Annotated in this window: 236 protein-coding genes and 1 pseudogene (2 of these 237 cut by a window edge); 104 read left to right on the top strand and 133 right to left on the bottom strand. The window is 71.3% G+C overall.

The features are described 5' to 3' along the window. The 4 genes in view from LX88_RS24260 to LX88_RS24245 are tightly spaced (at most 52 nt apart) and all read left to right on the top strand, a layout consistent with a single transcriptional unit that may run on beyond the window. Positions 1–358, top strand: partial view of a carbohydrate ABC transporter permease gene (locus LX88_RS24260; protein WP_258950106.1) — the 3' portion only. The gene continues 470 nt to the left of window position 1, outside the view; only the last 358 of its 828 coding nucleotides appear in the window; the start codon falls outside the window, past its left edge; it ends in the stop codon at positions 356–358. Positions 359–378: 20 nt separating this feature from the next. Further along, complete coding sequence (locus tag LX88_RS24255) at positions 379–1,959, top strand: glucoamylase family protein (RefSeq protein WP_258950105.1); 1,581 nt, start codon at positions 379–381, stop codon at positions 1,957–1,959. 17 nt (positions 1,960–1,976) lie between these two features. Continuing rightward, positions 1,977–3,803, top strand: a complete 1,827-nt coding sequence (locus tag LX88_RS24250; protein WP_258950104.1) for a glycoside hydrolase family 3 protein — start codon at positions 1,977–1,979, stop codon at positions 3,801–3,803. A 52-nt stretch (positions 3,804–3,855) separates the two neighbouring features. Then, a complete protein-coding gene (locus LX88_RS24245; protein WP_258950103.1) occupies positions 3,856–4,719 on the top strand; it encodes a glycosyltransferase family 9 protein in 864 nt (287 codons plus the stop codon). On the opposite strand, the gene LX88_RS24240 is transcribed toward LX88_RS24245, so the two are convergent. Beyond that, a complete protein-coding gene (locus tag LX88_RS24240; protein ID WP_258950102.1) occupies positions 4,691–6,028 on the bottom strand; it encodes an aldehyde dehydrogenase family protein in 1,338 nt (445 codons plus the stop codon). The two genes, LX88_RS24245 and LX88_RS24240, sit on opposite strands and share 29 nt — an antisense overlap. A gap of 44 nt (positions 6,029–6,072) precedes the next feature. Here LX88_RS24240 and LX88_RS24235 point away from each other — a divergent pair, with 44 nt between their 5' ends. The 9 genes from LX88_RS24235 (at position 6,073) to LX88_RS24195 (ending at position 13,114) form a co-directional block, all read left to right on the top strand. Next, the gene (locus tag LX88_RS24235; RefSeq protein WP_258950101.1) at positions 6,073–6,468 is read left to right on the top strand and encodes a ChaB family protein; all 396 of its coding nucleotides are present in this window, start codon (positions 6,073–6,075) and stop codon (positions 6,466–6,468) included. A gap of 99 nt (positions 6,469–6,567) precedes the next feature. Beyond that, positions 6,568–7,083 carry a D-glycero-alpha-D-manno-heptose-1,7-bisphosphate 7-phosphatase gene (locus tag LX88_RS24230; RefSeq protein WP_258950100.1) on the top strand — a complete coding sequence of 172 codons (516 nt, stop codon included), beginning with the start codon at positions 6,568–6,570 and terminating at the stop codon, positions 7,081–7,083. After that, positions 7,080–8,078, top strand: a complete 999-nt coding sequence (locus LX88_RS24225; protein WP_258950099.1) for a glycosyltransferase family 9 protein — start codon at positions 7,080–7,082, stop codon at positions 8,076–8,078. The genes LX88_RS24230 and LX88_RS24225 overlap by 4 nt, the downstream gene beginning before the upstream one ends. Next, positions 8,075–8,935 (top strand): glycosyltransferase, encoded by an 861-nt coding sequence (locus LX88_RS24220; protein ID WP_258950098.1) that lies wholly within the window; start codon positions 8,075–8,077, stop codon positions 8,933–8,935. The genes LX88_RS24225 and LX88_RS24220 overlap by 4 nt, the downstream gene beginning before the upstream one ends. Positions 8,936–8,981: 46 nt before the next feature. Then, positions 8,982–9,557: a D-sedoheptulose-7-phosphate isomerase gene (locus LX88_RS24215; RefSeq protein WP_258950097.1), complete on the top strand. Its 576-nt coding sequence runs from the start codon at positions 8,982–8,984 to the stop codon at positions 9,555–9,557. Then, on the top strand, positions 9,554–10,834 hold the full coding sequence (rfaE2, locus tag LX88_RS24210; protein WP_258950096.1) for a D-glycero-beta-D-manno-heptose 1-phosphate adenylyltransferase: 1,281 nt from the start codon (positions 9,554–9,556) through the stop codon (positions 10,832–10,834). The genes LX88_RS24215 and rfaE2 overlap by 4 nt, the downstream gene beginning before the upstream one ends. Next, complete coding sequence (locus LX88_RS24205) at positions 10,834–11,514, top strand: SDR family oxidoreductase (protein ID WP_258950095.1); 681 nt, start codon at positions 10,834–10,836, stop codon at positions 11,512–11,514. The genes rfaE2 and LX88_RS24205 overlap by 1 nt, the downstream gene beginning before the upstream one ends. Before the next feature lie 118 nt (positions 11,515–11,632). After that, positions 11,633–12,343 carry an ANTAR domain-containing protein gene (locus LX88_RS24200; protein WP_258950094.1) on the top strand — a complete coding sequence of 237 codons (711 nt, stop codon included), beginning with the start codon at positions 11,633–11,635 and terminating at the stop codon, positions 12,341–12,343. 45 nt (positions 12,344–12,388) lie between these two features. Beyond that, complete coding sequence (locus LX88_RS24195) at positions 12,389–13,114, top strand: GAF domain-containing protein (protein ID WP_258950093.1); 726 nt, start codon at positions 12,389–12,391, stop codon at positions 13,112–13,114. Here the strand turns inward: LX88_RS24195 and LX88_RS24190 are convergent. Next, on the bottom strand, positions 13,111–13,359 hold the full coding sequence (locus LX88_RS24190) for a hypothetical protein (RefSeq protein WP_258950092.1): 249 nt from the start codon (positions 13,357–13,359) through the stop codon (positions 13,111–13,113). The genes LX88_RS24195 and LX88_RS24190 overlap by 4 nt on opposite strands. A 143-nt stretch (positions 13,360–13,502) precedes the next feature. Here LX88_RS24190 and LX88_RS24185 point away from each other — a divergent pair, with 143 nt between their 5' ends. The 6 genes from LX88_RS24185 to LX88_RS24160 all read left to right on the top strand — a co-directional run bounded on the left by LX88_RS24185 (position 13,503) and on the right by LX88_RS24160 (position 20,641). Beyond that, entirely contained in the window at positions 13,503–14,408 is a 906-nt protein-coding gene (locus LX88_RS24185) for an NAD-dependent epimerase/dehydratase family protein (RefSeq protein WP_258950091.1), read from the top strand. Next, a complete protein-coding gene (locus LX88_RS24180; protein WP_258950090.1) occupies positions 14,408–16,003 on the top strand; it encodes a carbamoyltransferase family protein in 1,596 nt (531 codons plus the stop codon). Before LX88_RS24185 ends, LX88_RS24180 begins: the two co-directional genes overlap by 1 nt. Further along, on the top strand, positions 16,000–16,977 hold the full coding sequence (locus LX88_RS24175) for a glycosyltransferase family 2 protein (RefSeq protein ID WP_307790901.1): 978 nt from the start codon (positions 16,000–16,002) through the stop codon (positions 16,975–16,977). The genes LX88_RS24180 and LX88_RS24175 overlap by 4 nt, the downstream gene beginning before the upstream one ends. After that, positions 16,935–18,128, top strand: coding sequence for a UDP-glucose dehydrogenase family protein (locus tag LX88_RS24170; RefSeq protein ID WP_258950089.1), 1,194 nt, complete (start codon positions 16,935–16,937; stop codon positions 18,126–18,128). Before LX88_RS24175 ends, LX88_RS24170 begins: the two co-directional genes overlap by 43 nt. Before the next feature lie 182 nt (positions 18,129–18,310). After that, on the top strand, positions 18,311–19,504 hold the full coding sequence (locus LX88_RS24165; protein ID WP_258950088.1) for a glycosyltransferase: 1,194 nt from the start codon (positions 18,311–18,313) through the stop codon (positions 19,502–19,504). Positions 19,505–19,549: 45 nt separating this feature from the next. Then, positions 19,550–20,641: an Rv2629 family ribosome hibernation factor gene (locus LX88_RS24160; protein ID WP_258950087.1), complete on the top strand. Its 1,092-nt coding sequence runs from the start codon at positions 19,550–19,552 to the stop codon at positions 20,639–20,641. 6 nt (positions 20,642–20,647) lie between these two features. On the opposite strand, the gene LX88_RS24155 is transcribed toward LX88_RS24160, so the two are convergent. The 5 genes from LX88_RS24155 to LX88_RS24135 form a co-directional block, all read right to left on the bottom strand. Next, positions 20,648–20,821, bottom strand: coding sequence for a hypothetical protein (locus LX88_RS24155; protein WP_258950086.1), 174 nt, complete (start codon positions 20,819–20,821; stop codon positions 20,648–20,650). Between the two features lie 65 nt (positions 20,822–20,886). Continuing rightward, positions 20,887–21,876, bottom strand: coding sequence for an inorganic phosphate transporter (locus LX88_RS24150; protein ID WP_258950085.1), 990 nt, complete (start codon positions 21,874–21,876; stop codon positions 20,887–20,889). Continuing rightward, positions 21,876–22,496, bottom strand: coding sequence for a DUF47 domain-containing protein (locus LX88_RS24145; protein WP_258950084.1), 621 nt, complete (start codon positions 22,494–22,496; stop codon positions 21,876–21,878). Before LX88_RS24145 ends, LX88_RS24150 begins: the two co-directional genes overlap by 1 nt. A gap of 4 nt (positions 22,497–22,500) precedes the next feature. Continuing rightward, on the bottom strand, positions 22,501–22,785 hold the full coding sequence (locus LX88_RS24140) for a hypothetical protein (protein WP_258950083.1): 285 nt from the start codon (positions 22,783–22,785) through the stop codon (positions 22,501–22,503). Positions 22,786–22,826: 41 nt separating this feature from the next. Beyond that, the gene (locus LX88_RS24135; protein ID WP_258950082.1) at positions 22,827–24,143 is read right to left on the bottom strand and encodes an MFS transporter; all 1,317 of its coding nucleotides are present in this window, start codon (positions 24,141–24,143) and stop codon (positions 22,827–22,829) included. Between the two features lie 353 nt (positions 24,144–24,496). On the opposite strand from LX88_RS24135, the gene LX88_RS24130 reads away from it, so the two are divergent. Then, a complete protein-coding gene (locus LX88_RS24130; protein WP_258950081.1) occupies positions 24,497–25,285 on the top strand; it encodes an SDR family NAD(P)-dependent oxidoreductase in 789 nt (262 codons plus the stop codon). 58 nt (positions 25,286–25,343) lie between these two features. Here LX88_RS24130 and LX88_RS24125 read toward each other — a convergent pair whose 3' ends face one another. The 3 genes from LX88_RS24125 to LX88_RS24115 form a co-directional block, all read right to left on the bottom strand. Continuing rightward, complete coding sequence (locus LX88_RS24125) at positions 25,344–26,561, bottom strand: PP2C family protein-serine/threonine phosphatase (RefSeq protein WP_258950080.1); 1,218 nt, start codon at positions 26,559–26,561, stop codon at positions 25,344–25,346. Then, entirely contained in the window at positions 26,558–29,269 is a 2,712-nt protein-coding gene (locus tag LX88_RS24120; protein ID WP_258950079.1) for a SpoIIE family protein phosphatase, read from the bottom strand. Before LX88_RS24120 ends, LX88_RS24125 begins: the two co-directional genes overlap by 4 nt. Before the next feature lie 150 nt (positions 29,270–29,419). Next, positions 29,420–30,136, bottom strand: coding sequence for an ANTAR domain-containing response regulator (locus LX88_RS24115; protein ID WP_258950078.1), 717 nt, complete (start codon positions 30,134–30,136; stop codon positions 29,420–29,422). A gap of 321 nt (positions 30,137–30,457) precedes the next feature. Here LX88_RS24115 and LX88_RS24110 point away from each other — a divergent pair, with 321 nt between their 5' ends. Then, complete coding sequence (locus LX88_RS24110; protein ID WP_258950077.1) at positions 30,458–31,567, top strand: DNA alkylation repair protein; 1,110 nt, start codon at positions 30,458–30,460, stop codon at positions 31,565–31,567. 95 nt (positions 31,568–31,662) lie between these two features. Continuing rightward, positions 31,663–31,953 carry a DUF4342 domain-containing protein gene (locus tag LX88_RS24105; RefSeq protein WP_258950076.1) on the top strand — a complete coding sequence of 97 codons (291 nt, stop codon included), beginning with the start codon at positions 31,663–31,665 and terminating at the stop codon, positions 31,951–31,953. A 34-nt stretch (positions 31,954–31,987) separates the two neighbouring features. Here the strand turns inward: LX88_RS24105 and LX88_RS24100 are convergent, their stop codons facing one another. Next, positions 31,988–32,260, bottom strand: a complete 273-nt coding sequence (locus tag LX88_RS24100) for a hypothetical protein (RefSeq protein WP_258950173.1) — start codon at positions 32,258–32,260, stop codon at positions 31,988–31,990. On the opposite strand from LX88_RS24100, the gene LX88_RS24095 reads away from it, so the two are divergent. The 7 genes from LX88_RS24095 to LX88_RS24065 all read left to right on the top strand — a co-directional run bounded on the left by LX88_RS24095 (position 32,228) and on the right by LX88_RS24065 (position 35,622). Next, a complete protein-coding gene (locus LX88_RS24095) occupies positions 32,228–32,506 on the top strand; it encodes a hypothetical protein (protein WP_258950075.1) in 279 nt (92 codons plus the stop codon). The genes LX88_RS24100 and LX88_RS24095 overlap by 33 nt on opposite strands. Then, entirely contained in the window at positions 32,503–32,646 is a 144-nt protein-coding gene (locus LX88_RS24090) for a hypothetical protein (RefSeq protein WP_258950074.1), read from the top strand. The genes LX88_RS24095 and LX88_RS24090 overlap by 4 nt, the downstream gene beginning before the upstream one ends. A 394-nt stretch (positions 32,647–33,040) precedes the next feature. Then, entirely contained in the window at positions 33,041–33,508 is a 468-nt protein-coding gene (locus LX88_RS24085; RefSeq protein WP_258950073.1) for a DUF6292 family protein, read from the top strand. A 204-nt stretch (positions 33,509–33,712) separates the two neighbouring features. Next, complete coding sequence (locus LX88_RS24080) at positions 33,713–34,246, top strand: DUF5994 family protein (RefSeq protein WP_258950072.1); 534 nt, start codon at positions 33,713–33,715, stop codon at positions 34,244–34,246. Then, the gene (locus LX88_RS24075; protein ID WP_258950071.1) at positions 34,243–34,398 is read left to right on the top strand and encodes a DUF6307 family protein; all 156 of its coding nucleotides are present in this window, start codon (positions 34,243–34,245) and stop codon (positions 34,396–34,398) included. Before LX88_RS24080 ends, LX88_RS24075 begins: the two co-directional genes overlap by 4 nt. After that, on the top strand, positions 34,395–35,264 hold the full coding sequence (locus LX88_RS24070; RefSeq protein WP_258950070.1) for a transglutaminase-like domain-containing protein: 870 nt from the start codon (positions 34,395–34,397) through the stop codon (positions 35,262–35,264). The genes LX88_RS24075 and LX88_RS24070 overlap by 4 nt, the downstream gene beginning before the upstream one ends. Before the next feature lie 190 nt (positions 35,265–35,454). Further along, positions 35,455–35,622 (top strand): RGCVC family protein, encoded by a 168-nt coding sequence (locus LX88_RS24065; RefSeq protein WP_258950069.1) that lies wholly within the window; start codon positions 35,455–35,457, stop codon positions 35,620–35,622. A gap of 27 nt (positions 35,623–35,649) precedes the next feature. Here the strand turns inward: LX88_RS24065 and LX88_RS24060 are convergent, their stop codons facing one another. Both LX88_RS24060 and LX88_RS24055 read right to left on the bottom strand, forming a co-directional pair. Continuing rightward, complete coding sequence (locus tag LX88_RS24060; RefSeq protein WP_443674878.1) at positions 35,650–36,150, bottom strand: mycothiol transferase; 501 nt, start codon at positions 36,148–36,150, stop codon at positions 35,650–35,652. A 41-nt stretch (positions 36,151–36,191) separates the two neighbouring features. Next, the gene (locus LX88_RS24055; RefSeq protein ID WP_258950067.1) at positions 36,192–36,779 is read right to left on the bottom strand and encodes a TetR/AcrR family transcriptional regulator; all 588 of its coding nucleotides are present in this window, start codon (positions 36,777–36,779) and stop codon (positions 36,192–36,194) included. A gap of 71 nt (positions 36,780–36,850) precedes the next feature. Between LX88_RS24055 and LX88_RS24050 the strand changes: the two genes are divergently transcribed. Then, entirely contained in the window at positions 36,851–37,672 is an 822-nt protein-coding gene (locus LX88_RS24050; protein ID WP_258950066.1) for a class I SAM-dependent methyltransferase, read from the top strand. Here the strand turns inward: LX88_RS24050 and LX88_RS24045 are convergent. The 3 genes from LX88_RS24045 to LX88_RS24035 form a co-directional block, all read right to left on the bottom strand. Then, positions 37,665–38,312: a CoA transferase subunit B gene (locus LX88_RS24045; protein WP_258950065.1), complete on the bottom strand. Its 648-nt coding sequence runs from the start codon at positions 38,310–38,312 to the stop codon at positions 37,665–37,667. The two genes, LX88_RS24050 and LX88_RS24045, sit on opposite strands and share 8 nt — an antisense overlap. 1 nt (position 38,313) lies before the next feature. After that, the gene (locus tag LX88_RS24040; protein ID WP_258950064.1) at positions 38,314–39,090 is read right to left on the bottom strand and encodes a CoA transferase subunit A; all 777 of its coding nucleotides are present in this window, start codon (positions 39,088–39,090) and stop codon (positions 38,314–38,316) included. A gap of 545 nt (positions 39,091–39,635) precedes the next feature. Further along, positions 39,636–40,850 carry an acetyl-CoA C-acetyltransferase gene (locus LX88_RS24035; protein ID WP_258950063.1) on the bottom strand — a complete coding sequence of 405 codons (1,215 nt, stop codon included), beginning with the start codon at positions 40,848–40,850 and terminating at the stop codon, positions 39,636–39,638. 79 nt (positions 40,851–40,929) lie between these two features. Between LX88_RS24035 and LX88_RS24030 the strand changes: the two genes are divergently transcribed. Continuing rightward, positions 40,930–41,820, top strand: a complete 891-nt coding sequence (locus LX88_RS24030) for a LysR substrate-binding domain-containing protein (RefSeq protein ID WP_258950062.1) — start codon at positions 40,930–40,932, stop codon at positions 41,818–41,820. 8 nt (positions 41,821–41,828) lie between these two features. Here LX88_RS24030 and LX88_RS24025 read toward each other — a convergent pair whose 3' ends face one another. After that, entirely contained in the window at positions 41,829–42,323 is a 495-nt protein-coding gene (locus LX88_RS24025) for a MarR family winged helix-turn-helix transcriptional regulator (protein WP_258950061.1), read from the bottom strand. A gap of 334 nt (positions 42,324–42,657) precedes the next feature. Between LX88_RS24025 and LX88_RS24020 the strand changes: the two genes are divergently transcribed. After that, on the top strand, positions 42,658–43,635 hold the full coding sequence (locus tag LX88_RS24020; protein WP_258950060.1) for an NADPH:quinone reductase: 978 nt from the start codon (positions 42,658–42,660) through the stop codon (positions 43,633–43,635). A 16-nt stretch (positions 43,636–43,651) separates the two neighbouring features. Here LX88_RS24020 and LX88_RS24015 read toward each other — a convergent pair whose 3' ends face one another. Genes LX88_RS24015 through LX88_RS23995 form a run of 5 tightly spaced genes read right to left on the bottom strand, consistent with a single transcriptional unit; the run spans position 43,652 to position 48,106 of the window. Then, positions 43,652–44,842 (bottom strand): cytochrome P450, encoded by a 1,191-nt coding sequence (locus LX88_RS24015; RefSeq protein WP_258950168.1) that lies wholly within the window; start codon positions 44,840–44,842, stop codon positions 43,652–43,654. A gap of 8 nt (positions 44,843–44,850) precedes the next feature. Next, positions 44,851–46,035, bottom strand: a complete 1,185-nt coding sequence (locus tag LX88_RS24010; protein WP_258950059.1) for an NAD(P)/FAD-dependent oxidoreductase — start codon at positions 46,033–46,035, stop codon at positions 44,851–44,853. After that, the gene (locus LX88_RS24005; RefSeq protein ID WP_258950058.1) at positions 46,032–46,226 is read right to left on the bottom strand and encodes a ferredoxin; all 195 of its coding nucleotides are present in this window, start codon (positions 46,224–46,226) and stop codon (positions 46,032–46,034) included. Before LX88_RS24005 ends, LX88_RS24010 begins: the two co-directional genes overlap by 4 nt. Then, entirely contained in the window at positions 46,223–46,894 is a 672-nt protein-coding gene (locus LX88_RS24000) for a TetR/AcrR family transcriptional regulator (RefSeq protein ID WP_258950057.1), read from the bottom strand. The genes LX88_RS24005 and LX88_RS24000 overlap by 4 nt, the downstream gene beginning before the upstream one ends. A 3-nt stretch (positions 46,895–46,897) precedes the next feature. Then, on the bottom strand, positions 46,898–48,106 hold the full coding sequence (locus LX88_RS23995; RefSeq protein WP_307790899.1) for a cytochrome P450: 1,209 nt from the start codon (positions 48,104–48,106) through the stop codon (positions 46,898–46,900). A 137-nt stretch (positions 48,107–48,243) separates the two neighbouring features. Here LX88_RS23995 and LX88_RS23990 point away from each other — a divergent pair, with 137 nt between their 5' ends. The 5 genes from LX88_RS23990 (at position 48,244) to LX88_RS23970 (ending at position 51,288) form a co-directional block, all read left to right on the top strand. Beyond that, the gene (locus LX88_RS23990) at positions 48,244–48,684 is read left to right on the top strand and encodes a hypothetical protein (protein WP_258950056.1); all 441 of its coding nucleotides are present in this window, start codon (positions 48,244–48,246) and stop codon (positions 48,682–48,684) included. Between the two features lie 67 nt (positions 48,685–48,751). After that, positions 48,752–49,459 (top strand): YqjF family protein, encoded by a 708-nt coding sequence (locus LX88_RS23985; protein ID WP_258950055.1) that lies wholly within the window; start codon positions 48,752–48,754, stop codon positions 49,457–49,459. A gap of 91 nt (positions 49,460–49,550) precedes the next feature. Continuing rightward, positions 49,551–50,192 carry a GTP cyclohydrolase II gene (locus LX88_RS23980; protein WP_258950054.1) on the top strand — a complete coding sequence of 214 codons (642 nt, stop codon included), beginning with the start codon at positions 49,551–49,553 and terminating at the stop codon, positions 50,190–50,192. Between the two features lie 21 nt (positions 50,193–50,213). Continuing rightward, the gene (locus LX88_RS23975) at positions 50,214–50,807 is read left to right on the top strand and encodes a nitroreductase family protein (protein WP_258950053.1); all 594 of its coding nucleotides are present in this window, start codon (positions 50,214–50,216) and stop codon (positions 50,805–50,807) included. Between the two features lie 4 nt (positions 50,808–50,811). Continuing rightward, positions 50,812–51,288: a MarR family winged helix-turn-helix transcriptional regulator gene (locus tag LX88_RS23970; protein WP_258950052.1), complete on the top strand. Its 477-nt coding sequence runs from the start codon at positions 50,812–50,814 to the stop codon at positions 51,286–51,288. Here the strand turns inward: LX88_RS23970 and LX88_RS23965 are convergent, their stop codons facing one another. Further along, positions 51,289–51,999 (bottom strand): AfsR/SARP family transcriptional regulator, encoded by a 711-nt coding sequence (locus LX88_RS23965; RefSeq protein ID WP_258950051.1) that lies wholly within the window; start codon positions 51,997–51,999, stop codon positions 51,289–51,291. Between the two features lie 197 nt (positions 52,000–52,196). Here LX88_RS23965 and LX88_RS23960 point away from each other — a divergent pair, with 197 nt between their 5' ends. The 6 genes from LX88_RS23960 (at position 52,197) to LX88_RS23935 (ending at position 56,492) form a co-directional block, all read left to right on the top strand. Further along, positions 52,197–53,060, top strand: coding sequence for a manganese catalase (locus LX88_RS23960; RefSeq protein ID WP_258950050.1), 864 nt, complete (start codon positions 52,197–52,199; stop codon positions 53,058–53,060). Positions 53,061–53,073: 13 nt separating this feature from the next. Then, on the top strand, positions 53,074–54,294 hold the full coding sequence (locus tag LX88_RS23955; RefSeq protein WP_258950049.1) for an Nramp family divalent metal transporter: 1,221 nt from the start codon (positions 53,074–53,076) through the stop codon (positions 54,292–54,294). Beyond that, a complete protein-coding gene (locus tag LX88_RS23950) occupies positions 54,291–54,728 on the top strand; it encodes a DUF2243 domain-containing protein (protein ID WP_258950048.1) in 438 nt (145 codons plus the stop codon). Before LX88_RS23955 ends, LX88_RS23950 begins: the two co-directional genes overlap by 4 nt. Before the next feature lie 99 nt (positions 54,729–54,827). Then, positions 54,828–55,481 carry a hypothetical protein gene (locus tag LX88_RS23945; RefSeq protein ID WP_258950047.1) on the top strand — a complete coding sequence of 218 codons (654 nt, stop codon included), beginning with the start codon at positions 54,828–54,830 and terminating at the stop codon, positions 55,479–55,481. Then, complete coding sequence (locus LX88_RS23940; RefSeq protein ID WP_258950046.1) at positions 55,468–55,884, top strand: phage holin family protein; 417 nt, start codon at positions 55,468–55,470, stop codon at positions 55,882–55,884. The genes LX88_RS23945 and LX88_RS23940 overlap by 14 nt, the downstream gene beginning before the upstream one ends. 14 nt (positions 55,885–55,898) lie before the next feature. Beyond that, a complete protein-coding gene (locus LX88_RS23935; protein WP_258950045.1) occupies positions 55,899–56,492 on the top strand; it encodes a hypothetical protein in 594 nt (197 codons plus the stop codon). Positions 56,493–56,638: 146 nt separating this feature from the next. Here the strand turns inward: LX88_RS23935 and LX88_RS23930 are convergent, their stop codons facing one another. Further along, positions 56,639–56,881 (bottom strand): acyl carrier protein, encoded by a 243-nt coding sequence (locus tag LX88_RS23930; RefSeq protein ID WP_258950044.1) that lies wholly within the window; start codon positions 56,879–56,881, stop codon positions 56,639–56,641. A 102-nt stretch (positions 56,882–56,983) separates the two neighbouring features. On the opposite strand from LX88_RS23930, the gene LX88_RS23925 reads away from it, so the two are divergent. The 5 genes from LX88_RS23925 to LX88_RS23905 are packed head-to-tail and all read left to right on the top strand — an operon-like array spanning position 56,984 to position 59,815. Continuing rightward, positions 56,984–57,394: a hypothetical protein gene (locus LX88_RS23925; protein WP_258950043.1), complete on the top strand. Its 411-nt coding sequence runs from the start codon at positions 56,984–56,986 to the stop codon at positions 57,392–57,394. Continuing rightward, positions 57,391–58,560, top strand: a complete 1,170-nt coding sequence (locus LX88_RS23920; RefSeq protein ID WP_258950042.1) for a zinc-dependent alcohol dehydrogenase — start codon at positions 57,391–57,393, stop codon at positions 58,558–58,560. Before LX88_RS23925 ends, LX88_RS23920 begins: the two co-directional genes overlap by 4 nt. Positions 58,561–58,606: 46 nt before the next feature. Beyond that, positions 58,607–58,801: a hypothetical protein gene (locus LX88_RS23915; protein ID WP_258950041.1), complete on the top strand. Its 195-nt coding sequence runs from the start codon at positions 58,607–58,609 to the stop codon at positions 58,799–58,801. A 28-nt stretch (positions 58,802–58,829) separates the two neighbouring features. Further along, a complete protein-coding gene (locus tag LX88_RS23910; protein WP_258950040.1) occupies positions 58,830–59,621 on the top strand; it encodes an MBL fold metallo-hydrolase in 792 nt (263 codons plus the stop codon). 26 nt (positions 59,622–59,647) lie between these two features. After that, positions 59,648–59,815 carry a hypothetical protein gene (locus LX88_RS23905; protein ID WP_258950039.1) on the top strand — a complete coding sequence of 56 codons (168 nt, stop codon included), beginning with the start codon at positions 59,648–59,650 and terminating at the stop codon, positions 59,813–59,815. A gap of 24 nt (positions 59,816–59,839) precedes the next feature. On the opposite strand, the gene LX88_RS23900 is transcribed toward LX88_RS23905, so the two are convergent. The 4 genes from LX88_RS23900 to LX88_RS23885 form a co-directional block, all read right to left on the bottom strand. Then, complete coding sequence (locus LX88_RS23900) at positions 59,840–60,406, bottom strand: DUF2231 domain-containing protein (RefSeq protein WP_258950038.1); 567 nt, start codon at positions 60,404–60,406, stop codon at positions 59,840–59,842. A gap of 61 nt (positions 60,407–60,467) precedes the next feature. After that, entirely contained in the window at positions 60,468–61,562 is a 1,095-nt protein-coding gene (locus LX88_RS23895; RefSeq protein ID WP_258950037.1) for an amidohydrolase family protein, read from the bottom strand. 59 nt (positions 61,563–61,621) lie between these two features. Further along, the gene (locus LX88_RS23890; protein WP_258950036.1) at positions 61,622–62,743 is read right to left on the bottom strand and encodes a glycosyltransferase; all 1,122 of its coding nucleotides are present in this window, start codon (positions 62,741–62,743) and stop codon (positions 61,622–61,624) included. 5 nt (positions 62,744–62,748) lie between these two features. Next, positions 62,749–63,519, bottom strand: coding sequence for a GAF and ANTAR domain-containing protein (locus tag LX88_RS23885; protein WP_258950035.1), 771 nt, complete (start codon positions 63,517–63,519; stop codon positions 62,749–62,751). Between the two features lie 314 nt (positions 63,520–63,833). On the opposite strand from LX88_RS23885, the gene LX88_RS23880 reads away from it, so the two are divergent. Both LX88_RS23880 and LX88_RS23875 read left to right on the top strand, forming a co-directional pair. Continuing rightward, positions 63,834–64,556, top strand: a complete 723-nt coding sequence (locus tag LX88_RS23880) for a GAF and ANTAR domain-containing protein (protein ID WP_258950034.1) — start codon at positions 63,834–63,836, stop codon at positions 64,554–64,556. A gap of 5 nt (positions 64,557–64,561) precedes the next feature. Next, positions 64,562–66,031: a PP2C family protein-serine/threonine phosphatase gene (locus LX88_RS23875; protein ID WP_258950033.1), complete on the top strand. Its 1,470-nt coding sequence runs from the start codon at positions 64,562–64,564 to the stop codon at positions 66,029–66,031. Between the two features lie 81 nt (positions 66,032–66,112). Here the strand turns inward: LX88_RS23875 and LX88_RS23870 are convergent, their stop codons facing one another. Both LX88_RS23870 and LX88_RS43840 read right to left on the bottom strand, forming a co-directional pair. After that, positions 66,113–66,442, bottom strand: coding sequence for a DUF8129 domain-containing protein (locus LX88_RS23870; protein WP_258950032.1), 330 nt, complete (start codon positions 66,440–66,442; stop codon positions 66,113–66,115). A gap of 75 nt (positions 66,443–66,517) precedes the next feature. After that, entirely contained in the window at positions 66,518–67,849 is a 1,332-nt protein-coding gene (locus tag LX88_RS43840; RefSeq protein WP_308203456.1) for a cytochrome P450, read from the bottom strand. Between the two features lie 212 nt (positions 67,850–68,061). Between LX88_RS43840 and LX88_RS23860 the strand changes: the two genes are divergently transcribed. After that, complete coding sequence (locus LX88_RS23860; RefSeq protein WP_258950031.1) at positions 68,062–68,859, top strand: coiled-coil domain-containing protein; 798 nt, start codon at positions 68,062–68,064, stop codon at positions 68,857–68,859. Between the two features lie 82 nt (positions 68,860–68,941). Here the strand turns inward: LX88_RS23860 and LX88_RS23855 are convergent, their stop codons facing one another. Next, positions 68,942–69,334 carry a hypothetical protein gene (locus LX88_RS23855; RefSeq protein ID WP_372511402.1) on the bottom strand — a complete coding sequence of 131 codons (393 nt, stop codon included), beginning with the start codon at positions 69,332–69,334 and terminating at the stop codon, positions 68,942–68,944. Positions 69,335–69,425: 91 nt separating this feature from the next. On the opposite strand from LX88_RS23855, the gene LX88_RS23850 reads away from it, so the two are divergent. After that, complete coding sequence (locus tag LX88_RS23850) at positions 69,426–70,895, top strand: aminotransferase class I/II-fold pyridoxal phosphate-dependent enzyme (RefSeq protein ID WP_258950030.1); 1,470 nt, start codon at positions 69,426–69,428, stop codon at positions 70,893–70,895. A gap of 8 nt (positions 70,896–70,903) precedes the next feature. Here the strand turns inward: LX88_RS23850 and LX88_RS23845 are convergent, their stop codons facing one another. Then, positions 70,904–71,680 carry an alpha/beta hydrolase gene (locus tag LX88_RS23845; RefSeq protein WP_258950029.1) on the bottom strand — a complete coding sequence of 259 codons (777 nt, stop codon included), beginning with the start codon at positions 71,678–71,680 and terminating at the stop codon, positions 70,904–70,906. A 124-nt stretch (positions 71,681–71,804) separates the two neighbouring features. Between LX88_RS23845 and LX88_RS23840 the strand changes: the two genes are divergently transcribed. From LX88_RS23840 to LX88_RS23820, 5 genes are all read left to right on the top strand, one after another. Further along, positions 71,805–72,776, top strand: coding sequence for a Ppx/GppA phosphatase family protein (locus tag LX88_RS23840; protein ID WP_258950028.1), 972 nt, complete (start codon positions 71,805–71,807; stop codon positions 72,774–72,776). A gap of 72 nt (positions 72,777–72,848) precedes the next feature. Beyond that, on the top strand, positions 72,849–73,256 hold the full coding sequence (locus LX88_RS23835) for a four-helix bundle copper-binding protein (RefSeq protein ID WP_258950027.1): 408 nt from the start codon (positions 72,849–72,851) through the stop codon (positions 73,254–73,256). A gap of 10 nt (positions 73,257–73,266) precedes the next feature. Continuing rightward, positions 73,267–73,644 (top strand): sensory rhodopsin transducer, encoded by a 378-nt coding sequence (locus tag LX88_RS23830; RefSeq protein ID WP_258950026.1) that lies wholly within the window; start codon positions 73,267–73,269, stop codon positions 73,642–73,644. An 85-nt stretch (positions 73,645–73,729) separates the two neighbouring features. Continuing rightward, positions 73,730–74,941: a zinc-dependent alcohol dehydrogenase gene (locus LX88_RS23825; RefSeq protein ID WP_258950025.1), complete on the top strand. Its 1,212-nt coding sequence runs from the start codon at positions 73,730–73,732 to the stop codon at positions 74,939–74,941. 18 nt (positions 74,942–74,959) lie between these two features. Next, positions 74,960–75,661, top strand: coding sequence for a DsbA family oxidoreductase (locus LX88_RS23820; RefSeq protein ID WP_258950024.1), 702 nt, complete (start codon positions 74,960–74,962; stop codon positions 75,659–75,661). A 43-nt stretch (positions 75,662–75,704) separates the two neighbouring features. Here LX88_RS23820 and LX88_RS23815 read toward each other — a convergent pair whose 3' ends face one another. The 4 genes from LX88_RS23815 to LX88_RS23800 all read right to left on the bottom strand — a co-directional run bounded on the left by LX88_RS23815 (position 75,705) and on the right by LX88_RS23800 (position 80,409). Further along, on the bottom strand, positions 75,705–76,562 hold the full coding sequence (locus tag LX88_RS23815; RefSeq protein ID WP_258950023.1) for a DUF6585 family protein: 858 nt from the start codon (positions 76,560–76,562) through the stop codon (positions 75,705–75,707). A gap of 130 nt (positions 76,563–76,692) precedes the next feature. Then, a complete protein-coding gene (locus tag LX88_RS23810) occupies positions 76,693–77,184 on the bottom strand; it encodes a GNAT family N-acetyltransferase (RefSeq protein ID WP_258950022.1) in 492 nt (163 codons plus the stop codon). A gap of 180 nt (positions 77,185–77,364) precedes the next feature. Continuing rightward, a complete protein-coding gene (locus tag LX88_RS23805) occupies positions 77,365–79,068 on the bottom strand; it encodes an RICIN domain-containing protein (protein WP_258950021.1) in 1,704 nt (567 codons plus the stop codon). Positions 79,069–79,416: 348 nt separating this feature from the next. Further along, entirely contained in the window at positions 79,417–80,409 is a 993-nt protein-coding gene (locus tag LX88_RS23800) for a BtrH N-terminal domain-containing protein (protein ID WP_258950020.1), read from the bottom strand. Positions 80,410–80,572: 163 nt separating this feature from the next. Here LX88_RS23800 and LX88_RS23795 point away from each other — a divergent pair, with 163 nt between their 5' ends. Then, positions 80,573–81,052, top strand: coding sequence for an FHA domain-containing protein (locus LX88_RS23795; protein ID WP_258950019.1), 480 nt, complete (start codon positions 80,573–80,575; stop codon positions 81,050–81,052). Here the strand turns inward: LX88_RS23795 and LX88_RS23790 are convergent, their stop codons facing one another. From LX88_RS23790 to LX88_RS23760, 7 genes are all read right to left on the bottom strand, one after another. Then, positions 81,053–82,507, bottom strand: coding sequence for a sensor histidine kinase (locus tag LX88_RS23790; RefSeq protein WP_258950018.1), 1,455 nt, complete (start codon positions 82,505–82,507; stop codon positions 81,053–81,055). Next, positions 82,501–83,211: a response regulator transcription factor gene (locus LX88_RS23785; RefSeq protein ID WP_258950017.1), complete on the bottom strand. Its 711-nt coding sequence runs from the start codon at positions 83,209–83,211 to the stop codon at positions 82,501–82,503. The genes LX88_RS23790 and LX88_RS23785 overlap by 7 nt, the downstream gene beginning before the upstream one ends. Continuing rightward, positions 83,190–84,311, bottom strand: a complete 1,122-nt coding sequence (locus tag LX88_RS23780; RefSeq protein WP_258950016.1) for a streptophobe family protein — start codon at positions 84,309–84,311, stop codon at positions 83,190–83,192. The genes LX88_RS23785 and LX88_RS23780 overlap by 22 nt, the downstream gene beginning before the upstream one ends. A gap of 2 nt (positions 84,312–84,313) precedes the next feature. Then, a complete protein-coding gene (locus LX88_RS23775; RefSeq protein ID WP_258950015.1) occupies positions 84,314–85,102 on the bottom strand; it encodes an ABC transporter permease in 789 nt (262 codons plus the stop codon). After that, positions 85,099–86,007: an ABC transporter ATP-binding protein gene (locus tag LX88_RS23770; protein WP_258950164.1), complete on the bottom strand. Its 909-nt coding sequence runs from the start codon at positions 86,005–86,007 to the stop codon at positions 85,099–85,101. The genes LX88_RS23775 and LX88_RS23770 overlap by 4 nt, the downstream gene beginning before the upstream one ends. Before the next feature lie 166 nt (positions 86,008–86,173). After that, the gene (locus tag LX88_RS23765; protein ID WP_258950014.1) at positions 86,174–86,557 is read right to left on the bottom strand and encodes a hypothetical protein; all 384 of its coding nucleotides are present in this window, start codon (positions 86,555–86,557) and stop codon (positions 86,174–86,176) included. After that, the gene (locus LX88_RS23760) at positions 86,550–86,930 is read right to left on the bottom strand and encodes a hypothetical protein (RefSeq protein ID WP_258950013.1); all 381 of its coding nucleotides are present in this window, start codon (positions 86,928–86,930) and stop codon (positions 86,550–86,552) included. Before LX88_RS23760 ends, LX88_RS23765 begins: the two co-directional genes overlap by 8 nt. A gap of 156 nt (positions 86,931–87,086) precedes the next feature. Here LX88_RS23760 and LX88_RS23755 point away from each other — a divergent pair, with 156 nt between their 5' ends. Beyond that, positions 87,087–87,374, top strand: coding sequence for a DUF3040 domain-containing protein (locus LX88_RS23755; protein WP_258950012.1), 288 nt, complete (start codon positions 87,087–87,089; stop codon positions 87,372–87,374). A gap of 7 nt (positions 87,375–87,381) precedes the next feature. Here the strand turns inward: LX88_RS23755 and LX88_RS23750 are convergent, their stop codons facing one another. Next, positions 87,382–87,981, bottom strand: a complete 600-nt coding sequence (locus tag LX88_RS23750; protein ID WP_258950011.1) for a TetR/AcrR family transcriptional regulator — start codon at positions 87,979–87,981, stop codon at positions 87,382–87,384. Positions 87,982–88,072: 91 nt separating this feature from the next. Here LX88_RS23750 and LX88_RS23745 point away from each other — a divergent pair, with 91 nt between their 5' ends. Further along, positions 88,073–88,822, top strand: coding sequence for an SDR family NAD(P)-dependent oxidoreductase (locus LX88_RS23745; protein WP_258950010.1), 750 nt, complete (start codon positions 88,073–88,075; stop codon positions 88,820–88,822). A gap of 93 nt (positions 88,823–88,915) precedes the next feature. Here LX88_RS23745 and LX88_RS23740 read toward each other — a convergent pair whose 3' ends face one another. The 6 genes from LX88_RS23740 to LX88_RS23715 all read right to left on the bottom strand — a co-directional run bounded on the left by LX88_RS23740 (position 88,916) and on the right by LX88_RS23715 (position 93,091). After that, entirely contained in the window at positions 88,916–89,359 is a 444-nt protein-coding gene (locus LX88_RS23740) for a hypothetical protein (protein WP_258950009.1), read from the bottom strand. Continuing rightward, positions 89,356–90,243 carry a WXG100 family type VII secretion target gene (locus tag LX88_RS23735; protein ID WP_258950008.1) on the bottom strand — a complete coding sequence of 296 codons (888 nt, stop codon included), beginning with the start codon at positions 90,241–90,243 and terminating at the stop codon, positions 89,356–89,358. Before LX88_RS23735 ends, LX88_RS23740 begins: the two co-directional genes overlap by 4 nt. Beyond that, entirely contained in the window at positions 90,240–90,605 is a 366-nt protein-coding gene (locus tag LX88_RS23730) for a P-loop NTPase family protein (RefSeq protein WP_372511398.1), read from the bottom strand. The genes LX88_RS23735 and LX88_RS23730 overlap by 4 nt, the downstream gene beginning before the upstream one ends. A gap of 121 nt (positions 90,606–90,726) precedes the next feature. Continuing rightward, complete coding sequence (locus LX88_RS23725) at positions 90,727–91,092, bottom strand: DsrE family protein (protein WP_258950007.1); 366 nt, start codon at positions 91,090–91,092, stop codon at positions 90,727–90,729. Positions 91,093–91,161: 69 nt separating this feature from the next. Further along, entirely contained in the window at positions 91,162–92,718 is a 1,557-nt protein-coding gene (locus LX88_RS23720) for an HD domain-containing phosphohydrolase (RefSeq protein WP_258950006.1), read from the bottom strand. 43 nt (positions 92,719–92,761) lie between these two features. Next, complete coding sequence (locus LX88_RS23715; protein ID WP_258950005.1) at positions 92,762–93,091, bottom strand: DoxX family protein; 330 nt, start codon at positions 93,089–93,091, stop codon at positions 92,762–92,764. 60 nt (positions 93,092–93,151) lie between these two features. Between LX88_RS23715 and LX88_RS23710 the strand changes: the two genes are divergently transcribed. After that, positions 93,152–94,039, top strand: coding sequence for a LysR family transcriptional regulator (locus LX88_RS23710; protein ID WP_258950004.1), 888 nt, complete (start codon positions 93,152–93,154; stop codon positions 94,037–94,039). A gap of 216 nt (positions 94,040–94,255) precedes the next feature. Further along, positions 94,256–95,287 carry a beta-ketoacyl-ACP synthase III gene (locus tag LX88_RS23705; protein WP_258950003.1) on the top strand — a complete coding sequence of 344 codons (1,032 nt, stop codon included), beginning with the start codon at positions 94,256–94,258 and terminating at the stop codon, positions 95,285–95,287. 34 nt (positions 95,288–95,321) lie between these two features. On the opposite strand, the gene LX88_RS23700 is transcribed toward LX88_RS23705, so the two are convergent. After that, on the bottom strand, positions 95,322–95,684 hold the full coding sequence (locus LX88_RS23700) for a VOC family protein (RefSeq protein ID WP_258950002.1): 363 nt from the start codon (positions 95,682–95,684) through the stop codon (positions 95,322–95,324). Between the two features lie 40 nt (positions 95,685–95,724). Then, positions 95,725–96,630: a LysR family transcriptional regulator gene (locus LX88_RS23695; protein ID WP_258950001.1), complete on the bottom strand. Its 906-nt coding sequence runs from the start codon at positions 96,628–96,630 to the stop codon at positions 95,725–95,727. Between the two features lie 106 nt (positions 96,631–96,736). Here LX88_RS23695 and LX88_RS23690 point away from each other — a divergent pair, with 106 nt between their 5' ends. Genes LX88_RS23690 through LX88_RS23665 form a run of 6 tightly spaced genes read left to right on the top strand, consistent with a single transcriptional unit; the run spans position 96,737 to position 102,663 of the window. Further along, positions 96,737–97,714 carry a fumarylacetoacetate hydrolase family protein gene (locus LX88_RS23690; protein WP_258950000.1) on the top strand — a complete coding sequence of 326 codons (978 nt, stop codon included), beginning with the start codon at positions 96,737–96,739 and terminating at the stop codon, positions 97,712–97,714. Continuing rightward, positions 97,711–98,664, top strand: a complete 954-nt coding sequence (locus LX88_RS23685; protein WP_258949999.1) for a cyclase family protein — start codon at positions 97,711–97,713, stop codon at positions 98,662–98,664. Before LX88_RS23690 ends, LX88_RS23685 begins: the two co-directional genes overlap by 4 nt. A 13-nt stretch (positions 98,665–98,677) precedes the next feature. Continuing rightward, complete coding sequence (locus LX88_RS23680; RefSeq protein WP_258949998.1) at positions 98,678–99,802, top strand: FAD-dependent oxidoreductase; 1,125 nt, start codon at positions 98,678–98,680, stop codon at positions 99,800–99,802. Further along, positions 99,799–100,803 (top strand): amidohydrolase family protein, encoded by a 1,005-nt coding sequence (locus LX88_RS23675; RefSeq protein ID WP_258949997.1) that lies wholly within the window; start codon positions 99,799–99,801, stop codon positions 100,801–100,803. Before LX88_RS23680 ends, LX88_RS23675 begins: the two co-directional genes overlap by 4 nt. After that, positions 100,800–101,738 (top strand): VOC family protein, encoded by a 939-nt coding sequence (locus tag LX88_RS23670; protein WP_258949996.1) that lies wholly within the window; start codon positions 100,800–100,802, stop codon positions 101,736–101,738. Before LX88_RS23675 ends, LX88_RS23670 begins: the two co-directional genes overlap by 4 nt. A gap of 1 nt (position 101,739) precedes the next feature. After that, positions 101,740–102,663: a fumarylacetoacetate hydrolase family protein gene (locus LX88_RS23665; RefSeq protein ID WP_258949995.1), complete on the top strand. Its 924-nt coding sequence runs from the start codon at positions 101,740–101,742 to the stop codon at positions 102,661–102,663. 5 nt (positions 102,664–102,668) lie between these two features. Here LX88_RS23665 and LX88_RS23660 read toward each other — a convergent pair whose 3' ends face one another. Together LX88_RS23660 and LX88_RS23655 are read right to left on the bottom strand one after the other, a co-directional pair. Further along, a complete protein-coding gene (locus tag LX88_RS23660; RefSeq protein WP_258949994.1) occupies positions 102,669–103,670 on the bottom strand; it encodes a LacI family DNA-binding transcriptional regulator in 1,002 nt (333 codons plus the stop codon). 2 nt (positions 103,671–103,672) lie between these two features. Next, positions 103,673–106,306, bottom strand: coding sequence for a family 78 glycoside hydrolase catalytic domain (locus LX88_RS23655; RefSeq protein WP_258949993.1), 2,634 nt, complete (start codon positions 106,304–106,306; stop codon positions 103,673–103,675). Positions 106,307–106,472: 166 nt separating this feature from the next. On the opposite strand from LX88_RS23655, the gene LX88_RS23650 reads away from it, so the two are divergent. Genes LX88_RS23650 through LX88_RS23635 form a run of 4 tightly spaced genes read left to right on the top strand, consistent with a single transcriptional unit; the run spans position 106,473 to position 111,948 of the window. Further along, the gene (locus tag LX88_RS23650; RefSeq protein WP_258949992.1) at positions 106,473–107,366 is read left to right on the top strand and encodes a carbohydrate ABC transporter permease; all 894 of its coding nucleotides are present in this window, start codon (positions 106,473–106,475) and stop codon (positions 107,364–107,366) included. Continuing rightward, positions 107,363–108,181 carry a carbohydrate ABC transporter permease gene (locus tag LX88_RS23645; RefSeq protein ID WP_258949991.1) on the top strand — a complete coding sequence of 273 codons (819 nt, stop codon included), beginning with the start codon at positions 107,363–107,365 and terminating at the stop codon, positions 108,179–108,181. The genes LX88_RS23650 and LX88_RS23645 overlap by 4 nt, the downstream gene beginning before the upstream one ends. A gap of 48 nt (positions 108,182–108,229) precedes the next feature. Further along, positions 108,230–109,489 carry an ABC transporter substrate-binding protein gene (locus LX88_RS23640; protein WP_258949990.1) on the top strand — a complete coding sequence of 420 codons (1,260 nt, stop codon included), beginning with the start codon at positions 108,230–108,232 and terminating at the stop codon, positions 109,487–109,489. Positions 109,490–109,515: 26 nt separating this feature from the next. Further along, positions 109,516–111,948: a glycoside hydrolase family 3 protein gene (locus LX88_RS23635; RefSeq protein ID WP_258949989.1), complete on the top strand. Its 2,433-nt coding sequence runs from the start codon at positions 109,516–109,518 to the stop codon at positions 111,946–111,948. 54 nt (positions 111,949–112,002) lie between these two features. Here the strand turns inward: LX88_RS23635 and LX88_RS23630 are convergent, their stop codons facing one another. The 5 genes from LX88_RS23630 to LX88_RS23610 form a co-directional block, all read right to left on the bottom strand. After that, positions 112,003–113,190 carry a cytochrome P450 gene (locus LX88_RS23630; protein ID WP_258949988.1) on the bottom strand — a complete coding sequence of 396 codons (1,188 nt, stop codon included), beginning with the start codon at positions 113,188–113,190 and terminating at the stop codon, positions 112,003–112,005. Between the two features lie 17 nt (positions 113,191–113,207). Next, positions 113,208–114,152 carry a PDR/VanB family oxidoreductase gene (locus LX88_RS23625; RefSeq protein WP_258949987.1) on the bottom strand — a complete coding sequence of 315 codons (945 nt, stop codon included), beginning with the start codon at positions 114,150–114,152 and terminating at the stop codon, positions 113,208–113,210. Beyond that, positions 114,145–115,380, bottom strand: a complete 1,236-nt coding sequence (locus tag LX88_RS23620) for an MFS transporter (protein WP_258949986.1) — start codon at positions 115,378–115,380, stop codon at positions 114,145–114,147. The genes LX88_RS23625 and LX88_RS23620 overlap by 8 nt, the downstream gene beginning before the upstream one ends. Before the next feature lie 129 nt (positions 115,381–115,509). After that, positions 115,510–116,346, bottom strand: a complete 837-nt coding sequence (locus tag LX88_RS23615) for an alpha/beta fold hydrolase (protein ID WP_258949985.1) — start codon at positions 116,344–116,346, stop codon at positions 115,510–115,512. Between the two features lie 91 nt (positions 116,347–116,437). Further along, complete coding sequence (locus tag LX88_RS23610) at positions 116,438–117,382, bottom strand: acyltransferase domain-containing protein (protein ID WP_258949984.1); 945 nt, start codon at positions 117,380–117,382, stop codon at positions 116,438–116,440. 263 nt (positions 117,383–117,645) lie between these two features. Here LX88_RS23610 and LX88_RS23605 point away from each other — a divergent pair, with 263 nt between their 5' ends. Together LX88_RS23605 and xynA are read left to right on the top strand one after the other, a co-directional pair. Beyond that, positions 117,646–119,184: a non-reducing end alpha-L-arabinofuranosidase family hydrolase gene (locus LX88_RS23605; protein WP_258949983.1), complete on the top strand. Its 1,539-nt coding sequence runs from the start codon at positions 117,646–117,648 to the stop codon at positions 119,182–119,184. 32 nt (positions 119,185–119,216) lie between these two features. Further along, on the top strand, positions 119,217–119,915 hold the full coding sequence (gene xynA, locus LX88_RS23600; RefSeq protein WP_307790892.1) for an endo-1,4-beta-xylanase XynA: 699 nt from the start codon (positions 119,217–119,219) through the stop codon (positions 119,913–119,915). A gap of 112 nt (positions 119,916–120,027) precedes the next feature. Here the strand turns inward: xynA and LX88_RS23595 are convergent, their stop codons facing one another. Both LX88_RS23595 and LX88_RS23590 read right to left on the bottom strand, forming a co-directional pair. Next, positions 120,028–121,440: a hypothetical protein gene (locus LX88_RS23595; protein ID WP_258949982.1), complete on the bottom strand. Its 1,413-nt coding sequence runs from the start codon at positions 121,438–121,440 to the stop codon at positions 120,028–120,030. Positions 121,441–121,456: 16 nt separating this feature from the next. Next, positions 121,457–122,017 carry a hypothetical protein gene (locus LX88_RS23590; RefSeq protein ID WP_258949981.1) on the bottom strand — a complete coding sequence of 187 codons (561 nt, stop codon included), beginning with the start codon at positions 122,015–122,017 and terminating at the stop codon, positions 121,457–121,459. Between the two features lie 28 nt (positions 122,018–122,045). Between LX88_RS23590 and LX88_RS23585 the strand changes: the two genes are divergently transcribed. After that, positions 122,046–122,447, top strand: a complete 402-nt coding sequence (locus LX88_RS23585) for a winged helix-turn-helix transcriptional regulator (RefSeq protein ID WP_258949980.1) — start codon at positions 122,046–122,048, stop codon at positions 122,445–122,447. Between the two features lie 8 nt (positions 122,448–122,455). Here the strand turns inward: LX88_RS23585 and LX88_RS23580 are convergent, their stop codons facing one another. From LX88_RS23580 to LX88_RS23570, 3 genes are all read right to left on the bottom strand, one after another. Continuing rightward, a complete protein-coding gene (locus tag LX88_RS23580; protein WP_258949979.1) occupies positions 122,456–122,749 on the bottom strand; it encodes an STAS domain-containing protein in 294 nt (97 codons plus the stop codon). Beyond that, the gene (locus LX88_RS23575; RefSeq protein ID WP_258949978.1) at positions 122,679–126,899 is read right to left on the bottom strand and encodes a SpoIIE family protein phosphatase; all 4,221 of its coding nucleotides are present in this window, start codon (positions 126,897–126,899) and stop codon (positions 122,679–122,681) included. Before LX88_RS23575 ends, LX88_RS23580 begins: the two co-directional genes overlap by 71 nt. A gap of 131 nt (positions 126,900–127,030) precedes the next feature. Next, on the bottom strand, positions 127,031–127,840 hold the full coding sequence (locus LX88_RS23570; RefSeq protein WP_258949977.1) for a YhjD/YihY/BrkB family envelope integrity protein: 810 nt from the start codon (positions 127,838–127,840) through the stop codon (positions 127,031–127,033). A gap of 55 nt (positions 127,841–127,895) precedes the next feature. Between LX88_RS23570 and LX88_RS23565 the strand changes: the two genes are divergently transcribed. Further along, positions 127,896–128,618 carry a CDP-alcohol phosphatidyltransferase family protein gene (locus tag LX88_RS23565; RefSeq protein WP_258949976.1) on the top strand — a complete coding sequence of 241 codons (723 nt, stop codon included), beginning with the start codon at positions 127,896–127,898 and terminating at the stop codon, positions 128,616–128,618. On the opposite strand, the gene LX88_RS23560 is transcribed toward LX88_RS23565, so the two are convergent. The 8 genes from LX88_RS23560 to LX88_RS23525 all read right to left on the bottom strand — a co-directional run bounded on the left by LX88_RS23560 (position 128,580) and on the right by LX88_RS23525 (position 135,707). Continuing rightward, positions 128,580–130,052 (bottom strand): phytoene desaturase family protein, encoded by a 1,473-nt coding sequence (locus LX88_RS23560; RefSeq protein WP_258949975.1) that lies wholly within the window; start codon positions 130,050–130,052, stop codon positions 128,580–128,582. The genes LX88_RS23565 and LX88_RS23560 overlap by 39 nt on opposite strands. A gap of 1 nt (position 130,053) precedes the next feature. Continuing rightward, on the bottom strand, positions 130,054–131,172 hold the full coding sequence (locus LX88_RS23555; protein ID WP_258949974.1) for a glycosyltransferase family 2 protein: 1,119 nt from the start codon (positions 131,170–131,172) through the stop codon (positions 130,054–130,056). Then, positions 131,169–132,005: a carotenoid biosynthesis protein gene (locus LX88_RS23550; RefSeq protein WP_258949973.1), complete on the bottom strand. Its 837-nt coding sequence runs from the start codon at positions 132,003–132,005 to the stop codon at positions 131,169–131,171. The genes LX88_RS23555 and LX88_RS23550 overlap by 4 nt, the downstream gene beginning before the upstream one ends. Further along, complete coding sequence (locus LX88_RS23545) at positions 132,002–133,519, bottom strand: FAD-dependent oxidoreductase (protein ID WP_258949972.1); 1,518 nt, start codon at positions 133,517–133,519, stop codon at positions 132,002–132,004. Before LX88_RS23545 ends, LX88_RS23550 begins: the two co-directional genes overlap by 4 nt. Positions 133,520–133,521: 2 nt before the next feature. Next, positions 133,522–133,731 (bottom strand): DUF2795 domain-containing protein, encoded by a 210-nt coding sequence (locus LX88_RS23540; protein ID WP_258949971.1) that lies wholly within the window; start codon positions 133,729–133,731, stop codon positions 133,522–133,524. 80 nt (positions 133,732–133,811) lie between these two features. Beyond that, a complete protein-coding gene (locus LX88_RS23535; protein ID WP_258949970.1) occupies positions 133,812–134,495 on the bottom strand; it encodes an anti-sigma factor in 684 nt (227 codons plus the stop codon). Continuing rightward, complete coding sequence (locus LX88_RS23530) at positions 134,482–135,057, bottom strand: RNA polymerase sigma factor (protein WP_258950161.1); 576 nt, start codon at positions 135,055–135,057, stop codon at positions 134,482–134,484. Before LX88_RS23530 ends, LX88_RS23535 begins: the two co-directional genes overlap by 14 nt. A 107-nt stretch (positions 135,058–135,164) precedes the next feature. Continuing rightward, entirely contained in the window at positions 135,165–135,707 is a 543-nt protein-coding gene (locus LX88_RS23525) for a hypothetical protein (protein WP_258949969.1), read from the bottom strand. A 190-nt stretch (positions 135,708–135,897) separates the two neighbouring features. Here LX88_RS23525 and LX88_RS23520 point away from each other — a divergent pair, with 190 nt between their 5' ends. Further along, positions 135,898–136,710 carry a DUF4397 domain-containing protein gene (locus LX88_RS23520; RefSeq protein ID WP_258949968.1) on the top strand — a complete coding sequence of 271 codons (813 nt, stop codon included), beginning with the start codon at positions 135,898–135,900 and terminating at the stop codon, positions 136,708–136,710. Further along, on the top strand, positions 136,707–137,342 hold the full coding sequence (locus LX88_RS23515) for a class F sortase (RefSeq protein ID WP_258949967.1): 636 nt from the start codon (positions 136,707–136,709) through the stop codon (positions 137,340–137,342). The genes LX88_RS23520 and LX88_RS23515 overlap by 4 nt, the downstream gene beginning before the upstream one ends. Here LX88_RS23515 and LX88_RS23510 read toward each other — a convergent pair. After that, positions 137,334–139,031, bottom strand: a complete 1,698-nt coding sequence (locus tag LX88_RS23510; RefSeq protein WP_258949966.1) for a glycosyltransferase family 4 protein — start codon at positions 139,029–139,031, stop codon at positions 137,334–137,336. The two genes, LX88_RS23515 and LX88_RS23510, sit on opposite strands and share 9 nt — an antisense overlap. Before the next feature lie 128 nt (positions 139,032–139,159). On the opposite strand from LX88_RS23510, the gene LX88_RS23505 reads away from it, so the two are divergent. Beyond that, positions 139,160–140,458 carry a glycosyltransferase gene (locus LX88_RS23505; protein WP_258949965.1) on the top strand — a complete coding sequence of 433 codons (1,299 nt, stop codon included), beginning with the start codon at positions 139,160–139,162 and terminating at the stop codon, positions 140,456–140,458. A 25-nt stretch (positions 140,459–140,483) separates the two neighbouring features. Here LX88_RS23505 and LX88_RS23500 read toward each other — a convergent pair whose 3' ends face one another. Beyond that, positions 140,484–140,927, bottom strand: coding sequence for an SRPBCC family protein (locus LX88_RS23500; protein ID WP_258949964.1), 444 nt, complete (start codon positions 140,925–140,927; stop codon positions 140,484–140,486). A 90-nt stretch (positions 140,928–141,017) separates the two neighbouring features. Between LX88_RS23500 and LX88_RS23495 the strand changes: the two genes are divergently transcribed. Next, entirely contained in the window at positions 141,018–141,857 is an 840-nt protein-coding gene (locus LX88_RS23495; RefSeq protein ID WP_258949963.1) for an alpha/beta hydrolase, read from the top strand. On the opposite strand, the gene LX88_RS23490 is transcribed toward LX88_RS23495, so the two are convergent. From LX88_RS23490 to LX88_RS23475, 4 genes are all read right to left on the bottom strand, one after another. Next, positions 141,839–143,110: an APC family permease gene (locus LX88_RS23490; RefSeq protein WP_258949962.1), complete on the bottom strand. Its 1,272-nt coding sequence runs from the start codon at positions 143,108–143,110 to the stop codon at positions 141,839–141,841. The genes LX88_RS23495 and LX88_RS23490 overlap by 19 nt on opposite strands. Then, positions 143,107–143,487, bottom strand: coding sequence for a VOC family protein (locus LX88_RS23485; RefSeq protein WP_258949961.1), 381 nt, complete (start codon positions 143,485–143,487; stop codon positions 143,107–143,109). The genes LX88_RS23490 and LX88_RS23485 overlap by 4 nt, the downstream gene beginning before the upstream one ends. Continuing rightward, positions 143,484–144,251: an arsenate reductase/protein-tyrosine-phosphatase family protein gene (locus tag LX88_RS23480; protein WP_258949960.1), complete on the bottom strand. Its 768-nt coding sequence runs from the start codon at positions 144,249–144,251 to the stop codon at positions 143,484–143,486. The genes LX88_RS23485 and LX88_RS23480 overlap by 4 nt, the downstream gene beginning before the upstream one ends. A 63-nt stretch (positions 144,252–144,314) precedes the next feature. After that, a complete protein-coding gene (locus LX88_RS23475) occupies positions 144,315–144,977 on the bottom strand; it encodes a TetR/AcrR family transcriptional regulator (protein ID WP_258949959.1) in 663 nt (220 codons plus the stop codon). Positions 144,978–145,071: 94 nt separating this feature from the next. Here LX88_RS23475 and LX88_RS23470 point away from each other — a divergent pair, with 94 nt between their 5' ends. After that, positions 145,072–145,545: a YybH family protein gene (locus tag LX88_RS23470; protein ID WP_258949958.1), complete on the top strand. Its 474-nt coding sequence runs from the start codon at positions 145,072–145,074 to the stop codon at positions 145,543–145,545. 18 nt (positions 145,546–145,563) lie between these two features. Here the strand turns inward: LX88_RS23470 and LX88_RS23465 are convergent, their stop codons facing one another. From LX88_RS23465 to LX88_RS23450, 4 genes are read right to left on the bottom strand one after another with little or no spacing between them, the layout of a single operon-like run. Continuing rightward, on the bottom strand, positions 145,564–145,764 hold the full coding sequence (locus tag LX88_RS23465) for a hypothetical protein (RefSeq protein WP_258949957.1): 201 nt from the start codon (positions 145,762–145,764) through the stop codon (positions 145,564–145,566). Between the two features lie 47 nt (positions 145,765–145,811). Further along, the gene (locus LX88_RS23460; protein WP_258949956.1) at positions 145,812–146,123 is read right to left on the bottom strand and encodes a hypothetical protein; all 312 of its coding nucleotides are present in this window, start codon (positions 146,121–146,123) and stop codon (positions 145,812–145,814) included. Between the two features lies 1 nt (position 146,124). Then, positions 146,125–146,376, bottom strand: a complete 252-nt coding sequence (locus LX88_RS23455) for a hypothetical protein (protein ID WP_258949955.1) — start codon at positions 146,374–146,376, stop codon at positions 146,125–146,127. A 30-nt stretch (positions 146,377–146,406) separates the two neighbouring features. After that, positions 146,407–147,306 (bottom strand): SDR family oxidoreductase, encoded by a 900-nt coding sequence (locus LX88_RS23450; RefSeq protein WP_307790889.1) that lies wholly within the window; start codon positions 147,304–147,306, stop codon positions 146,407–146,409. 143 nt (positions 147,307–147,449) lie between these two features. Here LX88_RS23450 and LX88_RS23445 point away from each other — a divergent pair, with 143 nt between their 5' ends. The 5 genes from LX88_RS23445 (at position 147,450) to LX88_RS23425 (ending at position 151,394) form a co-directional block, all read left to right on the top strand. Continuing rightward, positions 147,450–148,997, top strand: a complete 1,548-nt coding sequence (locus LX88_RS23445) for a PucR family transcriptional regulator (RefSeq protein WP_258949954.1) — start codon at positions 147,450–147,452, stop codon at positions 148,995–148,997. Between the two features lie 84 nt (positions 148,998–149,081). Next, positions 149,082–150,329: an NAD(P)/FAD-dependent oxidoreductase gene (locus LX88_RS23440; RefSeq protein WP_258949953.1), complete on the top strand. Its 1,248-nt coding sequence runs from the start codon at positions 149,082–149,084 to the stop codon at positions 150,327–150,329. 7 nt (positions 150,330–150,336) lie between these two features. Then, positions 150,337–150,513, top strand: coding sequence for a hypothetical protein (locus tag LX88_RS23435; RefSeq protein WP_258949952.1), 177 nt, complete (start codon positions 150,337–150,339; stop codon positions 150,511–150,513). A gap of 113 nt (positions 150,514–150,626) precedes the next feature. Beyond that, complete coding sequence (locus LX88_RS23430; protein ID WP_258949951.1) at positions 150,627–151,079, top strand: GreA/GreB family elongation factor; 453 nt, start codon at positions 150,627–150,629, stop codon at positions 151,077–151,079. Positions 151,080–151,106: 27 nt separating this feature from the next. Continuing rightward, on the top strand, positions 151,107–151,394 hold the full coding sequence (locus tag LX88_RS23425; RefSeq protein ID WP_258949950.1) for a DUF3040 domain-containing protein: 288 nt from the start codon (positions 151,107–151,109) through the stop codon (positions 151,392–151,394). Positions 151,395–151,461: 67 nt separating this feature from the next. Here LX88_RS23425 and LX88_RS23420 read toward each other — a convergent pair whose 3' ends face one another. The 24 genes from LX88_RS23420 to LX88_RS23305 all read right to left on the bottom strand — a co-directional run bounded on the left by LX88_RS23420 (position 151,462) and on the right by LX88_RS23305 (position 183,612). Further along, positions 151,462–152,028: a GNAT family N-acetyltransferase gene (locus LX88_RS23420; protein ID WP_258949949.1), complete on the bottom strand. Its 567-nt coding sequence runs from the start codon at positions 152,026–152,028 to the stop codon at positions 151,462–151,464. Further along, positions 152,025–153,443 carry an ABC transporter ATP-binding protein gene (locus LX88_RS23415; protein ID WP_258949948.1) on the bottom strand — a complete coding sequence of 473 codons (1,419 nt, stop codon included), beginning with the start codon at positions 153,441–153,443 and terminating at the stop codon, positions 152,025–152,027. Before LX88_RS23415 ends, LX88_RS23420 begins: the two co-directional genes overlap by 4 nt. Beyond that, positions 153,440–154,213 (bottom strand): ABC transporter permease, encoded by a 774-nt coding sequence (locus LX88_RS23410; protein ID WP_258949947.1) that lies wholly within the window; start codon positions 154,211–154,213, stop codon positions 153,440–153,442. The genes LX88_RS23415 and LX88_RS23410 overlap by 4 nt, the downstream gene beginning before the upstream one ends. Then, positions 154,210–155,154 carry an ABC transporter permease gene (locus LX88_RS23405; RefSeq protein WP_258949946.1) on the bottom strand — a complete coding sequence of 315 codons (945 nt, stop codon included), beginning with the start codon at positions 155,152–155,154 and terminating at the stop codon, positions 154,210–154,212. The genes LX88_RS23410 and LX88_RS23405 overlap by 4 nt, the downstream gene beginning before the upstream one ends. Then, on the bottom strand, positions 155,151–156,680 hold the full coding sequence (locus tag LX88_RS23400; RefSeq protein WP_258949945.1) for an ABC transporter substrate-binding protein: 1,530 nt from the start codon (positions 156,678–156,680) through the stop codon (positions 155,151–155,153). Before LX88_RS23400 ends, LX88_RS23405 begins: the two co-directional genes overlap by 4 nt. An 11-nt stretch (positions 156,681–156,691) precedes the next feature. Beyond that, positions 156,692–157,477 (bottom strand): class I SAM-dependent methyltransferase, encoded by a 786-nt coding sequence (locus LX88_RS23395; RefSeq protein WP_258949944.1) that lies wholly within the window; start codon positions 157,475–157,477, stop codon positions 156,692–156,694. After that, positions 157,474–158,646 carry an MFS transporter gene (locus LX88_RS23390; protein ID WP_258949943.1) on the bottom strand — a complete coding sequence of 391 codons (1,173 nt, stop codon included), beginning with the start codon at positions 158,644–158,646 and terminating at the stop codon, positions 157,474–157,476. Before LX88_RS23390 ends, LX88_RS23395 begins: the two co-directional genes overlap by 4 nt. Further along, positions 158,643–159,671, bottom strand: a complete 1,029-nt coding sequence (locus LX88_RS23385; RefSeq protein WP_258949942.1) for a dipeptide epimerase — start codon at positions 159,669–159,671, stop codon at positions 158,643–158,645. Before LX88_RS23385 ends, LX88_RS23390 begins: the two co-directional genes overlap by 4 nt. Continuing rightward, positions 159,668–160,723: a PLP-dependent cysteine synthase family protein gene (locus LX88_RS23380; protein WP_258949941.1), complete on the bottom strand. Its 1,056-nt coding sequence runs from the start codon at positions 160,721–160,723 to the stop codon at positions 159,668–159,670. Before LX88_RS23380 ends, LX88_RS23385 begins: the two co-directional genes overlap by 4 nt. Then, positions 160,720–161,514: a Rossmann-like domain-containing protein gene (locus LX88_RS23375; protein WP_258949940.1), complete on the bottom strand. Its 795-nt coding sequence runs from the start codon at positions 161,512–161,514 to the stop codon at positions 160,720–160,722. The genes LX88_RS23380 and LX88_RS23375 overlap by 4 nt, the downstream gene beginning before the upstream one ends. Beyond that, positions 161,511–162,761 (bottom strand): ATP-grasp domain-containing protein, encoded by a 1,251-nt coding sequence (locus LX88_RS23370; protein WP_258949939.1) that lies wholly within the window; start codon positions 162,759–162,761, stop codon positions 161,511–161,513. The genes LX88_RS23375 and LX88_RS23370 overlap by 4 nt, the downstream gene beginning before the upstream one ends. 182 nt (positions 162,762–162,943) lie before the next feature. Next, positions 162,944–164,530 (bottom strand): glycoside hydrolase family 64 protein, encoded by a 1,587-nt coding sequence (locus LX88_RS23365; RefSeq protein WP_258949938.1) that lies wholly within the window; start codon positions 164,528–164,530, stop codon positions 162,944–162,946. Between the two features lie 189 nt (positions 164,531–164,719). Next, positions 164,720–165,865 carry a hypothetical protein gene (locus LX88_RS23360; RefSeq protein WP_258949937.1) on the bottom strand — a complete coding sequence of 382 codons (1,146 nt, stop codon included), beginning with the start codon at positions 165,863–165,865 and terminating at the stop codon, positions 164,720–164,722. Positions 165,866–165,910: 45 nt separating this feature from the next. After that, positions 165,911–166,747, bottom strand: coding sequence for a GDSL-type esterase/lipase family protein (locus LX88_RS23355; protein ID WP_258949936.1), 837 nt, complete (start codon positions 166,745–166,747; stop codon positions 165,911–165,913). Positions 166,748–166,790: 43 nt separating this feature from the next. Further along, positions 166,791–167,600, bottom strand: coding sequence for a rhamnogalacturonan acetylesterase (locus LX88_RS23350; protein ID WP_258949935.1), 810 nt, complete (start codon positions 167,598–167,600; stop codon positions 166,791–166,793). Positions 167,601–167,783: 183 nt separating this feature from the next. Next, positions 167,784–169,253, bottom strand: coding sequence for a family 43 glycosylhydrolase (locus LX88_RS23345; protein ID WP_258949934.1), 1,470 nt, complete (start codon positions 169,251–169,253; stop codon positions 167,784–167,786). An 11-nt stretch (positions 169,254–169,264) separates the two neighbouring features. After that, on the bottom strand, positions 169,265–170,236 hold the full coding sequence (locus tag LX88_RS23340; RefSeq protein WP_258949933.1) for an arabinan endo-1,5-alpha-L-arabinosidase: 972 nt from the start codon (positions 170,234–170,236) through the stop codon (positions 169,265–169,267). Between the two features lie 53 nt (positions 170,237–170,289). Next, positions 170,290–171,729 (bottom strand): family 43 glycosylhydrolase, encoded by a 1,440-nt coding sequence (locus LX88_RS23335; protein ID WP_258949932.1) that lies wholly within the window; start codon positions 171,727–171,729, stop codon positions 170,290–170,292. 11 nt (positions 171,730–171,740) lie between these two features. Beyond that, positions 171,741–173,108: a glycoside hydrolase family 43 protein gene (locus LX88_RS23330; protein ID WP_258949931.1), complete on the bottom strand. Its 1,368-nt coding sequence runs from the start codon at positions 173,106–173,108 to the stop codon at positions 171,741–171,743. A 229-nt stretch (positions 173,109–173,337) separates the two neighbouring features. Next, entirely contained in the window at positions 173,338–179,535 is a 6,198-nt protein-coding gene (locus LX88_RS23325; RefSeq protein WP_258949930.1) for a type I polyketide synthase, read from the bottom strand. A gap of 60 nt (positions 179,536–179,595) precedes the next feature. Then, positions 179,596–180,777, bottom strand: coding sequence for a geranylgeranyl reductase family protein (locus LX88_RS23320; protein ID WP_258949929.1), 1,182 nt, complete (start codon positions 180,775–180,777; stop codon positions 179,596–179,598). Positions 180,778–180,817: 40 nt separating this feature from the next. Then, on the bottom strand, positions 180,818–181,840 hold the full coding sequence (locus tag LX88_RS23315) for an ABC transporter permease (protein ID WP_258949928.1): 1,023 nt from the start codon (positions 181,838–181,840) through the stop codon (positions 180,818–180,820). Further along, positions 181,837–182,490, bottom strand: coding sequence for an ABC transporter ATP-binding protein (locus LX88_RS23310; RefSeq protein ID WP_258949927.1), 654 nt, complete (start codon positions 182,488–182,490; stop codon positions 181,837–181,839). Before LX88_RS23310 ends, LX88_RS23315 begins: the two co-directional genes overlap by 4 nt. 21 nt (positions 182,491–182,511) lie before the next feature. Continuing rightward, positions 182,512–183,612: a polyprenyl synthetase family protein gene (locus LX88_RS23305; RefSeq protein WP_258949926.1), complete on the bottom strand. Its 1,101-nt coding sequence runs from the start codon at positions 183,610–183,612 to the stop codon at positions 182,512–182,514. 357 nt (positions 183,613–183,969) lie between these two features. Here LX88_RS23305 and LX88_RS23300 point away from each other — a divergent pair, with 357 nt between their 5' ends. Then, positions 183,970–185,046: a terpene synthase family protein gene (locus tag LX88_RS23300; RefSeq protein WP_258949925.1), complete on the top strand. Its 1,077-nt coding sequence runs from the start codon at positions 183,970–183,972 to the stop codon at positions 185,044–185,046. A gap of 26 nt (positions 185,047–185,072) precedes the next feature. Then, a complete protein-coding gene (locus LX88_RS23295; RefSeq protein ID WP_258949924.1) occupies positions 185,073–185,357 on the top strand; it encodes a hypothetical protein in 285 nt (94 codons plus the stop codon). 13 nt (positions 185,358–185,370) lie between these two features. Here LX88_RS23295 and LX88_RS23290 read toward each other — a convergent pair whose 3' ends face one another. Next, positions 185,371–185,958: a dihydrofolate reductase family protein gene (locus LX88_RS23290; protein WP_258949923.1), complete on the bottom strand. Its 588-nt coding sequence runs from the start codon at positions 185,956–185,958 to the stop codon at positions 185,371–185,373. A gap of 171 nt (positions 185,959–186,129) precedes the next feature. Between LX88_RS23290 and LX88_RS23285 the strand changes: the two are divergent. Both LX88_RS23285 and LX88_RS23280 read left to right on the top strand, forming a co-directional pair. After that, positions 186,130–186,669 (top strand): annotated as a pseudogene (locus LX88_RS23285) (LLM class flavin-dependent oxidoreductase); the annotation flags it as partial. A 79-nt stretch (positions 186,670–186,748) separates the two neighbouring features. After that, complete coding sequence (locus LX88_RS23280; protein WP_258949922.1) at positions 186,749–187,294, top strand: LLM class oxidoreductase; 546 nt, start codon at positions 186,749–186,751, stop codon at positions 187,292–187,294. Here the strand turns inward: LX88_RS23280 and LX88_RS23275 are convergent. Genes LX88_RS23275 through LX88_RS23265 form a run of 3 tightly spaced genes read right to left on the bottom strand, consistent with a single transcriptional unit; the run spans position 187,251 to position 189,897 of the window. Beyond that, the gene (locus LX88_RS23275) at positions 187,251–188,462 is read right to left on the bottom strand and encodes an NAD(P)/FAD-dependent oxidoreductase (protein WP_258949921.1); all 1,212 of its coding nucleotides are present in this window, start codon (positions 188,460–188,462) and stop codon (positions 187,251–187,253) included. The two genes, LX88_RS23280 and LX88_RS23275, sit on opposite strands and share 44 nt — an antisense overlap. Further along, positions 188,462–188,656: a ferredoxin gene (locus LX88_RS23270; protein WP_090064320.1), complete on the bottom strand. Its 195-nt coding sequence runs from the start codon at positions 188,654–188,656 to the stop codon at positions 188,462–188,464. The genes LX88_RS23275 and LX88_RS23270 overlap by 1 nt, the downstream gene beginning before the upstream one ends. Further along, on the bottom strand, positions 188,653–189,897 hold the full coding sequence (locus tag LX88_RS23265) for a cytochrome P450 (protein WP_258949920.1): 1,245 nt from the start codon (positions 189,895–189,897) through the stop codon (positions 188,653–188,655). The genes LX88_RS23270 and LX88_RS23265 overlap by 4 nt, the downstream gene beginning before the upstream one ends. A 162-nt stretch (positions 189,898–190,059) precedes the next feature. Between LX88_RS23265 and LX88_RS23260 the strand changes: the two genes are divergently transcribed. Next, positions 190,060–190,656, top strand: coding sequence for a TetR/AcrR family transcriptional regulator (locus LX88_RS23260; RefSeq protein ID WP_258949919.1), 597 nt, complete (start codon positions 190,060–190,062; stop codon positions 190,654–190,656). 17 nt (positions 190,657–190,673) lie between these two features. Here LX88_RS23260 and LX88_RS23255 read toward each other — a convergent pair whose 3' ends face one another. Continuing rightward, on the bottom strand, positions 190,674–191,231 hold the full coding sequence (locus LX88_RS23255) for a TetR/AcrR family transcriptional regulator (protein WP_258949918.1): 558 nt from the start codon (positions 191,229–191,231) through the stop codon (positions 190,674–190,676). Between the two features lie 98 nt (positions 191,232–191,329). Here LX88_RS23255 and LX88_RS23250 point away from each other — a divergent pair, with 98 nt between their 5' ends. Further along, positions 191,330–192,211, top strand: a complete 882-nt coding sequence (locus tag LX88_RS23250; protein ID WP_258949917.1) for an NmrA family NAD(P)-binding protein — start codon at positions 191,330–191,332, stop codon at positions 192,209–192,211. Between the two features lie 18 nt (positions 192,212–192,229). Here LX88_RS23250 and LX88_RS23245 read toward each other — a convergent pair whose 3' ends face one another. Then, positions 192,230–193,642 carry an ATP-binding protein gene (locus LX88_RS23245; protein ID WP_258949916.1) on the bottom strand — a complete coding sequence of 471 codons (1,413 nt, stop codon included), beginning with the start codon at positions 193,640–193,642 and terminating at the stop codon, positions 192,230–192,232. Next, positions 193,642–195,309, bottom strand: a complete 1,668-nt coding sequence (locus tag LX88_RS23240) for an NAD(P)/FAD-dependent oxidoreductase (protein WP_258949915.1) — start codon at positions 195,307–195,309, stop codon at positions 193,642–193,644. Before LX88_RS23240 ends, LX88_RS23245 begins: the two co-directional genes overlap by 1 nt. 56 nt (positions 195,310–195,365) lie before the next feature. Here LX88_RS23240 and LX88_RS23235 point away from each other — a divergent pair, with 56 nt between their 5' ends. Continuing rightward, on the top strand, positions 195,366–195,629 hold the full coding sequence (locus LX88_RS23235; RefSeq protein ID WP_258949914.1) for a UBP-type zinc finger domain-containing protein: 264 nt from the start codon (positions 195,366–195,368) through the stop codon (positions 195,627–195,629). 70 nt (positions 195,630–195,699) lie between these two features. After that, on the top strand, positions 195,700–196,176 hold the full coding sequence (locus LX88_RS23230) for a YybH family protein (protein WP_258949913.1): 477 nt from the start codon (positions 195,700–195,702) through the stop codon (positions 196,174–196,176). Here the strand turns inward: LX88_RS23230 and LX88_RS23225 are convergent. The 6 genes from LX88_RS23225 to LX88_RS23200 all read right to left on the bottom strand — a co-directional run bounded on the left by LX88_RS23225 (position 196,133) and on the right by LX88_RS23200 (position 201,105). Beyond that, positions 196,133–198,091: an ABC transporter ATP-binding protein gene (locus tag LX88_RS23225; RefSeq protein ID WP_258950159.1), complete on the bottom strand. Its 1,959-nt coding sequence runs from the start codon at positions 198,089–198,091 to the stop codon at positions 196,133–196,135. The genes LX88_RS23230 and LX88_RS23225 overlap by 44 nt on opposite strands. Continuing rightward, the gene (locus LX88_RS23220; protein WP_258949912.1) at positions 198,091–198,669 is read right to left on the bottom strand and encodes a TetR/AcrR family transcriptional regulator; all 579 of its coding nucleotides are present in this window, start codon (positions 198,667–198,669) and stop codon (positions 198,091–198,093) included. Before LX88_RS23220 ends, LX88_RS23225 begins: the two co-directional genes overlap by 1 nt. Positions 198,670–198,963: 294 nt before the next feature. Next, entirely contained in the window at positions 198,964–199,212 is a 249-nt protein-coding gene (locus LX88_RS23215; protein WP_258949911.1) for a hypothetical protein, read from the bottom strand. Positions 199,213–199,224: 12 nt separating this feature from the next. Next, positions 199,225–199,662, bottom strand: coding sequence for an Hsp20/alpha crystallin family protein (locus LX88_RS23210; RefSeq protein ID WP_258949910.1), 438 nt, complete (start codon positions 199,660–199,662; stop codon positions 199,225–199,227). Continuing rightward, on the bottom strand, positions 199,646–199,861 hold the full coding sequence (locus tag LX88_RS23205) for a hypothetical protein (protein ID WP_258949909.1): 216 nt from the start codon (positions 199,859–199,861) through the stop codon (positions 199,646–199,648). The genes LX88_RS23210 and LX88_RS23205 overlap by 17 nt, the downstream gene beginning before the upstream one ends. Next, positions 199,858–201,105, bottom strand: a complete 1,248-nt coding sequence (locus tag LX88_RS23200; protein ID WP_258949908.1) for an extracellular catalytic domain type 1 short-chain-length polyhydroxyalkanoate depolymerase — start codon at positions 201,103–201,105, stop codon at positions 199,858–199,860. Before LX88_RS23200 ends, LX88_RS23205 begins: the two co-directional genes overlap by 4 nt. 287 nt (positions 201,106–201,392) lie before the next feature. Between LX88_RS23200 and LX88_RS23195 the strand changes: the two genes are divergently transcribed. Then, a complete protein-coding gene (locus LX88_RS23195) occupies positions 201,393–202,016 on the top strand; it encodes a hypothetical protein (protein ID WP_258949907.1) in 624 nt (207 codons plus the stop codon). Between the two features lie 28 nt (positions 202,017–202,044). Here the strand turns inward: LX88_RS23195 and LX88_RS23190 are convergent, their stop codons facing one another. The 8 genes from LX88_RS23190 to LX88_RS23155 form a co-directional block, all read right to left on the bottom strand. Further along, positions 202,045–202,677 (bottom strand): TetR/AcrR family transcriptional regulator, encoded by a 633-nt coding sequence (locus LX88_RS23190; RefSeq protein ID WP_258949906.1) that lies wholly within the window; start codon positions 202,675–202,677, stop codon positions 202,045–202,047. Positions 202,678–202,690: 13 nt separating this feature from the next. Continuing rightward, positions 202,691–203,131 carry a nuclear transport factor 2 family protein gene (locus LX88_RS23185; RefSeq protein ID WP_258949905.1) on the bottom strand — a complete coding sequence of 147 codons (441 nt, stop codon included), beginning with the start codon at positions 203,129–203,131 and terminating at the stop codon, positions 202,691–202,693. Then, entirely contained in the window at positions 203,128–203,382 is a 255-nt protein-coding gene (locus LX88_RS23180; RefSeq protein WP_258949904.1) for a hypothetical protein, read from the bottom strand. Before LX88_RS23180 ends, LX88_RS23185 begins: the two co-directional genes overlap by 4 nt. Before the next feature lie 288 nt (positions 203,383–203,670). After that, entirely contained in the window at positions 203,671–204,330 is a 660-nt protein-coding gene (gene lexA, locus LX88_RS23175) for a transcriptional repressor LexA (protein WP_258950158.1), read from the bottom strand. 218 nt (positions 204,331–204,548) lie between these two features. Continuing rightward, positions 204,549–204,908, bottom strand: coding sequence for a hypothetical protein (locus LX88_RS23170; protein ID WP_258949903.1), 360 nt, complete (start codon positions 204,906–204,908; stop codon positions 204,549–204,551). Continuing rightward, the gene (locus tag LX88_RS23165) at positions 204,905–205,267 is read right to left on the bottom strand and encodes a hypothetical protein (RefSeq protein WP_258949902.1); all 363 of its coding nucleotides are present in this window, start codon (positions 205,265–205,267) and stop codon (positions 204,905–204,907) included. The genes LX88_RS23170 and LX88_RS23165 overlap by 4 nt, the downstream gene beginning before the upstream one ends. A gap of 14 nt (positions 205,268–205,281) precedes the next feature. Next, complete coding sequence (locus LX88_RS23160) at positions 205,282–206,928, bottom strand: AbeC-like domain-containing protein (protein WP_258949901.1); 1,647 nt, start codon at positions 206,926–206,928, stop codon at positions 205,282–205,284. Positions 206,929–206,938: 10 nt separating this feature from the next. After that, complete coding sequence (locus LX88_RS23155) at positions 206,939–207,520, bottom strand: hypothetical protein (protein ID WP_258949900.1); 582 nt, start codon at positions 207,518–207,520, stop codon at positions 206,939–206,941. Positions 207,521–207,637: 117 nt separating this feature from the next. Here LX88_RS23155 and LX88_RS23150 point away from each other — a divergent pair, with 117 nt between their 5' ends. From LX88_RS23150 to LX88_RS23140, 3 genes are all read left to right on the top strand, one after another. Then, positions 207,638–208,234, top strand: a complete 597-nt coding sequence (locus LX88_RS23150; protein ID WP_258949899.1) for a hypothetical protein — start codon at positions 207,638–207,640, stop codon at positions 208,232–208,234. 260 nt (positions 208,235–208,494) lie between these two features. After that, on the top strand, positions 208,495–209,052 hold the full coding sequence (locus tag LX88_RS23145; RefSeq protein WP_258949898.1) for a hypothetical protein: 558 nt from the start codon (positions 208,495–208,497) through the stop codon (positions 209,050–209,052). Then, positions 209,018–209,167 (top strand): hypothetical protein, encoded by a 150-nt coding sequence (locus tag LX88_RS23140; RefSeq protein WP_258949897.1) that lies wholly within the window; start codon positions 209,018–209,020, stop codon positions 209,165–209,167. The genes LX88_RS23145 and LX88_RS23140 overlap by 35 nt, the downstream gene beginning before the upstream one ends. A gap of 38 nt (positions 209,168–209,205) precedes the next feature. Here the strand turns inward: LX88_RS23140 and LX88_RS23135 are convergent, their stop codons facing one another. From LX88_RS23135 to LX88_RS23125, 3 genes are all read right to left on the bottom strand, one after another. Then, positions 209,206–210,066: a DMT family protein gene (locus LX88_RS23135; protein WP_258949896.1), complete on the bottom strand. Its 861-nt coding sequence runs from the start codon at positions 210,064–210,066 to the stop codon at positions 209,206–209,208. Between the two features lie 96 nt (positions 210,067–210,162). Next, a complete protein-coding gene (locus tag LX88_RS23130) occupies positions 210,163–210,468 on the bottom strand; it encodes an NIPSNAP family protein (RefSeq protein ID WP_258949895.1) in 306 nt (101 codons plus the stop codon). Positions 210,469–210,490: 22 nt separating this feature from the next. Beyond that, positions 210,491–210,976, bottom strand: a complete 486-nt coding sequence (locus LX88_RS23125) for a nuclear transport factor 2 family protein (protein ID WP_258949894.1) — start codon at positions 210,974–210,976, stop codon at positions 210,491–210,493. A gap of 94 nt (positions 210,977–211,070) precedes the next feature. Here LX88_RS23125 and LX88_RS23120 point away from each other — a divergent pair, with 94 nt between their 5' ends. After that, complete coding sequence (locus LX88_RS23120; protein WP_258949893.1) at positions 211,071–211,817, top strand: DUF1963 domain-containing protein; 747 nt, start codon at positions 211,071–211,073, stop codon at positions 211,815–211,817. 5 nt (positions 211,818–211,822) lie between these two features. Here LX88_RS23120 and LX88_RS23115 read toward each other — a convergent pair whose 3' ends face one another. Further along, entirely contained in the window at positions 211,823–213,832 is a 2,010-nt protein-coding gene (locus tag LX88_RS23115; protein ID WP_258949892.1) for an ATP-dependent Clp protease ATP-binding subunit, read from the bottom strand. 134 nt (positions 213,833–213,966) lie between these two features. Here LX88_RS23115 and LX88_RS23110 point away from each other — a divergent pair, with 134 nt between their 5' ends. Beyond that, on the top strand, positions 213,967–215,517 hold the full coding sequence (locus LX88_RS23110; RefSeq protein WP_258949891.1) for a substrate-binding domain-containing protein: 1,551 nt from the start codon (positions 213,967–213,969) through the stop codon (positions 215,515–215,517). Positions 215,518–215,527: 10 nt separating this feature from the next. Here LX88_RS23110 and LX88_RS23105 read toward each other — a convergent pair whose 3' ends face one another. After that, positions 215,528–216,238, bottom strand: a complete 711-nt coding sequence (locus LX88_RS23105) for a class I SAM-dependent methyltransferase (protein ID WP_258949890.1) — start codon at positions 216,236–216,238, stop codon at positions 215,528–215,530. Positions 216,239–216,315: 77 nt separating this feature from the next. Between LX88_RS23105 and LX88_RS23100 the strand changes: the two genes are divergently transcribed. Further along, positions 216,316–220,413 (top strand): alpha-(1->3)-arabinofuranosyltransferase, encoded by a 4,098-nt coding sequence (locus LX88_RS23100; RefSeq protein ID WP_258949889.1) that lies wholly within the window; start codon positions 216,316–216,318, stop codon positions 220,411–220,413. Here the strand turns inward: LX88_RS23100 and LX88_RS23095 are convergent, their stop codons facing one another. Next, a complete protein-coding gene (locus LX88_RS23095) occupies positions 220,414–221,592 on the bottom strand; it encodes a lipopolysaccharide biosynthesis protein (protein WP_258949888.1) in 1,179 nt (392 codons plus the stop codon). Positions 221,593–221,691: 99 nt separating this feature from the next. Here LX88_RS23095 and LX88_RS23090 point away from each other — a divergent pair, with 99 nt between their 5' ends. The 3 genes in view from LX88_RS23090 to LX88_RS23080 are tightly spaced (at most 4 nt apart) and all read left to right on the top strand, a layout consistent with a single transcriptional unit that may run on beyond the window. After that, the gene (locus tag LX88_RS23090; RefSeq protein ID WP_258949887.1) at positions 221,692–223,296 is read left to right on the top strand and encodes an MmpA family trehalose lipid delivery protein; all 1,605 of its coding nucleotides are present in this window, start codon (positions 221,692–221,694) and stop codon (positions 223,294–223,296) included. Positions 223,297–223,299: 3 nt separating this feature from the next. Next, a complete protein-coding gene (locus tag LX88_RS23085) occupies positions 223,300–223,467 on the top strand; it encodes a hypothetical protein (RefSeq protein ID WP_170176092.1) in 168 nt (55 codons plus the stop codon). Positions 223,468–223,471: 4 nt separating this feature from the next. Beyond that, positions 223,472–223,501 carry the start of a hypothetical protein gene (locus LX88_RS23080; protein WP_258949886.1) on the top strand. 993 nt of this gene lie beyond the right edge of the window, so the window shows 30 of its 1,023 coding nt (coding positions 1–30); its start codon is at positions 223,472–223,474; the stop codon falls past the right edge of the window.

Genomic DNA, 223,501 nt, shown 5'->3' with positions numbered 1-223,501 from the left:
CCAGTACATCGTCGGTCTGCCGAAGGAGCTGCTCGACGCCGGACGGGTGGACGGCGCCGGCGAGGTCCGCATCTTCGCCGGGATCATCCTGCCGCTGTGCGGCCCGGCGCTCGCCACGCTCGGCATCCTCACGTTCCTGGGAAGCTGGAACAACTTCCTGTGGCCGCTGGTGGTGGCGCAGCAGGAGAGCGAGTACACGCTCCCGGTCGCGCTCGCCCTCTACTCGACCGGCCAGAACTCGATCCAGTACGGCCTGCTGCTCGCCGGGGCCACGATCGTCGTCGTCCCGGTCCTGCTCGTGTTCCTCGTCTTCCAGCGGCGCTTCATCGAAGGCATCGCGACCACCGGCATCAAGTGAGAAGTCCGAAGGGGACTCACATGACATCGCCAGCCAGGATCAGCCGCCGAACCCTGCTCGCCGCGAGCGCGGCCTCCCTCGCCGTTCCCGCCCCGGCCGTCGCCGCACCCGGGCACGCCGACCCCGTCCGGATCCGCGGATGGGCCCGCGACACCTGGCGCAGCCTCGTCGCCATGACCCCGGCGACCACGGGACTGCCCGCCGACAACATCCCCGAGTCGCTCGCCCCGGCCGACCGCTCCGGCTACACCTCGCCGACGAACATCGGCGGCTACCTGTGGTCGACGGTCGTGGCCCGCGAACTCGGCTTCATCACGCAGGGGGAGGCGTCCGCCCGGCTCGTCCGCACGCTGTCCACAGTGGAGCGGATGGAGCACCACACCGCGAGCGGCATGTACTTCAACTGGTACGACGAGGCGACCGGGAAGGCGTTGCGGGCCTGGCCCGGTACCGGCGCGACGGTCCACCCGTTCTGCTCCAGCGTGGACAACGGCTGGCTCGGCGCGGCACTGCTCGTCGTGGCGGAGTCCGACCGCGCCGCGGCGGGTCCGGCGCGGCGGATCTTCGCCCGGATGCGGTGGGACGCCTTCTACAACCCCGGCGACGACCCCGCGCACCCCGTGCGGCCGGGTGGCCTGGTCCACGGCGGGTTCTTCCCGTTCGACCACGACCGGCCGGGCGGGGTGTACCAGGGCACGCACATCGGCGGCGACCCCGTGTGGCTGACCACGCACCACTACGACACTACGGTGTCCGAGACGCGCATCACCAGCTACCTCGGCATCATCACCGGCCAGATCCCGCCGAAGCAGTACTTCGCGATGTGGCGGACCCTGCCGGCCTCGTGCGACTGGTCGTGGCACGAGACGCAGCCGGTGGGGGAGAACCGGACCTACTACGGCGTCGACGTCTTCGAGGGCGCCTACACCTACCGCGGCATGCGGATCGTGCCGGGCTGGGGCGGCTCGATGTTCGAGGAGCTCATGCCGGACGTGTTCGTGCCCGAGGCGAAGTGGGCGCCGCGGTCGTGGGGCCGCAACCACCCGCTGCACGTCCGCGCGCAACGCGAACACGGGCTGCTTGAGGCGAAGTACGGGTTCTGGGGCTTCAGCCCGTCCAGCAACCCGGCCGGCGGCTACCGCGAGTACGGCGTCGACGCGCTCGGCATGGGACCCGGCGGCGAGCCGGGGAACCCCGCCAGCGGCTACTTCTCCGACCAGGAGATGACGAACTACGACGCGGGCTTCGGCACGTGCCGCCCGGCCACCGCGCCGACACCGGTCTTCGGCGACGGCGTGGTCACCCCGCACGCGGCGTTCCTGGCGATGATGCACGAACGCGACGAGGCGTACACGAACCTGGTGAAGATCCAGGAGGACCTCCGCGCCTACGGGACGGGCGGGTTCTTCGACGCGGTCGCCGTGCGGTCGGGCACGATCGCGCGCCGCTACCTCTCGCTGGACCAGGCGATGGTCATGGGAGCGATCGGGAACGTGCTGTGCCGCGACGTGATCCGCAGGGCGTTCTCGACACCGGCGGTCGAACGCGCACTGCGCCCGGTGATCGGTGTCGAGGAGTTCGGCGCGAGCCGAGTCCGATGAGTGGTGGAGGTAGTGGCATGCGGCCGGTTCGGCTGATCTCCGAGGACGGTGCCGAGTACCGCGACCTCAACGGCAACGGCGTCATGGACCCCTTCGAGGATCCGCGGCTGCCCGTGGCCCACCGGGTCGAGGACCTGCTGGGCCGTCTCTCGCTGGAGGAGAAGGCGGGCCTGCTGTTCCACACCGTCATCGAGGCGGGTGCGGACGGCACGGTGAAGGAGGCCCCCGGCGACATCAGCAAGTCGCCGACGAGCGTGGTGGTGACGCGGAAACACCTGTCGCACTTCAACGTGCACGCGTTGCACGACGCACGGATGGCGGCGCGCTGGTACAACAACCTCCAGCTCATCGCCGAGAGCACGCCGCACGGCATCCCGGTGACCATCTCCACCGACCCGCGGCACGCGTTCCTCGAGAACGCCGGGGTGTCGTTCAGCGCCAAGGCGTTCTCCCAGTGGCCCGAGTCGCTGGGACTCGCCGCGCTGCGCGACCCGGCCCTGGTGGAACGGTTCGCCGACATCGCGCGCCAGGAGTACGTCGCGGCCGGCATCCGCTGCGCGCTGCACCCGGCGATCGACCTGGCCACCGAACCGCGCTGGGCCAGGCAGGCGGGCACGTTCGGCCAGGACAGCGCCCTGACGGCGGACCTGGCCGTGGCGTACGTGCGCGGCTTCCAGGGCCCGGCACTGGGACGGGAGTCGGTAGCCTGCACCAGCAAGCACTTCCCCGGCGGGGGCCCGCAGAAGGACGGCGAGGACGCGCACTTCCCGTACGGGCGCGAGCAGGTCTACCCCGGCGGCCGGTTCGCCGACCACCTCGCTCCCTTCCGCGCCGTCGTCGAGGCGGGCACCGCGGCCGTGATGCCGTACTACGGCATGCCGATCGGGCTGGAGGTGGACGGCGAGCCGATCGCGGAGGTCGGGTTCGGCTACAACCGCCAGGTGGTCACCGGGATGCTGCGCGAGGGCCTCGGTTTCGACGGCGTGGTGCTCACCGACTGGGAACTCGTCATGGACAACCACGTGGGCGACAAGGTTCTCCCCGCCCGTGCCTGGGGCGTCGAACACCTCGACGCGCACGGCCGGATGGAGCTGATCCTCGAGGCGGGTGCCGACCAGTTCGGCGGCGAGGAATGCGTCGACGTGCTGCTGGAACTGGTGGCGCAGGGACGCGTGAGCGAGGCCCGCATCGACGAGTCGGCCCGCAGGCTCCTCGCCGTGAAGTTCCGCCTGGGCCTCTTCGACGACCCGTTCGTGGACGAGGACCGCGCGGCGGAGACCGTGGGCCGGAAGGACTTCCGCGACGAGGGCCACGCAGCGCAGGCCCGGTCGGTCACCGTCCTGCAGGCGGGGGAGGACACGGCCCGGTTGCTACTGGCGCCCGGCCTCAAGCTCTACGTGGAGAACGTTTCACCCGAGGTCGCCGCACGTCTGGGAACCGTGGTCGCCACACCGGAAGAGGCGGACGTCGCGCTGGTGCGGCTGATGGCGCCGTTCGAGCCGCGGTCGGACCTGTTCCTGGAATCGTGGTTCCACCAGGGCTCGCTGGAGTTCCCGCCGGGCCTCGCCGCGCGCCTGGCCCGGATCTCCGCGGCCTGCCCGCTGGTCGTGGACGTGACGCTGGACCGCGCCGCGGTGCTGACACCGTTGCTCCCGGTCGTGTCGACGCTGGTGGTCAGCTACGGCACCACCGACGAGGCCCTGGCCGACGCGCTGTCGGGGGTCGTCAAACCGGAGGGCAGGCTGCCGTTCGACCTGCCGCGCTCCATGGAACAGGTGCGGCGGCATCCCGAGGACGTCGCGGGGTACGAGGACCCGCTCTTCCCGTTCGGGCACGGGTTGTAGGCGCGGGTGTATCCGGGCGCACGGCGGGTATGCGTCGCCGGGAGGTACATCGATGCGAATCCTGGTGTTGCGGGCACTCGGACTGGGCGACCTGCTCGCCGCGGTGCCCGCACTGCGCGGGCTGCGCCGCGCGTACCCCGATGCCGAGATCACGCTCGCGGCGCCCGCCTGGCTGGCCGACGCGGTAGTGAGGATCGACGCGGTCGACCGGCTGCTGCCGACCGACGGCCTCACGCACATCGAGTACGACAGCCCTGATCTCGCCGTCAACCTGCACGGCCGCGGACCGCAGAGCGTCGAGCGGCTGAGGGCCACGCGGCCCCGGCAGCTGATCACATACGACGAGTGGCCGGAGGACCGGCACGAGGTGCTGAGGTGGTGCGATCTGCTGGAACGGCACGGAATTCCGTGCGACGCCGACGATCTGCGGCTGCCTGCGGCCGGAGCGCGAACCGAGCGGATCGTGGTCCACCCAGGAGCGAGCCATGGCGCGCGCAGGTGGCCGGTGGAGCGGTTCGCGGCGGTGGTCGGGGAACTGGACGGCCACGACGTCGTGGTGACGGCCAGTCCGCCCGAGCTCGAAGCGGCTCGCCGGGTCGTGCCCGAACCCGTGTGCGGCAGCCTCGCCCAGCTGCTCGACCTCGTCGCCACGGCCGGACTCGTGATCTGCGGTGACACCGGGGTGGCGCACGTCGCGACGGCCTACGGCACGCCGTCCGTCCTGCTGTTCGGCCCGATGTCACCGAGCCTGTGGGGTCCGCGCTCTGGGCCGCACCACGTGCTGTGGCACGGCGGAACGGGCGACACGTTCGCCTCCGAGCCGGACCCCGGTCTGCTGCGGATCACCGTGGACGAGGTCCTGGCCGCGGTCAGGAACTTCCGGCTGGTCACGGCAGGCCGAGGTGCACGACCTTGACGGTGGTCATCTCGTCGAGCAGTTCGGGCCCGTAGCCGAACCCCGTGCCGGACGCGCCACGAGGCTGAGCCGCGCCACCGGGAGCGCCACCGAACACGGCGTTCACCTTCACCGTCCCGACCGGCAGCGCACGCCAGGCCTTCTGCGCGTGCTCCATCGACCGGGTCAGCACCGTCGCCGCCAGGCCGTACTCGCCGGAGCACGCCTCGCGCAGGCCTTCGTCGAACGACGGCACCACGCAGATCGGCGCCACCGGGCCGAACGTCTCCTCGCGCATGATCCGCATGCTCGGCGTGCAGCCGGTGAGCACGGTCGCCGGGTAGAACGCGCCGGGTCCGGCCGGGATCTCGCCGCCGGTCAGCGCTCGCGCGCCGGCTTCGAGCGCTTCGGCGACCTGGGCGTGCACGAACTCGCGATGCCTGTTGTCCACCAACGGTTGTGCGCCGGCCGTCCACTCCTTCGCCTTCGCGCACAGCGCTTCGATGAACGCCTCGGAGACGGCCTCGTGCACGTAGATCCGTTCCACCGACGTGCAGAGCTGGCCCGCGTTGGTGAACGCCCCGAGCGCCGCCTGCTCGGCCGCCCGCTCCGGATCGACGTCCGCGTCGACGAGCAACGGATCGTTGCCCCCGTTCTCCAGCAACAACTTCGCCCGCGACGCCTGCGCGATGTCACGGCCCGTCTTCGTGCTGCCGACGTGCGCGACGACGTCGACGTCTTCGCGCACGAGCTGCGCGCCCGTCGTTCCGTCACCGATCAACGTCCGCAGCACGTCCTCCGGGAAGTGGGGCCGCAGCACCGTGTCGAGCAGCATGCCGGTGTGCGGGCAGCGTTCACTCGGCTTGTGCAGCACGGCGTTCCCCGTGACCAGCGCCGCGCCGAGCAGTCCGCACGCGACGGCAACAGGGTCGTTCCACGGCGTGAGCGCCACGACGACACCGCGCGGTTCCGGAACCATGAAGTCCACGGCCGAACCGAGCAGCGACCGTCCGCGGTGGACCGGGCCGAGCTCGGCGTACTGCTCCAGCGTGGACGCGCCCGCGAGCACGCCCTCCCGTGCCGACGCGAACGGCCTGCCCGTCTCGGTCTGCACCACGGTCGCCAGGTCGCCGGCCCGCAACCGGAGGTCCGCGGCGGCCGCCCTCACCGCCGCACCGCGTTCGTCCGCGGGCGTGGCGGCCCAGGCGGTCTGCGCTTTCCTGGCGGCCGCCACCGCTGTCGTCGTCTCGGTTTCGGACGCGGCCGGGAGCCAGCCGACCAGCTGACCGTCGAGTGGGCTGTGGACGTCGATGGCGTGGGTGGCGGTCATGCGAGACGGGTACCCGGACGTCCCGGTCGAAACATGGAGGAAGCATGCCCGGACGAGAGGAACTCCCCAGCACCCTGGCGCGCTCGTCGCGGAAGGCGCAACGCACCTGGATCAAGGCCCACGACGCGGCCGTGGAGACCTACGGAGAGGGCGAACGTGCACACCGCACGGCGTTCTCCGCGCTGAAGCACTCGTTCGAGAAGGTCGGCGACCACTGGGAAGCGAAGGACGAGAAAGGACCGTCCGACCCCCAGGCGGCGAGGAGCACGCCGGCGCAGGGCGAGACCGCCGGTGGGGTGGACGCGAACGCGAGCAAGGAACACCTCTACGACGTCGCGAGGCGGCTGAAGATCGACGGCCGGTCCCGGATGAGCAAGAACGAGCTGGTCGACGCGATCGCCAAGGCGAACGAACGGGCGACGGCGGCCGCCCGTTCGTGAGGACCGTCATCACCGCGGGCAACACATCCTCACTCGGCGTGTCGGGAATCGCTTCTCTGAGTAGCGTTTCAAGCCGTTTTTCTCGGCTAAATCTCCTCTATGGATCGGACCATCGAGGCGGTGCTCTTCGACCGCGACGGCACGCTCGTCCGTGATGTGCCGTACAACGGCGACCCGGCTCGAGTGGAGCTGATGCCCGGCGCTCGCGAAGCGGTCAGGGACCTGCGCGCACGCGGTGTGCGCACCGGAGTGGTGAGCAACCAGTCCGGAATCGGCAGGGGACTGCTGACCGAGGACCAGGTGCGCGCGGTCAACGCCCGCGTCGAGGAGCTGCTCGGGCCGTTCGGCACGTGGCAGATCTGCCCGCACCACCCGGACGACGGCTGCGCGTGCCGCAAACCCGCCCCCGGCCTGGTGCTCAGGGCCTGCGAGGCGCTCGGCGTGAGGCCGGATCGCACGGTGGTCGTGGGAGACATCGAGGCCGACGTGGTGGCCGCGCGCAACGCGGGCGCGACGTCCGTGCTGGTCCCCACCGAGGTGACCCGGCCGGACGAGGTCGAACGCGCGCCGCGCACCGCCGCGGACCTGCGCGCCGCGATGGAGATGATCCTGTGAGGACGTTGGTGGCGCGGCTGGACAGTGACGGCGACGTCCTGCTCGCGGGTCCGGCGATCCGCGCGGCGGCCGCGTCCGGTGAGGTCGTCCTGCTGTGCGGGCCCGGCGGAGTGCGGGCGGCCGGACTGCTGCCCGGCGTGAACCGGATCGTCGAGTGGGAGTGCCCGTGGATCGTCTACCCGGCGCCCGAGGTCCGGCCGATCGACATCGAGGCCGTGGTCGCACTGGTGCACGGCATCCGGGCCGACGTGGCGCTGGTGCTGACGTCGTTCCACCAGAGCCCGTTGCCACTGGCCCTGCTGCTGCGGCTCGCCGGGGTGCCGAAGGTCGTGGCGCGCTCGACCGACTACCCCGGTTCGCTGCTGGACGTGCGGCTGACCGGCGATCCGGACGTGCCCGAGGCCGAACGGGCGTTGCAGGTCGCGCGCGCGGCCGGGTTCGAGCTGCCGCCGGGAGACGACGGCGGGCTTGCCGTGCTCGACCCGCCCAGAGCCGAACTGGTGCACGAGGAACTGAGCCACCCGTACGTGGTGGTGCACCCAGGTGCGACGGCGCCCGCCCGCACCTGGTCGCCCGACCGGTGGGCGAAGGCCGTGGTCGCGTTGAACGCGGCGGGGCATCGCGTGGTCGTGACCGGCGGACCGGCGGAAACCGGCCTGACCGGGCACGTCGCCGGCGCGTGCGGGACCGATCTGGGCGGGCGCACCACCTTCCGCGAGCTGAGCGGCGTGCTGGCCGGTGCCGAGGCGGTCGTCGTCGGCAACACCGGCCCCGCCCACCTCGCGGTCGCGGTCGGCACACCGGTCGTGTCGTTGTTCGCACCCGTCGTGCCCGCCGCCCGATGGGCACCGCACGGAAGGCATGTCCTGCTCGGCGACCAGCACGCGCCGTGCCGCGACAGCCGTGCCCGCAACTGTCCAGTACCCGGCCACCCCTGCCTCGACCTCGTGGAACCCGCCGAGGTCGTCGCGGCCGTCGCGGAGGTGACCCGATGAGGATCCTGCTCTGGCACGTGCACGGTTCCTGGACGAACTCCTTCGTCCAGGGCGACCACGACTACCTGATCGTCGGTCCTCCCGACGGCATCGGTCTCGCCGGGCGTCCCTGGCGTGCGACCGAGACACCTCTGTCCGAAGTGGACGCCGACATCGCGGTGGTGCAACGGCCGGAGGAAATGGACCGGGTACCGCGCGGAATCCCGGTGGTGTACCTGGAACACAACACGCCGAGCGCGCCGGGGCAGAAGCACCCGATGGCGGACTGGGACGGGATCCTGGTGCACGTCACGCACTTCAACGACCTGATGTGGGACTGCGGGTCCACCCGGACGGTCGTCGTCGAGCACGGCGTGGCCGACCCCGGCCCGCTCTACACCGGCGAGCTCGCCCGCGCGGCGGCGGTCGTCAACGACCCCGTCCGGCGCGGCCGGATCGTCGGCACCGACCTGCTGCCGCGGTTCGACCCGATCGACGTGTTCGGCATGAACACCGAGCCGATCGGTGGTCTGGGCGACCACGACCTCGGCTCGCTGCACCGGGAACTGGCTCGCCGGCGCGTGTACGTGCACCCGGTGCGCTGGACCTCGCTGGGGCTGTCGCTCATCGAGGCGATGCACATCGGCATGCCGGTCGTGGCGCTCGCGTGCACCGAGGTGGTGCGCGCCGTGCCCGAGGAGGCCGGCACGGTCTCCACGGACGTGGAGGAACTGGTGCGCGCGGCGAGGGAACTGATCGAGGATCCCGCGCTCGCGCACGAAAAGGGGAAGAGGGCGCGCGAGTTCGCGTTGGCCCGGTACGGACTCGATGCGTTCCTGCGGAGCTGGGACGACGTGGTGGAGGAGGTGGCCGGATGAGGCTCGCGATGGTCTCCGAGCATGCCAGCCAGTTGGCGGTGGCGCGATGAGCGTCGAGAAGCACCTGAACGGACTGGCAGGCACGCTGACCGCCCTGCGGGCCCAGGCGCCGCGGCTCACCCGCTGGGGTGCCGCGCTCGCCGGCAGGCTCACCGAGGGCGGCAGGCTGCTCGCCGCGGGCAACGGCGGGTCCGCCGCCGAGGCGCAGCACCTGACCGCCGAGCTCGTCGGCCGGTACCGGCACGACCGCGCGCCGTTCTCGGCGCTGGCGCTGTGCTCCGAGACGTCGAGCGTCACCGCGATCGCCAACGACTACGGCTACGACCAGGTTTTCGCCCGGCAGATCCTTGCCCACGCGCGTCCACGGGACATCGTCGTGCTGCTGTCGACCAGCGGCCGCAGCGCGAACCTGCTGGAGGCCGCCCGCGCGGCCAGGAAGGTGGGGGCGCAGGTCTGGGCGTTCACCGGCCCGGCGCCGAACCCGCTGGCCGAGCTGGCGGACGAGGTCCTGGACCTGCCCGGCGACCCGTGTCACGTGCAGGAGGCGCAGCTCGTCGCGGTCCACGCCCTCTGCGAGGCCTTCGAGGCCGCCTTGCCCGCGACCCTGCGGAGGGTCTCATGAAGCTGGTGGTCGTCGGCGACTCGCTGCTGGACGTCGACGTGGAGGGCACGGCTGAGCGGCTGTGCCCGGACGCGCCCGCTCCCGTCCTCGACGTGTCCGCCGAACGCGCCAGGCCGGGAGGTGCCGCGCTCGCGGCGACGATGGCGTCGCGCGACGGCGTGGACGTGACGCTGGTCAGCGCGCTGGCCGACGACGAGGACGGGCACCGGATCCGTTCACTGCTGGACGTACCCGGGGTGTTCGGGCCCTCGGCCGCGCGCACGTCGGTGAAGACGCGCCTGCGCTGCGGTGGGACCTCGTTGGCGCGCATGGACCGCGGTGGCGGCCCTGCGGAGCCCAAGGCCACCGACGACATGCTCGACGCGGTGCTGTCCGCGGACTTCGTGCTGGCGTCCGACTACGGCCGCGGGCTTCTCCGCGACGAACGCCTGCGGTCGGTGCTCACCCGCGTTCCCGTGGTGTGGGACCCGCACCCCCGTGGTCCCGCGCCGGTGCCCGGTGCCCGGCTGGTCACTCCGAACCTCGCCGAGGCCACGGCGTTCAGCGGCCACGCCGACCCGTTCGAGGCGGCGGAGGAGTTGTTGTCGCGGTGGCGTGCGCGTGCGGTGGTGGTGACGAAGGGCTCCGGTGGTGCGTTGCTCCACTGTGGAGGGACGCCCGTCGCGGTGCCCGCGCCGAAGGTGTCCGTGCTGGACCCTTGCGGTGCGGGGGACAGGTTCGCGGTGACGGCGGCGGCGCGGCTGGCCGCGGGTGCCACACCTGACGAGGCCGTGGCGGACGCCGTTGTCTCGGCCGCGCGGTTCCTGGCCGACGGCGGTGTCTCGGGAATGGCCGGTGCGGCCATGTCCACTGTGGACGCCGTACGTGCTCGTGGCGGTGTCGTGGTGGCCACGGGCGGGTGCTTCGACGTGCTGCACGCCGGTCATGTCCGCATGCTGCGGGCGGCACGGGAGCTCGGCGACTGCCTCGTGGTGTGTCTCAACTCCGACGCGTCGGTGAGCAGGCTGAAAGGGCCGGAGCGCCCGGTGAACCGGCAGGCCGACCGCGTGGAGGTGTTGCGCGCGCTGGGCTGCGTGGACGAGGTGGTGGTGTTCCCCGAGGACACACCGGAACGCGTGCTGCGCGACCTGCGTCCGGACGTGTGGGTGAAGGGCGGTGACTACACCGCCGAGCTGTTGCCGGAGACGGCTGTGGTGCGGCACTGGGGCGGCCGGACGGTCGTCGTCCCGTACCACCGCGGCCGTTCGACGACCGAGATCCTGTCGAGGAGGGCTTGATGCTGGGTGCTGTGCTGGTGACCGGAGGCGCGTCCGGACTGGGTGCGGCGGTGGTCGACGCCGTGCACGAGGCGGGCGGGCGGCCACTCGTGCTGGACAAGGCGGCGCCGTCGGCGCCGCACGTGGCCGACTTCGAGTCGGTCGACCTGTCGGACACCGACGCCGCCGAACGGGCCGTGCGGGACCTGGTCTCCCGCAACGGCGACCTGAGCGCCGTGGTGACCGCCGCGGGCGTGGACAGGTGCGGACGTCTCGACGAGGTGCCCACGGCGGAGTGGGAACACGTCGTGCGGGTGAACCTGTTCGGCACGGTCGCGGTCGTGCGCGCCGCGCTGCCGTACCTGGAGAACGGCCGGGTGGTGACCATCGCGTCCACCCTCGGGTTGCGCGCGGTCAGTGACGCCACGGCGTACTGCGCGTCGAAGTTCGGCGTCGTCGGCTTCACCCGCGCCCTGGCGGCCGAGACGGCCGGCCGGACCGGCGTGACGCTGGTCGTTCCCGGCGGGATGCGCACCCACTTCTTCGACGACCGCGACGAGCAGTACAAGCCGTCGGACACGGCGAAGCTGAACCCGCCGGACCGGGTGGCGGCCGCGATCATGTTCGCGCTGAGCCAGCCGGCGGGGTGTGAGGTGCGCGAACTCGTCGTGGCCCACGCGGAGGAACCGTCCTGGCCGTAGGCCGGATGCGGCCCCGCTCAGCCGGTCGTGGTGCGGAGGAGCCGTGATCCGGTCTAGGTTCGTACCCTGACGTCGGATCGGGTGGGGCTGACCGCGCGACCGCTGGGCAAGAGGACGGGTGTTGGACGGGCAGCGTCGGGAACGGCTCACGCGGGCGGTGGAGGAGTTCATCGCCGAGGCTTCCGGGCGCGCGGGTCTGGCACAGGCGTTGTGCGCCGCGTGCCTGCACGTCCTGCCCGGTGTGGACGGCGCGGCGCTGACGTTGCGCGGCAGTGCGCGCGCCGAGGAGATGGTCGGCGCGAGCGACGAGTGGGCGGCCCGGCTGGAGGAGATCCAGTACACGCTGGGCGAGGGACCGGGCGTGGCGGCGTTCCAGGAGGCCGCGCCGGTGCTGGTGGCGGACCTCGGCGCGGACGGCGTGCGCTGGCCGGGTTTCGACGCGGCGGCCTCGGCGGAGGGCCTGGCGGCGATGTTCGCGTTCCCGCTGCAGGTCGGCGGCATCAGGCTCGGCACGCTCGACCTGTACCGCCGCCGTCCCGGTGGCCTGACCGCGGCGGGGGTCGCCGACGCGGCGGTCCTGGCCGACCTGGCGACCTACGCGTTGCTGGAGCAGAACGACTCCGCGGACGAGGACGACCAGCTGCGGATGACCTTGTCGTACCAGGACGTGAACATGGCGACCGGGATGCTGGCCGCGAAGTTGAAGATCAGTCTGGAGGACGCGTTCGCCCGGTTGCGCGCGCACGCGTTCTCGTCTGGCCGGTCGGTGCTGGACGTGGCGCGTGACCTGCTGGAGCGCCGCATCCCGCTGGACCGGCTGGCGGACTGAGCTGTGTCGCGAGCAGCGGGCGGTGGCGGGTCGTATGCTGCGGGTGTGCCCCGTGCCCAGGAACAGATCGCCATCACGCTGAGCGAGCTCACGGCGAGTCTGGTCGGCTGTCACGACGCCGAGTCGGTCCTGCGCCTGGTCACCGCCGCGTGCGAGAGCCTGCTGTCGGCGTCGGCGATCGGGGTGATGCTGGTCGATCCGCGGGGTGGGCTGAGCGTCGTGTCGGCCTCCGACGAACAGGCCCGGTTCCTCGAACTGCTGCAGAGCCAGATCGACGAAGGTCCGTGCGTGGACTGCGTGCGTCACGACGCGATGATCGCCTCCCCGGACCTGCGGGACGAGCCTGGCCGCTGGCCGGCGTTCACCCAGGCCGCGCTCGATGCCGGGTTCCGCGCGGTGCACGCCGTGCCGATGCGTCTCTCCGGGGATGCGGTCGGTGGCCTGAACGTGTTCTACGCCGCTGTCACGCCGTGGGAGGAGTGGCAGCAGCGGCTCGGGCAGGTGCTGGCCGATCTGGCGGTGCTGGGCCTGTCGCAGGACGACGACCCGGCGCGCACGCATCGGCTGGCCGAGAAGACGCTGACCACGCTCAACGACCGCGTGATGCTCGCGCACGCCATCGGCATGGTCGCCGGCGCCCTCGACATCGGCACGGACGAGGCCCGCCGCCTCATCTTCGGCTACGCCGCCACGCAGGGGAGCCCGGTCCGCGACGTGGCCCGCCGCCTCACCGGCGGAAACCTCGAAGCTGCGGAGTTGGCGCGGGTCTAGTCGTCCCAATCGGGGTCCGTGCGCCGCTCGGCCGCGGCGTCCACGACCGCGTTGACCCGCTCGACCTCCGCCTCGCGTTCGGCGTCGCTGCGCCGGTCGCAGAACCGCTCCAGCACGTCGTCCTGGTCACCGCTCCAGACCTGCACGACGCCGATGGCTTCGTGCAGGGCCGCTCGTCTCGTGATCGCTTCGACGAGGCGTTGCGCCGCGGCGGCGTCGCCGGGACCGCGGCTGGAGGAGGTCATGCCCCCAGCCTCCTCCTCATCACGGGGAATGGCGACCCTGCGGCTCGCCGGCGACACGATCCGTTGCGGTGAAGCGGAGATCAGCAAGTCCCCTACTTTTCCGGGAGCGGTGTAGGGAGCGTTTCGCCGGGTAGCTCATTTCCATGGCAGAGCGCGCTGTGGTGACCGGAGGAGCGGGCTTTCTCGGCTCGCACCTATGCGACGCCCTGGTGGAGCGGGGCATGCGGGTGACCTGTGTGGACGACTTCAGCACGGGAGAGCCCGCGAACGTGCCGCCCGCCGTCGACCTCGTGCACGCCGACGTGCGGGAACCGCTCCGGTTACCGCCCAGCGAGCTGGTGCTGCACTTCGCGTGCCCCGCGTCGCCGCCGGCCTATCTGGCGTCACCCGTCGGCACGCTCGAGACGGGCGGATTCGGCACGCACCACGTGCTGGAGGAGGCCAGACGGCTCGGTGCGCGGGTCGTCGTCGCCTCCACCAGCGAGGTGTACGGCGATCCGCTGGAGCACCCGCAGCGGGAGACCTACTGGGGCAACGTCAACCCGATCGGGCCGCGCAGCGTGTACGACGAGGCCAAGCGGTTCGGCGAGGCGCTCGCGTTCGCGTTCCGGCGGGAGCACGGGCTCGACGTCGGCGTGGTCAGGATCTTCAACACCTACGGGCCGCGGATGAAGTCGAGTGACGGCCGCATGTTGCCCACGTTCTTCGCGCAGGCGCGCAAGAACGAACCGCTGACCGTGCACGGTGACGGCACGCAGACGCGGTCGCTCTGCTACGTGTCCGATCTCGTGCGCGGCGTGCTGGCCATGGCGGACAGCGGCGAGGCCGGTCCCGTCAACCTCGGCAACCCCGAGGAGGTCACGGTGCTGGAGGTTGCCAAGCAGGTCATCGAGGTGACCGGCAGCGACTCCGAGATCGTGCACGTCGGCGCGATGACCGACGACCCCCGGCGACGCAGGCCGGACGTCACCAGAGCGCGGGAGCTGCTCGGCTGGGAGCCCCAGATCCCGCTGGAACGAGGACTACGACTCATGGCGAGGGAGACGTGATGCGGGTTCTGGGCATCAACGCGATTTTTCACGACCCCGCGGCCGCCCTCGTGATCGACGGGCACACGGTCGCGGCCGCCGAGGAGGAACGGTTCTCCCGGCGCAAGCACGGCAAGCGGCCGGTGCCGTTCTCGGCTTGGGAGCTGCCGGAGATGGCGGCCAGGTGGTGCCTGGAGAAGGCCGGGCTCACGCCGGCCGACCTCGACGCCGTCGCGTACTCCTACGATCCGGCGCTCGCGGAGGACGGCACCGCGCCGTGGGAGGAACTGCGCACCAACTACGCCCGGCGGGCCCCCCAGTTCCTGGCCACCGCGTTGCCCGGCCTGGACCCGGAGATCGTGCGGTTCGTGCCGCACCACGCCGCGCACGCGGCCTCGACCGGGCTCGCGGCACCGTTCGGCGGCAACTGCGCCGTGCTGGTGGCGGACGGGCGCGGCGAGTGCGGCTCCTACCTGGCCGGGCGGTATGACGACCAGCAGCTGGTCAAGCTCGCCGAGCAACGGCTGCCGCACTCGCTCGGCCTGCTCTACGAAGACCTGACCGAGCACCTCGGTTTCCTGCGGTCCAGCGACGAGTACAAGGTCATGGCACTCGCCTCGCACGCCGAGCCGGTGCACCTGGACCTCATGCGCGAGCACATCAGGACCACCGATGACGGTGGGTTCCAGATCGTGCCGATCGAGTGGAACACCCTGGCCAAGCCGCCGGACGGCGAACTGCTGCAGGAACACGCCGAGCTCGCCGCCAGCGTGCAGCGCAGGCTGGAGGAGGTGCTGCTGGAGCTCACCACGTGGCTGCACGAGCAGACGGGTGAACGCAGGCTCGCCATGGCGGGCGGGGTGGCGCTGAACTGCGTCGCGAACACGCGCATCTTCGCCGAGGGACCGTTCGACGAGGTGTGGGTGCAGCCCGCGGCCGGCGACTCGGGCACCGCCCTCGGGGCCGCGCTGCACGTGGCGTCGGGTGAGCCGCTGGCGCCGATGCCCGGCGCGGACCTCGGCCGCAGCTGGAGCGACGACGAGATCGAGCAGGTGCTGAAGACGGCGAAGGTCGTCTACGAGAAGCCGGCGGACCTGGCCGCGGTGGTGGCGCGGGCGCTGGCGGACGACAAGATCATCGCCTGGTTCCAGGGGCGGTCGGAGTACGGGCCACGCGCGCTGGGCCGCCGGTCGCTGCTCGCGAACCCCTGTCACGCGGCGAACCTGGAGCGGATGAACGACGTGAAGGGCCGCGAGCAGTTCCGGCCGATCGCGCCGATGGTGCTGCAGAGCCGGGCGCACGAGTTGTTCGAGCGCGGACCGGTTCCCAGTCCCTACATGCTCTTCGTCCACGACGTCCGTCCTGAGTGGAGGGACCGCATCCCGGCCGTGGTGCACGTGGACGGCACCGCCCGCGCGCAGACCGTGGCGGACGACCCGTTGCTGGAACGGGTGCTGGAGGAGTTCGACCGCCGCACCGGTGTGCCGGTCGTGGTCAACACCAGCCTCAACACGGCCGGGCGGCCCATGGTCGACTCCCCGCGGGACGCGCTGGAGTGCTTCGGTTCCTCGCCCATCGACCTGCTCGCGATCGGCCCGTTCGTGGTGCGGCGATGACCGGCTACACCGTCGTCATCCCCACGGTCGGCCGCGAGAGCCTCGACGTCGTGATGGACGCGATCCGGCACGGCGAGGGACCGCCGCCGGACGAGATCATCGTGGTGTACGACCGGTTCGGCCGCGGACCGGCGGCCGCGCGCAACTCCGGGTGGCGGCGGGCCACCAGCGAGTGGGTGGTCTTCCTCGACGACGACGTGGTGCCGCCGCCGGACTGGAAACGCCGGCTCGTCCAGGACCTCACGGCGGTCGGCGACGACGTGGCGGCCAGCCAGGCGCGCATCGAGGTGCCGCTGCCGCCGGACCGCAGGCCCACCGACTGGGAACGCAACACCTCCGGGCTCGCCGGCGCGAAGTGGATCACCGCGGACATGGCCTACCGGCGGTCCGTGCTGCTGGAGACCGGCGGGTTCGACGAGCGTTTTCCCAGGGCCTACCGGGAGGACGCCGACCTCGCGTTGCGGGTGATCGACCTCGGGTACCGCGTCGTGTCCGGGGACCGGGTGACCACCCATCCCGTGCGCCGCACCGGTTTCTTCACCAGCGTCAAGCAGCAGCGCGGGAACGCCGACGACGCGTTGATGCGCAAGCTGCACGGTCCTCAGTGGCGGGAGAAGATCGGCGGTCATCGCGGCAGGTTGCGCGAACACGCGCTCACCACCGGTCTCGGGGTCGCATCCGTCCTCTGTGGACTTATTGGTAGGAGGCGTGCCGCGGCCGTCGCGGCACTCGGTTGGGCCGCCATGACCACGCGGTTCGCGGTGCAACGCATCGCGCCGGGGCCGCGTACGGCGCCGGAGGTCGTGCGGATGATCGTGACGAGTGCCGTCATCCCGCCGGCCGCCTGCGTGCATCGAGCCCGCGGCGAGCTCCAGGTGCGGATGGCCCAGAACGAGCAGGCCGGGGCACGAGACATGTCGGGAGGGCGAACGTGCATCGAATCGGTGTCGTTGGCGCAGGGTACGTCGGCCTGACCACGGCGGCCTGCCTGGCGCACCTCGGCCACGACGTCGTCTGCGCGGACGTGGACGAGGCCAAGGTCGAGCGGTTGCGGCGCAACGAGGTCGACCTGGTCGAACCGGGGCTCGCGGAGCTGCTGGAACAGCACGACATCGAGTTCACCACGGCGTTTCCGCGTGACGTGGACTTCTTGTTCGTGTGCGTTCCCACGCCGTCGGGTGAGCACGGTGAAGCCGATCTCACCGCTGTGCACGACGTCGTCGCACAGGTGCCGGAGAACACCGTGCTGGTGCTGAAGTCGACGGTTCCCGTCGGCACCGCGCGGGACATCGCGCACCAGCCGACGGTGTCGAACCCGGAGTTCCTGCGGGAGGGCCACGCGGTCGAGGACTTCCTGCGGCCGCAACGAGTCGTGGTCGGTTCGGCCGACCAGGACGCGGCGAGACGAGTCGCCGCGCTCTACGGCGACGTGCCGGTCGTGCTGACCGACAACACCACGGCCGAGCTGGTCAAGTACGCCTGCAACAGCTTCCTCGCGGTGAAGCTGTCCTTCGTCAACACCCTCGCCGAGCTGTGCGAGCACGTCGGCGCGGACATCGACGGCGTCACCGAGGGAATGCGCCTGGACGAACGCATCGGCGCCGCGTTCCTGCGGCCCGGTCCCGGCTGGGGAGGCTCCTGCCTGCCCAAGGACACCCGCGCGCTGCTCAGCACGGCAAGCGACCAGAACGTCGAGTTCGCGACCGTGCGCGCCGCCGTCGACACGAACGACCACCAGGTCCGCCGCATCGCGCAGATGATCGAGGGCGACCGGATCGGGTTGCTCGGCCTCACGTTCAAGGCGGGCACCAACGACCTGCGCGACTCGCCGGCGCTCGCGATAGCGCGCCTGCTGGAAGGGGAGGTCAGCGCCTACGACCCGGCGATCAGGCACGACGTCGACGGCATCACCGTCGTCGGCACACCGGAGGAGCTGGCGGACGGCCGCGACGTGCTGGTGGTGCTCACCGAGTGGCCGGAGTTCGCCGAGCTGGACTGGCCCGCGCTCGCGGACCGGATGACGACCCCGGTGCTCGTCGACACCCGAGGCGTCGTTCCCGCCGACAAGGTGCGGGAAGCGGGCTTCCGGTTGCTCAGCGTGGGCCACCCGGACGGGCGGCGTTGACGTCGGGCGCACGGGATGCGGTGACACCGAGTAGCGCTTCGGTGAGTGGTGTTTCGAAGCGTTTTCCGGGGATAAATCTCCTCTGTGGACCGGACTTCCGCCGCAGGGCACCTCGATCGTGATGACGCGATGCAGATGCCGATGTCGCGGTCGGCGACCGGCTGTACGACGGAGGTGAAGGCATGAGGATCGCGATGGTGTCCGAGCACGCCAGCCCACTGGCGGTGCTGGGCGGGGTCGACGCCGGTGGGCAGAACGTGCACGTGGCCGCGTTGTCGGAGGCGTTGGTGGCGCGGGGACACGAGGTCGTGGTCTACACACGACGTGACGACGGTGAGCTCCCCGATCGGGTGCGCACGAACGCCGGTTACGAGGTGGTGCACGTGCCCGCCGGGCCTGCGGAGCACGTGCCCAAGGACGAACTCCTGCCGTTCATGGGGGAGTTCGCCCGCTTTCTGGCCGCGGACTGGCGTGCCGCGCCGCCTGACGTCGTGCACGCGCACTTCTGGATGTCCGGCTTCGCCGCGGCGATGGCGGCGCGCGACGTCGAAGTGCCGGTGGTGCAGACCTTCCACGCTCTCGGCACCGTGAAACGCCGCCACCAGAGTGAAGCGGACACCAGCCCTCCACAGCGGATCGCGATCGAGCGGATGATCGGCAAGAAGGCCGATCTGATCGCCGCCACGTGCGACGACGAGGTGAACGAGCTGGTGCGGATGGGAATCCGCCGCACGCGCACCGCCGTCGTGCCGTGCGGCGTCGACCCGGAGCTGTTCTACCCGGCCGCGGCCTCTCCGCGCCCGCGGCGGATCGTGTCGGTCGGCAGGCTGGTGCCGCGCAAGGGTTTCGAGGACCTGATCACCGCGCTGCAGATGGTGCCGGACGCCGAGCTGGTGATCGCCGGAGGACCGCCCGCGCACAAGCTGCGGTCGGATCCGGAGGCGCAGCGGTTGCTCGCACACGCGGAAGCCCTCGGGGTGCGTGACCGCGTCAGGCTGGCAGGCCAGGTGGCGCGCCAGGACATGCCGGACTTCCTGCGCTCGGCCGAAGTCGTCGCCTGCGTGCCGTGGTACGAACCGTTCGGCATCGTGCCGCTGGAGGCGATGGCGTGCGGCCTGCCGGTGATCGCCTCGGCGGTCGGCGGGCTCCTCGACACCGTGGTGGACGGCGTCACCGGGAAGCTGGTGCCGCCACGAGACCCGAAACGGCTCGCGAAGGAACTGCGGGTGCTGCTCGCGGACGGCTCCCGGCGCCACGTCTACGGCACCGCCGGTGCCGACCGGGTCTCCGCCTGCTACACCTGGAACGAGGTCGCGCGCAGGACCGAACACCTGTACCTGCGCGTCGTCCGGCAGTCGCTGGCGATGGTGCGATGACCGCCGTGTAGACGTCTTTTCACCGGGAACACCGGTTGCATGGACATGTCGAAGTTGCGAGACGTAGCCACAGCGCCCGGTCCGTTCGCATCGGTCTACCTCGACGCGTCGCACGACACCGAGGACGCGGCCGAGATCGCTGATCTGCGCTGGCGGGGTCTGCGGAACCAGTTGGCGGACCAGGGCACACCGGAGAAGACACTGGCCGCGCTGGACAGGGCGGTGTCCGCGGCCGAGCCTCCGGCCGGCAAGGCCGGGCGCGTGCTGATCGCGTCGGGTGCATCCGTGTTGGTGGACCAGACGCTGCCGGTGCCGCCGCCCGCCGACGTCACCCGCTACTCGTCGCTGCCGGACCTGCTGCCGCTCGCGTCCTACCTGCCGCCGCCGGTGCCGCACGTCGTCGTGGTCGCCGACTCGTCCGGCGCCGACCTGCACTCGTTCGACGGACAGGTCGAACTGGTGCAGTCCGTTCGCGGCAGGCAGCACCCGCTGCACAAGACCGGTGGCGGCGGGTGGGCCCACAAGCGGATGCAGCAGCGCGTGGAGGACACCGTCAAGCACAACGCGAAGCAGGTCGCCGAAGAGGTCGAACGTCTGGTCGGCGAGGTACGGGCCGAACTCGTCGTCCTCGGCGGCGAGGTGCAGGCGCGCACCGCGGTGCGCCACGAGCTCGGGCTCGACGACGACCTGGTCGTGGAGGTCGAAGGAACAGGACTGGCCGATGGCACGGACGACGACGAGTTCGGCAGGACCGTGCGTGCGCTGGTCGCACAACGTCAGCAGCAGCGCGACGCCGAGGTCGTCGAGCGGTTCCGCGCCGAACTCGGCAGGGACGGGCTCGCCGTCGAAGGACTCGAGCGGGTCGCGGACGCGCTGCGCCAGGCCAACGTGGACACGCTCGTCGTCAACGCCGGCGTGCTCGCGGACCAGCTGGTGTGGACGAGTGACCGGCCTGATCAGGTCGGTGCCGACGAGGCCGCCGTGCGCGAGTTCGCCGGCGAACCGGTCGCCGTCGGGCGCAACCGCGCGGACGACGCGTTGACGCGCGCGGCGGCCGTGACGGGCGCCAACATCGTTGCCGGCGACGACATCGAGGTGCTGCAGGGCGTCGGGGCGATCCTGCGCCACCGCCCGTAGTCGTTGTCAGACGAGGAACGTCCCGCTGTCCATTGTGGAAGAACAGCGGTTGCGCAGGTTCCGCGAGTCGCTGCCGCCGCCGATCATGGCCCGGTAGGCGACCACGGCGTTCTTCCACGCCCAGAACGCGGTGGCGTCGCCGGCGGCTGCCTGCTCGCGCAGTTGCACCAGCAGGTCCACCACCTCGTTCTCGCAGCCGGTCGTCGGCCCTCGTCATCGCACGCTCCTGGCCGAAGCTTCGACGGTCACACGAGCGCCACCACGCCGTACGCGGCGGCGGCGACGACGGCCGAGGCCGGCAGGGTGAGGACCCAGCCCTTGGCGATGTCCGCGGCCACCGACCACCGCACCGCGGAACGGCGGGTGGTCGCCCCCACGCCCATCACGGCGGAGGTGATCACGTGCGTGGTGGAGATCGGGGCGTGGAAGACGAACGCGGTCAGGTACAGCACCGAGGACGCCGACAGTTCGGCGGCGAAGCCGTGCGGCGGCGTCAGGTGGAAGATGCGCCTGCCCAGCGTCCGCATGATGCGCAGGCCGCCCGAGTAGGTGCCCAGTGCCAGCGCCAGCGCGCACGCCACGATCACCCACAGCGGCACGGAGTAGCTGTCCTGGTGTCCGCTGACCACCAGGGCCAGCACGATGACGCCCATGCTCTTCTGGGCGTCCTGCAAGCCGTGGCCCAGTGCGAGGCTCGCCGCGGAGAACACCTGCGCCCGGCGCATCAGACGGCCGGCGCGGTGCGCGTTGGCGTTGCGGAACCCCCACATGATCGCGGTCATCACCACGTAGCCGAGCAGCAGGCCGACGACGGGGGAGACCACCATCGGGATGACGACCTTCTCCAGCACGCCGGTCCAGTGCACCGTGGTCGCGGACGCCAGCGCGGCGCCGACCAGGCCGCCCACCAGCGCGTGGGAGGACGAGGAGGGCAGACCGAAGTACCAGGTGAGGAGGTTCCACACGATCGCGCCCACCAGTGCCGCGGTGACCACGTGCAGCGCGTCGTCGCCGACCGGGGTGTCGATGAGTCCCGAGGCGATGGTGACCGCGACGCCGGTGCCGAGCAACGCGCCGATCAGGTTCATCACCGCCGCCAGGGCGAGCGCCGCGCGCAGGCTCAGCGCGCGGGTGGACACCGCGCTCGCGATGGCGTTGGCGGCGTCGTGGAAGCCGTTGGTGAAGTCGAAGGCGAGCGCGAGCACCACGACGAGCACCAGCCCGGCGGTGAGCATCAGGACTCCTTGACCGCGATCGAGTGCACCGCGTCCGCCACGTGCTCGAACGCGTCGGCCGCGGCCTCCAGTTCGTCGACGACGTCCTTGAGCTTCATGACCTCGAGGGCGTCGCGCTCACCGTTGAACAGTTCCGACAGCAGCCGCCGGTAGACCTGGTCGGCCTCGTTCTCCAGGCGGTTCACCTGGACCCAGAAGTCGGTCAGCCGCTGCGGCTCGGCCAGGCGCGGCATCGCCTCCGCGGTGAGCCGGGCGGCCTGGCACAGCAGGTCCACCAGCGTGTCGACCCCCGCGGGCAGCACGCCCACGCGGTAGAGGGTCGCCAGGTCGACCGCGGCGTCCATGTGGTCGACCACGTCGTCCAGCCTGGACGTGAGGCGGTAGATGTCCTCGCGGTCGAACGGCGTCACGAACGACCGGTCGAGGTGTTCGATGATCGCGTGGGTGGCGTCGTCACCGACGTTCTCCAGCGCGTGCATCCGTTCCGCGAGTTCGGGGCGCCGGTCGACGGGTGCGCTCACGAACTCGCGCAGCACCTCCACGCTGGCACCGATGTTCGCCCCGATCTCGGCGAACAGCTCGAAGAACCTCGCCCCCGTCGGTTTGCGGCTGATGCGCAAGGCCTCACTCCGCACCCAGGCGGCGCCGCAGCTCGGGCAGGAACTCGGCGTCCTGACCGACCAGCGCGGCGGGATCCAGCTCGTGCGGCACGGAGGTGTTCGGCTCGCGGTCGAGCAGGTACCGGATGATCTCCTCGACCAGCGTGGCCCCGTCCGGTTCCGGCACCGCGAGGTCGTCGAGGAAGTCCTGTGACAGCACGACGTGGTGGTTGGTCGTCTCCGTGCCTTCGCGCACTTCGGCGGCGTACTCGTTGTCGGCCATGGGTGTGATGTGGACATTCGTGCTCATGACGGCTGGCTACCCACCGGTTGCGGCCGGAAACGCCGCCGTCACCGTCCGTGTGCTTCGGCCCTGGTCCTCGCCCGCGCCCGAGCACGGCGGCGCGGGCGCGTGACCGGCGCGGGCTGGTGCGGATGTCCGGCCGGGTGCGCCACACCGCGCCGCCGGTGCAGCACCCGGTGGGCGAACGCCGTCCGCCGCTGCGGGGAGGCGCCGAAGAGAGCGGCCGCGCTCAGCGTCGCGAGCAGGGTCGCGGTGCCCGCCAGCACCAGCGTCGTCTCCGCCCCGGCCCGCTCGCACAACCAGCCGAGCAGAGGCGCGCCGACCGCACCCGCGGCAGCCCCGGCGGAGCCGCTGATCGCGAGCATCCGGCCACGCATGCCGTCCTCGGAGTCGAGTTGCAGGCGGGTGCTCATGGTCGTGTCGATCAGCACCGCCGCCGCGGCGATCGGCACGAGCACGACGGCGAACGCGACCGGGCCGGGCAGGAGGCCACCGACCGCCTGGAGCAGGCTCGCGAGGGTCGCGGCCACGAGCAGGAGCCGCACGGACAGCGTGCGCCGGGCCGCCGCGAACAGCCCGCCGAGCACCGTGCCGACGGCGAACACCGACGAGAGCAGGCCGTACGTCGCCGCGTCGGTGCTCATCGCCGCCATGGTGACCTGGTAGTTCCGGCCGAGGCAGGACAGGAAGAACCCGAGGGTGACGAGCAGCAGCAGACGCCCGCTGCCGGTGACGTACCGCAGGCCCTCCCGCACGCCGGCCCGGCTGGAGGCGCTCGTGGCGAGGGGATGGAACTCCTCACGGCGGATGGTCAGCACCGCGACGATGACGGCGGCAAAACTGAGACCGTTGAGGGCGAACAACACCGGCGCGCCGACCAGCGCGACGAGCACGCCCGCCGAGCTCATCCCGAGGATTCGCCCGACCGAACTGATCACCGAGCCGAGCGCGACCGCGTTCGCGAGGCCGTCGCGCGGGACGATCTGGCTGCTCAGCCGCCCGAACGCGGGACCGTCGAACACGGTGACCAGCCCCGCGGCGAAGGTGAGCGCGTAGACCGGCGTCATCGGCATCCCCGACCAGACGGCGCACGCGAGCATGCCCGCCAGCACGGCGTGCAGTGCCTGGCAGACGAGCACGATCCGGCGCACCGGGAACCGGTCGGCGACCGCACCGGCCCAGGGCCCGAGCAGAACGGCCGGCAGCGTGCTGAGCAGCACCGAGAACCCGACCGAGGTCACCGAACCCGTGCGCTCGAGCACCACCCAGTTCACACCGATGACCTGCATCCACGAGCCCGTGACGGAGATCAGGTCCGCGGCGGCCCAACGGCGGTAGTTCCGATGGTTCAGGGCGCGGAACATCGGCGGCATCGTTCGCCGCAAAACACAACTCCTCGAACGGGGGATTGGGCCAGACACCACACGGCCCGGACCTGGAGGAGCGTACGTGCGGATTTCCCGGATCTAAACGTGAGTTCGTTCACGTCCTGGGTGGAGGTCGTTTCCGGGTGGCCCAAGTGATCCACAGTGGACAGCGGTGCTCGCGATAGCAGCTGTCCCTAGGCTCCACAGGCTGGACGCGCAGATCTTGCTGCTGGCCGCGGGCCACCACCGCGACTCCTTCCACTCCTGCGGCGATGAGCCCGGCACCGCGAATGCCCTGCCTCTTCCGGGGTACCTCGGTGGTGTTGGCCACGCGTTCTGGAGGAGGATCGGTGAACCCACAGGCAGTCGTGACGGGAGCGTCGAGCGGTATCGGGCTCGAGCTCGCGAAGGTGTTCGCGGACAACGGTTACGACCTCGTGATCGCGGCCGAGGACGACGCGATCGACACGGTCGGCGAGGAGATTCGGGGCCATGGCGTCCAGGTGGACGCCGTGCAGGTCGACCTCTCGTCGTACCAGGGCGTCGAGGACCTCGTGGCGCGCATCAGGACGAGCGGGCGGCCGGTCGACGTGCTCGCGGTCAACGCCGGTGTCGGTGTCGGCGGTGACTTCGTCCGCGACACGTCCGTGGACGACAACCTGGAGATCGTCAACCTGAACGTCACGTCCGCCGTGCACCTGACGCACCGCGTGCTGGCGGACATGGTGGACCGCAAGGAAGGGCGCGTGTTGTTCACGTCCTCCATCGCGGCCACCACTCCGGGGCCGTTCCAGACGGTGTACGCGGCGTCGAAGGCGTTCCTCGCCTCGTTCGGGCAGGGGCTGCGCGAGGAGCTGAAGGACTCCGGTGTCAGCGTGACCACGCTGATGCCCGGTCCGACGGACACGAACTTCTTCGATCGCGCGGGCATGCAGGACACCAAGGTCGCCCAGGGCGCCAAGGACGATCCGGCGCAGGTCGCGCGCCAGGGGTTCGAGGCGTTGATGAAGGGCAAGGACCACGTCGTCGCCGGCTCGGTGAAGAACAAGGCGCAGGCGGTCGCGGGCCGGGCGCTGCCGGACCCGGTGAAGGCCAAGGCACACCGCAAGATGTCCGAACCCGGCTCGGCGGAGTCGTAGGCGCTCCGTCGTGGACCCGTGCGATGCCGTCACACAGCCAGGCGACGGCATCGCGCGGTCAGGGGAGCACGTTGCGGGCCGCGGTCCTGCTCCACTCGAGCAGGAGCAGGGTGGCGTCGTCCTGCAAGTTCCCGTGCTGGTGGTCGAGCACCGCGCGGGACACCCGGCGCAGCGTCTCGGGGGCGGGCAGACCGGCCGCCTCGTGCCGTTCGGTGAGGTCGACCAGGCGTTCCACGCCGAACTCCTCGCCCTGCGGGTCGCGTGCCTCGGTGACGCCGTCGGTGTGCAACAGGATCCGGTCGCCGCGCTCGAGTTGTTCACGCCCGAGCCGCCGCGGCGTCCTGGCGAGGTGGCCGAGTCCGAGCGGCACGTGGATCGAGCTCCGCAGCGCCTTGACCATCCTGCCGCCGCGCAACAGCAGGGCCGGCGGATGCCCCGCGACGACGTACTGCACCGTCCCGGTCGCGAGGTCGAGGTCGGCGAGCACCGCCGTCGCGAACGGCGCCCTGAGGCCCTCGGCCGCCTGCTGCCGCACGGCCTGGTCGGCCAGTTCGGCCGCTTCGAGGAGCCCGAGGCCGTTGCGGCGGGCGTTGCGGGTCGCCGCCAGCGCCACCGCGGTGGTGAGGCCCGCGTGTACGTCGTGGCCCGTCGCGTCGAAGATCGAGACGTACGCGCGTCCGTTGTCGACTGAGTAGTCGTAGCCGTCGCCGCCCACGGAGTGATACGGCTCCATCACCGCCGTCACCGTCAGCTGGTCGCAGGCGAAGGTCTGCGGTGGCAGCAGCTGCCACAGCAGCTCGGACGCCACCGAGAACGGCGTGGTGCGGCGCAGGACGTGCAGGAAGTCGCTGTAGTGGAGCTTGCTCATGACCAGATGCCCGAGCAGGCCGGCCAGTTCCCAGCAGTGCTCGCGGATCGCGGGGTCGCCGGGGTCCCTGTCGCCGTGCAGGACCGCCTGGACCACGCCGAGCCGCTCGGTGCCGTTCAGCACCGGCAACCACAGGGACGGGGGCGAGCCGCCCGCGGCGACGATGTCGGTTCGCTGGAACGCGCGTCCGGCCGTGGTGGCGTGAACCCGCAACGGTGGTGGTCCTCCCTCGGGACGGACCGAGCGCAACCACTGCTGTCCCATGTCGACCACGTACAACTGCGCGGTGATGCCGACCTGGGCGGCGGCGCCGTCCAGGAGTGCGGCGAGATCGCCGGCCGTCGACAGGTGGGCGCCGTTGACGATGTGGCGGAACGCGGCGTTCCAGGCCTCGGCCTTCTCGGTCACGTGAACCCCCCTGGCCGGGTGCTCACCGCGAGGACGTCGCGCAGGCCCGACAACGTGAGGATGCGGTCCGGAGCGCTGCCGCACAGGCAGGTCACGCTGATCGTCCGCCCGGCTCGCCGCGCGCCTGCCGCGGCCTCGAGGAGCAGCGCGACGCCGGAACTGCTCAGGTAGCCGACGCGGGTGAGGTCGATGCCGGCCGGGCTGTGCGGCCGGGCGCCGATGTGGGCCAGCAGCGGTGCGCGCAGGCCGCCGGAGGTGTGCGTGTCCAGGTCGCCGGTGAGGTGGAGCACCTGCGTGCCGTCGCGAGTCTCCCGCACGTCGAGGCCGATCACGTCGGACGGCTTGGCGAGGGGCGGTGGCGGCGGTGCGTCGGCCGGTGCGGCGGACAACCGGAAGCGGACCGTCGTGCCCGTGCTGTCCGCGTCGAGCTCGACGTCGCCGGCGATGGCCCGGATCATCTGGAGGCCGCGACCGCGATGGCCCGGGTCCTCGGGCTCCGGGCGCCACGCGCCGTGATCCCGCACGGTGACGTGCACGGCCCCGTCGCGGTGCGCGATCTCGGTGTCGAAAGTGCCCGTGGTGCCGGGATAGGCGTGGTCCACGACGTTCGCGGCGGCCTCCCCGTAGGCCAGCACGAGGTCGTAGGCGAGGTCGTCGGAGAGCCCCGCCGCGGCCGCCCACTCGGTCACGGCACCCCGCAGGCCCGAGAGCTGGCGCGACTCGGCGGGCGACGTCACGCGCAGGGGCGCTGGCAGGTGCCGGGCGACGACGAGCGCGACGTCGTCGCTGTGGCCGTCCGTGAGCAGCGCGCCGACGATCGTGCCGGTCAGTTCGGCGGGCGCCTGGTGCTGCGCCTGCGCCACGACGGTGAGCAGCCGGTCGAGACCCTCGTCGACGACGACACCCCTGCGTTCGACGAGTCCGTCGGTGTAGAGCACGATCGACCCGCCGGGGGCGAGCACCGTGCTGTGCTCCTCGTACCGCGCACGTCCCGGGGTGCCCAGCACCGCACCGGTGTGGTTCGTGAGCAACCGGGCCCCGCGCTGGTCGGCCACCAGCGGCGGGAGGTGCCCCGCGCTGGCCCAGCACAGCCTTCCGGTCGCCCAGTCGAAGGTGATGCACGCGCAGGTGCTGCCGGTGGCGCCGTTCACCCTGGAGGCGAAGGCGTCGAGCCGTTCCAGCGCGGCGGCGGGGGAGTGCCCGTCGACCAGGAAACCGGCCAGGGCGCTGCGGAGCTGTCCCATCACGGCCGCGGCCGTCGGGCCGGAGCCGACGACGTCGCCGACCGACATCCCGGCCACCGTGCCGGCGATCGGGAGCACCTCGTACCAGTCGCCGCCGATCTGCGCGTGACTCGACGCGGGCAGGTAGCGGGCGGAGGTGGCGAGGCGCTCCAGCGCCGGGAGTTCGCGGGGCAGCAGGCTGCGCTGCAACGTGGTGGCGATCTCGTGTTCGCGCTGCAGCAGCAGTTCGCGCTCGGCCTCGGTGCGCTGCCGCTCGGTCACGTCGCGCCCGATGGCCTGCAGCCCGCCCGGCGTGACCTGGACGCTGAGCTCCAGCGCGACGATCGACCCGTCGGCGCAGCGCAGGTTCCAGACCCCGGTCTGCTCCTGGTCGTGCGGCGGTTCCGGGCCGTCGCCGCCGAGCACGAACAGCTCCTCGGCGCGGCGCCCGACCAGCTCCTCGCGCCGGTAGCCCAGCAACGTGCAGGCAGCCGGGTTGACCTCGACGAACCGTCGTTCGCCGTCGAGGACCCAGATGCAGTCGGCGGCCCGCTCGATCAGGAGACGCAGGCGCTGCTCGTTGTCGCGCAGGGCGCGGTCGGAGTGCGCGCGCTGCAACGACTCCCAGCAGCGGTTGACCACGACGGACACGAGGTCGATCTCGTCCTGGGTCCACTGCCGCGGGTGTGCCTGGTGCACGGCCATGGCCGCGACGAACCGCCCGCCGCGCAGCAGGGGCAGGCAGATCACCGCGCGGATGCCCGTGACCGCGTAGGCGGCCAGGTCGTCCTCGTCGAGCCGCGGGTCGTCACCGCTGTCCACGACCACCCACGGCTCGCCCGCCCGCATCGCGCGCAGCGCACCCTCGCCGAACGCGCGCATGGCGAACCGTCCCGGCAGCGGCGGCAGACCGGTGGCGTGGTCGCCGCTCATGACGAAGTGGTTCTCGTCCTCCTCCGTCCTCGCGTACGCGCACCGGTCGACGGCGAGGTGCTCGCCGAGCAGCCGGGTCGCGAGCGCCATGAGGTCGTCGGCGTCGTCGAGCCGCTGCGACTCCCGGTCGAGCACGGCGAGGAACCGCTCCCGCTCGGCGGCGACGCGCTGGCCCGTGACGTCGATGACGACGCCCTGGAGCACGCGCGGCACGCCCGCCTCGTCCCGCTCCACGTGGACCTTCTCGTGCAGCCACACCACTTCGCCCCTCGTGGTGAGCGCGCGGTAGCTCAGGTCGTAGTCGTCGTGGCCGGCCGCTCGCTGCCACCGTTCCCGCTCGGACCTCTCGCGGTCGTCGGGGTGCACGACCGAACGCCAGAACCCCGGCTCCTCGAGCCAGCGCCGGACGGGATGGCCGAGCAACTGCTCGACGTAGTTCGACACGAAGGTCAACTCGCGGATCCGGGCGTCGGCCGCCCAGAACACCACGCCGAGGTTGTGCACGAGCCCGCGCAGTCGGTCGGAGTCGATGTCGTGTCCGGCGGTGCCCATGTCAAAAGCCTGTCACGCCGGTGACGGTGCGGCGAACCGCACGCGTCCGAGGTTCGCCGGACGCGACGAACACGTGCGTGCGGGCCCTTCCGTCTCCGTCATTGCGGACGGGTTTGCCGCGCGGGGGGCCGCCAAACGTCGGCGGCCGGCTCAGTGCGGGGCGACGCTGTCTATCAGGCCCTGCGCGACCTCACGCAGCTTGACGTTCCGCTTCTGCGAGTCCTGCACGAGCATGGCGAAGGCCTCGTCCGCGGTGCACGAGTGCACCGCCATGAGCACGCCCTTGGCCTGGTCGATGACCGCACGCGAGACGAGCGCGGTCTCGAGGTGCGCGATGTGGTCGCGGGAGCGCTGCCAGCGGTGGGCGTTGTCGATCGCGGCGCTGGCGGCGGTGGTGAACAGCCGCATCACGCCTTCGTCGAACGGGTCGAAGGCCGTGGCCTTGTAGCTGTAGATGTTGAGCGAGCCGACGTGCTTGGTGTCGCTGTGGTCCGAGGCCGGGAGCAGGATCGGCACGGACAGGTAGGCGCGCACGCCGTGCTGTTCGGCGGCCGCGTCGAACTCGGGCCAGCTGTCCCTGTTCTCCCCGACCACGGCGCGCACGGCCCGGTGCGTGCGGGCGGCCTCCAGGCACGGACCGCGGTTGGAGCTGTACTGCTTCTCGTCGATGTCGATCAGCGTGGTGTCACTGGCGGCCGCGGTTCTCGGCTCCTCGGGGTTCACGGTGACGGTGACCGCGTCGGCGTCCTGCACCGCTCTCGTGGCGGTCTCGCTGAGCCGCTGCAGCACGTCGTCGAGCGGTTCCTCGCCGGAGAAACCGTCCCGCAGCATCGTCAACGCGTCGGTCGCGTCGTCGAGTCGCTCCACCGGGTCCTGCCGATCTGCCCCGGCAGTGGGTGCGCCGTCCTGGCTCGATGGCATCGTCAAGTCGTCCATTGCGCCGGTCCTCTCGCCGGAATCGAGTTCGCGGCGCTGGTCGCTCAACGCGCTCACAGGGAATGTTAGAGCCTGTGCGATTCGTCGTGCACGCCTGCGGAAAGGCGTGGAGACCGAACCGGCGAAGATCACATCACCGCGTTCGTGCCGGTAGCATCCCGGCCATGCCCGCCACTCCCGGCCGCCGCAGCGCGAAAGCGTTGCCCTGCCTGGCTTCCCCCTACTCCGGACCAGTCTCCGGCGGAGAACGACATGCCCTTTGCCGATGAGCTGATCGGTGCCCAGACCGTTCGTGCCCTCACCGCCGCCCTGAGTACCGCGTCGCCGCGAGCGCGCCTGCCTCGGCTGCGCGCGGCCGAAACCGCCCTGACACCGTTGGCGCTCAGGGAGCGCAGCGACCTCATCCGTGACGCGCTGCTCGCCGACCTGCCGGGTGACTACGCCTCGTTCGCGCGGACCGTGCGCGCCGCGGCCGCCGGGGCGCCGTCCTTCACCGGATGGCTGATCTGGCCGGTCACCAGTGCCGTCGCCGCCAAGGCGATCGGTGAGGGCGGCGTGGAGGCGTTCGACGACGCGCTCGCGCTGCTGGCGGAGCTGACGCCACGGCTGACCTCGGAGTTCGCGTTGCGCGCCCTGCTCAACCAGGACCTCGGGCGGGCGCTGGACGCGATCGTGCCGTGGACCCGTTCGGAGTCGGCGGACGTGCGCCGGCTCGCCTCGGAGGGAACGCGCCCGCTGCTGCCGTGGGCGGTCCGCGTGCCCGGCGTCCTCGCCGAGCCCAAAGCCACGCTGCCGGTCCTCGACGCGCTGTACCGCGACGAGAGCGAGTACGTGCGGCGGTCGGTCGCCAACCACCTCAACGACATCAGCCGCCGGGACCCGGAACTCGCCGTCGCGACCGCGAGCGAGTGGATGGCCGCGCCCGACGACAACACCGAACGCGTTGTGCGCCACGGTCTGCGCACGCTCGTCAAGCAAGGCCACCCCGGCGCGCTGGCGCTGCTGGGGTTCACCTCCGCGCACCTGGACGTGACCGGCCCGTTGCTCACCTCCGGCACCGTGGCGATCGGGGAGACGCTGTCGTTCACGGGCTCGGTGCGCAACCTCGGCCAGGAGCCCGCGCGGCTGGTGATCGACTACGTCGTGCACCACCTCAAGGCCAACGGCACGCTCACCGGCAAGACCTTCAAGCTCACCACCAGGACCGTCGAACCCGGCGAGACGTACGAGCTCAGCCGCGCGCACTCGTTCCGCGTGCTGACCACGCGCCGCTACCACCCCGGTCAGCACGCCGTCGAGCTGCAGGTCAACGGAGTGCGTTCGGGGCGCGCCGAGTTCACCCTCATCGCCGTCGGGGGATAGATCAGGTGGAGGTCAGGGGGAAACCCTGATGGCAGGGTTCGCGGCCGCGGGCACTCTTGGAGTCGTCAAGGGACATCCGCAGTACGAGGAGAATCATGAGCGAATCCAGGCCTGAGTCCACCCGGACCTCCGTCGACTCGGTGGTCGACGCCGTGCGAGGGCTGGTCAGCGAGGGTTTCAACCGTCGCGTCGTCGTGCGGGACAGCAAGGACGAGGTGGTGCTCGAGGTGCCGGTGGCCCTCGGGTTGATCGCCGCGTTCGCCGCCCCGGTGGTCACGACGATCGGTGCCGGTGCCGCGCTGGTCGGCAAGTGCGGGATCTCACTGGAAACCCGCGAGGAGCCCGCCGGCCAGACCGTGACGACGGTCGAGTCCGAGCGGGTGTAGCCACGAGCGCCCTGCGCACCCCCGCGAGGGGGCGTCAGGGCAGCAGGAGCTCGAAGAGCTGCCGCAGGGTGACGGCGAGAGTCTCCTCGTCGGTCTCGTTCGACGTGGTGCTGCCGATCACCTTGCGCAGCAACCAGAATCCCGCGATCAGGGCCAGCGCGACCGCGGCGCGCTCCGTGCCGCGGGTCTCGGGCACGACGTCGTACAGGTGGGCTTGGACCCGAAGTAGCGGTTCACCGGCATCGCGCTGACCCCGGCCGCCGGTGAGATCGACGTGCTGGTCAACAACGCCGGCGTCTACGGCCACGTCGGCTGGCAGGACGCGACCCCGGACGTGTGGCGGGAGATCTACGAGACCACCGTGCTGTCCGCGGTGCGGACGATCCAGCGCTTCGTCCCCGGCATGCGCGCCCGCGGCTGGGCAGGGTCGTCCAGATCGGCGGCGGCCTCGGCTCCCAGCCGATCGCCGTCCAGCCCCACTGCAGCGCCACCCTGGCCGCCCGGCACAACCTCGCCGTCTCGCTGGCGCGGGGGCTCGAGGAGACCGGCGTGACCTCCAACGTGGTCTCACCGGGCGCGGCCGCGCGGAGGAGGTCGCCGGCGCCGTCGCCATACCTCGTGAACCCGTACGCGGACTACGTGAGCGGCGCGACGACCAGGGTCGGCGGCGGCGCGGTGAAGTCGGTGATCTGAGCGGCTCGTCGTCTGTTCATGCCGGGCACGACCAGTTCGCCCGACGCGAAATCACCATTGCTTGCCGACGGCTCGGCACAAAAGTCACTCACGACAAAAAAGAGCACTGTTCATTGTCGAGAATCGACTGCTTTTCCGTTGCGGCCGACGGGCGCCGGGACGTCCACATCGTCGCCGCGGCGACGCCGGCCACGCGGAGCCGAACGTCCGTGCGCCGGCGACGGAGACCGAGGACACCCGCCGGAACGGCCGCCGGAGAATGCTCCGCTCCGTTCCGAGCGGTTACAGTGGGGGCCCAGAGTCGTTGATCGGCTCGTCCGCTCGCTTCGTCACCTCCGCGGTCTGTGAGTCCGCCCGCTGTGGGTCCGCAGCGATCTGAGGAACACGGAGTCGCATGGCAGTGACCGCGCCCATCAGTGATGATCGAGTCTCACGCCGCCGGAACGTCGCGCCGGCCGCCACGTCGGAGGGCACTCACCTGCTGGCCGGGGCCCTCGAGCGGTACGTGTGGAAGGTCGCCGAGGCCCTCGGTGTGCCGCGTGAAGGCGCCAGCTTCGAGGTCACAGACACCGCCACGGCCTACATCGCGCTCGGTTGCCGCGCGGTCGCTCATCCGGATCGTGACGTCATGCTCGTCTGGAGCGCGACGAACGGCTGGGCCGTGTCGATCGAGACCGATCCGGCTGAACCGCTGATCGTGCTCGGCCGCCTGTCCGGGGCCATCGTGCAGGCGCCGGAGGCGGTGGCCGGTCTCGTGGCCGAGTCCATGACGCGCCCCGGCGTCCGCCAGCCGCCCGTGGCGGGCCCGAGCCCCATGGGGTGGTCGGACCTCGCGGAGTGCATGGAACGCTACGCACCCTGATGTTGCGCGTTTTTTGCCGGGAGATTTCGCGGCGAATGGCGGATCGTCATTTTTCGCAAACGAAAGTCCTTTTTCGGCCGATCATGCGGGAAACGGTGTAGTGTCGATTCTGCTGAGAGCATCTCGCACCTGAGCACTCAAGCTCACGTCGCACTCGGTGAAACCTGAACCGGTCCTCATCGGGCCGGAGACGGGAGTCCCGGCATGACGTCGGCTCCTCACCTTTCCATGACCCCTCAGGCCGTCACGGCCACCGAGCAGCTCCGGACTCCGCTGCGATTGCGGCTGCGGCCGAATGCGCTCTCCACGGGGCATGTCGACGGTGCTTGGTGGCCACGTTCCCGGGACCTCGCCGCCGAACTGCCCGCGCTGCTGGCGGTGCTGGCAGTTCGGCTGGGCGACATCCCGCGGGTGAGCTACAACCTGACCGAGTGGGACACCGCGCCACGCCAGATCGCCGTGAGCGGCGTCCGGGTGCGGCTCGGCGGGTTCTGGTCCAGGCCCGCGCACACCGTGGACGTCGTCGCGGGAGACCGGCGCCGCCTGACTCTGCTCCTCGTTGCGCCGGACACCGACCCTTCCGCCGCCCACCGGTCCATGATGCGCGCCGCCCACCGCGAGAACACCGACACCGTCGAGGTCCTGCTCCGCGGTGCCGCGGCGAGCGAGTCCACTGTGGACGCCGTGCGAGCCGGCGACACCCGCATACCCGAACAAGCGTTCCGAGGAGTTCGATGACCACACCGACCTACACGTCCGCGTACGAACGCAGGCTCCAGATGGTGCAGGACGTGCTGACCGACCAGGCCGAGATCGACGGCAAGGCGGCACGAGACCTCGCGACACGCGTGCTGCGGGCCCTGGACCACATACCGGAGCGGGTGCGTTGAACGCGCGCCATTACGGCACTGGCGCGGCAAAGCTGACGTGGGGCACCCGGCTGCTCCGCGTCGGTTGCGCGTTCACCTACCGCGCCGAGGTGCCCACACCCGCGGTGTTCCTCGTCCGGCCGCTGTGGAACGCGGACGTGCGGGTGAGCCAGGAGCACCTGGACGTCCAGCCGGACGTGCCCATGCGGCACCACCTCGACCTGTACGGCAACCGCAACACCCGCGTCGTGCTGCCCCCCGGTCTGTCCACAGTGCACTACAACGCGTGGGTGGACGTGCCGGACCGGACGGAGGACGTGGACGAGACCGTGCCGGAGACGCTGCCCGACGGTCTGCCGGACGACGTGCTGGTGTACACCCTGCCGAGCCGGTACTGCGTGTCCGACGTGCTCGGCGACGAGGCCTGGTCGCGGTTCGGCGCCCATCCGCCGGGCTACGGCCGGGTGCGCGAGATCTGCCGGCACGTCCACGAGTCGCTGAGCTTCGGCTACGGCACCTCCACCGCCCTGTCCACCGCGGCCGACGTCAACGCGGCCGGTTTCGGTGTGTGCCGCGACTTCACGCACCTGGCGATCTCGTTCTGCCGCGCCCTCAACATCCCCGCCCGGTACGTCTTCGGCTACCTGCCGGACCTGGACGTGCCGCCCGGTGACGCGGAGATGGACTTCGCGGCGTGGATGGAGGTCTGGCTGGGCGACCGCTGGTGGACCTTCGACCCGCGCAACAACGAGCCCCGCAAGGGCCGCGTCGTCATCGGCCGTGGCCGGGACGCGGCCGACGTCGCCATGGTCACCACGTTCGGTGGCCCGCTGCTGGAGTCGATGGTCGTCCAGGCGGAAGAGGACCTGGCACCGACGTGGCGCTGAGCGGGCTCCACCGGTGGCAGAGTACGGTTGGGGCCACCGAGGGTTCTTCGTGCAGCAGCGCTCGAGCTGGTGCCGCCTTGGGCGAATCAGCAAGCCCGGCCGTCATCGTGCCGGTGCACGGCTCCCCGGCCAGGCGTACGCGCTGACGAACTCGCTCTTCCGTTCCAGCGCCGATCATCGGAGTAACCGCATGCCTGAATCAGTCACCACCGCCCTCGACAACGATGTGAGCGCTCTCGACAACGACGCGACCTGCGTCGTGTGTCCCCACCTGTGGCGCGAGCACGACCCGCTCGGTGCGCGGTACTGCACGGCGACCACGGTCTCCGCGCTCACGCGAGGCTGTATCTGCGGCTGACAGTGTTGAGCGCCAGCGGTTTGTGAGCTATTCGAGCAGTCCGCGCACGAAGGCGGCCTGCCCGGCGTGCTGGAGATCGTCCTCGAGCACGCTGACCAGTCGCACCGCGCGGGTGACCGGCGGGTCCCACGACTCGTCGATCACCACGGACAGATCTCCTGCCTCGACGCCGCGCAGGTACTTCTCGGTGCGCTCGTGCACGGCCTGGTGGTACCCGAGCAGCAGGTCCGCCGGCGCGACCACCGCGGCGACCTGTCCGGCGTCGTGGCCGTAGCCGGTGTCCTCGGCGGGGAGCGGCAGGCCGAACCGCTCGGACCAGCCGCCGTCGGTCCACACCTGCCCGGTGCCCGCCAGATCGGCGACGTGGTCGTCCTGCACTCGGGTCAGGTGCCAGACGAGCCAGGCGATCGAGTTCGCCGAGTCGTTCACCCGATGCGCGAGCTGGTCGGTGGACAGGCCTTCGAGTAGTCGCGTGACCGCCTGCCGGACCCGGTCGAACCCGTCCAGCAGCACGTCCGTCGCACTGATCTCACTCATGATCCCGTGTACCCCCGCCGGCGTCCGTCCACTCAGCGCACGGCCCCGGCCAGGACCGCGGTCACGACCTTCCGCACGGCCTCGGACTTCGCGGGGTCGTCCTCGTGCTCGGTGAACTGCAGGTGCGCGGCGCCGATCACCGTGGGAGCGAGCACGTCGACGTCCGCGTCGGCCGCGATCCGGCCGAGGTCGCGCTCGGCCGTCAGGTACTCGGCGACCATGGCCGTGACCTCACCGACGAGCGGGAACCGGGCGGTGCCCGCCGCACGCAGCCGCGTGCGCAGTTCGTCCCGTGCGATGACGAGCACCACGACGGCCACCCCGACCGGGTCGAAGCCGGTCATCAGGGCGTTGGTCAGGTTCCCGGCGACCGTGCCGGTGCCCGCCACGTCCCGGAGGGCGGCGGCCTGCATCTTGACCTGCGCGATGCGCTCCAGCACCAGTTCGGTGAGGAAGGCGTCGAAGTCGGCGAAGTACCGGTGCAGAACGCCCTTGGCGACGCCCGCCTCGGTGGTGACGGCCCGGCTGGTCAGCTCGCTGGCCCCGTCCCGGACCAGGACGCGGCCGGCGGCGTCGAACAGCTGCTGACGCGGGTCGCGCAACGCAACGCCAGTCGGCACCACGCCTCCTCTTCTCTCGCTGAGAGCGAACTGCGGCGCTCTAATGGGCGCTTGCCCACTAGAATGGGCACATGGTCACTCTACCGTCGTCACCTGCACCGGAACCGCATCGGCACCGTCGCGTCGCGGAGTCGTTCGGGGTCGATCCCGAACGCTACGACCGAACCCGGGCCGAATATCCCGAGGCGATGATCGAGCGGATCGTCTCCGCGAGCCCCGGCCCCGGCTTCCTCGACGTGGGCTGCGGGACCGGCATCGAGGCCCGCCAGTTCCGGGCCGCCGGCCGCGCGGTGCTCGGTGTCGAGCCCGACCGGCGGATGGCCGACTTCGCGCGACGCACCGGCCTCGAGGTCGAGGTGGCGACGTTCGAGGAGTGGGAGCCCGCGGGCCGCACCTTCGACGCGGTCGTCTCCGGCACGGCCTGGCACTGGGTCGATCCGGTCGCGGGCGCGGCCAAGGCGGCACGCGTCCTGCGGCCGGGAGGCGTGCTGGCGCCGTTCGGGCACGTGTACCAGCTCCCGTCCGCCCTGGCGGAGGCCCTCGACGAGGTGTACCGGCGGGTGGCACCGGACTCGCCGCTGAGCTTCGCCGGCCGGCCGGAGGTGCCGGTCCTGGACGCCTATCGGGGCCTGTACGCGCGGGCCGCCGACGGCATCCGCGAGGCCGGAGGGTTCGACGAGCTCGAGTTGTGGCGCCACGACTGGCAACGCACGTACAGCCGCGAAGAGCTGCTGGACCTGGTGCCGACCTCCGGCGGTCTCACCACCCTGCCACCGGAGCGGCTGGCCGAGGTGGTGGCCGCCCTGGGAGCCGCGGTCGACGGGATGGGCGGCACCGTCACGCTGCCGTACGCCACCTGGGGCCTCACCGCGCGCCGGTCTGCGATCAGCTGACGCTGAACTCTCCGGCGAGCACCGGTGCCCCCGTGCTCGCCACCACGCCCTCGACCGTGCTGCCGGGCGCGAGCTCGACCAGGCGGAACGCGCCGTCGGCGACGTCGAGCACGGCCAGGTCGGTGATGACGCGGGAGACGACCCCACGTCCGGTGAGCGGCAGGGTGCACGTGCCGACCAGCTTCGGCTCACCGGCGCGCGACACGTGTTCCATCAGCACGATCACCCGGCGGGCGCCGCTGACGAGGTCCATCGCCCCGCCCATGCCCTTGACCATCGCGCCGGGCACCATCCAGTTGGCGAGGTCGCCGTGCGCGGACACCTGCATGCCGCCGAGCACCGCGGTGTCGATGTGGCCGCCGCGGATCATCGCGAAGCTGGTGGGGGAGTCGAAGAACGACGCCCCCGGCACCACGCTGACGGTCTGCTTGCCCGCGTTGATCAGATCGGGGTCGACCTCGTCGTCGTAGGGGAACGGCCCGACACCGAGGATGCCGTTCTCCGCGTGCAACGTCACCGCCGAGTCCGCCGGCAGGTGGTCGGGGATGAGCGTGGGCAGGCCGATGCCGAGGTTGACGTACTCGCCGTCGCGCAGTTCGAGCGCGGCACGTGCGGCCATCTGGTCGCGGGTCCAGGCCATGTCAGTTCTCCTCCTGGCGGGCGCGGGTGGTGCGCTTCTCGATGTCCTTGCGGGTCGCCTGCTCCGGGGTGAGCGCGACGACGTTCTGCACGAAGACACCGGGCAGGTGCACCTGGTCAGGATCGATCTCACCGACCTCGACCACTTCCTCGGCCTCGACGACGGTGAACCGCCCGGCCATCGCGGCGGCGGGGTTGAAGTTGCGAGCGGCAGCGTGAAAGACGCAGTTCCCGGCCCGGTCGGCAACAGCGGCACGCACGAGCGCCACGTCGGTCACGATCGACTCCTCCAGCGCCATCTCCTTGCCGTGGAACGCGCGCACCTCCTTGGGCGGAGAGGCGAGCGCGACGGTGCCGTCCGGGTGGTAGCGCCAGGGCAGACCACCTTCGGACACAAGGGTGCCGACGCCAGTCGGCGTGTAGAAGGCGCCGATCCCGGACCCCCCGGCTCGCAGCCGTTCGGCGAGCGTCCCTTGTGGAGTGAGCTCCACCGTCAACTCACCGCCCAGGTACTGGCGGGCGAACTCCTTGTTCTCACCGACGTAGGACGCCACGACCCGGCTGATGCGGCGGTGCTCGAGCAACAGCCCAAGCCCGGCACCGTCCACGCCGCAGTTGTTGGACACGATCGTGAGATCGTCCGCCCCCTGCTCCAGCAACGCCTCGATGAGGAACCACGGAATGCCCGCGAGCCCGAAGCCGCCGACCGCGACACTCGCGCCGGACCGGATGCCGGCCACGGCTTCGGCCGGTCCGCCGACCACCTTGTCCAGGCTCATGAGTGGGTCTCCTTCTTGGCATGATCGTGAGTTGTCCACAGGCTGGTTGTGGGCTGAACTGTGCGTTTCCGGAATTGGATAGCCTGTGGATAGAGCGGGAACCAAAACCGGGGGGCGCGCGTTGCGTTAGGAGGAATCGCGCGGGGAGCAGTGGATCTAGCGGCTCGCCGGGGGCCGGGAGGTTGTCGAGGATCGTCGGCTTCGAGTCGTGCCGGGAGTCGAGTCGTACCGCGACGGGTCGTACGGGGACGGCTCGTACCGGGACCGGTCGCACGGCAGCTCGGCCGCCGTGGCACGTTGGTCGCCCCTCTGCGGGCGTAACGACCCACCATCGCCTCCCACTGGGCGCGGTCCTCGTACGCGGTGGTGAACCAGCGCCGGACGACGTCCTCGGCGATTGGTTTCGTTCCCTTGGAACATCAGCGCACCGCCCCAAAGACCGCAGCGCTCATCAGCACCGCCTCGACAGCTGCGACGCTCATCAGCGCATCGCCCCGACAACCGCGACGCTCATCGGCGCACCGCTTCGAAGACCGCGGCGCCCATCAGCGCACCGCCTCGAAGACCGCGGCCAGCCCCTGACCGCCGCCAATGCACATCGTCTCCAGCCCGTAGCGGCTGCCGCGCCGGCCCATCTCGTGCGCGAGCGTCGCCAGGATCCGCGCTCCGGTCGCGCCGACGGGGTGCCCGAGCGAGATACCGGAACCGTTGGGGTTGAGCCGTTCGTCGGCGGAGTCGAGCTTCCACTCGCGCAGGCACGCGAGCACCTGGGCGGCGAACGCCTCGTTGAGCTCGATCACGTCAATGTCGTCGAGGGTGAGGCCGGCCCGGCCGAGCGCGGCGGCCGTGGCTGGGACCGGGCCGATGCCCATGACCTCCGGCCCCACTCCGGCCACGGCCCAGGACCTGAGGGCGAGCACGGGTCGCAGGCCGCGCTTCTCGGCTTCGGCGCGGGTGGTGACCACGCACAGCGCGGCGCCGTCGTTCTGGCCGCTCGCGTTGCCTGCGGTGACCGTGGACTCCGGGTCGAGCTTCAGCCTGACCGGCCGCAACGCGGCGAGGTCGTCGAGCGTCGTGTCCGGGCGGGCGTGTTCGTCGCGGCCGACGACGAGGTCGGGCTTGCCGCGGCGGCCGGGCACGGTCACCGGCACGAGTTCGTCGGCGAAACGGCCCGCCTCGAAGGCGGCGCCCCAGCGCTGCTGTGAGCGCACCGCGAACTCGTCCTGTTCGGTGCGCGAGATGCCGTACTCGCGGCGGAGGTTCTCCGCGGTCTCGAGCATGCCGCCCGCCACCGGGTGGAACCGGCCACCGGCCGTCTCCCTGGCCCGGTCGAGGCGGTCGACCAGTTGGACGCCACCGCTGCGGACGCCGGTGCGCAGTCCCAGCGCGTAGTGCTCTACCTGCGACATCGACTCGGCGCCGCCTGCCACGACGACGTTCGCCGCGCCGGTCGCCACCTGTGCTGCCGCGTAGAGCACGGCTTGGAGTCCTGAGCCGCAGCGGCGGTCGATCTGGAGGCCGGGGACGCCGGTGCCGAGGCCCGCGTCCAGGGCCGCGATCCGGCCGATGGCCGGCGACTCGCCGTTCGGGTAGCTCTGGCCGAGCACCACGTCGTCGACATCACCCTCCCGCAGGCCCGTGCGCCGCACCAGCTCCTTGAGCACGGTGGTGGCGAGGTCGGCGGCGCTCAGGGAGGCGAGCGCACCGCCGAACCTTCCGACCGGGGTGCGGAGGGGTTCGCAGATCACGACGTCGGTCATGTCCTCGACGCTAGTGCGGTTCGGTCATATGTAGAAATACTGATTTGGCGATGACTGAGACTCTGGGAGTATCAACAGGGTGGAACTTCGTCACCTGCGCTACTTCGTCGCGGTCGCCGAGGAACGGCACTTCGGCCGCGCCGCCGCGCGCCTGCACATGGCGCAACCGCCGCTCTCCCAGCAGATCCAGCAGCTGGAGGCCGAGCTCGGGGTGACGTTGCTGCACCGCACCACCCGCAAGGTCGACCTGACCGACGCCGGGGCGGTCTACCTCGAACGCGCCCGCGCCGTGCTGGCCGCCGTCGACGACGCCGGGGCGGAGGCGCGACGGGTGGCCGACGGGCTGCAGGGCCGGCTGGTCGTGGGATGCGTCGGCTCGGCCACCTACAGCCTGCTGCCCGCGTTCGCCCGTGCTCTGCGCGAAGAGCTGCCGGCCGTCGACTTCGTGTTCCGGGGCGAGATGCTGGCACCGGACCAGCTCGAGTCCCTGCTCGCCCGCCGCATCGACCTCGCCCTGCTGCGCCCGCCGGTCGAGGACCCGGCGGTGCGGGTGAGCGCCGTGCGCCGCGACCGGCTCATCGTGGCGTTGCCCGAGGACCACCGGCTCGCCCGGCGCAAGCGGCTGAAGATGGCGGACCTGCGCGAGGAGGACCTGATCGTGCACGCGTCACGCGGCCGTTCCGTCATGCACGGGATCGTCACGGAGCTGTGCCGCTCGGCCGGGTTCGAGCCGCGAATCCGTCACGAGGTGGCGGAAACCTCGACCTTGGTCACCTTCGTGGCCGCCGGACTCGGCGTGGCCGTGGTCCCGGAACCGGTGGCAGAGCTCGGCGTGCCCGGTACTACCTATCGGCCGCTGGCGGGGAACCGGGGCATCGACCTCGTGGCGGGCGTGCGGGCCGGCGACGACTCGCCGGTCGTCGCGAGGGCGCTCAGCCTGCTGGTCCAGTGGCAGGAACGGGCGCGCTGAACCGCGGGTCAGGTCTCCAGCCACTCCGGCCGGCTGGAGGAGGCGGGGTCGAGCCGGTCGAGGATGCGTTCGTGGGCGGCGTGCAGCTGGCTCAGCTGTACCGCGTCCAACGGGTCCACGACCAGTTCGCGGACCGCGGTGACGTGACCCGGCGCGGCCCGTTCGACAGCGGCCGTGCCCGCGTCGGTGAGGACAGCGCGGCTGGCCCGGCCGTCGGCGGGATCGGGCTCGCGGCGCAGCAGGCCACGGCCTTCGAGGCGCTTCACGACGTTCGACAGGCGTGACAGCGACGAACTGGTGAGCTGCGCGAGCCGGCTCAGGCGCAGGGTGTGGCCGGGGACCTCGGACAACATCGACAGCACGTGGTACTCGAAGAACGACAGCCCGGCGTCGCGTTCCAGCTGGGCGTCGAGCGTCGCGGGCAGCCGCGTCAGCACGCGCACCATGTCGAGCCAGGCCAGCCGCTGCTCCGCCGTTAGCCAGCGCGGGTCCTTCGGGGTCACGTCCCCAATTTACTTGACGCTTGAACCATTCGCTCCTACTGTCGGCGACAGAAAGTTCAAATTTGAACTAACTGGAGGCTGTCCTGTGAGTCGCGATCATCGGTGCGGACACCGTCGGATCCGGGCTCGCCGGGGCCGCCACGCTGCGGGACACCAGGTCACCGTCGCCGCCGCTCACGGGGAGAACGCGGTCGAGGTGGCCGAGCAGGTGGACGGCACGGCAGCGGCCACCGCCCCGGACGCCGCCCAGGGCAACGGCTGGACCTGGCAGAGTGGAGGGCGCCTGACCGGTCCGACCGTCTGAAAAGGACCGAGACCGCTCCGAGGAGAAACCATGTTCGCGTCCTGGTACGACCGGCAGGGCTCCGCCACCGAGGTCCTGCAATTCGGTGAACTGCCCGACCCGCGGCCCGGTCCCGGTGAGGTGCGGGTCGAGGTGCGGCTGTCCGGGGTGAACCCCGGCGACACGAAGAAGCGGCGTGGCTGGCTGGGTTCCTCCATGCCGTTCCCGCGGGTCGTCCCGCACAGCGACGCCGCCGGCGTGGTGGACGCCGTCGGCGACGGAGTCGACACCGGCCGGGTGGGCCGGCGGGTGTGGGTCCACGGCGCGCAGTCGTACCGGGCGTTCGGCACGGCCGCGCAGTACGTGGTGGTGCCCGGACACCTGGCCGTGCCGTTGCCGGACCACGTGACCGACGAGCTGGCGGCGAGCCTGGGCATCCCCGGCATCACGGCCCACCGCACGGTGTTCGCCGACGGCCCGGTCGACGGGCGGACCGTGCTGGTGCAGGGCGTCCTCGGCGGCGTCGGTTCACTCGCCGCGCAGCTCGCACGATGGGGAGGCGCCACGGTCCCGGGAACGGTGAGGAAGACCAGCGACCTCGACCTGGTGGACCCCGCGGTCGTCGCACACGCGGTAGCGCTCGACAACCCGGCCGCTGCCGAGGAGATCCGCGCGAACGCGCCGGACGGGGTGCACCGGATCGTCGAGGTCTCGTTGTCCGACAACGCCGATCTGGACGTCGCCGTCGTCGCGAACGACGGGATCATCGCCGCCTACGGCACGCGGGCCGACCGCACGGAACTGCCGTTCTGGCCCTTGCTGTTCAACAACGTCACCGTGCGGCTGTTCGGCGGCGACGACTTCCCGGCGGCCGCGAAACGAGCCGCCGCACGGGACCTCACCGCCGCTGCCGCCGTGGGTGCGCTGCGGGTGGAGGTCGGGAAGTCGTTCCCGCTCAACGAGATCGCGGCGGCCCACGACCGGGTCGACGCCGGTGGCCGCGGCCGCGTGCTCCTCACCGTCGCTTGACGGGCTCGTGCCACCGTCACCAGGTCACGGGAAGCTCGTAGACGCCGTACACCGAGCCGTCGTGTTTGAACGGGATCTTCTCCAACTCGGTGGCCAGCCGCAGCGTCGGGATCCGCCGGTACAGCGTGCTGTACACGACCTGCAGCTCCATCCGGGCCAGCGGCTGGCCGAGGCACTGGTGCACGCCGAAGCCGAACGCGACGTGTTGCCGGGGATTGCGGCCGAGGTCGAGCCGGTCGGGGTCCGGGAACACCGACGGGTCGCGGTTGCCGACGTCGCCGGCCATGATGACGCCCTCGCCCGCGCGGATGGTCTCGCCGGCGATCTCGACGTCCTGCAGCGCGACCCTGCGGCGGCCGTTGTGCGTGATGTGCAGGTAGCGCAACAACTCCTCGACGGCGGACGACACGAACGCGGGGTCGTCCGACTCGCGGAGCCTCGCCAGCTGATCCGGGTTCTCCAGTAGCGCCAGGGTGCCGAGGGCGATCATGTTCGCGGTGGTCTCGTGTCCGGCGAGCAGCATGAGCACGCCCATCTGCACCGCTTCCGGGCGGGTCAGCTCGGCCTTCTCGATCCGCTCGACCAGGCTGGACAGGAGGTCGTCGCCGGGGTTCTCGACCTTCTCGCCGACGAGGCCGTCCAGGTACTGGAAGAGCCTGCCGCCCGCGGCGCGCCGCTCGTCCCCGGTGGCGTCGCGGTTGATGAGGACCTTGCTGTTCTCCTGGAACGACTCGTGGTCGTCGTACGGCACGCCGAGCAGCCTGCAGATCACCAGTGACGGCATCGGGAGCGCGAACGCCTGCACCAGGTCCACGGGTTTGGGGCCGGTCAGCAGGTCGTCGAGGAGGTCGTCGACGACCTGCTGCACGCCCGGCCTCATCGCCTCGATCCGCTTGATCGTGAACGACGAGGTCACCATCCGGCGGAGCCGGGCGTGCTCGGGGTCGTCCATGAGGATGAAGCTGATGGGGGTGCCCCCGTCCGCCGAGACGTCGACCTCGATCGGGTAGCCCGGCCGGGTGGCGTCCGAGCTGAGCCGGGCGTCGGCCAGGAGCGCCTTCTGCTCCGCGTACCTGGTCACCAGCCACACCTCGGTGCCGTTGCGCAGCCGGACCCGCGTCAGCGGTGCCTCCTGCTGCAACGACTGGATGGCCGGAGGCGGGTCGAACGGGCACTTCTCCGCCCGCACCCCCGGAAACGTCTTCATGGTGCCCGTCACGACTTTCCTCCCACGAGTACCGATTTCCCGATCTCCTGCCGCAGCAGACGGGCTTGTTTGGCCATGTTCCAGCCGAGCACGCCGGTGACGACGCCGTCGCGGCGGTACGTCGCGACGAAGCGGTGCTCCGCCGGGTCACCGTCCACAACGGTCACGTCGGCGTCGGCGCCGAGCACGCCGTGCACCTGGATCTTGACGTCGAACTGGTCGGTCCAGAAGTAGGGCACCGGCGTGTACGGCCTGTCCTCGCCGAGGATCGCGCCGGCCACCGCTATGCCTTGCTCGGTCGCGTTGGTGCGATTTTCCAGGCGCAGCAGGACGTCCAGCGTTTCGTGGTGCCACCGGGCCACGTCGCCGGCGGCGTAGATCCCCTCCGCCGCCCGGCAGCGCGAGTCGCACACGATCCCGTTGTCGCGCGGCACTCCGCTGCCCGCCAGCCAGTCCGCGGCGGGAGCGGCTCCGAACGCCACCACGACGACGTCCGCCGGCAGCACCTCGCCGGTCTCCAGGCACACGCCGGTCACCCTGCCCTCGTGCGAGGACAGGCCGGTGACACCGGCGCCGAGCCGCAGTTCGACGCCGTTCGAGGTGTGGAGGCCCGCCAGCAGTTGTGCCGGTAGCGCGCCGAACTGGTAGGCCAGGGGTGCCCGCTGCGGTCCGGCGATCGTGACGGCGAGTCCCATCATCCGCGCGGTGGCGGCGATCTCGGTGCCCAGCACCCCGTCGCCGACGACCACGACCCGCGAGCCGGCCAGCAGGTCCTCGCGCAGGGCCAGGGCGTCGTCGAGCGTGCGGAGCACGTGGACTCCGGCGAGGCCGTCCTGGCCCGGCAGGGTGCGCGCCCGCGACCCGGTCGCCACGACGACGGCTTCCGCGGTGAACTCGCGGCCGGAAGCCGTGCGGACGGTCCGCGCCGGGACGTCCAGGCCCACGGCGGCGTCGCCGAGCACGAACTCGGCGTCCAAAGTGGACAAGACCTCGGGAGGCCGCAGTCGCGCCCGGTCGGGAGGCCAGGTGCCGGCGAGGACCTGCTTGGACAACGGCGGCCGGTCGTACGGCAGGTGCCGCTCGGCGCCGAGCACGGTGATCGGACCGCGGTACTCCTTGCGCCGCAGCGCTTCCACGGCGGCGAGACCAGCCGCGGAAGCCCCGACGACGAGCACGCCGTCCGGAGCGCTCACTCGTTCACCGTGATCGCGACGCCGGGACACACACTGGCGGCCTCGCGCACGACGTCCGCCAGTTCCGCGGGTGGCGCCTCGTCGAGCAGGACGACGATCCCGTCCTCGTCGCGCTGGTCGAACACGTCCGGTGCGAGCAGCACGCACGTGCCTGCGCCGCAACACTTCTCCTGGTCAACGATTACCTTCATCGTTCCTTCTTCTCTCGTTGCCCGGTGGGGGAGATGGGGGCGAGCCACATCCCGGCGAGCGCGTCGATCAGTCCGGCCGCCGCGGAGTTCCACGTGTGCCGGGGTGTGGTGGTGTCTTCGGCGAGGGAGCGTTCGCGCTCGCCGAACACGTGCACGATCAGCTGGCGCGCCATGTCGGCGCGTTCGGCCCTGACCTGCGGCGGCATGTCGGGCAGGCACCGGTTGAGCGACTCGAGGATGCGCATCAGCGACGGCGACGACAGCGACTCGTCGATCATGATCGGCCGGAAGGTGGGGTCGGTCATCACCTGCGCGCCGAACCGGGCGAACCACGTCGGGCTGCCCACCGCCTCGAGGTGCTCGGCCACCGGGCTTACCAGGCAGGCGATCCAGTCCCGCACGTTCGAGCTGTCGCCGGCCTCGGTCACCCTGTGCCGCCGGATCTCCTCGATCGACGTGGAGTGCTTGCGCGCGATCGCTCGCACCAGGTCGGCCTTGGTGCCGAAGTGGTAGCTCACCGCGGTGTTGTTCCCCTGCCCGGCGGCCTCGCTGATCTGCCTGTTGGACACCGCGAGGACGCCGTGCTCGGCGAACAGCCGTTCTGCCGCCGTCAGGATCAGTTCCCTGGTCGGCTGCGCCCGCCCGGTCCTGGTGGCCTCACTCGTCACGGGTCACCACCTCACCGGCAGCTCCGTGAGCCCGCCGACGACCAGCCCCTCCACCCGGCGCAGGTCGTCGGCGCCGATGGCGAGCTCGAGGGTGGGCAGCCTGCGCAGCAGGACGTCGAGCACGGCCTGCAGTTCGGTGCGCGCCAGCGGTTGCCCGATGCACGCGTGCGCGCCGGCGCCGAAGGCCAGGTGCGGGTTCGGGCTGCGGCGCAGGTCCATCTGCGAGGCGTCGGCGAAGGCGCTCTCGTCCCGGTTGGCCGCGGCCATGCTGCACACCGCCGTCGTCCCGGCGGGCAGGACCGTGCCGGCGATCTCGACGTCCTCGTCGAAGTACCGCACCATGCCGAACCCGGAGTTGGCGTCCATCCGCAACGCCTCCTCGACGGCGGTGCGCACCAGCGACCGGTCCTCCAGCAGCCGCTCCCAGCGACTCCGGTCGGCGAGCAGCATCGCGACCATCTTGGCGATCATGTTGGCGGTGGTCTCGTGCCCCGCCACCAGCAGCCCGATGCCCGTCGAGATGAGGACGACGTCGGAGAGCGGGTCGCCGTCGGCGTCGGTCTCCGCGATGAGCGCGCTGAGGACGTCGTCGCCGGGTTCCGCCCGCTTGGCCGCGATGTGCGCCGCCATGTAGGCACCGAACTCGGCGTGCGCCGCCGCCATCTCCTCCTGGGAGAAGCGGGTCATGCTGAGCAACATGTCCGACCAGTGCGCGAACCTGTCGCGGTCGGCGTCCGGAACCCCGAGCATGTCGCAGATCACCCAGACCGGCAGCGGGAAACCCAGACCCGCCTTCAGATCGGCTGGTCCGCCCTTCGCGACCATGTCGTCGACCAGCCGCTCGGCCATCGCCTCGATGCCGGGCCGCAGGGCGTTCATCCGCTTGGCGGTGAACCACCTGCCGATCATCCGCCGCCAGCGCAGGTGCTCCGGGCCGTGCTGCGGCAGCACCGACGCCATCTCGCTGTCGAACACCCCGCCGTCCTCGGCGGAGACCCTGGCGCCCCGGCCCGGCCCCGTCCTGGTGAACCGAGGGTCGGACAGCACCTGCTTGACGTCGTCGTAGCGGGTCACCAGCGTGGCACCGTCACCGCTGGGCAGCGTCACGTGCGCGACCGGGCACCGATCACGCAGCCGCGCCCACTCCTCGGGCGGATCCAACGCGTTCCCGGCGGGGATCGGGTACCGCAACGGCTCTTCCACCTGCGTCAACGGACGCCTCCTCTCACAGCAGCGCGTGTTCGGCCGCTCACCCACAGCTTGGAGATCGGAGGACTTTAAGTCAAGTGACTGACTTAAAGCGCAGGTCGCCGGGTGGTCGTGAGGAACGGGCAGGCTAGTTTGCGCAGGTGAGTCAACTCGATGACGTGGCCGAGCGCGACAACTGGCGGTGCTGGGTCTGCGACGAACCGGTCGACCCCGGCATGTCGGTGAACGACGGGCGAGGGCCCAGCGTCGACAGCAGGACGGCCGACCGCAAGGCCAAGATCGCCGAACGGCTCGCGCACCGCGGGTGCAACAGCCGCAAGGGCGCGGTCAAGGTCGTCATCGCCTGGCCGGACCACCTGCACGTGGCCGAACCCGCGCCGCTGATCACCGTGGCCGGGCGGCTGGAACGCAAGGGGGGCCGTGAGATGGTGGGCCGCTGTCCGACCGAAAAGGACGCTCACGAGGTGGCGGAGTGGCTGGTGGACCGGTTCTCCCGGCTGGTGCCGGGGCTGCCGGTGACCGCCGGTGTCGAGCCGGGTGGCGGCCAGTTCCTCGTCGTCCTGTCCGCGGGACGCCGCTGACCGGAACAGTTGCTCGCTTGAGGAATCCGGCGCGGACTCTCAGCTGTGCCGCGCTTCAATCTGGCACATGACCTTCGGCTCACCGCGGCGCATCGACCGTTCGGTGTTGACGCAGTGGTGGAGCGACGTGACGTTCCTGCACTGGCGGGTTTCCCCTGCGGCGGTGGAACATCTGCTGCCCGCGGGGACGAGACCGGACGTGGTCGGCGGCGACACGTTCGTCGGGCTGGTCGCCTTCCGCCTGTGCCCGCTGGGCTGGCCCGCGCTGGCCGGCCGCTGGAGTTTCCCGGAGACCAACGTCCGGCTCTACACGGTCGACCGGCGGGGACGGCGTGGCGTCGTGTTCCTCTCCATGGACGCCTCGAACCTGCCGTTCGTGCTGGGCGCACGAGCTCTCGCGGGACTGCCGTACATGCTGTCGGACATGGTGGTGCGCCGCGACGGCGACGAGGTCACCTACACCTGCAGGCGCAGGTGGCCTCACCGTCCGGATGCGACGAGCACGTTCACCGTGCGGGCGGGGGAGCGGATCGTCCGGCCGAGCCCGCTGGAGGAGTTCCTGACGGGCAGGTGGGGCCTGCACACGTCCTTGCTCGGCCGGACCACGTACCTGCCGAGCCACCACGCTCCGTGGGAACTGAGCCGCGCCACGATCGTGTGCTGCGACGACGACCTGGTCGCTTCGGCGAAGATCCCGGTCTTCGGCGAGCCGACGAGCGTTCTGTACTCACCCGGTGTGCAAGCCAGGTTCGGCATGCCGTCCTGTGCGGCCTGAAGGTCTGTGATCAGGGCCATGCCCAGTTTTGTTGAAGTTTCAATAGTGAAATCGCAGACTGATATGAAACTTCAACGACGCGGAGGCCCGGATGACGAGCACGGAGCTGAAGGCGACGGTGCGCACGCAGGTCACGGTGCCGCTGGAGTTCCCGGACGGGTACGCCACCACCGCGGAGGTCTTCACCTTCACCGGTCTCGCCGACGGCCTCGAGCATCTCGCACTGGGACTCGGCGACTGGCGGACGGCGGTGGCCGGAGGCGACGCGCCGCTGGTGCGGCCGCACAGCGAGTGCCTCACCGGCGACGTGTTCGGGTCCCAGCGCTGTGACTGCGGCCCTCAGCTCCGCGAGGCGGTGGAACGGATCGCGGGCGAGGGCGGCCTCCTCCTGTACCTGCGGCAGGAAGGTCGCGGCATCGGGCTGTACGCCAAGCTCGACGCGTACGCCCTGCAGGACGCCGGGCTCGACACCTACGAGGCGAACCTGGCGCTCGGGCGCGGCGAGGACGAGCGCGACTACTCGGCGGCGGCGCAGATGCTGCACGCGCTGGGTGTCGACCGGATCCGGTTGCTGAGCAACAACCCCGACAAGGCGCTGCAGCTCGACGCGCTCGGCGTGCGGGTGGCCGGCCACGTCCCGACCGGCGTGCACCTGACCGCCGCGAACGCCGCCTACCTGTCGGCCAAGGTCGCCCACACCCACCACACCATCGACCTGCCGCTGGCTGGCTGACCGCCGCCGGGAAGGAATGACATGACCACGCTCGACAAGACGGCGTCGACGGTGGTGCCGCTGCACCCGTTGCTGGCGGCGCGGTGGAGCTCCCGGGCGTTCGACCCGGACCACGAGGTCACCGGCGAGCAGCTCGCCGCGTTGCTGGAAGCCGCCCGCTGGGCGCCGAGCGCGTCCAACACGCAGCCGTGGCGCTTCGCCGTGACCAGGCGCGGCACCGCCGAGCACGCGGCGGTGCTCGGCACCCTGGCCGCGGGCGACCAGGTGTGGGCGTGGGCCGCGTCGGCACTGGTCGTCGTGGCGGCGCGGACCACCGGTGCCGACGGCGCCGCGCAGCCGTGGGCGGTCTACGACGCGGGCCAGGCCGTGGCGCACCTGTCGGTGCAGGCCCAGGCCGAAGGACTGGCGGTGCACCAGATGGGCGGATTCGACCGCGACCGCCTCACCGCCGTGCTCGCGGCGGCCGGCGTGACGCCGCTGGTCGTCGTCGCCATCGGGCTGCGCGACGAGCCTGAACGGCTCACCGAACCGTTCGCACAGAGGGAGACCGCCGTACGGGTGCGCCTGCCCGTCGGCGAACTGCTGCTCCCGGTGCGGCCGCAGCAGGCAGGATGACGTGGTGACCGACGCACGACCCGCAGCCGAACCACGATGGCTCACCAGCGCCGAGATGGACGCCTGGCTGAACCTCACGCAGGTGCTGATGCTGCTGCCGACCGCGCTGGACCGGCAGCTTCGTGACGACGCGGGCCTGCCGCACGCCCACTACCGCGTCCTGACCATGCTCAGCGCCGAGCGCGACGGCAGCATGCGCATGACACAGCTCGCACGCAGGGCGGGCACGACCACGACCCGGCTCTCGCACGCGGTGACCGTGCTGGAGGAACGCGGCTGGGTCGAGCGGTCCGCCTGCCCGACCGACAAGCGCGGCCAGGTCGCACGGCTCACCGACGACGGCTGGAACTTCCTGCGCTCCGCCGCACCCGGTCACGTCGCCGAGGTCCGCCGCCTCGTCTTCGACCACCTGACCGCCGATGACGTCGCCCGCCTCCGCGAGATCACCGCCAAGCTCCTCCCGTCCCTCACCGATCAGTGACTACCGGCGCGCGCTCCTCAGTAGCGGCCGCATGAGGTCGTGGATGTACGGGGACGGTTCGAGGCCGAGTTCCGAGCGGAGCAGGGCTCGGTAGATCTGGTACTGGCGCAACGCCTGTGCGGGGTTGCCGTCGGCCAAGTGCAGTTGGACGAGTGTGCGGTGAGCGCTTTCCCGCAGCGGGTCGGTCTGAACGGCCGCCAGTGCGGCCTGGTGCGCGTGGTGGTGGTCGCCGCGTGACCGGAGCCGCTCGCTCAGCACTTCCAGTGCGCGCAGCCGTGCTTGCCGCCACCAGTCCCGCTCGGCCTGCACCCACGGCTGGTCCCAGCCCGGCAGCAGGTCGGCCTTGAGCAGAGCCACCGCGTCGGAGTCCGCGCCCGGTTCGGCGGTGAGGGCGCAGGCGCGGCGGAAGTCGATGTCGACCTCCACGTCCAGCGTCAGCGCGTCCTCGACGAACGCGACCAGCGGAGCCGGTTTGCTCAACCGCCACAACGACGAGCGCAGGCACGCGGCCGCGCGGCGCGAGGTGGCCTCCGGCCAGAGCAGTGCCGCGGCGACGGGGCGCGGCACGGGGCTCGGGTGGAGTGCCAGGAGCGCGAGGAGTCTCTGCGCACCGGGCACCACGTGGATCGGTGTCCGGCCGAAGCCCAGCCGGAAACCGTCGAGCAGCTGGAGGTGCAGCCGGGGCTCCGGCGCAGGGATGGATCCGGTCATCGTGCGGGCCCGCTCCTCTCTCGGTCAGGAGTCGCCGGGTGCCCGGTAGTTGCCGCCTCACACACCGCCACGAGATTTCGGTCCGCCCCTACCAGCGGCGGTGACGCGGCGGTGTCGCGCGGGTGGTGGCGCGGAGCCGTGCGAGTCACAGCGGCTGCCTAGCTTTCGCCGTGGAGACACACCCCACGGGAGGCGAGATGTTCCTGCACACCAGCAGGTTGCAGTTCGAGGCGAAGCCCGACCGCCCGGACGCGCACTACGCCCGCAAGCTCCAGGAGCTGATCGGCGGCGCGTACGGCGAGATGACCGTGACCATGCAGTACCTGTTCCAGGGCTGGAACTGCCGGATGGAGGGCAAGTACAAGGACCTGATCATGGACGTGGCCACCGAGGAGATCGGCCACGTCGAGATGCTCGCGACGATGGTCGCACGGCTGCTGGAAGGCGCACCGTCCGAGGTGACCGCACAGGCGGTGGCGGACGACCCGGTGATCGCAGCGGTGATCGGCGGCATGGACCCGCAGCAGGCCATCGTGAGCGGTGGCGGGCCCACGCTGTCGGACAGCAACGGCGTGCCGTGGAACGGCCGGTTCATCGTCGCGAGCGGCAACCTCATGGCCGACTTCCGCGCCAACGTCGCGGCGGAGGCGCAGGGCAGGCTGCAGACGGCCCGCCTCTACAACATGACCGACGACAACGGTGTCCGCGACATGCTGAGGTTCAACCTCGCCCGCGACACCGCCCACCAGAACATGTGGCTCGCCGCGATCGAGGAGCTGCAGGAGGACGGGCTCGAAGGCCCCATCGCGCCGAGCGTGTTGTTCGATGAGGAGCACGCCGAGCACGCCGGGACGATCTGGCACAACTCCGACGGGGCGCTGGGCGCCGAGGGCGGCTGGGCGTCCGGGACCGCGCCGGACGGCGTGCACGAGTTCTCCTACGTGATGGACCCGGAGCCGCTGGGCGGTCACGCTTCCGCGCCGAAGCCCGACCCGCTGCTCTACGCCACCAGCCCGGCGAACCTCGGGCTGATCGAGAAGGCCATCCGCAAGCTCACCTGAGGAGGACCTCGCGATGGTCGGCATCACGGTGCCAGCTCGCGTCCGATCGGCCGCCGTCGTCATGGGACCCGCCTTCGTCGTCGCGGTCGCCTACGTCGACCCCGGCAACTTCGCGACGAACATGGCGGGCGGCGCGACGCACGGATACCTGTTGTTGTGGGTGATCGTCAGCGCGAGCCTGCTGGCGATGTTCGTCCAGTACCAGTCGGCGAAGCTCGGCATCGTGACCGGCCGCAACCTGCCGGAGCTCTGCCGCGAGCACTACCCGCGGCCCGTGACGAAGCTGTTGTGGGTGCAGGCGGAGCTCGTGGCGATGGCCACGGACCTCGCGGAGTTCGTCGGAGCGGCGGTGGCGCTGAACCTGTTGTTCGGCGTGCCGCTGCTGCCGGCGGCACTGATCACCGCGGTGGTGTCGTTCGGCATCCTCGCCCTGGCGCCGCTGCGCAGGCGGCGGTTCGAGTCGGTGATCATCGGCATGCTCGCGATCGTGCTCGGCGGCTTCCTCTACCAGACGCTGCAGCTCGGACCGCTGACCGGCGCCGCAGCCGGTCTGGTGCCGGGGTTCGCCGGAGTGGACAGCGTGCTGCTCGCGACCGGCATGCTCGGCGCCACGGTCATGCCGCACGTGATCTACCTGCACTCGGCGCTCACCCAGCGCCACCACAGCACCACACCGGGCGGCCGGCGCGGCGCGTTGCGCGCCAGCCGCACCGACATCGTGGTGGCGCTGGGCATCGCCGGGATGGTCAACGTGAGCATGCTCGTCGTGGCGGCCGGCGCCTTCCACGAGGCCGGTGCGCCGCGCGAGTCGCTGGAGGACATGCACTCCGGGCTCGGGCAGCTGCTCGGACCGGGGGCGGCACTGGCGTTCGCGCTGGCACTGCTGGCTTCCGGGCTCGCCGCGTCCAGCGTCGGCACCTACTCGGGCCAGGTGGTCATGGAGGGGTTCCTGCGCAGGCGGATCCCGCTGTGGCTGCGCCGGGCGGTGACCATGGCACCGGCACTGGTCGTGCTGTCGCTCGGGGTCGACCCGACGAAGGCGCTGGTGCTGAGCCAGGTCGTGCTGTCCTTCGGCATCCCGTTCGCGTTGGTCCCCCTGGTCCTGCTGGCCCGGCGCGCCGACGTGATGGGCGCGGCGGCCAACAGGAGAGGTGTCACGGTGGCGGGTGCGGTGGCGGCCCTGGTGATCTCAGCGCTGAACCTCTTCCTGCTCGTGCGGACGGTGACCGGATGATGCGGGTGGATCGCGCGGCACTGGTGCTGGGACTGGGCATCGGGGGCTTCGTCGACGGCATCGTGATCCACCAGCTGCTCGGCTGGCACCACATGCTGTCCGGGTGGTACCCGGTGGACGACGTCCATCTGATGATGCTCGGCGACGGGCTGTTCCACCTGTTCTGCCTGCTGCTGGTGCTGGCCGGCATCGCCATGCTCAACCGGCGGCCGCCGTTGCCGAACGCCGTGCTGCTGGGCGGGATCCTCGCCGGATGGGGTGTGTTCAACCTCGTCGAGGGCGTCATCGACCACCAGGTCCTCGGTGTGCACCACGTGCGGCACGGACCTGACCAGCTGGTCTACGACATCGCCTTCCTCGTGTCCGGGGCGGTGCTCGTCGCGATCGGCTTCTACACCGGCCGGGCCGCTTCGGTGGAAGCACGGAAGTCGTGAGCGTGGAAAGAAGGACAGTTTCGCCGCCGGTCTCGTTTGCGGGCCGATTCGGAGGGTAGCTCGTAGGCCAGGACACGACGATGAGCTGAGGAGTCAGCCGTGACCGAGAACCAGATGGGCGGAGTGCGCACGGCGGCCCGGGACGAGGGCATCGAGGTCGCACAGCACGCCAAAGAGGCAGTCGGACAGGTGGGAAGCACCGTCCGGGAGCAGGCCTCGCAAGTGACCCAGGAGACCGCGGCCCAGGCCCGCCACGTCGTGAGGGACGTGCGGGAACGTGTTGCGGCAGAAGCGGAGGACCAGGCGCAGCGGGTGTCGAAGCAGCTCGGTCGCATCGCCGACGAGCTGGGCCAGATGGCCGGCAACGCGCCGTCCGACTCGATGTCGGCCGGAGCGATTCAGAGCGCCGCCGACACGAGCAGGCAGGCCGCGAGGTTCCTCGACGAACGAGGTGCCCAGGGGCTGCTCGACTCGGCACGGGACTACGCCCGGCGCAAGCCCGGCACGTTCCTGCTGGGTGCCGCCGTGGCGGGCTTCCTGGTCGGACGCGTCGCGAAGAGCGCGACCGGCGGTGGTGGCGAACAGCAGGGACAGCACGCACAGCAGGGCGGAGTCGTGCCGGTGACGTCGGAACGGACCGACGTGCCGGTCGTCCCGGAAAGGGCAGGCGCGCCAACGGACTTCGGCGCGCCGCTGACGCCGGGCGCGGCACCCGCCGTGCCTCCGGCGGGGGTGACCCATGTCGAGCCCTGACATGCCGTCGTCGCGAGTGGACGGTACCGGGGAGTCGCTGGGAGATCTCGTCAGCGAGCTCACCGGTGACCTGTCGAAGCTGATGAGGCAGGAGCTCGAGCTCGCCAAGGCCGAGCTGCGGCAGGAGGCCGTCAAGGCGGGCAAGGCGACCGGAATGCTCGCGGGCGCGGGCTTCGCCGGCTACATGACCACCGTGCTGATCAGCCTCGCGCTGGTGTTCGCACTCGGTGCGGTCATGCCGCTCGGCTGGGCCGCGCTGATCGTCGGGGCGGTCTGGGGCGTCATCGGCCTCGTGCTGTACACCACCGGCCGCACCCGGCTGCGGGCCGTCAACCCGAAACCCGAACGCACCGTCGAAACGCTGAAGGAGGACGCGGAATGGGCGAAACACCCGACCAAATAAGGCGTGACATCGAGATGACCCGCGCGGAGTTGCGGTACGACGCCAACCGGCTCGTCGATCACGCGAGTCCGCGGAGCATCGCCCAGCGACGTGTCCGCGGTGTGCGGCAGGGGCTGGTCTCGATGAAGGAGAAAGTGATGGGCACCGCCGCGGATGCCGCGTCGACCGTGCGAGAACAGGGACAGGACACGGGTAACGCCGTCTCCGAACGGGCGGACCAGGCCGTGCGCGCGGTGCAGGACGCGCCGCGACAGGTCGCGCGGCAGACGCAGGGAAGCCCGCTCGCCGCGGGGCTCATCGCGTTCGGCAGCGGCCTGCTGCTCGCGGCCGTGCTGCCCCGGACCGATGCCGAAAGGCAGGCGGTGCAACAGCTCTCCGACACCTTCGGTGACGCGGTCGAACCGGCCAAGGAAGCTCTGGCGGAGTCGGCGCAGCACCTCAAGGAAGACGTGAAGAGCTCGGTGGGCGACGCGGCGGGCGAGGTGAAGCAGGTCGCTTCGAACGCCGCGCAGACCACCGCGGGAGAAGCGAAGGAAGCGGCTCAGGACGTGGGAGGCCACGCCCGCGAGTCAGGGCAGCGGGTGTCCGGCGAGGCGTCCGGCCACTGATCCGGCGACCGGGGTGAGCCGTTCAGGGGAGCGGCTCACCCCGGGCCCGTCCGGTGAACGACGCCGAACGACCACGACGCTGAACGACAGAGCCGCCGAACCCGTTGCCCGGCAACGGATGCGGCGGCTCGACCTCGGTGGCCCGGTCAGCTGACCGCGGGGCCCGACTCGCCCGATCCCGACAGTTCCTTGATGAACTGGTGGCACTTCTGGGCGCGTGCCGAGTCCTCCTCCATCACGCTGCGGAAGAAGTCGGCGATGTCCTGACGGCCCGCGTTGTCCGCGTCACGGACGTACTGGCCGTAGTCGTGGCCCGCCTTGAGAGCGTGGTATTGCACGGAGATCAGGTCGTAGGTGACGTCGTCGAAGCCGGTCTCACCGGTTGCCATCGGTACCTCCAGTGGTTGTCGGTAGGGAGGTGGTACCCGAGCGAATCGCGTTGAACCACCATGAACATTTCCGGCATTCGTCTTCGAGAAGAGGCCGAGAACATGAACACAGCAGGAAAAGCGCTTCTGGCCACGGGCGTCGCGACAGCGGTCGCCGTGGCCAGGCGACGGCGCCGTGCGTCACACGACGACACCTCCGAGCGCTGGCTGGCCGTGACCGTGAACCGCGCACCGGAGGAGGTCCAGTCCTCGATGCCGGACGACCTCGCGCGGTGGCACGACCAGGTCGAGATCAGCGTCCGCCCGGCGACGGGGGACAAGGGCACCGAGATCAGGGTGAAGTCCACCGGGGAAGTGCCGGCCCACGAGCTCAGGCTCGCGTTGCGCCGGGCGAAGTCGGTGCTGGAGGCCGGTGAGGTGGTCCGGCCGGACACGGCTCCCACGCATCCGGGGCCGATGGGCAAGGCGCTGCAACTGGTGACGAACCGGGCCGGCGGCGGTGGTCGGCTGTGAAAGCGCTGTGCTGGGAGGGGATCAACGACGTCCGGGTGCAGGACGTGCCCGATCCCCAGCTCTTGAACGACCAGGACATGATCCTCAAGGTGCGGCTGAGCACGGTGTGCGGCTCGGACCTGCACCTGCTGACCGGCCACATCCCGTTCATGCAGGCCGGTGACGTGATCGGCCACGAGTTCATGGGCGAGGTCGTCGAGGTCGGGTCCGGTGTCACCAAGCACCGGCCGGGCGATCGCGTGGTGGTGTGCTCGTTCATCGTCTGCGGCCGCTGCTGGTACTGCCGCAACGAGCTGTACTCGTTGTGCGACAACACGAACACCAACCCGGCGATCACGCAGCACCTGTGGGGAGCCGATCCCGGCGGCATCTTCGGCTACTCGCACGCCATGGGCGGCTTCCGCGGCAGCCACGCGGAGTACGTGCGCGTGCCGTTCGCCGACCACACCGCGATCCCGATTCCCGAGGCCGTGGACGACATGAGCGCCCTGTTCGCCTCGGACTCGGCACCCACCGGCTGGATGGGCGCGGACCTCGGTGGCGTGAAACAGGGTGACGTCGTGGCCGTGTGGGGTTCCGGCGCGGTGGGGCAGATGGCCGCCCGCGCGGCCCAGTTGCTCGGTGCCGAACGGGTGCTGGTCATCGACCGCTTCGACTACCGGCTGCGGCAGGCGGAACTGGCGTTCGGCGTGGAGACGATCAACTACGCCGAGACGTCGGTCGGCGACGCGCTGCTGGAGGCGACGGGTGGCCGTGGCCCGGACGTCTGCATCGAGGCGGTCGGCTGTGAGGCGCACTCCACCGGCCCGCAGTACGTGTACGACCAGGTGAAGAGCAAGCTGAAGCTGGAGATGGACCGCCCGATCGCGGTGCGCGAGGCGATCTACAACTGCCGCAAGGGCGGGTCGGTGTTCGTCCTGGGCGTCTTCACCGGTGTCGTGGACAAGTTCCCGCTGGGCGCCTTGATGAACAAGGGCCTGACCGTCCGCGGTGCGCAGCAGCACGGGCAGCGCTACATCCCGATGCTGCTGGACCGCATCGCGTCCGGCGAGCTCACGACCAGTCACCTGGCGACCCACGTCATGCCGCTGAGCGAGGGCGCGCGGGGCTACGAGCTGTTCAAGAAGAAGGAGGACGACTGCCTCCGTTCGGTGTTCCGCCTCTGATCCCAGGCGGACGTTCACCCGGGCGTTGCCGGGGTAGCCGACCGGCATGGACACCGAACGGCAGAACCCGCAGCAGGACTACGACGAAGCGAGCCGCACCTCACTGGAGGAGGCGGGGACGGACGAGGCCGACACGGTCCCAGGGCGGAGCGGGTCCGGCTCCGCCCATCCCGAACCGAATCCGACGGGCAACGTCGGCATCTCGGACTACTCGGTCGCCGACGACCCGGACCAGGGATGACCACCGCGTCCTCCCGGAGGGGTGCGGCATGACGGGCTCGCTGCACTTCGTCGGCAACGCCACCACGGTGCTCCGGCTCGGGCCGTTCACGCTGCTGACCGATCCCAATTTCCTCCACAAAGGACAGTGGACGCACATCGGTCAGGGCGTGGTGTCGCGCCGGCTCACCGACCCGGCGATCGAGATCGCCGATCTGCCGGAGCTGGACGCCGTGGTGCTCTCCCACCTGCACGGCGACCACTTCGACCGGGTGGCGAGCAGGGAGCTCGCGCGCGACCTGCCCGTGCTCACCACCCCGCACGCGGCGAAACGCCTGTCCCGCCGCGGTTTCCGCGAGGCGGCGCCGTTGCGCACCTGGGAGACCACCACGCTGTCGCGCGGCTCGGCGAAGCTGACGCTCACCTCGCTGCCGGGCAGGCACGCGCTGGGACCGCTGGGACGCCTGCTGCCTCCCGTGATGGGCACCATGCTCGAGTACCGGAAGGCGGCGGGCGTCCTGCCGTTCCGGATCTACCTGAGCGGCGACACCCTGGTGCACCCGGCGCTGCGCCAGATCCGCGAGCGGTTCGACGGCATCGACCTCGCCGTCGTGCACCTCGGCGGCACCAAGGTGCTCGGCGTGCTGCTGACCATGGACGGCAGGCAGGGCGCCGACCTCGTCGAACTGCTCGCCCCGCGCACCACCGTGCCTGTGCACTACGAGGAGTACGGGGTCATGAAATCACCGCTGTCCGACTTCACCACCGAGATCTCGCGGCGCCGGGCGGGGCTCGAGGTCCAGGTGGTGGCGCGCGGGGACACCTTCGCGCTGCCGATGTGAGGGATCACCGATGAGAGGAGTGCGTTGTGACCGGACCAGAACATGACGACGTCGAACGCGGCGCCGCGGAGGAGAACAGCGGTGCGCCGTTGACGCCCACCGAGGAGGAGGCGTCGAAGCGGGCGCCGAGCGATCCCAGCGGCCCGGGCGCCGGTCTGGACGGCGGCGGCCGCTACGGCGACGACGACGGCTGACCAGCGCCCAGGCGGGAGGACGGCTCAGCGGACGTGGCGTGGAGCTCGCCGCGTCTCGAACGGGTACACGTTGCCGTCCTCCGCCGGGCGCTGCCAGCGGAACACGCCGGCACCCTGGGCGTAGGCGAGGTGCCCGCCGAGCGCGCCACCGATCCCCAGCACCGACATGCCCAGCAGGCTCAGCAGCTTCCCCTTGGCGTGGGCGTCCTGCCGTCGCGCGGCGTAGGACGCGGCGAAGCAGGCCAGCGCGGCGGTGTTGGCGATCGCGTGCACCACGCCGACCCGCTGCTGCCGCCGGTTCAGCCGGTCGTAGTCCGCAAGCCCCAGCAGGACGGCCGGTGGTGCCGCCGCCAGTCCGATGCCGGTGAGACGACGCGCCGCCTCCTCGTTGCCCGCCCGGAAGTCCAGCACCGACGCGCACGCCCAGGCCCCGATGGGCACGGTGATCACCAGGGGATGCAGCGGATGGCCGAGCCAGGACCCGCGCAACACCTGACGGAGACCCGGTGGCCGCAGCAGCCGCCGGGCGGCCGCCGCGACCGAAGCCGCCGGCCGGTCAGCGGCCCGCAGGTCCTCCACCTTCCGCAACACCTCATGAACGTTCATGGCTGCGGATACCCCGCCGCGCACCGCCCATCCCGGTGAACGACCATCAGGTCGCAGGCAGCGGCGGGCCGGGGGTGCGGGCGATCAGCGCGGCAGTGGCGATCAGGTCCCAGCCGGCGGCGTACTCGTTGCCGGTGTCGAGCTGTGGGGCGTGTTTCTCGTAGCGGTCGAGCAGCTCGCGCACGGAGTCGAAGACGGCGTGGTGCGGGTGATCCGGCCGGACTCGGCAGCACAGCCTGGCGAGGTCGAGCATCTGGCCCGGTGTCTCGCCGCGTTTGGTGGCCTCGACGCCGGCGGCGAGGTAGACGTAGAGGCGTTCCAGCAACGGGTCGAGCGCCGGCACGCGGCCCGGAGCCGGGCCCAGGTCCGCCGGTTCGGCGCGGGCGACGAGCCTGCCCGCCTGCCCGCCCATCACGCTCGCGATCTGGGCGGAGTTCAGGCCCAGGAACTGCGCGCAACGGGCGGTGGCGTGCGCTCCCCAGGTCGGCGTGGAGTACGGCACGTCGCTGCCGAACAGGACCTGGCCTGGAGGCATCGTCCCGAGCAGCGTGAGGAGGTCGGTCGGACTCCACCAGGAGGTGTCGAAGAACAGGTTGTGCACGGGACGCCCGGACAGCCACGAGAGGTCGGTGAGACCGGCGTGCGCGAGGATGATCCGCGCGCCGGGGAACCGGATGAGGACGTTGAGCAGCGTGTCGCCGAACGCGTCCACCCCCGCGCCCGCGTGCACCACGACCGGCAGGTGGAGCTCGTCCGCCAGTCCGAACACGCCGGTGAGCCGGTCGTCGCCGAGCGCGAACCCGTCGCTGGCCGGGTGCAGCTTGATCCCCGCCGCGCCCGCCTCGACGCACCGGCGGGTCTCGGCGGCGGCGTCGTCGTCCGGCCTGACCCGGCAGAACGCGACCAGCCGCCCGGAACAGGCGTCCAGCACGGCGTCGTTCGCGGCTCGATAGCCGTCCGGTTCCGTCATCGGGAACACAGCGGCTCCCGCGTCCACCGCGGACAGTGCCGCGGTCAGCTGGTCGAACGTGGCCGAGAAGCCGCTCGGGTCGTGTGCTCCCACATGGGTGTGGACGTCGAACAGTTCGTCCTCGACGCGAAGCGCGTCCCACCACGGGCGTACCAGGTCATCCGCATACATGTCACCGCTTACCCGTTTCGCGAGCGGAGAACCGGCGTACGCCCGATGGTGGTTGCGCGTCACGCGTGAACGAGCTGCGCGCGCTGGTAGACGCGAACCGTGTCGGTGACGACGCGGTCCCACCCGTACCTCGCTCGGATGCGATCGGCGCCCGCGGTGCCGAAGGCCTCCCGTTTGGCCGGTTCCGCGACCAGCTCGCGCAGGCTGACCGCGAGAGCGGGCACGTCGCCCGGCGGCACGAGCCGCCCGGTGACCCCGTCGACGACCGCGTCGGCCAATGCTCCCACCGCCGACGCGACGACAGCCAGGCCGTGCCCCATCGCCTCCAGCGCGAAGACCCCGGACGGGTCCTGCCGCGGTGTGGTCACCACGAGGTCGGCCGAGCGCAGCAGCCCGGTCACGTCGGACGGCGTGGCGGTCGCGACCACCGACACCCGGTCCCCGACGCCGTTCCGCACCGCGAACTCCCGCAGGCGCCTCGCCTCCTGGCTGGTCTTGCGGTCGAGCGTCTCGACCGGTGCGGCGATGACGAGCCTTGCGTCGCGCACGTCGGCCATCGCGGCGACGACGGTGTCGAACCCGTGGCCGGGCTGCAGTTCGCCGATGCCGAGCACACTCACCCGGCCGGAACGGCGCTCGGGCACAGCGGCCGTCTCCTGGTCGTCGACGTCCACGCCGGCGGGCACCACCGTGATCCGGGAACGGGGCGTGCCCATCCGACAGAGGTCGGTCACCTGGTCGTTGCTGGTCGCCACGACGTGCGCGGCGTGCCGGGAGACCAGCCGCTCGACCCGCTCCCGCTCGGGGTCCGGCTCGTCGTGGGTGTGCACCACGGGGATCTTGTACTCACGTGCGGCCAGCAAGGCGGCGAGGCCCGCCATCGTGCCGTGCGTGTGGACGATGTCGGGGGGTCTGGCTTCCCACTCGCTGTTCAGGAACCGGGCCAGCTCGTTGGTGTACGACCACGCGGCGTCCTCGGACATCGCACGAGCCGGTCCGAGAGTCACGCGCACCAGCTCGTAGCCGTCCGGGGTGAGTTCCCGCTCTGCGAGGTGCGTCGCGTTCCTGCGGGTGTAGACGACGGCGTCGTGCCCACTGCGGACCAACGCGCGTGCGAGCCCGGTGACCACGGTTCCGCGGGAGGTCCTGCCGATGTGACTGGTCACCAGTGCGATCCGCATGCCCGTCACACCTCCTCCCCGGGACCAGCCTCCGCCGTGGCGCGCTGGGTGATCAGGTCCGCGATGAACCGTTCGGCCAGCACGTGCAACTTGACGTTCTCGTGCTGTGACCGTTCGACCAGCAGCTGGAAGGCCTCGTCCGCGGTGATCGCGTGCACGGCCATGAGAACACCTTTGGCCTGGTCGATCACGGCGCGGGACCGCAGTGCGGAGCGCAGTTGCTCGGCGAGCTTGAACGCCCGCAGGTACATGCTGTGACTGCGCAGGGCCGTCTCGACGGCGGTGGTGTAGAGGGACAGCAGCGGAGCGTCCAGCTCGTGGAAGCCGTGGCCCTGCCGGGAGTAGCCGTTGATGGCGCCGGAGTTCTCGTTGTCCACGGTCAGAGGTGTGGACAGGAAGCTGCCCATCCCGGCCGCGCGGGACTCGGCACCGAAGGCGGGCCAGCGGTCCTGTGCCTCGTGGATCGTCGCCCGCACCGCCCGGTTCGTCGCGGCGGCGTCCAGGCACGGGCCCGCGCCCGCGGCGTACTGGACACCGTCCAGCCGGGCCACGAGGCCGCTGGTGCTCGCGGCCGTGAACGGCCTGCCGCCGTCCAGCAGTGTCACGGTCGCCTCGTCCAGACCGGGAACCGCGTGCACGACCTGCTCGCAGACCTGGTGCATCAGCACCCTCAGGTCGTCCTCGCGGCTGAGCGCTTCCGAAAGGCGCTCCAGCGCGGTCGTCACCTCATCGAGCACGACCGGCAGCGGCCGGTCAACGTGGTTCGACGTCTCCATGGTCATTTCCCCGCCTACTGACGAGGACCCCAGACGAGACACACGGCGGGACTGCTCCCACCGGCACATGGCTGAACCGGACAACTCGTGCGACGACGTCAGGCGTGCTCGTCCACCGCAAATCGCATCCGAGGCGTGCGCCGCGACTCGGCGCACGAAGGACCACAGATCTCACGAGCCTAGCGCGTTCGGCATCTGCTGTCGCATCGATGCGCCGCTTGCCGGTTTGGAGCCGTGGGGGCAGGGAAGCCGGGGGCGTCGGTGCACGTCCTTCACCGGAGAGGCGACCAGTCAGTGCCGAAGGTGCGATGCCCATGAACCACGACCTGCCGCTGGCCGACGAACTGGCGGCCGTGTCCGCGCGGATGTCGGGTCTGCTGCTGTCGCGGGAGACCGTCGCCACCGCACTGCACCTGGTGACGTCCCTGGCGGGGGAAGCGCTTCCCGGCACGGTGGGCGCGGGCGTGTCACTGCTCGACGAGCACGGCCGCAGGACGACCGCGGCGGCCACCGACCCACTTGTGGAACACCTCGACGGGCTGCAGTACGAGCTGGGGGAGGGGCCGTGCCTGACGGCGTGGGAAGAGCGTCACGTGGTGAGGGTCGACGACATCGCCGAGGACGACCGGTGGCCGCGCTGGTCCGCCGCTGCCGGGGACTCGGTCATGCGGTCGGCGTTGAGCGCGCCGCTGGTCGCGGGAGGCGACGCGCTGGGCGCGATCAAGGTCTACGGCCGCGAGCCGGGCACGTTCGGGGAACGGGACGAGTACCTGCTCACGATGTTCGCCGCGCAGTCGGCCATCCTGGTGGCCAACGTGCGGACGTTCGAGAACGCGACGAAGCTCAGTGAAGCACTCGCGGACGCGCTGCGCGGCCGCGACATGATCAGCATCGCCAAGGGGATCGTCATGGCGCGTGAACACGTCGACGAGGGAACCGCCTTCGCCTTGCTGGCGCGCAACGCCCGCGAGGAGAACAGGAAGGTCCGCGACCAGGCCGGCAGCCTCCTGCGCTCCACCGTCCGGCGGGACCGCTGATCGCCATGTCCTCCGACCGGCAGGCGTCACACCAGGACGAGCAGCGCCGTGCGCTGGCGCTCGCCTTCAGCAGGGCAGGGCTGACACCGGAGCAGTTGTGGACGCGGTACTTCGCGCTCGGCGGAGCGGCAGGCCTGATGGAGGTCGAGGCGTACCTGCACGGCCTGATGCCGTTGCCCGCGCTGCAACGCGACATGCTGGCGCACGCGATCAACGAGCGCCTCGACGAACTGACCTGGCCGCAGCGGGTGCCCTACACCTTCCCGGCCCGGGGCAGCAGCCCGCGGACAGGACCGCTGGCGGGTCTGGTCGGCCTGCTCGACGGCATGCACAAGGCGCCACCGGAGCGCCTTCCCGCGGCCGCGGCGCGCGCGGGCAGGGCGCTGGGGCTGCGGATCGCGATCTACCTCGTCGACTACGACCAGCAGACCCTGCACCCGCTGCACGACCCCGAAGACCCCCACCGCGCACCTCTCGGAGTGGACACGAGCCTGCCGGGACGGGCGTTCCGCACGGTGCAGACGCTCACCAGCGATTCCGGCGGCCACCCGCAGCTGTGGGTGCCGCTGCTCGACGGGGTGGAACGCCTCGGCGTGCTGGGTGTGACCCCCACCGGAGCAGCGGACCTGCACGACCCGGAACTGCGCCTGTGGTGCCGCTGGCTGTCGACGCTGATCGGCCACCTCGTCACCATCAGCACCGGCTACGGCGACGGCCTGGACGCGATCCGCCTCCAGCGGCAGAGGACCCCGGCGGCGGACCTGATCTGGCAGCTGCTGCCCCCGCTCACCGCGGCCACCGACGGCTTCGCCCTCGCCGGCATGCTGGAACCCTGCTACGAGGTCGGCGGTGACGCCTTCGACTACACGTTGTCGCCGGAGACGGCGTCACTGGCCATCTTCGACGCCGTCGGGCACACCCTGCGCAGCGGGTTCGTGGCCGCGGCGGCACTGGCCGCCTGCCGCAGCAACCGCCGCGTGGGCCACGGCCTGTTCGAACAGGCCCGCACCATCGACGAGACGATCAGCGGCCAGTTCCCCGACGGCGCGTTCGCCACCGGTGTCCTGGCCGAGCTCGACCTGGGCAGCGGGCGGTTGCGCTACCTCAACGCCGGCCACCCGCCACCACTGCTGCTGCGGTCCGGCAAGGTCGTCAAACGCCTCACCGGCGGCCGGCGCCTGCCCTTCGGCCGGGGAACCGGTGAACTCACCATCGCCGAGGAGACGCTGCAGCCCGGCGACTGGCTGGTCCTGCACACCGACGGCATCACCGAAGCACGCGACACCAACGGAGAACTCTTCGGCGAGACCAGGCTGACGGACTTCCTCGAACGGGAGGCCGCGGCGCAGAACCCGCCGCCGGAGACGGCCCGGCGGCTGATCAAAGCCGTGCTGGCGCACCAGAACGGTGCCCTGTGCGACGACGCGTCCATCCTGCTGGCCCGCTGGATGAAGAGCGGCGAACTGGAGCTGTGACGGCGTCTCGGCGCGGTCACAGCTCCAGTTCGCGGTCGGTGGCTTCTCGGTGGTCTGGCCGGCGTCCGCCGGACCACGCCGCTAGTTGCGCCCGCGTGACGGCGTCTGTTCGTGGACGCCGTGCCGCAGCGGCGTGGTGCCGTCGGGTGAGTGCGCCGGCGAGATGGGCGGTTCGCCGGCGGTACCGCTGACGCGGGGAGCGTTGCGCTGGTCGCCCGGTGCCGGTTCGGCGCCGCGGCCGAGCTCGTCCAGCCGGGCCTCGATGACCTGCAGGACCGGGGTGCGGTCGCCGTGTTGGCGTTCGTGGTCGCGCACGCGGCGGAGTTCCTCCTCGGTCAGCGACCGGATGCGGTGCTTCAGGTCGCCGAGCGGGAGCTGGTCGTAGTCCGTCAAAGGGAGTTCATCGGTCACGCTGGTCGGCTACCCGGCCGAATCCGGTGCAAACGGTGCCCTGCCAAGACCGAGCACCAGTCCACTCCGGACTCGTCACGACGTGGGAACCAGGACCAGGCGGCTGCGGGGGCGCGCCGGGATCCGGCTCAGCGAGATGGTCAGGTCCTGCTCCGGTACCTCGTAGCCGAGGTGTGCCAGGCGGGTGCACAGCTCGGCGAGGATCGCGACGGTGAACGGTTCGCCCGGGCAGCGGTGCCCTGTGCCGGGATCACCCGCGCCCTGCGGCACGAGTTCCCACGCGTCGATCTCGCGGTGCAGGAACCGGTGCGGGTCGAACCGGTACGGGTCCGGCCACCAGCGGCTGTCGTGGTTCTGACCCCACAGGTCGAGCAGCACGAGCGATCCCGCCGGAACGCGTTCTCCCGCGAGCTCGAGGTCCCGCACGGCACGGCCGCCGAGGAACGGCGCGAACGGGTAGAACCGGCGCAGCTCGTGCGCGAAGGCGACGGCGAAGTCACCACCGGCGCGCAGTGGTTCGCGGTGCTGCGGCCACCTGTGCAGCGCGTGGCCGGCGTAGGCGACGAACCAGCACACCGCGACGGTCGGCCGGATCACGTTGAGCAGCTCCACCGCCGCCGTGTGCGGGTCCAGCGGTTCACCGTCCGCGTCGCGGTGCCGGGCGACGACGTCGAGCGCGGACCCCTCCGGTGCTTCGGTCCTGCCCTCGCGCACGTCCCGGACCAGCGATCCCAGCCACGCCTCGCGGCGCGTGCGGGCCTGCCGGGCCCGCCAGTGGCGGGGCCCTGCCGTCGCGAACCCGTCGACCATCGCCACCAGGTCCGCGGCCAGTGCCCCGACCTCGTGGGTGTCCAGCGGAATGCCCGCCCAGCGGCGCACGCCCGCCGCCAGCGCCCGGCTCGCCTCGTCGAACAGCACGACCTCGCGGCCCGCGGTCCACCCGACGACGGTGTCCTCCCAGGCCGCCGCCACCGACTGGACCAGCAGGGCGGTCGACTCGGGCGTGGCCAGCGACAGGAACAGGGCCTTGCGCCGCCGGTGCGCGTCACCGTCGAGCGTGTGCACCGCACCGTGGCCGAACAGGGTGCTCAGGACCGGACCGGGGATCGCGGTGTGGCGCTGGACGTTCTTCTCGTCGTAGAAGAACTGCGCGGACTCCGGGCCGCACAACCCCACCGCACGTTGCCCCATCACCCGTGTGTGCACCACATCGCTGCCCATGCGACGCCGGAGATCCGGCATCCAGCCGTAGCCCTTGGCGAGGGCCTGAAACGATTGGTCCCAGTGAACACGCGGTGTCTCCATACCCGCCTGTGCCCACGACGTGCGCGCCCAAACACCGATGTGGGAACCCGCGGTCAGCGGGTGGGCCACCAGCACCAGCACGGCACGAGGTTCGCGGTCCACAGGCCGTTCCCCCGTCCGTGGCGCGGATCACCCGGAGGACTGAGTCCGAGCGGCTCATGTCCGGGAACAACGGCGAGCGGGAGTTCGTCTAGAAGATCGGAAAATCGTTCGGGCTCTCATAGGAGGTGTGAAGCCATGGCGCACGGTCGCGCCGCATCGCCGTCAACGGCAAGTGACACCGGACGTCACCGGTGACCGGAGGGAGGACGAGAGTGGAGTTGTTGCCGCTGCGCACCGATTTCGACCTGCGGTGGCGCGGCTACGACCGCGACCAGGTCCAGGACCACGTGCGGGGGACCGAGGAGGAGCTGAGGCTGCTCGCCGCGGATCGCGACGCCGCCCTCGCCCACGCGGAGTCCCTTGCCCGGCGACTGGAAGAAGCCCGCACGCGGAACGCGGAGCTGCGTGCCCGCGTCGACCGGATCTGCCGCACCCCGATCGATCCGGCCGCGCTCACCGATCGCCTGCGTCGCCGGGTCGAGCTCGCCCACGCCGAAGCGGACGAGATCAGCACCCGTGCCCGCGCCGCCGCCGAGCAGCACTGGGCCGACGCCGAGCGGGCAGCGGGCCGGTTACGGCATCGGGCCGGACAGCTCGTGGCCGACCTCGACCGGCGGCGCGCGGAGATGGAGACCGAGCACCGCGAGCTGATGGACCGCGCGCACCACCAGATCGAGGAGACGACTCGGCAGGCCGAACGCCGCCGGCGCGAGCTCGACGAACAGGCCGCGCGGCTGCGTCAGCAGATCGAGGCGGACTTCGAGCAGGCGATGGCGCAGCGCCGGGCGGAAGCGATGCGCGCCCTGGCCGAGGAACAGCGGCGCGTGCAGGCGCGGATCGACGCGCTGCGCCGGCAGCGGGACCGCATCGCCGGGGACCTCCGCGCGGCACAGGCACTCCTGGCCGACACCGAGCTGCTGCTGTCTCCTCTGCCGGAAGAGGCGCCGGAAGAGGGACCCGTGGTGCCGGTGCAGGTCATCCGCCACACCCGCGAGCCCGTTCACAGCTGATCCGGGTCACCACAGGACTCGCACACCTGCGACGAGCACGGCTCCGTCCACACGGGACCGTGCTCGCCGCCCGATGTCCAGGTCAGATCGGGTCTTCGGGCGTGCGTGCCGCGCCGGCCACCGAGCCGCCGGGTTCGTCGGCGAGCTGTCCGCGTCCGGCGGCCTCCGCCCGCACCTCCTCGTCCAGCGGGGACTCGGCGACCGGCACGTCGGGCTGTTCCTCGGCGAGCCGGTCCTCCAGCGGACGGGGATGGGCCTCCTCGTACGGCGTCATGCCGTACTTGTCCACGCCGCTCCACCGTTCCGGCGGGTCCATGCCCGCCTCGAGCGGATCGAGCCGCAGCCGGTCCTCGTCGAGGTCCTCCGCGCTGTTGAGCGCCGCCGGGTCGGTCTCGACGGCATCGGGTGGTCCCGTGTCGTGCGGCGGCGCGTAGGACGCCAGGTCGTCGCCCGAATCCATGTCATGTGTCGCCATGACCGTCGTGTACCCCGCGGGCGTTCGTCCAATCGCCACGATCATCGGCGCGGGAGTGTTCAAGTGGCTGTGTTCCGGTTACTCCGTTCGCATGGATCACAGCAAAGCACCTGTTCTGGAAGCGTTGCAGGCGTTCCGGGAACTGGGGTTCACCCCGTTCAACCCGCCCGGCCACCGCCAGGGGCGGGGAGTGGACCCGCGCGTGCTGGAGGTCGTCGGTGAGGCGGTGTTCGCCTCGGACGTCATCTCCGTCAACGGCCTGGACGACCGGCTGATGCGCAACGGCGTCATCGAGCAGGCCCAGCAGCTGATGGCCGACGCCGTGGACGCCGACCAGGCGTTCTTCTCCACCTGCGGCAGCTCGCTGTCGGTCAAGAGCGCCATGCTGTCGGTCGCCGGGCCGCACGAGAAGATCATCATTCCGAGGCACGTGCACAAGTCCGTGGTGGCGGGCCTGATCCTGAGCGGCGTGTCGCCGGTGTGGCTGTCCCCGCACTGGGACGCCGAGCGGCACCTGTCCCACCCGCCGGGTGCCGAGGAGGTGCGCAAGCTGTTCGAGGCCGAACCCGAGGCCAAGGGCATGCTGCTGGTCACGCCGAACGACTACGGCACGTGCGGCGACATCAAGGCCGTCGCCGACGTCTGCCACGAGTTCGGCAAGCCGCTGATCGTGGACGAGGCGTGGGGCGCGCACCTGCCGTTCCACCCCGACCTGCCGCAGTGGGGCATGGACGCGGGCGCCGACGTGGTCGTCACCAGCGTCCACAAGTCCGGTGCCGCGGTGGAGCAGAGCTCGGTGTTCCACCTGCAGGGCGACCTGGTCGACCCGTCGGCGCTCAAGAACCGCGAGGACCTCCTGGGCACGACCAGTCCCACGTCACTGGTGTACGCGACGCTCGACGGCTGGCGCCGCCACATGGTCCAGCAGGGGAAGGCGATGCTCACCGCCGCCCTGGCGCTGGCGCACTCCACCCGCACCTCGATCAACGAGCTCCCCGGTCTGCGCGTCATGGGCGAGGACGAGTTCACCGGCCCCGGTCTGGCGCACGCCCTGGACCCCCTCAAGATGGTCATCGACCTGGCCGAGCTGAACATCAGCGGCTACCAGGCCGCCGACTGGCTGCGCGAGCACCAGCGCGTCACCGTCGGCCTGTCCGACCACCGCCGCATCGTCGCCCAGTTCACCCACGCGGACGACCACCGGACCGCGGCCGTGCTCCTGGACGCCCTGAGCGCGCTGGTCAAGGCCGCCGACGACATGCCCGCGCCCCCGGCCGTCGACCTGCCCACGCCGGAGGAGCTGCAGCTGGAGACGGCGATGCTGCCCCGCGACGCCTTCTTCGCCGAGGTGGAGCAGGTGCCGGCGGAGAAGGCGGTCGGCCGGATCAGCGCCGAGATGGTCACCCCCTACCCGCCGGGAGCGCCGGCCGTGCTGCCCGGCGAGGTGATCAACCAGGCCGTCGTGGACTACGTGCGCAGCGGCCTGGACGCCGGCATGGAACTACCCGACCCCGCCGACTCCGAGCTGAAGTCCTTCCGGGTGGTGGCCCGCAAGCGCTGAGTGGCGCCTCACGGCGTGGTGCCGGCCCACGCCGTGAGGCGGGTTTCGAGCAGCCGGTAGACGTCCGAGTCGAGCGCCATGCCGGTGTGCGAACTGCTCACCTCGGCGCAGTCGGCGCAGGGGTCGAGGCACAGGCGCCACGACGTGATCCGGTCGTTGCGGGAGTACACGGCGAGCGCGGGGACGTTGGACGGCAGGGGAGTCCTCAAGGCCTCCATGTCGGTGTCGTAACACGTTCCGGACAGGCAGTCCTCGTCGAGCAGGCCGGGCAGTCCGGCTGCCGAGAACCGGGCGAGCCTGCGAGCGGCACGCGCCACACCGGGGTTGCCGCCGAGAGGATCGAGCACCGGGCTGGCCGGCATCACGAGCCCGCGCACCAGATCGGGTCTGCGGACCGCGGCGATGCGGGCGAGCCCGCCACCGCGGCTGTGGCCGATCAGCACGACACGCCCGCCGGTCTCGCGGACGTGCCGCTCGAGCCTCCCTTCGATCTTGTGCACCAGCTCGGTGGTGCACCCCACGTTGAGGCCGATGCGGGCGCCGACGGGACGGAAATCCCGGCGCCGCAACCAGATCCGCGTCAGCGCGAGGCTGGCGTCACCGACGCCGAAGCCGGGGACGAGCACCACACCCGTTCCCCGGCCGAGCTCCGGGTCTCCTCGCCGCCACACCGGATCGCGCAGCAGCCGGGGGACGTCCAGCACGGCGACCAGACCGTGTTCGCCACCGGTTCTCCGTGCCGCCTCGGCCAGCCTCGTCGCGTGTCCTGCCAGCGGAGCAGCCATGGTCGGCGAGTTCCCGCCGGAATCGGGACCAACCGCTTCGCTCCTGTGCAGGGGAAGTTCTGTTTGTACGCACCGATCCCGGGTATCTGGTGGGCCCTGATGACGAGGTGCGAGGTGATGGCGCGTGTCCGAGGAGCCCCGCCGGGTCGGCGTTCTCGACGTCGGTTGCTTCAGCGCACACCTGGTCGTGGTCGACCGCCACGAGGGGTCGCTGCTGCGGCCGGTGCTGTCGCACAAGGTGAGGCTGCGGCTGGACCAGGCCATCGACTCGTCCGGGCGGATCAGCGCGGCGGGCATGGCGCGCGTCGCCGCCGCTGTCGAGCAGGCACAGCAGGCCGTCCGCCGCGCCGGTGTGTCGGCGGTCGTCCCGTTCGCCACCTCGGTCATCAGGGACGCCGCCAACGCCGGGGAGGTCGTCGACCTGGTGGCGGCGCGGACCGGCGTGGAACTGCGCACGTTGTCCGGCGTGCAGGAGGCCCGCCTGTCCTACCTCGCCGCGCGGAACTGGTACGGCTGGTCGGCCGGCCCGCTCACCGTGCTCGACGTCGGCGGCGGCACCGTGGAGATGGCCGTCGGCGAGGGCACGGAACCCGTGGCCGCACACTCGCTGCCACTGGGAGCGAGAACCCTGACGAGGCAGTGGGAGTCGGAGAAGCTCACCGGCAAGAGGCTGCGCCGCACCACGGCGGACCTGGTCCGGATGATCAACGCCGACCTCCCCGCCGGCCTTCCGGGCGGCGCCCGGTGCCGTGCCGTCGGCTGCTCCAAGGTCTTCCAGCAGCTGGCCCGCATGACCGGCGCGCGCCCGCAACGCGACGGGCTCTTCGTCGCGCGCCAGCTCCGCGCCGCCGACCTGGAGAAGTGGATTCCCCGGCTGGCCAAGCTGCCGGCGGCCGAGCGCGCACGGCTGCCCGGCATCTCCGAGCACCGCGCCCACCAGTCACTGGCCGGTGCGATCGCCGCGCGGGCGCTCATGGAGGCCACCGGTCACGACGTCGTGGACATCTGCCCGTGGTCCACCAGGGAGGGGCTGCTGACCACCCTGCTGGAGCAGCCCCCGCAACACGCGGGCGGTGGCCTGGTCGCCGTCGCCTGACGTCGTCGCGTGGTTCGGCGGTACGTCCCGGGGTAGCCGTGACGGGAGCGATGCCGACCGAGGAGGGCTGACGTGACCACGACGACGCTGCCGATGCTGGAGAGCTACCCGGCGGAGATCAACGTGGACAGGGGGAAACTGGCAGCGGCGATCGACGCGTTGATCGCCTGCGCCGAGGCGTGCACGGCGTGCGCCGACGCATGTCTGAGCGAAAGCTCGGTGGCGGAGCTGACGAAGTGCATCCGCACGGACCTGGACTGCGCGGACATCTGCGGCGCCACGGCGCGGGTCCTGTCACGGCACACCGCCTACGACGCCAACATCAGCCGGGCGTTGCTGGAGGCGTGTGCGGTGGCGTGCAAGGCATGTGGAGACGAGTGCTGGTCGCACGCCAACATGCACGAGCACTGCCGGATCTGCGCCGAGGCCTGCCGCGCGTGCGAGACCGCCTGCCGGGACCTGCTCGCCACCATCAGCTGAAGGAGCCATTTTGCAGAACGCACTGGGACAACGCACCTGGGTGATCGCGGAGGGGCACATCCCCGGCAGCGGCCACGGTGAAGGCCCAGCCCTGGAAAGCCACGAGACCGCGTGCATCCTCAACGCGTCCGGCACGGACGCGCAGGTGGAGATCACCGTCTACTTCACCGACAGGGAACCGGCCGGCCCCTACCGCTTCACGGTCCCCGCACGACGCACGCGGCACCAGCGGTTCAACGACCTGACCGACCCGGAACCGATCCCGCGCGACACCGACTTCGCCACGGTGCTGCACAGCGACGTCCCGGTCGTCGTCCAGCACAGCCGCCTCGACTCCCGCCAGGCCGAGCTGGCGCTGCTGTCCACCATCGCCTGGCCGGCGGGCTGACGCGACACTCCACTGTGGACCGTGTTTTGCCGGCCCCGCAGCGGGAACTCGCCCAGGAGGACGCCGGCGAACGAGGGGAAGCGCAGTGAAGGCAGTGGTGTGGCACGGCATCGGTGACATCCGCTTGGACACCGTGCCCGATCCGAAGATCCTGGAACCGTCCGACGCGATCGTGCGGATCACCCGTAGCGCGATCTGCGGTACCGACCTGCACATGGTGCGCGGAACCATGCCGGGCATGGTGCAGGGCACGATCCTCGGCCACGAGGCGGTCGGCGTGGTCGAGGAGGTCGGCCCCGCGGTGCGCGGGTTCACGCCTGGCGACCGGGTGGTGGTGACCTCGACCGTCGGCTGCGGCACATGCTCGTACTGCCGTGCCGGGTACTTCGCGCAGTGCGACACGGCCAACCCCAACGGCCCGTCGGCGGGCACGTGCTTCTTCGGTGGCCCGGAGATGACCGGCCCGGTCGACGGCCTGCAGGCCGAGTACGCCCGGATCCCGTTCGCGATGACGACGCTGGTGCGCGTTCCCGACGCGGTGAGCGACGACCAGGCGATCCTGCTGTCCGACATCTTCCCGACGTCGTGGTTCGGCGCCGAGCTCGCCGAGGTGGGCGACGGCGACACCGTGCTGGTGCTGGGCGCCGGTGTGGTGGGCCAGTTCGCCATCGCCTCGGCCAAGCGGCTGGGCGCCGGACGCGTGCTGGTGGTCGACGGCATCGCGTCGCGCCTGGACAAGGCGCGTGAGCAGAACGCCGAGACCATCGACTTCAACGTCGAGGACCCGGTGGCACTGGTGAAGGAGCTGACCGGCGGCGTCGGCGCCGACCGGGTGATCGACGCCGTCGGCGTGGACGCGCAGCGCCCGGCACGCGGACCGGCCGCCGAGCAGTACGAGCAGCAGGCGGGGCAGTTCGAGCAGGAACGGTCGCAGGCGGCACCGGACGCGGCTCCGCAGGGCGAGCAGTGGGTGCCGGGCAACGCGCCGAGCCTGGCGCTGCGGTGGGCGGTGCAGGCCGTCGCGAAGGCGGGCACGATCGGCGTGATCGGTGTCTACCCGGCGGGGTTCGACCGCTTCCCGATCGGCGAGGCGATGAACAAGAACCTGACCCTGAACATGGGCAACTGCAACCACCGCCGCTATCTGCCGAAGCTGCTCGATCTCGTCGTCAGCGGCACCGTCGACCCCACGGCGTTCATCACCCGCCACGAGGACCCGGTCGACGCCATCGAGGCCTACGAGACCTTCGACCGGCGCGAGGACGGCTGGCTCAAGACCGTCCTGGACGTCGCCTGACCCGCCGGAGGTGAGGTCGTGCCGCGACCCGAGGTGCGAGAGGGAACGATCGTCGTCTACACCGACATCGCGTGCGCGTGGTCGACGGTGCTGATCGCCCGCCTGCTGAGGGCCCGCGCCGAGCTCGGGCTGGCCGGTCAGGTGCACCTGGACCACCGGGTCTTCCTGCTCGAGGACGTCAACTCCTTCCCGATCCCGAAGAAGTTCCTCGACTCCGAGATCCCGGTCGTGGGCGCGCTGGAGCCGGACATGGGGTGGAAGACCTGGCAGGCCGACCCGTCGGAGTGGCCGGTGACGACCGCGCCGGCGAACGAGGCGGTGCACGCCGCCAAGGAACAGTCGCCCGAGGCCGCGGAAGAGCTCGACATGGCGCTGCGGGTGGCGTTCTTCCGCGACAGCAGGTGCATCTCACTGCGGCACGAGATCCTCGACATCGCCGGCGGCTGCCCCCACGTGGACGCCCGCGCGCTCGGCGAGGCGCTGGACGACGGCAGGGCCCGCGGCCCGATGATGCGCGACTACCGGGCCTGCCGCGACGCCGTGCAGGGCAGCCCGCACCTGTTCTTCGCCGACGGCTACGACGTGCACAACCCCGGCATCGAGCTGAAGTGGGTGGGCGAGCAGGGAGCGGGCTTCCCGGTGGTGGAGCACGACGATCCGGGCGTTGCCGCGGACCTCGTGCGCAGAGCCGCGCGGACGCTCAGTCCGAGTCCCGGATGACCAGTTCGGCGGCGGTGGCAGCGAGGTCGGCTGCTCGCCGTGGTCAGTTCTGCGCGTACAGGTTCTGCGCCAACGTCCAGAACACCTCGAAGTTGGGGATGTCGCCGATCGCGTAGCTCCCCGGCCTGCCACCCGCCGCGGTGATGACCACGTGACCCGCGCTGGTGGAGAGGTCTCGAACCGTGTCCCACGGCGCGAGACCGGCCGGGGTGGTGATGCCGGTCGCGGAGAGGGCCAGCGCGCCGAAGGTGACGGTCCGGCCCGCGTTGATCGCTTCGACCGCCGGTGGCAGCCGCCGCTCGAAGATCTCCTTCTGCAGCAACGGACCCAGTTGCAGGATGTCGGTGGCCGACACCTTGTCCGGCTGTTCGGTGCCCCGGAAGACGACCAGTTCGCCGTCCGCCAGCACGAGCCGGTAGGAGTGGACGGTGATGACGAGCCGGCCTGCGACGTAGTTGTCGGTCACGAAGCAGTGGATCGCCTCGACCTCATCCCAGGTGAACGCGCGGGCGGGAGCCCCGTCCCGCGGCGGGAGCACGAAACCCTCACTGAACACGTAGACGCGTTCGCGGTTCTCGTCGCCGTCGTCGTCGTCCCGATCCATGACGTGGACGCTCACGCCCCAGGCCACGAGCGTCAGCGCCACGGCCACTCCGATGCCGAGGCCGGCGATCCCGGTGGCCCACCAGAGGAGCAGGCCGATCGTCAGAGGGCTGGCGATCGCGGCGAAGACGAGCAGGCCGTGGCGGATCTCGGCGCTCTTCTCCTTCGCGGCCTCCTCTTCGGTGCCCACCCGGTGCGGCACCCGGTGCACCGCTTTGGCCTGGCCCAACCCCCTGTTGGAGGCCGCGACCGTCACCTCGGGCGGGATCGCGTGGTTCCCCAAGAACTGAATCGGCATCCGTGCTCCACTACCGCGTTCGGCGAAACCTTGATCGAACCATGGGAGGAGTGCGCCGGTCGGCGGTTCGGGATGATCGAACCAGTGGGAAGTCCTATGGGAGCATTAACGGCGTTGATGGGCCGTTCTGTCACAGGTCGAGCCACATGATGCGCAGACCGACCATTCCTCGCGCGGGATGCCGGAACGCTCCGGGGGCGATGCCGAGCGTGACGAACCCGAGATCTTCGTAAAGGCGGACGGCAGCGGTGTTCGTGTCGACGACGGCGTTGAACTGGAGGGCCGCGAACCCGCTCCGCCGGGCCCAGTCGATCATGTCGGTGGTGAGGGCTCGGCCCACTCCGGCGCCTCGTGCCGCCTCGGCGACCATCAGGGTGCCGGAAGCGACGTGGTTTCCGGGGCCTGGGCGGTTGGCGTACATGTTCGCGGTGCCGACCACCTTGTGCTCGTCGGCGGCGACGACCACTCGCGCCGGTGCGGGCAGTTGCCACATGAGCTTGGCGTCGTGCTCGCTCAGGGCGGGGTCGTAGGGGATGGTCCGCCCTTCGGTGATGACGTCCTGGATGATCGGCCACATCTGCGGCCAGTCGTCCTCGTGTGCCTCACGGATGGTGCCGACCACTGTGTCTCCGCTCGAACCGGTCCATCGATACGGGACTCATCCTGCAGGTCGCTTCCGCCGGTCACCAACCATTTAACGGCGGGCCGCAGCTCCCCCCGGCCGGCATGTGACACGGCCAGACCGGGCCCGCGCGGCTGACGTGCGGGCCCGGCCTGGTTCAGGTGGCGGCGGTGTGGTGGGTCAGAGTGCGACGGTCCTGCCCCCGAGGGTGACGACGAGCTTGCCGTCGGAGGCGAACGACCAGCCGAGCGCGCCGGTGTAGGAGGCGCACCGGGAGCCGTTGGTCCCCGCCCAGAACTGGTTGGAGGTGTCGGCGTTCCCGACGGTCTTGTCGTTGCTGCCGCTGCCGCTGCGGCAGGACGTGTTGCTGCGGAAGACAGAACTGCCCGCGTCGAAGGAGAAGTTGCGTTCGGTGTTGTCGATGCTGAGGTTGTTCGACACGGTCATGGTGCCGGGGTTGCGGTTGTAGGTGAAGCCGTGCTTGCCGTTGTCGTAGGCGATGGTGCGGCGGATGACGTGGTTGACGCCGATGTCCTCGCCGCCGAGCTTGAAGCCGTTGCGGTCACCGTTGCCCGCCTGGCCGCCGTTGCTCAGCGTGCCGTTCTCGTACGCCAGGGAGTCCTCGATGGTGACGGCGCCGATCGGGCCGGTGTCCGACTTGGTGTAGAGGTCCCAGCCGTCGTCGATGTTGTTGTGCGCCACCGAGTAGCGGAACACGTTGCCGGGTCCGGAGGTGAGCTTGGCGGCGAACCCGTCGGCGTCCTCCCCGTCGGAGTCCGCGTTGTCGTGCGACTCCGCGCCGAGGATGAGGTTGTTGGCCGGCCACTGCTCCTTCGGCGTGGTGGACAGCATCCGGGAGAGCTGCAGGCCGGTGTCGCGGTTGAAGCGGGTGATCGTGCGTTCGAAGATGTTGTTGCTGCCGCCCACGAAGATGCCGTTGTCCCCGGCCCGTTCGACGATGACGCCCTGGACGTGCCAGTACGAGCCGTTCACGGCCAGGCCGCGGTTGGCCGGGTCCTCGGCCTGCGCCGAGAAGTTCAGCACCGGCTTCTCGCCCTGGTAGGCCGTCAGCTTCTTACGCGCGCTCGCCGTGCCGTTGTTGGTCGGCGGGATCGTCACGGTCTGCGAGAAGCTGTACGTGCCACCGCGCAGGAAGATCGTGCCACCGGTCGCCACCCGCGTAAGTGCGGACGTCAGCGTCGTCGGGTCCGCAAGCGTGCCGGAAGCGGCGTCACGACCGGTCGGCGACGCGTACAGCGCGTCGGACGGCGGCACGCTCGTGGTGGTGGTCGTGGTGGTGGTGGACGTCGTGGTGGTGGTGGACGTCGTGGTGCTGGTCGGCCCGCCACCGGCCGGTGCGAGAGTCCACTGCTTGGTGGCCGCGCCATCGCAGGAGTTGGTCTGCACCAAGGCTCCCGCGGTCGTGGCGTTGTCCTTGACGTTCATGCACTTGCCGCCGTTGGCGTTGACCAGGCGGTGGTTGCTGCCGCTGGCGGTGAGCGCCCAGACCTGGCTGCCGGCACCGTTGCACGTCTCCAGCTGGACCGGCTTGCCCGCGCTGGTCGACGCATCGCGCACGCCGACGCACAGGTCGCCCGCGGTGATCCGGAACCCGCCGCTGACCTCGGTCAGCACCCACGCCTGGCCGGCGCACGCCTGCTGCCGGAGCTGCGTGCCGCTCGCCGGGCTCGTCCCCGCGTCGAGGCACTGCCCGCTGCCGGCATTCTTCAGCACGTACGTGCCCGCCGCCGCGTTGGCGAGTGCGGCGGTGCTCGGCCAGGCCGCGAGCGTGGTGACCAGCGCGACGACCGCGCCTCCGGACACCAGTCCAGCGCGCACGCGGCGTTTTCTCGCCAGGCGGGCAGGCTGTTCTGAAATTCCCATGGGGACTCCGCTTCCAACACTGAGCGAGAAAGAGTTCTGGCCGGAGGTGAGGCCATTTCTCATCGGATGCTAGGAGGCACTCCAAGTGCTGGTCAACGGCAAGATTTGTCGAGTTCGGTGGTCGCTCGAAGTCGAATGGATCGAATGGACAGGTCAGCGCGCGTCGAATTGATCTCCGGCTCGTTCGACGAATTCGTAATGGTCATACTTGTGAACAGGACGCGGCCGCCGAGGTCCTTGAAAGGACTATTTCCTGTTCATGAACGTGAATCTTCGGGACTTCTTCGTGGTCGGTGCCGCGGTTTTATCGCGAAAGACCGGGGTGGTCTTCGAGTTGTCTCCGCGAGGTCACGCCGAGCTTGTGATCCCGGCCAGGACCTGCATCGCACGGCGTTCCCGGTCCGCGAGGTCGAAGAGGATCTCTGAGGCGCGGGTCAGCGGTTCCTGGTCCCCTGTTCGGCCGGCGGCCGTGATGAGGCGTGCCACTTCGGTCCACAGTGGAACGATCTCGGTGTACAGCTGATGACCGACACGCAGGTTGTCGTCGTCCACGACCTCGGTGCACTCGGCGAGGAAGTCGCGGTACATGGTGCGGAACAGAGCGCCTCCGGTGCCGCCGCGCTCCATCAGCGTCCCGGCCAGCGGCAGGTCGCGGGCCGGGTCGCCGGAGCGGTCGAGCCACCGCGGCACCTGCCGGGCGGCCTTGCCGATGCCGCGGTGGCCGAGGTTCGCGATGGGCGGGTTCAGGAAGGCCTGTGCGTTGGCGGTGATGGAGGTCCGGACGGCCGCGGCCAGGTCGGGCCGGCTGCCGGAACCGGTGACGGTGTAGGAGAGGTTGCGGGTGGTCATCGGTCCGCGTTCGCCGCGGGCTCGTTCCAGGCTTGCCAGCGTGGTCTTCACGGCACCGCCCTGCTGCGCGGTGTCGACCAGGAGGGCGTGCTCGTCGTCGTAGCCGTACAGGGCGACGAAGTGGCCTCCGAAGTGGACTTTCTCGGTGAAGTGGTCCAGGTGGTACGAATCCAGTTGCAGGCCGACGGGTAGTCCCTCGGCGAGCGCGGTGGTGACGTTCTGCCACGCCTTGCGCGGTGAGGCCGTCTGTTGGACGTGCAGCGTGAGGCCGAGCCGGTCGGCCGCGGTCCGGGTGATCGCCATCGGTTTGACGCGGCCGCCGAGGAACGGGAAGTCCAGGTGCTTGGCGTCCCAGTAGACGAAGCCCAGGCCTTCGCCGAGGCCGAACGACATCGGCTCCGAGATCTCGACGCCCGCGTGGTGCAGCAGTGCGCCGAGAGCGGTGGTTTCACAGTGCCGGCCGCCGGGAAACGAGACGTTGTCGATGATCATGTGTTTCCCGGTGGTCTGGTGGCGGCTGGATCGTCTGGCTGATCACCTTCGGCCCTGACACCGTGTGAGGGTCAACCCCGATCCACCGGGAGCCGGTCGTCGCCGACTACACTTGGCACTCGAACGTGGAGAGTGCCAGAAAGCGAACCGCGGGGAGCACGGCATGATCGGTGAAGCCACGGAGACAGGGCCTACCGGCGTCGCGACGCCGTCGTTGACGATCGCGGGGCACGAGCCGGTCACCGTCGCGCTGACCGAGCCGGTCGTCGTCATCGGGCGTGATCGTGGCTGCGGAGTCGTTCTCGACGACATCACCGTGTCCCGGCAGCACGCGGAACTGCGCCGCGAGGGCGGCGTGGTCGTCCTCACGGACCTCGGCTCGCTCAACGGCACCTACCTCAACCGGATCCCCGTGGACAGCGCCGTGGTGCACGACGGGGACACGATCTGGATCGGCGACCACCGGATGACCTTCCGTTCGCCGCCGGTGACGAGCGGGTCCCGCCTGCTCCGTCTGCCGTCCTGGGACGCGGGCGTCCCCTCTCCTCGTCCAGCCGCGGCGAACAGCGGGGCGCACCGCGCGGTCCTGCCCGAGTTCGCCTGCGACATCGCGCCGAAGCCGGCGGGAACTGCCTGTTCCTGATCACTGCCGGTCGAGCGGCGGCAGGACGAGGCGGAAGCAGGCGCCTTCGCCCAGCTTCGTGTCGAGCTCGACGGTCCCGTCGTGCGCACGGGCCAGGGCGAGGGCTATCGCCAGGCCCAGTCCGGCGTTGGCGCCGTCCGCGCGGGTGCGCGAGTGGTCGGCGCGGTAGAAGCGGTCGAAGACGCGGGCGGCCTGGTGCGCGGGCAGGCCGGGACCGCGGTCGGCCACTTCCAGCACCGCGCGGCCGTTCGCCGTGCCCACGCCGATCCGGACCGCGGAGCCCGGCGGGGTGTACGTGGCGGCGTTGCCGATCAGGTTGGTGACCACCTGGCGCAAGGCGTCCTCGTCGGCGTGCACGGGTGCGGGACCCGGTGGTCCGGCGCCGCCGGGTCCGGTGAGCTCGACCGGGCGGGACGGGTCGAGGCCGCGCAGGTCGTGCCGGGCGTCGTTGGCCAGGGTGCGCAGGTCCATCGGGGCGGGGTCCAGCTGGGCCTCCGGCGCCTCGTCCAGCCGGGCCAGCAGGAGCAGGTCCTCGGTGAGGCTGGTGAGCCGGGTGGCCTCGCGGTCGATGCGGTGCATCGCCTCGTCCACGTCGGCGCGCTCGGGCATCGCGCCCATCCGGTACAGCTCGGTCGAACCCTTGATGCCGAACAACGGCGTGCGCAGTTCGTGGCTCACGTCCGAGAGGAACGTCCGCATGCGGGCCTCGGCCGCGGACCGGTCGGCGAAGGCTCGTTCGAGCTGGCCGAGCATCGTGTTGAGCGAGGTCGCCAGGTGCCCGACCTCCGTGGTGGGCGCCGCGAGCAGGGGGACGCGCCGGGTGAGGTCGCCGTCGGCGATCGCGGCGGCGGTGTGCTCGATGCGGCGCAGCGGCCGCAGGCCCCGCCCCAGGGCGAACCAGCCGACCGCCGTCAGCAGCGCGAGCAGCACCGCACCGCTGACCAGGCTCGTCGTCCGGAGCCGGGCGGTGGTGGCGTCCGCCTCGGCCAGCGATGCCGCGACGACGACCACCCCGTCCCACCCGGTGGCCGGCCGCGCGGTCGCGCGCCAGCGCCCCGAGCCGTCCGCGGCGCGCAGGTCGACGGGCTCGCCGCTGGCGGGCACGGTGCGCAGTGCGCCGGGACCGGGCAGGGAGGCGCCGTCCAGGCGGCTGGAGTGCAGGCCGCCCGCCACGGTGCCGTCCGCACCCAAGTACACGAGGTACGGAGCGCCGATCAGCCGCAGGGCGGGGTCGAGGAGGTCGGGCCGGGGCGTGGAACCGACGGCGCCGGGCGGCCCGGCGGCGGGCACCCGCGAGAGGATCTCGCCCAGCGACCGCAGCTGGGCGTCGACCCGGTCCAGCTGGTAGCGCTCCAGCTGGTCGGACACGACCGCACCGACCAGGCCGAGCCCGGCGAGGAGCAGGCTCGCGGTGAGCAGCAACAGCCTGGTGCGCAGGGAGAACCTGCTCAGCACGCCGGGTCCCGCAGCACGTACCCCACGCCGTGCACGGTGTGGATCAGCTTCGGGTCCTCGGCGTCGACCTTGCGCCGCAGGTACGAGATGTAGGTGTCCACGATGCCGGCGTCGCCGCCGAAGTCGTAGCGCCACACCCGGTCGAGGATCTGCGTCTTGGACACCACGCGCCCGGCGTTCTCCATCAGGTAGCGCAGCAGCCGGAACTCCGTCGGCGACACCCGGACGGGCATCCCGGCCCTGGTCACCCGGTGGCCCTCTGTGTCGAGCGCGAGCGCGCCCGCCCTCAGCAGTCCCTCCCGGTGACCGGAGGTGCGGCGCAGGATCGCCCGGATCCGGGCGATCAGCTCCTCCAGGTCGAACGGCTTGGTCACGTAGTCGTCGGCGCCCAGCGACAGGCCGGTCACCTTGTCCGCCTTGCGGTCCCTGGCGGTGAGGAACAGGACGGGCACGGGTCCGCGGCGCCCCTCCGCGCGCTGCTCGCGCAGCCGCCGGACCACCTCGAACCCGTCCACGTCGGGCAGCATCACGTCGAGCAGCACGAGATCGGGCGGTTCCGCGACGGCCGCGGCGACCGCCTCCGCGCCCGTCGCCGCGGACGTCACCTGGAACCCCGCGAAGCGCAGCGTCGCCGACAGCAGTTCGCGCACCGTGGCCTCGTCGTCCACCACCAGCAGCGTCGTCACCCGGCCCGATCCCTCCACGCGGGCCACGATACGGACGCCAACCTGAGAAGCCCCCCGGCGAGCAGACCCGCCGCGGCACCACCCGCCCCTCCCAGCGCCAGCGCGGCCAGCGGGTTCGCCGCCAGCCCCGCGTCGAGCACCGGCACCGAGAACCCGAACGCGCCGATGCCCAGCCGCACCGACACGCGCGACACCAGCGCCAGGCCTCCCAGCGCCACACCCACCACCGCGCCCAGCCACGCGGCCCGGCGCAGCGGACGACCGCGCCGGACGGTCAGAACGCCGAGGGCCAGCAGCACGGCAGCCGCCACCCACGTCAGCGGTCCACCCGGCGACGGTGGCGCGACACCGTCGAGGACGCACGCCAGCGCGCCGTCCGAACTGACCGTCCACGGCACACCAAGACCCAGCGACAACACGCCGAACACGATGTGCGGCAACAAGAACAGGACACCACCCGCCGCCGCCGGACCGCCCAACGCCCACGCGACGAGCAGGCACGCCGCACCGAGCCCGCCCACCGTCCACAAAGCACCACGCGCGGCGATCCGGAACCGCACGACCAGCCAGCACACGCCGACGACGGCGAGCACCCAGACCACCGCCCCGGCCAGCACCGGCCAGACGGGAACGGAGAACCCGACGCTGAGCGCGTCCACGGACCTGCCACGGCCCAACGGCCCGATCGCGGGAAGCCCGCAGACACCGGAGATCCCACCCGCCGCCGCCGCACCGGGCGGTGTCACCTCGCCCCGCGCCGCCAACGCGACCGCCACCGCGCCGGCCGGGAACGCCACGGCCGCCGCCGTGCCACGCACGAGCAGCCCGTCCCGGTGCCGCAGCAACAACCACCCCAGCACCACTGCGCCGACCACCGCGACGCCCAGGGGCATCACGTCGACGCTGCCCCTCAAGGCGACCGGCGTGCCACCCGCCGGGACGGCACCGAACTCGGCCGAGCCGCCCACGGCCATGGTGACCACCGCCGCCGTCAGCCGGCCGAACCCGCCGAACCGGCCGGCGTCGAGGAGCAGCACCCCGGCCGCGGCGGTGGCGGCCATGGCTCCCCAAGCCGCGACCGCCGCCGCCACGCCCTGTCCCACGTCCCGCCGCGTCACCATCACACGTCACGCCGGTGGAAGACGACGAAGGCGGCGGCCAGCACGACGGCGATGCCGAGGCACATGCCGCCGAGGTTCAGCCAGGGATGCGGGTAGGCGGGATCCGGCACCGTCGCGAACACCGCCGCGGCGCCCTGCGACGGCCAGAAGTCGAGCAGGCCCTGGAACCACGACGGGAACAGACCGGCCAGGGCGGGCACCAGGAACACGATGCCCACCAGCGTGGTGAGCGCGCCCGCCGTGGCACGCATGATCGTGCCGAGACCGATCGCGAGCACGGCGATCGCCGCGAGGTAGAGCCCGCCGCCCACGACGGCGGACAGCACACCGGGGTCGCCGAGCCGCGCGTGCGGCACGTCCTGAGAGGCGAAGAGCCCTTGGCCCAGAAGGAAACACGCGAACATCAGCACCTGGCCGGCCACCACGGCGACGACGGCGGCCACCACCACCTTGGCCGCCAGCAACCGGTGCCTGCGCGGCGTGACCGCCAGCGACGTCCGCACCAGCCCGGTCGCGTACTCGGAGGTCACGACCAGCGTCCCGAGCACGCCGATCACCAGCTGTGCGACCAGGTACGCGGTCAGGCTGCGCCCGGTCGGGTCCCACGCCAGCCGTTCGGCGGCCGACGCGCTCCCGTACACCTCGCCCGCGCGGCCCGTCGCGAGGACCGTGATGCCGATCCCGACGCCGAACAGGCACGCCAGTGTGTACCAAGTGGACCGCGGGCTGCGCAGCTTGACCCATTCCGCGTGCAGGGCGTGGCCGAAGAACACCACTCGCGCGCTCATGCGGTCACCCCGTGGTACTCGACGCTGTCCTGGGTCAGCTCCATGAAGGCGTCCTCCAGCGAAGGCCGTTGCGGGGTGAGCTCGCCGAGCACGGTGCCGTGGTAGGCGGCGAGCTTGCCGATCTCCTCGCTCGCCAGACCGGTGACCACCAGAGAGGAGTCCGGTCCTTCCCGCACGGTGGCGCCGGTCGCGGTCAGCCGCAGCGCGAACTCCGCGGGTTCGGGCGTGCGGACGAGCACCGTGCCCTCACCACGTCCGCGCAGGAACTCGTCCACGCCGGTGTCGGCGATGAGCCTGCCGCGGCCGATCACGACCAGGTGGTCGGCGGTCTGCGCCATCTCGTTCATGAGGTGGCTGGAGACCAGCACCGCGCGACCCTCGCGGGCCAGGGAACGCATGAAGTCGCGGATCCAGCGGATGCCCTCGGGGTCGAGCCCGTTCACCGGCTCGTCGAAGATCAGCACCCGCGGGTCGCCGAGCAGCGCCGCCGCGATGCCGAGCCGCTGCCGCATGCCCAGCGAGAACCCGCCCGCACGCCTGTGCGCCACGCTGTCCAGCCCTGTCCTGGCGAGCACCTCGTCCACCCGGCGCCGCGGCAGGCCGTTGCCGGCGGCGAGCGCCAGCAGGTGGTCGCGGGCCTTTCGCCCAGCGTGCAAGGCACCCGCGTCGAGCAGCGCGCCGACCTCGGTCAGCGGCACGGGCAGGTCGCGGTAGCGGCGTCCGCCGACCGTGACGGAACCCCCGGTGGGCGCGGCCAGCCCGAGGATCATCTTCATGGTCGTGGACTTGCCCGCGCCGTTCGGCCCGAGGAACCCGGTCACCTGGCCGGCCTCCACGGTGAACGACAGGTCGTCCACCACGGTGTCGAGGCCGTACCGCTTGGTCAGCCCCCGCACGTCGATCATCGTCATGGGACCGAGCCTCGCCACCCGGCCTGACCGTTCCCTGGGAAGTCCTGTGAGAACCCGGAAAAATCCGCTCCCGGCCACGGCCGCGCCGGCGCATTCACAGAGAACACCCAGAGCTACGCACGGGTCGTGCACTGTGGACGGCGGCCCACTTCGGCGGCGTCTACCTGGACGAGCCGGTCTTCCGCAGCCACCACAGGCCGAGGACCGGCAGCGCGAGCGGCACGAACCCGTAGCCGATGCCGAAGGACGACCACACGGTCGCGTCCGGGAACGCCCGCGGTACGACGAGGCTGGCCGCCCCGACCAGCAGCACGCCGGCCAGTTCGACGGAGCACGCGACGTACGCGGTCCGGCGGCTGTCGCGCGCGAGGGCGATGGTGGCCAGCACGTAGACGACGGCGGCGAACGCCGACAGCACGTACGCGACGGGTGCGTCGGAGAAGCGGCCGGCGATCTGCACGGCCGAACGGGACGTGGCGGCGAGGGCGAAGACGCCGTAGACGGTGATCAGCATCCGGCCGGGGCCCTGGCGCGTGTCAGGCATGGCCTGCCCAGATCTGGCCGAGGCGCAGGATCATCACCGGCACGCTGAGGCACGCCACCACCAGCACACCGGCGCTCCACCGGGTGCGTTCGGCGGCCGACCAGAGGACCGCGACGGGCAGGATCACGACCGGGCCGAGCAGGTAGCCGACGAACGACCAGCGCTCGATGTCGCGGTCGGTGCCGAGCATCGACACGATGCCGGCGACGGCCTGGACGAGCAGGCCCAGTTCCAGCACCGCGAGGCCGCCCACCAGGGTCCAGGACAACTTCTTCAGCGGCAGCAACGGCGTGTTGAGTGCGATCAGCAGCACCGACCACGCGGCGGCGGCGAGTGCGAGCACGGTCAGGACCGTGGGCAGAACATCGATCATGGGGCTCTTCCGACGACGAAGGATCTACTGCGGAATGTAGCGTCCGCCGCTGCCGGACCGATGTGCAGCGTGACAGTCACGTGCGACCGGGAACCTTGGCCGGTCCCGTGCGTTGACTCTGGTGAAGCCCTGAGCAACCCAGCGGGAGGACCGGACGTGAAACTGCCGGACCACGAGCAGCAGGAACTGGACGAGATCGAGCGCCGTCTCGCCGAGGACGACCCGAAGCTGGCCGCCAAGCTCACCCGCCCGGCGCCCAAGGTGCCGCACCGGACCATGGTCGTCGGCGGACTGCTGGCGCTGCACGTGATCGGCCTGCTCTTCGTGATGGCCGGGGTGACCACGTCCTCCGTGGTGCTCGTCGCGGCCGGCGCCTGCGTGGTCCTCGGGGTGTTCGGCGGGTTCGCGGTCCGGGTCTGGCGGGAGCGCGAGAAGCAGGTCTGACCAGGGCTCAGGCAGGCGGCCAGTTCAGCAGGGCGGCGCCGGCCACGCGCAGCAGTTCCTCGCGCGTCGCACCGCCCGCCGCCTGCACGGCCATGCCGTTCGCGATCGTCATGACGTAGCGGGCGATCAGGTCCGGGTCGGAGCCCGCGGGCAGGTCGTCCTCCTCGACGGCCCGCTGGAACCGGTCGCGCAGGTGCTCCTGGCCCCCGGCGCGCCACTCGGTCAGCACGTCGCGCGCGACCCGACCCGTCTCGCCGACGGCCAGCGCGCCCTGCACGCCGAGACAGCCGGCGGGGCAGCCGGGCCTGGTGTTGGCGCGGACCGAGCCGGTGAGGAACACCTCCGCCACCTCACGTGCGGTGGTCGCCTCGAGTGCGTCGACGATGTAGGAGACCGTGCCCTCCGAGTAGCGCCGCAACGCCTTGCGGAAGAGCTCCTCCTTGTTGCCGAAGGCCGCGTACATGCTCTTGCGGGAGATGCCCATGGCCTCGGTCAGGGCGGCGAGGCTCGCGCCCTCGTAGCCCTGCTCCCAGAAGACCACCATCGCCTTCTGGAGGGCCTGCTCGGCGTCGAACTCCCGCGGCCGACCGATCTGCGCCTTCTCCACCTCCGCATCCTACCCTTCAGCACCGATCGGTGCTGAAGTGCTACGGTCGGGTTATGCACCGATCGGTGCATAAAAGCGTGGAGGTCAGGGAATGCGCAGGCTGGAAGGCAAGACCGCAGTGGTGACCGGTGGCGGCACGCGGGGGATCGGCAGGGCCACCGCGGCGCGGCTGGTGGCCGAGGGCGCGCACGTGTTCATCACCGGCCGCCGCAAGACCGAGCTGGACGAGGCGGTGGAGGTCATCGGCGAGAACGTGACCGCGGTGCCGGGCGACATCACGGACATGGACGACCTGGACCGGCTCTACGAGGTGGTCGCCGCTCGCGGTCAGGGACTGGACGTGCTGTTCGCCAACTCGGCCACGGCGTCGTTCGCGACCATCGAGACGATCACCGAACAGGACTTCGACCAGGTCTTCGGCGTCAACGTGAAGGGCACCCTGTTCACGCTGCAGAAGGCGCTCCCGCTGCTCAACGAGGGTGCCTCGGTGATCATCAACGCCTCCACCGCGGCCGACCGGGGCACCGCGTCGTTCGGTGCCTACGCCGCGTCCAAGGCGGCCCTGCGGACGTTCACGCGCACCTGGGCGAACGAGCTCAAGGGACGCGGTGTCCGGGTGAACGCCATCTCGCCGGGGCCGACCGACACCGCCGGGATCACCGAGCTCGTGGGTGAGGAGAACGCGACCGCCTTCAAGTCGGGCGAGGCCGCCCGGATCGCCATCGGGCGGATGGGTCACGTGGACGAGGTGGCGGCCGCGGTGGCCTTCCTCGCCTCCTCGGACAGCAGCTTCATGCTCGGCGCCAACCTGTACGTCGACGGCGGCGAGAACCAGATCTGACGCTCGCGGACGTTCCCCACGTGCGCCGGCCCGTGCCGACGGGCTGGCGCACGTGAACGCGGCAGGGGATGGCGGCCCGCCGGGCTGACCGGTCTAGAAGGCGTCCTCGGTGAAGTCGCTCGGCATGTCGTCGTCGAAGTCGCCGTGAGACCGCCGGGTGCGCTGCTGACCCGCCGCGACGACCTCGTCGAGGTTCTGTCCCTCCCTGATCGCCGTGTACGCCCGCTTCAGCGACGGCATGCTGGTCTGCATCGCGCGTTGCACGTCGGGATCGTGGACGGCCTGTCCGGAAGCGATGTCCCGCCAGGACAGCGCGCCCGAGTCGACCTTGCGCTGCAGGTCCTTCAGCGCGTTCGGCGCGTCCTTCGACCGTGCGAACTTCTCGATCGCGGCGATGTCCGCGGGGGACAGGTCGCCGCCGCGGGTCTGCACCTTGGACGCTTCGAGGGCGACCTTCTCCAGGCGCGCGCCCTTGGCGTCGAGTTCCTGTTGCCACGCCTGCAACTGCTGACGGGCGCTGTCGTACGGGAACGTCATTCCGCACCGCCCGAACTCGAAGGACTGGGCTCGGCCCAGCGCTTCTCCTTCGACGCGTCGACATACTTGTCGTGCGCCTTGTACGCGCCTTTGGCCATGCCCCACGCGCCACTGCCCGCGGCGGCCGCGCCGTCGCCGAACTTCTCCGTGCCGTCCTGCCACGTGTCGACCACGTCGAAGAAGTCGTTGACGTCCCGCACGTCCGGGATCCTGGCGAGCGCGGTGCCCATCAGCTTGATGCCGTTGATCATGCCCTGGACGCCCTCGATGAGCGTCTTCATGGACTGGATGAGCTTGCGCACCTGGTCGACGATGTTGACCACGTCGTAGACCATCCACACCGCGCGGCCCCAGCCGACGAGCGGTATCCACGCGGTCATCGCGGCCTTCATCAGCTTGTCGCAGATCTTGTCGAGCAACGTGAGCGCGAGCTTCGCGGCCGACCGGCACGAGCTCGCCATGTTCTTGAACCGGTCGCCGATGAACTTCGCGACCTGCGAGTCCCACTCGATCGCCGTGGTCCACGTGCGGCGCACGCGGTTCTCGAAGCTTTGCGCGGCGCCGCCGTCCCAGTGCGGCGACAGTTCCTCGATGCCGTTGTTCACGTTGTGCCGCACGTTGTCGAGAGACTTGGCGATCCGGTCCCACGCGGCGGCGTTCGCGTCGATCTTCTCGAAGTCGCCCGCCAGCGGCATGACCAGGTCGCGCACCAGGTCGTCACCGGTGACCTGCTGGTAGATCCAGTTGACGCCCTGGATCTTCCACCCGGCGGCCTCGATCAGCTCCTTGACGCTCTGCCGGCCGGGCCGGTCGTCGGGCGCGGCGCGCAGCGCGACGTTCGGGTCCTCGACGTCCTGGTAGCCGTTGCAGACCCCGCCGGTCATTCGCCGACCCCCAGGAACCGCTCCAGCCAGGACGACGGCTCCACCCTGCCGCCCGCGGTGTCGATCAGGCAGACCCCGATCGCGTCCGCCTTCTCGTAGACGTCGGCCGACTTGACCAACGCCTCGGCGTCCTGACCCATCTTCTTGCTCGCGGCGTCGAGCGTCTCGCCGTAGAGCTGCGCGACCCCGGTCACGACGGGGTCGAGCAGCGACAGCAGCCCGGTGAACCCGGACGTGTCCCCACCCTTGGAGATCGCGTGCTCCCGGATCGTCAGGAAGTGCTCGGCCTGACGTTCCAGCAGCCCGCTGCAGCCGCGCAGCTCGTCCGGCTCGACGTGGAACTTCTCTCCCATGGCGCTCATGACGCCCGACCCCGATGTGTGGTTCCTCCGCATTCAGCCCAATAGGCAACTCGAATCGCGCGGCCACGACGAAGAGGAAAGGCCGTCCGCGCGACGGCCTCTCCGCGTGCCGCCGGCACCTTCAGTAGCTGAACGTGGTCGCGGGCTCGTCGCCGATCCACTTCCACAGCGGGATGGTGCCGTTGACCTCCGCGCCGGGGATGAGCTGCTCGGCGTCGAGCTGCTTGGTGCTGAAGCAGAGCGGGCAGACGTAGTAGCGCCCGCCGGCCGCCTCGTAGCGCTGGAAGAGGTCTCTCAGCGGAGGGCAGCCGTCGCACGCGACGCCCGCGGCGGTGCCGGTCACCGAGAGGCGTACCGCCTCCTTGGACAGGAACATCAGCGTCTCGCGCCCGGTCTCGGCGGCGCCGATCGCGACGAGGAACGCGACGGTCACCTTCTCCGCGTCCTCGAGTCCCGTGGAAAGGCTGATGACTGCTTTGTTCGACATGATCTGCTCCCTGTTCGTCGGAAACAGAACGTTAGGAGCGCGGAGACCCGGTGTCGTCGGGCGTTCTCCCTACAGATCGAGCGGGTCGAGCAGGCCGTTGCGCAGCGCGAACAACGTCGCGGTCGAGCGGGAGGACGCCCCGGTCTTGGTGTAGATCCGCTCGATGTGCGTGCCCGCCGTCTTGCGCGAGATCCCCAGCCGCTCGGCGACCTCGCCGGTCTGGGCGCCGCGCGAGATCAGGATCAGCACCTCGACCTCGCGCGGGGTGAGCCCGGCCGGGCCCGAAACCCGCCGCCGGGCGCCGTTGCCCGCGGCGGCGAGGACGGTCTCGGCCGCGTCGCCGTCGAGCGCGCCGGTCCGGATCGCGTCCCGCACCGCGCTGACGGCCTGCTTGTCCGTCAACGCCGGTCTGTGCGCCCTCGGTTCGAGCATCGCCCGGTACGCGCACGCCGCGGCCAGCAGGCGCCCGGTCATCGGCACCGCCGCGCCGGACAGGCCGCGGTGGTAACCGTGGCCGTCCATGCGTTCGTGAGCCGTCGCCGCGATCGCGCCGAGCCTGGCCAGCGCCGCCGGGCGGGCGAGGACGCGCTCGGTGTAGTACGAGCTGAGCCGCACGCGTTCCCAGTCGGTCGCCGACAGCGGTCCCGGCCGGTCCAGGATCGTCGCCGGCACACCGTGCAGGCCGATGTCGTGCAGCAGGCCCGCGCGCCGGGTGGCGATGACGTCACCGGCGGGCAGCCCCATCGACCGGGCCGCCGCTCCGGCGAGGTCCGCAACGCCACGGGAGTGCCCGGCCCGCGAGGCGCAGCGCAGGTCGGTGAAGTCGGCGAACGCCTCCAGCGCCGTGTCCAGCTCGCCCTCCGTCAGCGGGCGCCGCAGCCGTGGATCCGCGGTGAGCGCGTCGATCCCGGTACCGGCGCCGGCCAGCACCTCGGGCGCGTGCGCGACGAACGCGTCGACCACGTCGGGCGCGAACTGGCGGCCGCGCCGCGCCCGGGCGACTTCGAGCGCACCGCCGATCCCGCCGGTCCGGTACCGGACCTCGACCACGTCGGCCAGGTGCAGCAGGCGGACGATCGGCGCGATGTCCTCGCCGCCCACACCGTCCGGCACCCCGCGCCCGTCCCAACGGGTGAAGAACTGCCTCAACGCGGTCACCACGTCCGGGCCGAGCCCGAGCCGATCGGCCAGCGTCGACGTCGTCGTGCAGTGCGACTGCATGCCCCGCACGACGTTCTGGCCGCCGGTCGTCAGGATCGTCGCCGCCACCCGGAGCCGGTGCCACATCGGCCCGCCGCGACCGGCCCGGCGCAGGAAGAAGCCGAACCCCTCCAGCCCGGCGAGGTCGGCCCCGTAGCTGTCCGCGCGGAACGCGATGTCGTCGCCGAACGACGCGGCCACCTCCGGGGAGTCCGCGACGCAGCCGACCCAGGCGAGCATCGAGACGGGGAAGAGCGACTGCCGCTGGTCCTCGGACAGGCCCATGCGCCCGGCGAGCCGTTCCGCGATCCGCCACGACCGGAGCACGTGCTCCATCGGCTGACCCAGCCCGAGGTCCGTCGCCAGCGAGAACGCCGCTAGCAGCTCGGCCAGGTGGATCCCGGTGTCCCGGTCAGCAGCCTCCACCGGCGAAGGGTAGCTCCGCGACGTCGCTCCGACCGGGTGGACGTCACCACTGGCTGACGAGCGACGCGATGGCTAGCCCCAGGAACGCGGCCGGGTAGACGATGTCGCGCAGCGCTTTCCGCCACACGTGCAACGCCACCGCGCCGACGAAGAACAACGTGAGCCCGCCCGCCGCGGCGACACCGAGGTGGGGCACCCCGGCCAGTCCGGCGGCGAGGCCCAGGGCGCCGGCGGCCTTGAGCACACCGAGCGGCAGGATCCACTTGGACGGCAGGTCCAGCTTCTTCGCGTTGTCCCGCACGAACTCGGCGCCCGCGAAGTCCGCGGTGGACGCGGCCGCGTTGAGTGCGATGGTGACCAGTTCGACGATCATGGTCCCACTGTCGGCGGGGAACGGATGCCCGTCCAATACCCGTCGCCATAACCTGGCGGAATGGACGTGGACACGAGGCTGCTGCGCTACTTCACCGCCATCGCCGAGGAGGGCAACCTCACGCGTGCGGCGCAACGCCTGTTCGTGTCGCAACCGGCGCTGACCAAGCAGCTCAAGCACCTGGAGTCCCACCTGGGCGTGCGGCTCTTCACGAGGTCCAGCACGGGCATGACGCTGACCGAGGCGGGCCGTGCACTTGCCGCCCGTGTGCCGGCGTTGCTCGGTGCCTGGGACGAGGCGGCGGCCGAGACGAGGACGGCCGCCCGCGTGTTGCGCGTCGGGTTCCTGTCCAGCGCGGCGAACGAGGCGACCCAGGACATCGTCGCCGCCTTCCGCGAGCGGCGGCAGGGCTGGCGGGTCGACATGCGGCAGGCGCCGTGGTCGGATCCGACGGCGGGTCTCGCCGGCGCGGAGGTGCCGGTCGCGTTGCTGCGCCTGCCGTTCTCCGGGCAGGAGTCGTTCGGCGTGCGGTCGCTGTTCCGCGAACCTCGTTGTGTGGCTTTGTCTTGCACGCATCCGTTGGCGGGACGCGCCGAGATCGCGTTCACCGAGCTGCTGGACGAGCCGGTCGTCGCCGCGCCGGGAGGCGACGGGGTCTGGCGCGACCACTGGCTCGCGATGTCCGAAAGGGAGGGTCGCGAAGTGCGCGTCGGTGCCGTGACGGAACAACCCGACGAGTTCCTGAGCGCGATCGCCCACGGCTACGGCATCGCGCTGGTTCCCGCGTCCGCCGCGCGCTTCTACGCGCGGCCCGGTGTGGTGTACCGCCCGGTAACCGGAGTCAGTCCCAGCGAAGCCGGTGTGGCGTGGCACAGGGACGCGGACGAGGCGGTCACGGACTTCGTCCGGTGCTGCCTGGCACTCGCCCGGGCAGGCGCTGAAGTGTGACCGCGGGACAGGCGTGCACGTCAGGGAGTCGTACCGGCGAGTAGGGGTGTCCGGCGCACTGTGGACGGCGCGAACCTGAGTGGCTTTCATGTCGGCATTCCTTGTGCGCCAACGGATTCGCTACCGGCGAGTAACCACGGGTCGCCACGTGATGAACCGCACCGGGCGTGCCCCTGCCCCGTCCGGCTCGGGTACTTTCGGCCTTGGTTCATCCACATGCTGAGAAGAGACGACCCGTTGACCGAGCACGCCCCGCGCCCGATTCCCGTCCTGGAAGCCGTAGCGGGCTGTGTGCCGCCCAGGGTGGTGTCGAACGACGAACTGCCGCAGCACTGGGAGACCAGCGACGCCTGGGTGCGCAGGCGCACCGGGATCGGCACCCGGCACTGGGCGGGGGAGGGCACGTCCACGGGCGACCTGGCGCTGACCGCGGCCGAAGCCGTGCTGGCCAAGTGCGAGACCAGGTCGGTGGACCTGGTGCTCGTGACGACGTCGACGCCCGACCACCCGATCCCGGCGATGGCACCCGCGCTGGCCGCGAAACTGGGACTGGCCGGCGTCGCGGCGTTCGACGTCTCCGCGGTGTGCACCGGTTTCGTGTACGGGCTGGCCACGGCGAGCGGGATGATCGCGTCGGGAATCGCTCAACGGGTGCTGCTGGTCGCGGCCGACGTCTACTCGACGCTGATCGGCCCGGACGACCGCAGCGCCGGTGTGGTGTTCGGCGACGGAGCCGGCGCGGTGGTCCTGCGCGCGGGTGAGCGCGGCGAACCGGGCGAGGTACTCGGCTTCGACCTGGGCAGCGACGGCACGGGCCACGACCTCATCACCGTGCCGGGCGGCGGTGCGCGCGACCGGGCGGAGCCGGGCCGGTTCGGCGAGCACGACCGCCACTTCCGGATGAGCGGCCGCGAGGTCTACCAGCACGCCGTCGCCCGGATGACCGAATCCTCCCTCGCCGTGCTGAAGAGCGCGGGGTGGACGACGGCGGACGTCGATCGTGTCGTCGCACACCAGGCCAACGCCCGGATCCTCTCGTCGGTCGGCAGCCGGCTGTCCATTCCGGACGAGAAGGTCGTCGGCAACATCGAGAGGGTCGGCAACACCGGTGCCGCGTCCATCCCTCTCGCACTCGCGGACGCCGTGGCACGCCAGGAGATCCACGCCGGGGAGAAGGTGCTGCTGACCGCGTTCGGAGGCGGCCTCACCTGGGGATCGGCCGTGCTGGTGTGGCCGGAGGTCAGCTAGGCGCCGCGGTTCCGGCGTCTGACGGGCCGTGGTGTCAGGACGACGTCAGGCAGAAGGGGTGGCCGGCCGGATCCAGGAGCACCCGCCAGCGCCCGTCGCCGGGCTGGTGCTCGGGCTTGGCCGCTCCGAGTCGCAGCGCCAGCGCTTCCGCCGCGTCGAGGTCGTCGGCGCGGAGGTCCAGGTGGAACTGTTGTGGCACGTCCTGACCCGGCCACCGCGGAGCCCGGTAGCCGTCGACCCGCTGGAACCCCAGGTCGCAACCGGAGTCGCCGGTCAAAGCGACGAACTCGTCCGAGCTGAAGAGTTCGCGCATCCCGGTCAACGTGCCGTAGAACCCCGCCAGCGTCCGCGGGTCGGCACAGTCCAGGGTCACCCCTCGCAGTACGGCATCGGCCACGGCCACACCGTACGCGCCGTAGCCACCGCTGACGTAGCGGTTATCCCTTGTCCACGGCCTGACCGACTTCCTTGATCACCTGGCGCAGCCACGCGTGTCCCGCGTCCTGGGTGTGCACCGGGTGCCACCACATGGCTTCCTGCAGCGGCACCGAGGGGAACGGGGAAGGAAGGACGCGGACACCGGGCAGGGGCGAGAGTTCGACCAGCCGTCGCTGCACGAGGGCGACCCGTCTGGTGCCGGCGACCAGCATCGGCAGCAGGTGGAACGACGGGACCGAGACGTCCACGCGGGGACTGATGCCGAGCATGCTGAGCTGCCGGGTGACGGGCGCGTCGTAGGCGCGTTGGTAGACCGCCCACGGCATGTCCGCGAGCTGGCCGAGGGTGAGCTCGTCGCCGACCTCGGGGTTGCCGGCGGCGACCAGGCACACCCACTGGTCGCTGAACAGCTCGACCGCGGGGAAGCCGTCGATGACGCCGTGCGGGAGCAGGAGACCGTCCACCGTGCTGAGCAGCGTGCCGAGGTTCTCCAGCAGCGTCGGTGACGTCTGGTGGAAGGTCAGGTGGACTCCGGGAGCCTCGTCGTGCAGCACGCGGGCCAGCGGCACGCCGAGCACCGTCGCGCCGTAGTCGGAGGTGACGAGCGTGAACTCGCGGGTGTCGGTGGCGGGGTCGAACGTGGCCTGGCTGGTGAACACGCGTTCCAGCACGTCGCACGCGGTGGCGGCGCGGTCGCGGAGTACCGCGCCGAGCGGGGTGAGGCTGTAGAGCGAGCCGGTGCGGGAGAGCAGCGGGTCGTCGAAGTGGCGGCGCAGGCGCGCCAGGGCCGCGCTCATGGCCGGCTGCGTCAGGCCGATGCGCTGCCCCGCCCTGGTGACGTTGCGTTCCTCCAGCAGGGCGCGAAGGGCCACGACCAGGTTGAGGTCGAGATTCGACAGGTTCACCGCACCTCCAGTCATCCACGATGTGGATGGAGAGCATCAAGAACATTCATTTCCGTGATCCTCCGGTGGCGGCCACAGTAGTCCTCACGACACGGGAGGACACCTCATGGCAACACCGCCGCAACCCGTCCGGTTCGCGCTCGGCACCTTCTCCGCGGCGGGCGGCTCGCCGTTCCCCGGCCTCGTGGTGGACGACCGCGTGGCCGATCTCGGGCAGGCCCTGCAGTGGCGGCCGGCCTCGACGCTCGACGTCCTCGAGAGGTGGACGGAGGCGCTGCCCTCGTTGCGCCGCCTGGCGAGCGAGGCGCGGGAGTGGCTGCCGCTGGACGGGTTGAGCGTGCACGCGCCGGTCGCGCCGCGGCAGGTCTTCCAGTCGGGGGCCAACTACCGGCAGCACGTCATCGACCTCGTGGTCGCGCACCGCCCGGCGGACTCCGCCGAGAGCGAGGAGCAGGCGCGGGCGCGAGCTGCCGAGCTGATGGACCGCCGTGCACGCGAAGACCAGCCGTACGTGTTCATCGGTCTGCCGTCGGCGATCACCGGCCCCTACGACGACGTCGTGCTCCCCTCGTGGTGCGAGCAGGCGGACTGGGAGCTGGAGCTGACCGCCGTGATCGGCATCCCGGCCCACCGCGTGTCGCCGGAAGAAGCGTTGCGGCACGTCGCCGGCTACACGATCGCCAACGACCTCACGGCCCGGGATCTGGTGTTCCGCAAGGACATGCGGGAGATCGGCACCGACTGGCTGCGCTCGAAGAACGCGCCCGGCTTCACTCCGCTCGGCCCGTACGTCGTGCCGGCCGAGTTCGTGCGGGACCCGTCGGACCTGCGGCTGACCCTCGAGCTCAACGGTGACGTGATGCAGGACGAGTCCACAAAGGACATGATCTTCGACGTCGCCCGCATGGTCTCCTACGTCTCGCAGACCACCGTGCTGCTGCCGGGCGACCTCGTCCTCACCGGTTCTCCCGCCGGCAACGGCGCGCACCACGGGCGTCTGCTGCGCGACGGCGACGTCATGGAGAGCACCATCACCGGGCTGGGCGTCCAGCGCACCCGCTGCGTCGCCGAGGAGCGGGCATGAACCGCGCCGATCCCGAGTCCGCCATCGCCGAGGCCGCCGCGAAGTGCTCCAACTGGGGCCGCTGGGGTGAGGACGACGTCCTCGGCACGCTGAACTTCCTCACCGAGGGCAAGCGCCGTGCCGCCGCCGCGCTGATCCGCAGGGGCGTGAGCTTCTCGCTGTCCCAGCGGTTCGACATGGACGGCCCGCAGAAGGGCTGGCGCCGCCGCACGAATCCCGTGCACACCATGCTCGACACCGGGACGGACGCGGCCGCGGGACTGCAGGGCTTCCCGCACGGCATCGGTGGCGCGGACGACGTGATCTCCATGCCGTTGCAGTGCTCGACGCAGTGGGACGGCCTCGGGCACATCTTCGACCACGGCAGGGCGTGGAACGGCCGGGACGCCGCCACCACCGTGACGTCCGCGGGTGACCTGGTCACCGGCATCGAGCACATGGCCGCCCACGTCGCCGGCCGCGGCGTGCTGCTCGACGTCGGCCGAGTCGTCGGTGGTGGCGAACTGCCCGACGGCTTCGCCATCACCGAGACCCACCTCGCCACCACGGCCGAGGCCCACGGCGTCGACGTCGGACCCGGCGACATCGTGCTCGTCCGCACCGGGCAGCTGGCCCGCGCCAGGCGCGACGGCTGGGGCGACTACGCGGGCGGACCGGCGCCCGGCCTGTCGTTCACCACCGCACCGTGGCTGCACCGCACCGAGATCGCCGCGATCGCCACCGACACGTGGGGTTTCGAGGTGCGGCCCAACGAGTTCGACGACGCCTTCCAGCCGCTGCACCAGGTCGTCATCCCGCACATCGGGCTGCTGGTGGGGGAGATGTGGGACCTGGACGCGCTGGCGGCGGACTGCGCCGAGGACGGCGTGCACGAGTTCTGGCTGACCGCCGCGCCGTTGCCGATCACGGGAGCCGTCGGCTCGCCGGTGAACCCCGTCGCCGTGAAGTGACCGAGGAGCCTTGATGACCCGCACCGTGCTCGTCCTCGGCGGTGGTACCGCCGGCAACGCCCTGACCGTCCTGCTGCGCCGCGCCGGACTCACCGTCGACCTGGTGGAGGCCAGACCTGACTGGAACGCCACCGCAGGATCCGGCATCACTCTGCAGGGCAACGCCTTGCGCGTCCTGCGCGAGGTCGGCGTGATCGACCAGGTGCTCGGCGACGGGTTCCCGTTCGACGAACTGGGCATCCTCGCCCCGACCGGTGCGGTGCTGGCCGTGCAGCCGACCGCCCGCATCGGCGGCGACGACCTGCCCGGCACCCTCGGCATGCAACGCCCGCGCCTCCAGCAGATCCTCATCGACGCCGTCCGCACGTCCGGCGCCCCGGTGCGCCTCGGCCTCACCGCCACCACCCTCGACCAGGACGGCGACGGCGTGGACGTCGGTTTCAGCGACGGCACGACCGGGCGTTACGACCTCGTCGTGGGCGCGGACGGCCTCAACTCCGCGACCCGCGCGCTGATCGGTGTCCAGGAACGGCCGGTGCCCACCGGCATGGCCATCTGGCGCGCTCCGGTGCCCCGCCCGACCGGCCTCGAACACACCCAGATGATCTACGGCGGGCACTGCTTCATCGCCGGGTGCTGCCCGACCGGCCCGGACACCGCCTACGCCTACCTGGTCGAACGCAACCGCGACCGCGACGCCATCGACCCGTCGGCTCACGCCAAGGAGATGCTGCGGCTGGCGCAGGGGTACGGCGGACCGTGGCAGGAGATCCAGGCCGCGCTGACCGACTCCGCGGTGGTCAACTACACCTGGTTCGACCGCCTGCTGGTGGACGGGCCGTGGCACCGCGGCCGGGTCGTGCTCGTCGGCGACGCGGCCCACGCGTGCCCGCCGACCCTGGCCCAGGGCGCCGCGATGTCGTTGGAGGACGCACTCGTCCTCGCCGAACTGCTGTCCACAAAGGACACGTGGGACGACGCCGTGCTCACCGAGTACCGCGACCGCCGCTATCCGCGAGTGCGCGCGGTGGTCGACGCTTCCGTTCAGATCGGCCAGTGGCTGCTCGACGGCGTGCGCGACGCCGACGTACCGGGGCTGATGGGCCGCACGATGGCGATGCTGGCGGGGCGCCCGTGACCGCCCCGACCGTGGACGTGCACGCCCACGTCCTGCTGCCCGAGGTGGAACGGCTCGTCGCCGACGAGCCCGCGCTGGCCGCCGCCCGTGAACTCGACGCCCGCCGCAACGGCCCCGACGCCCTGGCCGTCAACGGGCGGATGATCCGCGACCGGCTCGGGGTGCTGACCGACGTCGCGCAGCGTCTGTCCGCCATGGACGGTGCAGAGGTGGACGTGCAACTGGTGAGCCCTTCGCCGTCGCACTACCACTACTGGGCGGACCGCGACCTGGCCCGGACGGTGTGGGAGACGGCCAACACCGCGACCGCCAAGCACTGCGCCCACGCGCCGGAACGGCTGCGCGGCCTGGGCCTGGCGCCGCTGCAGCACCCGGACCTGGCGGTGCAGGCCCTCGACCACGCGCTGGGAGAAGGACTGGCGGGGGTGGAGATAGGCAGCCACGCACCCGGCCGCGAGCTGTCCGACCCGGCCTACGAGCCGTTCTGGGAACGGGCCGCCGAGACCGGCGCCGTGGTGTTCCTGCACCCCTTCGGCTGCACCCTCGACGAACGCCTGGACCGCTGGTACCTGTCCAACAGCGTCGGCCAGCCGACAGAGAATGCCGTCGCGTTGTCCCACCTGATCTTCTCCGGTGTGCTGGACCGCCACCCGCGCCTGCGGATCGTCGCCGCGCACGGCGGCGGCTACCTGCCCACCCACCTCGGCCGCGCGGACCACGCCTGGCGGGTGCGCCCCGATGCCAGGAACTGCGTGCACCCGCCGAGCCACTACGCCCGGCGGCTGTGGTTCGACTCGCTGGTCCACGACCCCGCGGTGCTGCGCGAGCTGGTCCGCGTCGCCGGACCGGACCGCGTGCTGCTCGGCTCGGACTTCCCGTTCGACATGGGCACCGAGGACCCGGTCGCCGCACTGCGGGCCGCGGTGCTGAACGAACCCGACTTCGACGCTGTCCGCGGTGGCAACGCCACCGCACTGCTCAACCTGAAGGAGATCCGGTGACCAGGCGATTGCTCACCCACCTGCGGCACGTCGACCTCGCCGTGCCCGACTACGACAAGCAACTGGAGTTCTACGCCGGCGTGTGGGGCCTCACCGAGGTCGCCAACGACTCGGGCCTGAGCTTCCTGGCCGCGGAGGGCTCACCCGAGCAGTACGTCGTGCGGCTGCGCAAAGCCGACGAGAAGCGGCTGGACCTCGTCGCGTTCGGTGCGGAGAACGCGGCTGACGTCGATGCGCTCGCCGACCAGCTCATCGCCGCCGGCGTCACGCTCATCAGCACGCCCGACAAGCTCGGCACGCTCGGTGGCGGCTACGGCTTCCGGTTCTTCGACGTCGACGGCCGCACCGTCGAGGTCTCCGCCGACGTGGAGAACCGGCAGCACCGCCGCGTCGAGGAGAAGGAGGCCATCCCGGTCCGGCTCTCGCACGTCGTGCTCAACTCGCCGGATTTGAACCGCACCAGGGCCTGGTACGAGCAGCACCTGTCGTTCGCGCTGTCGGACACCCTCAGCTCGCCGCACATGGGCGAGGTCATGCACTTCATGCGCATCAACCCGCAGCACCACAGCCTCGCGCTGGCCAAGGGGCCGCACACCGCGCTGCACCACATCTCGTTCGAGCTGCGTGGCGTGGACGAGTACATGCGCGGCACCGGCCGGCTGATGCGCGCCGGTGTGCGCAAGATCTGGGGACCGGGCCGCCACCTGGCGGGTGACAACACGTTCTCCTACTTCCTCGACCCCCACGGCAACACCGTCGAGTACACGACGGAGCTCGAGATGCTGGACGAGGACACCTGGCACCCCAGCGTCCACGACTTCTCGCAGCCCGAGGTCACCGACCAGTGGGGCACCGCCAACCCGATGAACGAGCTGGTGGCCAAGGAGTCCTTCAACGACCCCGACCGCGGCTGCTTCGTCGCCCCTCCGGTGTGACATGCGGTTCGCCACCTACCTCCACGACGGCCGGCAGCAGGCCGGAGTGCTGGACGACGAGCGGCTGCGTCCTCTCGGCACGGCTTCGCTGATCGACGTGCTCGGCGACCTGCCCGGTGCCGCGGCCCTCGCCGGTCCGGCGGGACCGCACGTGTCGGAGGTGCGGCTGCTCGCACCGCTCCAGCCGCCGACCGTGCGCGACTTCGTCACCTTCGAGGAGCACGTCGAAGGCATGCGCGCGGGATCCGGCGTGCCCGAGCAGTGGTACGCCGCGCCGACGTTCTACTTCGGCAACCCCTACGCCGTGATCGGCCCGCACGACGACGTGCCCGTGCCGCCCGGTTCGGAGCTGCTGGACTTCGAACTGGAGGTCGCGGCCGTCATCAGCCGCGAAGGCCGTGACCTGACGCCGGAGCAGGCCCGCGACCACATCGCCGGGTACACGATCTTCAACGACTGGTCGGCGCGCGATCTGCAGACCGCGGAGATGGCGGTCGGCCTGGGCCCGTGCAAGGGCAAGGACACCGCCACGACCCTCGGCCCCTGGCTCGTCACGCCCGACGAGCTGGAGCACCACCGCGACGCCGACGGCCTGCTGCGCCTCACGCTGACCGCCGAGGTCAACGGCCGGGTGGTGGGCTCCGACCTGCTGTCCAACATGAGCTGGACGTTCGAGGAGATGGTCGCCTACGCGTCCCGGGGCGCCGCCGTGCGTCCCGGTGACGTGCTCGGTTCCGGCACCTGCGGCAACGGAGGCTGCCTGGCCGAGCTGTGGGGCAGGGGAGCCGAGCGGCACCCGCTGCGGCCCGGCGACGTCGTCACCCTCACCGTCGAGGGCATCGGCGCCATCAGCACCACCGTGGTCCCCGGAGCGGAGGTCAAGCCCTTGCCGCGCGCTCGTCAGCGGCCGCGGACCAGGCCGTGACGGCCCTACGACGACGCGCGTTCCACCAGCTTGGGCTCGAACACCTGACGTTCGTGGCGGTGTTCGGGCCCGAGGGCGATCTCGTCGGTCAGCAGCCGTGCCGCGGCCTGGCCGAGCTCGTAACCGTCGACGTGCACGGACGTCAGCGGCACGGCGGCGGTCTCGGCGGCGTCGATGTCGTCGTAGCCGACGATCGCCAGGTCGCCGGGCACCGTCAGCCCGCCGCGCAGCGCCACCTGCATCACGCCGAGCGCGAGCAGGTCGTTGGCGCAGAACACGGCGGTCGGACGCACGCGGGACGCGAGCAGCTGCTCGGCGGCCCGGCGTCCCTGTTCGACGGTGAACGCGGCCGTCTCGACGGTGCGCAGCGCGTCGTGCGGGATCTCTGCGCGGTCGAGCGCCCGCAGACACCCCGCCCGCCGGTCGGCCGACTGCCGCATGGACAGCGGGCCGGTGACGAACGCGATGTCGCGGTGCCCCCGCCCGAGCAGGTGGGTGACGGCCTGGTCGGCCCCCACCACGTCGTCCACGGCGACGCAGCACACGTCGGGCAGGTCGGCGACGTTGTCCAGCAGCACCACGCGCAGGCCGCGCTCGCGCAGCTCGGCCAGCCACTGCGCGGTCGGGGCCACCGGGTTGATCAGCACGCCCTGCATGCGCTGCTCCGTGATCAGGTCGAGGTAGCGGCGCTCCTTGTCCGGCGAGACGTCGCTGTTGCACAGCATCAGGGCGTTGTCGAACGCCAGCACGGTGTCCTCGCACCCGCGCGCCACGTCGGTGAGGAACGGGTTGCGCACGTCGAACACGACGAGGGCGACAGCCTTGGTCCGCCCGCTGACCATCGTGCGGGCGGCGGCGTTGGGCACGAAGCCCAGCTCTTTGATGACCTTCAGGACGCGGTCGCGGGTGGCGGCCGCGACCCGGTCGGGCTTGTTGAGCACGTTGGAGACGGTGGCCGTGGAGACCCCGGCGGTCTCGGCCACGTGCTTGATGCCCACCGTCGACACCGTCAGACCTCCACCGCGGTTGTGCGAACCGGGATCGTACCCGCGCCGGGGTCCTCGTGAGCCGGGCGGCACGGCGCGGTGACGCGGTGCGCACCCGAGCTGACGTGCAGCGGCTCCCGTCCGGGCAGGTCGATCACCGCCGTGGTGCCGGCGGGAACCACCGCCTCCACGGTCAGTTCCGCGCCCTCGCGCCACCAGGCGACACGGGCACGCCCGTACGGCGTCTCGTGCTCGGCGGCGGCGTGGGTCAGGCCACCACCGGGGCGCGGCGCCACGCGGAGACGCGCGTAGCCGGGAGCGGCGGGGGACAGGCCGGCGACCGTGCGGTGCAGCCAGTCGGCGACCGAGCCGAGCGCGTAGTGGTTGAACGAGGTCATCTCGCCGGGGTTGACGGTGCCGTCGGGAAGCATGCTGTCCCAGCGCTCCCAGATCGTCGTCGCGCCCATCCCGACGGCGTACAGCCACGACGGGCACTCCCGTTGCCCGAGCAGCAGGTAGGCGTCGTCGAGGTGGCCGGAGTCCGCCAGCGCGTCGAGGACCACCGGCGTGCCCGCGAAGCCCGTGCCGATGTGGTGCCCGTCGGCGCGGACCAGCTCGGCCAGCCGCTTGCCGACCCGCTCGCGCTGGTCGTGGGGCACGAGGTCGAAGCGCAACGCCAGCGCGAGCGCGGTGGGCGTGTCGGCGCCAGGCAGATCAGCGGTGAGATAGGCGTCGGCGAACCCGGCTTTCACCCGTTCGTACAGCAGGCGGTAACGGGTGGCGTCGGCGATCTCACCCAGCAGTGCGGCGGTGTCGGCGAGCACCCGTGCCGACAGTGCCGCGTAGGCGGTCGCGACCAGGTGGGCGTCGGTGCGCGCGGCCCACGGGTCCTCCGGAGGTGCGGCCGGGTCCAGCCAGTCGCCCAGCTGCCGGCCGGCACGCCACACGCCGTCGTCGTCCAGCAGGGACTCGACGAGATCCACCCACGCCCGTGCACTGGAATACTGGTCGCGCAACGCTTTGCGGTCGCCGAACCGCTCGTACAGCACCCACGGCGTGAGCACGGCGGCGTCGCCCCAGATCGCGCCCGGCCACGCCGGGGTCCACTCGCCGGCGGGCAGCGTCGGGATCGAGGGCACGAAGAACGGCACGGTCCCGTCGGGCAGCTGGTCCGCGGCGAGGTCGGCCAGCCACGACACCAGCAGGCCCGCGCAGTCGTGCAGGAACGCCGCCGTGGGCGCGAAGACCTGGATGTCGCCGGTCCAGCCCAGGCGTTCGTCGCGTTGCGGGCAGTCCGTCGGCACGTCCAGGAAGTTGCCGCGCATGCTCCAGACCACGTTGTCGTGCAACCGTTCCAGCGCCGGGTCCGAGCAGGCGAACCAGCCCGTGCGGCGCATGTCCGTGTGGCACACCACCGCGGTCACGTCCAGCTCGCCGTCCCAACCGGACACCTCGGCGTAACGGAAGCCGTGGAAGGTGAACCGCGGCTCCCACTCTTCGGCACCGCCACGGGTCACGTACCGGTCGGTCGACACGGCGCTACGCAATGGCCGGACGCACAGTTCACCGTCCTCCAGCACTTCCGCGTGCCGCAGCACCACTTCACGCCCTGCCTCACCACGGACGCGGATCCGGAGCCGGCCGACGAGGTTCTGCCCGAAGTCCACCAGGAAACGGCCGCCGCCCTTGGCGAGGACGGAGACCGGCGGCACCAGTTCCGTGCGCCGCACGGGAGGACCAGTGGGTGCCACGAGCGTGGCGGGATTCCGCTCCACCACCTCGACCGGCTCCCACGCCGAGTCGTCGAACTCCGGTCGCGACCACCCGTCCGGTTCGGCGCGGGCGTCGAAGTGCTCACCCTCGTACAGCCCGGCGGACACCAGTCCGCCCGTGCCCGCACGCCACGAATCGTCGCTGCCCACGACCTGCCGGGAGCCGTCGGTGTACGTGATCTCCAGCTGTACCAAGGCCCCGAGCCGACCGCCGTAGATCGCACGGGTACCGCCGTTGAACCCCAGCCGGCCCCGGTACCACCCGTCGGCCAGCGCCACGCCCACCGCGTTGGGCCCCGGCCGCAACGACGCGGTCACGTCGTGGGTCTGGTAGCGAAGCCGCACGTGGTAGCTCGTCCACCCTGGCGCCAGCACGTCTTCACCCACCGGCTCACCGTTGATCAGCAGCTCGTACACGCCGTGCGCCGTGACGTACACGCGGGCTTGGGACACGGGTCCGCGCACGACGAACTCCGTCCGCAGCAGCGGCGGCCGGGAGCTGTCGGCCACGGGCGAGACCATGCGCGCCGACCAGTCCTCTGGGCGCAGCAGACCGGCCTCGATCGCGGTCGGTCCACTCCACGGGGTGCTCCGCCCGTCCTCGGCCCACACGCGCACGCGGATCGTCCGGCGGTCATGCGACCGCAGCGGTTCGGCGGGCCACGGCACGAGGTGCGACTGCGCGGAGTCGACCCGGCCCGTGCGATGGACCTGGCCAGGTCCGGAAACCTCGATCTCGTAACCAGTCTGGCGCCAGCCGCCCACGGCGTCGTCCACCGTCCACGACAGACGCGGGGCCGGCTCACCGATGCCCAGAGCGACGCGGTGGTGCTCGGCGGCCGGTGGCGACACCCTGGCGCGGGCGTGGTGGCTCTGCTCGTGCACGGCGGGGATCTCCTCGGCGTTCGACGGCGGGTGCCGGAAGAGTATGTGAAACGCTTCAATTGCTCAAACGCTTGACTGTCGTGCGGTAAGTCACCTACGTTTCGCCCACTCTTGTAAAACGTTTCAATCCTGATCTCCCTCTCAAGGACGAGAACGGATCTCCGTCATGGCAACAGCGGTCAGGCCTCGCCGTCGCGCGAAGTCGGCTCCCTGGTGGTTCATCGCGCCCGGTCTGGTGTTCTTCGCCTTCGTGGTCGTGGTGCCCAGCGTGCAGGGCGCCGGCTACGCGTTCACCGACTGGGACGGGATCAGTCCGGCCCTCGAGTTCGTCGGCCTGGACAACTTCCGCACCCTGCTGGACGACGAGTCGGCGCGTTCGGCGCTGGTGAACACGCTGCTGGTCGCCGCGGGCATCACGGTGGTGCAGAACGGGATCGGGCTGCTGCTGGCGCTCGGCGTCCACGCGCGGATCAAGAGCCGCACCGTGCTCCGAGTGTTCTTCTTCGCCCCCGCGGTCATCACGCCGGTCGTCACCGCGTACCTGTGGAAGTACCTGTACGCGCCAGAGGGCGCCATCAACGCGCTGTTCGGCGCCGTCGGCCTGCAGTCGTGGCGGCAGGACTGGCTGGGCGACCCGGACCTCGCGCTGTGGTCGGTGGTCGCGGTCGTCATCTGGCAGTTCGCGGGCTATTCGATGGTCATCTTCCTGGCCGGGCTGCAGTCGATCCCGCAGGAGGTGACCGAGGCGGCGTCACTGGACGGCGCCGGACCGGTGACGCGCTTCTGGCACGTGACCAGGCCGATGCTCGCGCCGGCCATGACGATCAACCTGATGCTGTCGGTGATCGGCGGGCTCAAGCTGTTCGACCAGGTGTGGGTGATGACGCAGGGCGGTCCGGGCGGCGCGACCGACACGTTGTCGACCGTCATCTACCGCCAGGCGTTCTCGTTCAACGACTTCGCGTACAGCATCGCGCTCGCCCTCGTGCTCACGGCGCTGGTCGCGGTGATCAGTTCCGTGCAGTACCGCGGGCTCAACCGGCGGGAGCGTGCCCTGTGAACCGCTACACCTGGCGCACCGCGGGCCTGGAGGCCGTGATGATCGCCGCCGCGACGGTGTTCGCCTTCCCGATCTACGTGCTGGTGTCGCTGTCGCTGAGGCAACCGGGGGACCAGAGCTCCCCGCTCGTGCTGTCGTCCCCGACGCTGGCCAACTACGGGGACGCCTGGCAGCAGGCCGGGCTCGGCACCGCGCTGCTCACCAGCGCGTTCATCACGATCACGAGCGTGGCGCTGGTCGTCGTCCTGTCGGCGCTGGCCGCGTACCCGTTGGCGCGCAGCACCCGCACGTGGTCGAAGGCGGTGTTCCTGCTGTTCATGCTGGGGCTGCTGCTGCCTTTCCAGCTCGCCCTGATCCCGCTGTACCAGACCATGCGCGACCTCGGGCTGCTCGGGAACCCGGTGGCGCTGGTCCTGTTCTACACGGGGCTGCAGATGCCCTTCTCGGTCTTCCTCTACACCGGTTTCCTGCGCGCGCTGGACCCCGGTTACGAGGAGGCGGCGCTGATCGACGGCTGCGGACCGCTGCGAGCGTTCTTCTCCGTGGTGCTGCCGCTGATGCGGCCCGTCACGGGCACGGTCGTCATCCTCAACGCCATCTTCGTCTGGAACGACTTCCTCACCCCGCTGCTGTACCTCAGCGGCACCGAGCAGCAGACCGTCCCGGTCGCCCTCTTCGGCTTCGTCGGTCAGTACGTGTCCCAGTGGCCCATGGTCTTCGCGGGCCTCGTCATCGGGATCGCCCCGGTGCTGCTCGTCTACCTCGCGATGCAGAAACGCGTCATCCAGGGGTTCGCCGGCGGCCTGAAGGGCTGAGGCCGCCTCCCGCTCCACCACCCACCAGGTCACACACGGAGTACAACGATGTCCTCGTCCAGTCGTGCGCTGGTTGCCGCGATCGCCACAACCGCGCTGCTGTTGTCCGCCTGCGGGTCCGGTTCGTCCACATCGGACCCCAACACCCTGAAGGTGGCCGCCAACGCCACCGACCGCGCCTCGATGGACGCGGTGGTCGCCGCGTTCGAGCAGGAGAACCCCGGCGTCACCGTCAACGTCACCTACGCGGACACCGACCAGCTGCAGAGCACCCTGCGCACCCAGCTGTCCTCGGGCACTGGGCCCGACGTCTTCACCGTGTGGCCCGGCAACGGCAACCCCGGCGCGCTCCAGGTCCTCCAGCCCGCCGGCTACCTCGCCGACCTCAGCGGGCGCTCGTTCGCCGCGAACGTTCCCGCCGGTGCCCGCCCGGTCACCCAGACCGGCGGCAAGACCTACCTCGTTCCCGCCAACTACAGCGGCATCGGGCTCATCTACACCCAGAAGGCCATGACCGAGATCGGCGGTCAGGAACCGAAGACCTGGGACGAGCTGATCGCCCTGTGCGGCAAGGCCCGCGCCAAGGGCAAGGTGCTGCTGTCGCTGGGCAACCAGACACCGTGGGTGACGCAGCTCGTGACCTACGCGCTGGTCGCCACGACGACCTACGCCGACGACCCCGAGTTCGCGCAGAAGATGAGCGACGGCAAGGCGAAGTTCGCGGACTCCGGCTGGAAGACGGCGCTGGAGAAGTACCTGGAGCTCCAGAACGCCCAGTGCTTCAGCGACCAGCCGCTCGGCACCAGCTACGAGACCTCGCTCAAGGACGTCGCCCAGGGCCGTGCGGTCGGCGTCGTCCAGGTCGCCAGCAGCCTGGCCGCGGTACGCAAGGAAGCAGGTGAGGGCACCGAACTCCGCATGGCCGCCCTGCCCGCGGGCAACGACCCGGCCAAGACCCGCATGCCCGGTGCCGTGTCCGGCGCCTACGGGGTGAACGCCAAGAGCGGCAACGCCGATCTCGCGCTGAAGTTCGCCGACTTCCTCGGCTCGGAGAACGGTCAGAACCTCTACAACGAGAAGGGTGGCACCCTGCCCGCCATCCCCAACGCGAGCTTCCAGGCCGACCCCGCCCTGGTCGCGCTCGACCAGCACCTGCGCAACGGCACCACGGTCCCGTTCATGGACCAGCTGTGGCCCAACCCGAAGGTGCAGCAGGAGCACTTCAACCAGGTCCAGAAGCTCTTCTCCGGCAGCGCGGAGGTCGGCGACGTCCTCTCCGCACTCGACAAGGCCTATGCCGCCAAGTGATCGTCACCCTCCCCTGAAAGGTTGACATGGATCGTCGAAGCTTCATCTCAGCCACCGCCCTGACCGCACTGACCACGCTCGTCACCACCGGGACACCGGCGGCCGCGGCCGGCTCCCGGGCAGACCGGCTCCTGTCCCGCATGACCCCGGCGCAGAAGATCGCGCTGCTCCGCTGCGACTTCGCCGCGGTGGCCGGGCTCGGCGTCCCGGCACTGAGCATCGCCGACGCCTCCGCCGGACTCCGCGGCGAAACCGGCGTCACGGCGTTCCCCGTGCCGCTGGCGCAGGCGGCCACGTTCGACCCCGCGCTCGTCGGCCGGATGGCGTCGGCCATCGCGGCCGAGGGCCGTGGCAAGGGGTTCAACACCCTGCTCGCCCCGACCGCGGACATCACCCGCAGCTGGCACTTCGGCCGCCAGTCGGAGGGGTTCGGTGAGGACCCGCACCTGTCCGGCGCACTGGCCACGGCCGCCGCCGGCGCGTTGCAGCGCGGCAGGACCTTGCCCGTGCTCAAGCACTTCGGCGCCTACACGCAGGAGCTCGACCGGTTCGTGGTCGACGTCCAGGTCGGCGAACGCGCGTTGCACGAGGTCTACCACGCGCCGTTCCGCGCCGCGGTCGAGTCCGTGCCGCTGGCCTCGGTGATGATCGCCTACCCGAAGATCAACGGCACATATGCCACGCAGAACCCGCAGTTGTTCGACGACCTGAAACGCCTTGCGGGGCTGCAGGGACCCACGGTTCCCGACTTCTGGGCGGGCGATGACCAGATCGCCGCCGCGAGGGCCGGGATGGACCTCGCGGGACTCGGCCCCGGCGGCGTCAAGGTGTCCGCCGACGACCTCGCCCGCAACGTCCCGCCGGCACGGATCGACGACGCCGCACGGCGCATCCTGTCCGCCATGTTCGCCGCCGGGCTGTTCGACACCGCGCTGCCCGCGCCGTCGCCTGTGGTCACCACGCCCGCCCACCAGGCCCTGGCACACGACATCGCCGTGCACTCGACGGTTCTGCTGGCGAACCGCGGAGTCCTGCCGTTGGCGTCCTCGGTGAAGTCCCTCGCCGTGATCGGTGTCGCTGACGGCGGGGCGATCACCGGGGTGTCCGGCTCCACCTACGTCGACCCCGGCGCGTGGACGCCGCCGTTGCAGGCGATCCGCGACCGTGCCGGGTCCGCGGTGGCGGTGACGACGTCGCCGGGAACCGTGGGCGACGTGCCGTTGCCCGTAGTGCCCGCCGCCGCGTTGCCCGGTGGCCTGACCGGTTCCTTCTACGCCGGGGCGACCCCCACCGGAACCCCGGTCGCCACTCAGCGGACCCCGGTCCTGGACTTCGGCCAGCCACCGGTCGCGGGACTTCCGGCGGTCTGGTCGGCTCGGTGGACCGGCACGCTGACCCCGTCGACGACGGGCCTGCACCGCTTCTCGCTCCTCGCGTCCGGCACGGCGAAACTGGTGGTGGACGGCAGGACGGTGATCTCGGGGACTCGGCACCTCCGCCGCTTCTTCCTCGGGCCCGCCGACTACCCGTTGCAGGGCGTCGTCAGCCTCACCGCGGGACGCCCGGCCGGCATCACCATCGAGTACACCAACGCCACCGCGGAGCCCGGGAACAGCGGGCTGACGTTCGGCTGGCAACCCGACTCGCTCATCCCCGCCGCCGTGAGCACGGCGAAGGCCGCCCACGCCGCCGTCGTCGTGGTCAACCGCGTCGCCGGCGAGGACATGGACCACACCACGCTTTCCCTGCCCGGCGACCAGAACGAGCTCATCGCCGCCGTGGCCGCGGCCAACCCGAACACGGTGGTCGTGCTCAACACCGACGGCCCGGTGGCCATGCCGTGGCTGAACTCGGTGCGCGCCGTCGTGCAGTCCTGGTACGGCGGCCGCGGGTGGGGCACGGCGCTGGCGTCCGTGTTGTTCGGCGACTCCGACCCGGCAGGCCGCCTGCCGCTCACCTTCCCCGCCTCGGAGGCGCAGGGACCGGCCGTGTCCGCTTCGTCGTACCCCGGCGTGAACAAGGTGGTCCGGTTCAGCGAAGGCGTGCACGTCGGTCACCGCTTCTACGACCGCATCGGGCAGGAGCCGCTGTTCCCGTTCGGGCACGGCCTGTCCTACACGACCTTCGGCGTCGGTGAGCTCACCACGTCGTGGGCGAACGGCACCCTGACCGTTCAGGCGACGGTGACGAACACCGGCACTCGCACCGGCTGGCAGGTCGTCCAGTTCTACGCGGCGCTGCCCGTGTCCGCCGACGCGGAGGTGCGCCGGCTCGTCGGGTTCCGCAAGATCGCGCTGGCACCGGGGCAGCGGACGCAGGTCTCGGTCACCGTTGCGGCGCAGGCGTTGTCGGTGTGGAACCCCACCACGGACAGCTGGAACCTCGAGCCGGGGCTCTACACCGTCTCGGCGGGCTTCTCGTCGCGCAACCTGCCCGTGCGCCGCACGATCACCCTGTAGTCAACACGAAACAGGGCCGGTGCCTTTGGCACCGGCCCTGTTTTATGCGGGGTTCTATGCGAGCCGAACGCGTAGTGGAAGCGATTCCCACGCGCGCAACGTGTTGTTGTGGTGCCGCTTAGCCGGCCCCGCGATCTCGATCCGGTCCACCCGCTTCGCCAGCGCCGTCAGCAGGGCGGAAGCCTCCAGGCGTGCGACGTGCTGCCCCACGCACTGGTGCAGGCCCATGCCGAACCCGACGTGGCCGGAAGGATCACGAGCCAGGTCGAACACGTCGGGGTCGTGCCACCGCCGAGGGTCCCGGTTCGCGGCACCCAGGAACATGAGGACCTTCTTGCCCTCCGGAACGGTGACGCCGGCGATCTCGACGTCCGCGGTGGCGGTCCGGAAGAACGTCTGCACCGGCGACTCCCACCGCACGGCCTCGTCGAAGGCCACCTTCGCCAGGGCCGGGTCGGCGCGCAGCCGCTGCCACTGGTCCGGGTGGGTGGCGAACGCGTAGAGGACCGCGGCCAGCCCGTGCACCGTGGTGTCGACGCCCGCCGAGAGCAGCGAGCGCACCACCAGCGGGGCTTGCTCGCCGGTGATGTCGCCGCGGTCCGCGGCTGCCCAGATCGCGGCGCCGAAACCGTTGCCGCTCAGCACGTCGCGGGCGCACTGGGCGTCGACCCAGGTGGACAACGCGCCGATTCCTTCGGTGCCCCGGGCGACGAGATCGTTGTGCGGGCCGAAGGCGTTGAACAGGTGGTCGCCGTACGGGAGCAGGTTCTCCCTGCCCTCGACGGGAATGCCCACCGCGTCCGGGAAGACCCGCAACGGGAACGCCTGCGCCAGCCGGGTGATCGCGTCGAACTCGCGCTCGGCCAGCACCTCGTCGACCAGCCCCTCGGCATCGGCGAACCAGGCCTGGTGGAGCTTGCGCAGTGCTCTGGGGCCGAGGACCTTCTCCAGGACGGCACGCGGAGCGTCGTGGTGCGGGGGATCGGCTTCCAGCAACAGACTCGGCGGACGCCAGGGCTTCTCCCAGCGGAAGTTGCTCAGGCCGACGCCCGCCGCCGACTGGAAGCCCTGCCAGTCGCGCAGGACGGCGTGGACCTGTTCATACCGCCCGAGGGCGTACGCGTCGCAGGAACTGAGGTGAACGACCGGCCCCGCCTCGCGCAACTGCCGCTGGAAGGGAAGCGGGTCCTCCAGCACCTCCGGCGAGAACGGGTCCACTTCGGACACGGGAAGGGTGAGCACGACAGCCTCCTGGGGGTTCACGCGTCGAGGACGAGCCGGCCCGAACCGCTCCTGGACACGCACGGGAACAGGCAGTCGGCCGCCGCGCGCTCGGAGTCGTCCAAAATGGAGTCGCGGTGTTCCGGCCGGCCTTCGATGACAGCGGTCTCGCACGTGCCGCAAGTCCCTTGACGGCAAGACGACAACACGGTGGCGCCCACGGCGTTGATGGCGTCGAGCACCGACTGCCGTGGTGTCACCACGACCGTGACACCGGTCCGGCGGAGCTCGACCTCGAACGGTTCGTCGCGTGCGGCAGAGGTTTCCGCGGCGGGCACGAACCGTTCGGTGCGCACCTGGCCCGCCGGGTAGCCGGCGGTCAGCCGTTGCAGGGCTTCGAGCAGGGGAGCGGGCCCGCAGCAGTAGATCTGGGTGTCCGGTCCCGGCGGAGGCAGGTGCGCGGGCAGGTCCAGCAGACCGAGCTCGTCCTGCGGGACCACGGTGACGCGGTCACCGTGACCGGCCAGCTCGTCGCGGAACGCCATGCTGCCGAGGTTTCGTCCGCCGTAGAGCAGGTGCCAGCCGACGCCGAGCAGCGCCGCCTGGTGGATCATCGGCAGCAGTGGCGTGATGCCGATGCCGCCCGCTATGAACAGGTAGCTCGGTGCAGGCGCGAGCCGGAAGTTGTTGCGGGGCGCGCTCGCGGCCATGCGGTCACCGCACCGGAGCCGGTCGTGGACGAACGCCGAACCGCCGCGCCCGGACGGTTCCCGCAGGACCGCGACGCGATAGCTGCCGCTGTCCCAGCGGTCACCGCACAGCGAGTACTGCCGGACCATCCCGTTGGGCAGCACCAGGTCGAGGTGCGCGCCCGGAGACCAGTCCGGCAGCCGGCGCCCTTCGGGATGCCGAAGGGTCAGCGCGGTGACGCCGTGCGCCACCGCGGACTTCTCCGTCACGACCAGGTCGATCAGATCACCCATCGGCCAGCACCGGCTTCGCGTCGGTCGACTTCACCGCTCTGGTGATCACGGAGAGGAGGACCGAGAGCGCACCGATCACCAGCAGCGCGGAGGAGAGGCCGCTGACCGCCGCGGACAGCGCCAGCACCACGAGAGGACACACGAACTGCCCGATGAACAGCGCCGCCGTCCACAGGCCCGACGCGCGAGGGCGTTGCGCGAAGGTGAGCCGGCCCAGTGCCCAGGTGACCAGTGCGGGCAGCAGCAGCCCGTTCCCGAACCCGGTGACGGCGGCGCCCACGACGACCACCGGAGTGCTCGGCGCGAACGCGAGCACGGCCAGTCCGATCCCGGACAGGAGGAACGCGAGCGTCACGGTCACCCCGGGCCCCCGGTGCGCCAGCGGGGTGAACAGGAACGCGCCGGCGGCCGTGGCGAGCGACGCCAGCGCGCTGATCATGCCGATGGCGGCGGTGGACACGACACCGACACCGCTCAGCACGTACGGCAGCTCGACGATCAGCGTGTAGAACACCAGGCCTCCCACCAGCGTCACGCCGATGGGCGCTGCCAGCAGCCGCCACGCGAGCGCGACCCTCCCGGCGCGGTCCTGGCGGTCGGCGGGCTCCCAGAGGTACCGGACCGCCATCACGGCGAGCGGCAGACTCGCGACGTAGAGCCAGAACGGCGTCCGCCAGCCCTGGCCGCCGAGCAGCCCGCCCAGCGCGAAGAACAGCGTGGCCGCGACGGTCGTGTACACGGTCTGCAACCCGAAGTACCGCTGCCGCTGCTTGCCGTGGAAGTAGTCCGCGAGCAACGTCGTGCAGCACGTCATGATGGCGGCCTCGGCGACCCCGACGAGGACCCGGCTGGCCACCACCAGCTCCAGCGTGGGCAGCCACAGCGGCGCGGTGCCGAAGATCCCGTACGCGACGAGCCCGGCGACCAGCAGCCTCTTGCGCCCGGTCCGTTCCACGACCCGGCCCGCGAAGGGAGCGGTCAGCCCGATGACGAGCGCGGGCGCGGTCAGGACGATCGGAGCGAGCGCCGAAGCCCCCGGCGTCGAGGCGAACGCCTGCTGGATGGCCGGCAGCACCGGTGCGAGCAGCACCGACCCGAGCACCGGCAGGCAGCTCGCGAGAAGCAGGACCAGAGCTTGGGAACGTCCCGCGGGCCGCTCGCCGTCGGTGAGCAGGCTGCCGCCGGGACGTCTGCCCGGCTTCTCAGGACGTGAGGCTCGTTGCGACACAGGCGTCTCCGGTCAGGTGCACCTGCCGATCTCCGATGACCGGCAACAGTGGCCCTAGTTTTGGTGCGCCGGGACGCCGTGCGGAAATCACTAATCCTGACTGCCGGTATCCATCGCGTGGATGGACCTCTAGGCGCGGGTCAGCGTCTCCGCCAGGAACGGCAGGGCGAGCGCGAGGACCTCGTCGGGCGTCTGCACGTGCGGGTAGTGCCCGGCTCCCTCGATGACCGCCAGCTCACCGCGTCCCCGCGGCAGGTCGGCGATGATCTTCTCGCCCTCGGCGCGCGGGTCGGCCCAGTCGGGGTCGGCGGTGCCCATGACGACCAGGACCGGGCAGGGGACGTTGGCCAGCTGCGTGCCGGCGTCGGCCGGGCTGGTCTTGCACATGGCCTGCAGGGCCTTCATCCGGTCGGGTTCGCGCAGCTTGGACTCGATGCGGGCGAGCTCGGCGTCCCAGTCGGCGGGCTTGGCCGGAACCGCCAGGTCGAGGTAGCGCTTCCAGCTGTCCAGGCTTCCCGCGAGCAGGACCTTCAGGAGCTGCGTGTAGCCCGCGCGGAAGCGCTTGACGCGCAACATGCCCCCGAGGTCGACGGACTGCGCGCGCGTGAACGGCGCGAGCTCGACGACGCCGGTGATCACGTCGGGTGCGGTGGCGGCCGCGATGGTCGCGGCACCGCCGCTGATCGACTGCCCGATGACCACGGCGGGCCCGCCGAGGTGGCGGACGACGGCGACCAGGTCACCCGCGATGTCCGTGCGGCTGTACCCGCTCCACTCGGCGCTCGAGTCGCCGCAACCGCGGATGTCGACGTTCGCGACCCGGTACCCCTTCGCGGCCAGGAGCGGGGCGAGGAAGCGGTAGGAGTGGCGGCTGTCGCCGATGCCGTGCGCCAGCACGACGAGCGGCCCCTGCCCGGTCACGTCGTAGGCGATGGTGCCGCCGTCGATGTTCAGGTACTCGGTCATGCCGTCCTCCGAAACAAAAGCTAATGTCGTTAGCTAGAGGCTAAGGGTATTAGCTAGCTGGTGTCAACGAGGGCGGAGACCGAGGGCGCCGCTAGATCGGGAACTGACCGCTGCGCCAGTGCCAGTGGCGGCCCGCCCGCAGGTGGTCGACGACGGCGCGCTGGAGCAGCGTGTCGCGCGGCAGCCGGTCGAGCGGCGTGCTCAGGGTGCGGAACACGAACCGCCGCACCTCGACGTCGGCGTCCAGTCCTTCCGGCTCCTCGTAGGGCTCCAGTTCGAACCGTTGCTGGAACCGGATGATGTTGGAGTCCGCCGGCAGGTACTCCCGCAGTTGCGGGTCGAGCAGCCACGAGCCGCAGGAGAACGCCGTGTAGTGCTCGCCGGGGAAGTGGCGGGGGAAGAACGCGCGGGCCTCGTCGAGTGACGCCGTGACCGCTTCCGGGGTCATCGGGCCTGAATCGGGAACGTGCAGGGAAATGGCGGTGCCGCCGCGGTGGTGCTGCAGGCGGCCGAGTTCGTAGACGGCTCCGCGCGCGTGCAGCGTGAGCCAGCTCTGCATGACCGGCCAGCCCTCGCCGTGCATCCGCCTGTCGACCGCGAGGTTGCGGCCGATGTCCGCGAGGGTCGTCCACGACACGGCGTCGGCGATGCCGTGCTCGCGGTGGTACCTCGTGACGACGCCGGCCAGGGCCAGGTACGCGTACACGTAGAGGTGCCGCCAGGCCGGGCCGCGGTCGCGCGGCAGCTCCGGGCCGGGGGACAACCACTGGTGGCCGCCGAGATCGGCCTGGACCAGGGCGATCGAGCGGTCCAGCAGCCAGCGCAGCTCGGGTGTCCACAGTGGAGAGTCGGCGTCGGGCCAGCCCGCCATGACCTCCGCGGCGTCGTCCGGCCGCACGGCGAGCCGTTCGAGGATCGCGGGCGCGTCGGCCTTGGCGGGCAGCGGGGCGGACGGCCGGTCACCGGCGAGCCGGTGCACGCGGTCGACCTCCTCGACGGGAACGCCGAGCCGGGCGGCGGTGTCCTCCGGATCCACGAGGACGACCCTACCGGCCCGTGCGGTTCGAATGCGCTCAAAGAATTCGTCTTTTTTAGCAACCAACAATGCGCGGCATCGGCCAGTCGAACGCATTCGACTCTTCTTGACCGCGCGGAGATCATCCCTCACAGTTGTTGCAGGCGGCCATATCCGCCGTAATGACATCTCTGTCACGTAATGGTTGTCGCTCTGAACGGGTGTGAAAGACCGCTCGGCGCAAACGGTCTTTCAGATGCCGCCCGCTCGCGATCCTCACCTCGATGAAGAGGAGCACGCCCATGGCCGGATCAGGCCACCCCTCCACCCCCGCCCCCCGCGCCCGCAGACGACGTGCGGCCGGCATCACCGCCGCCGTGGCCGTCCTGCTCGGCGGTCTGGTGGCGGCCTTCAGCGCGGCGCCCGTGTCGGCGGCGACCGTCGACACCACCGCCTGGTACGTCCTGGTCAACCGAAACAGCGGCAAGGCCCTGGACGTCTACAACCTCGCCACGAACGACGGCGCGCGCATCACGCAGTGGGCCCGCAACGACGGCAACCAGCAGCAGTGGCAGTTCGTCGACTCCGGCGGCGGCTACTACCGGCTGAAGTCACGCTTGTCGGGCAAGGTCCTCGACGTCCACAACTTCTCCACCGCCGACGGCGGCGCCATCGTCCAGTGGGCCGACTCCAACGGCACCAACCAGCAGTTCCGCCTCGCCGACTCCGACGGCGGGAACGTGCGGCTGGTCAACCGCAACAGCAACAAGGCCGTGGAGGTCCAGGGCGGTTCCACCGCCGATGGCGGCAACGTCGTGCAGTACAGCGACTGGGGCGGCACCAACCAGCAGTGGCAGCTCGTCCGCGTCGGCGGCGGGACGGGCCCGACCACCACGACGAGCAACCCGCCCGGCGGGTGCTCGCTCCCGTCGACCTACCGCTGGTCGTCCACGGGCCCGCTGGCACAGCCGAAGCAGGGCTGGGTGTCGCTCAAGGACTTCACCCACGTCATGCACAACGGCAAGCACATCGTTTACGCCACCACGCACGACACGGGAACGACGTGGGGCTCGATGAACTTCGGGGCGTTCACGAACTGGTCCGACATGGCCTCCGCCAGTCAGAACGGCATGAACAGCGGCGCGGTCGCGTCCACGCTGTTCTACTTCGCACCGAAGAACATCTGGGTGCTCACCTACCAGTGGGGACCGACCGCCTTCAGCTACCGGACGTCGAACGACCCCACGAACGCGAACGGGTGGTCGCCGGCGCAGACGCTCTTCACGGGGTCCATTCCCAACTCCGGCACGGGCCCGATCGACCAGACGCTCATCGGCGACGGCACGAACATGTACCTGTTCTTCGCCGGTGACAACGGCAAGATCTACCGCGCCACCATGCCGATCGGGAACTTTCCCGGCAGCTTCGGCTCGTCCTGGACGCAGATCATGAGCGACACGACGGCGAACCTGTTCGAGGGCGTCGAGGTCTACAAGGTCCAGGGCCAGAACCAGTACCTCATGATCGTCGAGGCGATGGGCTCCGGCGGGCGCTACTTCCGCTCGTTCACGTCCAGCAGCCTGAGCGGCTCGTGGACGCCGCAGGCCGCCACCGAGAGCAACCCGTTCGCCGGCAAGGCCAACAGCGGTGCCACCTGGACCAACGACATCAGCCACGGCGACCTGATCCGCGCCAACCCCGACCAGACGAAGACCATCGACCCCTGCAACCTGCAGTTCCTCTACCAGGGCCGCAACCCGAACTCCGGCGGCGACTACGGCCTGCTGCCGTACCGGCCGGGTCTGCTGACGCTGCAACGCTGACCGCCGGCCTCGATGAGTGAGGAGTACCGAACATGGCTGAATCCAGTTCCCGCCCGCGAAGTCGCAAACGCGGCCGCACGGCACTGCTCGTCAGCGGTGCCTGCACCGCGCTGGTCATGGCGCTGACACCGGTCGTCGCCGGCGCCGACGTGGGCATCGCCGCCACGTGCTCGAGCCAGACGGGCAACAACGGCGGTTACTACTACTCGTTCTGGACCGACGGTGGCGGCAGGGTCTGCATGGACTTCGGGTCCGGCGGCAACTACAGCACCTCGTGGAGCAACGTCGGCAACTTCGTCGGCGGCAAGGGCTGGAGCAACGGTTCACGGCGGACCGTGAACTACTCCGGCAGCTTCAACCCCTCCGGCAACGCGTACCTGACGCTGTACGGCTGGACGTCGAACCCGCTCGTCGAGTACTACATCGTCGACAACTGGGGGAACTACCGGCCCACCGGCACCCACAAGGGCACCGTCACCACCGACGGCGGCACATACGACATCTACCAGACGATGCGGTACAACGCGCCTTCGGTGGAGGGCGACAACAAGACGTTCCCGCAGTTCTGGAGCGTCCGGCAGCAGAAGCGCACGGGTGGGTCCATCACCACCGGGAACCACTTCGACGCGTGGGGCCGCGCCAACATGCGGCTCGGCAACTTCAGCTACTACATGATCATGGCGACCGAGGGGTACCGCAGCAGTGGCAACTCCAACATCACCGTGAGGTGAGCGCCGCCGGATGACGATCCTCCTCCGCCGCCCGTGTCGCGCCGCGACGCTGCCGGGCGGTGGGGGAGGAGCCGGCCACCTCCACGACGGAGCCGGCCGGCTGGAGAGCCGATCAGTGGTCGTACATGGTCTCCAGCGCCGTGCGGCGGGCGGCGACGTCGTCGGCGTCGTCACCGAAGACGATCAGGTGCAGCGTGGTCTGGTTGATCGGGTTGTCGGTGCGGCGGGTGTCGTGGCCGCCGGTGACGAGCAGCCCTCCGCGCAGCAGTGCGGGCCTCAGCGCGGCCAGCAGCGCGGAGATGGGGGCGGAGGTGGTGAGCTTCGTCGACTCCGACGGGCGGTCCAGGTCGTCGGGGCGGATGGTGTGCAGCGCCAGCAGGGGGATGGACCCGCTGGTGATGCGGAAGTTCAGGTCGAGCATGACCATTCTGCCGTCGTGGGTCTGGGCGCAGTCGAGGCTGCACATGCCGCGATAGCCGACGTCGGCGGCGCGCTGGGCGATCGCCAGGCATTCGGTGAGCAGGTCGGCGGGGAGCGGGACGACCAGTCCGAAACGGCCGCCGGTGTAGACGCCGTCGGCGTCGATGCGCTGGTCGGTCACGGCGAGCAGGCGGGCCTGGCCGTCGGCGGCGACGTAGAGCTGCACGCCCCAGTTGCGGTGGATGTTCAGGTACTCCTCGACGACGACCTCGCTGAGGATGTCGGTGAACGCGGGCAGGTTCACCGGCTCCCCGGCGCGGTGCAGGTAGACGTCGAGGCTGGCGCCGTGGGCGGCGTTGGTGGCGGCCTTGAGGACCCAGGACTTCTCGGCGGGGGCGGCCAGGGCGAGCTCGTCGGTCGTGACGATCTGGCGGCGGGCCTGGAAGCGCGGGTCGACGAACGTGCTGATGCTGGCCTTGTTGTTGAGGTAGCCGACGAGCTCGGCGCTCTTCACGGAGCGTTCGTCCGGGTACAGGCTGGTGGGCTGCGGGTACTCCATGGACAGGAGCAGGCCGTCGCTGAGCGCCTCGGTGACGCGCAGGGCGAACTCGGCTTCGCTGCGGAACTCGCGCGCGTCGGTGCCGACCGGCAGGCCGCCGTCGCGCATCGCGGCGATCAGGTTGGGTTCGGTGCCGCCCGCGCTGCAGATGACCGGGGTGCCGGCGGCGATGGCGAGGGGACGGGCGGACAGTACGTCGCGGGTGTTGCGGTGCCTGCTCGACGGCACAGTCGGTTCCTGGGCGGGGCGCGCGCAGACGGCGATGTCGGGGCCGTAGATGTCGGTGAGGGTCCGGGGGGCGGCCGGGGTCGGCGTGAGCGCGGAGGCGGTGATGGGAGATCTCCCTCGTGGGGTGGTGCCTGTACCCGGTCCTGGGCGTGGAGTGGTGCGAACTGACCGGGAGCGGTGAAACGCGCCTGGATGAGGCGGCGTCCGCTCCGGGGTGAAGACGCCCGCGGGTGTGGACCCGAGGCGGGCGTACATGTCCACTGTCTCACGTTTTGCGAGGTCCGGGGTGATGGCGGCGGTGAGGGGGTCGCGGTGCACGTGCGGACGGCTGCCATCAGCGGTTCCGGCGGTCGATCGCGATCCAGTTGGTCTCCCACGTCGCTCCGCCGTCGCCGGAGAACGCCTGCTCGAACCTGGCCTGGTCGGGTCCCTGGCGGAAGACGAGGAAACGCACCTCGATCGGTCGGCCGCCGAGCTGGTCGTCGCCGAGGAACTCGCCCACGCCGTCGCGGAACCCGCCGAAGACCGCCGGTGTGAGGACGCCGTCGCGCATGCTCGCGAAGTTCAGGCTCCACCGGTCGGCCTGCGGTTCGTACAGCCGCAGGTTCAGGCCCTCGACGCGCCCGGCCGGGCCGGCGATCTTCAGCTCGACGACGTTCGCGCGCCGATCCATCAACGGGCGCACGACACTGGTCCCGCTGAACTGGAGCCATTCGTCGGCGGACTCCGACAACGGCTCGGCGAGCACGCGCACGGTGGTGCGCCAGCTGCCGATCTCCCAGTCGAAGTCGTACTGGCCGCCGGTGGTCCGCGAGGCGTTCCCGGAGGCGGCGGTCGCGGCCACCAGTGCGACGGAGAGGACCGCGACGAGGATTCGCTTGTGTGGCAGGGTCATGGCCTGACTATCGGAGCGGAGTGCGGCCATGGACAAGAAGGCACCTCCCGGTAACCCCTCGCGCCCCAACCCGTTGCCCGGCTGCCCGATGGCCGCCGCCTTCGCCGCGATAGGCGGGAAGTGGAAGCTGACCCTGCTCTACTGGCTCGCCCACGGCGAGACCCACTTCGCCGGCCTGCGCCGCCGCGCCGTCCCGATCACGCCCAAGGTGCTGGCCGGGCAACTGCGCGAGCTGGAGGCCGACGGACTCGTCGAACGCGTGGAGACCGGACCGGTGCCCGCGCCCGTCCTCTACCGGCTCACGCCTTACGGGGCAACGGTTCTGCCCGTCGTCGAAGGCGTGAGGGTGTGGGGTGAGGCCCACCTGCGGCGCTCATCGGACGAGGTCTCTCCGGCGGTCCCGATGAGCTGCGCCGACCGCATCGCCTGAACCCGCTGTCACTCCTCCGCCGTCCGGACGGTGGTCAGCGAGGTGAGCCCGGACATCTCGAGGATCGGCGCGAGCAACGAGGACGCGATCAGCTCGGCCCGCTCGGCGTGCGTGAACAGCACGCTCATGCCGGCGCTGTCGATGTAGTGCACCTCGGTGAGGTCGACGACCAGCGGTCCGGTGGTGTCCGCGAACACGGCCGCGAAGGCCTCGGCGTTGCTCAGGTCGATCTCACCCACCGCTTTGATGGCGGACCTGCCCTGAGGGTCGACGGTCTTGGTCAGGGTCAGCGGTGTCGTCATCGAGAATCCTCACCTGCATTGTCACGGTGGTGCCGGATGGATCGGGGAGGATGGAGACTTCGTCCATCATCGTCTGCATGATCGCGGTGCCCCGGCCGCGTTTCGCCGCGGGGTCGGCGACCGGTGTCTTCCAGGTGCCGGTGTCGGCCACGGTCACGAGCAACCCGGCGCCTCCCGCCGTCTCCACCCGGACCCGGACGTTCTCGCGCTCGGTGTCCCGGTAGGCGTGCTCGATGGCGTTGGTGCACGCCTCCCCGACGGCCAGCAGGACGCTCTGGGCGCGTTTCGCGGAAAGCCCGCACTGCCCCAGCCAGGTCCGCAACGCGTGCCGGCTGTCGCCGAGCTCGCCGGGCTCCGCGGGGAAGGTCATGTCCAGCGGTGCCGGATGCCGGTACAGCAGCAGGGCCACGTCGTCGTCGTAGCCTCCCTCCGGGGCGAGGGCGGCCATGACCTGCCCGGCGAGGTCCTCCAGCCCGCTCGCACGGCCCTCCAGCACCGCGCGCGCGGCCTTGTCGATGCCCTCGGTGAGCGAGCTGCGACGGCGTTCGACGAGTCCGTCGGTGTAGGTGAGCAGCGTGGAACGCGGCGGCAGGTGGCATTCGGCTTCTGTGCGCCGCACGCCCAGCTTGACCGCGAGCGGGATGGACCGGCCGCCTTCGAGGAGGTGGGTGGTGCCGCCGGGGAGCGCCAGGATCGCGGGCGGGTGTCCGGCGCTCGAGTAGACGAGGTGCCCGGTGGCGGGGTCGAGCACGCCGCAGAACACCGTGGTGCACAGGGCGCCGGGAACGCCTGCGGCGAAGTGGTCCAGTGCCATGAGTGCGCGTGCGGGTCCGGTCTCCTGCAGCATCAACGCACGGCAGGCGCTGCGCAGCTGGCCCATCACCGCCGCGGCGCTGAGCCCGCGGCCGACGCAGTCCCCGACGACGATGCCGATCCGCTTGTCGGGCAACGGGAACGTGTCGTACCAGTCACCGCCGACCTCGAGCGGACGCGCCGCCGGTTCGTAGCGCACGGCGAACCCGCCGGGCAGGTGCGACGGACCGAGGATGGCCCGCTGCAGCGCCAGCGCCGTCTCCCGCTGCTGGTCGATCTGCCGTGCCCGGGACAGGCCCTGGGTGAGATGACCGGCCAGCAACGACAGCAGCAGCTCGTCCTGCTCGGTGAAGTGGGTGTGCGGGCTCAGGCGCAGCCACAGCACCATCGGCCCGTCGGGGTGCTCGACGGTGACGGCGGTGCTGCCGTCCTCCAGGGCGACGGGGGTCAGCGCGCTGTGGTCCTTCAGCGCGCTGAGCGTCGAGCGCCTGCGGGCCGGCAGGTCGTCCCAGGCGATGCGTTCGGTGCCGGTGGTGACCCACGGCGTCTCGTGGCGGCCGAAGACGGCGGCCAGCACCTGCTCGGACCGCCACAGGCCCTCCAGGTGCTCGAGGGCACCGGACAACGCCTCGGAGGCGCTGGTCGCGCGGGACAACCGCACGCTGAGCTCCGCGAGCGCGGCCTCCCGCCTGCGGGCGTGGTGGTCGGCGGTGACGTCGCGGAAGGTGCCGACCGTCACCGTGCGGCCGCTGTCCGGGTCGCGGGCGGGGTTCATCAGGGCGCTGACCCACAGCCTCCTGCCGTCGCGGTGGGTGACCGGGACGGTGTGGCTGCGCTGGTCGCGCCCGGACCTGGCCTCGAACGCGGCGGCGAACTGGCGGTGCGCCTCGGGATCGGTCCGCTCGTCCGGCCACCACGGGTGCGGGACGGCGTAGGGCAGTCCGTCCGGCCCGTGACCGAGGATGTCGGTGAACGCGGCGTTGACCTCGACGACGGTCCCGTCGTCGTCGCAGACGAAGAACGCCTCCTGCAGGGAGTCGATCAGCGCGTCGCGCCAGCGGGCGTGCCGGCCGCGCAGCCGGGAGAGGTCGACGTTCGCCCGCACCCGCGCCAGGAGGTCCGCGGCGGCGAAGGGCTTGACGAGGTAGTCGTCCGCGCCGGCCCGCAGTCCCTCACCGGACGCCTCCTGCCCGGCACGGGCCGACAGCAGCAGCACCGGCACGGCCATCGTGCGCGGATCGGCGCGCAGGGCGGTGACCAGGGAGAGACCGTCCATGCGCGGCATCATCACGTCGCTGACCACGAGGTCCGGCGGGTGGGTGCGGGCCGACTCCAGCGCCGCCTGGCCGTCGGTGACGCCACGGACCTCGTACCCCGCCCTGACCAGCAGCCGGGTGAGGTACTCCCGCATGTCCGCGTTGTCGTCGGCGACCAGCACGGTGGCGGGCACCTGCGGTGCGACACCGGCGGCCGCGGTGGGCAGCAGGTCCTCGGGGGCGAGGCCTGGATCCGGCAGCCACCGCAGCGCCTCCTGCACGTAGGGGGCGGCGATGTCCGACACGGTCGGCGGCACGGCCTCCAGTGACAGCGCCTCGGCGGGCAGGTGGTCCGTGCCGAACGGCAGCTCGACGGTGAAGCGCGTGCCCTCGCCCTCGGCGCTGTCGGCCCGGATGGCGCCGCCGTGCAGGTGGACGAGCTCCTGCACCAGCGCGAGCCCGATACCGCTGCCCTCCCTCGACCGGGACCAGCTGTTCTCGATGCGGTGGAAGCGTTCGAAGAGCCTGGGGATCTCGTGCCGCGGCACACCGACCCCGGTGTCGCTGACCGTCACGACGGCCTTGCGCTCGTCGGCCCGCACGGCGATGCCGACCGAGCCGTCGACGGTGAACTTGAGCGCGTTGCTCAGCAGGTTCAGCACGACCTTCTCCCACAGGCCGAGGTCGACGTGCACCGGCTCGGCCAGCGGGGAGCAGTCGATCTCGAAGTCCAGCCCCGCCTTCTCCACGGCCGAGCGGAACACGCCTGCCAGCTCCGCGGTGACCGTCGCGAGCTCGACGGGCTGGAAGTGCGCCTGCATGCGGCCCGCTTCGAGCCGGGAGAAGTCCAGCAGGGTGTTGACCAGCTTGCCGAGCCGCAGACCGTTGCGGTGGATGACTTCCAGCTCCTGACCCGCCTGCGGGTCCGCCTGGCCCAGCCGGTCGCGCAGGTCCTGCAGCGGGCCCATGATGAGCGTGAGCGGGGTGCGGAACTCGTGGCTTATGTTGGAGAAGAACGCGGTCTTGGCGCGGTCGAGCTCGGCGAGCTCCTCGGCACGTCGTTGCTGGGCCTGGAAGTCGTGGGCCCCCGCGATGCCCGAGGCGATGTGGCCCGCGACCAGGTCGACGAACCCGCGGTAGCCGTCGTCGAGCGGGCGGTGCCTGTTCAGGCCGGCGACCAGGAACCCGTGCGGAGCGCCGCCCGGCCGTTGCAGCGGCACCACCAGCGCCTGGGCGGGAGGCCTGGTCCAGTCGCCGCTGGGAAGACCGGCGAACCGTTCCCCGCCGAGGTCGACCACGACGGGCTCGCCGCCCATCACCGCCGCCACCGGCCACACCGCTGAGTCCGCGGGCGGGATGAACGCCGGAGCGACCGGATGACCCGGCTCGAGCCCCGTCGCCCCGGCCAGCCGGGCGCGGCCGTGCTCGACCAGGTAGATCAGGGTGAACGGCAGGTCCCGGCGGTTGCGTTCGAGCTGCGTGCAGTCGAACGCCAGCACCTCCCGCTCCTGGCGCGCGACGGTGGGGTCCGAGCCGAGGTCCCGCAGCGTCGCCATCCGGCGCTCGCCGATCACGCGCTCGGTCTCCTCGCTGACCACGCACAACATCCCTGCCACCGCACCACGTTCGTCGCGCAGCGGGCTGTAGGAGAAGGTGTGGTAGGTCTCCTCCGGGTACCCCGAACGTTCCGGGAACAGCAGCAGGGCCTCGTCCCAGGTCGCACGCCCGGTGCTGAGGACGCTGTCCACCCTGGGTTCGACGTCCTTCCAGATCTCCGCCCACACCTCGGGGGCCGGCCTGCCCAGTGCCCACGGGTACTTGCGGCCCAGCGTGTTGCGCCGATAGGCGTTGTTGCAGAAGAAGGTCAGCTCCGGTCCCCACGCCAGCCACATCGAGAACCTGGACGACAGCAGGACGCTGACGGCGGTCTGCAGGCTCTGCGGCCAGCCTTCCGGCGGGCCGAGCGGGGTCGCGGCCCAGTCCACGGCGGCGAGGTCGCGGCCGATCTCCGGATCCTCGGTGAACACGTCGGTGAGCACGGAGCGGTCCTGCTCGTGTCCACTGTCGTCAGAGCGCCCCACCGACCATTCCTTCCGCCACACCGCGACATGCCGATCAGTCAAGGGTGCGGACACCCGGCGCGGGCTGCATGACGAGCGGCGGGGAGTGTGCGCCGCGACACCGTCGCGCACGCCGGGAAGATCCATTCGCGCTACCTCTGACGGAGCACGTCGTGCGTGCTGAGCGTGGTCCGGTAACCGAACAACAGCAGGGCGTGCAACAAGAACAACCACAGCCCGAGCGCCGCCACCGCGCCGGGGACGGCCAGGCCGCCGTAGGGAATCGCCCAGTCGACGGGGATCGCGAGGAACAGCACGAACCCGTGCAGGAAGCCCGTGAGCACCGCTCCCACGCCGACCCCGGCCGCGAGGATCGTCCTGACCGGCAGCACGACCGGCCCGACGAACGCGAACACCAGGCCGACGGTCACGCAGATCGGGACCATGTCGAGGTGGAACGACAGCACGACTCCCAGCACCCGAGACCAGCCTCCGGCCTCGTAGAGCGGGCCTACCACCGAGGCGAACGCCAGCGGCAGCGCGACGAGCAGGGGTGCCAGGAGGAGCACGGGGAGGAACGCGATCCGCCCGGCCCAGCCGGTCCACTTCGTCGGCCGTTCGCCGGCCGCCTGGACGAGGCTGCGGCGGAGTCCTTCGCCGTAGAGCGACGCGGGGAACAGCGAGGCGGCGAGCAACAGCCACGAGGCGTTCGTCGCGGTCTCGGCCAACTGGACCAGCGCGCCGGTGGCGTCGTGCGCCTCCGGCAGCGACCCGCCGACCGTCCGCGCGCCGTCGACCACGAGTTCCGGGCCGAAGAGCAACGCCACCCCGCGCAGTGCGAGCAGCAGCAGCGGCACCAGGCCGAGCGCGGAGAAGAACGTCAGCCCGGCCGCCCACAGCAGGAGGTCCCGGCCGCGCAGCGCGCTCGACGTGGCCGCTGCCACGGCGCGGAGTACGTGCATGATCGGGGACGTACCCAAACCTGCGTGAAGTCATCCATCGGCTTACCGTGGTGGCGTGACCGGTGACCAGGTGAACCCAGTCGACGGCTGGTCCCGGCTGCACGGCGAGGACGTGTCCGCGAACAGGCTCGTCGTCGGCTGGCTGCGGTTCGTGCACGCGCTGGCCCGTCCGCTGGACCGCGTTCACCCCGACGTGTTGTCCCTGGCCGGTGTGGTGGCCGCGGGAGGTGCGGTCGTCACGGCCGCCGCGGGTGGGCGGTGGGCCTTGCTGGCGCTGCTGCTGGTGGTGGCGACCGGAGTCCTCGACGGACTGGACGGCGCGGTCGCCCTGCGCACCGGCCGGGCGCGGCCGCTGGGAGCCGTGGTGGACGCGGTCGCCGACCGGCTGGCCGATCTGTTGCTGCTGCTCGTCCTGCTGGTGCTCGGGGTCGAGGCCTGGCTGTGCGCCGCCATCGGGGTGGCGGTGCTGCTGCACGAGTACGCGCGGGCCAAGGCGCAGGCCGTCGGCATGGCCTCGGCGGGCGCGATCACGGTGGCGGAACGCCCGATCAGGGTGATCGTGGTCGCGATCGCCTGTGCGGGAACGGGTCTGGCGCCGGGCGGCACCCCGGGCACCGGGTGGAGCTGGGCCGTCGTGTCGGCCCTGGTGTGGGCGGCGTGCGCCGTCGCCGGGTTCGGCCAGCTCGCGGCCGGCATCCGCCGCGAGCTCGCGGACCGGCCGTGGACGGGACCGTTCGCGTCAGGCCGGACCGATCATGCGGGCGACGATCCGCGCTGACATCGCCACCAGCGGCAGCCCGCCGCCGGGGTGCGCCGAGCCGCCGACGAGGAACAGACCGGGAACGGGAGCGCGGTTGGCGGGCCGGAGCAGCGCCGCCCGCGGTCCGTTGGACGACGAGCCGTAGATCGACCCGCCGACGGCTCCCGTGTCCCGCGCCCAGTCGGCCGGTGTGCGGATCACGCGCCAGCGCACCCGGTGCCGCACGTCCAGCCCGCGGTCGGCCATCACCCGCAGAACCCTGTCGGCGTAGGAGTCGGCGAGACCTGGTGCGGTCCAGTCGACGTCTCCGTGTCGCGGCGCGTTGACCAGCACGAACCACGCCTCGTCCCCTTCGGGCGCGACGGCCGGGTCGTCCGGTGCGCACACGTAGACCGCCGGATCCGGTACGGGGCGCGGGTGGCGGCCGAAGAGGGAGTCGAACTCGTCGTCGTAGTCGGCGGGGAACAGCACGCGGTGGTGGACGGGATCCGGGGACCTCCCCCGCAGCGCGAGCAACAGCACGAACCCCGACAGCGACGGCTGGGTCTTGCTCAGCATCCGGTGTGGACGATGGGAACGCCGGTCGGCGAGCAGGTCGCCATACAGGTGTTCCGCGTCCACATCGGACACCACGACGTCGGCGGGCCGCCGTTCCCCGTCCCGCAGGCGCACGCCGGTGACCCCGCTGCCGCCGGACTCCACGGTGGTGACCGTCTCGCTGAAGCGGAAGCTCACGCCGAGGTCGACGCAGCGGCCGTACAGGGCGTCGCCGAGCCCGCGCAGCCCGCCGCGCACGTACCAGCCGCCGAACCGCTGCTCGATGAACGGGATGACCGTCATCAACGCGGGCGTGCGGCGCGGGTCGGAGCCGCTGTAGGTGGCGTAGCGGTCGAGGAGCATGCGCAACCGCGGATCGGTCAGCCGCCGCTCGCCCACCCCGCGCAGCGTGCGCCACGGTGCGATCGCCATCAGGTCGCGGATGCTCGCCGACCGGCGCAGCAGATCGCGCACGCCGTTCAGCGGGTTCTGCAGCACCGGTTCGCCGACGAGGTCCCACAACCGTTCCGCGTCGGTGAGCACCGCCCGCCACTGCCGTGCCGCCTCGGGCCCGAACGCGTCGGTCAGCGCGGCGTCCACGTGCTCCTCGGCGTGGGGCATGTCGAGCTCGGAACCGTCCGGGAAGCGGTAACGGCAGGTGGGTTCCACCGGCACGATCTCGACCAGGTCGTCGAGCGGTGCGCCGGTGGCCGCGAAGAGGTCGCGGTAGACGTGGGGAAGTGTCAGCAGCGAAGGTCCGGTGTCGAAGGTGAACCCGTCGCGCCGCAGGGTCCCGAGCTTGCCGCCGTGGCCGGAGGCCTGCTCGTACACGGTCACCTCGTGCCCGGACCGCGCCAGCCGCGCGGCCGCGGCCAGCCCGCCCATGCCCGCGCCGATCACCGCTACCCGTGCCATGTCAGCTGCTCTCCCGCAACGATCGGCCCTTCCAGTGCAGCCGCCCCGCCCGCCGGGCTCGCCACGACCGTGCGATCAGGGTCAGCAGGACGCCCACCGACACGGGGTGGGCGAGCGCGTCGGGCCACACCCGTCCACCGGTGTGCCGCGCCGTCACGACCCTGGTGAGCACACCCGCCGCATATCCGACGGCACCGGCGCGCGATCCCGTGAGCGCGGCGATCGGCGGCAGGACGTACAGCCACGCGAGCACGACCGACAGTGCCGCCGCCACCACCGGGCTGCCGGTGGCGGACCACAGCGACTTCTCGTACCCGTCCCGGACCTCCGCCCAGTCCTCGTACATCCGGCAGGCCGCCACCGTGCTGCCGTCGACGACCACACCGCGGCCGCCACTGCGCTTGACCGCCCGCATCAATGCGATGTCGTCGAGCACCGCGGTGGCGATCCCCGCGAAGCCCCCGCTGCGGTGGTAGGCGGCGGTGTCCACCACGAGGAACTGCCCGTTCGCCGCGGACAACGACGGCCTGGGGGAGCGTTCGGCCAGTCGCAACGGCAGGAACACCAGCCACGACCACTGCAGCAGCGGCTGGACCAGCCGCGCCCCGGCACCGTCGGCGAGCTGGCGGGGGAACGGCGACACCACGTCGAGGTCGTTCTCTCGCAACAGCGCGACAGCCGCGGCGACCGCATGGGGTGCGAGCACGACGTCCGCGTCGACGAACACCAGCACGTGACCCTCCGCCAGCTCGGCCAGCCGCGCACAGGCGTGGGGTTTGCCGGGCAACCCGGCCGGTGGCGCGTCGCCGGTGACCACCCGCAGTCGCGGGTCGTCGCCCGCCGCCCGGCGCACCTCGTCGGCGGTGCCGTCGGCCGAGCCGTCGTCGAGCACGATGATCTCCAGCTCGGGCACACCGCGCTGAGCTTGCAGCGACCTGATGGTCGGCGCGATCCGGTGCGCCTCGTCGCGGGCCGGCACCAGCACCGACACCTTCTCGCGGCACCGCGGCGGATCAGCGTCCGGCACCCGCATCAGCCGCGCGTTCACCAGAGCGTGCGCTGCGGCCACGACAGAGCCGGCGGCGGCAGAACGCACCGCCGCGTCAAGAAATCTCCTCACCGATGTGCCCGCCACAACGTCCACGCGAACGGCACCGCCACCACTCCCATGAGCAGACCGGCGACCAGGGACACCGAGGCCCGGTCGAAGAACGCCGCGTGCGCCCACACCGAGGAACCGTAGGTCCACAGGTACAGCACGGGAGCCGGTCCCGCCCGCAGGTCGAGCTCCCTGGCGACGCGCGGACCGCCCACACTCCAGTGCAGGGCGGTGATCATCAGCACCGCGACCAGCAGCCAGCCGGCGTAGTTCGTCAGGGGGACACCGTCCACACCGGGCAGTGCCGGGCTGGGATCGGCCCACACCCAGTGCCCGGCGTCGACCATCTGCGGATCCAGGAAGACGTCCCACGACGCCAAGGCCCACGCGCCGATCACGACGACCAGCCACGCCGGACGGTCCACCCGCAACCGGGTTGCGAGCGCCCGGCCGACGAGCAACGCGGGCCAGCACATCATCACCCACGCCAACGCCACGACCACCGGCACACCGGCGATGTCGAGTCCGAGCGTTCCGGTGTAGCGGTAGTCCCCGAACGGAAAGCCCGTGTGCACACCGATGGTCTCGGCCAGCAGGCCGCCACCTCCGGCGATCGCCACCAGCAGACCCGCCGCGCGCGGCCCGAAGCGGGCCAGGGCGTCGCACACCGACGCCACCGCGAACGCGATCACCGACGCCACCGTCGTGAAGAGCCTGGCCTCCGGCTCGGTCATGGAATAGATGATCTGGGCCAGCACGACGAGCGCACCGCAGATCCACGCCACAGCGCGCAAAGCACCGGCGGACCTGTGCACCGCGACACTCGAAGCACCACGTTCCACGCCGACGTTCACGCAGACCTCCGCCGGCGCGCGGCCGCACGCAGGAGCGGGACACGGCCTTCGACCGGAACCGTCCAGAGGTCGGTCCCGGTCACACCCCAGCGGCCGAGCAGCTGGTTGGCGGCGGCGAACCCGGTCGTGGCCGCGCGTTCCATCAACGCCACCGGCAGGTCGATGCGCACGAGATCTCCCGCCAGCACGAGGAAGTCGTCCGGCGTGCTGACGCGCGGCCTGTGCTCGTAGCCGCCCGCGGGGAACAACGGGCAGTCGGACCGCCACTCGTGCCGTTCGTCGATGACGGTGGCGCCCTTGGTCTCGGGGTAGACCTGGGTCAGCTGCTCCCAGAGCCGCAGCCGGGCCTCGCGTTCGTCCACATCGGACGGAATCGCATAGCCGTGCAGCTCCACCACCGAGCCGCCGGTGCGCGCTGCCCACGCCCTCGCTTCATGCTCGTAGTGGTCGAGCACGCTCACGTTGTCGAGCAGGTCGTACCCGCTCGTGCCGATGAAACCGGGCCGGTCGACCGGCCGGTCCAGCCAGTACCGCGACACCAGGAACGGCGGTGCGGTCCGCAACGCGGCCACCCGGTCACGCCAGTCCTCATCGCCCAGGTCCGGTGAGGACCGCACGATCGAGTGCAGTCCTTTCACGTCGGCGGCGAGCACCACGGCGTCGGCGCCGACCACACCGTCTCCGGTGGTGACGGTGAAACGCCTTGCCCCGCCCCGTTGCACCGACTCCACGTCCACACCCGTGCGCACGTCGGCGCCCAGGTCGGTGAGGCGGTGGCCGAGCGGGTCCCACAGGCCGTGCGGGAACGGGTCGGCGGCGACGTCGAAGAGCAGGCCCTCGTTCGAACCGAGGAAGTAGATGTGGAACATCACCGCGAGCTCGGCGGCCGACATGTCCCGCGGATGCGCGAAGAAGCTGCGGGAGAACACTTCGAACGCGAGTGCGTGCGCGGCCTCCGGGAACCGCACGCGTTCCAGGTACTCGGCGGCGTCGATGCCGTCGAGCTCCTCGTAGACGCCCGGGACGGAGACGTCCAGCAGTTTCAGGGCCGCCTCGGGGTTCATGTCCGGCAGGTCGCGCCAGCGGAACGTCGGGCTGCGCCGCAGGAACGCCAGCACGTTCCACGGTGCCGTCGTCGGCATGCCGGCGAAGGAGTCGCGGTCGCCCCGCGCGTGCCACAACGGGTAGTCGGCCATCGGGGTCAGCGCGCGGCCGTCCGGGTCGACCCGCCTCAGCAACGCGCGCAGGTTGTAGTACTGCCGGAAGAACGCGTGGAACCCGCGGGTCATCGTGACGTCGCTGCCGTCCGCCAGCCGCGTGCGCCACCCGCCGACCCGTCCGCCCAAATAGGACTCGCGTTCGTACAGCACGACCCGCGCGCCGCGTTCCGCGAGCAGCGTGGACGCCGCGAGTCCCGCGATGCCGCCGCCCACCACGGCCACGACCGGCACGTCGTCACCGAACCGTGGACGTCCCGCGGGTGCGGGGATGCGCACCGCCTTGCGATCCTTCATGTTCAGGCTTCGCGGTCCTGGTCGACGGCGATCACGCCGAGCACGTCGTCGAGCGAGTCGTACAGGCGATCCGGAACGGCGTGCAACGCGTGCACGGTGTCCTCGTCGGCGTTGTTGCGGGACGCGTGGTCGACCAGCTGCCCCTTGTCCGCCGGGTAGGTCACGTCGGCCAGTACGGTGCGCAGCCGGTCGACCGTGGTCGTGTCGCTCATCGTTCTCCTCCAACTCGGCTTCTGACGCCTCCGGTTACCCGCGCTTCCCCGCGGCTAACGCCCGTCGTCGATCGGCCCGCTCAGCTCAGCTGTCCCTGGAGCATGCTGGTCCCGTGCTCCTGCTGGCCCCACCGTTGTGCGGACACGTCGACCACGCGGTAGGTGTTCAGGTCGACGGTGTCCGGTACCGGCATGTCGGCCTGTCCGTTCGTGAGCACGCCCAGCGGGATCATCGTGGCCGCGCCGTCGAACAGCCAGACCTGGTACAGCCCTTCCGGTGCGGGCATGCCGTCGACGGAGACGCGCAGCACGGTGCGGCCGTTGGTGCGTACGACCCGTGCGCTGCCGCGAGCGGAGCCGGGAGCCGTCGCGAGCCGGGCCAGGTCCACCTGGGCCAGCACCTGCTCGGTGGCCACCGGAGCGGTCGTGATCCGGTCGACCGCGACCGCGCCCGCCGCGCCGATGACGGCCGCCGCGGCGGCGACGGCGACGAGCGCACGCCAGCGGCGAGGCCGGGGCCGGAGCGGGACGACGGACGAGGTGTCCTGCCCGGTCTCGGCGGCGATGCGGCTCCAGACGTCCTCGGACGGCATGGGCAGGTCGCGCTCGACGCGGGTCTCACGGCCGATACCGGCGACCTCGCGCAGCGCCGCCAGTTCGGAGCGGCACGTCGCGCAGGTGCGCAGGTGGTCCTCGACGGACTCGTCCGGCACCGTCTCGCCCAGGGCCAGCAACGTGAGCAGGCCGGGGTCAGCGTGCGCCACCGTCCACCTCCCAACGTTGCCTGAGCCTGGTCATCCCGCGCCGCAGATGGCTCTTCACCGTGCCCAGGGGCAGGCCCGTGGCCGCGGCGATCTGCTCGTGGGTGAGATCATCGTAGAAGGCCAGGAGCAGCACCTGCCGTTGCTGGGGTGGCAGCTCGTCCAGGGCCTCCAGCACCACCATCCGGTCGACGATCCGCTCCGGCCGCACGGGTTCGCCGGACGGTGAGCCGCCGCCGGTGCTGTGCAGCACCTTGACGACGTGCTCGTCGCGGGTGTGCGAGCGCAGCAGGTCGATCGCCCGGCGGCGGGCGATGGTGAGCAGCCAGACGAGCAGACTGCCCTTGGCGGGGTCGAAGCTCTCCCTGCTGCGCCACGCCGTCACGAACGTCGTCTGCACCACGTCCTCGGCGTCCGCACGCGACGGCAGGCTCGCCGCCGCCACCCGCAGCACGGCGGGGGCGTAGCGCTCGTAGACCGCGCGCAGCGCGCCTTCGTCACCGGCGGCGAACGACTTGGTCGTCTCGTCGACGGTGTCGCTGGCGCCGGTCATCACGGTGACCACCGCGGGCAAGATCGCACCACCTGACCGAATCTAGGGGCAGCGGACGGGGTTCGCTCAACGGCCGGGACGGGTCCGCCCGCGACGCCGCGGACGGACCCGGTCAGACCTCAGCGCAGAACCGGGTTGCCGTACCCGATGACGAGTCCCGGAGTGAACGCCGTGACGCCGAACGTGCTGTTCAGCACGGACGCGGCACCGGGCGTCAGCGCGAGCGTGACGCCCTGCGGCGTGGCGGCGCCGATGGTGAACAGGTCGGCGCGCTGCCGGAAGTTCACCAGCCCGGACAGCACGCCGCGGTTGAGGTCGATCGTGTAGTTGGTCAGGTACAGGCGGGTGTGCCCCGCTTGCAGCACGAGCCCGCCGACGTGCTCGATCGTGCCGTCGGACGGGTCGCCGACGATGGCGAAGCTGATCGCCGATCCCGTCTTGCCCGCGAAGACGGGTTTCACCTTGACGGCCAGCGAGATCAGCGCCGCCGCGGCGGCCGGGTCGAGCGTCAGGTCGGTGCGCCCCTTGAGGAAGGTGCCCCACGCCTTGCTGTTCGAGGTCGCCGCGGAGCCAGGAGCGGCGGTGGCGGGTGACGCCACCGCCGCACCACCGGCGAGGGCGATGCCGAAGGCGACTGCGGCGGCGATCATGCGGTTGCGCATCGAAAGCACTCCTCGTTCGTCTTGCGGAACAGTTCACGAGGGGTACGACCGGCGCCGCCTCCGCGGATGCACCTGGCGGGAGATTTTCCCGGCGGTGCCCGGAGAACGAGAAAATGCCGGGCAGGTGCATCCACCGCCTTCCCCGCGGTCGTAACGGGTGTGACATCCGTTCTCGACGAAGGGAACAACCGTGAGCAGTCGGCTGATCCGCATCGCCTCCGTCGCCGCCGTGGTGGTGGCGTCCACGGCAGGCATCGCCTCTCCCGCTTTCGCTCAGCAGGCTTCGCAGGTCTCGGTGGTGCACGGGATTCCCGGGCAGCCCGTCGACGTGTACGTCAACGGCAAGAAGACGGTGGAGAACTTCCAGCCCTCGACCGTCGCAGGGCCGCTGGAACTCGCCGCGGGCACTTACGACGTGGCGCTCACCAAACCGGGTGAGGCCGTCACCAGTGCCCTCCTGCAGAACAAGTCGCTCGCCGTCCCGGCCGGGAAGAACCTCTCCGTCGCCGCGCACCTCGACGCGGCCGGCAAACCGGTCCTCACCGCGTTCGCCAACGACACCGCGATGATCGCCGCGGGCAAGGCGCGCCTGGTGGTCCGCCACCTCGCCGCCGCACCCGCGGTGGACGTGCGAGCGGGCGGCAAGCCCGTCTTCTCCGCGCTGACCAACCCGAACGAGGTGAAGGCCGACCTCCCGGTCGGCACCGTGAACGCCGACGTCGTGCTGGCGGGCACCAGCACCGTCGCGATCGGCCCGAAGGACGTCGGCCTCAAGGCCGGCACCTCGACGATCGTGTACGCCGTCGGGTCCGCCGAGGGCAAGACGCTCGGACTCGCCGCGCAGACCATCTCCGGTCTCGCGGGCGCACCGACCGGCATGCCCGCCGGCCGTGGCCCGGTCTCCGACGGCCTCGGGTCGATCTTCCTGCTGGTCCTCGCGGGCGTGGCGCTGGGTGGATTCGCCTTCGTCACCCGCCGCGTGGTGAGGCGCGGATCGCGGTGAGGCGCTGGGCCGGGCTTGTGGTCGGGATGGTCCTCGTCGCGCTCATCTCCTCGTGCGCGGGTCCGAACTCCGGAACCTTCGGCGAGGACGTCGTCCAGGGGCTCGCGACCACGAGCCCGGCCCCGCCGGTCACCACGGTTCCGTCCGTTCCGGTGCGGCAGGGACCGGCACCCGCCCGCGCGGCGGTGCAACCGGTTCGGCTGGCCATCCCGGCGATCGGCCTCACCGCCCGCGTCGTCCCGGCCGGTGTGGACGGCAACGGCGAGTTCTCCGTGCCTCCCAGCGTCGACGAGGTCGGCTGGTACCGCTTCGGGGCCGGGCTCGGTGAGCCCGCCGGTTCCGTGGTGGTCGGGGGACACGTGGACGACGCCAGGTCCGGGCCGGGTGCCTTCTACCGGCTCGGCGACCTGGTCGCGGGAGATCAGGTCTCCGTCGTGGGGGAGGACGGCACCACGCGGGCGTTCCGGGTGGTGGCGAAGGAACAGGTGCCCAAGAAGGGCCTGGACCTGACGCCGTACTTCTCCGCCGAGGGCTCGGCCCGCCTGACCCTCTTCACCTGCGGCGGGCAGTTCGACGGCGCGGCACGTTCCTATGTGGACAACGTCATCGTCACCGCGGTCCCCTCAGGATGACGGTGTGACCGACAACCGGCGGTAGAGCGCTGCGAACGGGTCCGCGACGGCGTCGATGTGGAACCTCTCACGCACGGTCCTCTGCCCGGCCGCCGCGATCCGCGCGGTCGCCGGGCCGAGGCCGGCCGCCTGTGCCAGGCCCTCGCCCAGCGACCGTGAGGTCGAGGTGTCGATCAGGAAACCGTTGCGGCCCTGGTCGATGTAGCAGCGCAGGCCCCCGCGCTGTGGTCCGACCGCGAGCAGCCCGGCCTCCATCGCCTCCAGCACCGCGATGCCGAACTCCTCCTTGGCACTGGCACAGGCGTAGACGTGCGGTGCGCCGGAGGACGGCGGCGTGGCCGCCAGTTCGTGTTGCAGCCTCCTGATGTCGTGGTTCGACCAGGCGGACAGGACCGCGAGCCGTCCGCGTGCCGAGGGCGCGGAACGGGACAACTCCAGCACTTCGTCGAGCACCGCCTGCTCGTCCGGTGTCCGGGCCGTAGAAGAGCCACCAATGATCACCAGTGCGGTCGAGCGGTGCAGACCCGCCTCCAGCCAGGCGCGCACCAGCAACGGTTGCTGCTTCATGGGGTGCAGCCGCCCCACGTTGAGCAGGACGGGCAGACCCTCGGCGGAGGCGTCGAGCCGGGGGAGCACCGCCGGTGCGAACAACTCCCGCACCAGCGCCCGTCCGGTGGGGGCCGGAGACGGCGCGATGCCTTCTTCCAGCGCGCACAGCGCCGCCGGGTCGAGGCGGGGGAAGTGCGCCAGCACCTCGTCCTGCCTGCCGCCGATGGTGATCACCTGGTCCGCGCGTTCGACCAGGTGGTCGGCGACGTGCACGCGGTGCAGGTCGAACCTCATCGCGGCGAGGTCCGCGGTGTCCTCCAGGTGCCGTTCGGCCAGGTGCCGGTGCGGGTCGGGGGTGACGGTGAACACGAGCTTCGCGCCGAGCAGCCGGGCGGCGTCGGCCACCGCGAGGGACCCGTCGTCGGAGTAACGGACGTGCACGACGTCCGGTGACAGACCGCACTGCCGCAGAAGTCTTGTGAGCCACCACGTGATCCCCGCCCGATGACGTGCCATGTCCGGCTGGGCCGGTGCGACAGGGGAGTCGACGGGCACGTGCACCGTCCAGTGGTCGAGCTCGGGGTCCTTCCGCACGGTCACAGCGGTCGGCTCCGGTGCGAGCACCACCGTGACCACACGGCCGATGTCCTGGCGCCGCACCAGTGCGCCGGCCAGGGAGGCGAGGAACACGGTGAGCCCACCGCTCGCGCCCTCTCCCGGCCGGGCCGTTCCACCGATGAGCATCGACTGGGCGACCGTCGGCCCGGTGGCGGGGGTGGCCACGGGCAGAGCGATGTCGTCGTGCAGAACGTCGAGCATCAGCTTTTCATAGGGGGAGCCGGGATCGGCGTCGACCGGTTCGCCGAGCGCGTCCAGGTAGCGCCACAGCACCGGTCCCGTGGCGATCGCGCAGGCCTCGCCGGGGTCGAGCGGCGTGAGCCGGTGCAGCGTGGCCGCGTCGAGCAACCACGTGGTGACGGCGCGGTCCTGTGTGGACAGGATCGCCCGGCGGAGCTCGGCGGTCGTCGCGTCACGGCCGTGCGTGCGCACGGTCGCCGGAAGTCGTTCGCAGGTCAGGGAGAAGGTGATCGGACGAGGGTCGTGTACAAGGGCCGCGACCAGCGCGTGAGGGCTCGCCACCGCGGGCTCGGCCTGCCGGGATTCCAGTGCTCGCTGTACCTCGTGATGTGTCCGCACCTCTGGTGTTCGAACCGAACGGCCCGCTCGGATCGAACGACTTCTCAGCCACAGCAACAAGGAGGAGCCCGGTGCCGGGATTCGTCGTCGTCAGTCCGCCGTTCCGCTCGCACGCCCAGCCCATGTCGGTGTTCGCCACCGCCCTGAACTCGGCGGGAGCGCGGGAGGTGACGTTCGCCTGCGGCGCGGAGTTCGCCGATCTCGCGCCCGATGTTCCTTTCGCGGACCTGAGAACCACGCGCGACTCGAACAGCGGCGTCGCGGAGGGGACCGAGCAGGACGCGCGCTCGACCCGTGACCTCAACGACTTCCTCGAGGCCACCAAAGGTGGTGCGGCGGCGGCCCTGCTGACGCAGACGCGGCGGCGCAGGGCGGACCCGCTGGCCGCGCCGGACCAGGTGCTGCGCACTCTTCGTGCGCTGCGGGACCGTCTGCGGCCGGACTGGTACGTCGTGGACCAGATCGACTACGCCACAACACTTGCCTTGCACGCGCTCGATCTGCCGTTCGTGTCCTACGTCACCGGGCACCCCACCTACCTGGTCGCACGGGACGACCAGTTCTTCGGACTGCCGCAGGCGTGGCCGTCCGCGGTGCGCCCGTCACCGGAGGAACTCGCGGAACTGGCCGCGGAGGTGCGGCTCACCGATCGCGCTCTCACCGCCGCGTTCACGAAGTTCTTGCGGGACTTCGCCCCGCGGCGGCCGATGCCGCCTCGCGCGTTCGCCATGACCTCCTCCCACGCCGCCGTCGTGAACTACCCGGAACTGCCGTGGCTGCCACCGTTGCCGGCACGCCAGGAGCAGATCTTCCTCGGCCACTGCACCACTTCCGAACCCCTCGACGACACGTGGCTCGACCGCGTGCGCGGCCGGCGGGTGGTCCTCGTCGCGCTCGGCACGTTCTTGTCGGCACGCCACGACGTTCTGCGCACCATCGTCCGCGGAGCCTTGCGCGTTCCCGACGTGACCGTGGTGGTCGCCGCTGGTGGCCGGGTGCCCGAACTCGCCGACCTGGCCGCCGATCCGCGTGTGGTGCTGGAATCCGTCGTTCCGCAGCGCGCGTTGCTGCCGCACGTCGCCGCGATGGTTCACCACGGTGGCAACAACTCCTTCACGGAATGCCTCCAGGCGGGGGTTCCCGCGGTGGTGCTGCCGTTCTCCAGTGACCAGTTCTGCATCGCCCACGACGCCGAGCGGGCGGGCGCGGGTGTGTGCCTCGATCCCAGCGCCGCCGCGCCCGAGGACGTGACGAAGGCGTTGCGCTCGTTGCTGGAGGAACCAGAACCGTTCGCGGGGTTGCGCGACGCCGTGCGAGCCGCCGGTCCTGACCGGGGTGCCGCACGGCTGCTGGAGGTGCTGGAGCGTTGACGGGCCAAGGCTTCGTCCCGAGTTGTCAGGCGTTCGAGCCGAAGAGCGCGTGCAGCCGCTCCAGGGACCGTTCCATCCCCGCCAGGTTGCGCTTCGGGATGGGGGAGAGGTCGAAGAACAGGGGAACACGGGCGGTCGACCAGTCGAACGTCTCCGTGACCTTCGTCGTGCCGTCGGCGAGCGGTGTGAGCCGCCAGCGCCAGCGGTGGCCGTTGAAGTGGCGCCACGCGATCAGCCGGTCCTCTTCGAACTCGACCACCGTGTTCTCGATCCGGTACGCCAGGCCGATCTTCATGTCCATGCCGAACGCGGATCCGGGCGCCAGCCTCTCGGGCGCGCCCGGCCGCGGCGCCCGGACGGAGCCGGACCCGTCGATCAGCGGGTGCTTCGACGGGTCGGCCAGCAGGTCGAAGATGCGCGCGGCGGGCGCGTGCACGATCCGGGTGGCGGAGACGCTTCTCTGGGGCACCTTCCCAGCCAAGCACCGGCGACCGCACCTTGCATGACGGGCGGCACGGCTGTTTTGTCCAGAGCACCGAGCGTCCGCATAATGTTCAGCATGCTGAGCAATGCGTGGCCGAAGCGCGTGGCGGCCGCGGCCGGCATCGGCGTTCCGCTCGTCCTCCTGATCGCCGGGTGGGGTCCTTTGACCGCGGGACATCCCGCCCACCTGGTGCTGCTGGGCGCGGTCACCGGTGGGACCGTCGCGCTCGCGTTGTGGCGGCGGACCCCGTCGTGGCTGGTGGTGGCGTCCACGGTCGTCCTGCTCGCGCCGCTGCTGTACCTCCAGCCGTTCGGGGCCACCAAGGGCAGCGACAGCGCGACGGTGCTGCGCCCGGACGGCCCGGCGCGCGCCGGTCTGGTGTTCCACCCCGGTGCCAGGGTGGACTACCGCGCGTACCTCCCGCTGCTGCGCCGCGTCGCCGCGCAGGGATTCCTCGTGGTGGTCGTGAAGGAACCGCTGAACATCGCACTGCTGAGCGGTGACACCGCGGCACTGCGCGCCGAGCACCCCGAGGTGCCGGTCTGGGCGGTCGGCGGGCACTCCTTGGGAGGCGTGGCGGCGGCACGTGACGTCCTCGCGGACACGTCGGTACGAGGTCTGGTGCTGTGGGCGTCCTACCCGGTCGACGACCTGTCAGGCCGCGGCGGGCTCGACGCGTGGTCGATCCACGGCGAGCGAGACGGCTTCACGACACCGCAGGACATCGCCGAGTCGCGCGAACTCCTGCCGGCGGACACGCGGTTCGAACAGGTTCCGGGGGCCGTGCACGCGTTCTTCGGCGACTACGGCGACCAACCGGGCGACGGTGTGCCGACCGTCTCCCGCGCCGAAGCCCAGGACGAGATCGTCGCCCACACCACGGCCGCGCTCGCCGGCTACTCGGCCCGCCGTTGACGCGCCCGCAGCACGAACAGCCGCCCCAGAAGACCCACGGCGAACATCACCAGTCCGGTGATCACGGAGGACGGGGGCAGGGTCGCGACGAGCGTGACGCAGCCGGCGGCACCGAGGACGTTGAGCGCGCGGGGCCAGCGGCGTTGCTCGTCCGGCTGGCGCGCGGCGGAGAGGTTGGCGACGAGGTAGTAGACCAGCACGCCGAACGACGAGAACCCGATCACGGACCGCAGGTCGGTGGTGAACACGAGAACACCGACGACGACCGCGAGCGCGATCTCGGCGTGGTGGGGCACCTGGTGCCGGGGATGGACGGCGGCCAGCCAGTGGGGCAGGTCGTGGTTGCGGGCCATGGCCAGGGTGGTCCGGCCGACGCCGGCGATGAGCGCCAGGAGCGCGCCGAGACTGGCCAGCGCCCCGCCGACGCGAACGACCGGGGCCAGACCGGGTGAACCGGCCGCCGTGACGGCCTCGGTCAGCGGCGCCGTGGCGGCGGCGAGGCGGTCGGGACCCGCGGCGAGCAGCGCGGCACCGCCGACGAGGACGTAGACCACCACCGTGATGCCCAGGGCGATCGGGATGGCACGCGGGATGGTGCGCTGCGGGTCGCGGACCTCCTCGCCCATGGTCGCGATGCGGGCGAACCCCGCGAAGGCGAAGAAGAGCAGCCCGGCGGCCTGCAGCGTGCCGTAGATCCCGCCCGTGCCCAGGGCGTGCCAGCCGCCGAGGTTGCCGGTGTTCGCCCCGCCTCCGGCCGCGATGCCGGCGACGATGGTCGCGAGGGCGACCAGCGTGGCGGTGACGAGGACGCGGGTGAGGGCGGCGGTTCTGGTGACACCGCGGTAGTTGAGCGCCGCGAGACCGATCACCCCCGCCACGGCGACGAGCCGTTGTGCCCACCACGGGCCGGGGACGGCGTAGGTGGCGAACGTGAGTGCCATCGCGGCGCAGGACGCGGTCTTGCCGACGACGAAGCCCCAGCCCGCGGTGAACCCCCACCAGTGGCCGAGCTGTTCGCGGCCGTAGACGTAGGTGCCGCCGGACGTCGGGTAGGTCGCGGCGAGCTGCGCGGAGGCGGTGGCGTTGCAGTAGGCGATGACGGCCGCGATCACCAGGCCGATCAGCAACCCCGTTCCGGCGGCCCGCGCGGCGGGGCCGAAGGCGGCGAAGACCCCGGCGCCGATCATCGAGCCGAGGCCGATGACCACCGCGTCCCTCGTGCCCAGTCGCCGGGCCAGCCGCGGTGCGGTCACCGGCGCGGCTCGAAGAGTTCGACGAAGTTGCCGGCGGGATCGACCAGCAGGACCTGACTGCCGCCGGGCCCGGTGACGACGTCGTTGCGGAAGCGGACCCCGGCCTGGCGCAGCCGGTCGATCTCGGCGTCCAGGTCGTCCACGACCAGGTGAATCCGGTTCCAGCCCCCTGCCCGGGGGACCTCACCGTCCGGCATGGGACGCCCGCCGGAGCTCGCCGGGCCGGACAGCAACAGTCGCAACGGCCCGCGCACGACATCGGCGAAGGCCGGAGCCGCCGACGAGCGCAGGGTGAACCCGAGATGAGCGGTGTAGAAGTCGATGGCGGCCTGGACGTCGTCGACCAGGTAGCGCACGTGCGCGAAGTCCTCGGTCATGATCGTGTCTCCTGGGAGTGGGCGAGGTTCTGCAGCAGGAACCCGATTCGGGTCGACAGCTCCTCCGCCGCGCGGCTGAAGGCGGCGTGACAGGCCTCGGGGGTGTCACCCGCCGCGGACGGGTCGGGCATGCTCCAGTGCACGGGGCCGGGATGGCCGGGGAACTCCGGGCACACCTCCCTGACCTTGTCGCAGAGGCTGATGACGTGGTCGAAGCGCTGCCCGGCGAACTCGCCGAGGTGTTTGCCGCGATGCCCGGACAGGTCGATGCCGTACTCGCGCATCACCGCGACGGCGTTCGGGTGCAGCGGTTTCGGATGGCTGCCCGCACTCATGACCTCGACCTGCGGCGCGCGGCGGCGCAGGAGCGCTTCGGCCATCTGGGAACGAGCGCTGTTGCCGGTGCACAGGAACAGGACCCTGCCGCGGACCGCTCCTTCCGGCGGCGGTGGCGGTGGAAGGAGCTCCAAGGCCGGGTGCAGGCCCTTCCCCGTGCCGGCGAGCAGTTCCGCGCAGCGGCCGAGGTCGAGGCGGTAGTAGGTGTCACGGCCGTCGGCGGAGCTGCGGCGACCGGTGACCAAGCCGCCGGAACGCAGCTTGCGCAGGTGGTAGGACACCAGGTTCTGCGGCTGGCCCACGGCGGTGACCAGATCACCGACCCGCTGGTCGCTCCGGGCCAGCTCGCGCAGCAGGTCCCAGCGCAGCGGCTCCCCGGCGAGGCGGAGGAACGGCGGCGCCCCCGCAGTTCGGCGGTCGGTGGTCACGCGCCCGAAACTACATCAATCCACGTTGATTGAACACTGTTGAACTGCAGGGACAACTCGTCGCTACGGTGATTCGCCTCGAACGGCAGGCAGGCCCGCGGCGGTCGCGGCGATGAAGCGCCGCAGCGCCGGGCGGAACGGCGGGAACACGGCCGCGATCGCGGGCTCCCTGGCGTAGAGCTCGGCCAGCGTGGCCGGCGGCCGGGTGATCGGGTGGAGCCGGCCGACGAACGCCCCGGCGGCGAAGACCACGGAGGCGCCCTCCCGTCCCGACAGCTCCGGGCAGGCGGCGACGATCTGCTCACCGACCCGTGCGTACATGCCGATCGCCCACAGCTTGTAGGTGTGCAGGACCTCGAGCGAGACGTTGTGCTCCAGCATCGTCTCCGCGTGGCTGACCAGGTCGCAGTACAGCGGCCGTTCGGCGAAGGAGTCCGCGAGCGCGGCGGCCATCTGGTCGATGCCCGACGCGGCCGCCAGCCGGTCGCCCGCCGCCTCGGCCCAGTCGGTGCCGTTGCTCATGGTGAGCTGCAGGTAGATCTCCTCGCGGGTGCCGAAGTACCGCAGCACGTTGGACTTCACGAGCCCGACGGCGGTCGCGATGTCACCGAGGCTGACCCGGGCCACGCCGACGTCGAGGGCGAGGTCGCGGGCGGCGGCGAGGATCGCCTCCCGCCGCTGCTCCTTCTGCTCCGGGTGCCGTGCCCGGCGGAACGACGCGTCCATACGACAAGCATCCTACCAGGCCCTTTAGGTTAAAAGAACGGTGTTCCTTTAGTGTGTGCCACCACGCCACCACCGCTCGGGAAGGTCACGCTCCATGACGCAGCACCCCCGCTCCCTGTCCACGACGGTCGACGAGTTCGTCGAGGCCTTCAACGACAACGACCTCGACCGCGTCATGGAGTTCTTCGCCGACGACGCCGAGTACGAGCCCGGCGACGGCGCGAAGCACCAGGGCAGGGCCGCCATCCGTGCGGAGTTCGCGCCCCAGTTCGCCGGCAGGTACGGCGCGATGCGCTTCGACGTCCACGACAAGCTGGTCGACGAGTCCGGTCGCCGCGCGGCGATCCGCTGGGCGTGCCGGATCGACATCTCCGGGCCGCGTGCCCGTGGCGTCTACCCGCTCCTGAGGCTGCTCGGGCTTCTGCGGTACGGCTCCCGGATGGTCTGGCAGGGGATGGACGTCTTCCACTTCGACGCCGGCGGTGCGATCACCGGCAAGTACTCGTACGCGAACTTCAAGATCCCGCCGATGAAGCGCGACCGCGAGAAGGTGTGGACCACACGGTGATCATCTCCGGGCTTCGCGTCACTCGCCGCGCAGCGACCGGCGGATCTCCTCCAGGCGGTCCCGGCCCGCCTCTTCGCGCTGGTCGAACTGGTCCTGGGTGTTCTGCGGGTCGCCGACCAGTTCGGCGGTGGCCTCGGTGGTGAGGTGCCGGCCCTCGATCTTGTCTCGGACGAAGTCGAACGTCGGCACGCCGTCCTCGGTGTAGTCCGGTTCAGTCATGTCCCCATCATGCTCGGGTCTGTTGCCGGCGCCGGCGCCGGCGCCGGTCAGGCGCGCCGAGCCGTCCGACGGCCGCGACCGTCGGCGGTGCGCCGCGGACGTGAGGCCGCGGCGCACCGGTGGCACAGCGCCATGACCGGCGCGCCGGGTTCGGCGGTTCCCTCCACCCACACCGCGTCCGCCCACAGCACGTGCTGGAACCGGTCCAGCCGGGCGCGGCTCAGCGGCGTGCCGCAGAGCGTCTGGTTCGTGCCGGGCCACCAGGCGTGGACGTCACCGGCGGGTTGCCGGACGCCGTCCTCGTCGCGCCACGTGCTCGACGCCGCCACGGAGGGCATGCCGCGCTGGGACGAGCTCACGTCAGCCGCCCAGGTTGTCCACGGTGGAGCCGAGCGTCGCGGCGATCCACCTGAGCTCGGGTCCGCTGACATGAGGACCGGCGAAGCGGGAGCGGAGGTCCTCGCGCGTCGTCACCTGCAGCGCTCCGCGGAACTCGTCGGTGTCGAGGTCCCGCGCCGCCACCACCTCGGCCCTGCCCTCGACGAGCACGAGCGCGGCGTCGGGCAGGTCCGAGTCGAGCAACCGCCGCAGGTCGTCGTCGTTGATGGTCATCGCGCCTCCTCGGTGTCGGATGTGGGGTCGTCAGGTCAGCGGCTGGCCGCCGGTGACACCGAGCACCTCGCCGGTGACGTAGCTCGACTCCTGCGACGCGAAGAAGACGTACGCCGGTGCGAGTTCGGCCGGCTGCGCCGCGCGTCCCATGGGTGTCTGCTCGCCGAAGCTGCCGACCTTCTCGGCGGGCATGGTCGCGGGGATCAGCGGGGTCCACACGGGACCGGGCGCGACCGAGTTGACCCTGATGCCCTTGCCGATGAGGTCGGCCGACAGCGCCTTGGTGAAGTTGACGATGGCGGCCTTGGTGGCGGCGTAGTCCAGGAGCTCGGGGGAGGGCTGGAACGCCTGGATCGACGAGGTGTTGATGATGGTGGCGCCGGGGCGCATCAGCGGCACGGCGGCCTTGCACAGCCAGAACATCGCGTACACGTTGGTCTTGAGCACGCGGTCGAACTGGTCGGTCGTGATGCCGAGCAGGCCGTCGTCCTGCGCCATCTGGTAGGCCGCGTTGTTGACCAGGACGTCGATCCGCCCGAACTCCTGCTGCGCGCGCTCGGCGACGTGCCGGCAGGCCTCCTCGGTGCGCAGGTCGCCGGGGACCAGAACGGCCTGCCGACCGGCCTTCTCGACGAGTTCCGCGGTGCGTTCGGCGTCGGCCTGCTCCTCCTCGAGGTAGGACAGCAGCACGTCCGCCCCCTCGCGGGCGAACGCGAGCGCCACGGCGCGGCCGATGCCGGAGTCGCCACCGGTGATCACGGCCTTGCGGTCGGCCAGGCGCCCGCTGCCGCGATAGGTCAGCTCGCCGTGGTCCGGCTCCGGGTCCATGCCGCTGCCCGTGCCGGGATGTTCCTGCTCCTGCCCTTCCTGCCGTCCGGGACGCGGGTACTGGTCCCTCGGGTCCTGCTGCGCGTACTGGTCTTCCGGCATCTACAGCCACCTCGTCGACGATGGAATCTGGAACCGGGGTGTTCCCGTGGACGCGGCGTTCAATCCGGGGACCCCCGTCCGGAGGTGTTGCCCACCGCCCCGGCATCTACGGTGGCGGCAGCGCTGGGACAGGGAGCTTGCTGATGGTGAGGCTGGACCGTCTGGTCAACGTGCTGGGCGGGTACGGCGTCCGGTTGTGCTGCTGTCCGGTGCCGCGGTCGGCCGAGCTGCGCGGTGTGGTGCTGCGCGACGCCGCGGACGACCGTGCCGAAGTGGGCGACGTGTACCTCGCCGTGGGCGCCGGGCCGGTGGCCGAGGCGGTGCGTGCGGCGGTGGCGGCGCGTGCCGTCGTCGTGCTCGTCCGCGGTGGTGAGGAACTCCTGGCGGACGCCGTCGCGCTGGGAGAGGCCGAGGGCGTCGCGGTGATGCTGGCGGATCCGGCCCTGTCGTGGAGCCAGCTGGCGGGGGTCGTCTACGGCCTGGTGCTCGAGGGGCGGGAGACCGAGTCGGGGCGCGGTCCCACGGACCTGTTCGCCCTGGCCGACAGCCTCGCCGCCGCGACCGGTGGTGCCGTGACCATCGAGGACCCGCTGTCGCGCGTGCTGGCCTACTCGGGCCCGCAGGAGGAGGCCGACGCGGCGAGGCTCGAAACGATCATGGGACGGCAGGTGCCCGCGTGGGTGCGGGAGTTGTTCGACGCGGCGGGTGTGCGGGCGCACCTGCTGGCGTCCGACGAGCCGCTCTTCGTCGCCGGGGAACCCGCGCGCGGCCTGACCGGGCGGATGGTGGTCGCGATCCGGGTGGGCCGGGAGCTGCTGGGGGCGGTCTGGGTGGCGTGCCCGGCACCTCTGGAGGGTGCCCGGCGCACCGCGTTGACCGATGGCGCCCGGATCGTGGCGTTGCACCTGCTGCGGCTGCGGGCCAGCGCCGACCTGGAACGCCAGGTGGAGTCCGAGTGGGTGATCCGGCTGCTGGAGGGCACGGCCGACGCCGCGACGGTGATCAGCCAGCTCGGGTTGCCGCCGGGGCCTGCCAGGGTGGTGGCGGTGCGCGCGCACGTCGGAGATGAGCGGCACGCGGCCGTGTTGCTGGCCTTCGAACAGGCGACCACCGGATTCGGCTGGTCCCGGCCCGGGCGCAGTGCGCTGGCGGGCAACAGCATCTACACGGTCCTGCCGGGCGAGCGGGTCGGCGCGGCGCGGGGCTGGCTGGTGGCGCTGAGGGCGGCGCTGCCGGAGAACGTCACCATGTCGGCGGGGATCAGCGCGGTCGCCGAGCCTGAGGACCTGCCCGCGGCCCGGCAGGAGGCGGACGAGTGCCTGGCGTTGCACGAGATGCGGGCCGGGGACACGGCGCCGCCCGCCTACGACGAGTCGTGGGACGAGATCCTGCTGCAGCGTCTGCGCTCCGCCGCACGGGTCGGCCGGGCGTCCGCCCGCGGGCCGGTCGCCGACCTGCGCAAGCACGACGGCGAACACGGCACCGACTACGTCGCGACGTTGCGGGCCTGGCTCGAGGCGCAGGGCGATCTGGCCGCCGCCGGTGAACGCCTCGGCGTGCACGGCAACACCGTGCGCAACCGGCTGCGGAAGATGTCCGGCGTGACCAGCCTCGGCCTGGACGACCCCGCCAAACGCGTCGCGATGACGATCGACCTCGCGGCGACGGTGTCGGAAACCGACAATCGCTGACCGCTGATTGTAGGGATTGAACAACCGGTTCGGACGGTGTCCGCAGCATCCTGGAGTCGCGACGAGCGATGACAGGAGGCAGGGATGGAACGCCTTGACGGCGGTCCGCGTTCAGCGGTGGTGGTCGGTGCGGGTGTCGTGGGCCTGGCGGCGGCGTGGTTCCTCCAGGAACGCGGAGTCGAGGTCACGGTGGTCGACCGGACCGGGTTCGCGGCCGGCGCGTCCTGGGGCAACGCCGGGTGGATCGCGCCGGGGCTCGCCATCCCGCTGAACGAACCGGCGGTGCTGCGCTACGGACTGCGGTCCCTGTTCGACCCGGCCGCACCCCTGCACATCCCGCTGACCGCCGATCCGGGGCTGTGGTCGTTCCTGACGCGCTTCGCCGCCCACTGCCGCTGGTCGTCGTGGAGCAGGGTGGCGAAGGCGAACCTCCCCCTCAACGAGGAGAGCATCGAGGCCTACGACGTGCTGACCGCCAACGGCGTCGAGGCCCCCACCGTCGACGCCCCGTTCACCGCCGCCTTCACGTCCGCCCGGCAGGCACGGACGCTTCTGCGCGAACTGGAACGTCTTGCGGCGGCGGGACAACCGGTCGAGCACGTGGAACTGTCCACAGCGGACCTGCGGGATCAGGTTCCGCTGGCGTCGTCCGCGCTCGCGGCCGGTGTGCGCATCGACGGGCAGCGCTTCGTCGCGCCTGGCGAGTTCGTCCAGGCGCTGGGCCGCGCAGTGGTCGCCCGTGGCGCCACGATCCGCACTTCCGTGGTGGTCGGCGTCCGCGCGGACAACGCCGGAGTGGTCGTACGGGCGAAGGACGACGTGATCTCCGCCGACGCGGCGGTGGTGGCCACCGGCGCCTGGCTGCCGGGCCTCGCGGCACGAGCCGGCGTCCGCACCCCGGTCCGTGCCGGGCGCGGGTACTCGTTCACCGTGCCCGTGCGGAAGCCGGTCCACGGGCCGATCTACCTGCCGGAGGCGCGCGTGGCGTGCACGCCTTACCAGGGCGGGCTTCGAGTCGCCGGCACCATGGAGTTCCGCGACCCGGACGCGCCGCTGGACGAGGCACGGGTGGACGCGATCATCGCCTCCGTGCGGCCGTTGCTGGACGGGGTGCGGTGGGAGGACCGAACCGACGTCTGGGTGGGTTCCCGTCCGGTCACCCCGGACGGCCGCGCGCTCATCGGCGCGACCAGGATCCCAGGCGTGTACGTCGCCGGCGGGCACGGCATGTGGGGCCTGGCGCAGGGTCCCGTCACCGGGCGGTTGCTGGCGGAGCAGATCACCACCGGCAAGCAACCCGCCGCCCTGCGCGAGTTCGACCCGCTCAGGTGACCGCCCCGTGGAAACCGAGAACTCCGGACCACCGCTGACCGACGGCGAGCGAGCCGAACTGGCGTGGCTGCGCAAGGAGAACGACTTCCTCCGCGTCCAGCGCGACATCCTCATGAGCGTGGCCACCGGCTACGCCCACGACTTCGAAGCCGTGCTGCGCCGCGACGGCCGGCACCACCACTGACCTCTCTCCTGTCCGTGCGAGTCGCAGGCCGACGAACCCGGCTCAGACGGACGCCCCCGCCGTCAGGGCGGTACCCCCGCCCTGACGGCACTCACTCCAGCCCTGGAGGCATCATGACGAGCACCGCCCCACGCGTGTGGCTGTCACCGCAGGCACACCACCGGCTCCGCAACGAACTGACGACCCTGCTCGTACCGGCACGCGGCGACGACTCGGGTTTCGCCTCCCAGCGGGACCGGGAGACGCGAATCCGTCAGATCAACGACCTCCTCGACCACGCGATCGTGGGCGAGGACCCTCCGGACGACGGCGTCGCCGAACCCGGCATGGTGCTCACCGTCCGCTTCGACGACACCGGTGAGACCGAGACGTTCCTGCTCGGCGCACGCGGCGCCGAACACGGCACGATCGAGGTCTACTCCCCGGGCTCCCCGCTGGGAACGGCCGTGAACGGTGCCCGCCAAGGAGAGCAGCGCACCTACCGGACGCCCAGCGGCGCCACGGTTCGCGTCACGGTGCTGAACGCCGTGCCCTACGGGAGGGCGCGCGAGGAAAGTGCGCGGTGAGGCCCGTGCGGACCCAGGAGGTGCGCCGTGCTCAGTGACCGCGAACGCGAGGAGCTGTCCGAGATCGAACGCACCCTCTCCGACGAGGATCCGAAACTCGCCGAGGCCCTGGCCGGTGCTCCGTGGCCGTCGCGTGAACGCCACCACCACGTCTGCACGGTGCTCATGGTCGTCGCCGCGCTGCTGGCCGTGGTCGCGACGGTGCTCGGGCACATGACCGGTGCGATCGCGTGCGCGCTGGTGGCGGGGTGGACCTGGGGTGCCCGGCAACGCCGGACGATGCCCGGAGTCCACCGGAGCCAGGCGACCGACTGAGTCCTCCGCCCCGCGGTCGTGGGTGGAAACCCTTTCCTGCAAGCCGGTTCCCACCCACGACCGTCCGTCACTCCACGTGGGCGAGGACCGGGACGGGGATCTCGAAGTGCACGGTCTGGTTGCGGCTCGAGTCGCCGTCGCGGGCGTCGCACACCTCGACGGCGACCGAGCGCCAGAACGCCTCGGCGCCGGCGACGCGGGTGTCGGTGTGCAGGTAGATCTGGTCGTAGCCGGGGGTTTCCGCGATGAACCGGACCGCGGTGTCCACCAGTGCCCGCGCCAGTCCCCGGCGGCGGTGCTCCGCCCGCACGTACACCCGGAACAGCTGCGCCGTGGTGTCGCCGGAGTAGCGCTCGGCGATCCACGCCGGGTGGGGCGGGCTGGCCGGTCCCTGCGCTCGCACGGCCGTGGTGCCCACGACGTCGTCCCCGTCGACCGCGACGAACAGCGCGTGCCTGGGGGTGTCGAGGTAGGTGGCGGCCAGGTCGATCACGTCGCCGTGCCACTGGGGGCGGTAGCCGTGGCCGAACTCGCGGTAGAAGGTGTCCAGCATGACGCTGCGGGCTCCCGGGAGGTCGGCGTGGGTCGCCAACCGCACCTCATAAGAACCTGCTACCTGGTGGTGCTCGTTCACTTCATCCTCTCCTTCGCGCCGTCCAAAGTGGTGGCGACCGGACCGTGCGCGACGACGCGTCCTTCGTGGAGCACGGCTACCCGGTCGGCCAGCCGGGCCACGACGTCGAGGTCGTGGCTGATCAGCACGAGCGCGCACGGCACGCTCGCGAGCAGGTCGAGCAGCCCGGCGCGGGTCACCGCGTCCAGGCCCGAGGTGATCTCGTCGCACACGAGCACCTCCGGTTCGGCGAGCAGGGCGCGCACCAGCGCCGCTCGCTGCAGTTCGCCACCGGAGAGGCCGCGCGGCAGGCGCAGGACCGTCTCCTCGCCGAGACCGACGCGGGTCAGGGCGGCGAGCGCCGAGGTACGGGCTTCGGCGGGACGTGCACCGCGCAGCCGCACCGCCGTCCGGGCCACCTGGTCCAGCACCGGGCGGTGCTCGTCGAACGAGCCCCGCGCGTCCTGGAACACGTACTGCACGGCGGCCAACGCGGCCCGCGGCCGGCGGCGCAGCGACCGCGCGAGCGGCCGGTCGTGCAGCAGCACCTCGCCGGTGGCCTGCTGGTGCAGACCGGCGAGGCACCGGCCGAGGGTGGTCTTGCCGCTGCCGGAACGGCCGACGACCGCCAGGCGTTCGCCGACGTCCAGGTCCACGTCGTGCAGGACGGTGGCGTTGCGGTACCGGGCGGTCAGGCCGCGGACCCGCAGGCGTGGTGCCCGTTCGGGGACCTCGGCGGGAACTCGCGGCACGGCGTCGAGCAACGCGCGGGTGTAGTCCTCGCGCGGATTGGTCAGCAGCTCGGCAGCGGGCCCGGCCTCGACGACGCTTCCCGCGCGCAGCACCACGATCTCGTCCGCGAGCGCCCGCACCACCTCCACGTCGTGGGTCAGCAGCACCAATGCCACGCCCTGCGCGACGACGGCGGCGAGCTCCTCCACGACCTCGGCGCGGGTCAGGGCGTCCTGGCCCGTGGTGGGCTCGTCGGCCACCAGCACGGCGGGGTCGCCGATCAGCGCCTGGGCGAGCACGATCCGTTGCTGCTGGCCGCCGGAGAGCTGGTGCGGGTAGCGGTGCAGCAGGCCGGCCGGAACCCGTGCCCGGCGCAGGGCCGTGGCCACGAGATCGCCGGGCTCACCGCCGTGCAGCGCGGCGACCTCGCGGAACACGGAACCCAAGCGGCGCACCGGGTTGAGCGCGGACGCCGGCTGCTGGGGGACGAACCCGACGCGTCCGCGCACCTCGACGTGCCCGCTGACCGACACGCCGGGGGAGTGTTCGCCGAGCAGGGCGAGACCGGTGGTGGTCTTGCCGCTGCCCGAGGCGCCGACCAGGGCCAGGACCCGCCCCGCGGACAGGGCGAAGCTGACGCCGCCGAGCAGCACGGTCCCGCCCGCCTCGGCACGCAGGTCCTCCACGTGCACGACCGGGGTCATGTCCGCACCTTCCGCAACGCGCGGTCGAACACCAGGTTCAACCCGATGGACAGGGAGATGATCAGCAGTGCGGGCACCACCACGGCCCACGGCTGCAGGAACAACCCGCCGCGGTTGCGGTCCACCATCACGGCCCAGTCCGCGGCACCGGGCGGCACGCCGACACCGAGGAAACTGGCCGATGCCACCAGGTAGAGCGCCGCGGTGAGCCGGACGCCGAGATCAGCGGCGAGCGTGCGCAGCATCGACCGTCCGGTGTAGACGATCGACGTCTGCCACCACGACTCGCCCTGCATGCGCATCGCCTCCAGCGCCGGGCGTCCGGCGATCTCCAGCGCCGTCGCACGGGACAGGCGGGCGACGTCCGGGAAGTTGACGAGCGTGACGATGCCGACGAGCACCACGAGCCCTTGCCCGGTGATGGCGGCCACGAGGATCAGCACCAGCAGCGACGGCACCGCCAGCAGCACGTCGAGCGGCCTCATCAGCAGCTCGTCGACCAGCCGCAGCCGCGCGGTGGCGGCCACCACGCCGTAGGGGACCCCGACCAGGTAGGAGAAGGCGGTGGCGAGCAACGCCACCAGCACGACCGTCTGGCCGCCGGCGAGCACCTGGTGCCAGGTGTCCCGGCCGACGAAGTCGGTGCCCAGCAGGCCCACCGGCATGAAAGGCGCGCTGCGGGTCACGTCCTCCGGCACGAACAACGGGCCGAGCAGCGCCAGCGCCAGCGGCACCGCGATCAGCACCCCGCCGATGCCCGCCCGCTTCACGCGATCACCTCCGCACGCGGCGCCAGCCGGAACGCCACCAGGTCGGCCAGCAGGTTCACGGCCACGGTGGTGACGGCGAAGACCACGGCCAGGCCCTGCACCACCGGCAGGTCGCGGGCGGCCACCGAGTCCACCAAGACCGTTCCGAGGCCGGGGATCACGAACACCGCCTCGACGACGATCACACCGCCCAGCAACCAGTCCGTGGTGCGCGCGACCTGTTGCACGGCCGGTGCCAGGGCGTTCGGCAACGCGTGGGCGAACCGCACCCGCGTCTCGCCGATCCCGAGGCGGCGGGCGTGGCGCACGTAGTCCGACTCCAGCGCGTCCACCATGCCCGCGCGCACCAGGCGGCTGATCGAGCAGATCGGCCGCGCCAGCAGCACCACCAGCGGCAGTACCAGCACCGCGGGCTCGGCGAGCACGTCCGCGCCGACCGCCGTCGGCGGCAGCCAGGCCAGCTGCACGCCGAACACCGCGATCAGCACCACGGCCAGCGCGAACTCGGGAATCGAGTGCAGCGCCACGCTGACCGACGTCAGCGCCCGGTCCAGCAGGCTGCCCTCGCGCAACGCGGCCAGCACCCCGACCAGCACCGAGATCGGCAGCAACAGCACCAGCGTCAGCACCGCCAGCACGACGGTCGGGCCGATCCCCGCGAACAGGAACTGCGCGACCGGCCGGCCCGACACCAGCGACTCGCCGAAGTCCAGCCGGGGCAACCCGGCCAGCCACTGCGCGAACCGCTCGGCCGCGGGCAGGTCGAGGCGCATGGCCGCGCGGATCTGGGCGATCCGCGCGGGGTCCGGGTTGTCGCCGGCCAGGGCCACCGCCGCGTCTCCCGGCAGTGCCTCGACCAGGAAGAACACGAGGGTGACCACGGCGAGCACCTGCACCAGCCCGAGTGCGGCCCGGCGGGCCGCGTAGGACGCGAGGTTCACCCCACCCACACCTTGTCGAAGCGGGCCCAGTCGAGCGTGTTGGCCGGCGCGGTGGAGATGCCGCCGACGTTCGGCTTCGCGCCCACGATCCAGTCCGCGAAGCCCCACATCAGGTAGCCGCCGTCGGTGTGCAGCAGGCGCTGCATCTCCTGATAGGCCTGGGTGCGTGCACTCTGGTCCGAAGTGGACACCGCCTTCTCGTACAGCGCGTCGAACTCCGGCCGTGCCCACTTGGTGACGTTGGTGCCCGCCCCGCTGAGCAGGCGCTGCGCGATGTGGGTCTCGATGGGCATGGCGCCGGAGCGGAAACTCGACAGCGAACCGTTCTTGAGGGTGTCGGCCCAGTAGGTGTCCTTGTTGCCCTGGACGACCTCGATCGTCAGACCGGACCCCTTGGCCTGGTCGGCGAACACCGTGGCGGCCTCGACCATGCCGGCCGCGGCGGTGGACGTGTCGAGCTTGACCACCAGGCCCTCGGCACCGGCCTTGCGGATGAGGAACTTCGCCTTGTCCACGTCGCGCTCGCGCTGGGGGAGATCACCGGCGTAGTGCTGGTAGCCCTTGCCGAACAGGTCGTTGCCGACCTGGCCGCTGCCCGCGAGCACCGACTCCACCAGCTGCGGCCGGTCGGCGAGCAGGAACAGTGCCTCCCGCAGGTCGCGGTTGTCGAACGGCGCCCGGTCCAGCTTCATGGCGAACGCCTGCACGGCGCTGTTGGGCGCGCGGTGGATCGTCATCCGGTCGCTGGACGCGTGGCTGCGCGCGGTGGTCGGGGTCAGGTCGTGCGCGTACTCGACCTGACCGCCCAGCAGGGCGTTGGTGCGCGCCGACTCCTCGTTGGCGATCACGAACTCCAGCTCTTCCAGCAGCGGAGCACCCTCCCAGTACTCGGGGTTGCGCTGGAGCAGCACGGACCTGCCCGGCTCGAACGACACGAAGCTGAACGCCCCCGACCCGACCGGCTTCGTGAAGTCCTCGGCGCCCTCGGGAACGATGTACGCGCCGAACGCCGCCAGGGCGTTGGGGAACTCGACGAACGGCCGCTTCAGCGCGAACTCCACCGTGCGGTCGTCGACTGCGCGGCTGTTGGGCAGGTCGATCAGCGCCAGGCTCGACTTGGCGCGGAACGCGCGGTTCGGGTCGAGGATGCGCGCGTAGCTCGCGAGCACGTCCTGGGCTCGCACCGGTCTGCCGTCGTGGAACACGGCCTTGCGCAACGTGATCCGCCAGCGCGTCAGGTCCGTGCTCGGCTCCCACTTCTCCGCCAGGCGGGGCTGCGGTGCCACGTCGCCGCCGAGGTCCGCGAGCTTGTCGAACATCGCCTTGGACCGCGCGGCTTCGACGAACAGGTTGGCCAGGTGCGGGTCGAGCACCTCCTTGGCGCCACCACCGGCGAACGCGGCGCGGAGCCGTCCGCCCGCGCGGGGCGCGGAGGAGGCCGACGTGGCGCTGGTGCCGCACCCGGCGAGGGTGACGACCGCGAGGCCGGAGGTGAGGCCGAGGAAACCGCGGCGGTTCAGGGACATGCTGGTTCCTTTCACTGGCACCCGCTTCGGCGGAGGCGGGCCACGACGTGGAGGCGGTCGCCGGACAGCACGCCGCTGAGCGGAGCGTCGGCGGACCAGGGCTGGTCGGTGCGGGGGCCGGGCGAGTCGAACAGGGCGAGGACGTCGAACCCGGCGAGGTCGAGCAGGTGGCGCAGCTCCTGGGGGAACAGCAGCCGCCACGCCGACCGCTGCACGAGCGGTTCGGTGCGCCCGGCCCACTCCCAGGTGCGGCGGCGGCGCAGCAGCTGGTCGGCGTGGTCGATCCACAGCTCGGTGTGCGAGGTGTACTCGGTGCCCCGCCACGTCACCGAACGGGTGCGCACGCCGTCCAGGAGTTCGTTGTTGCCGAGGAAGAACGCACCGTTGCGCATCTCCGCGACGAGCAGACCGCCGGGCACCAGGTGCTCCCGGCAGCGGCCCAGGAAGGCTTCGAGGTCGGCGTTGGTGTGGCAGTACAGCATCGCACTGTCCAAACAGGTCACGACGTCGAAACGACGGTCCAGGCCGAACGTGCGCATGTCGGCCAGCGCCACGTCGACCGCCGGGTGGTGCTCGCGGACGTGCGCGAGCATGTTCTCCGAGCTGTCCACCCCGGCGACGCGGTAACCGTTGCGGGACAACCAGCCCGCGTCACGGCCGGTGCCGCAGCCGACGTCGAGCAGGTCCCGCCCGCCGCCGAACCGGGTCACCACGTCGTGCACGAACCGGGCCGCGACGTGCCCGGGGTCGGGGAACTGGTGCTCGTAGAGCTCGGGGTTGTCGGTCAGCAGGTTCATCGGGCGGCCTCCGGCTGTGACGGCGTCAGCGCGCCGCGGCGGTGCAGCAGGGCCACGCCCACGGCACTGGTGAGTCCGATCGCCACGCACACCAGCGACGCGAGCCGGTCACCGAACCCGCTGACCCACCCGATCGCGGTGTTGCCCGCGGCGGCGGCCAGCCCGGACCCGAGGTAGAACACGCCGAACTGGGTGCCCGCCAGGCTTTGCGGGCCGAACGAGGGGATCAGGTCGTAGACCAGGGGATTCGCGATCATCACGCCGACTGCCAGCGCGAGCGTGGCCACCAGCACCGGCACGAGCCCGGACCACAGCGCGGGGACGGCGAAGCCCGCGCCCATGACGGCCAAACCCACTGCGATCACCGGCCCGTGCGCCCGGTTCGACAGCAGGCGCGTGATGCGGACCTGGAACAGCAGCGTGGCGACCGTGGACACGACGAACAGCGCGGCGACGACGCCCGCCGACCCGGTGGCCTCCTGCGCCTGGATCGGCAGCAGCAGGTAGAGCTGGTTCTGCAGGGCGAACATGCCGCTCAGCACGCAGGTGAACGCCACGAACCGCCGGTTCGCCAGGCACTCGCGCCAGTCGCCGAGCACCGTCCCGCCCTTGCGGGTGGCCGCTCGTGCGGGCAGCACGAGGGCCTGCGCGACGGTCAGCGCCGCGAAGATCCCGGCCGCCACCACCGCGGAGACCCGGAAGTCCCACAGCAGCAGCACACTGCCCAGCACCGGACCGAACAACGCGCCCGCCTGGGCGTAGACGTTGAACCGGGCGAACGCCTCCGTCCGCGCCTCTCCCGCCTCCAGCGCGATGTAGGCCCGCACCGCCGGGTTGAACAGCGCCCCGGCCAGGCCGCTGAGCACCGACGCGGCCAGCACCACCGCGAGCGAGTCCCCGATCGCGAACAGCCCGAACCCGGCCGCGCGCAGGGCACAACCGGCGAGGATGACGGTCCGCGGCCCGAGCCGGTCCGACGCGGTGCCACCCAGGAGGAACAGGCTCTGCTGGCTCAGCGTCCGCACACCGAGCACCACGCCGATCACCGCGGCGGACATGCCCAGGCCGCCCAGGTGCACGGCGAGGTAGGGGATGAGCATGTAGAAGCCGGTGTTCACGGCGAACTGGTTGAGCAGCAGCAGCCGGACCGGCAGCGCGAGCCGGCTCATCGCCGCACCACACCCAGGCCCGGCACCCCGGACAACCGCAGGGTGCCGTCCTCGCCGCTGATGCCCGACCACGGGTCGTGAGCCAGCAGGAGGTGCCCGTCCAGGTCGGCCCAGCGGGCGTGCCCGGCGAGGTGGACCGCGGGCGCGATGCCGAGCGAACTGGCCACCAGGCAACCGAGCATCACGTCCAGTCCGCTCTCACGGGCGGCGGAGATGATCTCCAGCGCCGGGCGCAGACCACCGCACTTGGCGAGCTTGACGTTGACGCCGTCCACCGCGCCCGCGAGCCTGCGCACGTCGGCGACCGTGGCGGCGTCCTCGTCGGCGACCAGCGGCGCCGGGCAGCGCTCCCGGACCCACGCCAGCGCGTCCGGGTCGCCGGGCGGGATCGGCTGCTCGACCGCGTCGAGCACGACACCGGCGGCGGTGATCCGCTCCACGAGACGAACCGTCTCGTCTCGGCTCCAGCCGCCGTTGGGGTCGAGCACCAGCCGGGCGTCCGGCGCGGCGGCGCGGATGGCGGCCACGGCGGCGACGTCCCGTTCCGGATCGGCGCCGGCCTTGACCTTGAGCACGGAGAACCCGCGCCCCGTCAGCGCGGCGGCCCGGACCGCGGCGTCCTCGGGTGTGGTGATGCCGATGGTGTAGGCGGTCGGGGTGTCGTGCCATTGCGGGACGCCGACGAGCGCGTGCACCGGCACGGCATCGCGCAGGCCAAGCAGGTCGTGCAAGGCCGCGTCGACCGCAGCCCGCACACCTTCCGGGATCGTGATGTCGGCGTGCAGGGTGTCGAGCGCGGTCTCCGGCGAGTCCGCGTCGGCGAGGACAGGCCGCAGCCGGCTCAACAGCGACGTGATCGCTTCCACATCGAGCCGGTAGTAGGTGCTGGTCACCACTTCGCCGTGGCCTTGTGAACCGTCGTGCGTCACGACCACCCGCACGGCGTCCCGCCGGGACATCACCGACCGGGAGATCCGCAGCGGCGTGTCCAGGTCGAGGCCGTAGACCTCGTGATCGATCTTCATGCGAGCACCGCCGCAGGCGCGACGACCGACCGGCAGCGCGTCCAGCCCGTCGCCTCGACGCCGTGCGGGTCGCCGATCTCCACCGGCCGGTCCGCTGCCGGCCCCAGCAGGCCGCGGGCCTGGCAGAAGTCGTCGTCGAAGATCGTGCCGAGGTAGCGGTGCGGGCCGTCGGGGAAGACGGTCGCCACCACCGCTCCCGGCTCGACCCTGGCCACCCAGGCGGCGACCAGCGCGACGGCCCCGCTGCTCCAGCCACCGGTGACGAAGGCGTCCCTGGCGAGCCTGCGGCAGGCGTCCACCACCTCGACCGGGCCCAGCCAGTGCACCTCGTCGAACTCGGCGTAGGCGACGTTGCGGGGGTGGATGCTGCTGCCCAGCCCGCGCATCACCCTGGGCCGCGCGGGCTGCCCGAAGATCGTGGAACCGACGGCGTCGACGCCGATCAGCCGGACTCCGGGCCAGTACCGGCGCAGCTCCCTGGCGACCCCGGCGCTGTGCCCTCCGGTGCCCACGCTGCACACCAGCACATCGACGGGGTCCAGCTGCTCCACCAGTTCCCTGGCCAGCTCCGCGTACCCGCCGGGGTTGTCCGGGTTGTTGTACTGGTCGGGCCAGTAGACGTCGGGGTACTCGCGCAGCACGGCTTGGAGGCGGTCCAATCGTGCCTGCTGCCATCCGCCGATCGGGTGTGGCCGGTCGACCACCTCCAGCCGGGCCCCGTGCGCGCGCAGCAGGGCGCGCATCGACGGCTCCAGCTCGCTGTCCACGACCAGGGCCACCGGGTGCCCGAACGCCTGGCAGGCGAAGGCGAGACCGAGACCGAGCGTGCCGCTGGTCGACTCCACGACCACCGCGCCGGGCCGCAACTCGCCGCGTTCACGGGCGGCACGCAGCATGGACACGGCGCCTCGCGCCTTCATGCCGCCGGCGCTCAGGCACTCGAGCTTTGCCCAGAACCCGCCGTGCCGGTGCGGCAGTGGTGCGTCGATGCGGGCGACCGGGCTCCGGCCGAGCAGACCGAGCAGGTGCCGGTTCTGGCGCGGGATCGTCACGACGGGCGCTCCGTGTAGTGGTGGATCGTCGTGGGACCGCCGTCGAGCCAGAAGAACGGGTACGGCTCGGCCGACACGGCGCGGACCCCGTGCCCGATGAACCACGGCAGGATCGCGCTCGCCGTCTGCGCGAACAGGACCACCGGCTTGCCCGCGCCGGAGGCTCGGCGCAGCAGCGGTTCGAACGTGTCGTTGCCGACCGTCATCCCCGAGGCCAGCACGAGATCGCAACTGTCGAGCGCGCTCTCCGCGTCCGTGGCGATCGGCTCGTCCCACTCGGTGTGGCCGCCCTTGAGATCGCACGGCACGTAGGTCGCGCCTCGCTCTCGCAGGTGGTGCAGCAGCGAGTTGACGACCCCGACCACCAGCACCCGGTCGCCCGGCGCGGGGTCGAGCAGGTCCACCACGGCCTGCGCCCGTGCCATGGACTTGGTCAGCGAGCTGCCGGAGCCGATGGTGACGGACTTGGTGGCGGACAGGTGGTGCGGGCGGACGTGCGCCAGGTACGCGTCGAGCGCGGCGGTGCGGATGGCCGGGTTCGGGTGGCCGAGCAGGTCGAGCACCGTCGCCCCGACGCAGGCGTGCACGTCGTCGTCGGCGATGTCCTCCACCGCGCAGGAACCGACCGCCTCCTCGACGCGCAGGCTGACCACGGTGTTGCGGTACGACTGCCCGCGCGTGGCGTGCCGGGCGCCCTGCCGGGTGGTGAACCCGACGGACACCGTGCACGCCGCCGGGTCGGAGCCCAGCCCGCCGCCCCGGACGAGCTCGACGAGGTCGGTGAGGGTCACGCGAGCTCCTCGGCGTAGTCGACGGACAGGCCGCTCACGAGCTGCTCTGCCCGCGCACGTGCGCCGAGGCCGGCCGGGTCGGTCACCACGACGTGGCCGAGGTAGCTGTTGTTGCTGGTCGGGTCGCCCGCCCGGTGGCCGGGCCGCTTGATCGACCAGTCCACGACGCCGGGCGCCGTGCCGAGCGCCTCGGCGCCGTGGACGGCGGCCACCAGCCCGGAGCGCCGGGGCAGGACGAAGGAGATCGCGGCGCTGCGCACACCGGTGTCCGCCGGGCGCGGGTCCGGTCGTTCACCGACGGCCAGCTGCGCGTACACGGCGGGCAGGTCGACACCGGTGACGCGGCGGACCAGCTCGGTGATCTGGTTGCCCGCGGGACGGGGGTTGACCTCGACGAGCTTCGGGCCGTCCTCGGTCAGCTTGATCTCGGTGTGCGCGACACCGCGGTCCAGGCCCAGCGCCTCGATCGCGGCGACGGCGACCGCCTCGGCCCCGGCGGTGGGCAGGTCGGCGGGGAACATGTGCCCGCTCTCCACGAACCACGGGTCACCCGCGACGCTCTTGTCGGTGACGCCGACGACGTGCGTCGTGCCGTCTGCCGTGACGGTCTCGACGCTCACCTCCGGCCCGGTGAGCAGCTCCTCCACCAGCACGGTCCGCACCCTGGGCTGGTTGCGGGCGTTGACCGGGAACGCCTCCATCGCGGCGAACGCCTCGCGCAGCTCCGACTCGTCGGCCACCTTGCGCACGTACATCCCGGCGCACAGGTCGACCGGCTTGACCACCAGCGGGTACCCCAGCTCCGCGGCCGCCTTGGCGAGCGCGGGCCAGTCCGCGGCGAGCGCGAAGCGGGGGCCGGGCACGCCGGCATCGCGCAGGGTGGTGCGGGTCAGGTCCTTGCGACACGCGCGTTCGACCGCGAGTGGATCAGGACCGGGCAGGCCCAGGTGCGCGGCGACCCGCGCGACGGCCGGGAGGTAGTAGTCGCAGGAGGAGATCACACCGTCGAAGCGCAGCACGGCGTGCAGCCGCTCGACGTGGCCGAGCAACGCCTCCACGTCGTTGGTCTCCGCGGTGAGCACGTTGTCCGCGGCCAGCAACGGGTGCGGGTGCGTGGGAGTGGCGCGCAGGTAGTGGTGCAGGTCGCGGGTCATGAAGGTGAAGCGGTGCCCTGACTCGTTGATCGCCCTGGGCAGCAGCGCGCTCATCGCACCGACCCAGCTCTCGATCATCAACAGGTGAGCCACGTGTCCTCCTCATCGGCCGCGAACCCCGCGGTGAATTGAGGAACATGGTAATCATTGTCGATCTGGCGCTCGTACCGCCTCCCGGGGAGGGGGTGATCGCGCCGGTAGAACGAGTGTTCGTCACCCAGGACGCGACAACGCCGGGGCGCACAGGCGCCCCGGCGTCGGTCGAGCGTCGAGCGTCAGCCGCGGTGCCACTTCTGGTTGGCACCGCCGACGCAGTCCCACATGTGCAGGACCGCGTCGTTGTCCGGGTTCCACTCCGCGATGTCCACGCACTTGTTGGCCTGCGGGTTCACCAGGTCACCCGCGCCGGACAGCACGAACTGCTGGGCCGGGTCGCCGGAGCAGGTCGAGAGCTGCACGGCCGCGCCGTTGGCCGTCGAACCCCACGCCACGTCCACGCACTTGTTGTTCTCGGTGCGCAGCGTGCCGCCTGCGAACTCGAACTTCTGGTTCGTGCCGCCCGTGCAGTTCCACACGATCAGGCGCTGGCCGTCGGCGAAGTTCCAGTTCGGCACGTCGATGCACTTGCCGTGCCAGTCGCTGACGATGCTGCTGACCGCGGGCGGGGGAGCGGACCCGCCGAACGGGGTGAGGATGATCCCGGCGGAGCGCGGGTCGCCGTCGTGCACCAGCGACTCCTGCGCCTGCACGTCGTCGAACGCGAACCCGTACGCCTTGCCGTCCACCATGTTCTGGTGCACCAGCCGGGAGTAGTGGTTGGTGATCGCGCCCTGGTAGAAGTCGGCGGGGCCACCGCCGGGCTGCACGTCGATGCGGCCGAGCGTGGTGCGGTGCAGGGCGGCGCACAGGGTGCGTGCGATCGGGCCGACCACCTGGTCGTTGGGTGCGTGCAGAGCGCCGTCGCAGCCCCACACGTTCGCCGTGGACGGCTTCGCGAACGACGCCACCTGCTGACCGGCGGAGTTCGTGAAGTTCATCGTGGTGCCCGACGTGCGGCCGAAGTACTTCACGTCCGGACGGTCACCGAACGGCTGCACGGTCAGCGTCTTGCCCGTGTACGCGTTCCACGCCTGGGTGATGTACGAGTCCAGGTAGTTGCGGTCGAAGTTGCCGACGTCGGCCGCCTTGCCCGGCGCGAGGACGCGCAGCACCGTGCCGTCCGGGCGGGACATGACCGACCCGCCCCAGCCCGCCTGGTTGCGGATGCCGTTGATGACGGCGTCCCGCCCGCCGGGCTTCAGCTCACCGGTCTTCTTCGTGGCGCCGCTCGCGCCCGTCACGGTCACTGCGTGCGGTACCGCGAACATGTCCACCTGCGAGCTGTTGAGCCACAGGCCGGCGTCGTTGTAGGTGAACTCGCTCCAGTCGAACAGGATGCCGCTGTTCGGGTCGCCGGAGGCCCACGGCGCCGGCTGCACCAGGCCGTCGGGCGTCAGGAAGAACTTGAGCTTCTCGCCGAACGACATGTAGACGCGGCCCGAGATGAACCGCGGCACGCGCAGCGTGGTGGTGCCGCCGGGACCGGGACCGGCGATGGACACGTCCGGCGCGGGCGTGGGCGGGTTGCCGCCCGGCGACCACGGCGTGAAGGCGCCAGCCTGGTTGACGTACCCGAGGCGCCCGTTGCGGATGTCGGTGCCGAGGACGTACAGGTGCACGGCCTCGGACCGGCCGCTGTTGTTGGTGACGTTCATCGGCAGCAGGTCAGGGCCGATCGCCTGTGCCGGGATGATCGCGGTAGCCACCGACGCGGTCGCCGCCAGTGCGGCGAGCGCGCTGAACCACTTCGTTCGAGTGCGCATCTGACTCCTTGTGCAGGGGTGCTCTGCCGGCAGGTCCCCCGACCGGCTTCAGGGCGGTCGGCGGCCTCCGGTCCGAGAAATGGTCCAGACCGGTTATGAGAGCGCTTCCATGGTCGGACGCAGATGCGAGCCCTGTCAATACCGGAGTGATCGTGCCGCCGGTCGGCGGCACGACTCACCCCGCCGCCGTCAAGCGCAGACGTTCGACGTGCTGTTGTTCAGCGTGAGGTTGCGGAACGTCGTGTTCGTCCCACAGGGACTCTCGCGCACCGACGAGTTCGTCACCGTCAGGTTCTGGACGGTGATGTCGCGGTTGTTCGGGAACTCCGAGCGCGCGGCCAGCCGGATCTCACCGCCCCCGGTCACCGTGCCGCTCTGCGCCGCGAGGGTCACGTTGGTGCAGTTCTCGACCAGGACCGCGTTGTTGCCGGTGTTCGCCAGGTCGATCCGGTCGATGACCAGCCCGCCGCTCTCGGACACGCAGAACACGCCGCGGCCGCCACCGCGGGCGCGGACCGTGCCGACCCGGATGTTCGTCGGGTAACCGGTGCCGATGCGGCCGTTGCGGTTGGCGGTGCGGAACGCCGCGTACCCGGTGCCCGCGCCCGCGTTCTCCGCGTCGACCGTGCCGACGGTGGCGTTGATGGTGTCGTTGAGCAACAGCCCGGACTCGCCGACGTTGCGAGCGGTCACCGTGCCGATCGTGAGGCCGTCCACGCCGTAGGTCTCGACGGCGTGGCTGCTCGCACCGGACGCGAAGACGGTGCCGATCCTGATGTTGCGGCTGCGCACGCTGGTGTTGCCGCGGTTGTCGATGCGCACGCCGAGCCCGCCGGACAGCCGCAGGTCGATCTGCCCGAGCACGACGTTGTCGACGTTGCGCAGGAAGATCCCGTACAGCGGGCGGCCCGTCACACTCAGGTTGCGCACCTCGACGTCGCGGGTGCCCCTGGAGTAGATCGGGGCCTGGTCGCCGGAACCGGTGCCGGTCACGTTGATCGTGCCGCAGACGTCGATGCCGGTGTAGCTGGGCAACGAGATCCGCGAGCCCGCGCCGACCGAACCGCTGCCGCGCACCACGACCCACTGCTTCGAGGTGCGTCCCCCGGTGAGGCTGTCGACGGCGGCCTGGACGGCGGACCGCATGTCGGAGCCGGTGTAGACGGTCCGGCTGCCGTTGCGGGAGGTCCACGTGCTGCCGCTGAGCACCGCCTCGGCGTTGAACGTCCCGTCACCGCAGGCCATGACCTGCGGCGCCGCGGTGGCCGGCGCGAGACCTCCGAGCACGGTCGCCACCGCCACGGCCGCGCCGACGCGCCACCTGGTCGAGAGCATGTGAGTTCTCCTTTCGGGTGTGTGCGGCGGCGGAGGTGTGAGGTCCTACCTGAGGTAGTTCGACAGCGGGATGCGCTGGTCGCGCAGGGCCTTGGCCACGACGGCGGCGATCTGCCCGGCTCCCGCGGCCTCGAAGTGCGTGTGGTCGTTGCAGAAGAAGGCGCCGACCGGGCCCAAGGTGTAGTCGCCGTCGTTGGGGCACAGCCTGAGCTGGTTGTAGAGCGTGTAGCTCAGCCTGTGCAGGTCGATGACGGTCACGCCGGCGGCCCTGGCCGCGTCGGCGGTCTCGGTGAGGAAGCCGCGGGTGCCGACGGCCGTGGAGCCGCTGCACCTGATCGCGGAGACCGGCGTGAGGAAGATCGGCGTGACGCCGCGGTCCTTGGCCGCCTTGGCCATCAGCCCGAGAAGTTCCTTGTAGCGGGCGCTTCCGACGTGCCGCGGGCAGTCGCGGCTGCCGTCGTTGATGCCGAACTGGACCATCAGGTAGTCACCGGCCCTCATGCCGGCGGCCGGGTCCAGCATGCTCAGCCAGCGCTGGTGGAACGTCCGCGGGCTGACCACGCACTCGCCCGCCGCGTCCTTGGTGCTCTGCACGTTGGACTCGTACAGCCACGTCTGGATGCTCCGCCCGGCCACGGCGCTGTTCACCACGGTCACGTCGCCGGTGAACAGCGGGTCGAACCGGTTGCCCCAGCCCACCGGGCAGCTCGTCCGTGGGTCCGCCATCGTCGAGTCGCCGGCGAGCCAGACCTTCACGGCCGCCGCGCCGGCCGCCGGTGTGCCAGCAGTGGCGCAAGCGGGTTCGGCTGCCGACGCGGGGCCGGCGGCGGTGAGCAGCGGCAGGACGACGAGCGCGGCCAGGGCCAGGGCGCGTTTGTTCACAGGGATCTCCAGACAGGCAGGGGTTGTCTGATGTGGACTTTCCTCAGGCCTCCGGCCAGACGATCGCGCCCGCCGGGACCTGGGCGGTGAGCCGGCGGAACGAGCCGGGCGGCAGGACGTGCTGGTCGCGCAGAGCGGTGGCGACCAGCCGGGCGACCTCGATCGCACCGGCGGCCTGGAAGTGCGTGTTGTCCTCGATCCCGTCCGGGTAGTTGGGCCACGGCCCGGCCGGCAGGTGCAGGAAGTACTTCTTCGTCCCCTCGACGCCCGTGCGGTTCCACAACGCCGTGCTGGACGCGGTGAGGTCGATCAGGGGCACGCCCTTGGCCGCCGCGAGCTCGCGCATCGCCGCCGGGTACGCGCCGTGGCTGGGGGCGGCGGTTCCCGTGCCGGTGAAGCGGCGTCGTTCGACGGACGTGACCAGCACCGGCTTCGCGCCCCTGGCCCGGCTCCGGTCGATGTACTGGGAGAGGTAGGACTTGTACGTCGTCGACGGCTCGGTGTAGCGGGCCGGGTCCTCCTTCTTCTGGTCGTTGTGCCCGAAGGAGATGAGCACGTGGTCGCCCCGCTTGACCCTGGACAGGAGGCGGTCGAGCCGGCCCAGGTCTGCGAAGCTCTTCGAGCTGGCCCCGGACAGCGCCTCGTTCGCCGTGAGCACGCCGTGGCCGAAGAACACCGGGAGTGCCTGGCCCCACCCGGCCCGGGGAGCCAGCGCCGAGGTGTAGGTGGAGGCGGTGGAGTCCCCCGCGACGTGGACGGTGACGGGTGTCGCCGCCGCGCCGGTTCCCGCGACCGCTGTGGAGAGCAGCGAGAAGGCGATGCCGAGAACGGCGGGCGTGCGCTTCAGGAGCATGGCGTCCCTTCGAGGCCGCAGCGTGGTAAGCGCTTTCCTGGACAGGTCGAAGTATGGCGCTCGGGGATCGGAAATTGCTAGAAGGTGCTAAAAATCCTGCGTTCGACCGTCGAATCGACTGCCGCGGATTCGCTCCGGCGGCAGTCGATCCGACCTCAGTGCGGTCCGAACAGGACGGTCGGGTCAGCCGATGGACTCGCCTGACGGCGCGGGGAGCTGGGCGCCGAGCGGGACCGGCGTGCCGAAGTTCGGGGTGCCGTCGGCGTTCCAGGTGAACTTCTGTGCGCGGGTGGAGCGTTCCATGCCACATCCGGCGGAGGCGCTCGTGTTGCCGTGGTAGACGATCCAGTCCTCGGTGCCGTCCGGCGACTTGAAGAACCCGTTGTGGGCGGGGCCGAACACCCCGTGGGCGTCGTTGCGCTGGAAGACCGGGTCGGGCGACTTGGTCCAGTGCGCGCGGTTGAGCGGGTCGGACCCGGTGAGGGTGAGCAGGCCGAGCTTGTAGTCGGGACCCCAGCAGGCGCTGGCCGAGTACACGATCATGGTGCGGCCGTTGCGGTACAGCGGTTCCGCGCCCTCGTTGACCGGCGCGGTCTGCCGTTCCCACGCCAGGGTGGGCTGCGAGATGGTGCGCCGCGCGCCGCTGATCGTGTACGGGTTGGACAGCGGGGTGATGGTCAGGCTCTGGGTGCCGTCCATCGCGCTGCCCATCAGGTACAGCTTCCCGTTGTGCTGCAGGACGCTCGGGTCGAGCTCCCACGTGCTGCCCAGGTCCGCCTTGAACGTGTACGGACCCATCGGGTCGGTGCCCGCGCTCTCCAGCACGTGCAGGCGCTGGGTGGGGTTGTAGTCGGGCACGTTCTGCCCGGCGACGTAGTACAGGTACCACCGGCCACCCAGGAGGTGGAACTCCGGTGCCCACATGTTGCAGCACCCGTTGGGGCGGCCGGACAGGTTGAACACCACGGTGTCCGCCGCGCTCGCCAGACCGGCCAGCGTGCGGGAACGGCGCATGGTGATCGTGGAGTTCCACGTCGTGGTGGCCAGGTGGTAGTAGCCGTTGTGGAACTGCAGCCACGGGTCGGGGCCGCTGGCCTTGATCGGGTTGGTGACGTTGCCCGGTGCGCCGATCCTCACCAGCCGCCACTGCTGGTTCGCGCCGCCGGTGTCGGGCCACTGGATCACCTGGGCGCCGTTGGCGGCGGAGAAGTCGAGGACGTCGACGGCCTTGCCGCTCGCGCGGCTGACCAGCCGGACGTGCCCGTCCGGCGAGTCGGCCAGGCGGAACTGCTGCCCGGTGCGGCCGGCGTCCGTCGTCTGCACGAGCCCGGCCCGGTCCGCGGTCGACGGGAAGTCCAGCACCTTGCCGCTGTGCCGGGACCTCACCCGGTAGTAGCCGCCGCCGGAGTCGACGAACTGCCACTGCTGCCAGGCGCCGTCGTTGCGCGCGTACTGCGAGATCCGGGCACCGTCCCCGGTGGCCAGGTCGTAGACGTCCAGTGCCTTGCCGCTGTTGCGGTTGACCAACGCGTACGACGCGTTGGTGTCCACGACCGCGGCGGACGCCACCGTCGGCACGGCGCTCGTTATGCCACTCAACAGGAGGACGGTGGCTGCCAGGACGGTGCCGCGTGAGCTGCTGATCGAGGTCAAGGGGGTTCTCCTCACCGCAGGAACGGCCAGCCGGCCGAGTCGTAGGCCAGCAGGTTGATGCCGAGCCGCGACGCGCCGGTGCCGGTGTAGTAGTGGTAGATCAGGACGTCACCGTCGACGTCGGCGAGAACGTCCTGGTGCCCCGGTCCGTGCACGCTGCCCTGCCCGGCCAGGACCTCCGTGCCGCCGCCGGAGTTCAGGGCGGTGCCGTCGCGGGCGACGTACGGGCCGGTGACGCTGGTGGAGCGGCCGGCCATCACCCGGTACGTGCTGGACGCGCCCCGGCAGCACAGGTCGAACGAGACGAAGAGGTAGTAGTAGCCGCCGCGTTTGACGATGTTCGGCGCCTCGACCGCCCCGCCGTTCCTGCCCGCGATGGAGCGGACTGTCGAGTCGGAACGCAGACCGGTGGCCGGGTTGAGCGCGACCATCTTGACGCCGGACCAGAACGAGCCGAAGCTCAGCCACCAGCGGCCCTGGTCGTCCACGACGAGGTCCGGGTCGATGGCGTTGAAGTTGTCCGACGTCCGGGACTCCACCACCAGGCCGCGGTGGGTCCACGTGCCGGAGTCGCCGCTCGGGCTGGTGGCGAGGAAGATCGCCGACCGGTTCGAGCCGAACGTCGAGGCCGAGTAGTAGAGCCAGTACAGTCCGTCGCGATAGGACACGTCCGGCGCCCAGAGGTTGCTGCTGCCACCGGTGTACGGGGTGGTCCACGACGCACCGCCGGGAAACGCCGAACCGGCGTTGCGGAACGCGGTCCGGTCGGCGGAGGTCTTCAGCGCGATGTTGTTACCGGTGTGCGCCACCAGGTAGCTGCCGTCGGGGCGTTTCACCGCACTCGGGTCGTGCACGCCGACGTCACCGGTGACATAACCCGGCAGGGGATAGGCCGACGCGTGCGGTGCCGTCGCGACGGTGGTGGTCAGGACCACCGCCGCGACCAGGGCGGCTTTGGCCAGTGCGTACTTCCTCAGATCCATGAGACACCTCGATCTCTGGGACGGAGTCGCGGCGGCGGTGGGTGGAACCGTTGTCACTCCAGGACGAACGTCGCGTCCGCCCGTCCTTGCGCGTCGGTGACCGCCTGCAGGTAGAGCAGTCCACCGCTGGCGCGGATGTGGCGGCCGGGGAAGTTCGCAGACTCGAACGACACCGCCGAACTCGCGGCGAGCCCGGCGCGTTGCGTGAAGCTGGCGTCGTTGCGGAACAGTGTGCTGCCGTCGCCGCGGTCGACCCACAGCTCGTTGTTGCGGTGCCGCAGGTAGTAGCCGGGGAAGTTGGCCGACTCGAGCGACACCGTGCCGGAGCCCGCCAGCCCCGTGACGAGCTTGAACTGGGAGTCGGCCAGCGGGGCCACGCCTGCCTCCACGCGTGCGCGGTACTCCCAGTGCCGCACGAAGCGGTCGGTGGCGGCGTAGGACCGGAGCCTGACGGGCGTCGGCCCGTCGGCGACCGGGATGCCGAGGTCCGGTGTGCCGTCAGCCTTGTAGTAGACCTTCTGCACGCGGGTGCGGCGGTTCGGGTCGTTGAGCGGGTCGCCGCTGATGTCCCGGTAGTTGCGGTCGTGGTAGACCATGACGTCGCTGCTGCCGTCCTCGGACACCGTGAACGAGTTGTGGCCGGGTCCGTACTGGCCGGTCGCGTCGTTGCTGGTGAAAACGGGGCTGGCACCCTTGGTCCACGACGCCGGGTTGAGCAGGTCCGCCGAGGCTGAGGCGGTCAGCAGGCCGAGGCAGTAGTTCGCGTCGGTGGCGCTGGCCGAGTAGGTCAGGAAGACCTTCCCGTTGCGCTGCAACACCGCCGGTCCCTTTGCGACCTTGAACCCGCGGGTCTCCCAGGCGAGCGACGGCACCACCAGCCGCGTCACCGTGCCGGTGATCGTCCACGGGTTCGCGCCCATGCGGGCGAGGTAGACGTTGGAGTTCGTGGCGATGCCCGGTTCCTGCTGCGCCCAGGTCAGGTAGCGCACGCCGTTGTGCACGAACGTGGAGGCGTCCAGGGAGAAGGTGTCCCACCCGGTCGTGACGCGGCCGCGCTCGGTCCACGACCCGGTCAGCGGGTTGGCGCCCGAGGTCTCCAGCACGTACATCCGGATGCGCCAGATGTCGTCGCTGCGGCCCGCCGCGAAGTAGACGTACCACTTCCCGTTGATGAAGTGGATCTCCGGTGCCCAGATGTGGGCGGCCATCTCGCCGCTGGAGTGCTTGCGCCAGATCACCGTCTCCTGCGCGGAGGCCAGTCCCTGGATCGTGGTCGCGCGGCGCAGGACGATCCGGTCGTACTCCGGAACGGTCGCGGTGAAGTAGTAGAAGCCGTCGGTGTGCTTGAAGATGTGCGGGTCGGCGCGCCGTTCCGCGATCGGGTTGGTGTACCGCACCGCGGGCGCCGCACCCGCCTGCGGCACGGGCATCCCGGCCACGCAGGTGACGGCGGCGAGCGCCAGCACGGCCAGGCGGAGGAGAACGGTCTTCATCGACTGTCCTTTCAGGCCAGTGGCGCGGTGACGGTGAACGACGCGTCGCCGGCGAACGCCGAGCCGGAGGTGCGCCAGTCGACGCGCAGCTCGTGGTCGAGGTGGCGCAGGTAGCGCCCGGGGTGGGAGTAGGACTCGAACGACGTGCTGCCGCCGCCCGCGAGACCGGCCCGGCCGCAGAAGGTGGCGTCGCGGGCGAACGTCGCGTCACCGCTGTTGGTGTCCAGCCGGACGCGGAAGTCGTAGTGCCGCAGGTAGCGGTCCGGGAAGTTCACCGAGCGCAACGAGTAGCAGGCCGCGTTCGCCAGCCCGGCCACGACGGTGAACGTCGCGTCCCGGCGCACCGGCAGCGCGCTGGACGAGCTCACCGGCTCGACGTAGCCGAGGTTGTCGCGGTGGCGGGCGTACCGGTCGGGCAGGTTGGCTGAGCGCAACGACCGGGCGCCCGTGGCCACCGCCGTGCCGTCGCCGGAGTCCTCCCGCAGCACGGTGAAGTGCCGCGCGGTGCCGGACAGCCCCGCCAGCTCGACCTTGGCACCGAAGCTGGTGAGGTTCGTGCTGTCGGCGTAGAAGTACCGCCGCTGGCCGTACTGGTCGAAGTAGATCCGCCACCGGCCGTCGGGCAGCCGCACGAGCGCGGGCCCTTCGAGCCCGGAACCCCAGCCCGCCCAGTTGCCCGTGCCGACGAAGGTCCACGGCCCGTTCAGCGAGGTGGCGGTGGCGTGCTCGATGTACTTCGTGGTCTCGTTCTTGAGGAAGTTGTGGTACGTCCCACCGACCTTGACCAGGAAGCTGTCGATGTAGTTGGCCGGGACGCCGAGCGCGACCGGACTGCTCCACGCCGACAGGTCCGCGTTCGCCGCGGTGATCCGGTACGGCCTGAACTGTCCCGCCGTTCCGGCCGTGGACGCGGAGAAGACCACGTGCACGCTGCCGTCGGAGTCCTTGAACCACTCCGGCGCCCAGGTGCTGCCGGTAGCCCCGTTCAGTCCTACCCGGACGTTGCGCAGGAACGTCCAGTTCACGTAGTCCGCGCTGCGGGCGAAACCGATGGTGTCGCCCGTCCAGTTCGTCGTGTGGACGAGGTAGTAGTAGCCGTCGGTGTGCCGCAGGACGCTGGGATCGCGGATCAGTCCCGACGGCGGCGTGTAGGCGTTGGCCCTGACCTGGGTGAAGCTGGTCGCGTTCGCCGAGTCGAAGACGTACATGTTCGACTCGCTGCTGTTCGTGAACGCGGTCATCACGTAGTGCGGCACAGGGCCGGCCGCCGATGCCACCGGACTGGCGACGACAGCCGACCCGGCGGCGAACGCGGCCGTGACGGCGATGAGCACGCGCCTTCTGAACGAACGGACGGCACGCGGCAGGGGGAAACGCATGGACCGGCTCCTAGCGCCATTGAGAGGAGGGCTCCGGACGTGAGCGTTAACACTATGTGGCAAGGCTGCTCTGGATGGCAATGGCGCTTACGCGAGCTGGCGTTGAGTTAGCGATAACAACGAGGTCCGGCGACTGCGGTCGAAAATTCACCGCGCGTCGTTCGACGAAAATTCGACGATTCACGCGCCGCCGGCCCGGCAGGGAGGCGCACGCCGCTGTTCCCGAGGATCACCCGTTGCCGACGAGCGCTTCCAGCGACGAGTCGATGTGGCCCGCGAGTTCGGCGGGGGACGGGTGCGCCCACACCTCGGCGGGACTGACGGGGACGTCCAGGTCGGTGCGCAGCCTGCGGGTGAAGGCCACGGCGAGCAACGAGTCGAGGCCGAGGTCGGTGAACTTCGCATGCGTCGCCACGGCGGAGGGTTGGGTGCCGAGCAGTGCGGCGAGGACGTGCACCACGGCGTCCTGTGCCATGCGGGCCCGCGCCGGACCGGGTTGCACGGCGCGCAGGTCGAGGGCCGGTGTCGCTGCGCGCTCGGAGGTGCCGCCGGTGCGCAGGCCGGCCAGCAGCGGGTTGTCCAGCGCGTGGGGGAAGGCGCGGAACAGCAGCTCGGGCTGGTAGTCGAGCACCCCGGTGTTGACCCGCTGGTGCCGCAGCAACGCGGTCAGCGCGGCGAACCCGTCCGCGGTGGAGATGGTGTCGAAGCCGCGTGCGGCGAAGTCCGTCGCCCGGCCAGCCTCACCCCAGGCTCCCCAGTTCACCGACAGGGTGGGCAGCCCCTGGTCGTGCCGCCACCGGGCGAAGGCGTCCACCCACGAGCCCGCCACCGCGTAGTTGGCCTGGCCGGGGTTGCCCAGCAGCGCCGACATGGACGAGAAGATCACGAGCCAGTCCAGTGGCAGGCCTTCGGTCGCGTGGTGCAGGTTCAGCAGGCCGGTGACCTTGGGGTGCCACGCCCGCGCCAGGTGGTCCGCGGTCATGGCTTCCAGCGGGGAGTCGTCGAGCACCACGGCGGTGTGCAGCACTCCGCGCAGGTCCGGCCCTGCCGCCGCGACCAGGCGCCGGGCCGTCTCCGGCTCGGTGATGTCGCCGCGCACGACCTCCACCTCGCACCCGGTGGCCGCGACCGCGTCCAGCGCGGCGGCGGCATCGGGCGCGAGGTCGCCGCGTCCACCGAGGACGACCCGGCCCGCACCGGACTCCGCCAGCCACCGGGCCGCCTCCAGTCCCAGGCCCCGCGTACCGCCCGTGACGATGTAGGCGGCCCCGCCACGCACTACGCTCGTGAGGGCGGGTGCGTGCACGCGCAACCGTTGGCCGGCAGGGGGAAAGATGAGGGTGACGCGGCCGATGAGGTCGCCGGAGGCCAGTCGCTTGAAAGCCTCCGCCGCCTCGGGCAGGGGGACGAACGCACTGGGCAGCAGGGGCAGCCGGCCGGCCGCGATCTCGTCGAGCACCCGCAGCATCGCCGCGCGGAACACGGCCGGTCGCTCGTTCGCGGTGAGCACCAGGTCCAGGGCGATGTAGGTGTTGCCGTGCCGGAACTTGCCGAGGTCCACGCGCGCGCCGTCGTACAGGTCGCGCTTGCCGATCTCGACGAAGCGCCCGGCCGGGGCGAGCAGGTCCAGCGAAGCGCGCATGGCGGGCCCGGTCAGCGAGTTGAGGACGACGTCGGCACCACGTCCGCCGCTGGCTTCCCGCACCTGCTCGGCGAAGTCGAGGGTTCGAGAGTCGAACACGTGCTCCACGCCGTGCTCACGCAGGTAACGGCGCTTGGACTCGGTGCCGGCGGTGGCGATGACCGTGGCCCCGAGCAGCCGGGCGACCTGGATCGCGGCGAGCCCGGTGCCTCCGGCGGCGGAGTGCACCAGCACCGTCTCGCCTTCACGCAGTCGGGCGAGGTCGTGCAGCGAGTGCCAGGCCGTGATGTAGGTCAGCACCGACGGGACGATGGCGACGGGGTCGAAGCCTTCGGGGATGCGTGCGGTCAGCCCGGCATCGGCCAGGCAGTAGGAGGCCATCGACCCGCTGCCGTCCGTGATCACGGTGGTGACCTGGTCGCCGGGCTCGAGGTCCTCGACGCCGTCACCGACCGCCAGCACCACCCCGGCGGCGTCCGAGCCCAGCGCGGGCAGGCTGCCGTCGTCGGTCGGGTAGATGCCCAGCGCGATCAGCACCTCGCGGAAGTGCACGGTGCACGCGACCGGTCGCAGCAGTACCTGTCCCGGCCCTGGGGCGGGCACCGGCTCGCCGGTCGCGACCAGGCTCAGCCTGTCCAGGCCCCCGTCCTGGTGCGGGCACAGGACGAACTCGTCCTCACCCGCGACCACGTCGACCTGACGGGTGGTCCGCGGCGGCCGCACGGCCAGCGGCGCACGCGTCATCCTGGCCACGTACCGCTGCCCGGCGCGCCAGGCGATCTCGGTCTCGGCCGTCCCCGCCACCAGCTCGGCGACGACGTCGGCCAGGTCCTCCGCCGTGCCGGTGTCGCCGTCGACCCAGCTCACCTCCGACTCGGGCTGTTCCACGGCGGCCACGCGCAACAGCCCGCGCAGCGCACACACACCGGGGTCGGCCGGATCGCCGTCGAGCACCGGTCGCGCGTTGCGGCTGACCAGCCACAGCCGGGACGGCGAGTCGTGCCGTCCGTGCTCGCGGACGAGAGCGGTCACCTTCGTCAGGCGTTCCAGGTCGTCGAGGGCACCCGTGGCGCACCACACGACCGCCGCGGCTTCGGGAACCGCGGACGTGTCGTGGTGGAGCTCGGCGCGTAGCCCTGCCTCCGTCAGCGCCGCGACCATCCGCTCGGCGACGCCGTCGTGGTCACCCGGTTCGCCGATCACCGCCCAGGTGCCGTCCGAGTGCGCCGGCTGCTGTTCCGGCAGGGGGACGGAGAGCCAGGCGATCTCGAACAACCTGGCGTTGAGCTTCGCGCTGTCGGCCGCGGCCTGGGTGTTGCGCACGAAGCCGACGTCCTCGATCGCGCCCACCCACTCGCCGGCTTCGTCGTAGAGGTCGGCACGACCGGTCGCGGTGGTGTCGTCGCGCCTCACTTCGGCGCGTGCCCACGCGATGCGGCCGGGCTGGGCGGGCAACACGACCTCACCGATGCCCGTGGGCAACCAGGGCCCGTCACCGTCGCCGGGTTCGTCACCGCGAGCGAGGCAGGCCGCCACCGACAGGACACACCCGTCCATCAGCACGGGGTGGACGCGCGGGGCCCCGGTGCGGATCTCGGCGTCGGTGGGCACCTGCAGGCGGACCACCCCGTCGTCCGTGGTGGCGGTGATCGAGTGGAAGGCCGGACCGGTGTCCAGGCCGATCCGGCGGAACGCCGCGTAGAGGGCGTCCAGATCAGCCGGGGAGTCCGGGATCGGCAGCGCGGGACGGAGATCGGCCGCCCCGTCGCCCCGGAGGGCCGTCGCCGCGGCGATCCGGTCCCACCCGCCGCCGGTGTGCTGGACGACCTCGACGTCCACGCGGTGCCCGGTCCTGGTGGCCGCGACCTGCAGGGGCACGGAGGCGGCCAGCGGCAGCGCGCGCTCGAACCGGACGCCGGTCAGGCGGATCTCGTCGGTGCCGCAGCCCAGCAGGTCGGTGGCCACGGCGAGGGCGAGTTCGACGTGGGCGGCGCCGGGCACGAGCGGGGTGCCGCGCAGGGTGTGCTGCGCCAGCCACTCGGCGCGATCCGTGCCGAGGTCCGCGCTCCACACGTGCCGGGTGCCGTCCTCGGCCTCGGGATCCGGTACGGCCGACCGGTCGCCCAGCCACATGTGCGCCGCCGCACCGCGTGACCCGCGCACGGGGTCCTGCCAGTACCGGGAGCGGTCGAAAGCTGTGGGCGGCAACGGGATCCGCGTGCCACCGCCGTTGACGGCGACGAGGTCGACCGGCACGCCCGCCACGTGCAGCGCGGCGGCGGCGCGGACCATCGACTCGTGCCCGCCCCGGTCCCGGTCGAGCGAACCCACCGCCACCACCGGTGCTCCGAGCGCCGCGGCGTTCTCCTCCACGGCCTGCGTCAGCAGCGGATGCGGTGCGAGTTCCAGGAACACGCGGTGCCCGTCCTCGACCAACGCCTTGCAGGCCAGGTCGAAACGCACCGGCGCGCGCAGGTTCCGCGCCCAGTACGCGCTGTCGAAGACCACCGGTTCCCGCGGATCTCCCGCCGTGGAGTAGAACGGCACGACCGCCGGTGTTCCCGGCAGCCACGACGTCCGCTCGGCGATCTCGGTGAGGATCGGGTCGACCTGCGGGGAGTGCGCGGCCACCACGACGGCGACCTGCTTGCAGAACACACCTTCGTCCTGCCAGCGGCGCATCAGCCCGGCAACGGCGGGACCGCCGCCCGCGACGACGGTGGTCGCCGGGGCGGTCACCACCGCGACCGACACGCCGGGGACGCCGGCGATCCCGGCCTCGACGCGCTCGACGGGCAGCGAGACCACGGCCATGCAGCCACCGGCGACGCGCTGGAGCAGGGACGACCGCGCGATCGTGATGCGCATGCCCTCCTCGGGCGTCACCATGCCCGCCGCCACCGCGGCGGCCGCTTCGCCCATCGAGTGGCCGACCACGGCGGCCGGGCGCAGGCCCCTGGCCCGCCACATCTCCGCCAGCGCCGTCTGGACGGCGAAGAGCACCGGCTGGACCACGTCCATCCGTTCCAGCGGTTCGCCGGAGGCCAGCAGCCGCCGCACGGGCACGCCCGCGGGCGCGGCGACGGCGTCGAGGCGGTCGATGGTGCGGGTGAAGGCGGGATCGTGGTCCAGCAGGTCGCGGCCCATGCCCGGCCACTGCGAGCCGTGGCCGGAGAACACCCACACCGGCATGCCGGGATCGGTCGTCGGTCCTGAGAGGACACCGGGGTGGTCCTGTCCGGTGGCCACCGCGCGCAGGGCGTCCAGCAGCCCGTCGCGGCCGGCCGCCACCACGCAGGCGCGGGTGGACAGGTGGCTGCGGTGCGCTGCCAGGGTGTGCGCGACGTCGGCGGGGGAGTGGTCGGAGGCCTCCACGTGCTCGGCAAGGCGGCGGGCCGTGGCCGTGAGTCCTCCCGGTGAGGCGGCTGAGAGGGCGTGGACCACGATCCTGTCCGGCCGGTCCTGCGAGGGCGGCTCGGGTGCGGGTGGCGCCTGCTCGACGATGGCGTGCGCGTTCGTGCCGGTGACGCCGAACGCCGACACGCCCGCGCGGCGAGGCCGGCCAGGGTCGTCCCAGGCGGTGGTGGCCGTGGGCACGACGAAACGGGTGCCGTCCGCGTCGATCGCGGGGTTCCAGCGGGTGAAGTGGAGGTTCGCCGGGATGGTGCCCCGCTGCACCGCCAGCGCGGCCTTGATGAGCCCGAGCACCCCCGCCGCGCTCTCCGGGTGGCCGATGTTGGTCTTCAGCGAGCCCAGGGCGCAGGGGCGGCCGGAGGTGCCGTAGGCGTCGGTCAGCGCGGCGAACTCGATCGGGTCGCCGACCGGTGTGCCGGTGCCGTGCGCCTCCACGTAGCCGATGTCGTCCGCGGTGACGCCCGCCGAGCGCATCGCCGCCCGGATGACCGCGTGCTGGGCGCCGCGCGACGGCTGGGTGATGCCCTGCACCCGCCCGGCGTGGTTGATCGCCGTCCCCGCGATCACCGCGAGCACCCGGTCCCCGTCGCGTTGCGCGTCGGCCAGCCGCTTCAACGCCACCACCCCGCAGCCCTCACCGCGCACGAAGCCGTCCGCGCTCGCGTCGAACGCCGCGCACCGGCCGCGTGAGGACAGTGCGCCGGCGCGGGCGAAACCGACGAGCCCGCCCCATTCGAGCTGCACGGTCACGCCGCCCGCCAGGGCGAGGTCGGCCTCCCCGTTGTGCAGGGCGCGGCACGCCAGGTGCACGGCGATCAGGGACGAGGCGCACGCCCCGTCCACGGCCAGGGACGGCCCGTTGACGTCGAGGATGTAGGAGATCCGGCCGGGCGCGCCCGACGGGATCGCCGAGATGCCGTGGTAGACGTTGAAGTCCGCCATCGTGAACCGCTTGGCGTAGTCGGCGCCGGAGATGCCGACGAACATGCCGGTGCGCGACCCCGCCAGCGAACGCGGCGGCACACCGGCGTCCTCCAGCGCCTCCCAACTCGCCTCCATCAGCAACCGGTGCTGCGGGTCGACGCTCGCCGCCTCGCGGACGGGCACGCCGAAGAAGCCGGGGTCGAACAGGTCGACCGCGTCGAGGAAGGAACCGCTGCCCAGCGCTCCCGAGCCCGCGAGGTCGGCCGGGACCACGCGCTCGTCGTCGGACCACCGCCGGCCGGGGCCGGACCCGGTCACGACGTCACGCCGGTCCAGCAGGAGCTGCCACAGCTCTTCCGCCGACGTGACCCCGCCGGGGGTCCGGCACGCCGTTCCGATGATCGCCACCGGCGTCTGCCGGTCACTGCCTGCGTGGTCCTCGTGCATGGTGAGTCCTTCTGGTGTCTCGGTCCCCGGTCGGAGAACTTCGGAGAGCGGTCCCCGCCGTCAGGCGAAGAGGCCCGCCACCTTGAGAGCCGTGCGGGCGACGGGCGTGCCGAGCAGCGCCGGGATCGTGGTGTCACCGCCGAGGTACGAGTCGACCCTCCGCCACACCGGCGGGAACGCGGTCAACGCGGTGTGGACCACGCCGGGACGTTTGGTGAAGACGTTCATGACCTCGCGGGAGGCGAGCATCTCGACCTCCAGGGTGGAGCGCACCGCGCTGGTGTAGGCGCCGAGCGCCCGTTGCGCGTCCGCCGGGCGCTCCGCCCGTGCGATCTCGGCGGCGGCCTTCCCCGCCCACGTGCCCGAGCGCAACGCGAAGGAGATCCCTTCCCTGGACCACGGATCGCACAGCGCGGCGGCGTCGCCGGCCACGAGCGTGCGGCCGCGCCCCAGCGGTGAGTCAGGACGGCGGCACCGGGTCAGGTGTCCCGTGTCGTGCAACGGGGTCAGGTGCGCCAGACCGTGGCGCCGCAGGAACTCCCGCAGGTAGGCCTTCGTGGCCTCGCCCCGCCCGCGCGTGGCGACCACACCGGCCGTGCAGATGTCGCCCTTGGGGAAGACCCACCCGAACGAGCCGGGCAGCGGCCCCCACTCCATCAACATGCGGCCGCGCCACCTCGCCGCGTCGCCGGGGCCGACCGGGACCTCGACCTCCAGCGCCAGGTCCACCTGCTCGCAGCGGACACCGACGTGACGGCCCACCCGTCCCGCGCTGCCGTCCGCGCCCACGACCGCACGCGCGCGGATCCGTTCGCCGCCACCGATGCGGACGACGACCTCGCCGTTCTCGTCCTCCAGCGCCGACACGGAGGTCTGGTCGCGCACGACGGCACCGGCGCGGGCGGCCGCCTCGGTGAGTGCGGCGTCCAGCTCGTCGCGGAACACCATCTTGCAGCGCGTTCCCCCGGTGGAGGCGACGGTGCGTTCACGGCGCCCGTTCCAGCCGAACGTCACGGAGTCGATCTCGTCGCGGACCGCGACCTCGAGCCCGGCGGGCAGGTACGCCTGGGAACACCCGATCAACCCGCCCCCGCAGGTCTTGTACCGCGGCACGGCGGCACGTTCGAGCAGCAGCACACCGCATCCCGCTTCCGCCGCCACCCTGGCGGCGGTGGCTCCGGCGGGGCCCGCCCCGACGACCACCACGTCCCACGGCTGCCCGTTGAACCGATCCGCTGACATCTGATCACCGTTCCTGAGTGGAGGGTCGAACGTGGAGTGGTCAGGACGCGCCGGGTGCGGTCATCCGCACCGCTCGGGCCTTGCGGACCCGTTGCTGTGGAACGGTCCTGTCGCAGGACGCCGGACAGCCGGGCAGCTGGGAGCACAGCAGGATCGGGCCCGCCGTCGACTCGATCGACAGGGTCCCGTCGGCGCGGGACGTCACGACGACCGACGCGGTCTGCGTGGCGGGGGACGTGATGTGGCCGGCGTGGTCCTTGGTGCGCCAATGGAACACGGTCACGCTCACGAGACCGAACAGCAGAAGCCACAGCAGGCCTAGCAACGCGTGGCCGATCGCGCCGTCGTCGGTGAACCCGGCGACGGCCGCGGCCTGCATCGAGCCGTAGGTCGGCAGCAGCCGCACCGGGCCGAGGTCGGCGGAGGGGTTGATGATCGGGTTCTGCACCATGACATCGATCAGGCTGACCATGATGATGACGAACATGCCCGCCAGCTCGCTCGACAGCGCCAGGCCCAGCACCATGCCCAGTCCGCCGTACGTCAACGCGCTGGTGAACAGGCTGAACCCCACGAGCGCGGGCTGACGCGGTTCCCAGAACAGGTCCATGACGACCGCGGCGTAGACGGCCGTCGGCATCGAGACGAGGACGAGGGCGACGAACTTGGCCGCCAGCATGCTCAGGCGCGGATGTCCCGCGAGCACCAGCCGCTGGTCGAAATCGCTGGAACGCCGCACGGACGCGAACTGCATGAAGCCGATGATCAGGGTGACGGCGTTGATCACCGCCGAGATCATGGCCAGTTCGTTGGCGTCGACCCGCATCGCGTGGCCGAGCACGCGGGAGTGGAACTCGACGGTGTTGTTGGGGATGACCGTGTGGACCACGCCGAGCCAGACGGGGATGAAGCACACCACCAGCCCCAGCGCGAGGTGGTTGCGGGCGTGCTGGGTGACCTCGAAGCCGATGGCCTTGAGCAGCTTGGCCCACCACGTGGTGCGCCCGTCCAGGGACCGCCTCGCCGCGCGCAGGTCCGCCAGCACGGCGGTCGCCGGCCTCACGGCGCCACCTTCCTGCCGGCGGTGTGCCGCGCGGTGGCCTTCTCGGCGTGGACCTGCCCGTCCCGCAGCCTGTGCAGCCGGTCGAACCGCTTGATGTCGTGGGCGATGTGGGAGATCACCAGCACGGACTGGCCCCTGTCGCACAGTTCCCGGGTGATGGCCCAGAACGCGAGGTAGTTGTCCCAGTCGAAACCCTGGTAGGGCTCGTCCATGAGGACCACGCCGGGGTCGTGCATGAGCGCGAGGACGAGGTTGAGCTTCTGCTTGGTGCCGCCGCTGAGCAGGCCGGCCTTGCGGTTCAGGTAGCGGGTCAGGTCCAGGCGCTCCACCAGTTCGTGGGCGCGGGTGAGGGTGGCGAGCTGGTACGCGCTCTGGAAGTAGCGCAGGTGTTGTTCCACCGTCAGCTCGTTGTTGACGACGATGCGCTGCGGGCAGTAGCCGAGGCGGCCCCTGTGCACGACGCTGCCGCTGTCGGCTCTGAGCTCACCGGACAACACGCGCAGCAGCGTGGTCTTGCCGGCGCCGTTCTCGCCGATGATCCCCATGATCTCTCCTGGTCGCAGGGAGAACTCGACACCTCGTAGCACCTGGTGCGAGCCGAACGCCTTGTACAGTCCCAATGCCTGCAGGGTGAAGTCCTCAGAGGACACCGCGCTCCCTTCGAAGTCGGCTCAACGCGTGCGGGAGGTGGCGGACACGGCCAGCTCGGTCAGGCCCTGTTCTGCCTGCGCGGCGAACGCCGCCGACTTCAGCACCGACAGGGCGCGCTGTGCGCGATCACTGATCAGCTTCTCCACGCGGGCGGCGGCGCCCGTGTCGCGGACGACCTCCCGCAGCCGGTCCGCCTCCTGCTGGTCCAGGTCCGGTTTGCCGTGCAGGGCGGCGATGACCTCGCGTTGTGCTTCGGTGGCCTGCCGCCACGCGAGGACCATCAGGACGGTCTGCTTTCCCTCACGCAGGTCGTCCAGGTCCGGTTTTCCTGTCACGGCGGGGTTGCCGAACACGCCCAGCAGGTCGTCTCGCAGCTGGAACGCTTCGCCGACCGGACGTCCGTAGGCGCCGCACGCGGTGAGGACGCGCGCGTCGGCGCCCGCCAGCACCGCGCCGATGCGCAATGGCACCTCCACCGTGTAGCGGGCGGTTTTCAGGCGGATCACCCGCCACGCCCGCCGCAGGGGATCGACGCCGGACCCGGCGGCACCGAGCAGGTCGAGGTACTGCCCGGCGATCAGCTCGGCGTGCATGGTGCCGACGAGCTCACGCACAGCTCTCCTGCGGCGGTCTTCGAGGTCGAGCACGCACAGCAGTTCCTCCGACCACACCAGGGCCAGGTCTCCGAGGAGGATCGCCGCGCTGGTCCCGAACCGCTCGGCGGCCTCAGCGGGGCCGCGGAAGCCCGTGGCCAGTGCCCGGTGCACCGCCGGTCTGCCGCGCCGGAGGTCGGACGCGTCCATGATGTCGTCGTGCACCAAGGCGAAGGTGTGGAACAACTCCAGCGCCGCGCCCAGGACAGCGGGCTGCTCGGCGCCGGGATCACCTCCGGCGGCCGACCAGCCGAAGTGGCAGAACAACGGCCGGACGCGCTTGCCGCCCTCCAGGAACTCGCGCAGCACCGCCACCAGGGGCGGCAGGCACGGGTCCGGAGCAGAACCGCACTTGCCGGCCAGGAAGGCCGCCAGCACCGAGTCCACCTGGTCACGCACCCGAGCCGTGCCCGGACACCCTGAGTCCGCCGCGGAAAGCGCGGACAGGGCAAGGAGATCACTGGTCATCATTTCTCCGTGTGTGCTGGAGCGTGAGCCGAGTGCGGAGGATGCCGCTGAAGATCGGACGGGAATCGCTCTACCGTCGCGGCTTTCCGAAATTAACACCGGATGCCGGTGAGCGGCGAGCCGAATCGTGGTGAACACCCGGATGTGTCCCGGCCGGACTATCCGCAGTCGGCTTCCCCGCCCGCGTCCAGAAATCACACCTCAATCGAGTGCATGCGCAGCCCCTCTTTGGCATGAAACCGCGCACACCACTTGAATCGATCTGCGGGGTGCGGCAACTTCGCTCGCATCCGGTGGAACAGAACGCCGTGAATCGCCGCTTCTCTTCGCCGGGCACCATTTCTCAAGGAGACCCGCATGACCTCCCTCGACCATCCCGTCGAGCACCGGCTCTTCTACTGCCCCGAGGCCCCCGCCATCCACCCGCACGCCGCGGAAGCGGAACGTGAGGCCATAGCCTGGATGGACCACATAGGACTGTGGGCGGACGACAGGCAACGCAGACGGCTCATCGGCACCAACAGCGCGGAGTTCTTCTCCCGCTTCACCCCCCGCGCCGGCGAGGAGGGCCTGCAGGTCGCGGTGAGATGGGTCTACTGGGGCTTCATCTTCGACGACCTGCGCTGCGACGCCGGTGAGTTCAGCACCAGGCCCCACGAGTTCCTGCGCATGGCGGGCGAAGCCCAGCGCGCTCTGGAGTCGCCGTGGCACGTGGTGGTCGACGACCCGCTCGTCCTGGCGTTGCAGGACATCGCGCGCAGCATGCGCGACTGCGCCACACCGGTGCAGGCGCAGAGGTTCGTGCACGCGCACCGGTCGTGGCTCTACGCGGTGGCGTGGCAGACCGCCAACCGCGCACAGGGCCGCATGCCCGGCCTCGACGAGTACACCGTCATGCGCAGCAACTCGGCAGGAGGAGAACCGACGCTGGCGTTGCTGGAGATCGCGAACGGCAGCGAGATCCCCGGTGCGGAGATGGACTCACCGCCGATCCGCGCCCTGACCGAGATGGCGATCCTGATCGCCTCCTGGGACAACGACCTGCATTCCCACGTCAAGGAGAGCCGGGAGAGCCAGGCGGAGCAGAACATCGTCAACGTCCTGATGCACCAGTACGGAGTCGGCGAGTACACAGCGGTCGACCATGCCCGCGCACTGCGGGACCGCGTCATGGCCCGGTTCCTGCAGCTGCGCGACACCGTTCTCACCCGGCCGTGCAGCCCCGCGCTGCGGGAGTACCTCGCCTGCCTGGGGCACGCCATCCGCGGCAACATCGACTGGGCGTTGAACGTCCCCCGCTACACCGCCGAGGACGGTGCACGGCCGGCCGTTCCCGCACCCCGTGCCGAAGCAGCCTGGACCGCCGATCCGTGCGACGTCACGGCGGAACCGCTGCCCATCCCCGCCATCACCTGGTGGTGGGACGAACTGTGAACGACACCAGCAACAAGGAGACCGTTGTGAACCGTGTGCTGTCCGTACTCGCCGCCACCGCCATCGCCGTTCCGTCCGTGTTCCTGGTCGCCGCACCGGCAGGCGCCGAGGCGACGACCGGAACCGAGGTCGTCACCGAACGGGATGGCGGCGGCGAGCGTGCCTGGACGCTTTACCGGCGTTTCGAGCACATGGTGCTGTGCGAGGCCGCGGGCGCCGCGGGAGTCCTGGCGGGCCGGTGGACGCAGTGGCGCTGCGACCAGCAGAACGTCCTGTGGGTCAATGCCGCCAAGGCGCCTGCCGGCGGCTGACGGCGTGTGCGGCTCAGCTGGTCGACCGCCCGGGACCGATCCGGTCGTAGTGGGCGACGATCACGCCCTTCGGCGTCGTCACGCTGCCGGTCAGCTCGAACTCCGTCAGCGGGGTGGGCCCGTCGAACAGCCGCGCGCCGCCGCCCAGCGCCACCGGGTGGATCACCAGCGTGTACCGGTCGACCAGCCCGGCCGCGTGCAGCGACCGCACCAGCGCCGCGCTGCCGATGACCGAGAGGTCGTCGTCCAGGGCCGCCACGTCCTCGATCGACCGCAGCAGCACCGAGTTCTCCCACGCGTCCGCGTCGGGAAGGCTCGACGACACGACGTACTTGCGGGCGGCGTTCATGTGCGTGGTGAACGGGTTCCCGTCGGTGGCCGAGGCCCACACGCCGATGAAGTCCTGCCACGTGCGGCGCCCGAACAGCATCGACCCGGACCCCGCCATGCCCTTGGCCATCTCCGCCGCCAGCACGTCGTCCTGGTAGCGCGCACCCCACCCGCCCTGCGTGAAACCGCCACGCGTGTCCTCGTCCGGGCGTCCGAAGCCCTGCACGACGCCGTCGAGCGTCATGAACATCGTCGTCGAGACAGAACGCATCGCCGCACTCCTTGAAGGTTGAAGTCACCCCCACACGAACGGAACGGCCCGGTTTCGACATGCGTGCTTCAGGCATTACTCCATTTGAGAAGTCGGTACCACCTGCGTAACGACCCGGTCGCTCACGGAGACATCAGCCTTGGTGTCCGCGCGAGGTGAGGGTGTGTGCCGATGAAGATCGATCTGTTCAACGAGATCCAGAACCCCGGCCCTGCTCCCGAGCAGTTCCGCTTCCGCCAGGCCCTCGAGCAGGCCCGCCTCGCCGACGAGCTCGGCTACGGGTGCTGGTGGCAGGTCGAGCACCACGGAGCGGGGGAGTTCAGCCTGTCGTCCGCTCCCGAGCCGATGCTCGCCGCGCTGTCCCAGCAGACCTCCCGCATCCGCCTCGGCCACGCCGCCGTGCTCGCGCCAGGCCGTTTCAACCACCCGATCCGCGTCGCCGAACGCGCCGCGACCCTCGACCACCTCAGCGGCGGCCGTGTCGAGCTCGGCCTCACCCGCTCCACCATCCCCGAGTGGAACCTCTTCGGCGTCGAGCCCGCCGACGCGCGCGCCCAGACCGCCGAGGCGTTCGAGATGGTGCCGAAGATGTGGACCACCGACCGCTTCTCCCACTCCGGCGCGCACTACGACGTCTCCGACGTCTCGATCGTCCCCAAGCCCCTGCAGAGCCCGCACCCGCCGCTGTGGCAGGCCGCCGCGTCCCCGACGTCCTTCGAGGAGGCCGGTCGCCGCGGCGTCGGCGTGCTGGGCACCACGATCTGGGAGTCCATCGACCGGGTCGCCCCGCATGATCGACCTCTACCGCGCGGCCGCCGCGCAGTGCACCTCGCCGGTCGGGTCGTTCGTCAACGACCAGGTCGCCTACTTCACCTTCGTGCACTGCGCCGAGACCGACGAACAGGCCATGCGCAACGGGGCGGCGGCCGCCGCGGCCTGGTACACGGTGACGGCGTTGCGGTTCTTCAACGCCGCCGCCGAGTTCGCCGCGACCATGCAACGCCACCAGGACATCCTCGCGACCGGCGGCGACGGCCTCACCGGCGAGTTCCTGCGCGCCGAGGTGGACGCCGCCCCCACCGAGGCCCAGCTCGTGATCGGCCGGATCATCCAGGGCGAGGACGTGCCCGAGGACGAGGTGTTCGAGGTGCTGTCGGCGCAGCAGTCGCTGATCGTCGGCAGCCCGGACACGTGCCGCAAGAAGCTGCGGGCCTACGCGGACCTCGGCATCGACAGGCTGATGTGCCTGCAGCAGATCGGGCCGATCGGGGCGGACGAGGTGATGACGAGCATCAGGCTGATCGGGGAGCTGATCCCGGAGTTCGACCGGTCCTGACCCCGCCGGGCGAGCCGGAGACCAGTTGCCGGTCCTGGCGCAGCTGCCTGGCCATGTTCCAGCCGAGCACACCGACGACCCGGCCCTGCGCGAGGTAGTGCGCCACGAACTCCCGTTCGTCGAGCCGGCCGTGGGCGACCGTCATCTCCGCCCCGGCCGGGAACACGCCGTACGCCTGGACCTTCGCGTCGAACTGGTCGGTCCAGAAGTACGGCACCGGGGCGAACGGGGTCTGCGCGCCGAGCAGGGCGCGGGCCACCGCCATGCCCTGCTCGGTGGCGTTCATCCGGTGCTCGACCCGCATCAGGCCGCCGAAGTGCGGGTGGAACCAGCGGGCCACGTCGCCGGCGGCGTACACGCCGTCGGCGGTGCGGCAGGTGGCGTCGCACACCACGCCGTCGTCCACGGGCACGCCGGAGCCGTCGAGCCAGCCGGTGGCGGGCACCGCGCCGATCGCGACCAGCACGACGTCCGCCCGCACCACGGTCCCGTCGGTCAGCTCGACGCCCGACACCGCGGTTTCGCCGTGCAACCTGACCACGCCGGTTCCGGTGCGCAGCCGCACTCCGCGTTCCTCGTGGAGCTCGGCGATCGCCGCCGCGACCCGGTCGCCGAACTGGCGGACCAGGGGCAGGGGCAGCGGGTCGACCAGCGTCACGTCCAGCCCGAGCTGCCGGGCCGCCGCCGCTGCCTCGGTGCCGAGGAACCCCGCGCCGACGACCACGACCGCGGACGACCGCAGCAGATCACCGCGCAACGCCAGCGCGTCGCCGACGGTCCGCAGCACGTGCACCCCGGCGAGGTCGTGGCCGGACGGGAGTGTCCGCGGGGTGGTTCCGGTGGCGATCACCAAACCGTCGTAGCCGAGTTCCTCGCCGTTCGCCAGCGCGACGGTGCGACGAGCGAGGTCCAGTCCGCACGCGGCGTTCCCTAGCAGCAGCTCGATGTCCTGGTCCGCATAGGCGGATTCCGGCCGCAGCACCGTCTTCTCGGGCTCCCAGACACCCGCCAGGACCTGTTTGGACAGTGGCGGCCGGTCGTAGGGAAGTGCCTCCTCGTCGCCGACCAGGGTGAGCCTGCCGGTGTAGCCCTCCCGGCGCAGCGTCTCGGCGGTGGTGACGCCGGCCGCCGAAGCACCGACGACGACCACCCGTCCGAGGTTCCCCACTACCGGTCGACCACGATCGCCAGCGCCGGGCACAGCAGGGCGGCGTGCTCGGTCGCCGCCTCCAGTTCGGCGGGCGGCTCCTCCAGCAGCAGGACCACCATGCCGTCCTCGTCGCGCTGGTCGAACACGTCGGGTGCCGCGAGCACGCACTGGCCCGCGCCCACGCAGGCGTCCACGTCGATGCGCACCTTCATCGGTCGTCCTCCTCCCTGTCCCAGGTGACCGGCAGCGCGCGCACGCCGTAGACCAGCGCGTCGTTCTTGAACTCGATCTCCTCGAACGGCACGGCGAGCCGCAGCGTCGGGATGCGCTGGTGCAGGCGGGCGAACACCTCCTGCAGCTCGACCCTGGCCAGCTGCTGGCCGAGGCACTGGTGGATGCCGTATCCGAACGCGAGGTGCGCGGTCGCCTCGCGCTTGAGGTCGATGCGGTCGGGGTCGGGGAACACCGACTCGTCCCGGTTGCCGGCGGACAGCACGGCGACGAGCCACTCTCCGGCCCTGATCGTCTCGTCGCCGATCGTCAGGTCGCCGGTGGCCTGCCGCAGCACGCCGAACTGCACGATCGACAGGTACCGCAACATCTCGTCGACGGCGGTGCCCGCGAGCCCGGGGTCGGCCCGCAGCGCGGCGAGCTGGCCGGGCTGGCGCAGCAGGGCCAGCGTGCTGAGGCCGATCATGTTGGCCGTGGTCTCGTGCCCGGCGATCAGCAGCGTGATGCCGAGGGTGACCAGTTCCTCGACGGACAGCTCCTGGCCGCTCTCCCTGGCCCGGACGATCAGCCTGCCCAGCAGGTCGTCGCCCGGCGCCGCCAGTTTGGTCAGCACGAGCTGGGTCATGAACCCGACGACCTCGAGGTTGGCCTGCTCCAGCGCGGCGGGGTCGCTGTTCGTGCCGATGAGCACCGCAGTCTGCTCCTGGAAGCGGTCGCGGTCGGCGTAGTCGACGCCCAGCAGCTCGCAGATCACCAGTGACGGGATCGGCAGCGCGAAGTCCGCCACCAGGTCGACCGGCCCGGTCCGCGCCAGCAGCGCGTCGAGGTGGTCGTCGACCAGGCCCTGGACGTAGGGGCGCATGGCCTGGATCCGCTTGACGGTGAACTCCGGCGTGAGCAGGCGCCGCAGCCGGGCGTGGCCGGGACCGTCCATGTTCAGCAGGCTGCCGGGCGCCACCGGCCGGTCGAGCAGGCCGCCCGCCACGACATGCGTCGACGGTGCCGCGTGCGAGCTGAGGTTGGGGTCACCCAGCATCGCGCGCACGTCGGCGTACCGGCTGACGACGCGGGCGTCGACGCCGACCGGGCACGCCAGCGCGGGCGTGCCCTCCTGAGCACGCAGCTCGGCGTACTCGGCGGGCGGGTCGAACGGGCAGCCGGAGTCGCGTGCGGTCGGGAAGGTGGCCAGGTCAGCGGGCGTGTCGACGGTGGTCTCACTCATGGTCCGGCCCAGCTTCCCGAGAAAATATGGCAGTCGCTGTCACATGACTGAGGCTGCCAGATGGCATTGAATGCCGCAACCGCTCAACGTGTCATGTGGCAGTGGCTGTCATGTGGCAGTGCTACCGTGCGGTTCGCCGGGAGAGGGCTGTGAGGTGGCGTTATGGGCTTGCGTGAAGCGAAGATGGAACGCACCCGTCGGTTCATCGCCGAGTCGGCGTTCGACCTGTTCGTCGCGCAGGGGTACGACGACACCACGATCGAGCAGATCGCCGCCGCGGCCGAGGTCGGCACCCGCACGCTGTACCGCTACTACGCCACCAAAGAGGCGCTGGTCGTCAGCTTCGTGCAGAACGGCCTGGACGCGGCGATGGAGGCCTTCCTCGCCCAGCCCGACGAGGCTCCGCTGCCCGAGGCGCTCCACGCCGTCATCGGCAGCGTCGAGCAGACGATCGGGGCGAACTCGGCGCGCCTGCTCGCCCTGTACGAGATCTTCGACAAGACCACGGGGCTACGGGCCGGCCTGGCCGACCTGTGCTGGAGCTGGCGCCGGCGGCTGGCCCAGGAGATCCTTCGCCGTGAGGGCGGGACCGGCGACGTGCTGTTCGCCGCGCTGACCGCCGCGAGCACCATGAACGTGATCGAGGTGGTCGTGCAGACGTGGACCTCGGACGGCGGCAGGGCCGACGTCGCGGACATCACCCGGGAGACGCTGGAACTGTTGCACACCAAGACGATCCCGTTCCCCGCCGCCGGATGAGCTGACGCCCCGCCGGATCAGCGAGCCGGGCTGATGCCCGCGATGGCGACCGCGAACAGCCGCCCGGCCGAGGCGGCCGGGTCCTGGTGGTGCTCGGTGACCATCACGATGCCGACGATCAGCGTCACCAGTTCGACGGCCGTGACGCCCGCGGCGACCGCGCCGTCCCGAACTGCCCGGCGCAGCAACGGTTCCACCGCCCGCGCGACCACCGACGCGCACGAGTTCCCGTCCACCGGGTCGCCCTCGTAGGCCAGCGCGGTGGCGAGTCCGCGCGCCGTGACGCAGTACGCGACGAGCTCGTCCAGCCAGGCGAGCAGCGAGTCCCTGCTGTCGCCCGCGCCGTCCAGTTCCCGCGCCCGGTCGCACAGCGCCTCGATCCGTTGTGCGGACACGGCTTCCAGCAGGGCGTGGCGGTTGGGGAAGTGCCGGCGCACGGTCGCCGAGCCGACCCCGGCGACGCGGGCGATCTGCTCCAGTGACGCACCGCCGCCGTGCGCGGCGACTTCCTGCTCGGCGACGGCGAGGATCCGCTCGTAGTTGCGCCGGGCGTCGGCGCGCTGGCGGTCGGCCATGTCCACCTCGTGCTTGCTAAGTGGCGGGGTCCGCCATATCGTAGCGGACGTCTAAACGGCGGGCCCCGCCGTTTTCGTTTCCGCAGCTGAGGAGTCTCATGTCCGAACCAGTGCTGGTCACAGGAGCCACCGGTAAGCAGGGTGGCGCAGCTGTGCACGCCCTCAAGGCGGCGGGCGTGCCCGTGCGCGCGTTGGTCCGCGATCCGTTGGCCGAGCGAGCGAAAGCCCTGGACGTCGAACTCGTCGCGGGCGACCTGAACGACCGCGACTCGCTGGTCGGTGCCGCGAAGGGTGCACGCGCCGTGTTCTCGGTGCAGATGGCCCTGCCGACCGAGGACGGGTTCGACTTCCCCGGCGAGCTGACCCAGGCCATGAACCTGGTTCAGGCCGCGCTGGAGGCGGGCGTTCCGCAGTTCATCCAGACCACAGTGGACGGTGCGGGCGAACGCATCACGGACGGGCGCTTCCCCGTCATGGAGGCGTCGCTCAACACCAAGGCCGAGATCCAGGACCGGGTCCGCGAGGCCGGGTTCGAGCGGTGGACGCTGCTCAAGCCCGGCTTCTTCATGGAGAACTTCCTGCCGTCGTCGGCGTTCCTGTTCCCGCGCGGCATCGAGGGCGGCCTGGTGAGCCTGCTCCGGCCCGCCACCCGGTTGTCGCTGGTCGCGGTGCGGGACATCGGCACCGCGGTGGCCGCCGCCGTCGCCGATCCGGAGCGCTTCGACCGGGTCGAGCTGGAGCTCGCGAGCGACCACCTCTCGATGACGGAGATCGCCGCCGTGCTCTCGGACGCGTTCGGAGCCTCGCTCTCCGCACCGGACATGACCTTGGAGCAGGCGTCCGCCGCGGGCATGCCCGGGATGGCCGCCGGGCACGACCGGTTGAACGAGACCGGCATGGCGGGCCGCCCGGAGTACGCCAGGGCGCTCGGCCTGCCGCTCACGAGCTTCGCGGAGTGGGCCAAGACCCTCACGCCGTGATCCTGCCCCTTGCGGCTGTCACTGACCTGTCGCGTCCAGCGGCAGGACGACCTGGAACCTCGTGTCGCCTGGCCGTGACTCCACGCGGATGGCGCCGCGGTGCTTGTTCACCACGATCCGCCAGGAGATCTCCAGCCCGAGTCCGGTGCCCTCGCCGACCGGCTTGGTGGTGAAGAACGGTTCGAAGATCCGGCTCTTCACCTCGGCCGGGATGCCGGGACCGGTGTCGCCGATCTCCACCACGAGGTGCCTGTCCTGCCGGGAGGTCCGCACGGTCAACGTCCCCGCGCCGCCCATCGCGCTCAGGGCGTTGTCGATCATGTTCGTCCACACCTGGTTGAGCTCGCCCGCGTAGGCGGGGATGAGGGGGAGCGCCCGGTCGTAGTCCTTGACCACCTGGACGTCCGTGAGCTTCCCGCCGAACATGACCAGGGTGGAGTCGAGCAACTCGTGCACGTCGACCACCTGGAACGGCGCGCGGTCCATCTGCGAGTACTGCTTGGCGGCACCGACCAAGGTGGACACCCTGGTCGTGGCGTCCTCGATCTCGTTCATCAGCAACTCGGTCTCGACCGTGTACCTGAGCCAGTGCACGGCGGGTCCCGTGACGGCGGCCGGGCACGACACGAGTGACCCCTCCAGCCACTCGACGTCCAGCCCGGCCGCGACCAGGACGGGCGCGACGTCCCAGCCGCCGGTGATGCCGTGGCCGTCGAGCCAGTCGGCGACCTCGTCCTCGGCGTCGCTGGTCTCCAGTGGGCTGAGCTTCGGTGCCTTCGCGACCCGTTCGACCGCCTTCTCCTGCAGCTTGACCAGAGCCGGCAGCACGGCCGGGTCGATCGCCCCTTGTGCCAGGAGGGCGAGCTTGTGCCGCATTCCCGCGACCCGCTCGCGCAGTGCCGCGGTCGCCCTCACGGCGGCCGCCGCCGGGTTGTTGAGCTCGTGGGTGAGCCCTGCGGACAGCGCGCCGAGCGCGGTGAGCCGTTCGTGCTGGCCCACCGTCGCCTGGGTGTTGCGCATGCCCCAGAACAGGCCCTCCAGCAGGTGCATCGCCATCGGGAACCACGCGCGGACCATCGGGCCGAACTCGTCGGCGTCGAACTGCAGCATCGACGTGGCGGTGATCGACTCGACGGTCATCTGGTAGGTCGGCTGGTCGAGCTCCAGGTAGGCCTGGGTGGCACCGAAGTACGAGCCGCGCAGGTCGCTGCGGCTCACCTCGATCCGCTGGCCGCCGATGGTGCGGCACAGCGCGACCGTGCCTTCGAGCAGCACGAAGAAGCACGTCGCCGGCTCGCCTTCGGTGAGCACGGCCGTGCCCGCCTCGCGGACCTCGATGTGACCGTGGCCGGCCAGCCAGTCCAGCTGGGACTGGTCGAGCTTCTCGAACAGGAACAGCGCGCGCAGTTCCTCCGCGGTGAGCCTCTCCATCACGACCTCTCCAGGTAACGGTGGACCAGGGTGACGGCCATGGCGCCCTCACCGACCGCGGACGCGACGCGCTTCACCGAGTCGGCCCGGACGTCGCCCGCGACGAACACGCCGGGCACGTTCGTCTCCAGGTGGTACGGCGCCCGCTCGAGGTCCCACCCCGGGGGTGAGCCGCCGAGGTCGGGTCCGGCGAGGAGGAAACCGCGGTCGTCCCGCTCCAGCGTGCCGTCGAGCCAGTCCGTGCGCGGGGCGGCGCCGATGAACGCGAACAACCAGCTCGCCGCGACGGTCGTCGTCTCGCCGGTCTTGTTGTCCAGCAACGTCAACGTCTCGAGGTGGTCTTCCCCCGAGCCGTCGCGGATCTCGGTGTGCGCGCGCACCTCGACGTTCGGGATCGCCGAGAGCTGGTCGATCAGGTACCGCGACATCGACTGCTCCAGCGAGTCGCCCCTCACCAGGATCACGACCTTGCGCGCGTGCCCGGAGAAGTAGACGGCCGCCTGGCCCGCGGAGTTCGCGCCGCCGACCAGGTACACGTCCTGCCCGGCGCAGTTGGGGCCCTCGGTGGTCGAGGCGCCGTAGTACACGCCCCGCCCGGTCAGCTCGCCGAGTCCGGGCGCGTCGAGCAGCCGGTAGGACACGCCGGTGGCGAGGATGACGGTGTGGGCGGCGAGTTCGGTGCCGTCGCCGAACCGCACGATGCGCGCGGCTCCCCGGCGTTCCAGGGCGACGACGTCGCGCGTGGTGAGCAGCTCGACCCCGAACTTGACCGCCTGCCTGCGGGCCCGTTCGGTCAGCTGCCCGCCCGACACCCCGTCGGGGAAGCCCAGGTAGTTCTCGATGCGGCTGCTCGTGCCCGCCTGGCCACCGGTCGCGATCCGTTCCACCAGGACGGTCCGCAGTCCCTCCGACCCGCCGTACACCGCGGCGCCGAGACCCGCGGGCCCGCCGCCCACGACGATCAGGTCGTAGAACTCGGCCGACGGCTGCGTGCTCAGGCCCACCTCGGCGGCGAGCTCCGCGTCGGAGGGGTCGACCAGTGCCTTGCCCTGAGCGGTGACGACGACGGGCAGGGTCGTCCCGTCCTGGTGCGCCGCGGTGAGCAGGCAGCGTGCCTCCGGCTCGTCGAGCGCGTGCCAGCGGAACGGAACGTTGTTGCGTGCCAGGAAGTCCCGCACCTCGTAGGAACGCGGCGACCAGCGGTGCCCGACCACCCGCACCCGCTGCGGCGGCTGCCGGTCGCTCACGGCCCAGGCGCGCAGCTGCTCGTCGAGCACCGGGTAGAGGTTCTGCTCCGGCGGGTCCCACGGCTTGAGCAGGTAGTGGTCGAGGTCCACGACGTTGATCGCCTGGATCGCGGCGTCGGTGTCGGCGTACGCCGTGAGCAGAACCCGGCGCGCCTGGGGGAACACGTCCATGGCCTGTTCGAGGAACTCGATGCCGCTCATCTGCGGCATCCGGTAGTCGGCGAGCAACGCGGCGACCTCCTCGCCGCGCAGCTTGATCTCGTGCAGGGCCTCGAGCGCCTGGGACCCGGACTCGGCCCGCACGACGCGGTAGTGCTCGCCGTACATGCGGCGCAGGTCGCGCGCCACCGCCCGCGAGACGGCCGGGTCGTCGTCCACCGTGAGAATCGAAGGCCGCGCGACGCGACCGGCACTCGTCATGCGCCCAGTCAAACACCAGAAGTCGTCGGCGGCCGCAGCCGAGGTACCGTCGAGCCGTGACCACTACCTGCCAGCACGTCGCCGAACTGGGCGCCGAACCCGCTCCTGCCACGCCGGAGGGGTGTGAGGACTGCCTGGCCGAGGGCGGCCGATGGGTGCACCTGCGCCTGTGCCTGGGTTGCGGCAAGGTCGCCTGCTGCGACTCGTCGCCCGCCAAGCACGCCTCGAAGCACTTCGCCGACGAGGCGCACCCGATCATGCGTTCGTTCGAGCCGGGGGAGACCTGGCGCTGGTGCTTCGTGGACAACACGGTCGTGTGACGGCCGCGGGCGTCCGGGTGGGTGTGACGCACCCTGCCTGAAATCCCCGTGCGGTCCTAGCGTCGAGATCATGAACGACGAACAGGTGATCTCGGAGCTGCACGGCCGGTGGGTGTTCGGCTGGGACCGTCGCGAAGGGGACGCGCCCTTCGACTTCCAGCGCGTCTTCGGCGAGTTCTACGACTTCAGCTCACCGGACGTCCGCCTCTACGACGACTTCGACCCCGCACACCGGGTGGCGACGACCGCCGCGGGCTACGGCGCGATCTGGGAGCCCGCCTTCCGCGAGATGGTGTCGGCGGAACACGCGATCGACGACGGGCCGCACGTCGTCGCGGGCGGAGACCTGGCCGCGTCCACCCTGAGGTTCGTGGCCCGGATCGCCGCACCCGCCGGCGTCACGGACATCCGGACCACGTCCTCAGTGGTCTGGCGCCGGACGCCGGACGGGTGGCGCATCATCCGCGAGCACAACTCCACCGAGGTCCTGGCGCCGGGGGAGTTCAGCCGGGCACTTCGTCCAGGTACGCCTGCGCCTGCAGGGTGAACAGCTCGGCGTAGCCGGCCTTGGCCGCCATCAGCTCCTCGTGCGTGCCGTACTCGGCGACTTTCCCGTGCTCCAGCAACAGGATCCGCTCGGCCTGCCGCACGGTCGAGAACCGGTGCGAGATGTACAGCGTCGTCCGGCCCTCCGACAGCTCCCGCAGCCGCGCGAACAGGTCGTGCTCGGCCCGCGCGTCCAGCGCCGACGTCGGTTCGTCGAGCACCAGGATCGGCGCCTCCCGATGGAACGCCCTGGCCAGTGCGATCTTCTGCCACTCACCGCCGGACAGGCTGACGCCCTGGTCGAACCAGCGGCCGAGCGGGCTGTCGTAACCGCGGGGGAGCCGCTCGATCCGCTCGTCCGCGCCGGCGCGGCGCGCCGACTCCTCGACGTGCGGCCGGTCCTCGAGCCGGGTCAGGTCACCGAGGCCGATGTTCTCCGCGGCCGTGCCCTGGTACGTCACGTAGTCCTGGAACATCGCGCTGATCCGCGTGCGCAGCTCGACGGGGTCGTACTCGCGGATGTCCACGCCGTCGAGCAGGATGCGTCCGCCGGTCGGGTCGTAGAGCCGGCAGAGCAGCTTGAACAACGTCGACTTGCCCGCGCCGTTGCGGCCCACCACGGCCACGGTCTCGCCGGGCCGGATCTCGAAGCTGACCTCGTCCAGCGCGGCCTCCTCGGCGCCCGGATACCGGAAGGTCACCGAGTCGAACTCGATGTGACCCTCCACTGTGGACGGCATCGGCCGCGGTGACGGCGGCGCCGTGATCTCCGGCTTCGTGTCCAGGAACCGGTACAGCGTGTCGAGGTAGAGGTTGTTCTCGTACATCCCCGCGAACGCCGTGAACAGCCCGGACACCGACGTCTGCACAGACGCCGCCGCGGCCGTGTACAGCGCCAGGTCTCCCAGCGTGAGCCGTCCTCCGACCGCTTCCAACGCGATGTACAACGTGATCGCCGACCCCGCGAGCGTGCTCAACAGCCCCCAGGACGTCGAGCTGATGTTGCGGTTGACCGTCAGCTTCCGCTGGCGCTCGTAGGAGACGGCGCCGAGCCGGCGGAACCGGTCGGCGAAGTACGGGCCGAGCCCGAACAGCTTCGTCTCCTTGGCGTAGGTGTCCGTCGTGACCAAAGAGGACAGGTAGTCCATCCGCCGTTTGATCGGCGACATCACGAAGGTCAGCCAGAACGCGCGCGAGCCGTACTTCGACTGCGAGATGAACGCCGGGATCGGTGCCACCAGCGCGACCAGGGCCAGCAGCGGGCTGATCGAGACGAGCAGCGCGATCATGCTGGTGAACGTGATCAGCGTCCGCAGCAGCCCCAGCGCGGAGTTCATCATCGACAGCGGCCGCGTCGGCGCCTCCTGCGCGGCCTGGCGCAGCATGTCGTACGACGCCGAGCCCTCGAAGTAGGCGAGGTGCAGTTCGCTGGCGTGTGCCATCACCCGGTGGCGGATGGTCAGCGTCATGCGTTCCTGCAGCAGCGACTGCGCGATCGACGTCAGCGCGCTGCTGACCGCGGTCGCGGCGAGCACGCCGAACTGGAGCAGCGCGACCTTCGCGATGTCACCCGTGGTGCCGGTGTGCTGGATCGCCGCGACGACGGAGTCCAGCAGCAGCTTCGCGATGTACGCGGTCGCGGTGGGCAGGAGTCCCGAGAAGAGCGTGATCAGCACGAGCAGGACGGTCAGGACCGGGCTGGCCTGCCACGTCAGCTTCGCGACCTTCGGCAGGCCGCGCACGGTGCCCACCACGGACGTCCTCGTGCGCTTCAGCCGGGAGCGCAGGTCCTTCGGTTCGTCGTCCTGCTTCGGTTCGGGGATGTCGACCGGCCCGGTGAGCCCGCTGTCCGGCACCGTCGTGGCGCGCCGCCGCCGTCCGCGCCGGCCCAGCACGGACTCCAGGCCACCCGGCATCATCCAGCCTCCACGGCGCCGTGCAGGAAGAAGTCGACCACCTGGCGCGTGGTGGGCGCGTCGACGTCGGTGGCCAGCCTGCGGCCGCCGAACAGCAAGGTCAGGAAGAGGGAGGCGAGCTGCTCGGGCGGCAGCCGCAGCCGGTCCTGCTCCGGCGTGAACAGCTCGACCATCGCCCCCCGGATGGCGGCCATCGACTCGCGGCGCCCGCCCTTCCGCGTGCCACGGCGTTGTTCGGGGTCGCGCTGCTTGGTCCGGCCGGACGCGTGCAGCGCGCTCATCAGCGCGCCCATCCGCTCCAGGTGCGCGCCGAGCGCCTCGGCGGCTTCGACTAGCCGGTCCTCCAGGGGTTGGTCGAGGGGGATCTCGGCGATCGCGTCGAGCACGTGATCAGGCCTGAGCGCCTCGGCCGTGCAGGCGTCGAACAGCTCGTCCTTGTCCTTGAACGCGCGGAAGACGGTGCCCTCGCCGATGCCGGCGGCCCGGGCGATCTGGCTGCTCGTCACGTTCGCGCCGTGCTCCATCAGAAGCGGCAGCACGGCGTGCACGATCATCGCGCGCCGATCCTCCGCGCTCATGCTCGGCGCTCTTCGCCGGGTTTCGGATGCTGGTGTCATGCACCCATAGTGCGGAGTGAGTGCTCACTCCGTCAAATGAGAATGGCCCAGGGCGTCGCTTTGCCACTGAATGCGGGCGTGAACGACTGAGTGGCCCCGTCCCGCCGTCTGCGGTACGGGGCCACTCAGGTGGAGGTGTCCGTGCGGCCCGCGGATCGTTGCGCCCTTGCGCTCAGGTGGCGTCAGTCGACTGGCCACCCCCGGGTTGTGACGGTGCGGGCGGTCGGCCGGACGTCCTCGTGCTGGTCTCCGGGTTCACGCATCACCTGCCTTCCGTGACGGAGGGGAGCGCTGCCGCGCCGATCGTCTTTCCGGGACGCGGTTCCGCCAGTGCGGGCGGGACACGTCCCGATACGGCGTCATCGGGACACGCGGGCGAGGGGCTGGGGGAAGCGGTGGCTCCCCCCAGTTCGCTGCGATGATCGCGTCGAACTCGGTGCGCACCAGGTCCTCGTCCGCGCACAGCAACGCGAGGAACTCGTCGTCGAGCGTCTGCGCGACCACGACGGCCCCTGGTCAGGCGTTGATCTGCTTGACGTCCTGGCCGGTGTTCGTGATGGCGATCTTGCGCGGCTTCGCCTTCTCCAGCACCGGGATCCGCAGGGTCAGGACACCTGCGTCGTACGCGGCCTGGATGTGCTCGGTGTCGAGTGTGTCGCCGAGGAACAGCTGGCGGGAGAACACGCCCAGCGGTCGTTCCGCGACCTGCATCTCGGCGTTGTCGCCGGTGATGGTCGGACGCCGTTCCGCCTTCACGGTCAGCACGTTGCGTTCGACGTCCAGCTCGATCGCGTCCGCGGACACGCCCGGCAGGTCGAACGCCACCACGAACTCGTCGCCCGCGCGGTAGGCGTCCATCGGCATCGCCGTGGGCCGTGACCACGTGCCCGGCCCGGTGAACACCTGCTGCGCCAAGCGGTCCAGCTCCCGGAACGGGTCAGTGCGCATCAACATCCGGCACCTCCTCGATGTTCTCTACTGCTGTCAACGCGCACCTCAGTTGTAGCACGTCGTCGGAGCGATGACAACACTTGATGTCGTCGAGAGGATGACAATCCTGGGTGTCCGAAAGAGCGAGCGGAGCTTTGAACCGGCCGAACTGCTCGAGCAGTTCGGCCGGCGGTCTGTTGGAATGGGTGGCGGGCTCGTTCACCGCCCGTCCGCGGGTTCGCATCTGGTGCCGTTGAGCGCGAACGCGGTCGGGGCGGCCGTGTTCCCGCCGTGCACCGCCTGGAAGCCGATGCCGACGGACCTGCCGGGCGGGATCGTCGCGCTGTGTCCGGCGTTGCGGGCGGTGACCTGGCCGGAGGACGGCGAGTAGGTGGCGTTCCAGCCGGAGGTGATCCTCTGCCCGTCGGCCAGGGTGAACGTGAGCGACCAGCCGTTGATCGCCGCAGTGCCGGTGTTCGTGATGGAGAGGCTCGCGGTCAGGCCGTTGTTCCAGGCGTTGACGGTGGCCTTGACGCTGCACGTGCCCGGAACCGGCGGGTCCGGGTCACCACCGCCGGTGATGCCGAAGAACTCGAGGGCCGCGGCGGCCATGCCGGACGACGGCAGGCTGTGCCCGGCGCCCTGGATGCTGTACGCCTCGACCTTGTCGCCGTAGCGGCTGCGGTTCCAGCCGGCCCGCGGGGTGTCGGTGGACGTCGGTGTCTGGCTCAGGCCGAACACGTTGGTCCACTGCTCGACCTGCTCCTGCAGCAAGGAGTACGGGACGAGCGTGTCCGCGGTGCCGTGCCACAGCTGCATCCGCGGACGCGGCCCGGTGTAGCCGGGGTAGGCCTGCCGGACGAAGTTGCCCCACTCCTGCGGGGTGCGGTTCGCGCCGCCGTTGCCGGTGCACCTGCTGCTGCCGGGCGGGAAGTCGGCGGCGCCGGCGAAGCAGTGGAACGGCACGCCCATGAACGCCGCGCCCGCCTTGAAGACGTCCGGGTAGAGGGCGAGCATCTCGTTGGTCATCATGCCGCCGGAGGACGACCCGGTGGCGAAGACCCGGTCCGGGTCACCGCCGTAGCGCTGCTGGACGTAGGTCACCATCGACACGATCGATACCGGGTCGCTTCCGCCACCGCGCCGCTTGGCCGCGTCGGACCAGGTGTCGAAGCACTTGCCGAACCCGGCTTCCTGTTGCGCGCTCGGGTAGATGACGACGAACCCGTGCCGGTCGGCGAGTGAGCCGAACTCGCTTCCCGAGTAGAAGCCGGGACCGGAGCCGCCGCAGCCGTGCATGGCGACGACGACCGCCGGCTTGGCCGGGCGGATGTCCGGCACGTAGAGGTGCATGCGCATCCCGCCGGGGTTGTCGCCGAAGCCGGTCACCTCCACCAGCGACGCGGCGGACGCCGGTGTCGCCGGCACGACGCCGGCGAGGGCGAGCACGGCGACGAAGATGGCCACGAGGGGTGTTCTGCGCGTGATCACAACCGACCTCCGGGTCAGGGTTCGGATCCTCCCGGAGGGCGAAGCTATTCACTTCCGTGACGGTCGTCAAATTTCTGACTGATAAATTGGTGCGGCGTTCGACGAACGACCTCCGGCGGCTCGACCGTCCTTTGTGGTCGCGGTCGGAGTGTTGGCCGGCGGCGGGTGGGTTCGCTGCGGTGGTCGGCGAACCGGCACTGGGATCATGAGCTGCCTTGTAGTGTGTTCGCGGGCGTTCGGGCTTGTGAGCGGAGGGTGGCGACGTGGCGAGGAAGAGGGCGAGGGGGAGGAGATCCAGTTCGCCGGCCTCTCCGGCGCTGGATGTCGCCGTGGTCGTCGCGGTCATCGTGTTCGTCGCGCTGCTCTTCCTCCAGAAGCACTTCTGGATGCCGCTCGGCGAGGCGCTGACACCGGTGGGCGTTCACCCGACGCTGCTGCGTGAGGACCGGCCCCGGATGACCGCGCTGTACCTGGTCGCCCTGGTGTTGTTCGTGCTGCCCACCCTCGTGGCCGGCTTCGCGCACGCCCACCGGGTGAACGACGGTGTCACGTCGAAACCGGGCGGCCGGCGCGGGAGACTCGGCCGGGTGCTCACGATCATCTCGGTGTCGGTCCAGGTCGCCTTCGTGATGGCGTTGGTCCCGGGCAAGGGCCGCCGCTCGTCGCCGGTCGAGTCCTGGTCTTTGGACGACGACATGACGATCGCCGCGTCGACCGTCCTGGAGCACGCCTTCCTGATGGGGCTGGCCGGCTGTGCCGCCGTGCTGGTGGCGGGCGTGGCCACGACGGCGTGGCGCAGCCGCCACCGCGCCGTGCTCCTGGCCTGCTGCTACCCGGTGCTGCTCTTCCTGCCCGGCCTGCTGTTCCACGACGGGTTCCTCGGCTGACCAGCTGGACGCCGTAGCGGGACCGTGGTCAACCCGCCCGGCACGACTCACCTGCTGCAGGCGAGGTGAGCGTCGCGAGCGTGAGCCGCTGTGCCGCCTGGACAGTGGCGGGAAGGGTGGCCGGGTCCCGGCTGACGCGCTCGCATCCCGCGCGCATGGCGCCGGACAGCAGCTCCACGGTGAGCCGCACGTCGTCGACGCCGCGGAACTCGCCGCCGGCGACGCCGTCCCTGACGACCTTCTCCACCTCGGCGACGAGCGCGGTGAACGGGTTGTCCCGACCGTCCGGCAGGTCGGTGACCATCGGGCTGGAGTTCGGCAGGAACATGAGCCGCATCGCGGGGTTCGTCGACCCGGACAGGATCACCTCGACGATCTCCCGCACCCTCTCCGCCGCCGGCTCGGAGGACCGCCCGGCGATCGCGGACACCTGCTCGGCCAGTGGGCGGCTCGCCCGGCGGGCGAGCTCCAGCACCAGCGTCTTCTTGTCGGCGGCGTAGTTGTAGAGGGTGTTGCGCGCGAGACCGGCCTCGGTCGCGATGTGGCCCATGGTGATCGAGTCGTAGTCGCGTTCGAGCAGCAGCCGCCGCACCGCCTCGGTGAGGTCGGCCCACACCATCTCGTGGTGTTCCTCGATGGTGGCGGCTCGGATCCGCGGCATCGCGCTGTTCTCCTCAGTTCGCGGCTGTGGCGAGGTCGGGCTGGTTCTCCTGGTGGACCGCGGTCAGCTTGACACGGGTGAGGCGCCAGCCGTCCGGCGTGCGGACCGCCTCGTTGTCGTAGAAGCCGACGACCAGCCAGCGGTCGGCGTCCGGCAGCCAGTGTTCCGCGCGGACGTGGGCGTGGATCTTCGCGGTGTCGCCGTCGATCTCGACGACGTGACCGGTGATGGCGTGGTGGGTCGCCTTGAACGGCGCGAAGCTGGCGCGGAGCACCTCGACGTAGTCGGCCAGCGGGATCGTCATCTCCGGCATGCCCGTGACGGACCCGAAGTCCAGCGTGAGCGCGTCGGTGAAGACGCGGCCGGGCAGGGTCGTGAACTCCTTCAGGTCCGCGATGTCGGCGTAGCGGCTGAGCAGTTCGACGAGTTCGGCGCGATCGTCGAGCGTGGTCATGAGTCCTCCAAAGTTTTGCGACAACCTGTCGTGAACATTACGACAGGTTGTCGCAAAACGGCAAGCGGGCTACCTGCGGTCGCCACCCGGTCGACGAACCCGGACGCGTCCTGCGGCCTGTTCTTCGTGCCGAGGTACTCGTAGGTCTTGTCGTCGAACACCATCACCACCGGTTCGGCCCACGACGCCGAACCCTCCGGCACCGGCCAGCTGATCCCGATCCAGGGATGACCGGCCGACACGTCGCGCACCACCGTCAGCCCAGGTTGGTGGCGATCCGAGCCGGCGGGCGAGGTAGCGCTGGACGTGCGGCGCGTACCGGTCGAATATCAGGCGAACGTCTCCGGCACGCGCAGCGGCGCCTCGATGAGCTCCGCGTCGGTCGCTGTCATGGTGGCCTTTCGGGCGAAGGGTCTTCACCCTGTTGTCAGCAGAACGCCCCGGCCGGGTTCACGGCCGGGGCGTTCTGCCGATCAGATGCGGGCTTGTCCGAGTGCGCGAAGATCGCGTCCGCGTGACGGCATCCGCCGGCGCACCCGCTAGGCGGTCAACAGACTCCGCAACACTGTGACCACCTTGCCGAGAATCGTGGCGTTGTCACCGTTGATCGGCTCGTAGACGTCGTTGTGCGGCAGCAGCCACAGGTGACCGTCTTGGCGTTGGAGGGTTCTCACCGTCGCCTCGCCGCCGACGGACGCGACGACGATCTCGCCGTCGGCGGCATCGGCTTGAGCGCGGACGACGACCCAGTCACCATCCTCGATCGAGGCCGCCATCGAGTCGCCGGTCATCCTCAGCACGAACAGCTCGCCCTCGCCGACGATCTCCCGCGGCAACGGCACCTCGTCGTCGATCGACTCCTCCGACACGATCTGCCCGCCGGCGGCGACGGTACCCAGCACGGGCACGTACGCGGGCTTGGGCTCGTCCAGCGGGTCGAATTCACCCCCGGCCTCAGCGGGCACCATGCCGACTGCCCGTGGCCGGTTGGGGTCGCGCCGAAGGAAACCCTTGCGCTCCAACGCACGCAATTGGTAGGCGACCGAGGACGTTGATGTCAGGCCTACCGCCTCGCCGATCTCTCGCACGCTCGGCGGATAGCCGAACCGGTCGATCCAGTCGCGGATGACGGTCAGAACCTTGCGCTGACGAAGCGTGAGACTCGCTGTGTCCTCACCGTTCGTGACACGCACCCGCAACGCGGTCGTGCGTTCGCTTTCCAACGCGGCTGGTGCTGTGTTCCGCAGTACGGCCGGATCTGGCACCGCGGGCTCTGTGCCGGCCGGCGCGAGTGCGTCCACGACCACTGCCGCCAGCGCGGTGATGATCGGTGAGGTGGTCCTGCCGGCCCGCCTGTCCAGCACCACGCGCAGACGGGCGGCCGCCACCTGCTCAGCGGTCGGGTTCAAGGGCTCGGTCACGGGGTGCCTCGCCCTTCGTCGGCGGGAAGTTCCTGCTCGAGCTCTCTCAGAAGAGGGTTGAGCACGCGCTCGGTGAGGGCGTCCAACAACTTCAGCTCCTCCGGGCCCGCGAGGTCCGATTCAGCCAGTGCGGTCATGACCTCGAACCCCACCGCCCTCTTGCGCGAGGATTCGTCGACGACGTAGGCGAGCACCTCGAAGAAGCGCTTCGACCACTCCTCCCGGCGGCCCTGCGCTTCGCGCTGTTCGGTCGCGCGATCGCCCGCCCTCGCGTTCATCCTCGCACCCAGGACCGCGCCACCTGCGGTGCAGACGGCGGCGATGAGGGCTGCGGCGACGGGCAGCCAGGGACTCACGCGCCGAACGCCGAGTCGACCGCCTTCGTCAACTCGCCGACCGTCTCGACGAGCGGTGCGACGGGCCGGACCATGATGTTGAGCCGCTCGAGGGTCCGCGCGACCGCGCCTCGATCGGGCTCGGCCGAGTCCAGTTCGTCCTGCAGTTCCTCGGCGACCTCGTCGACCGCGTCGGGGAGTTCCGCGCGGTGGCGTTCCAGCAACGTCATCAGCTCGGTCACCAGGTCGCTGGTCGTCGGCGACGCGGTGAACCGGAGGCCGTGGCTGATCGCGCGGGCATGCTGGCCAACCGCCTGGTTGCCGACGTTGCTCACCCCGCCGAACTGCTGGACGCCGTGGTTCGGTGAGTTGTCCGGCATCGGTCTTGCTCCTGTCACGTCGGTTTCCCGGCGGTGGGTTCGGGGGTGGCGAAGTGCGCGGTCGCGGTGGCCTCGCTGCCGATCGCCTGGTTGCCCACGTTGCTGATGCCGCCGGTCTGGATGACGCCCTGGTTGAGGATCGTCATCTGGCGGTTGCGGAACTCGGTGGTGTCCACGCCGCGCTCGTCGAGGAAGTCCAGCAGGGCGGCCAGCACGTGGCGTTCGATCAGCTTGAGGTGCTTCGCGGCGTCGGTCTTCTGGAAGTAGTTGTGGTAGTTGGCGTCCGTGGCCTCCTCGCGGACGCTGAAGCGGGCGCCGTAGCTGTAGCCGAGGTCCTGCAGTGCGATCGCCCGCTCCACGGTGCGGTGCCGTTGCCAGCGCCAGTGGAAGGTCGCGTCGCGCACCACGCGGAGGGGAGCGCGCGGCACCGCGCTGGACAGTCCGCTCGCCGCTCTGGCCAGCATGCGACCGATCGCGCCCGCGGTGAGCACCGGGCTGATCCGGTCCACGTCGTGGTACTGCTGCCACAACGGGCCCAGCACGGTGCGGTCGCACTGCAGGTAGAGAAGCCGGCCGTCGGTGGAGAAGTGCAGGAACGTGCTCGCGACCACCTCGCTGCCCCACGACGGGACCTGCGCGCACAGGTAGTGCCTCGCCGAGCCGTGGGGGCGCGCGGCGAGCCGGGCCAGGTCCTCGACCTGGAGTTGTTGATGTGGCGCCTGATCGCGCTCGGGCAGGAGGGCCGGGTGCATGGTGAGCGCGTTGCCGCTGACGAAGGCCCGCTCGGTGAGGAACAGTCCGGGCAGTTCGTCGGGCCCTGCGCCGATGCCCGCCAGCCGGTCGCGCACGTGGCCGACCAGTTCGACGGTGTCGAGCGGCACCACGTTCTCGGTGCCGGCATCGGAATCAGGTCGTAGCGACGGCAGGGCGAACGACCACGTCGACACCAGCGGGCCGTGGCCGGCGAACGGGGCGAAACCGTCGTAGACCGTCACGTTCCCGCGTTCGGCCTCGTCGACCGCCTCGAGCCGGTCCGCCAACCACGCCTGGCCTGCGGGCAGCGCGGGCGCGTCCTCCGGGCGGAACGCGGCGCGGGTGAGCTCGCTCAGCAGCGTCTGGCGGGTCCGCCACTCGTTCCACACCACCAGCGCGTACATGACCAGGCCGATCAGCACCGCGAGCCAGGGCAGGCCGACCAGCCAGTCGTCGACCGGGGGCTCCGGCCGCGAACGGCTCCGCGTCGCTTCCGGGGCGGTGCCGAGCGCGGACACGATCGACACGCTCACGAACACCAGGACGGCCAGCGCGACGAGCGCGAACACGGCGTCGCGCAACCTGCGGGACTCCGCGGCGCGCCGGGCGAGACCACCGGCGACGGGCAGGACCACCAGCAGCGCCAGGACCGTCCACAGTGGAGAGGCGACGAGGGCCAGTGCCGTCGCCGCGAGCAGGCACCAGTCCCGCACCTGGCGTTGCCGGATCCCGGCCAGCGCGTGCAACAGCACCGGGCGCAGTGAGAACCCGACCGACGGCGCCACCGCGTGCAGGTCCTCGGTTACCAGGGCTTCGGTCATCCGTTCGGCGAAGCCCTCGTCGGTCCTGGCCGCGACACACAGATATCGAGTCGTGTCGTCGGGGGAGAAAGCGGTCGGCCGGCTCATCGATGCTCCTTCACCACAACGACTTCGGTGCGTTGGTACGGCGTTCGCGGTTCACCGGTTTCCGGCGCTGCAAGGCGACGACGGCGCCGAGCACCGAGCCGAACAGGACGCCGAACATCGCCGACGAGCTGAGTTGGCTGAGGAAGAACTCCTCGGACTGGCCGGGAATGATGTAGGGAAGAGCGGCTCTCGTGTCGAGCAGAGCCACCCCCACCACACTGGAAGCCAGCCCGGCGGCCACCGCGCTGAGCGTCGTCAGTCCCACGGTGGCGACGAACAGACCAGCGCCTCCCGCAGCATCACTGACCCAGCGCGACACCCTGGACAGCCCGGCGACGGCCAGCAGCACGAACACCACCGTCCGCAGGTTCGCGAACCAGAACAGGAACGAGCCGGCGCGGTCGACGTCCACGTGCCAGCTCGGATAGGACAACACCACGTTGGCGAAGCGGAACGCGGATTCGGAGCCGGACAACGCGAGGGTGAGCTCCTCGTTCACCCACGGGTTGCCGACGAGCACGACGAAGCCGGCCAGCACGGCGACGCCAGGCGAGAACGCACGGCGTGAGTGAGGTTCCCCCTGTTCAGTCACACCGGCAAACCTAGATCCATTGCAGGTCGCGTGGCGACGGCCGATCGGCCTATGCGCGGGGAGAAGTCCCACAACGGCGCGCGAGGTCGAAATCCGCTGTCGTGCAAGGATTTCCCCGTGGACGTGGACTTGTTCGTGCCGGAGCTGATCAAGCGGAACTGGGCCTGGGTCGATCTCAACTCACCGTGCGGTGCCCTGCCGCGGTGGATCGATCGCGCGGGCGACCTGGTGACCGACGGGCCGATCGTCTGGTCCACGCCGGACGACGCGCCCTTCGGTGAGAGGGCCTACGAGGTTCCGCCGGGGACCTACCCGGTCTTCGTCGGCGTGGACGGTTACGACGAACCCGGCGGGACGCGGTACGACGTGCGCGTCGTGTTCATCGCGCTGGCCGGGCCCGAAGAACTCGCCACGGCCGAGTGGCGGCACGACCAGGCCGGCCTCATGACCATCGAGGGCTACACCTGTCTGGCCAGTCAGAAGGCCACCGGATTCCTCACGGCGGAGACCCTCGGCCGGCTCAGGGAAGAGGTGCTGTCGGCCGGGAGCGTTCACCGGAGGGGGCCTTGGCCCGACGAGGTCGTCGACCAGGAATCCGGGCTCAACGTGATGCTGTTCCCGGCCGACGACTGCGGCCTGGGCGTGTCGTGCGTCGAGCTCGTGGCCGGAGACGGGGAACTCGCCGGTCTGCTCCACTTCAGCTACGGCATCTGACGGCGTCCTCCCGCTCATCGAGGTTCCTTTCGCCCATTCCTCGTGGTTCCACGATGAGGCGTCGGGTTCCGCGCGTCATCCTCCTCTTCAAGAGGGCCGCGGGCCGTTGCCCGTGGCCCGTGCTGTGATGAAGTGATCTCCAGGGGTCCTGTCCACTTCAACGACGAAGTCGACTGGCCTGAGGTGTTCGGGGAACACATCTCCCGCCCAGCCTCGCCGATCCCCGCAACCCGCGGCGGTCGGCCTACGTCAAGACGACGGTGTTGATCGAGGGCGGGCTCAAGGAGATCGACGACCAGCTGTCCGGCCGCAACTCGCGCAGCCGCGACGAGCTCGCGGGCGCGCGGCTGACGCGCGAGATCGTGGTGCGGCGCGCCGGCGGGATCGCCGCCGGGCTGCCCGGCGCCACCCGTGTCGGCGAGGGCGCGTTCCGCGACCGCCATGCGCAGCCGGCTGGCCAGGTACTGGCGGTCCCGGTGTACGAGGAGGGCCTGCGGCTGCTGGACGTGCGGTTCCGTCCCGGCACCACCGCGCGGGGGCTCAGCCTGATGGCGTCCGCGCTGACGTCGGGTTTCGCCCAGCAGGTCGCCGGCGCCTCCGGTGACGCCGGAAGTCCACAAGGGACTTTTTCGCGGGACGGCAGGCGAACCGCGACGCGCGACTGCGTGCGACGTGTAGTCTCGGGGGTGACCGGGACTGCACTCGTCAGTTGTCCGGAACCCCCATGGCGCCGTGCGACAGCTCGCCGTGAGCACGCACAGGACGCGGAGAAAGTCGGAAACCATGCAGCCAGAGAACGGGCTCTTCAGCCACCCTGACGTCGACCTCCCGGACACGACGCCCGGTTCGTCGCCCGACGAGGAGCAGCGGTCCTACACCGGTCTGTTCCGCGAACCGGCCGGCGTGCCGCAGGACACCGCCGACACGATCTAAGTCTCAGACCGGGCCCTGCGTCACCGCGCGCGAGCGCCTCACGACCGCGCGCCGGCCGGTGTCTTGGAACGGTCCTTCTGCCCGGTCTCGGCCGCGTAGTGGGCGACGGCGATCGCTCCGGTGATCGCCAGGACGAATCCGGCGGCGGCCGCGGTCGTGTAGCCGTCGCGGACGCGGTCGTCGAGGTAGATCAGGCCGACGGCCGACGACAATGCCGTGTTGGTGGTGAACATGATCGCGGTGACCGAGGTCGCGCCGCCCTTCTGCAGCGCCATCGCGAACAGCACCGCCGCGGCGAGACCGTTGAGGGCGATCGCCCAGGCCGCCGGTTCCAGGACGAGCCGCCACACGGCGTCCGGGAAGTCGAGCGCCCGCGCCGAGATGCCGACGACGCTGTAGGAGACACCGGCGCCGAAGGCCAGCGCCACCGTCGCCCAGACGTGGTGGTGGCGCCGGGCGTAGAGGGCGATTCCCGCCACCGGTATCGCCATGCACACGAGGACCCAGCGCCACTGCGGTGGCAGGGACTGCGCCGGACCCGGTTCGGCGGACACGCCCAGCAGGATCAGCCCGGTCGCGCCGACGCCCAGCGCGGCCCATCCCGGTGTGCCGAGGCGGGAGCCCAGGAAGACGGAGATCGTGGCCGTCACGCCGACGCTGAACGCCAGCATCGACTGGACGAGGAACAGCGGCAGCCGGTGCAGCGCCATGGCCGCGAGCGCGAATCCCACCAGGTCCACGCCGAGACCGAGGAAGTAGAGCCACTGACGCCGGAGGGCGATGAGGTCGAGCGACGAGCCGCCGTACGCGCCGGCGCGCTGGACACCGGTGGACGCCAGGACCGAGCCACTGCCTGACGCCAGGGTCGCCAGCACAGCGAGGATGTATCCCAGTGCCATTCGTCCATTGTGGCATTCGGTTCTGCGGCGATCTCGCGCACGGGGTCCAGCCCCAGGTCAGGGGGTGCGGGATGTGGTCGCGCTCACCTCAGTGCCTCAGCGCAGCCCGGACCGGGGAGTCGGCTCCAGCCGGACCGTGGACTCGGGCCGGCCCACCAGCTCGGACACCGTGCCGGCCACGGCCGCGCACCGGGGATGGCTGTGGACGGACTCCAGGACGCGTGCGCGGTCCGCGTCGTCCTCGAAGCGCCGGATCCAGACGAACGAGTCGCCGGCCGCGGTGAAGGACCCGACGACCGTCATCCCCCTCTCCTGGTGCAGCGGGATGACGGTGTCGTCCATGTAGCGGGCCAGCTCCGCGCCGTGGCCGGGCGGGCGTGTTCCGTGCGGATCGTAGAACACGGGTGTGCCTCCCAGGCGGCGGTCAGGACGTGGATGCGATCCGGGAGGCCGCGAGCGCGTAGACGTCCGGCGACCCCTCCCACGGGCAGGTGCGCCGTACGGCCCAGCGGGTGATGAGCCAGTTGCCGTCGACCTTGCGCAGCGCCAGCTCCCAGGAGCCCCGCATCGTGCAGAAGTCGACGACGCCGGGAGCCGCGGGAACGTGGTGGTAGGCGATCACGTGCACCCGGCACTCGGCTGCGTCGCCCGCTAGCCGCACCTGCGGGTTCGAGGCGGCGTGGTGGGTGCTGCCGAAGCCTTCGAGGGTGCCGCGGGCCAGTTCGACCAGATCGGCGGCCGCCACGGTCGCCGGCGGCCTGCCGAAGTGGTGGGTCGACAGGTCCAGCAGCACCTCGCCGGCGAACAGCCGCCGCAGCGCGGTCCAGTCCCGGTCGTCCTGCGCGTGGGCGAGCCCGGCGACGACCTCGGCGATGGCCGTCCGATCGGTCAGTTCTTCGAGCGTGCTCACGCCCGCACCTCAGTTCCCGTGGTCGTGCGTCCGATCAGCGGAAGCACCAGACGGCTGGGACGGGACGGTCCCGGCACCCGACGTGGAGCGGTGGATGGAGCTCGTCCGCCCGTCCGCGCTTCTCACACCGGACGGGGACGGGCCGGTGGTGGGCCGGTTCGGTGGCCCGATCCTGCTTCCCGCCGGCGTCGAGACGCAGGGCTACCCCCTGGTCGCCACCATCGACTGCGCCGCGCTCCCGAGGGAGGCGACGGACCTTCCGCTGCCGTCCGACGGCAAGCTGCTGTTCTTCGGTTATCCGGAGGAGCACGGCATGGGCGAGCTGGTGTACGTGCCGGAAGGCGCGGCTGTCGAGGAACGACAGCTGGATCCTTCGTCCTATCCGGCCTGCAGCGAGGACTTCGCGGAGATCTGCGACGAGTTCCAGCAAGGCGAGATCCGCCTCACGCTCGACGTGTCCCTGCCCTTCGTCGGCCCGGTCGGCGCACCGCCACCCGTCTACCTCGTGCCGGTGCCGGGGCACCTCCACTCCGAGGCGCTGGCCGACGTGTGGACGGACCAGTGGGGCGGAGCGAGCGTGGTGCTGGGCGGGTACGGCACGGACTGCAACGGGAGTGCCGCGACCGAGTCGGCCGCCTACTTAGCGGCCGAGGACGAGCGGAAGGGGCGATGGCCCGGTGGTGGTACGCCGTCGTCCGACACGGCCGACTGGGTTTTGTTGCTGGAGTTCAACGTGCACAGGTCCGGCGGGGGTGCCGCGATCTTCTGGGCGATCCAGCGCGACGACCTGGTCGCACGACGCTTCGACCGCACCCAGGTCCTCGTGGACTGGAATCCCTGACCGGGTCAGTCCGGGACGCCGGTGATGGTCAGGGTCAGTTCCGCGTCGGTGACCGTCACGACGGCGTGCTGCCCGCCGCTCAGCTCGCCCGCGAGCAGGGCACGGGACAGCCGCCGGTCGAGCTCCCTGCCGATGGTGCGCCGCAACGGCCGTGCGCCGTACTCGGGCACGTGGCCGCGGGCGGCGAGCCAGTCGACGGCCTGCTCGTCCACGTCCAGCGTGATGTTCTGCTCGCGCAGCCGTTGCCGGGTGGGTTCGAGCAGCAGCGAGGTGATCCGCCGCAACTGAACGGCGTCCAGCCCGCGGAACAGGATGATCTCGTCGAGGCGGTTGAGGAACTCCGGTCGGAAGCTGCGGCGGACCGCCGCCATCAACGATTCCCTCAGCTGCTCGGCCGCAACACCCGTGCCGGCTGCGGCGAGGAGCTGGCCGGCACCGATGTTGCTGGTCATGATGATCACGGTGTTGGAGAAGTCGGCGGTGCGTCCCCCGGCGTCGGTGAGCCTGCCCGTGTCGAGCACCTGCAGCAGGGTGTTGAAGACGTCGGGGTGCGCCTTCTCGATCTCGTCCAGCAGCAGGACCGAGTACGGGGCGCGCCGGACCGCGCCGGTGAGCTGACCGGCCTCCTCGTGGCCGGCGTACCCCGGTGGCACGCCGATCAGCCGCGCGACCGCGTGCGCTTGCGAGAACTCGCTCATGTCGAACCGGATCAGCCGGTCCTCCGAGCCGAAGAGCGCTTCGGCCAGCGCTCGCGCGACCTCGGTCTTGCCGACGCCGGTCGGGCCGAGGAACAGGAAGGAGCCGACGGGCCGGTCCGGGTGCTTGAGGCCCGCGCGGCCCTGGCGCACCGCGTCGGCGACCGCCTCGACCGCCTCGTCCTGCCCGACGATCCGCTGGTGCAGCTGGTCTTCCAGGTGCAGCAACCGGTGTCGTTCCGCCTCGGTGAGCTGGGCGACGGGGATGCCCGTGCTGCGGGACACGACCTCGGCGACGTCGTTCGCCGAGACCTGGGGCGCGTCGGCCAGTGCGGCGCGGGCGGCCTCCAGTCCGGCGACAGCACGGTCGAGCTCTCCGGCGAGGAACGCCGCGTCCTCGCCCTGTGCGGCGTCCTTCTCCCGTTCCAGCCGCCGCACCCGCTGTTCGAGCCGCACCGGGTCCGGCGGTAGCGCGGACTTCTCCCGCAGCCGGACCCGCGCACCCGCGCGGTCCACCAGGTCCACGGCCTTGTCCGGCAGGAACCGGTCGGTGACGTAGCGGGCCGACAGTTCCACGGCGGACACGAGTGCCTCGTCCGAGATCCGCACGCCGTGGTGCATCTCGTAGCGGGCGCGCAGCCCGCGGAGGATGGCGATCGCCTCGGCGACCGACGGTTCGGCGACCGCGATCGGCTGGAACCGCCGCTCCAGGGCGGCGTCCCTCGCGATGTACCGCCGGTAGTCCTCGGCCGTGGTGGCCCCGATGACCTGCACCCGTCCGGACGTGAGCACGGGCTTGAGGATGGTCGCGGCGTCCATCGGCGCGCCTTCCGCACTGCCCGCGCCCACCACGACGTGCAGCTCGTCGATGAACAGGACCACCATCCGGTCCGCCGCGGTCACCTCCTCGATGACGCCTTCGAGCCGTTCCTCGAACTCGCCGCGGTACTTCGCCCCGGCGACCATGCCCGCGAGGTTCAGCGAGATCAGCCGCCTGCCGCTCAGCGTGGCGGGCACCTCGCCGCTCGCGATCCGTGCCGCGATGCCCTCGACGACGGCGGTCTTGCCCACGCCGGGATCCCCGATCAGGACGGGGTTGTTCTTGGTGCGCCGCGACAACACCTCGAGCACCTCGTCGATCACGTCCTCCCGGCCGATCACCGGGTCCAGCAGGCCGTCCCGCGCCGCGGCGGTGAGGTCGCGCCCGAAGCGGTCGGTGCGCCGCGTCGCGGACTGCGGCTCCACCAGCCCGCCGAAGAGCTTTCCGACCAGGTCCTCGAACGAGCGGGACCCGAAGCCGAACACCCAGTCGTCTGCCATCTGCCGCCGTTTCCGCTCGGTCGAGGAGCCTGCGCCTCCGATTCTCCGCCTCCTGGGCGAGGAACACAGGCCAGGCAGGAATCGGAACCGGCGAGTTCTGGTGGTGCCAGAGCTAGTTGTCTAGGGTGTCCGCCATGGTGCGACCACGGCGGGTGACGGCGCCCGTCGCCGGGCTGTCAGTGCTGCTCGTGTTGTCGATCGCCGCCTGGATCGGCGGCGACGTCGTCCTCGACCGGCTCAACGCGACCCGCTGCACGGATCCGGCGACGGTTCTCGTCACCGCGGCGCCCGCGGTCGCGCCGGCCCTGAGCGAGGTCGCGGACGAACTCGGCGCGTCGGAGGACGACTGCTACCGCGTCGAGGTCAAGGCCGAGCCCGCCCGCGAGACGATGACCCGGCTCGTCGCCGGGGAGGCGTCGCCCTCGGTCTGGGTGCCCGAGTCGACGACGTGGTTGCGTCAGGCGCGGGACTCCGGTGCGTGGCGGGTGCCCGAGGCGGGCACCTCCGTCGCGCTGTCGCCGGTCGTGCTCGCCGTCAAGGAGTCCCTGAAGGCCAAGAACTGGCGGGAGCTGATCGGGCCCGGTGCCACCGCGGTCGCCGGCATCGCCGATCCGGCCAAGGACCCGGCCAGCCTGTCGGCGTTGCTGGCGCTGCGCGGGTTCGCGTCGGCGGAGAAGGATCCCGCGGCGGCGACGGTCGCCGCCATCAGGCCCGTGTCCGGTGACTACTCCGAACGGGCCGAGGACCTCTTCGCCCGGCCGCTGGACGTGTTCCCCACCTCCGAACAGGCCCTGGAGCGGCACAACTCCACGCCCGGCGCGACCCGGCTGACGGCGGTCGCCGCGGAGAACCCGTTGCCACCGCTGGACTTCCCGTACGTCGTGCTGCCCGACGCGAACGAGGCGCAGCGGGCGGGGGCGGAGAAGTTCCTGGCACGCCTGCGGTCCGCGGCCGACCTCGGCAGGTTCGGCCTGCGCGCGCCCGACGACCAGGCCGCCGGCCTGGACCAGGGTTTCGTGGACGAGACGTTGCGCCTGTGGAGCGGGCTCACGCTGACCGCGCGGGTGCTGGGCGTCCTGGACGTGTCGGGCTCGATGAACCAGATCGTGCCCAGAACGGGAACGACGCGGATGACGCTGGCCGTCGGCGCGGCCGAACGCGGCCTGGGCATGTTCAAGCCCGGCACGCAGATCGGCCTGTGGAAGTTCTCCACCAGGCTGGACGGCGACAAGGACTACAAGGAGATCATCCCCTTCGCGTCGGTCAAGGAGCACCTCGCGAGCGGCCAGGCCGTCGCCGCGGTCCGGGCGACCAGAGCGACCGCGAACGGCGCCACGGGTCTCTACGACACCACCCTGGCCGCCTACCGGGAGGCGCGGAAGAACTGGGAGCTCGGCCGCATCAACATCGTCGCGATCATGACCGACGGTCGCAACGAGGACCCCGACTCGATCGGTCAGCGGGAGCTGCTGGACGAACTGGCCAAGCTGCAGGACAAGCGCAGGCCGTTGCCCGTCATCGCGATCGGCATGGGCCCGGACGTGGACGTCGGCGAACTGAGGGCGATCGCCGAAGCGACCGGCGGCGGGGCCTTCACCACCGTCGACCCCGCCGGCATCAGCGACATCTTCGCGCAGGCTCTGAGCACGATGCTCTGCCAGCCGCCCGCCTGCCGTCCCCGGTAGCGGACAGGCCTCAGTACGGGTCGTACGGGCTGTCGTGGCCGAACAGCCGCGCGACCGGCCGCAGCCGCAGGCGGAGCAGGACCTTGATCCCCACGTTGCGGAGGAACCAGGGCATCTCGGCGAGCACGCGCCTGCGATCGGCCCAGCTCGGTTGCGTCAAACGGAAGCGCGCGAGGGAGCCCGCCCGGTCCACGTACACGTACCGCTTGCCGCACAGCACCTTCGCGATGATGCCGCAGGTGACTCCGATGGACGAGAACGCGTCGTGGACCAGGATCTCGCCGTCGGGAACGAGGTTCTCCGACCACAGCATGTCGTCGGTGTAGGTCCAGTAGTCGTGCTTGCCGTCGATGTACAGCAGGTCGATGCGTTCGTCCCACTCCCGGCGCAGCGTGGTGCTGTACTCGGCTTCGAGCCGCACGACGTCGGTCAGGCCCGCGCGGGCGAGGTTCTTCTCGAACCGCGTGCGGGTGGGCGTGCCGCCGAACAGCCTGCCCTCGACGAACGGGTCGACGGCGACGACCGTGGCCCCGACGGAGCGCGCCGCTATCCCCAGCACGGTGGTCGATCGGCCCTGGTGACTGCCGATCTCGACGATCCGCGCGCCGGGACCGAGCCGCAGGGCGGCTCTCCACAACATCGTCGCCTGGTCGGCCGTCAGCCACCCCGGGACCTGGTCGCCCAGTTCCCACGCCTGTTCGAACGTGATCGGAGAAGTCATCGCCACCTGCCTGAGCACCGGCCCCAGAACGGTCGTGGTGGCCCAAGATAGCGACAGTCGCCCGCGAGCACTACCCGGTGGTAACTTCCTGCGCCATCAAGAGCCTGAAGATCGCACATCGGAACCCGACGACGTGGGTGCTCCTCGCACTCACGGTGCTGTCGTTCGCGCAACGGTTCGGAACGGCCACGTTCGACACCAAGCTCGACCTGGCCGTCAACCCTGCCGGGTTCCTGGGCAGAGCGCTGCACCTGTGGAATCCCGCCGCCACGGCCGGTGAGTTGCAGAACCAGGCCTACGGCTACTTCTTCCCGATGGGGCCGTTCTTCGCGGCCGGCCAGGTCCTGGGCATACCCGCGTGGGTCACCCAACGGCTTTGGTGCGCGCTGCTGCTCTGCCTCGCGTTCTACGGGGTGCTGAGGCTGGCCCGCGCGCTCGGCATCGGCCATGAGCCGACGAGGTACGCCGGTGCGCTGGCCTACGCGCTGGCCCCTCGGGTGCTGACCGAGATCGGGCCGCTGTCCGCGGAGATGCTGCCCGCCGTCATGCTGCCGTGGGTGCTGCTGCCGCTGGTGCTGGCCGACCGGATCGGGTCGCCGCGCCGTGCCGCGGCCCTGTCGGCGCTCGCGGTGCTCGGGATGGGCGGCGTCAACGGCGCGATGGTCGTGATGGCGCTGGTCCTCCCGGGGATCTGGCTGCTGACGCGCACGTGGAACCGCGCGCACGTGAAGCTGCTGCTGTGGTGGTCCGGCTGCGTCCTCGCGGTCTCGCTGTGGTGGATCTTCCCGCTGCTGCTGCTCGGGCGGTACAGCCTGCCGTTCCTCGACTACATCGAGTCGGCGGCGAACACCACCGCGCCCATGTCGTTGTTCCAGGTGCTGCGCGGCACGAACCAGTGGGTCGCGTACGTGCTGCAGGGCGAACCGTGGTGGCCCAACGGGTTCATCCTGGTCGACAACCCCGCGCTGATGGCCGGCACCGCCCTGGTGGCGCTCATCGGCGTCGTCGGACTGGCCCGGCTGGGGCTGCCGGAACGCCGTTTCCTGGTGCTCGGCACGCTGGCGGGGCTGACGCTGCTGACCGTCGGGTACGTCGGATCGCTCGACTCGCCGCTCGCCGAGGTGGTGCGCGGACTCCTGGACGGGCCGCTCGCACCCCTGCGCAACGTGCACAAGTTCGAGCCGGTCGTGCGGCTGTGCCTGGTCCTCGGCTTCGTCCACGGGCTGCACCTGTCCCGGCCGACCGGGTTGCGTGCCGCTCCCGAGCACTGGCGGCGAAGGGTCCGCACCGGGGTCGCGCTCCTGCTGATCGTGGTCGTCTCGGCACCCGCGTGGCTGCTGACCCTGCGGCCCGGCCAGGGGTGGTCGGACGTGCCGGCCCACTGGCGCGAGGCGGCGGGATGGCTCGCGGAACAGGACGGCAGGGCGAGGACGTTGTTGTTGCCCGCCACCGGGTTCGGCCAGTACACCTGGGGCAGGACCGTGGACGAGCCGATGCAGGCGCTCGCGCAGGCCCCGTGGGCGGTGCGCAACCAGGTACCGCTCGGGTCCGAGGGCAACACCCGCTACATGGACGCCGTCTACGACTCGCTCTCGGACGGGCGCGGCTCGGCGGGACTGGCGGACTTCCTCGCGCGCGGAGGATATCGGTTCCTGTTGCTGCGCAACGACATCGCGCGCGAACCGACGGGCTCGCCACCGCTCACCGTGCTGCGCCAGGCGCTCCAGGGATCACCCGGCATCGAGCGCGTCGCCCAGTTCGGGCCCGAGGTGAGGATGAGCGACCAGCGGCTCGTCAGCTCGGTGGACGCCGACGCGACCGGCAACGCGCTGGAGGTCTTCGAGGTGAAGCGGACCGTCCCGGTCGTCACCGCCGTCGCCGACGCGGACGTGCCGACGGTGAGCGGGGGACCGGAGTCGTTGCTGCCGTTGCTGTCCCAGGGACTCGTCGAGGCGGACCAGCCCGTCGTCCTCGCGGGCGACGCCGGGGGGCGGACCGGGCAGCTGCTCGTCACCGACGGCCTCAGGCGCAAGGAGCGCAACGTCGGCAGGGTGTCCGACAACCTCAGCCAGACGATGTCCGCGGACGAGGCGTCGAGACAGGGACGCGTCGCGCTGGACGTGTCCCCGTTCCAGGACCCCCGGCACCAGACCGTCGCCGAGTACCGCGGCATCCGGGCCGTGCGGGCCTCCACGTCGACCGCGTACGCCGACTCGGCGGGGGCGATCGACCCGGCGAACTCGCCGTTCGCGGCGGTGGACGGCGACGGCGGGTCCGCGTGGCACTCGTCGAGCTTCACCGGGCCCGCCGGGCAGTGGCTGGAGATCGACCTCGACACCCCGCGCTCGGTCGGCGAGGTGACTCTCGACCTGGTCGACGACCTGCGGGTGGGCTGGGCGGTCACGCGGATCAGGCTCACCACGGACGCGGGGGAGAGCGAGCACGACGTCCCGTCCGGCGGCGGCCGGCACGCCTACCCCGTCCGCCCCGGTCTCACCGGCAGCGTGCGCGTCACGGTCCTCGGTGTCGCCGCCGACAGGCAGGACGGCAACGTCGGCGTCAAGGAGCTGAGCGTGCCGGACATGACGGCGCAGCGGGCGCTGCGCGTGCCCCGCGACCAGGACGCGGCCAGGCCCGGCTTCTCGTTCACGCGGGGCAGCCAGTCACGTCCGGCCTGCTACCGCACCGACGGCACGGTGCGGTGCGACTCGTCGCTGTCCCGGTTCGGCGAGGAGGTCAACGGGCTCACGCGGCTGTTCCGCACCTCGGCCGACGGCAAGTTCGCGGTGAACGCCACCGTCGTGCCGTCGGCCGGCGCGAAGAACCCGGTGACGCCGGAGGGCCTGACGATCACGGGCACGACCTCGCTCGCGGGCGACGTCGCGGCGAGCCCGCTGTCCGCTGTGGACGGTGATCCGGGCACGTCCTGGGTGCCGGACGTGACGGACCTGCGGCCCACGCTGACGCTGGCCTGGAAGGGAAAGCGCACTCTCTCGGAGTTCCGGATCGAGAGCGTGCGAGGTGCCAGGACACCGGTCGAGCTGGAGGTGCGCACAGACGCGGGCACCGAGGTGGTGCGCGTCGGTTCGGACGGCTTCGTCGCGATCAGACCGGCGGACACCGAGAAGCTCGAACTGGTCGTGCGCGAGTCGGGCGGCGTGGGGCCGGCCGAGATCGGTGAGCTCCGGGTGCCCGCGCTCGACGGCGTGCTGAAACCGGTGCCCGCGACGACGCCGTTCACCGTGCCGTGCGGCAAGGGTCCCGTCATCGACGTCGACGGGAAGAAGATCAACAGTTCGGTGTCCGGGGTGCTCGGTGACGTCACGGCCCACCGCCCGCTGAAGGCGGTGCTGTGCGACGACGACCTGGCGACCGCCCTGGAGCTGCCGGCCGGCGACCACGTGCTGACCACGTCGCGGTCCGACTCGTTCGTGGTGCAGGACGTCTCCGTGACCCACGTCGAACTCCCGAAACCCGGTGCGACACACCGGGAAGTCACCATCGGCACCTGGGACGCCACCGAACGGGAGGTCACCGTCGCGCCGGGGGCCAAGGCGTTGCTCGTGGTGTCCGAGAACGTCAACGACGGCTGGACGGCGACCCTGAACGGGCAGGTGCTGGAGAAGGTCCGGGTCGACGGCTGGCAGCAGGCGTACGTCCTGCCCGAGGGCGATGGCGGCGTGGTCGCGCTGGAGTTCGGCCCGGATACCCGATACCGGACGGGCCTGCTGGCCGGCGCCCTGGGAGTGCTCGCGGTGCTCCTGCTCGCCGTGGTCCCCGTGCGGCGGCGGGTGGCGTTCGTGGCACCGTCGGGCAGTCGCTGGCTGATGGTCGCGATGCTCGTGCTGCTGGCCGTGCTCGGCGGCATGCTGCCGATCGTGGCGGTGATCGCGTGCCTGCTGGCGCGGGAGTTCTGGCCGGCGGCGCCGAAGGTGATCGCGGTGAGCGGGGTCGCGCTGGGATCGGGTGCCGCGGTGCTCGGCCGGATCCTCGGCCACGGCCAGGAGTGGGCCTACGTCCCGCTGGCCCAGGCGGCCTTGCTGGTGGCGGTCTCGGCGGTGGTCGCGGCCGCGTTCGGCCCGTTCGGGAAGCGCCCTGATCCCCCAGCGCCCGATTCCTCAGCACCCGATCCCGCAGCGCCCGATCCCGCAGCACCCGGCCCCGTCGTGCCGTGATCAGGCCCGCTTCGTGCCGCGGGCCTCGATGACGGTGCCCGCGATCACCAGTCCCGCCGTCGCGAGCAGCGCGCCGGTGACGACCTGACCGACGGAGTCGTTGAGCCACAGGGTGATCAGCGCGACCTCGGCGGCCACCGCGATCCACACCGCGACGGTGGACCGCCGGTCGCCGCTCGCGATCCGGGAGAACAGCAGCAGCTGCACCAGCGCCAGGCAGGAACCCATGAGAGCGAACTGCCACAACGGAATCGCGTCGCCGTGGTAGTTCGAGCCACCGATCAACGACACGCCCAGCGGCCCGAACAGCGCGCAGCCCGCGATTACGAACACGTCCAGGCCAGCACACACCGCCAGTGCCTTCGGCAGCATGCGGCGGCGGTCGTCCGCGTCGGCCATGCGGGGCAGTACGAGCACGCCCACCGCCTGCGGCAGCCAGTACGCGATCTTCGTGACGACCGCTCCCACGGCGTAGCCGCCCGCTTGGGCGGCGAGCTGGTGCCGGGCCAGCACGAGGTCGAGGTTCACCAGCAGCACCAGCGCCAGCATGGCCTGGGACGCGTGCATCACCTCGGCCCCGCCCGCGGGCCGCGCCGGACGCGGACCGCCGCACAGCCGCCACCCGGTCAGCACGACCAGGAACGAGCCGATGGCCGTCCCCGCCAGCACCGAGGTCGACGAGGGCGACAGCCACAGCCCGATCACCCCGCCGCCCACCTTGCCGAGCCCTTCCAGCGACACCAGCAACGCCAGCGCGCCGAACCGGTGCGTTCCCTGCAGAAGTCCGTGCAGGACACCGAGAACCGTCAGCGGGGCCAGGGACAGCGCCAGCCACACGACCGGCCACGGACCGTCGAGGTGCAGCAGACCGGCGAGCAGCGGCACGAGGGCCAGTGTCAGCACGGTCATGCCCGCGCTCACGCTCAGACCCAGTCCGAACAGGGGGCGCGGGCCGAGGCTCGTCACCCGCAGGGCGGCGACGGTCTGCAGGCTCATCGCCGGCACCACGCCGATGACCACGAGCGCGAGCAGCGCGCTGAGCTCGCCGAAGATCGCGGGTGCCAGAGCCCGTGCGGCCGCGATGGTCAGCACGTAGCTCGCGGCGTTGGCGCCCAGCAGCGCGCCCGTGATCAGCAGGGCGTCCAGGCGGGTGGTGGTGGTCGTCGCCGGAGCGGACACGCGGGATCCTTCCGGTCTGCCGCGGTAGGGCCTACCCGCGAGTACTACTGGCCGGTAGTTTCGGCGACTGTAGCCCCGGCGCGACCGGAGAGGGAGCAAGTGCGGCCGAACGGACTGAAGCTCTACGCCACGTGCGGGATGCTGGCTCTGGCAGCGCTCGCACCCGTGCTGTGGCCGGGCTACGTCCTGGTCTACGACATGGTGTTCACGCCGGAGCAGCCGCTGAACGCGGCGGCGTTCGGGCTCGGGGACGCGTTGCCGCGGGCGGTTCCCGTCGACGCCGTGGTGGCACTGGCGACCCAGGTGGTCCCCGGTCAGCTGGTGCAGAAGCTCGCGTTGCTCGCGATCGTCTTCGCCGGTGCCCTGGGCGCCGGGCTGCTGGTGCCGACGGACAAGACCGGCGTGCGGATCGTCGCCGCGGTGGCGTATTCGTGGAACGCCTACGTCGCCGAACGGCTCTTCATCGGCCACTGGACGCTGCTGCTGGGCTACGCGGCGCTGCCGTGGGTCGCGATGGCCGGGCTCAAGATGCGCGACGGTGAACCGCACGCGTGGACCCGGCTCGTGCTCGCGAGCCTGCCCGCCGTGCTCTCGGCACCGGGCGGTGTTCTCGCACTGGGCACGGCGCTGGCGACCGCAGGAGGTCGCAAGGCGTGGCAGGTCCTGGCGATCGGTGTCGTCCTGAACGCGCCGTGGTGGGTGCCCTCGCTGCTGCACGACGGACTGTCCGACCCCGCCGGCGTCGAGGCGTTCAGCGCGCGCGGGGAGAACTGGGGCGGGCCGGTGCTCAGCGTGCTGGGGCTGGGCGGGATCTGGAACGCCGAGGTAGTTCCGGTGAGCCGGACCAACCCGGTGCTTCCCGTGCTCACCGTGCTGCTCCTGGGGGCGGCGCTCTTCGGTCTGCGGGCGCTGTCGAAACGCCTGCCCGTGTGGCCGCTGGCGGGCCTGGGCGTGCTCGGTGCGGTGCTGGCTCTCCTCGCCGTGCTGCCGGGTGGCGTGGCGCTGCTGGAGACGTTGATCGAGCACGTGCCCGGTGCCGGGTTGTTGCGCGACAGCCAGAAGTGGGTGGCGTGGCTCGCGCTCCCGTTCGCGATCGGGCTCGCGGTCGCCGTGGAACGGCTGCGCGCGCGGCTGCTCGTGGCCGTGCTGCTGCTCGGGCTGCTGCCGGACCTCGCCTGGGGCGGGTTCGGGCGCCTCGAACCGGTCGGCTACCCGGCGGACTGGGCCGCGGTGCGGGAGGAGCTCGTGGAGCAGCCCGGTGACGTGGCGGTGTACCCGCTGTCGGCGTTCCGCAGGTTCGACTGGAACGACCGGCGCACCCAGCTCGACCCCGCGCCGCGCTACCTGCCCGGCACCACCGTCGTGGACGACTCGCTGCCGGTCGGCGGCAAGGTCGTGGCGGGGGAGGACCCGAGGGCGGCACGGCTGCGCGCCGGCGACCTGAGCGGCATCGGCTGGGTGCTGGTCGAGCACGGGACGCCGGGCCGGGTGGACGAGAACCTGCTGGCGCGGCTGGAGAAGGTCCACGACGGGCCCGACCTGGCGCTCTACCGGGTCCCCGGAGCAGTGCCCGCTGAACCGAACGGCCCACCCGTTGCGCCCGTTGTGCTCGCCTGGGTCGCGGCTGGGTCACTGATCGGTACGAGCCTGTTGTGGAGACGGTTACCGGTCGGTAGATTCGCGGCACCCCGACTTGAGGAGTAAGACGTGGAACTGGTTTCGGTGCTGGTCGCGATCGTCGCCGGGGCCGCGCTCGCTGGAGGGGTCGGCGTGATCGTCGTCGAGCAGAACAACCCCGACAAGGTCGTCGAGCAGCGGATCGAGCAGGGTCAGAAGGCCGTGGAGCCCGAGGTCCTCGACTACGGCTCCCGCTGACCGGGTGACGGTGGCCTTCTCCGGGGACCCGGCG

The sequence above is a fragment of the Lentzea californiensis genome, from assembly GCF_024648825.1.
In the GTDB taxonomy this organism is placed as follows: domain Bacteria; phylum Actinomycetota; class Actinomycetes; order Mycobacteriales; family Pseudonocardiaceae; genus Lentzea; species Lentzea californiensis.
Note: the sequence above shows the minus strand (reverse complement) of the source record. Positions and strands in the feature narration are given on the sequence as shown.

Excerpts from the sequence above, each read along its gene's own strand:
- LX88_RS24255 (WP_258950105.1), top strand. The coding sequence starts at position 379 with ATGACATCGCCAGCCAGGATCAGCCGCCGAACCCTGCTCGCCGCGAGC.
- LX88_RS24250 (WP_258950104.1), top strand. The coding sequence starts at position 1,977 with ATGCGGCCGGTTCGGCTGATCTCCGAGGACGGTGCCGAGTACCGCGAC.
- LX88_RS24245 (WP_258950103.1), top strand. The coding sequence starts at position 3,856 with ATGCGAATCCTGGTGTTGCGGGCACTCGGACTGGGCGACCTGCTCGCC.
- LX88_RS24240 (WP_258950102.1), bottom strand. The coding sequence starts at position 6,028 with ATGACCGCCACCCACGCCATCGACGTCCACAGCCCACTCGACGGTCAG.
- LX88_RS24235 (WP_258950101.1), top strand. The coding sequence starts at position 6,073 with ATGCCCGGACGAGAGGAACTCCCCAGCACCCTGGCGCGCTCGTCGCGG.
- LX88_RS24230 (WP_258950100.1), top strand. The coding sequence starts at position 6,568 with ATGGATCGGACCATCGAGGCGGTGCTCTTCGACCGCGACGGCACGCTC.
- LX88_RS24220 (WP_258950098.1), top strand. The coding sequence starts at position 8,075 with ATGAGGATCCTGCTCTGGCACGTGCACGGTTCCTGGACGAACTCCTTC.
- LX88_RS24215 (WP_258950097.1), top strand. The coding sequence starts at position 8,982 with ATGAGCGTCGAGAAGCACCTGAACGGACTGGCAGGCACGCTGACCGCC.
- rfaE2 (WP_258950096.1), top strand. The coding sequence starts at position 9,554 with ATGAAGCTGGTGGTCGTCGGCGACTCGCTGCTGGACGTCGACGTGGAG.
- LX88_RS24205 (WP_258950095.1), top strand. The coding sequence starts at position 10,834 with ATGCTGGGTGCTGTGCTGGTGACCGGAGGCGCGTCCGGACTGGGTGCG.
- LX88_RS24190 (WP_258950092.1), bottom strand. The coding sequence starts at position 13,359 with ATGACCTCCTCCAGCCGCGGTCCCGGCGACGCCGCCGCGGCGCAACGC.
- LX88_RS24185 (WP_258950091.1), top strand. The coding sequence starts at position 13,503 with ATGGCAGAGCGCGCTGTGGTGACCGGAGGAGCGGGCTTTCTCGGCTCG.
- LX88_RS24180 (WP_258950090.1), top strand. The coding sequence starts at position 14,408 with ATGCGGGTTCTGGGCATCAACGCGATTTTTCACGACCCCGCGGCCGCC.
- LX88_RS24175 (WP_307790901.1), top strand. The coding sequence starts at position 16,000 with ATGACCGGCTACACCGTCGTCATCCCCACGGTCGGCCGCGAGAGCCTC.
- LX88_RS24165 (WP_258950088.1), top strand. The coding sequence starts at position 18,311 with ATGAGGATCGCGATGGTGTCCGAGCACGCCAGCCCACTGGCGGTGCTG.
- LX88_RS24160 (WP_258950087.1), top strand. The coding sequence starts at position 19,550 with ATGTCGAAGTTGCGAGACGTAGCCACAGCGCCCGGTCCGTTCGCATCG.
- LX88_RS24150 (WP_258950085.1), bottom strand. The coding sequence starts at position 21,876 with ATGCTCACCGCCGGGCTGGTGCTCGTCGTGGTGCTCGCGCTCGCCTTC.
- LX88_RS24140 (WP_258950083.1), bottom strand. The coding sequence starts at position 22,785 with ATGAGCACGAATGTCCACATCACACCCATGGCCGACAACGAGTACGCC.
- LX88_RS24135 (WP_258950082.1), bottom strand. The coding sequence starts at position 24,143 with ATGTTCCGCGCCCTGAACCATCGGAACTACCGCCGTTGGGCCGCCGCG.
- LX88_RS24120 (WP_258950079.1), bottom strand. The coding sequence starts at position 29,269 with ATGGGCACCGCCGGACACGACATCGACTCCGACCGACTGCGCGGGCTC.
- LX88_RS24110 (WP_258950077.1), top strand. The coding sequence starts at position 30,458 with ATGCCCTTTGCCGATGAGCTGATCGGTGCCCAGACCGTTCGTGCCCTC.
- LX88_RS24105 (WP_258950076.1), top strand. The coding sequence starts at position 31,663 with ATGAGCGAATCCAGGCCTGAGTCCACCCGGACCTCCGTCGACTCGGTG.
- LX88_RS24085 (WP_258950073.1), top strand. The coding sequence starts at position 33,041 with ATGGCAGTGACCGCGCCCATCAGTGATGATCGAGTCTCACGCCGCCGG.
- LX88_RS24080 (WP_258950072.1), top strand. The coding sequence starts at position 33,713 with ATGACGTCGGCTCCTCACCTTTCCATGACCCCTCAGGCCGTCACGGCC.
- LX88_RS24075 (WP_258950071.1), top strand. The coding sequence starts at position 34,243 with ATGACCACACCGACCTACACGTCCGCGTACGAACGCAGGCTCCAGATG.
- LX88_RS24065 (WP_258950069.1), top strand. The coding sequence starts at position 35,455 with ATGCCTGAATCAGTCACCACCGCCCTCGACAACGATGTGAGCGCTCTC.
- LX88_RS24050 (WP_258950066.1), top strand. The coding sequence starts at position 36,851 with ATGGTCACTCTACCGTCGTCACCTGCACCGGAACCGCATCGGCACCGT.
- LX88_RS24045 (WP_258950065.1), bottom strand. The coding sequence starts at position 38,312 with ATGGCCTGGACCCGCGACCAGATGGCCGCACGTGCCGCGCTCGAACTG.
- LX88_RS24040 (WP_258950064.1), bottom strand. The coding sequence starts at position 39,090 with ATGAGCCTGGACAAGGTGGTCGGCGGACCGGCCGAAGCCGTGGCCGGC.
- LX88_RS24035 (WP_258950063.1), bottom strand. The coding sequence starts at position 40,850 with ATGACCGACGTCGTGATCTGCGAACCCCTCCGCACCCCGGTCGGAAGG.
- LX88_RS24020 (WP_258950060.1), top strand. The coding sequence starts at position 42,658 with ATGTTCGCGTCCTGGTACGACCGGCAGGGCTCCGCCACCGAGGTCCTG.
- LX88_RS24015 (WP_258950168.1), bottom strand. The coding sequence starts at position 44,842 with ATGAAGACGTTTCCGGGGGTGCGGGCGGAGAAGTGCCCGTTCGACCCG.
- LX88_RS24005 (WP_258950058.1), bottom strand. The coding sequence starts at position 46,226 with ATGAAGGTAATCGTTGACCAGGAGAAGTGTTGCGGCGCAGGCACGTGC.
- LX88_RS23985 (WP_258950055.1), top strand. The coding sequence starts at position 48,752 with ATGACCTTCGGCTCACCGCGGCGCATCGACCGTTCGGTGTTGACGCAG.
- LX88_RS23980 (WP_258950054.1), top strand. The coding sequence starts at position 49,551 with ATGACGAGCACGGAGCTGAAGGCGACGGTGCGCACGCAGGTCACGGTG.
- LX88_RS23975 (WP_258950053.1), top strand. The coding sequence starts at position 50,214 with ATGACCACGCTCGACAAGACGGCGTCGACGGTGGTGCCGCTGCACCCG.
- LX88_RS23965 (WP_258950051.1), bottom strand. The coding sequence starts at position 51,999 with ATGACCGGATCCATCCCTGCGCCGGAGCCCCGGCTGCACCTCCAGCTG.
- LX88_RS23960 (WP_258950050.1), top strand. The coding sequence starts at position 52,197 with ATGTTCCTGCACACCAGCAGGTTGCAGTTCGAGGCGAAGCCCGACCGC.
- LX88_RS23955 (WP_258950049.1), top strand. The coding sequence starts at position 53,074 with ATGGTCGGCATCACGGTGCCAGCTCGCGTCCGATCGGCCGCCGTCGTC.
- LX88_RS23950 (WP_258950048.1), top strand. The coding sequence starts at position 54,291 with ATGATGCGGGTGGATCGCGCGGCACTGGTGCTGGGACTGGGCATCGGG.
- LX88_RS23940 (WP_258950046.1), top strand. The coding sequence starts at position 55,468 with ATGTCGAGCCCTGACATGCCGTCGTCGCGAGTGGACGGTACCGGGGAG.
- LX88_RS23935 (WP_258950045.1), top strand. The coding sequence starts at position 55,899 with ATGACCCGCGCGGAGTTGCGGTACGACGCCAACCGGCTCGTCGATCAC.
- LX88_RS23930 (WP_258950044.1), bottom strand. The coding sequence starts at position 56,881 with ATGGCAACCGGTGAGACCGGCTTCGACGACGTCACCTACGACCTGATC.
- LX88_RS23925 (WP_258950043.1), top strand. The coding sequence starts at position 56,984 with ATGAACACAGCAGGAAAAGCGCTTCTGGCCACGGGCGTCGCGACAGCG.
- LX88_RS23915 (WP_258950041.1), top strand. The coding sequence starts at position 58,607 with ATGGACACCGAACGGCAGAACCCGCAGCAGGACTACGACGAAGCGAGC.
- LX88_RS23910 (WP_258950040.1), top strand. The coding sequence starts at position 58,830 with ATGACGGGCTCGCTGCACTTCGTCGGCAACGCCACCACGGTGCTCCGG.
- LX88_RS23895 (WP_258950037.1), bottom strand. The coding sequence starts at position 61,562 with ATGTATGCGGATGACCTGGTACGCCCGTGGTGGGACGCGCTTCGCGTC.
- LX88_RS23890 (WP_258950036.1), bottom strand. The coding sequence starts at position 62,743 with ATGCGGATCGCACTGGTGACCAGTCACATCGGCAGGACCTCCCGCGGA.
- LX88_RS23885 (WP_258950035.1), bottom strand. The coding sequence starts at position 63,519 with ATGGAGACGTCGAACCACGTTGACCGGCCGCTGCCGGTCGTGCTCGAT.
- LX88_RS23880 (WP_258950034.1), top strand. The coding sequence starts at position 63,834 with ATGAACCACGACCTGCCGCTGGCCGACGAACTGGCGGCCGTGTCCGCG.
- LX88_RS23875 (WP_258950033.1), top strand. The coding sequence starts at position 64,562 with ATGTCCTCCGACCGGCAGGCGTCACACCAGGACGAGCAGCGCCGTGCG.
- LX88_RS23855 (WP_372511402.1), bottom strand. The coding sequence starts at position 69,334 with ATGGCGACACATGACATGGATTCGGGCGACGACCTGGCGTCCTACGCG.
- LX88_RS23850 (WP_258950030.1), top strand. The coding sequence starts at position 69,426 with ATGGATCACAGCAAAGCACCTGTTCTGGAAGCGTTGCAGGCGTTCCGG.
- LX88_RS23845 (WP_258950029.1), bottom strand. The coding sequence starts at position 71,680 with ATGGCTGCTCCGCTGGCAGGACACGCGACGAGGCTGGCCGAGGCGGCA.
- LX88_RS23815 (WP_258950023.1), bottom strand. The coding sequence starts at position 76,562 with ATGCCGATTCAGTTCTTGGGGAACCACGCGATCCCGCCCGAGGTGACG.
- LX88_RS23805 (WP_258950021.1), bottom strand. The coding sequence starts at position 79,068 with ATGGGAATTTCAGAACAGCCTGCCCGCCTGGCGAGAAAACGCCGCGTG.
- LX88_RS23800 (WP_258950020.1), bottom strand. The coding sequence starts at position 80,409 with ATGATCATCGACAACGTCTCGTTTCCCGGCGGCCGGCACTGTGAAACC.
- LX88_RS23795 (WP_258950019.1), top strand. The coding sequence starts at position 80,573 with ATGATCGGTGAAGCCACGGAGACAGGGCCTACCGGCGTCGCGACGCCG.
- LX88_RS23775 (WP_258950015.1), bottom strand. The coding sequence starts at position 85,102 with ATGAGCGCGCGAGTGGTGTTCTTCGGCCACGCCCTGCACGCGGAATGG.
- LX88_RS23770 (WP_258950164.1), bottom strand. The coding sequence starts at position 86,007 with ATGATCGACGTGCGGGGGCTGACCAAGCGGTACGGCCTCGACACCGTG.
- LX88_RS23765 (WP_258950014.1), bottom strand. The coding sequence starts at position 86,557 with ATGCCTGACACGCGCCAGGGCCCCGGCCGGATGCTGATCACCGTCTAC.
- LX88_RS23760 (WP_258950013.1), bottom strand. The coding sequence starts at position 86,930 with ATGATCGATGTTCTGCCCACGGTCCTGACCGTGCTCGCACTCGCCGCC.
- LX88_RS23745 (WP_258950010.1), top strand. The coding sequence starts at position 88,073 with ATGCGCAGGCTGGAAGGCAAGACCGCAGTGGTGACCGGTGGCGGCACG.
- LX88_RS23740 (WP_258950009.1), bottom strand. The coding sequence starts at position 89,359 with ATGACGTTCCCGTACGACAGCGCCCGTCAGCAGTTGCAGGCGTGGCAA.
- LX88_RS23735 (WP_258950008.1), bottom strand. The coding sequence starts at position 90,243 with ATGACCGGCGGGGTCTGCAACGGCTACCAGGACGTCGAGGACCCGAAC.
- LX88_RS23730 (WP_372511398.1), bottom strand. The coding sequence starts at position 90,605 with ATGAGCGCCATGGGAGAGAAGTTCCACGTCGAGCCGGACGAGCTGCGC.
- LX88_RS23725 (WP_258950007.1), bottom strand. The coding sequence starts at position 91,092 with ATGTCGAACAAAGCAGTCATCAGCCTTTCCACGGGACTCGAGGACGCG.
- LX88_RS23715 (WP_258950005.1), bottom strand. The coding sequence starts at position 93,091 with ATGATCGTCGAACTGGTCACCATCGCACTCAACGCGGCCGCGTCCACC.
- LX88_RS23710 (WP_258950004.1), top strand. The coding sequence starts at position 93,152 with ATGGACGTGGACACGAGGCTGCTGCGCTACTTCACCGCCATCGCCGAG.
- LX88_RS23705 (WP_258950003.1), top strand. The coding sequence starts at position 94,256 with ATGCTGAGAAGAGACGACCCGTTGACCGAGCACGCCCCGCGCCCGATT.
- LX88_RS23690 (WP_258950000.1), top strand. The coding sequence starts at position 96,737 with ATGGCAACACCGCCGCAACCCGTCCGGTTCGCGCTCGGCACCTTCTCC.
- LX88_RS23685 (WP_258949999.1), top strand. The coding sequence starts at position 97,711 with ATGAACCGCGCCGATCCCGAGTCCGCCATCGCCGAGGCCGCCGCGAAG.
- LX88_RS23680 (WP_258949998.1), top strand. The coding sequence starts at position 98,678 with ATGACCCGCACCGTGCTCGTCCTCGGCGGTGGTACCGCCGGCAACGCC.
- LX88_RS23665 (WP_258949995.1), top strand. The coding sequence starts at position 101,740 with ATGCGGTTCGCCACCTACCTCCACGACGGCCGGCAGCAGGCCGGAGTG.
- LX88_RS23650 (WP_258949992.1), top strand. The coding sequence starts at position 106,473 with ATGGCAACAGCGGTCAGGCCTCGCCGTCGCGCGAAGTCGGCTCCCTGG.
- LX88_RS23640 (WP_258949990.1), top strand. The coding sequence starts at position 108,230 with ATGTCCTCGTCCAGTCGTGCGCTGGTTGCCGCGATCGCCACAACCGCG.
- LX88_RS23635 (WP_258949989.1), top strand. The coding sequence starts at position 109,516 with ATGGATCGTCGAAGCTTCATCTCAGCCACCGCCCTGACCGCACTGACC.
- LX88_RS23625 (WP_258949987.1), bottom strand. The coding sequence starts at position 114,152 with ATGGGTGATCTGATCGACCTGGTCGTGACGGAGAAGTCCGCGGTGGCG.
- LX88_RS23615 (WP_258949985.1), bottom strand. The coding sequence starts at position 116,346 with ATGACCGAGTACCTGAACATCGACGGCGGCACCATCGCCTACGACGTG.
- LX88_RS23605 (WP_258949983.1), top strand. The coding sequence starts at position 117,646 with ATGAAGAGGAGCACGCCCATGGCCGGATCAGGCCACCCCTCCACCCCC.
- xynA (WP_307790892.1), top strand. The coding sequence starts at position 119,217 with ATGGCTGAATCCAGTTCCCGCCCGCGAAGTCGCAAACGCGGCCGCACG.
- LX88_RS23590 (WP_258949981.1), bottom strand. The coding sequence starts at position 122,017 with ATGACCCTGCCACACAAGCGAATCCTCGTCGCGGTCCTCTCCGTCGCA.
- LX88_RS23585 (WP_258949980.1), top strand. The coding sequence starts at position 122,046 with ATGGACAAGAAGGCACCTCCCGGTAACCCCTCGCGCCCCAACCCGTTG.
- LX88_RS23580 (WP_258949979.1), bottom strand. The coding sequence starts at position 122,749 with ATGACGACACCGCTGACCCTGACCAAGACCGTCGACCCTCAGGGCAGG.
- LX88_RS23570 (WP_258949977.1), bottom strand. The coding sequence starts at position 127,840 with ATGCACGTACTCCGCGCCGTGGCAGCGGCCACGTCGAGCGCGCTGCGC.
- LX88_RS23560 (WP_258949975.1), bottom strand. The coding sequence starts at position 130,052 with ATGGCACGGGTAGCGGTGATCGGCGCGGGCATGGGCGGGCTGGCCGCG.
- LX88_RS23545 (WP_258949972.1), bottom strand. The coding sequence starts at position 133,519 with ATGAAGGATCGCAAGGCGGTGCGCATCCCCGCACCCGCGGGACGTCCA.
- LX88_RS23540 (WP_258949971.1), bottom strand. The coding sequence starts at position 133,731 with ATGAGCGACACGACCACGGTCGACCGGCTGCGCACCGTACTGGCCGAC.
- LX88_RS23525 (WP_258949969.1), bottom strand. The coding sequence starts at position 135,707 with ATGCGCAACCGCATGATCGCCGCCGCAGTCGCCTTCGGCATCGCCCTC.
- LX88_RS23495 (WP_258949963.1), top strand. The coding sequence starts at position 141,018 with ATGCTGAGCAATGCGTGGCCGAAGCGCGTGGCGGCCGCGGCCGGCATC.
- LX88_RS23485 (WP_258949961.1), bottom strand. The coding sequence starts at position 143,487 with ATGACCGAGGACTTCGCGCACGTGCGCTACCTGGTCGACGACGTCCAG.
- LX88_RS23475 (WP_258949959.1), bottom strand. The coding sequence starts at position 144,977 with ATGGACGCGTCGTTCCGCCGGGCACGGCACCCGGAGCAGAAGGAGCAG.
- LX88_RS23470 (WP_258949958.1), top strand. The coding sequence starts at position 145,072 with ATGACGCAGCACCCCCGCTCCCTGTCCACGACGGTCGACGAGTTCGTC.
- LX88_RS23465 (WP_258949957.1), bottom strand. The coding sequence starts at position 145,764 with ATGACTGAACCGGACTACACCGAGGACGGCGTGCCGACGTTCGACTTC.
- LX88_RS23455 (WP_258949955.1), bottom strand. The coding sequence starts at position 146,376 with ATGACCATCAACGACGACGACCTGCGGCGGTTGCTCGACTCGGACCTG.
- LX88_RS23450 (WP_307790889.1), bottom strand. The coding sequence starts at position 147,306 with ATGCCGGAAGACCAGTACGCGCAGCAGGACCCGAGGGACCAGTACCCG.
- LX88_RS23445 (WP_258949954.1), top strand. The coding sequence starts at position 147,450 with ATGGTGAGGCTGGACCGTCTGGTCAACGTGCTGGGCGGGTACGGCGTC.
- LX88_RS23440 (WP_258949953.1), top strand. The coding sequence starts at position 149,082 with ATGGAACGCCTTGACGGCGGTCCGCGTTCAGCGGTGGTGGTCGGTGCG.
- LX88_RS23430 (WP_258949951.1), top strand. The coding sequence starts at position 150,627 with ATGACGAGCACCGCCCCACGCGTGTGGCTGTCACCGCAGGCACACCAC.
- LX88_RS23415 (WP_258949948.1), bottom strand. The coding sequence starts at position 153,443 with ATGACCCCGGTCGTGCACGTGGAGGACCTGCGTGCCGAGGCGGGCGGG.
- LX88_RS23400 (WP_258949945.1), bottom strand. The coding sequence starts at position 156,680 with ATGTCCCTGAACCGCCGCGGTTTCCTCGGCCTCACCTCCGGCCTCGCG.
- LX88_RS23395 (WP_258949944.1), bottom strand. The coding sequence starts at position 157,477 with ATGAACCTGCTGACCGACAACCCCGAGCTCTACGAGCACCAGTTCCCC.
- LX88_RS23390 (WP_258949943.1), bottom strand. The coding sequence starts at position 158,646 with ATGAGCCGGCTCGCGCTGCCGGTCCGGCTGCTGCTGCTCAACCAGTTC.
- LX88_RS23385 (WP_258949942.1), bottom strand. The coding sequence starts at position 159,671 with ATGAAGATCGATCACGAGGTCTACGGCCTCGACCTGGACACGCCGCTG.
- LX88_RS23365 (WP_258949938.1), bottom strand. The coding sequence starts at position 164,530 with ATGCGCACTCGAACGAAGTGGTTCAGCGCGCTCGCCGCACTGGCGGCG.
- LX88_RS23360 (WP_258949937.1), bottom strand. The coding sequence starts at position 165,865 with ATGCTCTCGACCAGGTGGCGCGTCGGCGCGGCCGTGGCGGTGGCGACC.
- LX88_RS23350 (WP_258949935.1), bottom strand. The coding sequence starts at position 167,600 with ATGCTCCTGAAGCGCACGCCCGCCGTTCTCGGCATCGCCTTCTCGCTG.
- LX88_RS23340 (WP_258949933.1), bottom strand. The coding sequence starts at position 170,236 with ATGGATCTGAGGAAGTACGCACTGGCCAAAGCCGCCCTGGTCGCGGCG.
- LX88_RS23335 (WP_258949932.1), bottom strand. The coding sequence starts at position 171,729 with ATGAAGACCGTTCTCCTCCGCCTGGCCGTGCTGGCGCTCGCCGCCGTC.
- LX88_RS23330 (WP_258949931.1), bottom strand. The coding sequence starts at position 173,108 with ATGCGTTTCCCCCTGCCGCGTGCCGTCCGTTCGTTCAGAAGGCGCGTG.
- LX88_RS23325 (WP_258949930.1), bottom strand. The coding sequence starts at position 179,535 with ATGCACGAGGACCACGCAGGCAGTGACCGGCAGACGCCGGTGGCGATC.
- LX88_RS23320 (WP_258949929.1), bottom strand. The coding sequence starts at position 180,777 with ATGTCAGCGGATCGGTTCAACGGGCAGCCGTGGGACGTGGTGGTCGTC.
- LX88_RS23305 (WP_258949926.1), bottom strand. The coding sequence starts at position 183,612 with ATGACCAGTGATCTCCTTGCCCTGTCCGCGCTTTCCGCGGCGGACTCA.
- LX88_RS23300 (WP_258949925.1), top strand. The coding sequence starts at position 183,970 with ATGACCTCCCTCGACCATCCCGTCGAGCACCGGCTCTTCTACTGCCCC.
- LX88_RS23290 (WP_258949923.1), bottom strand. The coding sequence starts at position 185,958 with ATGCGTTCTGTCTCGACGACGATGTTCATGACGCTCGACGGCGTCGTG.
- LX88_RS23280 (WP_258949922.1), top strand. The coding sequence starts at position 186,749 with ATGATCGACCTCTACCGCGCGGCCGCCGCGCAGTGCACCTCGCCGGTC.
- LX88_RS23270 (WP_090064320.1), bottom strand. The coding sequence starts at position 188,656 with ATGAAGGTGCGCATCGACGTGGACGCCTGCGTGGGCGCGGGCCAGTGC.
- LX88_RS23265 (WP_258949920.1), bottom strand. The coding sequence starts at position 189,897 with ATGAGTGAGACCACCGTCGACACGCCCGCTGACCTGGCCACCTTCCCG.
- LX88_RS23260 (WP_258949919.1), top strand. The coding sequence starts at position 190,060 with ATGGGCTTGCGTGAAGCGAAGATGGAACGCACCCGTCGGTTCATCGCC.
- LX88_RS23255 (WP_258949918.1), bottom strand. The coding sequence starts at position 191,231 with ATGGCCGACCGCCAGCGCGCCGACGCCCGGCGCAACTACGAGCGGATC.
- LX88_RS23250 (WP_258949917.1), top strand. The coding sequence starts at position 191,330 with ATGTCCGAACCAGTGCTGGTCACAGGAGCCACCGGTAAGCAGGGTGGC.
- LX88_RS23245 (WP_258949916.1), bottom strand. The coding sequence starts at position 193,642 with ATGGAGAGGCTCACCGCGGAGGAACTGCGCGCGCTGTTCCTGTTCGAG.
- LX88_RS23240 (WP_258949915.1), bottom strand. The coding sequence starts at position 195,309 with ATGACGAGTGCCGGTCGCGTCGCGCGGCCTTCGATTCTCACGGTGGAC.
- LX88_RS23230 (WP_258949913.1), top strand. The coding sequence starts at position 195,700 with ATGAACGACGAACAGGTGATCTCGGAGCTGCACGGCCGGTGGGTGTTC.
- LX88_RS23225 (WP_258950159.1), bottom strand. The coding sequence starts at position 198,091 with ATGCCGGGTGGCCTGGAGTCCGTGCTGGGCCGGCGCGGACGGCGGCGG.
- LX88_RS23220 (WP_258949912.1), bottom strand. The coding sequence starts at position 198,669 with ATGAGCGCGGAGGATCGGCGCGCGATGATCGTGCACGCCGTGCTGCCG.
- LX88_RS23210 (WP_258949910.1), bottom strand. The coding sequence starts at position 199,662 with ATGTTGATGCGCACTGACCCGTTCCGGGAGCTGGACCGCTTGGCGCAG.
- LX88_RS23190 (WP_258949906.1), bottom strand. The coding sequence starts at position 202,677 with ATGCCGCGGATCCGAGCCGCCACCATCGAGGAACACCACGAGATGGTG.
- LX88_RS23185 (WP_258949905.1), bottom strand. The coding sequence starts at position 203,131 with ATGACCACGCTCGACGATCGCGCCGAACTCGTCGAACTGCTCAGCCGC.
- LX88_RS23165 (WP_258949902.1), bottom strand. The coding sequence starts at position 205,267 with ATGCCGGACAACTCACCGAACCACGGCGTCCAGCAGTTCGGCGGGGTG.
- LX88_RS23160 (WP_258949901.1), bottom strand. The coding sequence starts at position 206,928 with ATGAGCCGGCCGACCGCTTTCTCCCCCGACGACACGACTCGATATCTG.
- LX88_RS23140 (WP_258949897.1), top strand. The coding sequence starts at position 209,018 with ATGCAGCCAGAGAACGGGCTCTTCAGCCACCCTGACGTCGACCTCCCG.
- LX88_RS23135 (WP_258949896.1), bottom strand. The coding sequence starts at position 210,066 with ATGGCACTGGGATACATCCTCGCTGTGCTGGCGACCCTGGCGTCAGGC.
- LX88_RS23120 (WP_258949893.1), top strand. The coding sequence starts at position 211,071 with ATGGAGCTCGTCCGCCCGTCCGCGCTTCTCACACCGGACGGGGACGGG.
- LX88_RS23115 (WP_258949892.1), bottom strand. The coding sequence starts at position 213,832 with ATGGCAGACGACTGGGTGTTCGGCTTCGGGTCCCGCTCGTTCGAGGAC.
- LX88_RS23110 (WP_258949891.1), top strand. The coding sequence starts at position 213,967 with ATGGTGCGACCACGGCGGGTGACGGCGCCCGTCGCCGGGCTGTCAGTG.
- LX88_RS23105 (WP_258949890.1), bottom strand. The coding sequence starts at position 216,238 with ATGACTTCTCCGATCACGTTCGAACAGGCGTGGGAACTGGGCGACCAG.